General features: G+C 49.5%; 187 protein-coding genes, 3 tRNA genes and 6 pseudogenes (1 of these 196 only partly in view). 76 read left to right on the top strand and 120 right to left on the bottom strand.

Going from position 1 to position 230,686, the window contains the following annotated elements; all coding sequences use genetic code 11:
• The 6 genes from GL2_RS17160 to GL2_RS17135 form a co-directional block, all read right to left on the bottom strand.
• Positions 1–12,590, bottom strand: the 5' portion of a protein-coding gene (locus tag GL2_RS17160) for an RHS repeat protein (RefSeq protein WP_143731798.1). It extends 649 nt beyond the left edge of the window; only the first 12,590 of its 13,239 coding nucleotides appear in the window; its start codon is at positions 12,588–12,590; its stop codon lies off the left edge, out of view.
• Positions 12,591–12,983: 393 nt separating this feature from the next.
• A complete protein-coding gene (locus GL2_RS17155; RefSeq protein WP_143731796.1) occupies positions 12,984–13,409 on the bottom strand; it encodes a hypothetical protein in 426 nt (141 codons plus the stop codon).
• Positions 13,410–13,504: 95 nt separating this feature from the next.
• The gene (locus GL2_RS17150; protein ID WP_143731794.1) at positions 13,505–14,794 is read right to left on the bottom strand and encodes a DSD1 family PLP-dependent enzyme; all 1,290 of its coding nucleotides are present in this window, start codon (positions 14,792–14,794) and stop codon (positions 13,505–13,507) included.
• A gap of 96 nt (positions 14,795–14,890) precedes the next feature.
• The gene (locus GL2_RS17145) at positions 14,891–16,282 is read right to left on the bottom strand and encodes a D-arabinono-1,4-lactone oxidase (RefSeq protein ID WP_143731792.1); all 1,392 of its coding nucleotides are present in this window, start codon (positions 16,280–16,282) and stop codon (positions 14,891–14,893) included.
• Between the two features lie 6 nt (positions 16,283–16,288).
• Positions 16,289–16,678, bottom strand: coding sequence for a cytochrome c5 family protein (locus GL2_RS17140; RefSeq protein WP_143731790.1), 390 nt, complete (start codon positions 16,676–16,678; stop codon positions 16,289–16,291).
• Between the two features lie 754 nt (positions 16,679–17,432).
• A complete protein-coding gene (locus GL2_RS17135) occupies positions 17,433–18,002 on the bottom strand; it encodes a DJ-1 family glyoxalase III (RefSeq protein ID WP_143731788.1) in 570 nt (189 codons plus the stop codon).
• 244 nt (positions 18,003–18,246) lie between these two features.
• Here GL2_RS17135 and GL2_RS17130 point away from each other — a divergent pair, with 244 nt between their 5' ends.
• Positions 18,247–19,152, top strand: coding sequence for an aldo/keto reductase family oxidoreductase (locus GL2_RS17130; RefSeq protein ID WP_143731786.1), 906 nt, complete (start codon positions 18,247–18,249; stop codon positions 19,150–19,152).
• Between the two features lie 575 nt (positions 19,153–19,727).
• On the opposite strand, the gene GL2_RS17125 is transcribed toward GL2_RS17130, so the two are convergent.
• Positions 19,728–20,552: a S1/P1 nuclease gene (locus GL2_RS17125; RefSeq protein WP_172621186.1), complete on the bottom strand. Its 825-nt coding sequence runs from the start codon at positions 20,550–20,552 to the stop codon at positions 19,728–19,730.
• Between the two features lie 239 nt (positions 20,553–20,791).
• Between GL2_RS17125 and GL2_RS17120 the strand changes: the two genes are divergently transcribed.
• Entirely contained in the window at positions 20,792–23,929 is a 3,138-nt protein-coding gene (locus GL2_RS17120; protein WP_143731782.1) for a TonB-dependent receptor, read from the top strand.
• Positions 23,930–24,007: 78 nt separating this feature from the next.
• On the opposite strand, the gene GL2_RS17115 is transcribed toward GL2_RS17120, so the two are convergent.
• The 15 genes and pseudogenes from GL2_RS17115 to GL2_RS22455 all read right to left on the bottom strand — a co-directional run.
• A complete protein-coding gene (locus GL2_RS17115; protein ID WP_143731780.1) occupies positions 24,008–26,218 on the bottom strand; it encodes a response regulator in 2,211 nt (736 codons plus the stop codon).
• Between the two features lie 45 nt (positions 26,219–26,263).
• A complete protein-coding gene (locus GL2_RS17110) occupies positions 26,264–26,467 on the bottom strand; it encodes a DUF2788 domain-containing protein (RefSeq protein WP_020412887.1) in 204 nt (67 codons plus the stop codon).
• A 108-nt stretch (positions 26,468–26,575) separates the two neighbouring features.
• On the bottom strand, positions 26,576–26,848 hold the full coding sequence (locus GL2_RS17105; RefSeq protein ID WP_020412888.1) for a hypothetical protein: 273 nt from the start codon (positions 26,846–26,848) through the stop codon (positions 26,576–26,578).
• Positions 26,849–27,067: 219 nt separating this feature from the next.
• Positions 27,068–27,553: a type II secretion system protein GspM gene (gspM, locus tag GL2_RS17100; RefSeq protein ID WP_143731778.1), complete on the bottom strand. Its 486-nt coding sequence runs from the start codon at positions 27,551–27,553 to the stop codon at positions 27,068–27,070.
• A gap of 45 nt (positions 27,554–27,598) precedes the next feature.
• Positions 27,599–28,933, bottom strand: a complete 1,335-nt coding sequence (gspL, locus tag GL2_RS17095; protein ID WP_143731776.1) for a type II secretion system protein GspL — start codon at positions 28,931–28,933, stop codon at positions 27,599–27,601.
• A gap of 26 nt (positions 28,934–28,959) precedes the next feature.
• Positions 28,960–29,985, bottom strand: a complete 1,026-nt coding sequence (gene gspK / locus GL2_RS17090; protein ID WP_232053664.1) for a type II secretion system minor pseudopilin GspK — start codon at positions 29,983–29,985, stop codon at positions 28,960–28,962.
• Between the two features lie 33 nt (positions 29,986–30,018).
• On the bottom strand, positions 30,019–30,714 hold the full coding sequence (gene gspJ, locus GL2_RS17085; protein ID WP_143731774.1) for a type II secretion system minor pseudopilin GspJ: 696 nt from the start codon (positions 30,712–30,714) through the stop codon (positions 30,019–30,021).
• 5 nt (positions 30,715–30,719) lie between these two features.
• A complete protein-coding gene (gene gspI / locus GL2_RS17080; protein WP_143731772.1) occupies positions 30,720–31,103 on the bottom strand; it encodes a type II secretion system minor pseudopilin GspI in 384 nt (127 codons plus the stop codon).
• On the bottom strand, positions 31,093–31,689 hold the full coding sequence (gspH, locus tag GL2_RS17075; protein WP_143731771.1) for a type II secretion system minor pseudopilin GspH: 597 nt from the start codon (positions 31,687–31,689) through the stop codon (positions 31,093–31,095). Before gspH ends, gspI begins: the two co-directional genes overlap by 11 nt.
• A 21-nt stretch (positions 31,690–31,710) precedes the next feature.
• Complete coding sequence (gene gspG, locus GL2_RS17070) at positions 31,711–32,139, bottom strand: type II secretion system major pseudopilin GspG (protein WP_143731770.1); 429 nt, start codon at positions 32,137–32,139, stop codon at positions 31,711–31,713.
• Positions 32,140–32,258: 119 nt separating this feature from the next.
• Positions 32,259–33,476, bottom strand: a complete 1,218-nt coding sequence (gene gspF, locus GL2_RS17065) for a type II secretion system inner membrane protein GspF (RefSeq protein ID WP_143731769.1) — start codon at positions 33,474–33,476, stop codon at positions 32,259–32,261.
• A 2-nt stretch (positions 33,477–33,478) separates the two neighbouring features.
• Entirely contained in the window at positions 33,479–34,975 is a 1,497-nt protein-coding gene (gene gspE, locus GL2_RS17060) for a type II secretion system ATPase GspE (RefSeq protein WP_143731768.1), read from the bottom strand.
• Entirely contained in the window at positions 34,972–36,999 is a 2,028-nt protein-coding gene (gene gspD, locus GL2_RS17055; protein ID WP_143731767.1) for a type II secretion system secretin GspD, read from the bottom strand. The genes gspE and gspD overlap by 4 nt, the downstream gene beginning before the upstream one ends.
• Before the next feature lie 58 nt (positions 37,000–37,057).
• The gene (locus GL2_RS17050) at positions 37,058–37,747 is read right to left on the bottom strand and encodes a type II secretion system protein N (RefSeq protein WP_143731766.1); all 690 of its coding nucleotides are present in this window, start codon (positions 37,745–37,747) and stop codon (positions 37,058–37,060) included.
• Between the two features lie 210 nt (positions 37,748–37,957).
• A pseudogene (locus GL2_RS22455) lies at positions 37,958–38,260 on the bottom strand (FAD-binding protein); the annotation flags it as partial.
• Here GL2_RS22455 and GL2_RS22450 point away from each other — a divergent pair.
• A pseudogene (locus tag GL2_RS22450) lies at positions 38,248–38,298 on the top strand (hypothetical protein); the annotation flags it as partial. The pseudogenes GL2_RS22455 and GL2_RS22450 sit on opposite strands and share 13 nt — an antisense overlap.
• 139 nt (positions 38,299–38,437) lie before the next feature.
• On the opposite strand, the pseudogene GL2_RS22445 reads toward GL2_RS22450, so the two are convergent.
• Positions 38,438–38,887: pseudogene (locus tag GL2_RS22445) on the bottom strand (electron transfer flavoprotein subunit alpha/FixB family protein); the annotation flags it as partial.
• Positions 38,887–39,636 carry an electron transfer flavoprotein subunit beta/FixA family protein gene (locus GL2_RS17040; RefSeq protein ID WP_143731764.1) on the bottom strand — a complete coding sequence of 250 codons (750 nt, stop codon included), beginning with the start codon at positions 39,634–39,636 and terminating at the stop codon, positions 38,887–38,889. The pseudogene GL2_RS22445 and the gene GL2_RS17040, both read right to left, overlap by 1 nt.
• A 353-nt stretch (positions 39,637–39,989) precedes the next feature.
• Here GL2_RS17040 and GL2_RS17035 point away from each other — a divergent pair, with 353 nt between their 5' ends.
• Positions 39,990–41,627, top strand: a complete 1,638-nt coding sequence (locus GL2_RS17035) for an electron transfer flavoprotein-ubiquinone oxidoreductase (RefSeq protein WP_143731763.1) — start codon at positions 39,990–39,992, stop codon at positions 41,625–41,627.
• A gap of 323 nt (positions 41,628–41,950) precedes the next feature.
• Here the strand turns inward: GL2_RS17035 and GL2_RS17030 are convergent, their stop codons facing one another.
• The 3 genes from GL2_RS17030 to GL2_RS17020 all read right to left on the bottom strand — a co-directional run bounded on the left by GL2_RS17030 (position 41,951) and on the right by GL2_RS17020 (position 44,212).
• Positions 41,951–42,514 carry a DUF1285 domain-containing protein gene (locus tag GL2_RS17030; RefSeq protein ID WP_143731762.1) on the bottom strand — a complete coding sequence of 188 codons (564 nt, stop codon included), beginning with the start codon at positions 42,512–42,514 and terminating at the stop codon, positions 41,951–41,953.
• Positions 42,507–43,190: a TetR/AcrR family transcriptional regulator gene (locus tag GL2_RS17025; protein ID WP_143731761.1), complete on the bottom strand. Its 684-nt coding sequence runs from the start codon at positions 43,188–43,190 to the stop codon at positions 42,507–42,509. Before GL2_RS17025 ends, GL2_RS17030 begins: the two co-directional genes overlap by 8 nt.
• 341 nt (positions 43,191–43,531) lie before the next feature.
• Entirely contained in the window at positions 43,532–44,212 is a 681-nt protein-coding gene (locus GL2_RS17020) for a hypothetical protein (protein WP_143731760.1), read from the bottom strand.
• A 348-nt stretch (positions 44,213–44,560) separates the two neighbouring features.
• Between GL2_RS17020 and GL2_RS17015 the strand changes: the two genes are divergently transcribed.
• From GL2_RS17015 to GL2_RS16990, 6 genes are all read left to right on the top strand, one after another.
• Positions 44,561–45,409, top strand: coding sequence for an acyl-CoA thioesterase II (locus GL2_RS17015; protein WP_143731759.1), 849 nt, complete (start codon positions 44,561–44,563; stop codon positions 45,407–45,409).
• Between the two features lie 72 nt (positions 45,410–45,481).
• A tRNA-Pro gene (locus tag GL2_RS17010) sits at positions 45,482–45,558 on the top strand.
• 211 nt (positions 45,559–45,769) lie between these two features.
• Positions 45,770–46,219: a phosphate-starvation-inducible PsiE family protein gene (locus GL2_RS17005; RefSeq protein WP_143731758.1), complete on the top strand. Its 450-nt coding sequence runs from the start codon at positions 45,770–45,772 to the stop codon at positions 46,217–46,219.
• Positions 46,220–46,540: 321 nt separating this feature from the next.
• Positions 46,541–47,755, top strand: a complete 1,215-nt coding sequence (locus tag GL2_RS17000; RefSeq protein ID WP_232053663.1) for a hypothetical protein — start codon at positions 46,541–46,543, stop codon at positions 47,753–47,755.
• A 494-nt stretch (positions 47,756–48,249) separates the two neighbouring features.
• A tRNA-Cys gene (locus tag GL2_RS16995) sits at positions 48,250–48,323 on the top strand.
• 91 nt (positions 48,324–48,414) lie between these two features.
• A tRNA-Leu gene (locus tag GL2_RS16990) sits at positions 48,415–48,501 on the top strand.
• 776 nt (positions 48,502–49,277) lie between these two features.
• On the opposite strand, the gene folE is transcribed toward GL2_RS16990, so the two are convergent.
• A complete protein-coding gene (gene folE / locus GL2_RS16985; RefSeq protein ID WP_143732939.1) occupies positions 49,278–49,820 on the bottom strand; it encodes a GTP cyclohydrolase I FolE in 543 nt (180 codons plus the stop codon).
• 538 nt (positions 49,821–50,358) lie between these two features.
• Here folE and GL2_RS16980 point away from each other — a divergent pair.
• Entirely contained in the window at positions 50,359–50,856 is a 498-nt protein-coding gene (locus GL2_RS16980; protein ID WP_143731757.1) for a 6-carboxytetrahydropterin synthase, read from the top strand.
• Between the two features lie 66 nt (positions 50,857–50,922).
• On the opposite strand, the pseudogene GL2_RS16975 reads toward GL2_RS16980, so the two are convergent.
• From GL2_RS16975 to GL2_RS16960, 4 genes and pseudogenes are all read right to left on the bottom strand, one after another.
• Positions 50,923–51,769, bottom strand: a pseudogene (locus GL2_RS16975) (integrase core domain-containing protein).
• 194 nt (positions 51,770–51,963) lie between these two features.
• The gene (locus tag GL2_RS16970) at positions 51,964–52,434 is read right to left on the bottom strand and encodes a DUF6265 family protein (protein WP_143731756.1); all 471 of its coding nucleotides are present in this window, start codon (positions 52,432–52,434) and stop codon (positions 51,964–51,966) included.
• Positions 52,435–53,384: 950 nt separating this feature from the next.
• On the bottom strand, positions 53,385–54,035 hold the full coding sequence (gene lepB, locus GL2_RS16965) for a signal peptidase I (RefSeq protein ID WP_143731755.1): 651 nt from the start codon (positions 54,033–54,035) through the stop codon (positions 53,385–53,387).
• 184 nt (positions 54,036–54,219) lie between these two features.
• The gene (locus GL2_RS16960) at positions 54,220–54,768 is read right to left on the bottom strand and encodes an NADPH-dependent FMN reductase (protein ID WP_143731754.1); all 549 of its coding nucleotides are present in this window, start codon (positions 54,766–54,768) and stop codon (positions 54,220–54,222) included.
• 275 nt (positions 54,769–55,043) lie between these two features.
• On the opposite strand from GL2_RS16960, the gene GL2_RS16955 reads away from it, so the two are divergent.
• From GL2_RS16955 to GL2_RS16945, 3 genes are all read left to right on the top strand, one after another.
• Entirely contained in the window at positions 55,044–55,583 is a 540-nt protein-coding gene (locus GL2_RS16955; RefSeq protein WP_143731753.1) for a Dps family protein, read from the top strand.
• A gap of 370 nt (positions 55,584–55,953) precedes the next feature.
• Positions 55,954–56,496 (top strand): RNA polymerase sigma factor SigZ, encoded by a 543-nt coding sequence (sigZ, locus tag GL2_RS16950; protein WP_143731752.1) that lies wholly within the window; start codon positions 55,954–55,956, stop codon positions 56,494–56,496.
• 66 nt (positions 56,497–56,562) lie between these two features.
• Positions 56,563–57,264, top strand: coding sequence for a glutathione S-transferase family protein (locus tag GL2_RS16945; protein WP_143731751.1), 702 nt, complete (start codon positions 56,563–56,565; stop codon positions 57,262–57,264).
• A 142-nt stretch (positions 57,265–57,406) separates the two neighbouring features.
• Here GL2_RS16945 and GL2_RS16940 read toward each other — a convergent pair whose 3' ends face one another.
• Positions 57,407–57,826 carry a GFA family protein gene (locus GL2_RS16940; RefSeq protein ID WP_143731750.1) on the bottom strand — a complete coding sequence of 140 codons (420 nt, stop codon included), beginning with the start codon at positions 57,824–57,826 and terminating at the stop codon, positions 57,407–57,409.
• A gap of 172 nt (positions 57,827–57,998) precedes the next feature.
• Between GL2_RS16940 and GL2_RS16935 the strand changes: the two genes are divergently transcribed.
• On the top strand, positions 57,999–58,325 hold the full coding sequence (locus GL2_RS16935) for a YceK/YidQ family lipoprotein (RefSeq protein ID WP_143731749.1): 327 nt from the start codon (positions 57,999–58,001) through the stop codon (positions 58,323–58,325).
• Between the two features lie 26 nt (positions 58,326–58,351).
• Here GL2_RS16935 and GL2_RS16930 read toward each other — a convergent pair whose 3' ends face one another.
• Complete coding sequence (locus GL2_RS16930) at positions 58,352–59,515, bottom strand: dipeptidase (RefSeq protein WP_143731748.1); 1,164 nt, start codon at positions 59,513–59,515, stop codon at positions 58,352–58,354.
• A 179-nt stretch (positions 59,516–59,694) separates the two neighbouring features.
• On the opposite strand from GL2_RS16930, the gene GL2_RS16925 reads away from it, so the two are divergent.
• Positions 59,695–60,168 carry an LEA type 2 family protein gene (locus GL2_RS16925; RefSeq protein ID WP_172621185.1) on the top strand — a complete coding sequence of 158 codons (474 nt, stop codon included), beginning with the start codon at positions 59,695–59,697 and terminating at the stop codon, positions 60,166–60,168.
• A gap of 262 nt (positions 60,169–60,430) precedes the next feature.
• On the opposite strand, the gene GL2_RS16920 is transcribed toward GL2_RS16925, so the two are convergent.
• The 11 genes from GL2_RS16920 to GL2_RS16870 all read right to left on the bottom strand — a co-directional run bounded on the left by GL2_RS16920 (position 60,431) and on the right by GL2_RS16870 (position 74,548).
• Positions 60,431–62,140: a sulfatase-like hydrolase/transferase gene (locus GL2_RS16920; RefSeq protein ID WP_143731746.1), complete on the bottom strand. Its 1,710-nt coding sequence runs from the start codon at positions 62,138–62,140 to the stop codon at positions 60,431–60,433.
• A gap of 258 nt (positions 62,141–62,398) precedes the next feature.
• Complete coding sequence (pgsA, locus tag GL2_RS16915; RefSeq protein WP_143731745.1) at positions 62,399–62,965, bottom strand: CDP-diacylglycerol--glycerol-3-phosphate 3-phosphatidyltransferase; 567 nt, start codon at positions 62,963–62,965, stop codon at positions 62,399–62,401.
• A 103-nt stretch (positions 62,966–63,068) separates the two neighbouring features.
• On the bottom strand, positions 63,069–64,883 hold the full coding sequence (gene uvrC, locus GL2_RS16910) for an excinuclease ABC subunit UvrC (RefSeq protein ID WP_143731744.1): 1,815 nt from the start codon (positions 64,881–64,883) through the stop codon (positions 63,069–63,071).
• A gap of 41 nt (positions 64,884–64,924) precedes the next feature.
• Positions 64,925–65,578: a response regulator gene (locus GL2_RS16905; protein ID WP_143731743.1), complete on the bottom strand. Its 654-nt coding sequence runs from the start codon at positions 65,576–65,578 to the stop codon at positions 64,925–64,927.
• A 587-nt stretch (positions 65,579–66,165) separates the two neighbouring features.
• Positions 66,166–67,182 (bottom strand): UDP-N-acetylmuramate dehydrogenase, encoded by a 1,017-nt coding sequence (gene murB, locus GL2_RS16900; protein WP_143731742.1) that lies wholly within the window; start codon positions 67,180–67,182, stop codon positions 66,166–66,168.
• A 12-nt stretch (positions 67,183–67,194) separates the two neighbouring features.
• The gene (gene kdsB / locus GL2_RS16895; protein WP_143731741.1) at positions 67,195–67,962 is read right to left on the bottom strand and encodes a 3-deoxy-manno-octulosonate cytidylyltransferase; all 768 of its coding nucleotides are present in this window, start codon (positions 67,960–67,962) and stop codon (positions 67,195–67,197) included.
• Positions 67,952–68,986, bottom strand: coding sequence for a tetraacyldisaccharide 4'-kinase (gene lpxK, locus GL2_RS16890; RefSeq protein ID WP_143731740.1), 1,035 nt, complete (start codon positions 68,984–68,986; stop codon positions 67,952–67,954). The genes kdsB and lpxK overlap by 11 nt, the downstream gene beginning before the upstream one ends.
• Positions 68,987–68,995: 9 nt before the next feature.
• The gene (gene msbA / locus GL2_RS16885) at positions 68,996–70,825 is read right to left on the bottom strand and encodes a lipid A export permease/ATP-binding protein MsbA (protein ID WP_143731739.1); all 1,830 of its coding nucleotides are present in this window, start codon (positions 70,823–70,825) and stop codon (positions 68,996–68,998) included.
• An 88-nt stretch (positions 70,826–70,913) separates the two neighbouring features.
• Positions 70,914–71,333 (bottom strand): biopolymer transporter ExbD, encoded by a 420-nt coding sequence (locus tag GL2_RS16880; RefSeq protein ID WP_143731738.1) that lies wholly within the window; start codon positions 71,331–71,333, stop codon positions 70,914–70,916.
• Positions 71,334–71,348: 15 nt separating this feature from the next.
• A complete protein-coding gene (locus GL2_RS16875; protein ID WP_143731737.1) occupies positions 71,349–71,972 on the bottom strand; it encodes a MotA/TolQ/ExbB proton channel family protein in 624 nt (207 codons plus the stop codon).
• Between the two features lie 80 nt (positions 71,973–72,052).
• A complete protein-coding gene (locus GL2_RS16870; protein ID WP_143731736.1) occupies positions 72,053–74,548 on the bottom strand; it encodes a DNA internalization-related competence protein ComEC/Rec2 in 2,496 nt (831 codons plus the stop codon).
• Between the two features lie 333 nt (positions 74,549–74,881).
• Between GL2_RS16870 and GL2_RS16865 the strand changes: the two genes are divergently transcribed.
• Positions 74,882–75,820: a porin gene (locus GL2_RS16865; protein ID WP_143731735.1), complete on the top strand. Its 939-nt coding sequence runs from the start codon at positions 74,882–74,884 to the stop codon at positions 75,818–75,820.
• A gap of 133 nt (positions 75,821–75,953) precedes the next feature.
• Here the strand turns inward: GL2_RS16865 and GL2_RS16860 are convergent, their stop codons facing one another.
• The gene (locus GL2_RS16860) at positions 75,954–77,393 is read right to left on the bottom strand and encodes a bifunctional 2-methylcitrate dehydratase/aconitate hydratase (protein WP_305072238.1); all 1,440 of its coding nucleotides are present in this window, start codon (positions 77,391–77,393) and stop codon (positions 75,954–75,956) included.
• 396 nt (positions 77,394–77,789) lie between these two features.
• Here GL2_RS16860 and GL2_RS16855 point away from each other — a divergent pair, with 396 nt between their 5' ends.
• The 13 genes from GL2_RS16855 (at position 77,790) to GL2_RS16800 (ending at position 89,716) form a co-directional block, all read left to right on the top strand.
• Entirely contained in the window at positions 77,790–78,407 is a 618-nt protein-coding gene (locus GL2_RS16855; protein WP_143731733.1) for a Crp/Fnr family transcriptional regulator, read from the top strand.
• A 142-nt stretch (positions 78,408–78,549) separates the two neighbouring features.
• Positions 78,550–79,086, top strand: a complete 537-nt coding sequence (locus tag GL2_RS16850; protein ID WP_232053854.1) for a cytochrome P460 family protein — start codon at positions 78,550–78,552, stop codon at positions 79,084–79,086.
• 299 nt (positions 79,087–79,385) lie between these two features.
• Entirely contained in the window at positions 79,386–80,696 is a 1,311-nt protein-coding gene (gene yegQ / locus GL2_RS16845; RefSeq protein WP_370452157.1) for a tRNA 5-hydroxyuridine modification protein YegQ, read from the top strand.
• A 499-nt stretch (positions 80,697–81,195) separates the two neighbouring features.
• Entirely contained in the window at positions 81,196–82,446 is a 1,251-nt protein-coding gene (locus tag GL2_RS16840) for an efflux RND transporter periplasmic adaptor subunit (RefSeq protein ID WP_143731730.1), read from the top strand.
• Positions 82,447–82,480: 34 nt separating this feature from the next.
• Positions 82,481–83,197 (top strand): ABC transporter ATP-binding protein, encoded by a 717-nt coding sequence (locus GL2_RS16835; protein ID WP_143731729.1) that lies wholly within the window; start codon positions 82,481–82,483, stop codon positions 83,195–83,197.
• Positions 83,194–85,629, top strand: a complete 2,436-nt coding sequence (locus tag GL2_RS16830) for an ABC transporter permease (RefSeq protein WP_143731728.1) — start codon at positions 83,194–83,196, stop codon at positions 85,627–85,629. The genes GL2_RS16835 and GL2_RS16830 overlap by 4 nt, the downstream gene beginning before the upstream one ends.
• A gap of 93 nt (positions 85,630–85,722) precedes the next feature.
• The gene (locus tag GL2_RS22005; RefSeq protein WP_232053661.1) at positions 85,723–86,199 is read left to right on the top strand and encodes an alpha/beta fold hydrolase; all 477 of its coding nucleotides are present in this window, start codon (positions 85,723–85,725) and stop codon (positions 86,197–86,199) included.
• Between the two features lie 11 nt (positions 86,200–86,210).
• Positions 86,211–86,621, top strand: a complete 411-nt coding sequence (locus GL2_RS22000; RefSeq protein WP_232053660.1) for an alpha/beta fold hydrolase — start codon at positions 86,211–86,213, stop codon at positions 86,619–86,621.
• 51 nt (positions 86,622–86,672) lie between these two features.
• Positions 86,673–86,948 (top strand): DUF1971 domain-containing protein, encoded by a 276-nt coding sequence (locus GL2_RS16820; protein ID WP_143731727.1) that lies wholly within the window; start codon positions 86,673–86,675, stop codon positions 86,946–86,948.
• A 204-nt stretch (positions 86,949–87,152) separates the two neighbouring features.
• Entirely contained in the window at positions 87,153–87,611 is a 459-nt protein-coding gene (locus tag GL2_RS16815; protein ID WP_143731726.1) for a nuclear transport factor 2 family protein, read from the top strand.
• Positions 87,612–88,157: 546 nt separating this feature from the next.
• A complete protein-coding gene (locus GL2_RS16810) occupies positions 88,158–88,766 on the top strand; it encodes a hypothetical protein (RefSeq protein ID WP_143731725.1) in 609 nt (202 codons plus the stop codon).
• A gap of 50 nt (positions 88,767–88,816) precedes the next feature.
• A complete protein-coding gene (locus tag GL2_RS16805; RefSeq protein WP_143731724.1) occupies positions 88,817–89,314 on the top strand; it encodes an arsinothricin resistance N-acetyltransferase ArsN1 family B in 498 nt (165 codons plus the stop codon).
• 84 nt (positions 89,315–89,398) lie between these two features.
• Positions 89,399–89,716, top strand: a complete 318-nt coding sequence (locus GL2_RS16800; RefSeq protein WP_020412965.1) for a heavy metal-binding domain-containing protein — start codon at positions 89,399–89,401, stop codon at positions 89,714–89,716.
• A 93-nt stretch (positions 89,717–89,809) separates the two neighbouring features.
• On the opposite strand, the gene GL2_RS16795 is transcribed toward GL2_RS16800, so the two are convergent.
• Positions 89,810–90,871: an NAD(P)/FAD-dependent oxidoreductase gene (locus GL2_RS16795; protein ID WP_143731723.1), complete on the bottom strand. Its 1,062-nt coding sequence runs from the start codon at positions 90,869–90,871 to the stop codon at positions 89,810–89,812.
• A 523-nt stretch (positions 90,872–91,394) separates the two neighbouring features.
• Here GL2_RS16795 and GL2_RS16790 point away from each other — a divergent pair.
• From GL2_RS16790 to GL2_RS16770, 5 genes are all read left to right on the top strand, one after another.
• Positions 91,395–92,510, top strand: a complete 1,116-nt coding sequence (locus GL2_RS16790; RefSeq protein WP_143731722.1) for an agmatine/peptidylarginine deiminase — start codon at positions 91,395–91,397, stop codon at positions 92,508–92,510.
• Positions 92,511–93,177: 667 nt separating this feature from the next.
• Positions 93,178–98,262, top strand: coding sequence for an alpha-2-macroglobulin (locus GL2_RS16785; RefSeq protein WP_143731721.1), 5,085 nt, complete (start codon positions 93,178–93,180; stop codon positions 98,260–98,262).
• Complete coding sequence (gene pbpC, locus GL2_RS16780) at positions 98,259–100,625, top strand: penicillin-binding protein 1C (RefSeq protein ID WP_197736469.1); 2,367 nt, start codon at positions 98,259–98,261, stop codon at positions 100,623–100,625. Before GL2_RS16785 ends, pbpC begins: the two co-directional genes overlap by 4 nt.
• A 152-nt stretch (positions 100,626–100,777) precedes the next feature.
• Positions 100,778–100,975, top strand: coding sequence for a DUF4124 domain-containing protein (locus GL2_RS22440; protein WP_143731720.1), 198 nt, complete (start codon positions 100,778–100,780; stop codon positions 100,973–100,975).
• Positions 100,976–100,978: 3 nt separating this feature from the next.
• Complete coding sequence (locus GL2_RS16770; protein ID WP_143731719.1) at positions 100,979–101,251, top strand: AgmX/PglI C-terminal domain-containing protein; 273 nt, start codon at positions 100,979–100,981, stop codon at positions 101,249–101,251.
• A gap of 122 nt (positions 101,252–101,373) precedes the next feature.
• Here the strand turns inward: GL2_RS16770 and GL2_RS16765 are convergent, their stop codons facing one another.
• Both GL2_RS16765 and GL2_RS16760 read right to left on the bottom strand, forming a co-directional pair.
• Positions 101,374–101,976, bottom strand: coding sequence for a nitroreductase family protein (locus GL2_RS16765; RefSeq protein WP_143731718.1), 603 nt, complete (start codon positions 101,974–101,976; stop codon positions 101,374–101,376).
• A gap of 118 nt (positions 101,977–102,094) precedes the next feature.
• Positions 102,095–103,000 (bottom strand): LysR family transcriptional regulator, encoded by a 906-nt coding sequence (locus GL2_RS16760; protein WP_143731717.1) that lies wholly within the window; start codon positions 102,998–103,000, stop codon positions 102,095–102,097.
• A 109-nt stretch (positions 103,001–103,109) separates the two neighbouring features.
• Between GL2_RS16760 and GL2_RS16755 the strand changes: the two genes are divergently transcribed.
• Positions 103,110–104,042, top strand: a complete 933-nt coding sequence (locus GL2_RS16755) for a DMT family transporter (RefSeq protein WP_143731716.1) — start codon at positions 103,110–103,112, stop codon at positions 104,040–104,042.
• 94 nt (positions 104,043–104,136) lie between these two features.
• Here the strand turns inward: GL2_RS16755 and GL2_RS16750 are convergent, their stop codons facing one another.
• From GL2_RS16750 to GL2_RS16715, 8 genes are all read right to left on the bottom strand, one after another.
• Entirely contained in the window at positions 104,137–104,382 is a 246-nt protein-coding gene (locus GL2_RS16750; RefSeq protein ID WP_143731715.1) for a DUF2164 domain-containing protein, read from the bottom strand.
• A 175-nt stretch (positions 104,383–104,557) separates the two neighbouring features.
• Positions 104,558–107,185, bottom strand: coding sequence for a TonB-dependent receptor (locus GL2_RS16745; RefSeq protein ID WP_143731714.1), 2,628 nt, complete (start codon positions 107,183–107,185; stop codon positions 104,558–104,560).
• A gap of 573 nt (positions 107,186–107,758) precedes the next feature.
• Positions 107,759–108,571: a hypothetical protein gene (locus GL2_RS16740; protein ID WP_143731713.1), complete on the bottom strand. Its 813-nt coding sequence runs from the start codon at positions 108,569–108,571 to the stop codon at positions 107,759–107,761.
• Positions 108,572–108,651: 80 nt separating this feature from the next.
• Positions 108,652–109,830 (bottom strand): 2-methylaconitate cis-trans isomerase PrpF, encoded by a 1,179-nt coding sequence (prpF, locus tag GL2_RS16735; RefSeq protein WP_143731712.1) that lies wholly within the window; start codon positions 109,828–109,830, stop codon positions 108,652–108,654.
• Positions 109,831–109,833: 3 nt separating this feature from the next.
• Positions 109,834–112,431 carry a Fe/S-dependent 2-methylisocitrate dehydratase AcnD gene (gene acnD, locus GL2_RS16730; RefSeq protein WP_143731711.1) on the bottom strand — a complete coding sequence of 866 codons (2,598 nt, stop codon included), beginning with the start codon at positions 112,429–112,431 and terminating at the stop codon, positions 109,834–109,836.
• A 127-nt stretch (positions 112,432–112,558) separates the two neighbouring features.
• Positions 112,559–113,686: a 2-methylcitrate synthase gene (gene prpC, locus GL2_RS16725; protein ID WP_143731710.1), complete on the bottom strand. Its 1,128-nt coding sequence runs from the start codon at positions 113,684–113,686 to the stop codon at positions 112,559–112,561.
• 94 nt (positions 113,687–113,780) lie between these two features.
• The gene (prpB, locus tag GL2_RS16720) at positions 113,781–114,659 is read right to left on the bottom strand and encodes a methylisocitrate lyase (protein ID WP_143731709.1); all 879 of its coding nucleotides are present in this window, start codon (positions 114,657–114,659) and stop codon (positions 113,781–113,783) included.
• A 3-nt stretch (positions 114,660–114,662) separates the two neighbouring features.
• Positions 114,663–115,328 (bottom strand): GntR family transcriptional regulator, encoded by a 666-nt coding sequence (locus tag GL2_RS16715; protein WP_232053659.1) that lies wholly within the window; start codon positions 115,326–115,328, stop codon positions 114,663–114,665.
• Positions 115,329–115,647: 319 nt separating this feature from the next.
• Between GL2_RS16715 and GL2_RS16710 the strand changes: the two genes are divergently transcribed.
• Positions 115,648–116,172, top strand: coding sequence for a DUF2062 domain-containing protein (locus tag GL2_RS16710; RefSeq protein WP_143732937.1), 525 nt, complete (start codon positions 115,648–115,650; stop codon positions 116,170–116,172).
• Here the strand turns inward: GL2_RS16710 and GL2_RS16705 are convergent.
• The 6 genes from GL2_RS16705 to GL2_RS16680 form a co-directional block, all read right to left on the bottom strand.
• The gene (locus GL2_RS16705) at positions 116,165–116,560 is read right to left on the bottom strand and encodes a hypothetical protein (RefSeq protein WP_143731707.1); all 396 of its coding nucleotides are present in this window, start codon (positions 116,558–116,560) and stop codon (positions 116,165–116,167) included. The two genes, GL2_RS16710 and GL2_RS16705, sit on opposite strands and share 8 nt — an antisense overlap.
• Before the next feature lie 29 nt (positions 116,561–116,589).
• Complete coding sequence (locus GL2_RS16700; RefSeq protein ID WP_143731706.1) at positions 116,590–117,849, bottom strand: lipoprotein-releasing ABC transporter permease subunit; 1,260 nt, start codon at positions 117,847–117,849, stop codon at positions 116,590–116,592.
• Entirely contained in the window at positions 117,842–118,594 is a 753-nt protein-coding gene (gene lolD / locus GL2_RS16695; RefSeq protein ID WP_143731705.1) for a lipoprotein-releasing ABC transporter ATP-binding protein LolD, read from the bottom strand. The genes GL2_RS16700 and lolD overlap by 8 nt, the downstream gene beginning before the upstream one ends.
• A gap of 71 nt (positions 118,595–118,665) precedes the next feature.
• Positions 118,666–119,907 (bottom strand): lipoprotein-releasing ABC transporter permease subunit, encoded by a 1,242-nt coding sequence (locus tag GL2_RS16690; protein WP_143731704.1) that lies wholly within the window; start codon positions 119,905–119,907, stop codon positions 118,666–118,668.
• A gap of 51 nt (positions 119,908–119,958) precedes the next feature.
• On the bottom strand, positions 119,959–121,593 hold the full coding sequence (locus GL2_RS16685) for an alpha/beta-hydrolase family protein (protein ID WP_143731703.1): 1,635 nt from the start codon (positions 121,591–121,593) through the stop codon (positions 119,959–119,961).
• Between the two features lie 341 nt (positions 121,594–121,934).
• Entirely contained in the window at positions 121,935–123,569 is a 1,635-nt protein-coding gene (locus GL2_RS16680; RefSeq protein WP_143731702.1) for an alpha/beta-hydrolase family protein, read from the bottom strand.
• Positions 123,570–123,744: 175 nt separating this feature from the next.
• On the opposite strand from GL2_RS16680, the gene GL2_RS16675 reads away from it, so the two are divergent.
• The 3 genes from GL2_RS16675 (at position 123,745) to asnS (ending at position 126,553) form a co-directional block, all read left to right on the top strand.
• Positions 123,745–124,041: a hypothetical protein gene (locus GL2_RS16675; RefSeq protein ID WP_143731701.1), complete on the top strand. Its 297-nt coding sequence runs from the start codon at positions 123,745–123,747 to the stop codon at positions 124,039–124,041.
• A 480-nt stretch (positions 124,042–124,521) separates the two neighbouring features.
• Positions 124,522–124,980, top strand: a complete 459-nt coding sequence (locus tag GL2_RS16670; RefSeq protein ID WP_232053658.1) for a murein L,D-transpeptidase family protein — start codon at positions 124,522–124,524, stop codon at positions 124,978–124,980.
• Positions 124,981–125,146: 166 nt separating this feature from the next.
• Positions 125,147–126,553, top strand: coding sequence for an asparagine--tRNA ligase (asnS, locus tag GL2_RS16665; RefSeq protein WP_143731700.1), 1,407 nt, complete (start codon positions 125,147–125,149; stop codon positions 126,551–126,553).
• A gap of 59 nt (positions 126,554–126,612) precedes the next feature.
• Here the strand turns inward: asnS and GL2_RS16660 are convergent, their stop codons facing one another.
• Positions 126,613–128,574: a GMC family oxidoreductase gene (locus tag GL2_RS16660; RefSeq protein ID WP_143731699.1), complete on the bottom strand. Its 1,962-nt coding sequence runs from the start codon at positions 128,572–128,574 to the stop codon at positions 126,613–126,615.
• Between the two features lie 701 nt (positions 128,575–129,275).
• Here GL2_RS16660 and GL2_RS16655 point away from each other — a divergent pair.
• Complete coding sequence (locus GL2_RS16655) at positions 129,276–129,458, top strand: hypothetical protein (protein ID WP_143731698.1); 183 nt, start codon at positions 129,276–129,278, stop codon at positions 129,456–129,458.
• A gap of 514 nt (positions 129,459–129,972) precedes the next feature.
• On the opposite strand, the gene GL2_RS16650 is transcribed toward GL2_RS16655, so the two are convergent.
• The 5 genes from GL2_RS16650 to GL2_RS16630 form a co-directional block, all read right to left on the bottom strand.
• The gene (locus tag GL2_RS16650; protein ID WP_232053657.1) at positions 129,973–130,911 is read right to left on the bottom strand and encodes an alpha/beta hydrolase; all 939 of its coding nucleotides are present in this window, start codon (positions 130,909–130,911) and stop codon (positions 129,973–129,975) included.
• A 119-nt stretch (positions 130,912–131,030) separates the two neighbouring features.
• Complete coding sequence (locus GL2_RS16645; RefSeq protein WP_143731697.1) at positions 131,031–132,422, bottom strand: M23 family metallopeptidase; 1,392 nt, start codon at positions 132,420–132,422, stop codon at positions 131,031–131,033.
• Between the two features lie 3 nt (positions 132,423–132,425).
• Complete coding sequence (locus GL2_RS16640; RefSeq protein WP_143731696.1) at positions 132,426–133,919, bottom strand: M23/M56 family metallopeptidase; 1,494 nt, start codon at positions 133,917–133,919, stop codon at positions 132,426–132,428.
• Between the two features lie 23 nt (positions 133,920–133,942).
• Positions 133,943–134,320 (bottom strand): BlaI/MecI/CopY family transcriptional regulator, encoded by a 378-nt coding sequence (locus tag GL2_RS16635; protein ID WP_143731695.1) that lies wholly within the window; start codon positions 134,318–134,320, stop codon positions 133,943–133,945.
• Between the two features lie 505 nt (positions 134,321–134,825).
• On the bottom strand, positions 134,826–135,011 hold the full coding sequence (locus GL2_RS16630; protein ID WP_143731694.1) for a hypothetical protein: 186 nt from the start codon (positions 135,009–135,011) through the stop codon (positions 134,826–134,828).
• Positions 135,012–135,567: 556 nt separating this feature from the next.
• Between GL2_RS16630 and GL2_RS21555 the strand changes: the two genes are divergently transcribed.
• Complete coding sequence (locus GL2_RS21555; RefSeq protein ID WP_172621183.1) at positions 135,568–135,729, top strand: hypothetical protein; 162 nt, start codon at positions 135,568–135,570, stop codon at positions 135,727–135,729.
• Positions 135,730–136,041: 312 nt separating this feature from the next.
• Here GL2_RS21555 and GL2_RS16625 read toward each other — a convergent pair whose 3' ends face one another.
• The 3 genes from GL2_RS16625 to GL2_RS16615 form a co-directional block, all read right to left on the bottom strand.
• Positions 136,042–137,442 (bottom strand): tryptophanase, encoded by a 1,401-nt coding sequence (locus tag GL2_RS16625; protein ID WP_232053656.1) that lies wholly within the window; start codon positions 137,440–137,442, stop codon positions 136,042–136,044.
• A 457-nt stretch (positions 137,443–137,899) separates the two neighbouring features.
• Complete coding sequence (locus GL2_RS16620; RefSeq protein WP_143731693.1) at positions 137,900–138,265, bottom strand: VOC family protein; 366 nt, start codon at positions 138,263–138,265, stop codon at positions 137,900–137,902.
• Positions 138,266–138,372: 107 nt separating this feature from the next.
• On the bottom strand, positions 138,373–139,596 hold the full coding sequence (locus tag GL2_RS16615) for a CaiB/BaiF CoA-transferase family protein (protein WP_143731692.1): 1,224 nt from the start codon (positions 139,594–139,596) through the stop codon (positions 138,373–138,375).
• A gap of 143 nt (positions 139,597–139,739) precedes the next feature.
• Between GL2_RS16615 and GL2_RS16610 the strand changes: the two genes are divergently transcribed.
• Positions 139,740–140,057, top strand: coding sequence for a DUF962 domain-containing protein (locus GL2_RS16610; RefSeq protein WP_143731691.1), 318 nt, complete (start codon positions 139,740–139,742; stop codon positions 140,055–140,057).
• A gap of 7 nt (positions 140,058–140,064) precedes the next feature.
• Here GL2_RS16610 and GL2_RS16605 read toward each other — a convergent pair whose 3' ends face one another.
• Positions 140,065–141,489: a TyrR/PhhR family helix-turn-helix DNA-binding protein gene (locus GL2_RS16605; protein WP_143731690.1), complete on the bottom strand. Its 1,425-nt coding sequence runs from the start codon at positions 141,487–141,489 to the stop codon at positions 140,065–140,067.
• Between the two features lie 195 nt (positions 141,490–141,684).
• Here GL2_RS16605 and phhA point away from each other — a divergent pair, with 195 nt between their 5' ends.
• From phhA to GL2_RS16590, 3 genes are all read left to right on the top strand, one after another.
• Positions 141,685–142,491 (top strand): phenylalanine 4-monooxygenase, encoded by an 807-nt coding sequence (phhA, locus tag GL2_RS16600; RefSeq protein ID WP_143731689.1) that lies wholly within the window; start codon positions 141,685–141,687, stop codon positions 142,489–142,491.
• 303 nt (positions 142,492–142,794) lie between these two features.
• The gene (locus tag GL2_RS16595) at positions 142,795–143,271 is read left to right on the top strand and encodes an Lrp/AsnC family transcriptional regulator (protein WP_143731688.1); all 477 of its coding nucleotides are present in this window, start codon (positions 142,795–142,797) and stop codon (positions 143,269–143,271) included.
• An 89-nt stretch (positions 143,272–143,360) separates the two neighbouring features.
• Entirely contained in the window at positions 143,361–144,530 is a 1,170-nt protein-coding gene (locus tag GL2_RS16590; protein WP_143731687.1) for a cation:proton antiporter, read from the top strand.
• A 22-nt stretch (positions 144,531–144,552) separates the two neighbouring features.
• Here the strand turns inward: GL2_RS16590 and GL2_RS16585 are convergent, their stop codons facing one another.
• From GL2_RS16585 to GL2_RS16575, 3 genes are read right to left on the bottom strand one after another with little or no spacing between them, the layout of a single operon-like run.
• The gene (locus GL2_RS16585; protein ID WP_143731686.1) at positions 144,553–147,708 is read right to left on the bottom strand and encodes an efflux RND transporter permease subunit; all 3,156 of its coding nucleotides are present in this window, start codon (positions 147,706–147,708) and stop codon (positions 144,553–144,555) included.
• Positions 147,701–148,942, bottom strand: coding sequence for an efflux RND transporter periplasmic adaptor subunit (locus GL2_RS16580; protein WP_143731685.1), 1,242 nt, complete (start codon positions 148,940–148,942; stop codon positions 147,701–147,703). Before GL2_RS16580 ends, GL2_RS16585 begins: the two co-directional genes overlap by 8 nt.
• The gene (locus GL2_RS16575; RefSeq protein ID WP_232053655.1) at positions 148,942–150,195 is read right to left on the bottom strand and encodes an efflux transporter outer membrane subunit; all 1,254 of its coding nucleotides are present in this window, start codon (positions 150,193–150,195) and stop codon (positions 148,942–148,944) included. Before GL2_RS16575 ends, GL2_RS16580 begins: the two co-directional genes overlap by 1 nt.
• 502 nt (positions 150,196–150,697) lie before the next feature.
• Between GL2_RS16575 and GL2_RS16570 the strand changes: the two genes are divergently transcribed.
• From GL2_RS16570 to GL2_RS16555, 4 genes are all read left to right on the top strand, one after another.
• Entirely contained in the window at positions 150,698–151,882 is a 1,185-nt protein-coding gene (locus tag GL2_RS16570; RefSeq protein ID WP_143731684.1) for an acyl-CoA dehydrogenase, read from the top strand.
• A gap of 219 nt (positions 151,883–152,101) precedes the next feature.
• Positions 152,102–152,719 carry a trimeric intracellular cation channel family protein gene (locus GL2_RS16565; RefSeq protein WP_143731683.1) on the top strand — a complete coding sequence of 206 codons (618 nt, stop codon included), beginning with the start codon at positions 152,102–152,104 and terminating at the stop codon, positions 152,717–152,719.
• 60 nt (positions 152,720–152,779) lie between these two features.
• Entirely contained in the window at positions 152,780–154,426 is a 1,647-nt protein-coding gene (locus GL2_RS16560; RefSeq protein ID WP_143731682.1) for an alpha/beta hydrolase, read from the top strand.
• Positions 154,427–155,015: 589 nt separating this feature from the next.
• Positions 155,016–155,858, top strand: a complete 843-nt coding sequence (locus GL2_RS16555) for a sulfurtransferase (RefSeq protein ID WP_143731681.1) — start codon at positions 155,016–155,018, stop codon at positions 155,856–155,858.
• Between the two features lie 95 nt (positions 155,859–155,953).
• Here GL2_RS16555 and msrA read toward each other — a convergent pair whose 3' ends face one another.
• Positions 155,954–156,577, bottom strand: coding sequence for a peptide-methionine (S)-S-oxide reductase MsrA (msrA, locus tag GL2_RS16550; protein ID WP_143731680.1), 624 nt, complete (start codon positions 156,575–156,577; stop codon positions 155,954–155,956).
• Between the two features lie 163 nt (positions 156,578–156,740).
• Between msrA and GL2_RS16545 the strand changes: the two genes are divergently transcribed.
• Positions 156,741–157,268 (top strand): molecular chaperone DnaJ, encoded by a 528-nt coding sequence (locus tag GL2_RS16545; RefSeq protein ID WP_143731679.1) that lies wholly within the window; start codon positions 156,741–156,743, stop codon positions 157,266–157,268.
• On the opposite strand, the gene GL2_RS16540 is transcribed toward GL2_RS16545, so the two are convergent.
• The 3 genes from GL2_RS16540 to GL2_RS16530 are packed head-to-tail and all read right to left on the bottom strand — an operon-like array spanning position 157,269 to position 159,109.
• On the bottom strand, positions 157,269–158,063 hold the full coding sequence (locus GL2_RS16540; RefSeq protein WP_143731678.1) for a methyltransferase: 795 nt from the start codon (positions 158,061–158,063) through the stop codon (positions 157,269–157,271).
• A complete protein-coding gene (locus GL2_RS16535) occupies positions 158,053–158,391 on the bottom strand; it encodes a nucleotide pyrophosphohydrolase (protein WP_143731677.1) in 339 nt (112 codons plus the stop codon). The genes GL2_RS16540 and GL2_RS16535 overlap by 11 nt, the downstream gene beginning before the upstream one ends.
• Positions 158,384–159,109 carry a DUF599 domain-containing protein gene (locus tag GL2_RS16530; RefSeq protein WP_143731676.1) on the bottom strand — a complete coding sequence of 242 codons (726 nt, stop codon included), beginning with the start codon at positions 159,107–159,109 and terminating at the stop codon, positions 158,384–158,386. The genes GL2_RS16535 and GL2_RS16530 overlap by 8 nt, the downstream gene beginning before the upstream one ends.
• A gap of 172 nt (positions 159,110–159,281) precedes the next feature.
• Between GL2_RS16530 and GL2_RS16525 the strand changes: the two genes are divergently transcribed.
• The 4 genes from GL2_RS16525 (at position 159,282) to GL2_RS16510 (ending at position 165,601) form a co-directional block, all read left to right on the top strand.
• Complete coding sequence (locus GL2_RS16525) at positions 159,282–162,191, top strand: insulinase family protein (RefSeq protein WP_143731675.1); 2,910 nt, start codon at positions 159,282–159,284, stop codon at positions 162,189–162,191.
• A gap of 108 nt (positions 162,192–162,299) precedes the next feature.
• The gene (gene cmoA / locus GL2_RS16520) at positions 162,300–163,043 is read left to right on the top strand and encodes a carboxy-S-adenosyl-L-methionine synthase CmoA (RefSeq protein ID WP_143731674.1); all 744 of its coding nucleotides are present in this window, start codon (positions 162,300–162,302) and stop codon (positions 163,041–163,043) included.
• A gap of 7 nt (positions 163,044–163,050) precedes the next feature.
• A complete protein-coding gene (gene cmoB / locus GL2_RS16515; protein WP_143731673.1) occupies positions 163,051–164,028 on the top strand; it encodes a tRNA 5-methoxyuridine(34)/uridine 5-oxyacetic acid(34) synthase CmoB in 978 nt (325 codons plus the stop codon).
• A 187-nt stretch (positions 164,029–164,215) separates the two neighbouring features.
• Positions 164,216–165,601 (top strand): L-serine ammonia-lyase, encoded by a 1,386-nt coding sequence (locus GL2_RS16510; RefSeq protein ID WP_143731672.1) that lies wholly within the window; start codon positions 164,216–164,218, stop codon positions 165,599–165,601.
• Positions 165,602–165,648: 47 nt separating this feature from the next.
• Here GL2_RS16510 and GL2_RS16505 read toward each other — a convergent pair whose 3' ends face one another.
• The gene (locus GL2_RS16505; RefSeq protein ID WP_143731671.1) at positions 165,649–166,548 is read right to left on the bottom strand and encodes an NAD(P)/FAD-dependent oxidoreductase; all 900 of its coding nucleotides are present in this window, start codon (positions 166,546–166,548) and stop codon (positions 165,649–165,651) included.
• 116 nt (positions 166,549–166,664) lie between these two features.
• Here GL2_RS16505 and GL2_RS16500 point away from each other — a divergent pair, with 116 nt between their 5' ends.
• A complete protein-coding gene (locus tag GL2_RS16500; RefSeq protein WP_143731670.1) occupies positions 166,665–167,078 on the top strand; it encodes an Rrf2 family transcriptional regulator in 414 nt (137 codons plus the stop codon).
• Positions 167,079–167,410: 332 nt separating this feature from the next.
• On the opposite strand, the gene GL2_RS16495 is transcribed toward GL2_RS16500, so the two are convergent.
• From GL2_RS16495 to GL2_RS16485, 3 genes are read right to left on the bottom strand one after another with little or no spacing between them, the layout of a single operon-like run.
• On the bottom strand, positions 167,411–167,995 hold the full coding sequence (locus GL2_RS16495) for a hypothetical protein (RefSeq protein ID WP_143731669.1): 585 nt from the start codon (positions 167,993–167,995) through the stop codon (positions 167,411–167,413).
• A 16-nt stretch (positions 167,996–168,011) separates the two neighbouring features.
• Positions 168,012–169,148: a dipeptidase gene (locus GL2_RS16490; RefSeq protein ID WP_143731668.1), complete on the bottom strand. Its 1,137-nt coding sequence runs from the start codon at positions 169,146–169,148 to the stop codon at positions 168,012–168,014.
• A 15-nt stretch (positions 169,149–169,163) separates the two neighbouring features.
• Positions 169,164–170,831: an amidohydrolase family protein gene (locus GL2_RS16485; RefSeq protein ID WP_143731667.1), complete on the bottom strand. Its 1,668-nt coding sequence runs from the start codon at positions 170,829–170,831 to the stop codon at positions 169,164–169,166.
• Between the two features lie 186 nt (positions 170,832–171,017).
• On the opposite strand from GL2_RS16485, the gene GL2_RS16480 reads away from it, so the two are divergent.
• The gene (locus GL2_RS16480) at positions 171,018–171,923 is read left to right on the top strand and encodes a LysR family transcriptional regulator (protein ID WP_143731666.1); all 906 of its coding nucleotides are present in this window, start codon (positions 171,018–171,020) and stop codon (positions 171,921–171,923) included.
• Positions 171,924–171,927: 4 nt separating this feature from the next.
• Positions 171,928–173,178, top strand: coding sequence for an NRAMP family divalent metal transporter (locus GL2_RS16475; RefSeq protein WP_143731665.1), 1,251 nt, complete (start codon positions 171,928–171,930; stop codon positions 173,176–173,178).
• Between the two features lie 605 nt (positions 173,179–173,783).
• On the opposite strand, the gene GL2_RS16465 is transcribed toward GL2_RS16475, so the two are convergent.
• On the bottom strand, positions 173,784–174,599 hold the full coding sequence (locus GL2_RS16465) for a DMT family transporter (RefSeq protein WP_143731664.1): 816 nt from the start codon (positions 174,597–174,599) through the stop codon (positions 173,784–173,786).
• Positions 174,600–174,848: 249 nt separating this feature from the next.
• On the opposite strand from GL2_RS16465, the gene GL2_RS16460 reads away from it, so the two are divergent.
• Together GL2_RS16460 and GL2_RS16455 are read left to right on the top strand one after the other, a co-directional pair.
• Complete coding sequence (locus GL2_RS16460) at positions 174,849–175,064, top strand: hypothetical protein (protein WP_143731663.1); 216 nt, start codon at positions 174,849–174,851, stop codon at positions 175,062–175,064.
• A 367-nt stretch (positions 175,065–175,431) separates the two neighbouring features.
• Positions 175,432–176,949, top strand: a complete 1,518-nt coding sequence (locus tag GL2_RS16455; RefSeq protein ID WP_172621182.1) for a class I adenylate-forming enzyme family protein — start codon at positions 175,432–175,434, stop codon at positions 176,947–176,949.
• 295 nt (positions 176,950–177,244) lie between these two features.
• On the opposite strand, the gene GL2_RS16450 is transcribed toward GL2_RS16455, so the two are convergent.
• Genes GL2_RS16450 through GL2_RS16440 form a run of 3 tightly spaced genes read right to left on the bottom strand, consistent with a single transcriptional unit; the run spans position 177,245 to position 180,021 of the window.
• A complete protein-coding gene (locus GL2_RS16450) occupies positions 177,245–177,709 on the bottom strand; it encodes a DUF2489 domain-containing protein (protein ID WP_143731661.1) in 465 nt (154 codons plus the stop codon).
• On the bottom strand, positions 177,709–178,638 hold the full coding sequence (locus GL2_RS16445; RefSeq protein ID WP_143731660.1) for an AEC family transporter: 930 nt from the start codon (positions 178,636–178,638) through the stop codon (positions 177,709–177,711). The genes GL2_RS16450 and GL2_RS16445 overlap by 1 nt, the downstream gene beginning before the upstream one ends.
• Before the next feature lie 6 nt (positions 178,639–178,644).
• Entirely contained in the window at positions 178,645–180,021 is a 1,377-nt protein-coding gene (locus GL2_RS16440) for a DNA recombination protein RmuC (protein WP_143731659.1), read from the bottom strand.
• A gap of 233 nt (positions 180,022–180,254) precedes the next feature.
• Between GL2_RS16440 and murI the strand changes: the two genes are divergently transcribed.
• The 3 genes from murI to GL2_RS16425 all read left to right on the top strand — a co-directional run bounded on the left by murI (position 180,255) and on the right by GL2_RS16425 (position 187,345).
• Entirely contained in the window at positions 180,255–181,088 is an 834-nt protein-coding gene (murI, locus tag GL2_RS16435) for a glutamate racemase (RefSeq protein WP_143731658.1), read from the top strand.
• 102 nt (positions 181,089–181,190) lie between these two features.
• On the top strand, positions 181,191–183,890 hold the full coding sequence (locus GL2_RS16430) for a PD-(D/E)XK nuclease family protein (RefSeq protein WP_143731657.1): 2,700 nt from the start codon (positions 181,191–181,193) through the stop codon (positions 183,888–183,890).
• A complete protein-coding gene (locus GL2_RS16425) occupies positions 183,887–187,345 on the top strand; it encodes an exodeoxyribonuclease V subunit beta (RefSeq protein ID WP_143731656.1) in 3,459 nt (1,152 codons plus the stop codon). Before GL2_RS16430 ends, GL2_RS16425 begins: the two co-directional genes overlap by 4 nt.
• Positions 187,346–187,675: 330 nt before the next feature.
• Here the strand turns inward: GL2_RS16425 and GL2_RS16420 are convergent, their stop codons facing one another.
• Entirely contained in the window at positions 187,676–188,542 is an 867-nt protein-coding gene (locus GL2_RS16420) for a hypothetical protein (RefSeq protein WP_143731655.1), read from the bottom strand.
• 25 nt (positions 188,543–188,567) lie between these two features.
• Positions 188,568–190,313, bottom strand: a complete 1,746-nt coding sequence (locus GL2_RS16415) for a hypothetical protein (RefSeq protein WP_143731654.1) — start codon at positions 190,311–190,313, stop codon at positions 188,568–188,570.
• A 766-nt stretch (positions 190,314–191,079) separates the two neighbouring features.
• Here GL2_RS16415 and GL2_RS16410 point away from each other — a divergent pair.
• Positions 191,080–191,667 carry a PD-(D/E)XK nuclease family protein gene (locus tag GL2_RS16410; protein WP_143731653.1) on the top strand — a complete coding sequence of 196 codons (588 nt, stop codon included), beginning with the start codon at positions 191,080–191,082 and terminating at the stop codon, positions 191,665–191,667.
• A gap of 295 nt (positions 191,668–191,962) precedes the next feature.
• On the opposite strand, the gene GL2_RS16405 is transcribed toward GL2_RS16410, so the two are convergent.
• Positions 191,963–192,475 (bottom strand): hypothetical protein, encoded by a 513-nt coding sequence (locus GL2_RS16405; protein WP_143731652.1) that lies wholly within the window; start codon positions 192,473–192,475, stop codon positions 191,963–191,965.
• Between the two features lie 849 nt (positions 192,476–193,324).
• Here GL2_RS16405 and csrA (GL2_RS16400) point away from each other — a divergent pair.
• The gene (gene csrA / locus GL2_RS16400) at positions 193,325–193,486 is read left to right on the top strand and encodes a carbon storage regulator CsrA (protein WP_143731651.1); all 162 of its coding nucleotides are present in this window, start codon (positions 193,325–193,327) and stop codon (positions 193,484–193,486) included.
• Between the two features lie 556 nt (positions 193,487–194,042).
• Here the strand turns inward: csrA (GL2_RS16400) and GL2_RS22165 are convergent.
• Both GL2_RS22165 and GL2_RS16390 read right to left on the bottom strand, forming a co-directional pair.
• Entirely contained in the window at positions 194,043–194,165 is a 123-nt protein-coding gene (locus GL2_RS22165) for a hypothetical protein (protein ID WP_255505706.1), read from the bottom strand.
• Positions 194,166–194,468: 303 nt separating this feature from the next.
• The gene (locus GL2_RS16390; RefSeq protein WP_143731650.1) at positions 194,469–195,467 is read right to left on the bottom strand and encodes a hypothetical protein; all 999 of its coding nucleotides are present in this window, start codon (positions 195,465–195,467) and stop codon (positions 194,469–194,471) included.
• Positions 195,468–196,079: 612 nt separating this feature from the next.
• Here GL2_RS16390 and GL2_RS16385 point away from each other — a divergent pair.
• Both GL2_RS16385 and csrA (GL2_RS16380) read left to right on the top strand, forming a co-directional pair.
• Positions 196,080–197,630: a hypothetical protein gene (locus tag GL2_RS16385; protein ID WP_143731649.1), complete on the top strand. Its 1,551-nt coding sequence runs from the start codon at positions 196,080–196,082 to the stop codon at positions 197,628–197,630.
• A 900-nt stretch (positions 197,631–198,530) separates the two neighbouring features.
• Positions 198,531–198,720, top strand: a pseudogene (gene csrA / locus GL2_RS16380) (carbon storage regulator CsrA).
• A 160-nt stretch (positions 198,721–198,880) separates the two neighbouring features.
• Here csrA (GL2_RS16380) and GL2_RS16375 read toward each other — a convergent pair.
• The 3 genes from GL2_RS16375 to GL2_RS16360 form a co-directional block, all read right to left on the bottom strand.
• Positions 198,881–199,195 (bottom strand): gamma-glutamylcyclotransferase, encoded by a 315-nt coding sequence (locus GL2_RS16375; protein WP_143731648.1) that lies wholly within the window; start codon positions 199,193–199,195, stop codon positions 198,881–198,883.
• Between the two features lie 37 nt (positions 199,196–199,232).
• A protein-coding gene (locus GL2_RS16370) for an IS3 family transposase (RefSeq protein ID WP_143731647.1) occupies positions 199,233–200,371 on the bottom strand; the annotation gives its coding sequence in 2 pieces (ribosomal slippage) (positions 199,233–200,122 and positions 200,122–200,371; 1,140 coding nt in all).
• A gap of 672 nt (positions 200,372–201,043) precedes the next feature.
• Positions 201,044–202,339, bottom strand: a complete 1,296-nt coding sequence (locus GL2_RS16360) for a serine hydrolase (RefSeq protein ID WP_143731646.1) — start codon at positions 202,337–202,339, stop codon at positions 201,044–201,046.
• Positions 202,340–202,811: 472 nt separating this feature from the next.
• On the opposite strand from GL2_RS16360, the pseudogene GL2_RS16355 reads away from it, so the two are divergent.
• Positions 202,812–203,042 (top strand): annotated as a pseudogene (locus GL2_RS16355) (carbon storage regulator).
• A gap of 118 nt (positions 203,043–203,160) precedes the next feature.
• Here GL2_RS16355 and GL2_RS16350 read toward each other — a convergent pair.
• The 6 genes from GL2_RS16350 to GL2_RS16325 form a co-directional block, all read right to left on the bottom strand.
• A complete protein-coding gene (locus GL2_RS16350) occupies positions 203,161–203,778 on the bottom strand; it encodes a hypothetical protein (protein ID WP_197736468.1) in 618 nt (205 codons plus the stop codon).
• A 692-nt stretch (positions 203,779–204,470) separates the two neighbouring features.
• Positions 204,471–204,791 carry a hypothetical protein gene (locus GL2_RS16345; protein WP_143731645.1) on the bottom strand — a complete coding sequence of 107 codons (321 nt, stop codon included), beginning with the start codon at positions 204,789–204,791 and terminating at the stop codon, positions 204,471–204,473.
• A 562-nt stretch (positions 204,792–205,353) separates the two neighbouring features.
• Positions 205,354–205,626, bottom strand: coding sequence for a YcxB family protein (locus tag GL2_RS16340; protein WP_172621181.1), 273 nt, complete (start codon positions 205,624–205,626; stop codon positions 205,354–205,356).
• Between the two features lie 34 nt (positions 205,627–205,660).
• Positions 205,661–206,823, bottom strand: a protein-coding gene (locus GL2_RS16335; protein WP_143731639.1) for an IS3 family transposase whose coding sequence is annotated in 2 segments (ribosomal slippage) — positions 205,661–206,565 and positions 206,565–206,823 — 1,164 coding nt in all. Because the reading frame shifts where the segments join, the coding sequence is not laid out codon by codon here.
• A 784-nt stretch (positions 206,824–207,607) separates the two neighbouring features.
• On the bottom strand, positions 207,608–207,817 hold the full coding sequence (locus GL2_RS16330) for a hypothetical protein (RefSeq protein ID WP_143731643.1): 210 nt from the start codon (positions 207,815–207,817) through the stop codon (positions 207,608–207,610).
• Positions 207,817–208,332 carry a hypothetical protein gene (locus GL2_RS16325; protein WP_143731642.1) on the bottom strand — a complete coding sequence of 172 codons (516 nt, stop codon included), beginning with the start codon at positions 208,330–208,332 and terminating at the stop codon, positions 207,817–207,819. The genes GL2_RS16330 and GL2_RS16325 overlap by 1 nt, the downstream gene beginning before the upstream one ends.
• 246 nt (positions 208,333–208,578) lie before the next feature.
• On the opposite strand from GL2_RS16325, the gene GL2_RS16320 reads away from it, so the two are divergent.
• Together GL2_RS16320 and GL2_RS16315 are read left to right on the top strand one after the other, a co-directional pair.
• Entirely contained in the window at positions 208,579–208,686 is a 108-nt protein-coding gene (locus GL2_RS16320; protein ID WP_370452067.1) for a carbon storage regulator, read from the top strand.
• 303 nt (positions 208,687–208,989) lie between these two features.
• Entirely contained in the window at positions 208,990–209,310 is a 321-nt protein-coding gene (locus tag GL2_RS16315) for a hypothetical protein (protein WP_143731641.1), read from the top strand.
• Positions 209,311–209,390: 80 nt separating this feature from the next.
• On the opposite strand, the gene GL2_RS16310 is transcribed toward GL2_RS16315, so the two are convergent.
• Positions 209,391–209,858, bottom strand: coding sequence for a hypothetical protein (locus GL2_RS16310; RefSeq protein ID WP_143731640.1), 468 nt, complete (start codon positions 209,856–209,858; stop codon positions 209,391–209,393).
• 581 nt (positions 209,859–210,439) lie between these two features.
• On the opposite strand from GL2_RS16310, the gene GL2_RS16305 reads away from it, so the two are divergent.
• A protein-coding gene (locus GL2_RS16305) for an IS3 family transposase (protein WP_143731639.1) occupies positions 210,440–211,602 on the top strand; the annotation gives its coding sequence in 2 pieces (ribosomal slippage) (positions 210,440–210,698 and positions 210,698–211,602; 1,164 coding nt in all).
• 206 nt (positions 211,603–211,808) lie between these two features.
• On the opposite strand, the gene GL2_RS16300 is transcribed toward GL2_RS16305, so the two are convergent.
• Entirely contained in the window at positions 211,809–212,480 is a 672-nt protein-coding gene (locus GL2_RS16300; protein WP_143731638.1) for a hypothetical protein, read from the bottom strand.
• 108 nt (positions 212,481–212,588) lie between these two features.
• Positions 212,589–212,978 carry a GFA family protein gene (locus GL2_RS16295; protein ID WP_197736467.1) on the bottom strand — a complete coding sequence of 130 codons (390 nt, stop codon included), beginning with the start codon at positions 212,976–212,978 and terminating at the stop codon, positions 212,589–212,591.
• 276 nt (positions 212,979–213,254) lie between these two features.
• On the opposite strand from GL2_RS16295, the gene GL2_RS16290 reads away from it, so the two are divergent.
• A complete protein-coding gene (locus GL2_RS16290) occupies positions 213,255–213,395 on the top strand; it encodes a carbon storage regulator (protein WP_232053852.1) in 141 nt (46 codons plus the stop codon).
• 174 nt (positions 213,396–213,569) lie between these two features.
• Here GL2_RS16290 and GL2_RS16285 read toward each other — a convergent pair whose 3' ends face one another.
• From GL2_RS16285 to GL2_RS21550, 3 genes are all read right to left on the bottom strand, one after another.
• On the bottom strand, positions 213,570–213,845 hold the full coding sequence (locus tag GL2_RS16285) for a hypothetical protein (protein ID WP_232053654.1): 276 nt from the start codon (positions 213,843–213,845) through the stop codon (positions 213,570–213,572).
• Positions 213,846–214,117: 272 nt separating this feature from the next.
• Positions 214,118–214,309 carry a helix-turn-helix domain-containing protein gene (locus GL2_RS16275; protein ID WP_143731636.1) on the bottom strand — a complete coding sequence of 64 codons (192 nt, stop codon included), beginning with the start codon at positions 214,307–214,309 and terminating at the stop codon, positions 214,118–214,120.
• A gap of 204 nt (positions 214,310–214,513) precedes the next feature.
• On the bottom strand, positions 214,514–216,568 hold the full coding sequence (locus GL2_RS21550; RefSeq protein ID WP_172621000.1) for a hypothetical protein: 2,055 nt from the start codon (positions 216,566–216,568) through the stop codon (positions 214,514–214,516).
• 255 nt (positions 216,569–216,823) lie between these two features.
• Here GL2_RS21550 and GL2_RS16265 point away from each other — a divergent pair, with 255 nt between their 5' ends.
• Positions 216,824–216,955, top strand: coding sequence for a transposase (locus tag GL2_RS16265; protein ID WP_143731635.1), 132 nt, complete (start codon positions 216,824–216,826; stop codon positions 216,953–216,955).
• 220 nt (positions 216,956–217,175) lie between these two features.
• Positions 217,176–218,486, top strand: a complete 1,311-nt coding sequence (locus tag GL2_RS16260; protein ID WP_143731634.1) for a serine hydrolase — start codon at positions 217,176–217,178, stop codon at positions 218,484–218,486.
• A 437-nt stretch (positions 218,487–218,923) separates the two neighbouring features.
• Here GL2_RS16260 and GL2_RS16255 read toward each other — a convergent pair whose 3' ends face one another.
• Genes GL2_RS16255 through GL2_RS16245 form a run of 3 tightly spaced genes read right to left on the bottom strand, consistent with a single transcriptional unit; the run spans position 218,924 to position 221,305 of the window.
• On the bottom strand, positions 218,924–219,376 hold the full coding sequence (locus GL2_RS16255) for a hypothetical protein (RefSeq protein ID WP_143731633.1): 453 nt from the start codon (positions 219,374–219,376) through the stop codon (positions 218,924–218,926).
• Entirely contained in the window at positions 219,363–220,037 is a 675-nt protein-coding gene (locus GL2_RS16250) for a response regulator transcription factor (RefSeq protein ID WP_232053653.1), read from the bottom strand. Before GL2_RS16250 ends, GL2_RS16255 begins: the two co-directional genes overlap by 14 nt.
• Positions 220,037–221,305 (bottom strand): sensor histidine kinase, encoded by a 1,269-nt coding sequence (locus tag GL2_RS16245; protein WP_232053652.1) that lies wholly within the window; start codon positions 221,303–221,305, stop codon positions 220,037–220,039. The genes GL2_RS16250 and GL2_RS16245 overlap by 1 nt, the downstream gene beginning before the upstream one ends.
• A gap of 189 nt (positions 221,306–221,494) precedes the next feature.
• Between GL2_RS16245 and GL2_RS16240 the strand changes: the two genes are divergently transcribed.
• Entirely contained in the window at positions 221,495–222,322 is an 828-nt protein-coding gene (locus tag GL2_RS16240; RefSeq protein ID WP_143731631.1) for a DUF2306 domain-containing protein, read from the top strand.
• A 288-nt stretch (positions 222,323–222,610) separates the two neighbouring features.
• Positions 222,611–223,105, top strand: coding sequence for a DoxX family protein (locus GL2_RS16235; protein ID WP_143731630.1), 495 nt, complete (start codon positions 222,611–222,613; stop codon positions 223,103–223,105).
• A 356-nt stretch (positions 223,106–223,461) separates the two neighbouring features.
• On the opposite strand, the gene GL2_RS22435 is transcribed toward GL2_RS16235, so the two are convergent.
• The 9 genes from GL2_RS22435 to GL2_RS22430 all read right to left on the bottom strand — a co-directional run bounded on the left by GL2_RS22435 (position 223,462) and on the right by GL2_RS22430 (position 230,620).
• Complete coding sequence (locus GL2_RS22435) at positions 223,462–223,962, bottom strand: VOC family protein (RefSeq protein WP_370452066.1); 501 nt, start codon at positions 223,960–223,962, stop codon at positions 223,462–223,464.
• An 18-nt stretch (positions 223,963–223,980) separates the two neighbouring features.
• Positions 223,981–225,141 carry an acyltransferase gene (locus GL2_RS16225; protein WP_143731628.1) on the bottom strand — a complete coding sequence of 387 codons (1,161 nt, stop codon included), beginning with the start codon at positions 225,139–225,141 and terminating at the stop codon, positions 223,981–223,983.
• A 235-nt stretch (positions 225,142–225,376) separates the two neighbouring features.
• On the bottom strand, positions 225,377–225,904 hold the full coding sequence (locus GL2_RS16220; RefSeq protein ID WP_143731627.1) for a serine hydrolase: 528 nt from the start codon (positions 225,902–225,904) through the stop codon (positions 225,377–225,379).
• Positions 225,905–225,953: 49 nt separating this feature from the next.
• A protein-coding gene (locus GL2_RS16215; RefSeq protein ID WP_370452065.1) for an IS3 family transposase occupies positions 225,954–227,116 on the bottom strand; the annotation gives its coding sequence in 2 pieces (ribosomal slippage) (positions 225,954–226,858 and positions 226,858–227,116; 1,164 coding nt in all).
• A 28-nt stretch (positions 227,117–227,144) separates the two neighbouring features.
• Positions 227,145–227,873 carry a serine hydrolase gene (locus GL2_RS16210; RefSeq protein ID WP_143731625.1) on the bottom strand — a complete coding sequence of 243 codons (729 nt, stop codon included), beginning with the start codon at positions 227,871–227,873 and terminating at the stop codon, positions 227,145–227,147.
• A gap of 53 nt (positions 227,874–227,926) precedes the next feature.
• Positions 227,927–228,112, bottom strand: a complete 186-nt coding sequence (locus tag GL2_RS16205; protein ID WP_143731624.1) for a hypothetical protein — start codon at positions 228,110–228,112, stop codon at positions 227,927–227,929.
• Between the two features lie 555 nt (positions 228,113–228,667).
• Positions 228,668–229,105 carry a thioesterase family protein gene (locus tag GL2_RS16200; protein WP_143731623.1) on the bottom strand — a complete coding sequence of 146 codons (438 nt, stop codon included), beginning with the start codon at positions 229,103–229,105 and terminating at the stop codon, positions 228,668–228,670.
• On the bottom strand, positions 229,102–230,268 hold the full coding sequence (locus GL2_RS16195) for an iron-containing alcohol dehydrogenase (protein ID WP_143731622.1): 1,167 nt from the start codon (positions 230,266–230,268) through the stop codon (positions 229,102–229,104). Before GL2_RS16195 ends, GL2_RS16200 begins: the two co-directional genes overlap by 4 nt.
• A gap of 202 nt (positions 230,269–230,470) precedes the next feature.
• Positions 230,471–230,620, bottom strand: coding sequence for an IS3 family transposase (locus GL2_RS22430; RefSeq protein ID WP_143732931.1), 150 nt, complete (start codon positions 230,618–230,620; stop codon positions 230,471–230,473).
• Between the last annotated feature and the right edge of the window lie 66 nt (positions 230,621–230,686).

Below are 230,686 nucleotides of genomic sequence, written 5' to 3'. Positions count from 1 at the left end.
TAGTACTCCTGGTATTTACCACCAATCACCGAGTCACGGACATCGGTATTAATGCCCTTGCCGATAATCTGCCCGTGGGTGTTGTAGGCCATATCGTGCTGCACCAGGCCGCCCTGCTCGGTCTTGTCGACGTTGTTGCTGCGGGCGATCTCGCGGCCGAGGGCGTCGTACTGCAGCCAGGTGGTGACCTGGCTCTGGGCGTTGTCGATATCCGTCTGTGTTTTGCTCTGGTAGACGGCGTTGCCGAAGGCGTCGAAGTAGAAGCGGGTCTTGCCTTCGTAGTTGGCTTCACCGCGGTTTTCCCGCGCGTCGCGGGTCTCCACCCGCTTGCCGATCATGTTGTAGTGGTGGCTGGTAACCTGGCCACCACTGTCGTTGTGCACTATCTCGGCGGTGCGGTTGCCGAACAGGTCGTAGCGGTAGCTGATGGTGCCGCGCACACTCTGGCCGCGGTAGTCGGTGTACTCGGCGCCGCGGGTTTGTACCTGCTGGCCGTACACGTTGTAGTCAACACTTTCCACACGGCTGTCTGCGGCGTTTTCATCGCCGTCGTAGCGCACGGTGGTGGTGGCCCAGCCGTTGCCGTCGTAGTCATGGCGAGTCACCAGGTCACTGCTGACCCGGCTGACATTGAGGGCGGTGCCGGAGTTGCTGATGCGCACGAAGGATTCCCCTTTGGTGCGCTCTTCCAGCAGTAGTCCGCGGCCACTGTACACATATTCGGTGGTGCGCTCGTCGCCGGTGGCAACATTGGCCACCAGGGCAGCGCGGTTGCCACCGTAGAGGTTGTCGAGCCAGGCGTGGCGGGCTTCGTTGTCGGCGGGGGCGCCGAGCTTGGCGAAGTCGAGGGCGCCGGCGTAGCGGGTTTGTGCCGTGATCTGGCCGAGACCGTCGTAAATATACTCGGTGACATAGCCGAGGCGGTCCACTTCCAGTACGCGGTTGCCGGCGGCATCGTAGAGGGCGAAGCTGGCCTGGTCCTTGCCGTCGATCTGGATAATGGGGTTGCCGTTGGCATCGTAGAGCGCTTGGCTGCCCTGGGTGCTGCCGAGGCTGAAGCCGTTTTGCAGTTCCTGCTGGTCGCCACTGGTGGAGTCCGGGGCCACCAGGTTGTTGAGGTCGAAGAAGACCCCGGCATCGGATTCGGTTTTGGTCACCAGGTTGTTGGCGTTGTACTGGTAATGGGTCGTGCGTCCGGTGCTGGACTCGCTGCTCTGCAAAGCCTGGGCGTCGCTGCGCCAGTGCTCGACACTGCTGTCGAGGTTGAGCCCATTGAGGCTGCCGTCCCAGGGGCTGCCGTTAATGGTGAGACGCTGGTCGTAGCGGGTCTCGCTGCGCAGGTTGCCGGCGGCGTCGTGGCGGTTGTAGGTCAGGCCGCCGTCGGTATCCAGGGCGTACACCTGCTGGTCCAGGCGGTTGTAGTGGTAGGCGCTGGCCTGGATCTGGCCGTGCTGGACACCGCTGGCGCTGCCGTCGTCGTTCAGGCTGGCATTCTGCAGACCGCGCTGGCCTTCATACACCAGGCGGCCGAGGGCGTCGTAACGGCGCTCGGTCACCGTGCGCATCGGCACCGTGTCGATAGTGCCGTCGAAGTCGGCACTGCTCTGGGCGTTGCCTGTGGTGCCGATAAAGGCGGGACCCAGCAGTGTCAGCAGCTGGCCGTTGTGGTCGTAACGCATATAGCGGTTCTGGATACCGTATACCGAGGCCTTCTCCTCCCCGGCGCTGACATCCCAGTAATAGCCTTCCGCTTCGAAGGTCTTATCGAAGGCGTTGTAGTTGTACTTGGTAATGGCGCGCACCAGGGTGGTACTGGTCTGATGCGAGGTCAGTGTGGCGTAGTACTCGTGCCCGGTCTCCTGGGTCACCCGCCCCTGGGCGTCAAAGAGATAATCCGTGCGCGCGCCGCGGGCGTCGATCATGGCGGTGCGGTTGCCGGCAGCGTCGTATTTATAGGTGGTGACATTGGCGGTGGCGTGACCGTTGATCAGGTCGTAGCCGTACTGGGTGCTGGTGAGCAGCTGGCCGCGGTTGTCGTACACACTGACGCTGTGGCGGTCGCGCACAGCATCCTGTAAACCGCTGAGTAAAGCGTCCAAACCGGCGCGGTTGAGAGCGGCGATATCGGTGCTGTCGGCCAGCTTTTGCGCATAGGTGCGCACGTCCACGGCCTGGCCGAAGGCGTCATAACTGTACGTAGTAACGGCACCATCCGGGGTCACCTGGTGGGTGAGCTGGTTGTTGGCGTCGTACAGGAAGACCCCGGTATTGCCGTTGGGGTCGGTGGTGGCGACGATATTGCCGAAGGCGTCCAGCACCGTCTGGGTGCTGCCGCCGCGGGCGTCGATCTCACCCACTTTGCGCCCCAGCTGGTCGTGCAGCTGCTGGCTGATATAGCCGGGGCCGCGGGGGCTGACCAATGTCTCCAGTTCGCCGAAGCTGTTGTAGCTGAGGTAGGTGGTGGCCACCTGCTCGTTGGGGCCCATCTCTTCTTCGGTCGGGCTCCGTTCCCAGCCAGGCAGGCCACTGGCTTCTTTCACCAGGCGACCCAGCTGATCAAAATCACGGAAGGTTACGCGCTGTTCGGCCAAGCCCTTGGCTTCAGTAGTGCGCCAGATTTCCCCAAAGGGATTGTGGGCGTGCTGGGTCACCACTCCTGCACTATCGGTTTCTGTATTTAAATTACCTCTGGCGTTATATATATAACTGGTACGGCGGTCCTGGGCGTGGGCCAGGGTATTGGTATTGATAGCACTGGGGTCGGTGTTTTGCGCCACCGCTTGGCTGTAGTGGGTCTCGCTCAACACCTGCCCCAGGGCATCGTAACTCCAGGTGGACAGATAGCCCTGGGTTCCGTTGGCTGGGACCTGCTTGTGAGTCAGGCGGCCGGCGGCGTCGTAGCTGAGGTAAGTCTTGTAGCCCAGTGGGTCGCTGATCTGGGTGCGATTGCCGAGGGCGTCGTACTGGTAACTTTCAACGTAATCCCGCAGGGCGCCATCCGCCCACACTTTCTCGGTGAGGCTGGCCTTGCGTCCGGCAGCGTCGTACTGGGTAACGATCACCTGGTCGTGCTGGCTGCTGGCACTGATGGCCAGGTCGGCGGCACTGAGGTCCGCCCAGCCGCTGGCGGCGGGTACGCTGATACCGTTGGCGTAACGGATCACCGTCTCGGTATCGTTGCTATCGTCGTAGCGGGTCTCGGTGACATGGCCGAGACTGTCGATAGTGTGGGTGCGGCGACCGGCGGCATCGTAGATAAAGGTGCTGTGGCGGTTGTCTGCGGCTTCCGCGTTCAGCTGGGCAGTGGTCTCGCTGGCGAGGTTCAGAGCGCGGGCGTAGGCGATCTCACCGACTACTTCACCGCGACTGTTGTACAGGCTCTCGGTGACGTAGGCATATTGCACCCCGCCCTGTTCGAACAGCCGCAGGGTATGGGTCTGGCGACCGGCGGCGTCGTACTGGTAGCGGGTCTCACGGTCTTTACCCGTGTCGCGCACCAGGTCGGCCACAGTTTCGCTGGACGGATCTATCCTGTCGGCATAGCGGATCACGGCGCTGACGCGCCCACTGCTGTTGTACACCGTCTCCGTCACATACCCAAGGGCGTCGATAGTGTGGGTCAGCTGGCCGTCGTCGTTATAGACGTAGCGGGTGGTGCGATCCCACTGAGTTGCGCTGTTAGATAGTGTCGTTAGTGAGGAGATATCCAGGGCTGCCGGCATGGCATAAACATCTCCATGCCCCGTGCTGGTAGTGAGTTGCCCGGCAGCATCGTACTGCTTCTCGCTCACTATATATCGCATACTGGTGCCGCCACTTAAATACAGCGGGCTCAACACAAAACGCTCACGCCCCAGTTCGTCATAGACAAAGTAGGTGCTGTAGCCCAGGGCATTGGTCACTGCGGTGCGGTTGCCGGCCTGGTCGTACTCGTAGCGGGTGGTGATGGCGAGGCCATTGGGATCGAGGGTCTCGCTCAACACCCGGCCCAGCTCGTCGTAGCTGTAGGCGGTGGTGCGCTTGATCGTGGCGCTGCCATCGATACCCCCGCTGAGGCTGCCCTCCTGTACTTGCAGCAGATTGCCCTGGCCGTCGTAGTGGTACTGGGTCAGCAGGTTGAGGCCGGAGCCATCGCTGCTGGCATCGACAATCACCCGGCTCACGCGGCCATTTTTATCGTACTCGGTGCGGGTCACGCTGCCGCTGGCGTCCACGCTTTCCTCATAGCGGTGGCCGTAGCGCTGGGTGGTGGTCAGGTTGAGACCACCCACATCCTGGGTGCGGGTCAGTACCCGCCCCTGGGGGTCATAGGTCAGCTCGGTGCGCACGCCACTGGCGTCGACACTGGCGGTGAGCTGGCCGGCGGCGTTGTACTCGCTGCGGGCACGGTTATCGAGGGCGTCGGTGGTACCGGTCAGGTTGCCCTGAGTGTCGTAGTCATAGCGCACCTGGCGCAGCCAGCTGTCCCCGACTTTGATGGAGACTTCGAAGGTCTCACCGTGGATATTGTTGACGGTGCGAGTTTGTACTCCCTCTGGAGTGGTGACAGTCTGGCTGCGGCTGGCGTCGTCGTATTCGTAGCGGGTACTGCGGTTCAGCGCATCGGTGCGGGTCAGTACCCGGCCGAAGGCGTCGTAGCTTAAGTGGGTCTGCTGTTTCAGGGTATTGGTCTGAGTCACCAATTGTCCCAGGCGGTCGTAGGCGTAGTCGGTGCTAAAACCGCGCGCATCGGTACTGGATACCGCTTCGCCGAAGGCGTTGTACACCGTATTGGTGCCCACGCTGGCGAAGGGACCACTGCTCAGTTGCGCACTGCTCGTTTCCAGTTCACCACGGCGACTGTAACTGAAGTCCGTGACCGCCTGGCGGCTGTTGGCAACATCAATCGCCCGACTTAAACGGGTGCGTTCGCCAAAGGCGTTGTACTGGGAGGTGCTGACAAAGCCCTCGCCGTCCGTGCTGTTGTCCACCTGGCCGCGCTGGGTGTAGACGGTGCTGGTGACGGTGTCTTCACCATCGACAAGGCTGGCCGCCAGGCTGTCCAGGGTGGCGGCGTCGCCGGCCAGGCCCAGGTTGTTGAGCGCGGTATTGCTGAGGCGGCTGGCATACTGGCGGGTGCCGGTCACTTCGCCGAAGGCGTTGTGGCTAAAGCTGCTCAACTGCCATTCGAGGGCGTTGTTACCGGGGTTGAACACCGGTGCCAGGCTGTACTTCAGCAGGCCGTCGGCTCTGTAGGCGAAGTGGGTGGTGTAGCCATTGGCATCGGTGCTGCTGATACGGCGACCGCTGTCATCGTAGCTGTGGCTCAACACCACCCGACCCTGGTGATCCCGCTCGGCGATCACCCGGCCCTGTACGTCGTACTCAAACTGGTAATCCCGCGCCTCGCTGTCGTTGGCACTGAAGGTGGGGTCGCCTTGGTAGTTATCCAGGTAGTTATCCAGGATGGAGCCACTGGCAATAATGCCGCTGCGGCTGCTCGCCAGCTGGCCGCCGGCGGTATAGGTAAAGGTGCTGGTGTTGCCGGAAGCATCGGTGGCGTGGGTCACCTGGTTGCGCCCGCCATAGCGCCATTCGCTGATGCGGTCGTCGCTGGAAGTCAGCGGGCGCACCTGTCCCAGGCCGCGGTCGCTGCCCAAAGAGAGACGGGCCGGGTCGTTGTCCACCGAGGCCAACGCGCTATTCAGTTCATTGAGGTCGTATAGCGAGTCCGCATACTGAAGGCTTTTTACCCGGTTGCCGGCTACATCGTATTTGTGCTCGGTGACATAGCCTTCGGCATTGATCTCGGCCACTTCGCGGCCCTGGCCGTCGTAGAGCCAGTAGCTGCTGCGATCCGCCGCCGGATCTGCGGCGGGGCGCAGGGTCTGCAAGGTGCCGCTGTTGAGCCAGTGACTGCTCTGGTCGTAATCCGCCACGCGGTTGGCGTAGCGGGTGCTGGATACCAGTTGGCCGGCGCGGTTATAACGGTACTCGGTTAGATAACCCTCCGCATCCAGGGTGGCCGAGACCCGCCCGGCATCGTCGTAGAAGCTGCGCTCAATACGCGCATCTGCCAGGTCCACCCCCGTGGCGGCGGCACTGAGTGCCTGGGTATAACTCTCGCCGGCGGCCAGGGTAAAGCGCCCCACCCCGCTCTTGCTCACCGGGGCGCCGCCCACATCCAGGGTGTAGGACAACTGGTATTCATAGACGCCGTTGGGGTGGCTGGCCTTGTCCAGCTCCACCGCGCCTGTGGCTGGGTCGAGCGACAGGCTCTCCCAGTTAGAACTGCCCAGCGGGCGGATAGACAGGTTCACTCCGCTGGCAGCATAGGGTTCGTCCAGCCCCAGGCTCAGTTGCGGGTTGGTCACCGACTGCAGCTGGCGCCCCACCTGCTGCTGGAAGCTGGCATCCACTTGGCTGCTGCCGCCGATATAGTGGCGGGTCACCTGCACGCTGTAATCTCCATCGGCCAGGGTCTCGCCCACCAGCAGGTTGAGGCGCCCGGCGAAGGAGCCGTCGCGCAGGGTGGCGGGGTCGATCCAGGTCTGCACCGGCTGCGCGCTGATGGGGGAACCGGTGGCATTGTCGATTACCACGGTTTCCAGATAGGCGATATCCGCCGCTTCGGCGGCGCTCAGATAGCCTTCAATGGCATAGCCTTCGGCGCTGCTGCGCTCATAGCCCGGCACCGCCCAGCTGGCGGGTTTGGTACCGCTGTCGTTGGCGGCAAAGGTGCCGGACAGGGTGCGCAATAAACGATCGTTATCACTGAGACCGTTGCCGTCGGCATCGCGGTAGGTGGCGATACGGTATTCGTAGTTGCCGGACAGTTCATAGCCCAGGTTGGCGGTGAAGTCGCTGCCGTTTTGATTGATCAGAGTACTTTGCCAGCTCTCACTGCCAACCCGACGGTATTCAAAATGAGTAACCTCTGCCGCTGTTCCACCTTCAAATATGCGGAAATTACGAAAGCTGCTATCCCCCAGCTCCCGGTTTATATCTTTATCATTGGCAAAATAGAGCGTTGAATGCTCACCCAGAAACTGCGCCCCCAATTGGCCAACCGGGATGCGATAACGCACCCAGCCATCCCCGACAGAGTACGTTTTATAGGTCGAGTTCATCGTTGACACATATTGTGTGCCGGCTAGCTGTATAAAACCCTGGTCTTGATACTCCCCATCAACATCAAACCCGAAACCCTGGATTTCAGCTGCTGAGTCACTTCTAAACTCCAGCTCAACAATGGTGTCTTCTGTAATCGTGTAATCAAAAGCGATGCCTTTCCAGGCGTTGCCGGTAAAACGCAGTGTGTCGCCATTGGCACTGATGGAGTAGGACCCGATACCGTCTTGGGTCCCCTCTCTCGGGTTATCAATAATGCTAACGCTATTAAAATTAAAGTTTTCCCCGGAAGAGTTGGCGGTGGTCAAATCATCAGACCACTGAAATATTTGATCCTGCGCTGACTGCTCCCCCACTTCCACCGGGAAAGCCGCTCGCACACTGCTGCTACCATCGTCGTAGTGTAGGGTTAAGGTCACGCTATAGGCTTGCCCCGCAGCCAATTCAGAACCTATCGCTAAATTGACTTCGCCGTTGTAACTGCCAAACAATTGCGGATAAGTTTCAGCGGTGGAGACCAGCTGGCCATTGCTGCCTTTAACCTGCGCAACAATTTTATCGAGGGCGGGGTCACTGCCAATAGAGACCGGGTAACCGCTAATAGCGTGGCCACTGCCACTTTGCAGGGAAACTACGGTGTACTCGAAATCGAAACTGCTGGCTTTGGTAGAGCCCTTGCCCACTGTCAGCGACGGGTTGCCTGTGGTCTTTTTAACTTCAATTCCGTTTTGCTCGTAGCGAATACGGAAGTTGTAATTGCCCTCCGCAATCGTGCCATCGTCCACATCACCGAGAATGACTTTAAGGTTGGCACCGTCCTCTAATACCGGCACCGACTTCCAGACATTGGGAGATGCTTCATATTCGAAGATAGTTTTATCACTGCTCACCGGGCGCGAGCTTACCGGCCATTGGAAACTGGTGGGGTGGTGTTCGGTTTGGGTGCCGATTTCGTAGTCGAAGGTGTCGGTACCAACCTTATCGCCATCAATATCGTAAGTGGTCACCTCCACTTCATAACGGCCATTATTTAAAGTTTTCCAGGCCAAGTTGAGTTGACCATCGTAAATATAGCCACTTGGATTTTCGGCTTCTAGCCACTTTAAATAATCCGCAGGGTAAGTTGATGAGGACGCAATTAGTGTACCGGAAGTTTTATCTCGTACCTTTACATCAGCTCGTGAAATAGTTGCCGCAAGGGTCTCTGAAAAATAACTTAACAGTTCAGTAGAAGGCTGAATCTCAAAATAATTAAACTTATCAAATTTGAAAGATGCCTCTACAGTGAAAATCTCGGTTGCTTCTGCAAATCGGCTAACGCCAAACGTCCCGGTAGCAGACTTAACAACATCATCACCATTTTTATATTCAATCAGATACTCATAGGTGCCATGGGATAAAACATCTAGTGTTACTTTATGGTTTGAACCACTGTTTACTGGCCCAACTCCTATCTTATCTGCCCAGCTCTCGGCGCTCCCAGCCAAGCGATATTTAAAAATAGTTCCGGTTCCCTCTGGTTTAGTAGATAGCGGCCAGGTTACCGTGGTTGAACCATATGAAACTTGTTCACCAATTTCATACTTGAAACTGGGCTCCTCTTCTCCATCAACAAACAAAGTCACATCGTATTGGCCATCTGGTAACGGACTTCCAATCCGTAAGTTGACTTTGCCATCCCAGCTAAAACCGTCACGATCAATATCTTGAGGGTAAGTATGGGCCGTATACGACACACCTGTTTTTACATTTTTAGAAACAGCTACTATCTCTTGAATATTTGAGGGGGGACTGCCGGTGTAATACTTCAGTACAGAAGAGTTAGATACTGCATCAGTAGTATCAATACCATTGACATACCAAATTCCTCGCTCATCAGAAGTACCTATAAAAGAGGTATGACCTTCGATCCGCCTCTCTACCTCATAAACCCCTCCCTGGTAATCTCCATTTTGGATATCAATTCGAAAGTCGAAATTTCCACTAGCTGGATTATCCAGCTTAACCATACTTGTGTAATCATCTACTGCTGTTGCAATCAATGATTTCCAGCTTGAGGAGGAACTCGTTTTGTAATAGAAAACTTCATTTCCTCGTGTTTGAAAGTTTCCCCAGATTACACGTGTACCAACGTTATAATTCTTGGTTTGTGTATAACTCGCTTCCGCTTTAGGAGAACCAATTTGAAGCCACTGCCTGATCTCGGCCTCATACCAGTACGGAGTGCGGTACTCTTCTGCAACAACCTTTATCGAATACTCTCCCGCAGGTAAGTTATCACCATAGTACTTGGTTAAATCGACACTGCCATCCCAAGTACGCGAAGTCGTCGTATAAGAGAAAGTTCCATCATATCCACTAGGTAGGCTGCCATCGCTACGGGTCACGGTTATATTGAGTTTCCAATAATTAAATCGGCTACTCAAAGTATCCGAACTAGCAGCTCTTGACGTGAACGCTCCTGAGTAGAGCTTGGTATAGTTGCTAGTGGAGTTTACATTTGGGTGTTCACGATAAACATCAACGATTTCACTTTGTTGCCCAGCTCCAGCTTTACGTTTTAATGCCGTTGTTGAGTATGTATAGTCCTGATCTGGACCTCCCTTAATGATTGGGTTTGTTACCGTTAGATCACGAAGATCAACAGCTTGTACTTGCTCAGCCATTATTCCCGTATTGTCATAGGTATAGGGCTGTACCGGCGGGCGGGTATAGGCAGTAGTAATAGCACTGCCACTCACCCTTTCTATTTGCGTATTTTCGACCCGCGCATTAGTGGTGCCACTCAGGACGTAGGGATTTTGCGCCGGGCGTGTGGTGGCGGATTGACTGAGGTCGATACTGCCACTTTGATTGACAATACTGCGCTGGTTAAAACCGAGGCTGTCTGCCTGGGCATAACTCTGCTGCGGGTCTACCCACTGGGTGGCGCTGTCGCTGGTAACGCTGAGGTTGGCATTACTGGCTGCGTAGTTAGCCGCTAGGGTTGCGGTGGTCTCTCCCTGGGGATTTTGTATTTTTACACCGTACTGGGTGGTGCGCAGCACCTGCCCCTGGGCATTGTATTGGGTTTCACTCAGGTAACCTTCGCCGTCCACAAAGAAACGCACCTGACCGGCGTCATCGTAGTATTGGTAAGTACTGCGGTCATTGCCGGGCACGGCAGTTGGGCGCAGGTCTGCCAGGGTGACACTCTGCTCAATGCCAATCACATTGCCGTCATTGTCTTTCTGCAGCAGGCTCTGCAATTGGCTGCCGCTGAGTCGGTTGGCGTAGTGCGTGCTTTGTACCTGCTGGCCTTCAGTATCGTAGTGGAATTCGGTGATGGCGCCGGAGGCGCTGATCACGGCTACCATCTGGCCTTTGTCGTCGTAGAGGCTGTGGCTGATAGCGCCAATCGCGTCCTGGGTGGCGCGGATACGCCCGAGGGTGTCGTAGAAGTAACGGGTTTCACCGAGGGTGGCATTGCCATTGGTGGTGTCGTGGCGGATTTCGCTGATCAGGCTGCCGTTGGTGGCGTAACTGCGGGTGACCTGCAGGCCGTCGGCATCGGTGCTGATCACCTGGGCTTGCGCGTCGTTGTACAGGGTGGTGCTGGTGTGCCCTTCGGCATCGGTGCTGCTGAGCAGGCGGCCGAGGCCGTCGTAGACATAACTGGCTTTATAGGTGCTTGAGTCCTGCCCGCTGCCGCGGGGATCTATGGTGCTGCGCAGCTGGCCGTTGGCGTCGTAGACGGTGTATTGAGTGGATTCACTGCCGTCGGCAATCCCCTGTCCGTTGCTGCCCACCTGACTGTAGCTTGTGATGCTGTAGACCTGGCCGCGGAAATCCAGGCGGGTGTCACTTCTGCGGGTGGCGTTGTGCAGGTTGTTGGCCTGGATATCGCCCTGGGTATTTTGCACCCAGCTATTGAGGCTGGCATAAGTGAAGTCGACGGGGTTTCCGCTACTCGCTTCGCTGTAGTTGGCGGCATCGAACTGGTCGAAGTAGCCGTGCTGCAAGTAGGTAATGGCACTTACTGTGCGGGCGGGAATGCCGTACTCGGCGTTCTGTGCGGCATCGCTGTAGCGGGTTTCCTGGACGGTGCCGTCGTGGCCAATCACAAAACGCAGGCGCTGCTGGTCGTCATAGACATAGTGGGTGACACGAGCTTCGGCCGGTTGCTCGGCACCATCGCCATCGGGGTCCGGGCGCAGGTAGACCGTTTCTTTACTCAGCTGGTTATAGCTGTCGTATTCCCGTTCGACCGTATTGCCCTGGGCGTCGCGTACCAGGGTCTGGTTGCCGCGGCTGTCATATTCATAGACGGTGGTATCGCCGCTGTGGTCGGTGAGGCTCAACAGGTTGCCGTCGGCATCGTAACTGTACTGGGTCAGTTCGCGCACGCCACTCTGGTCGGCGGGGGCTTCCATCTCGGTGATGCGCCCGGCGCTGTCGAAAGTCAGTTCGGTTTGAATACCAACTCGGCCGCTCACTGCCGCTTCCGGATTACTGATTTGAGTAATCGTCGTTTTGCGATTGGCCAGGTCGTAGCTGTAGGTGGTGATACGGCGGTCGCTGTTATCAAATTCCTGCGCCATGCCACTGGCATTTACCCGGCCAGTGTGCACTTCGGAAATACGGTAATCCCCCTGCCCATCTACATTCGTGTAGTAAAAGAGCATCAGGGTACCGTCGCTTTGCTGAACTGAAGCGACGCGGGTACTGTCATCATGGTACCCATAAGTAGTGGTGTACACATTACCGTCGGCGATACTGCTATCTTGCGGGGACAGGTCGACGGTGACAGTTTCCAGGCGGCCCTGGGTATCGTAGCTGTAGTGCAGGCGCTGCTCAGTGGCGCCATCACTGCTGACGGTCACTGCGGTAACGCGGGTACCGGTATAAGTAATCGCGAGTGTCTGGCCGGCGGCATCGGTAATACTGTTCACCAAACCACTGCTGTTGTGGCCAAAGGCTACTTGGCGGCCTTCGGCATCGACGCGGGCCACCAGTTTCCAGTTGCCATTGATATTGCCGTAGACCTCTTCGGTGCGACTGGAGCCTTCACGCCACACCCATTGATTATTACCACTGTCGAACACAATCTGGTCGTGTGCACCGGCACCATCAGGGGAGATATAGGCCTGCAGGCTGGCATCGTAGGTGTATAAAGTCTCGGCACCATCGCCACTGATACGGGTGATCTGGCTACCGGGCTGGTTGGGCGTACCAACCAAATTAGTCAGCTGATTGGAGAAGTTAAAGCGAAAGCCGTCAATGTTATCGCCATCCAACTGCCCCTGGCTGTTGTAAGTACGCAACAGGGACAAGTCCAGGCCAGAGGCCGCAACAAACTCATCCTGCTGGCGCAACACCAGGTTGCCAGTGGATGCATTGACGTAGATAGATTCACGTCCCTGTCCAAAGTTCGCCGAACCCACACCGGTCTTTATGCTATTAAACAGACCCAGTGCTTCTCCGCTGATAACGGCGACCATAACTCCCCCTAAGATATATCCTGTCTAACCTGCACATCTACAGGCTTTGTTTACTCGGCTTGGCACCAAGTTTTTGATGTCGTTTAGATATATATCCGGAGATTGAGGGGAATCGTGCAGGCAGAATGTTGAGAAATGCGACACGCGTCACATCGAGAATCCGTGCTCATAGGAGCCAGGGGAAGACCGCCTTCAACTAAAGGCCTTTCCAAGCAACTTTGATATTAGAAGGCAACTTAAGACAAAAATGAAAACAGTACCAGTGTAGGCCACCTGCACTCACAATATTTAACATCAGGGCTTAGTCAATAGTCGACATTAAAAATCCGGCCCCACTCAATAAAGTAAAGGCCACCTCCGTTTAATATCCATTAACACGACCATACTTCCCCTTTATAAATAATACCAAAGTGCCACAAAGAGGTTGAGTAGCATCATTAGAAAGTCAACAATAAAAATAAAGCGCATTACCCCTTTAACCCGCCAGACTCCTCCACCGCTACGATTTTGAAGAGCAACAGGCACGTTATAAATAAACTGTGAGCCATGCGTGACTGCAAAAGCAAGCAACAGTACTGCTCTCTGGATATCACCTGAAAAAGTAGAGAGATTAATTAACAGCAGAACATTGAGGAAGGCCAGGGAAAAGTTGAAACCACCGAGAAATTTTCCAGATTCAGCTAATATGCCAAAAACGGGGGTATCCCTTTGCTCCCTGGGCACTACCAGCTTGGCAAAGATCTTTCCTCGCAATGAAAAGACATTAAATCCCATGAGGAACCATATGGTATTTAATACTAAAACTATTACAAACATCATTTACACCCCCGATAAATATTTTTATAAAGGTCTACTAAAAATTAGGAATCTACTCATGGCCAAATATACTCTAATCAGTTATTAACTGTTAGGGCTTAGCTGTTACTCAATACTGGCCAACGATCCACAATCTCTCCCTGCTCATACACAGCAACATCTCCAAACTGAAGGAAAACCGACTCACTTTGAGTTGGACGCATGAAGATCCAATCATCTTCCTTCAAGGTCACCTTAGCAGAAGCATTTAACATCTCCTGATTAGTCGAGCGGCCATAGATGGGATTAATGGAAAGGCCAACAGGTGATTCTGGAGTGGCTTTCCAGTAGCCTCCGGCAATAAAGAAGGTTTGGGCACGATTAGGGTTCAGCCAGCGCATAGTGCTGGTAAGGCTCTCTATTCCCGGTATCTGGGTATAAGGCAACTTTTTAAGTACTGGGCTGGCGATAAATGCCGCAGGAATGTGATCTGACAATGTGGGAATATCGAAATCCGCAGGCTTGACCAGGCAGGAGCCTGCCGCAAGTTCATTACAGGGAGCAGTATGTATTCGAGACTTATACAACTGATAAGTGGGGCTTCCAGCTCCGTTTAACGTGGGCTTTGAGGGAAATGCAGCGCCCAGCTGCAGCTTCGCCTGTGCCAATCGCTGGGAATAGATATCAAGTCCTCGATCTATCGCTTTCTCCGGGCCACCAAGGATACCCGGCATTTTAGCGGCATGGGCGTCATAGCCCATAAAACCGGCCAGTTCCAATCTCGACTCTCGCTGGATGATATTAAGCATCTCAGAAAGGACCTGATCATCAGGGACCCCTCCCCTGTGCAGGCCGACATCCAGCTCTATATTGATACGAAGTGACTGCCCAAAACTATTGGCCAGCTCAGCGTACTGTTGCAAACGGCGGGGACTATCGATCAACCACTGCAACTGCTTGCTGGCGTCAAAGCTACTATTCGGTAAGTTAGTATAAAAATCCCTTGCAGCAGTAATCGGAAAGGGTTTACCCAGGAGGATGTCAGTCTGTGGCTGCGCCTGTGCGAGCTGCCGTAAGAATGGCAAATGGAAGACCATAGTTCGCTGTGTTTGGGTTTGCCTGGTCACAGCTTCCAATAGGCCCAACGCAGGTAATGATTTTGCAACAACACGAAAATCATAATGGCCCTGAAGATGGGCAGACAAAGTATTGGCGTTTTTCTTTAGGCGCTCTAGATCGACGACCATGGTCGGACCCGATAAACCAGCTCGGTGCAGGGCTCCGGAAACAGATTTGAAATAGTTATTGTGCCCACCCTGCCCCAAGGCTTTTGGCCGCAACAAGGGTACTGCCGCGACGGTCCCTAGGGCCAAGCCCCCGAGTAACAGTTTGCGGCGTTTGCTATCCAAAATAGTTTCCTTTTTGTTTTTGAGTAATCGGTGAAAGGTTACTAATAGGCAAAATTAATAAGTCCTGGCCCGAAAATGGGGTCTACCTAAAAGCTACTAACCAATCAATGATTTCAAGTAGGGGTTCAGAAATTTTCCATTGGGATCCAGCGCACGGCGTACTGTAAGAAAATCCTGCCAGCGGGGATAAAGTCTTGCAAAGTCCTTCTCCTGCAAGGTGTTCAACTTCCCCCAGTGGGGCCTGCCACCATACTTGCGCATAATAGGTTCCAGCACTTTGAATAACGGCTGGTGGTCCTCTTCAAAATACCGATGCACAGCAATTGATACCGAATCCTGCTGATAAAAGGGACTTAGCCAGATATCATCCTGCTTTACGAAGCGAACCTCGATAGGGAAGAATACGTCGAGGTTGTTCTCTTCAATAGCGCTTCGAATTTCTGCAAATGCTAGCAAGCCTGTCTCTTTGGGCAGGTGATATTCCATTTCATTAAAACGGACATTGCGCTCGCTGGCGTAGTTGCGCCAGGAAGACTCCACGACAACCTCCTTTTCAATATCTTCCATCGCAGACTGCAAGGCAAACCGACGCAATTTGGGTGACCAACCGAGCCAGTCACGAACGCTTTTAAGGGTCATTACCGCTTCATTGGTATCCTCACGCTCCGTAGAAAATATCGCTTCTTCTGTGAGTTGATGAGAATCTGCCATACACATCCCTGAAAAAGGGATGTAATAGAATTCAAAGTTCCGATTGGCGTCAGCCAGCGTCTCGGCTTGATCCAGGATTTCTTCCATAGGTGCCACCCAGGACTCACGGCGCAAGCGATAGCTCGGCTGGTTTTGTATGCGCACCTTAGTCACCAACCCCAAGCTCCCCAGAGAAACCTTAGCCGCCTGGAATACCTCGGGGTTCTCTTCTACATCACACCAGAGAATATCGCCATTAGCCGTCACCATCTCCAGGCCAGTCACATTACTGGACATGCAACCCAAATCTGCGCCAGTGCCGTGAGTCGCAGTTGCCAGACAGCCACCGAGCGTCTGCTCATCAATATCCGGCTGGTTGATCAAGGCCTGACCCACCTCCTCCAACGGTTGGCCAATATCGGCTATACGGGTGCCGGCATACACGGTAGCTTGACAGAGATCGGTATCGTGATCTGATAGCCCGCTAAGACGACCGAGCGAAACTATCGTGTCCTCTGTCGGTACCAATGGGGTGAAAGAGTGGCCCGCTCCCACTGCGCGTACAGTGCCACCAGCTTCTGCGACTAGCTGTTGCAACTCTGCAACATTTTTTGGGGCCAAGCGTTTACTGGGCATGCACTCTTGGGAGCCAGACCAGTTGCGCCACCGAATTTTCCTAGGCTTTCCTGAATCAGCAGCCTGGACCAAGGTGCGAGCTACAGATGAGATTGGGGCTGCTGCAAGAGTCGCAGATCCAGCAGCAAGAGTGGTGACAAATCGACGACGAGACTGGTGCATGGTTTCCTATTCCCCAGAGGCCATAAAAGCGATCAATTGTTCAAACTGCTCTGGCGAGCATTCAAAGCAAAGACCTAGAGGTGGCATTCCCTGAAAACCATTGATGGCATTTTCTACCAATACATCCATTCCCTTATCTATTCGCGGCTCCCAGCCAGCCAGATCCCCAGTTAATGGGGCCGCGCTAGCGCCGGTAGCGTGGCAGCTGCGACAGGTTCGAATATATATTTCAGCCAGCTCAGAATCAGCAGGTGCAAGGGAAAGCGCTCGCTCGCTCAAAGCAGCGCGGTTAGGGAGTGTACTCTCGTGCGATTCAGAGCAACTACTTGTAAAGAAAGCTAAAATCAGGGAGGCACCGACCAGCCTAAAGCCCCGGCGCAGGCTTACCAATTCCATGTATGTACACCTACTACATTATTGTTAATTATCACTCAGAGATTTAAATCTGAGAGGGTTTGTGTACTAAAGCTGTAATCATTGTTAAACAGGTTGGCCGCTAAAACAACCAGCGGAACTGATCGGTCTAACAGGCAGACCTTTAGCCCAATTTTATTGCGTACCAACTAAAGAAATATTCACTTCTGAATCTTATTATTCCTGCAATCCGTTAACCTCTTTGATAAACACCCTGACTGCAACTTTCCAAGAAAGAAATTCTGGACATTAATATTGATGATAATTAATCATTGTATATATCAATAATTCGTGGTGAAAATTCCTTTCCAGGTTATATAATCAAGCCCTCAACATTGCTTGAGGCCATTTCCAAGTATACGACTCTGACCTCCCTTCCCACCAAAGCAGTAAAAAGGGAATCCATTAGTAATAACCTGCTGCCACTTTGCATAATACTGACCAGAGAAACGAAATATTTTAAACCAATTTGATGTAGTTAGAGATCCCAAATGGTCAAACTCTTTGGGTGGATCTGTTACAGCAGAGATCACTTTAATTTAGAAAATACTGACCCGGACAATTACGAGCTTGTGGTTTATCAAGCTAGGTGGAAATAGAGCCCTTCAGGGCCTTTCAATGGAGGTGCTTGATCAGCACAAATCGGCAAAGACGGCTTAAAATCTTAAAAGGTTTTCAAAGGTATACATTGGGTCTGGTTTGTATGCAAAGTACTCACACATGGAGTAGACACAAATTATCCGGGTGGTAGATAGGCATTCACCGTCCTAGCAATCGATCGAGACTGTTCCTCACCAAACACGCAGGAAACGAGTTGAAAAGCAAATTCGATCGCAGTGCCAGGGGATTGACTGGTGATTAAATTTCTATCAACAACCACCCGCTGCTCGCTGGCTTCACGTACGTATTGGCTTAGCTCACTGCGAAAAGTCTGATAGCAGGTTGCTCTGTAATCCGATATCAGGCCATGCCGACCTAGAATGATTACGGGAGCGGTGCAAATAGCCCCTAACCAGCGGCCAGATTCAAGCTGCTCCCTGATAAGGGTCATAAGGGGCCTGGAGTCATGCATACGCTCTGCCCCTTCTTTACCACCAGGCAATGCAATTAGATCCCAAGTGGTATCCAAGCATTCCACCAAGCTACTCGGTGCTTCTATAATGAGATCACGCAACGTAGTCACCCGTTTACTCGGCATGATAGATGCCAGCGTTAACTCCGCACCAGTTCGGCTCAAAATATCGTAAATGGCAATGGCTTCGATATCCTCGTTACCATCAGCGATAGGTATCAGTATTTTCAGCACGAGCCAAACTCCATTAAAAGCGGGACTAACGTATTTATAGACTTAACAGCCCAAGTCCACACCCTGAACCAGCACCAGATTATGACCATAAATCCACCCCTGGTCTGCCAGATATGCTCAGGTGCCCTACTTTCCGAATCGAAACTCTACCCTACCGGTATAGGCTGAACTTGGTTCATGGGAGCTATTCAGCCAACACAGTAACAGGCATAATCTGAATATTTTAAATTTTAAAGGACTGCAGATGGTTCAAAGTGTCGCGGCATCCCAGGACCCCTATTTTTCTGAACTGGTTCAGGGCTACTGGAGATTGGTTGATTGGCAGATGACACCCCAGCAACGGCTAAGCTTCCTTAAGCAGCATGTAGATCTGGGAATCACCACCATAGATCACGCTGACATCTATGGAGACTATGAATGTGAGCAACTCTTTGGTGAAGGACTAAAATTGCAACCAGGCATGCGCGAGCAGATTCAAATAGTGACCAAATGCAATATCAAATTGTGCTCCGGCAAGTTTCCCCACCGTAAAGTCAATCACTACGACACCAGTGCAGCACACCTATTAGAGTCCGTCGAAAACTCTCTTGCCCGCCTGGGAACAGACTACATTGATGTACTTCTGCTCCACCGGCCCGATGCCTTAATGGATGCCGATGAAATTGCCGAGACGTTTGCCAAACTTCACACTTCTGGCAAGGTCCTTCACTTTGGGGTTTCCAACTTTTCAACCAGCCAGTTTGACCTTCTGCAGTCTCGCCTGGATGTACCATTGGTGACTAATCAGGTTGAGATAAATCCGCTTAACATTTCCGCGGCTCATGATGGCACCCTCGATCAGTTACAAATGCATCGGTTACGTCCCATGGCATGGTCCTGTCTCGCAGGAGGTCGATTACTCAGTGCAAGCGATACACAAGCTCAACGGATACGCAATGAGCTTATATTAATTCAAGAAGAAATTAGCGCTGAGAGTCTCGATCAGGTGATTTATGCCTGGGTTAGACGCTTGCCAGCCAGCCCACTGGTAATTATCGGTTCTGGAAAACTAGATCGCCTGAAAGCCGCTGTGGACTCATTGAAACTCGAGTTAACTCGGGAACAGTGGTATCGAATATGGGTTGCATCCAAGGGACATGATGTCCCTTAGTGAAAGGAACTACCTAACTGTCTCCTTTACTTCCAGCGTGTGATTTACACCACTCCGAATGTGCAGCGATCACTATGAGCAGAATGACAAGGTTGATCGCGATCATCACCCATGGACGGGCTTCCAACGGAATCCAGCTCGCGACAAAGGGTATTAAGGGTATCGAAAAACCTATAGTGGCAAGTAGAACGAAGCAATAAAAGGCAAGAAACCCCCAACCCCGGTATGCCACTAGGCCTAGTGTGCTTAAGATGGCAAGTGCCAACAGCAACAGTCCCAAACTGGCCACGCCGGGAGATGTTCCAAACATACTGATGCTTATGAAAAAAGACTTCCAGTGCACGATCGAAGTGAAAACAATAAGTACTCCGACTATTCGCGCCAGGTTTTGTGTCTGGATTTTCATAAGCACCTTAACTCCAACTAGCTGGGCTTTGCCAGATTCCCCAGCAGACAATTACAGGAGAGCCGTATAACTAGCTTATTAGAATAGCCAGACAAGAACATACAGTTCAAGACTAAACACAAGAGGAAAGGTAGATGCTGATTCTAAAGTTACAAAGGCAGCCCAACAGTTAATTATCTGCGATATTAATGCCTCCCTCACCCAGGGCTCTGTTTAGCACCGCGGCCAAACGTACCCCACCCTGCCGAAGGCGCATCTCCACCGATTCCTGGCAACGCAGGAAGTACTTTTCCCCTAATTCGTATTCACTCGTATAAGCGAGTTTGTGGGCTAACTGGTGTGATTCCTGGGCCCACTGGGCCTCTGTTGTAGATTGCCACAAGCGGCGCTGGGCTGTGCTTATCTTTTCTGTTTGCTCTCTTGCATAACTGTGCCAATCAGAAACTATCCTGGATACTAAATGTATGTCCCATAGGGCATGTAAATTGGTATCAATACCCAAAAACTGGACTTGGATATCATTGCCACCTTTATCTGAATACAGGCCTGTATGGAGTGGCTGATGCAGATCGCCGACAAAATGAGCAATAAACATTAAGGCTTCTGCACGCTCCTCTGGTTTTCGGTTTCGATCACCTAAAATCTGCGAGAACTGCTTGATTGCCTTGAGGATACAGCCGGCAGCCGGGCAATCCCTGGCCTCAACGTAGCTGGTCCATTCCTTCGACAAATTGATGTAGTGCATTGGAGCGGCCCAGTTATATCGCTTATTGGAGCGGATGCGATCCGCCCAGGTTGCTGACTCGGCCAGGTCCGGCTCGTTCGCTCTTTGCAAAAGCAGCTGAATTTCACCGGCTACCTGTGGCTCCAAGTAATGCCAGGCAATCTCCCCCACCACCCGATGTCCATCATCCCCCCAGGCAAAGGCCTTATTCAGCCCAACAATGGTAAGCAGGAGTAGTGCTACTCGAAATACATTAACTATCCCATTCATTGATGTATCCATTGCAATAATTTGCCGCCAACTTTAACGGGAATTTGTGACAACTTGGCATAGATAGCCAACGTCTTACGCAATCGTTACAGAACTGCAATAAATCGTTAACCAGTCCTTAAATTTCACCCGCTAAAAAGCTCACTGGCCGGGACCAGGGGAAAGTGTCCCGGGAGCCGATTATAACCAGCACCCTCAAAGCCACCTCGTTGGCTCTTTTTTAAGACCAGGACTTAGTTATGAAACCTTCCATTTTCCAGCGCATGTGCCTGTCCGCTGCAATTATCTCCGCGATTGGCACTTCACATGTTTCCCATGCACAGGAAACAGCCGCAGCTATTCGCGGCTCTATTACTGGCAGCGGTGGCGAAGTAATAAGCGATGCGAAAGTAACGGTGATTCATACTCCGTCTAACAGCCGTCGCATAGCGCAAGTGAGGGAGTCCGGTCAGTTCAATTTAAGTGGTCTGCGTGTTGGCGGCCCTTACACGGTGACCGTTGAATCCGATCAAGGCAAACGGGTACTTAAGGACATTTACTTATCGGTAGGCGATACCCTGCCACTAATGCTAACCCTGGGTTCATCCAGCCTTGAGGAGGTGAGCGTTCTTGGTCAAGCCTTGAGCAGTTCACGGCTTGCGGTAGGTCCCTCTTCCCACTTCAACAGCGACGACCTGAAAAGTGCGCCTACTGGCGGTCGTGACATCAAAGACCTGCTGCGCCTTGACCCTCGTGTTTATATAGACGAGGCTAACGCAGAATCAGTCCAGTGCGCCGGTGCCAATCCGCGCTTCAACAGTCTGACTGTTGACGGTGTACGCATGAATGACAACTTCGGCTTGAACAGTAATGGCTACCCAACCGAGCGCATGCCTTTCTCCTATGATGCTATCGACCAGGTTGCCGTAGAGCTAGCACCATTTGACGTACAGTATGGGGGCTTTAGTGCTTGTAACATCAACGCGGTAACCAAGTCCGGCACCAACGAATGGCACGGCTCCTTTTTCTATGACTATACCGATGATGGCTTTCGCGGGGACTCTCTGGAAGGAGAAGAGATTAACGTAGCTGAGTTTGATGAGAAGCGTTACAACGCGACTCTTGGCGGCGCCATTATTGAGGACAAGCTGTTCTTTTTCGCAGCATACGAAAAACTCGAAGGCGTAGCGACTTTTGACCGGGGCCCGGCTGGAAGCAGTGCCGCAACTGAAGTACAGGGCATATCCCAGGCCCAACTGGACGAAATTGTACGTATATCCAACGAGGTCTACGGCTACAACCCGGGAGGCCTGCCCAGCAGCCTTCCAGAAGAAGATGAAAAACTGCTGGTTAAATTCGATTGGAATATCTCTGAAAACCATCGCGCGGCATTTACTTACAACTACAACGATGGTTTCTCTATCGCTGAGGCCGATGGCGATCCCGATGAGCTGGAGCTGTCCAACCACTACTATGCGCGCGGCGCAGAGCTGAACGCCTATGTAGCACAGCTCTTCTCAGACTGGAGCGACACCTTCTCTACTGAAATGAAGATTGGTTACTCCGAACTGGATAACCGTCAGATTTCCCTTGGAGGTACCGATTTTGGTGAAGTACAAATCAGCACTTCCTACGATCATGACAACGATGGTAGTGATACAGATGCTACCGTTTATCTCGGTGCTGATGATTCCCGCCACGCGAATAAACTGAGCTACGACAATCTGACCTTTAAGCTCGCCGGCAAGCTCCTTTTAGGCGAACACAACCTTACAGCTGGCTACGAGCAAGAAAACTTCGATATTTACAACCTGTTTATCCAGGAGGCTGCCGGTGAATATCGCTTTAGCAGCATTGAGAATTTTGAGCAGGGCATTGCCGACCTAATCATCTATGAGAATGCGACAGGCACCAATAATATCCTGGATGCCGCAGCTGAATTTGCTTACAGCATCGACACGCTCTATTTGCAGGATGAATACACTTTTGCTGACGTTGATCTCACCGTTGTAGCCGGCCTGCGCTACGATCGCTACAGTAGTGACGACAGGCCTGTCGCTAATACAGATTTCGCAGCAGCCTATGGCTTTTCCAACCAACACACCATGGACGGCCTCGACCTTCTTCAACCCCGACTGGGCTTGAGCTGGAATGTTGATGATAACCTGGAGCTACATGGTGGAATTGGCCTTTACTCTGGCGGCAATCCGAATGTATGGATTTCCAATAATTACTCCAACAATGGCGTTATACAAATTGAAGCAAGTGATGGCAGCGGCACGCCATTATTTGATATGGACTGGACTGGCAACGGCGCCCCAATTTTCGATGTACCACAGTCCCTATATGATCAGGTAGCCAGTGGAGACGGCTCTTTAGGTGGTGTGAATATGATGGACCCGGATTTTGAGATTCCATCAGTTTGGAAATATGCAATTGGCGCTAGCTACGAGTTCGAGTCTGGCTATTTGCTCTCTGCTGATTACCTCTATAGCGACTATAAAGATGCAGCCATTATCCAAGACCTGTCACTTGAGCAGGTTAGTAGCGCAGTCGATGGCCGCCCGGTTTACGCCAACACCAATGGTCGCAGGGGCGACTATATGCTCACCAATGTTGACGGTGACTCCGGTTACTCCAGCATCTTTTCTTTAGGGCTTAGTAAATCTTTTGAATTCGGTCTGAATGTAGCGGTGGGTTACGCCTATACCGATGCTGAAGACGTGAACCCCATGACCAGCTCCGTGGCCTACTCAAACTACACCACTATCGCCACTGCAAACGCACAGGACCCAGGCACAGCGACTTCGAATTATGTAGTTCCCCATCGATTCACCTTGAAGCTGGATTATGCCCAGGAATTTTTCACCGGGTATCAAACTCGCTTTACCCTCTTCGGTAGCGCTAACGAAGGTGTGCCCTACTCCTATACCTTCTCTGATCGCATCTTCGGTGATGGTGGGCGAGGCCGTGGACTGCTTTACGTTCCGACAGGCTTGGACGATACAAATGTTGTTTTTGGGAATGATTTTGATACAGCGGCGTTCTTCACCTGGGTGAACTCTGAAGACCTGGACAGCGGCTCTATGGAGCGTAACTCCCTCAGCAGCGATTGGTGGACTAAGTTCGATCTGCGTATTGACCAGGAGCTACCAGGCTGGAGCGTAGATGACCGGCTCAACGCTTTCTTTGTTATCGAGAACCTGGGCAACCTGTTGAACGACGACTGGGGAGTAATGTACGAGGGTGCCTTCCCCCGCTTCCAGGCTGCTGTGGATGCGAGCATCGACGATCAGGGCCGCTTTGTTTTTAATGAATTCAATGATCCGGCTGGCCAAACTCGGGTAGCCAACGCCTCCCTCTGGAGTGTCCGCATGGGGGTTCGATACGAATTCTAATCATCAAACAAGCCGCGACAGGTGCCGCGGCTTTATTTTTTCTAACCCTTTCAAAACACTAATGGAACACTGCCTTTCTCAGGCACTACCCAACCAGCGTGCCAGAGTCTCTCTCAAAACATCCTTGCTTAAAGGCTTGGTCAGGTAATCATCCATACCTGCAGCCAGACAACGTCCCTCAAATTGCTCCTCCGTAGTGCTGGTCAGTGCGACGATTGGTAACCGGTCATCGGGGCGATGTTCGGACTCCCAACGGCGGAGCATCTCGATAATCTCAGCGCTGTGGTCGGTGTTCTGCTGGCAATCCACTAATACCAAGTCGTAGTGTCCCTCTGAGAGACGTACAAGGGCATCCTCGCCGTTACCGGCAACATCTACCTGATAGCCAAGGGCCTGTAACATTTCCTCAGTCACCCATTGGTGTGGACGAGACTCCTCAACCAGCAATAGGGAATACTGGCGCGGTTGATCGGCACCGCCGGTAACTACCCGACGGGTTGCCTTTTTGACCCCACCGAAGCGGCGCTCCACCAAGGCATCGTGTAACTCCTTGCGAGTCACCGGACGACCCAGGTACTGGGCGGCCGGTACAGCATGTTGCATTTGGGAAAAGGAGGTCTTCTGTCCAAACCCGCCCAGGCAGATTACCGGACACTCCCTACCCTCAGTATGTGCCTTATACATGTAGGGGGTTACCGATCTAAAGAGGACATCATCCCCCATTGCGGGTACCAGCATCACCAACTGGTTGCGCTCCAGAGCCTGTTTGAGAAGCTTCTGCACCTCGCACTCACAGCCCTCACACCAGCGCAGAGACTTAACGTCCATCCCGAATGAGCGCAACATCTGTACCAGTCCTGAAATAAACAGGCCCTTTTGGTGAATCAATAGTACTTCGCTATCCTGCAGCCGGCGATCCGGGGTGAGATAAGTACGCTGATTGGGCTCCACGCTGAACTTGATGACTACCTGATAGCGGTTGCCATCGGGAGTGGAATGCAATTGCAGATAGCCTCCCATGGCTTCAGCCAACCCCTTGGCAATGGACAATCCCAACCCGGTTGTCACCTGGGTGGTATCCATTCTTGAAAAAGCACCAAACAGTTCGCTCTCATCCGGGAGAATCTCGCCGCGACCATCGTCCATCAGGGTGATATTCAGCTGGCCTTCCACCGCAGTGATTGGTGTGAAACTGACTTCGCCCCACAGCTCTCCGAGCCGGGCGATACCGGTTGCCGAATCCACCAAGTTGCGAATCAACTGGGCTGTTTTACGGTTATCCCCGGTGACCATCACCGGCAGGCTGTCATCGATTTGGAAGTTGAACTCCAGATCCTGGCCATGGGCCGCACGAGCGGCAAACTTGAAGGATTTCTCGATGGTTTTGACCAGATTGAAGGGTCCCTGGCGCAGACGAATATCTTTGCGTGCCACACGAGTGAAAAGGCCTACATTATCTACGAGCTTGAGCTGCTGGCTGCTGGCTGTCTTGGCCAGTTCTACCCATTCCCGCTGACGCTCACTAAGAGACTCCGCCTCCAGTAGAGCCAGGGCACCGAGGGCATCGGACAGCTGGCTACGGAACTCCTGGCCAATATTAACGATAAACTCGTTGGTTAATTCCACCGCCGCTTCGGAGTGCTTGCGTGCGGCAGCCAAGCTGCTGGCACGCTGCTGCAGCTCCTGCATCGCCGACAATCGCTCCCAATAATTTTCTGATTCACGCCGCCCCTGGTGTGCGGTGAGCCAGATAAAGGCCAGTGTCAGGGTTCCATAAATTGTGCCAAGAATCATTCCGGAGAATAGCGCCATCAGGGCGGCCGGCAGCAGAGAGGTAGCAGTAAACCAGGTCAGGAAGCGATGATACGGGGAAAACACCGTAGTCACACTGGAGCAGAAGATGACCGAGTAAATCCACAGAAAGTGTGTCTCAGGCGCAAACCCCATCAAGTAAACAAAGTAAAAAAGGGTCAGGCCCCACCAGATGGAACCAATAATAGAAACAAAGAAGTAATGGTTCCGCCAACGGTTAGGCCCTGCACTGTAGAGCGAGTCGAAACGGAAAACGTAATAACCCCTGATCAGGGTAAGCACCACCAGGCCAGCCCCCAGGATCAATAACAGGCGCGGGGCTTCCAGGCGCATATCCCCGATTGTAGCGGCAATCAGGAAGGCACCGAGAGAGAGCAACATGCCGCGCCGGCTGTATTTGGCGATACGCATATCTGTGGCACGGCAGATACGCCGGTCTTTCTGAACCTTCAGTTCAGGGCGATCAAATAGTGGCATTGCGACCTTCCCTGGGAAACTGGGTATATAGTGACATAAAAGTCCCTAGCCTATCCCAAGCACTTCAACCAGAACTGTTTTTATAATGAATCCAAGCAACCCGAGACCCAAAGCGAGAAACAGAATAAAGGTTCCGAACCTTCCCGCCTTGGAATCTTTAGCAAGGTTCCAGACTATAAACACCATAAACATGATAAGTGCGCCGATTCCCAACCACAGGGAATACTCTTCAAACTGCTCAAAAGTCATGCGGAACTTCACTTAAAAATTGGCGCGCATTGTACAGTGCTTATCGGCTACTGGTAAGACTTGGCGGAATACAGTCGAGCAGCGCGCTCATCATATATGACTGAAAGTTCACGCCCCCTGATAGTAGTCCCCATCTTCCTGGGCGTGGGTACCGCAGCGCAAGCGACGCACCTCCTTCTCTCGATAACGGCTATCGTGCCAACAGCGTGGCAGTGGCTCACCAGACAGAAAACACAGGTCCGTTTTGTCGAAAACTTCGGGGTCCTGTATCTCTTCTCCCCAGAGATAGCGGCCAACCACCGTTAATTCGTAGGGATTGGAAAGCGTGACGACATCGGCCACCTCAACCAAATGCTTGGTGGTTACGTCTTTAAAAAGCATAGTGGCACCCTTTTCCTCTTTCTGATTTCAGTATAGGGCTTCTGGCGACAGTTCCGATTAAATCTGTGCCAAGGGACTCAAGGGCATTATCCGCGAATGCTCTGCCAGTATGTAGGGAATTAGCCCACATCAGGCCAATTGGAAGGTCAGGTAGAAGGGAACGATATCCCGTAAAAACCGCCAGCGGCAACCGGCGGTTTTTACGGGTGTGAGGAGGGGTTAGCCTTCTATTGTGAGACGAGCTGAAACCATCCCCTGCTCTGCGAGGGCATCCAGGTTAATGGTCCGCACAGCGATTTGTTCCTTGATCAGCTGGTTTAGCCAGGGTTGCAGGTCCTGGTATCGAACTTCCTCAATCCAAAGCCGAATGCGGTTGTCACCCTCCGGCTCAAAACGCTTAATGGTGATCTGGTTTTTCTTTGCCGCAGTGGTCACTCTTTGCAATAGTGTGCCTGAGGCCTTGCCTGCGGCACTGTTCGGTTTAATACGGGCCAGCACCGTGCGCTGGGACTCCATCCACTGCACCAGTTCCTGGGCCTCCTCCGCACGGTTAAGGGATTCTTCAAAGAACCCCTTCGCAGGGCTGTAAAGGCCGTAGACTATAAACAAGCCACCGGCAAACAGGCTGAGAAGGGTAAGAGCCCGCTGGTCACTGGAAGATAGCGTTTGCCACTTCTGCTTCCACTGTTCAATTTGTTCTTTCATGCTTCAATAACTACCAAACTTATTCTGTATTTCGGCATGCCGCCATCAGCGCACCCGAACCCGCCCCGATACACCTTTTTTCAATTCATTGGCTCCAAGCAGGTCAGCACGCAGACCATTGCCCGATAACTTACTGACAAAAGTATCCAGGTCAGACAGGCTAGAGGCCTTTAACTGCAATACCATCTCCCCACGCTGGCCATCAAAACGCAGGGACTGCAACTTGAGTTCCTTCCCTCTTTGCTCAGTCCAAACCTTGCTGAGTTGTTGCATCTGTGTGGTGAAAGCACCACCTTGGCTACCCGCACTCTTGAGGAAACCATCAAGCTGTCGACGTATTTGTGCCGAGGGCCGGGTATTGGGGAATAATTCGGTGAACATGGTGCGCGCTTGCTCTTCAGCCTGCTCAGCCTGCCAGTGGAAATAGGCGCCGGCGCCAACAAAGAAGAGCAGTTGGGCAGCAAAGCAGAATGCGGCAACTTTTGCCGGCTTCAGCCACCAGACACCCTCAACTTCCCCGCCTGAGAGCTGGTAATCACCGCTCAACAGGTTGCTGAGTTTGCCCGGCTTATAGCGTTCCAGGAAAACCTCTTCCGGGGGCCGCTGGTTGCGCTGTAAGCGCTCAGCGAACAGGGTTTCCAGTTCGCCGACTATCAGGCCATCATCCTCTCCCGCCCCCAGAAGCAACAGGCTTTTCTGTGCGGATTCACCCTCATCCTCTTCAGGCTCCTGTGCGGAATCGTCCTCACCCAACAGTGAGCTGAGCATCGGCTGCAAGTATTCGCGGCGAATGGAAAGTCCCTGACCACTTTCTTGCCAGACATGGGCCTGCTCACCATCCAGCCAGAGAGCAAGATCGCCCTCGAGCATACCGAGCATCTGGTATTCCGCAACCGCCGCGACCAGGGGCCACTTCAATCGCTCAACCTGATTATGCAAAACCTCCATTTTATCCCTGGCGACGGCGTACACACTGCAAAGGTCCCCTTCCCGGGGGCTACAAATAAAGTGCAGGTCTTCAACATCCTCCGCCAGGTGCTCTTCCACCATATAGCCAATGGCATTAGTTTGACGCCGCGCGGCTTTGGGAATTGACTCAACTCCACTCCATACCCAGTTACCCGGCACTAACAACAATGCCTTTGCACTGTCGTCGAAGCTCAAAGACGGTATTTCCTCGGCTGAATCAGTCCCTTCAAACTCAGGATTAAAAGCCGTAACAAACTCATCATCCAGTGCCGCCCGCTGCCAGGCACCACCTTGCCACTGGTGCAGTGTGAGGTTTTTGTCCGCACTCTCAGTGAGTCTCAGCAATAGCAGCGATGGCTTCGGTGGAACCGCAGGCATGCCGATTTCATTCAGGCTTTTCTTTTTAAACATACGATCTTATTGACCACCTACTATCATCACTTTCTTCTGCCATCACTTTCTTCTGCGGTGCCATCATAGTCGAGTAGCTCCTGCATCATTGCACCGGAAAAAGTACGGCGCTGGCGCTGTACTACTTTAACCTTGCTCCCTTCATCACCATTTTCCACAAGCAAAAGCGAGGTCTCCCAATACTGGCGGTGGTCTTCACCATCTCCCAATTGGACAGCGATACGCGCCAAAAAGTGCTTGCTATGGAACTCAAAATAATTTGTCTTGGTAATTTTGTAAGTCGAGTAATCCCCGGATTCACTCAGGAAACCGCCAGATTCACGGAACTGCTCCAGCTTCGCGATACTTGCCGATGGATCTACCGCCTCCACCAATTCCTGAGAAGCAAAATTGATATTGATCTTGGTTCCGGATTCCGGCAAGGCACAGAGGAAAGGGGCCAGTTTTTGCCAGTCTTCAGCCTCTATTCCCTGCACAGAAGACAGCTCGGAAACATCACTGATCGGCATATCCGGAGTGCGATGAGAAATCTCCCTACCCAGGTAGCCGTCATCCTCAGTTGCCGATGCCTGCGGCGTATCGTTATCATCGATCCAGTCGGCAAGGGTCAAGGCTAAATCTGACTTGCCGGTGACATTCCTCACTAGCCTGCTGAATATCTCATAGTGGTCATTATTTTTACTATCGACAAGATTATTGACATTAAAACATGAGGTTAAGTCTTTAATATTTATACGGATTTTTCCGTTGTCGGGATTGAATTGCAGCGCCGGTGAAGCCCAGGCCTCCAGTGCATGGTCCGCAGACTCCTCAGCTTCCTGATCATCTTCGAAGTCCTTTAACAGGGCCACACGACTCCACGCCTCAGCCCCCTCAACAAATTGAGCCAGCTGGGAATTAGCGAGCAAGGCACCACTGCGATTGATCGAGATTTGGTCCCGAACAATCGCGTGGGAGACTAAAGCGATGGCAATCACCATTACCAACAACACGGTGAGGAGAGCAACACCCCGTTGGCGGCCAAGCATCTTCACAGACTTAATTCCGCTCACCGTTAATATCACCGCCAGAGTAGCCTCTATTCATTAGGGGTCCTCACTTTCCTGTGGGGCAAACTCGACAGTGGAAAAGGGAAATACCCGACGGATTTCGCCGTACTGCCTGGTGAGTAAAACAAATTCGATCGCCTTGGGCAGGCGGCTGTCTGGACTGGAATCGGTGGGAGGTACCGGCGGCCACTGAGCGACCCAGGCTTCACTTTCTGGATCGAAATAACGTAGAGTCAGGCTCTCAACCCCCATCATCAGGGGCTCGACAACCGGCTCAGAATCCGGTCCCCGATCTAACACTTTCCAACGGCTGCGCAGTAACAATGCTCCCGAATCCTCTTCCGTCGAAAAGGGGCTTCGCTCATCAGTCTCGGGGTAGCCAATGCTATAGCCGAGACGCTGGAGCTCACCTCTGGGCTCACCGGTCAAGTTAGCCGCACCCAAGCGGGTAAATTCGAACTCATCCTCGTCCCCCCGCAGAGCCGGTTCATAACCGCTGTAAGCATTTTTTACCGGTCTCGCGGTCAACTGGCGAAGGTCATCTTCCAGGCGGTAAAGCGCCATGGAGAAACGTCGCAGCTCTTCAGCCCGCTGTTCAACTACACGATCGGTGCTTCTAAAAATATCCAGAAGGGAAAAGGAGCCGACGCTGATAATGGCTACCAATACCAGGACAACCAGTACTTCAACCAGGGTAAAGCCAGTCTGAACTTTTAATTGGCGGGTAATCATCGAAATTACTCCTGTGCCGCCCAGGCATCCAGTGTCAGGGTCGGGTTTTCGGCATCGGGGTAACCCACTTCGATAATGATATGACGAAGGCGCTCCTCATTGGTGGCTTCTACACGAGCGGTAACCTCCCACTCCCGCTCAGCAAAGGTGACTTCGTCCTTTTTTTCTCCAACTGGTGGCCAGGGCGTTTGCAATCGCACCTGGGAAAGCACCTGTTGAGCCACCCAGTTTGCGGCAAGTCGCTCTTCCATAATGCGCTGCTGGCGCACACTGCGCTGCATTGCCTGCAGCACACTGGCAGCAATGACCCCAAAGATTACCAGTGCAACCAGGACCTCCACCAGGGTAAATCCGCGCTGGCGAGAAAATTGCCTCGGGCTAAAATTCATCGGCCTGCCATTCCAGCTGTAAACCGTAGAGGCTGTTGTAGGATATGGTGGCTCCTCGGGCAAATTCACCATCCTCAACCAAATACATCACCAGCTCCACTGGTAGAATCTCACCGCTGGACAGTGCAACAAACTGCGGCTTGGCGGACTCCTCATCAGCATCAGCACTTTCCTCTTCGGCAAACTCAGTGGACTCTGTCGAGGGAAGCTCAGCCCCAGCAATCAGTTCGAGGCGTACATTGGGCGGAAGCTCATGAAATGCGAAGCGCTGGCTGCGATTCCCTGCCATTGCAGCATCTGGAGCCTGCCAGGTCATCGTCGTGGGATCAAAGCGCACCACGGTGTAGGATTCAGGTTCCAACACCACGCCGTAGTGGCTCTTATCAATCAGGGCGCGATCAGAGACCAACTGCAACAGGGCCGAGAGACGCCGGACCTCACCTTCCCAGACACGCGCACTTGAACTACCCAAAGACATAACCGCCATCCCGGCAAGAGTGGCGATAATCACAATTACCACCAGAATTTCCACCAGGGTAAAACCGCGGTTATGCGCGAGTCTTTGTTGAGTTGGTCGCCTGTACATCAGGTATAGCTGGTACCGGAATTACAGGTCAGCATGAAAAATATCGGCATATTCGCCCTCTCCACCAGGCTTGCCATCGGCACCCAGAGAAAAAAGATCGAAGGGGCCGGAGCTACCGGGGCTGATGTACTGGTATGCGTTGCCCCAGGGATCCTTCGGTGCTTTCTTCAGGTAAGGCTCGGTCCAGTTCTTGGCTTCCGGGAACCCGGAGGGGCGTGCAACCAGTGCCTCCAGGCCCTGATCAGAGCTCGGGTAAACGAAGTTATCCATACGGTACATATCGAGGGCCGTCTCAATAGCGCGCAGATCGACACGAGCCGCTTTCATACGGGCTTCGCCGGTTTTACCCAGTACGCTGGGCACTACCATGGCGCCGAGTACACCGAGGATAACGATAACCACCATGACTTCAATCAAGGTGAAGCCGCCACTTTTTCGCAGGTTTTGCATTTTTTTCTCCAAATTCAGCTGAAAGCTGGGAACCCTAAAGGACACAATACCCTTTGTGACCCCAATCTAAACATATTGACTCAGCTCCAGGAAGGCATCCTATAGCCTCCCATTGAGCTTTACATGGCCAGTTCGTTCATGCCCATGATCGGCATCATAATAGCCATTACGATAAATAGTACGATAGCGGCCATCACCAATAACATCAGGGGTTCGAACAGGCTCACAAAAGCAGTGACAGCCCCTTGCAAATCCTGCTCCTGGGACTCCGCCGCTCTTTGCAGCATTTCATCCAGGGTACCGGAGGACTCACCACTGGCGATCATATAGACCATCATGGGCGGGAAATAACCGATATCCTCCAACGCCCGATGCAAGCTCCCACCTTCCCGAACAGACTTCTGTGCGCCTTCCAACCGGTCTTTCAGAAAGTCATTACTCATCACTCCACCGGCAATTCCCATAGCCTGTACCAGCGGCACGCTGCTGCCAGTAAGAATCGCCAGGGTTCCCACATAGCGTGCACTCTGGGCGCCGCGCACCATCCAACCGATAACCGGTAAATCCAGCAAGCGGTGATGGAATCGATAACGCACAGCCGGGCGTTTTAACATGAAAACAATGCCCACTATGATTGCAACCAATACCGGGGGCACCAACCAACCCCAGGCAGAGATAAAATCACTGAGGGAGACCAGAATTCTGGTTGGCACCGGGAGTTCTTGTCCGGTGCCGGTAAACACTTCAATCACGTCGGGCACTACGTAAACCATCAGGCCCGTCACTACCAGGACACAAATAAACACCAACACCACCGGATAGATCAGTGCCAACTGCACCTTTTGCCGGAACTGCTGTTGTCCCTCTGTATAGTCACCCAGGCGCTCCAATACGCCATCCAGATGGCCAGAATGTTCACCCGCCTCCACGGTAGCGCGATAAAGCTTGGGAAAGGCGCGCGGGAAACTGCCCAGGGCCAGTGCAAAACTGTGCCCCTCCAGAATCTTGCCCCGAACAGCCAGTACCACCCGGCGAATCTTCTGGTTGCGGGTCTGGTTGGCTATGGCCCCTAAAGTCTCCTCAAGGGGAATACCGGCACGCAGCAGGGTCGCAATCTGGCGTGTCAGCAGGGCAAGGTTCTTAATACTCAGGCCGGGACTACTGGACATCATCCCGCCAGCGCTCTTTTCAGACTGTTCAGCGGCCTGGGCTACATCCAGAGGCACCAAACCTTTGGCGCGCAACTGCTGTCGGGCAGAGCGAGCACTGTCAGCCTCAAGGGTCCCCTTGCTCTTGCGTCCAGATGCTGCCAGGGCTGTATATTCAAATGCTGCCACGATCAGGACTCCTGGGTGACTCGCATAACTTCCTCCAGGGAAGTCCTGCCCGCCAGAATTTTCACGATACCATCATCACGGATACTCGGTCCCAGCTTGCGCGCTTCAGCCACCAGCTTGCTCTCAGAGGCACGATCATGAATCAGCTGTCGCATAACATCATTCAAGGGCACCAATTCGTAGATACCGATCCGGCCCACGTAACCACTGTGGTTACATTCTTCGCAGCCGTTGGGACGGTAAATTACCGTTTCAGCATTAGGATCAACACCGAGTGCCTGACGCTCGCTTTCATCGGCAACGTGCGGCAGCTTGCATTTTGGACAGAGTACCCGTACCAGACGCTGTGCCAACACACCGATCACGCTCGAGGACAACAGGAAGGGTTCAATTCCCATATCCACCAAGCGGGTCACCGCACCAAGTGCGGTATTGGTATGCAGTGTGGAAAGTACCAAGTGACCGGTCAAACTGGCCTGGATAGCGATCTGCATAGTCTCAAGGTCACGGATCTCACCGACCATTACCACATCGGGGTCCTGCCGAAGTATCGCGCGCAAGCCACGGGCAAAAGTCATATCCGCCTTGGTATTAACCTGGGTTTGGCCCACGCCTTCCAGGTTGTATTCCACCGGATCCTCAACCGTGAGAATATTTTTCTCGCGGCTGTTGATGCTGCCAAGGCCGGCGTAGAGGGTTGTGGTCTTACCCGAGCCCGTGGGCCCGGTCACCAGGATAATGCCGTGGGGATGGGTGAGCAGATCCGTCATTACACTGAGGTCACGCCCCGCCATTCCCAGTTTGGTGAGATCCATATTGCCAGCCTGCTTATCGAGCAGACGCATCACCACCCGCTCTCCGGCTGAGGATGGCATGGTGGAAACACGCACATCCACTTCACGCCCAGCCATCAAAAGTGAGATACGGCCGTCCTGGGGAATGCGCTTTTCCGCAATGTCCAGCTTAGCCATTACTTTGATTCGGGAAACCAAAAGTGGGGCCAGAGCACGACGAGGTTGCAGCACTTCACGCAAAACTCCATCCACCCTGAAGCGCACTACCAGGCGCTTCTCGAATGTCTCAATATGAATATCCGAAGCGCCCTGCTTCAGTGACTCTGCAAAAATTGCATTGATCAACTTAACGATGGGCGCGTCGTCTTCCTGCTCCAAGAGATCTTCAGTTTCCGGTAGTGAATCCGCGACCGCGGCAAGATCCAAATCCTCACCAAGCCCTTCAACTTCCGAAAGGTTTCCGCCCTCACGATTTTCATACAACCGCTGTAATGCAAGCTGGAAAGCCGCTTCCTCGACGGCCTTCAGGCGTACCACTGCGCCGTTAATTCGCTGTACCTCGGCAATTGCCGAGGGATTCAGCGGAGCGACATATTGACATATCGGCTGGCCTTCCTGCTCCACCAGCAGAACTCTGTGACGCTTGGCGAAAGCGTATGGAAGGCGGCGAATTATTGGAGTTCCTGTTCCTAGATCAGCCGTCATTTAGATTCTTCGACCTCCAGTACCTCAACTTCAACCTCACCTGGCACTCCTTCCAGGGCCTCCTCCAGGTTATCTACGGCATTGATGGAACCATCTACCGGGGCCGGGCTTTCATTGTAAGTACCTGTCGGTGGCATCAGGTCAGGCAAGGCATCGCCACGGTGCCAATCCCACAGCAGGCTTGTACGGTCCTTGATATAGATCTGCTTCTGCTGCAAATCCATATAGCGCTTACGGGTTTCCTCATAACCGGCAACCTGGGTGCTGAGGATCTTCGGCTTCAGGAACACCATCAGGTTGGTCTTTGTAACTTTCTTAGTATTATTCCTGAACAGACGACCTATACCAGGGATATCCCCAAGCAGGGGTACTTTCTGTACAGAGTCTGTAACGTTGTCCTCAATCAATCCACCCAGCACCAAAATGGCGCCATCATCGATCAGCACCTTGGTGCGAATCTCACGCTTACTGGTAATAATATCCGAGGCCCCGACAGCAGCGTCAGCCGCCGCTGAAACAAGGTTTTCGACTTTTTGTTCGATTTCCAGGGTTACAGAGTTATTATTATTTACCCTCGGAGTCACCTTAAGTGTTGTACCAATATCCTCACGCTGAATGGTGGTAAAGGGGTCATCATTGCTACCCGACAACAGCTGCTCGCCAGTGATAAACGGTACATTTTGACCAACAAGTATCTCCGCTTCCTCATTGTCCAAAGCCATAATTGTTGGAGTGGAGAGAATATTTGTATTACCTGCAGTGGCAAGGGCATTCACTGCAACACGGAGGTCGGTGCCGCTCAGGTAACCTAAATGTAATGCATTCGCTCCAGTTACACTTTGAAGGGGTAGTGAGAAGGGGTTGATGTTTCCGTCCGCATCTTCAGCTGGAAGGTTATTCCAGCCTGCAACCACATTATCATCCGCCCCAGCAATCCAGCTGATACCCAGCTCACTATTGGTATTTTCATTAACCTCAACAATAATCGCCTCAATTAATACCTGGGCTCGACGCACATCCAAGCGCGCGATAACACCTTTCATCGTTTCCAGTAGTGCCGGAGGCGCCGTCAGAACCAGCGCATTGAGGGATTCATTGACCTGAATGCTGACTTCAACATTCGCGGCCTGTTGGTCTTTTTCCGTATTCTGAATGCTGCCACTCATGCCTTCGAGGATCGGCTTCAAGTCTGCGGCATTGGAATACTGCACATAAACTACCGCAGTATTGCCATCGCCATCCAGAGGCTGATCCAATCGACCAATAACTGTTCTGATCTGCTGCCGGGTTACCGGGTCGCCGGTCAAGAGGACACTGTTAGAGCGCTCATCTACAGCAATGCGCAGTGGTTGCACTTGCTTACCGGCACCTTTACCAGCGCTCGATTGCAGCAGGTCAGTGAGAATCTGCTTGACCTCTTTGGCAGAGGCAAACATCAAGGGAACAACTTCAATATCAATCGCACCGGCACGGTCCAGCTGCTCCACCAAGCGTACGATCTGGTCAATATTAGCGGCGCGGTCCGCGATAATCAGGGTATTGGTATCGGCGTAAGCTGCCAGGTGGCCAGTCTGCGGAATTAATGGGCGCAGCATGGCAATCAATTGGGATGCGGAAATATTTTCCACCCGCACAGTGCGAACCACCAAGGACTCCGCCGGTGCTCGGGTATTTGCATCCGCGACTGGAATCGCCTGTTGCTTGGCAAGCGCGTCAGGCACCACTTTCCAGGTACCGCCCTGCTCCACCAGGCTAAAGCCATTGACCTGAAGCACCGACATAAAAACATCGAATGCTTCTTCATGAGTCATGGGGTCACCGGCAACTACGGTAACTTTTCCCTTGACGTTGGGGTGAACGATAATATTTTTTCCGGTGAAATCCGCAGCCCAGTTAATCAGGTCACGAACATCCGCATTATCAAGAGATAGGGTAACTCTCTCCGGGCCTTGAGCCAGCGTTGCAGTAGACACAAAAAACCCAAATCCGACCGCAATCAGCCGTCGATAAAACATCTTCATCATTATTTATCTGGCTCTAGTAAATGTTCAAAAAACTCAAAACAATCTAGGTAGACAGTTTTTATTGGGGCTGGCGCTGAGCTCGGCGTTCGCGAGCCAGTTCACGCAGCTTTTCCATCCGTTCCCGGATGCTCTGCTGATTCTCTCCACTCTTGGCAGTATCCCTGCTACTGCTGCGACTACTCTTACGAGCAAGACTGGAGTAATTTTTAAGCGGAACATTCGGGCGACCATCCACTTCCGGATAGGTCAGTTTTTCCATCCTGCCATTACGACGAAGAACTACATGGTCTACCTCAACAGAATAAAGTTCTGCGCCACCCGGTAGAGAATCTCCTACAAATAAACGCTTCGCAGGTTTTCCCTTTTCGGCCACTAGTGCGCTGGCTTTGTTCTTGTCACTGTTGTCTAGCACGCCAGACAAAACAATATTCAATTGGGTAATAGGGAGATTGGAGAGATCGACATCGGGGATTTCTTTTTTTTCCTTGGCATCGGCAAAGCCAAAGAAAGGAGTATTCGGTATTGAGGCTGCCTGGGGCGCACCCGTTCTGGAGTCTTTGCGCTCAGCCAACAGGGATTCTTCTGGCTCGGCAGGGATCAGCAAAGAGCCATAGGCGAACAGATTGCCGGAAACCCAAAGCAGGCCCACGGCGGATGCCGCCATGGTGCCGCGGGAAATCGCCTTGCGCGACTCACCCTGGCCAAAACTGTTGCCAACTGAGCCAATGGCTCGTTTGAATGGGGACATGGACATACCCAGTTACAAGTTTAACTTTTCTGAGGTTATTGGTTTTTGACGCCTATTTTGTTGCCTCAGCCTCTGAAAGGCAACGCTCCTGCCCAGTTAAACGCTGCAAACCTTCTTTTCGTCCCCGAAATTGCACACTAGTTCCGCCGTTAAACAAGAAAGGCGGCTATCCGCCGCCTTTCCAATACTGGTCAGTATAGTAATTCAGGTTTACAGCTTTGCTTCAAGCTCGGGAACAGCTTCAAACAAATCTGCAACCAGGCCGTAGTCAGCAACGGAGAAGATTGGAGCCTCTTCATCCTTGTTGATAGCGACAATGACCTTGGAATCCTTCATACCCGCCAGGTGCTGGATGGCACCGGAAATACCTACAGCTATGTACAAATCGGGAGCGACAATTTTACCGGTCTGACCAACCTGCATATCGTTGGGGACAAAGCCGGCATCAACTGCAGCGCGGGAAGCGCCAACCGCAGCTCCAAGCTTGTCAGCAAGCTTGTACAGCATCTCGAAGTTGTCACCATTTTGCATTCCACGCCCACCAGAGATGACCACGCTAGCCGCGGTTAGTTCCGGACGATCGGATTTAGCGAGCTCTTCGCCGACAAAAGAGGAGACAGCAGCGTCATCGGCAATACCAACTGACTCAACAGCCGCACTTCCACCCTCGGCAGCAACCGCATCAAAACCGGTAGTGCGCACAGAGATCACCTTTACGGCGTCAGAGCTTTGAACAGTGGCAATAACGTTACCGGCATAGATCGGGCGCTTGAACGTATCAGCGCTCTCCACCGAGACGATGTCAGAGATTGGCTGAACATCCAGTAATGCAGCTGCGCGAGGCAGCATGTTCTTGCCGGTGGTAGTGGCGGGGGCCAGAATGTGGCTGTAATCCTTGCCCAGGTCGGCAACCAGCTTGGCAACGTTTTCAGCCAGCTGGTGCTCATAGGCCGCATTGTCAGCCAGCAGTACTTTACTCACGCCATCTACTTTGGCCGCAGCTTCTGCAACAGCAGCACAGCCAGCGCCGGCAACCAGCACAGCGATATCACCACCAACAGCTTTGGCTGCAGCGATTGTATTGAGCGTAGCGCCCTTCAGTTCGGCGTTGTCGTGTTCAGCAATAACCAGGATGCTCATCAGATTACCTTCGCCTCGTTTTTCAGTTTCTCTACCAGTTCCGCAACGTCGGCTACTTTAACGCCTGCCTGACGTTCAGCCGGCGGCTCAACCTTCAGGGTTTTTGTGCGAGGAGTGATATCTACACCCAGTTCATCCGGGCTGGTGGTATCGAGAGGCTTCTTCTTGGCCTTCATGATATTGGGCAGGGAAGCGTAGCGCGGCTCGTTCAAGCGCAGATCAGTGGTAACAATAGCTGGCAGTTTCAGCTCAACAGTCTGCAGGCCACCATCAATTTCACGGGTAACTTTAACGGCATCGCCATCTACAGCTACTTCAGAAGCAAAGGTGCCCTGCCCCATTCCAGTCAGTGCTCCAAGCATCTGACCAGTCTGGTTGTTGTCTCCATCGATAGACTGTTTACCCAGGATCACCATTTGTGGCTCTTCCTTGTCAACAATCGCTTTCAGGCACTTGGCCACAGCCAAAGGCTGCAATTCGGCATCGGTCTCAACCAGGATGCCACGATCAGCGCCCAGGGCTAATGCGGTACGGATCTGCTCTTGGCATTGCTTGGAGCCCATGGAAACGGCGACTATCTCGCTGACAACGCCTTTTTCCTTCAAGCGCACCGCCTCTTCAACTGCGATTTCGCAGAAGGGGTTGATAGACATTTTGACGTTGGCTGTATCAACGTCAGTGCCATCCGCCTTGGGGCGGACCTTGACGTTGTAGTCAACAACGCGTTTCACAGCTACAAGAACTTTCATGGAAATCCCGTCTCAAATATGCTTTTTAACAGCCGCGACTGACGATTCACATCGCGAACGGATACGGTGTTCTGGTCAAACAAGTGTTTGAACGGCGTGTATGGTGGCGGTTCTATACGGCAAAATCAATAGTCAAATAGAAGTGACGGCTGCCATTCATAAAATCTATTTCCAGCCATAGAGTTGATCTATCCATTCCTGCTAAGCCGTTGAAATACAGCGTATTTGCCATAGCAAATGAATAGTCGTGCAATTGGTAGGGTTGATTAAACGCCTATATAATCAGCCACCTATATAAATGATAAGGCCGGAATGGCCGAAAAAAGTTGAATACAACTGCTGAGGAGAGTGCCGTGGAACGCGAATCAATGGAATACGATGTAGTGATCGTGGGTGCAGGTCCGGCCGGACTGGCAGCGGCCTGCCGTATTCGCCAGCTCAATGAGGACATCTCAGTATGTGTCGTGGAGAAGGGTTCCGAAGTCGGTGCCCACATTCTGTCAGGCGCTGTCTTTGAGCCTACCGCCCTGAACGAGCTGTTTCCCGACTGGAAAGAGCGCGGCGCCCCACTGAAAACTGCAGTAAAGGGCGATGACATTTACGTCCTACGCAGCGATGAAAACTCCATAAAAGTACCCAACATGTTTGTGCCCAGCACCATGCACAATGAGGGCAACTACATTATCAGCCTCGGCAACCTGTGCCGCTGGCTGGCTGAGCAGGCGGAAAACCTGGGGGTGGAAATCTTCCCCGGCTTTGCCGCAGCTGAAGTGCTCTACAACGAAGACGGCTCGGTAAAAGGTATCGCCACTGGCGATATGGGCATAGGCCTGAATGGAGAGCAGAAGGATTCCTATATGCCCGGCATGGAACTGCATGCCAAATACACCTTATTCGCGGAAGGTTGCCGCGGCCATTTAGGCAAGCAACTGATCGAGCGCTTCAAACTGGATGCGGACGCCGATCCACAACACTACGGTATTGGCGTAAAGGAAATCTGGAAGGTTCCTGCGGAAAAGCACCAGCAAGGCCTGGTGGTGCACACCGCTGGCTGGCCCCTGGAAGAGAGCGGCACTCACGGCGGAGGGTTCCTGTACCACCTGGAAGACAACCAGGTCGTTGTTGGTCTGATTACCGACCTCGCTTACAACAACCCACATGTAAGCCCGTTCGACGAATTCCAGCGCTACAAGCACCACCCGGTAATCAAGCAGTACCTGGAAGGCGGTGAGCGTGTGGCTTACGGTGCTCGCGCTATTGTTAAAGGCGGCCTGCAGTCGCAACCTAAAATGACTTTCCCCGGCGGCCTGCTGATCGGTGATAATGCCGGCACCCTGAACTTCGCCAAGATCAAGGGTAATCATACTGCGATGAAGTCCGGCATGATTGCCGCGGAATCCGTGGTGGAAGCCCTTGGCGCTGATCGCAATAGTGAAGAACTGACCGATTACGCCACCAAGTACCGTGATAGCTGGGCCTGGAAAGAATTGCACATGCAGCGTAACTTTGGTCCTGCCCAGCACAAATGGGGCAACATCTTTGGCTCCGCTTATGCCTTTGTGGATATCAACCTGTTTAAAGGCAAGCTGCCCTGGACCCTGCGCGACACTAAGGCAGACCACGCCCAACTCAAGCCAGCGGCAGACTGCGCAAAGATTGATTACCCCAAGCCCGACGGCGTACTCAGCTTTGACAAACTATCCTCCGTGTTTATTTCCAACACCAACCATGAGGAAGACCAGCCCTGTCACCTGACACTGAAAGACCCTGAGATTCCACTCAATCACAATTTGCCAATCTACGACGAACCCGCCCAGCGCTACTGCCCGGCCGGTGTATATGAAGTCGTTGAAGATGCCAACGGCAAGCGCTTCCAGATTAATGCACAGAACTGTGTGCACTGTAAGACGTGCGATATCAAGGACCCAACGCAGAATATTGTATGGATTACCCCGGAAGGCGGCGGCGGCCCCAACTACCCGAACATGTAAGCATGTTTACTTTTATGGCGCCTTAAGGCGCCATTTTTATATGTACCGCTTAGATGATCAAAATTTCTGTTTGATTCTACGTGTCGAAACGACCTGGATACGAGGAAACGAACAAAATATGGATACTTAACCAGCAGGTACCAGTTAGGCGCCACCAATGCCACCAATGCCACCAATGCCACCAATGCCACCAATAATATTCAAAGAAATTCAAAAAAAGGGTGGAGAGGGATAATACCTGCAAATAAGACGATGAAATAAAAGACCAGGAAAGGGATTTAGAGCCAGCGAAATACTAACTCTAAATAGGGCTACAAAAGGTGTCAGTTATAAGAGCCGAGGAGGAATTCCTTGCCAGCACTACGAACAAAAAGCTTCCCCTCAGTACTGGTACCCCCTTTTGCGTCTTCAGCCCAATCAATCAACTGATAGTACACATCACGTGAAATCCGCGCCTGAAGGCCACCACGAACCTCCAGGTAAGGGACAGGTTGTGAGGGAGAACCAAATTCTTTCAGGCACCAATTACAATCCTCATCCAGCGCGATCACATCACCCACATTGGTGGTGAAGAGTAATGTCTGGAAATCACTATTAGGGTTGCGCGCTACCTGTGTTGCGACGAAAGGCACATCTTCCACTTGTATACGCAGCTTCTCCACCGGCGTTACCAGAAAGTACTCATCACCCTCCCGCTTGAGGATGCTGGCAAACAACTTAACCAGCGTATGACGCTTTATCTCTGTACCTTCATGGATCCAGCGGCCATCGAGCTTGATCACCATGTCCATGTCACCACAGAAGTCGGGGTTCCACTTCTCAACCGGCGGGTATCCGTGAAACTCCCTCTGCAATTTTTGCAGCTGCTGAAAAAGTGGCTCAGCCAAAGGAGGGCCCCGCGGGGTGACCAGTGGTTTGACTGCTTTCCGGTGGCTTGCGGGAAGAGATATCACCGATATGGACGCCCACATCCATAATGAACTCCATCAAGCCCTCTCGATCCTCAATCACATCTGAAAATGACTTGGAATGGTAAAGCTCTACCGCACCTTGAACCAGGGCCCAGTAAGTTGAGTAGTAATAGTAAGCCGGCACCTTCTTCAGCATGCCCTGCTCCATTCTGCGCTCAAACACCCGGTTCAGGGCGGATGCATTAGAGTTACGGATGGCATGCAGCTCAGAAATCATTTCCGGGGCCAGGTTCAAGGTGATTATCTTCTCTTCCAGACGCTGGAAGAGCCTGTCCTTGCCCGGGTCAGCCATACGGGATTCAAAATAGGCACGTGCAGGGGCTGTGATGTCACCTTTTTCTTCAGCATTCTCAACAGCTACCTTAAGGCGTTCAGCGAGGGATCTTTCGTAATCCATCAGCAGACGCATGTAGATCTCTGTCTTAGAAATGAAGTGCTTGTAGATAGTACCCTTACCAATATCTACTCGCTCGGCGATCTGCTCGACTGTGACTTTTTCTTCACCGTGCTCCAGCAGAAGCTCCAGAGCCGCATCCAGGATGCGCTGCTCTCGTGCGCGAAACCTCTGAACCTTCTCTTTTGCCTTATCCATACTTCCGACCTTCTCTGCCCGTAATAATGGGGACTGAAATTGACTATTCATTCATGAATGATAGGCAATTCAACTCGGTTGGAAAAGTGAATCGAGAAAATAGACACCCGAATGTTGAAAATTTTAGTCTATTTTGCTTATTTTTTGTGCTACAGGCGTGACGCAGGGCAGGTAGAGGGGAGCGTCAACCTAAAAATTGACGCCAGTAGACAGCGACTAAGAACCCTACGAAAGGGAGCTATTGGGAGAAAACGGCAGAGCACCTTTCGAGGTGGCGGGTAACCCATCACCCAACATCGGGGTGAGCAATATGAATGAAAAAGCGAAACGCACCGCTAGCTTCAAACTGATTTCATTTTGAGTTCAAGCAGAGGGGCCACTACATCATTGTCCTGGGTACGAATCCACAACATCTCCTCTTCGCTATACAGCTCGGCCACCATAGCATTTGCCAGCTCACAATCGTGAGAAATCAGGTGTTGAGCCAACCACTCAGCGGCGAAGGTGCGCTTCTTGCCGAGTGTTCCCTGAGCACGCTTGTACAGGTTCTTTATCGCTTTACGACTATATTCGAAAGTAGAGACGCCAGGGGTAGCTTCAACCATCTTGCGATGCAGCTTCTTCGTCTTCTGCTCAATGATATATGGAAGCACCTGCCCAGAAATATAATCATGTGCCACGGAGCCTTTGCAGGTACATTCAAAGGACTTCCGCTCCTGAAAGATCTTTCTCAGGCCATTGAGATGATTATGCGTCTTGTATGCAGACCGGGCAGCCAGCCCGGCGTAACCAACGGAAAGAGCCGTTCCGGCAACGATTAAGCCAATGCCTGTTGCAGATGTAGCTACAGCGGCCCCGGTCGCCAGGCCCGTCAGGGTTGCTCCGGTAGCGGTTTGGGCACCCCAGGTACCATAATAGGCAGCAGACCCAACTGCCCCTGCCACCGCCTTCGCATTGCGGTGCCTACTCACCACTTTGCCAAAATTTTGCGGGGGACGAATATCAATATCGTGATTCGGCATCTGACAACTTTCCTGTTCCCGTTATTGAGTGTTTATTTGATATTTATTGACCAAGGATGCAGCTTCAGTAATTTATACCCTTGGAAATTTTTGGCGCGTTATAGCATACAAACAGGCACGCAATCGACATTTTGAAAAAATCAAGGGCATATTTTTCCAGATTGACTGGGATATACGATCCGACCACACAAGGCAGATATCTGGAACTGAGATGACCAAATCTGCCTACACGTTCAAAATGTGAATGGAGATAGCGCCTTAGACTGCTATCATCGCACCCCGGCCAGCTATACGGTACCTGGCCAGATAATTCCGACTATCACTAATAGGTAACAGGTAGAGTCGTCCATGTTGGAAAAGCTGAGTAAACTACTCGACGTAGAAGAGCTGGATCGCAACCTCTTTCGCAGCCGTCATCACGTCGAAAATTATCGAAAAGTCCTTTTTGGGGGGCAGGTATTAGGGCAAGCTTTAATGGCTGCCACACGCACAGTTGAAGATCGCCTGCCCCACTCCCTGCATGCCTATTTTTTGCGCCCCGGCTCCAGTGAACTTCCAGTAATCTATGAAGTAGACCCCATTCGTGATGGCGGCAGCTTTACTACTCGTCGCGTTGTCGCAAAGCAACGCGGCCGCGCAATCTTCAATATGTCTGCCTCCTTCCAAATCAGGGAAGAAGGTTTCGACCATCAGGTAGAGATGCCCTGCGAGGAAATTCCAGCACCAGAAAGCCTGAAGAATACCCAGCAACTGGCGCTCGAAGCCGGCCTTGTGAGCCCGCAGTACGATCAGAGACGCTACATGATCGACTTCCGCCCAGTAGATCCAAAGAGCTATTTTGGTGCCGAGCTGAGCGAAGCTAAATGTATGTTCTGGCTACGTGCCGAAAGCGAGATGTCCGATGATCCTATGGAACACCGTGCAGCACTCTGCTATGCCTCAGATATGGGCCTGTTGGGTACTTCCCTTCAACCTCACGATATCTCACTATTCGATCCTCACTTAATGCCAGCCAGCGTGGATCACGCTATGTGGTTCCACAGGGACTTCCGACTGGATCAGTGGCTCCTCTATGTTACCGATAGCCCCTCCGCCACAGGAGCCAGAGGCTTCGCCCGCGGCCAGATTTTCACTCGCGATGGCCTGCTGGTAGCCTCCACCGCCCAAGAGGGTTTAATTCGACAAATTAAAAGTTAAATCAATAGTTTACAGCGAATAAATGGTTGATATAATGCCGCCCAATTCGCTGATGAAGCGAAACTGATAAGTCGGTGAGTAGCGCAGCCTGGTAGCGCACTTCGTTCGGGACGAAGGGGTCGGAGGTTCGAATCCTCTCTCACCGACCAGATTCTAAAAACCCGCTAAAAGCGGGTTTTTTTTGTGCCTCGATCGCATCCTATGCCCTTGTATATGGGCTAATTCGCGCAAAGCACCCCTTCCACGCCAACCCTCTTCCATCTCTTTGCTCAAGCTGATTCATACACATAGCCGGCTTGGTGGTTATGGCATATATTCAAGCTGAAGCCGCGCATGGCCATCAATGGAAGAAACAGGCTCATGAAATACGAAGAAATCCATGAGGAGCATGAGGACCCCCTGATTAATCAGTTGCATCGGGCGATCAAGGCGGCGGTCAGGTTTCTCGCGATCTTAATGGTGCTTGTGATTTTCTGGACAATTGCCGATGTTATCTATGTCCTCTATGAAAAGCTGAAGTCACCTCCTTTCATGCTATTGGACATGAAAGATATTCTGGAGACCTTCGGTGCATTTCTCGCCGTTCTGATCGCGATTGAGATTTTTACCAATATTCGCCTGTACTTGGGCACCAATGTCATACCCGTACAGCTGGTACTGGCAACCGCACTAATGGCTGTGGCTCGTAAAGTTATTGTTCTGGACCTAGGCCTGGTGAGCTCTGAACACATCATCGGCATTGCTTTGGTCACCATTGCTCTGGGTGTCTCATATTGGCTTGTGCAAGAGAAAAGCAAGCATGCTGACTAAAAGGAAACTGGCTATATGAAAGCCACAAGTCTTTTTGGCCAACTGCTAGGGAGATCATGCTTTTTAGACTTTCCAGGCCCCAAGGAAACTGGGGCATTATTTACCTCTCTCATTGGTTAACGTAATTAGGGAGATATTTCTATTAGTAGTTTAATGCATTTATGGTAACGACTTTACAAGTGTATTCTTTTTGGTGTTTGTAACCGATACGTCCTCGGGTCTGCATACTTGGTTGTGACTGTTTTGCTTGAAGGCGACACTCGGGCACCTGTAGGCTTGAGTGCTGTCAAAACTTCGACTTGTTGGATTTGCTGCCATAAGATGATGCTAATAAGACTATTAACTTTTACTGTACTTGCCTTTACTCTCGCCCCTGTCACCTGGGCTTACGACCTCCTGTATACGGCGAAAATAGATCCAGACACCAAGCTAGCAAGAGTGGAGCTGGCGCTGAGCGGGAAGGATATCCCCAGTAAGCTCTCAATTAATTTAAGCTCGGGACGGTACAAGGATCTGAAAAGCAATGATCCACTGGAAATTAAGGGCGATAAAGCGATCTGGCGCCCCAAAGGACGCAAGGGGAAACTAAGCTACAGCTTTATTATCGACAACCAGAGAAGTAATGGCGGTTATGACTCCAGGATTACCCAAGACTGGGCAATCCTTCGCAGTGACAAGCTGATAGCGCCAATATCTGCAACCAGCCGCGGGCGCTCCAATGCGCGCCTGAAACTGGAGATGCCCAACGATTGGTCATCAGCCCTGCCCTACCCCAAAATTGAAAGCAACTTCTATCAGCTATCCGACCCCACACGCCGCTTTGTCCGGCCTAAGGGGTGGATGATTGTGGGCAAAATCGGCAGCCGCCAGGATATAATTGCCGGCACAGATACCAGAATTTCAGGCCCCAAGGACGAAAATATCCGCAGGCAGGATATTCTCGCCTTCCTCAATTGGAATTTGCCAGAACTGAAAAAAATCTTCCCGCTTTTCCCTGAACATTTATTAATTGTTACCGCCGATGATCCAATGTGGCGAGGTGGATTATCAGGCACTCGTTCATTATTTATGCATGCCGATCGCCCTCTGATTAGTGGAAATCGCACCAGCAGCATGATTCATGAGCTGGTACACGTTGGCACAGGTATCCATGGGGATGACCAGAGTGACTGGATTGTTGAGGGTTTGGCTGAATTTTACTCGCTTGAAATTCTGCGCCGAACTGGAGGGATTAGCGAAACCCGCTACGAGGAGGCGATGGATAAACTCGCTCAATGGGGTAAAAAGGCCCCTACCCTGTTGGTGAAGCGCTCTTCCGGCCCAGTTACTGCCCGTGCAGCCAGTGTCATGCTCGAACTGGATAAAGAAATCCGCAAAAGTAGTGATGGAAAAGCCAGCATTGACGATGTGGCTCGAGAGTTGGCCAGTACCCGCGGAGAGGTTACCCTGGAGCGATTCCGCAAGCTGTCCGAGCGAGCAGCCGGCCAACCTGTAAAAACCCTGGCCTTGGAAAATCTAACTAGCAAAGAACCGTAATCCACGAACAAAGGGTAAAAAAAAAGCCCTGACGACGGGGGGGGAGAGCGTCAGGGCCAAGACCATTAGGAGTGAAACTTGGAGGATTTCATCCATGCTACACAGCGGGCAAGTACCATCTCGGTGTGCCCTACCGGCGCCACTAAACACGCTTTGGGGGAGACGTGCTAGCCAGATAAAGACAGTATCGAACACCCATGAAAGATTGCCAGCGGCCCCGAAAATAAATTTAGAACAAATGGAAATAGCCTCATTGACAGCAGAGCTAAAAGTTATTACGCCCTACACCTAACCGTTCCACAGGAACTTTCCCGACTTTTTTGCCCCTCTTCTTCACATTGTTGAAATCAACGCTTGACTAATCTTCGAGAGTCCATAAAATAGCGCCCTCTTACGCAGCCAAGTGCACGTAAGTATAAGAAAACGCTAGGATTTTTCAGATTTATCCGATAAGATTCGCAGCGTTCCATTTCGCACTACATGCGAAATAAAAAGGCTAGGTGGCAGAGTGGTCATGCAGCGGACTGCAACTCCGTGTACGCCGGTTCGATTCCGACCCTAGCCTCCATTTTCCTTTCCTGCGCAAAATCCTGTGAATTGCGCTGGAAGTGAGGATGAAGGACAAGAGCAAAAGCTAATGTCCCCCTCGCAAAGGACCTGCCCGGGTGGTGGAATTGGTAGACACAGGAGACTTAAAATCTCCCGGCTTTACGGCCGTGCCGGTTCAAGTCCGGCCCCGGGCACCACTCAGTCCTTCAAAATCAGAAAGCTACATGCCTTTTGATAAAAATTTTCTGCATCCTCTTTTCAAGATTGAAACTTTTTCATACCACTCAATCCCTCAAGGCAAAAAGATCCTTGTTGATTCATAAATAGTTACCTTTCCCGATTGCGTCACACATTAACCTGCACTGAACCTCCTCACTAGATCGCTGTACTTAAAACCAGTCCGACCCTGTAGTTGAAATCAGAGAATTATCGAGCCGCTAAACATCAACACCGCTTACTTTAATATTTCGCCAATGTCACAAGAACAAAAGGTGCATGGCTGAAATAGGCTTTGGGGGAGGATGGGCGAGGTTTGTAATCTGGTGGTCGCCGGAAGATCCCTTTGAGGAGCACACTCTATGACAGCCAGGCCCCCCCCTTTTTTCCTGTGCTCGTTGCGTCAATCTCCATTCTCTGGACACCCTCTTGGCTATTGGCGATATAACCTCCAAGCTTTCCATGCCTTGACACTCAGAGTGTGCTATCCCAGCACTCGAAATGAAGCTCTTACCTACGATGTAGTAAGATTGTTTACGTAGTCAGAACTCTGTGGGTTCGCCATTATTCGTGCTGCAGTTGGAATGGTTAAATACTAATTGGTGAAATTCTCTAGGGCAGGTAAGGAGTTTTTTTGAAATGATCTTCGTTGGTAATGAGAATGCTGACTTCAAGCTTTCCTATATGCTCAATGACAGCCTGGAAAATAGTAATTCATTTCGTAAATATTGGCAGTCTTGCCGGTAAATCGACTTTACTATTGGCGGAGCAAAGAGAAAAACTCATTGCGTGTGGCTTGGTTACTACGAAAGGTGCCGAGCATAGCCAACGTTCTCATCATTGAATTCTGCTTTTGAGGACCACGCATCATCATGCATGTGTGCTTGGCCTCGATGACAACACCAACACCGGTAGCGCCAATGATACCTTGTAGAGTCTCGGCAATCTGAGTGGTAAGCCTCTCCTGGATTTGCAAGCGACGCGCAAACATATCAACAATGCGCGCTAACTTGGATATACCTAAAATCTTGCCATTAGGAATATAAGCTACATGACTGTAGCCAATAAATGGTAGTAGGTGATGTTCACACAGGGAATAGAGTTCGATATCCTTAACCAGTACCATCTCACTGCTATCGAAAGGAAAAATCGCATTGTTGACTACATCTTCAACGGTCTGATCATAGCCACTGGTCAGGTATTTCATGGCCTTGGCAGCGCGCCTAGGCGTGCTTTTGAGACCTGGGCGTTGCGGATCTTCACCTATTTCCTCAATAATGCGTGCGTAGTGTTCTTTCATATCGTTTACCCCAACACCTTCCAGCAGTGAGCGTATAAACCCCACTTCCAACCCTGTTCACTCGTAGCCCAACAATAAGAATCATCATAGATTCCAACAAAATCCTCTATTCATGAGGGTAGACTCTTTAAAAATAACTAGAAATCTAGCCTAAACATATATTGCTTTAAAGGGCGGTAAATTAACTATCATTTTCAGTGGATATTTATCAGACAAACAAAAAGAATATCAGCCAATCATTTATACAGTCAGATCCGGAGCCGATTAGATATTTCGACAATTAATTCTTGCTAATTGTAAGAGCTACGTCTATTAAAGTTTTTTGCTTTCCTCAAAAACCACTCTTGGATTCGGATAGCCCATATAGGAAAAGGGGCAACTTATTCCCCCTGAAAATTGGCGTAAAATCTATTAAAATGATAAATAACATGTGCCCTGAGTCACTTTAAGCCCGACTTAAGATATAGAATATAACTATCCATTACTCCTTGCTTTTGCTGTTATTTTTTATGGTCAGCTTCATATTAGGAATAGCTATATGACATATCAAATCACAAAAACATTTAAATTAGATATGGGTCATCGCACATGGAATCAGGACATGCGCAAAGGGCGTGGTAAAGAGTTTTATTCTGATGATATGCCCTATCCTTATAACAAATGTGCAAACCTGCATGGCCACTCATTGTTAGTTTCAGTGACATTGTCTAGCAAGACAGTAGATCGCCAGAACTTTGTTATGGATACGGACCTATTTAAGGCGCCCTTCCAAAAGATTATTGATCAAATGGATCATTCATTTATTGTTGATCGAAATGACCCTTTATATCCAGATATAAGAAAAATTGTAGAGAAAGACAATTTAAGATTATACGTAGTGGACTTCTCCCCCAGTTTTGAGGGCTTGGCAAAATACTTTTATGGATGTATGAAGGATATTATTGGTAGCACTGAACACGGGGAAGAAATTGAGGTACGTGAGGTAACAGTTACTGGTGAGCATATGACGGTAGAGGCAAGATACGGCATTAGTTAACATGTAGCAATTCAAACTTGATCTGACAGTTGCCGCTTTTTCAGAAGGTGTTCTGTCAGGTCAAATTCAGTTTACAAGTTTTTCCTCCCAGATGCCTTTTCCATCTTCAAGTGTTGCCATCGGTATGCGGCCGCAACACCTCTTACCCTGATGGGTGCGATCATTATTGTAATATACAATCCATTCGTCTAGATCCTTTTGAAGCTCCACTACAGATCCGTAGATCTTGCGACGTAAAGATGGTTTGGCAGAACTCCTGTAAAATAGTTTTATGGAATCGCTCACAGATACCGTTGGTTAGTGGATACCTGGCTGTTGTCTTTGTGTATTCTATTTCGTTCACACTCAGGTATAACTACTCCAGCTTGCCACAATATTCTGTGCCACGGTCAGTTAGGATACGCGACCGGTATCATTCATGAAGTAAACAGTAATACACGGTCATTCAGAAGGTCTGCTGCGGTGAATGGTGTTTTGGTGGTATACAGCTTGCAATGCGCCACCCTTGCATAGATATCGACATAGGTCTGCTGGTAAACACGCCCAACACCCTTAGTGATCCTACATAGAAAGTATCTTGCGAACCAAAATAGCCTGAATGTTGAGTATCAATTTCACCGCAGGCTTCATCATCATGCCGCTTTCTTTCCAAAGCCTGAGCCTGTGATTCGGTAAGGGCATAGGTCAACACGACCTCTTAAATGACAGTGTCAACACGGTTTTTGTAGCTTGGTATCCGTCGATTCTTTTCAAGAAGGGCCTCCACGCCGCCACTTGAAACAGCTTCCTTATACCCATAGAAAGTAACTCTTACACCAAACACCTTGCAAGCTTTGGAGATATTGCCGAATTCTTCTGCCAGATTGAGCAATCCGGTCTTGTGTTTGATGATGTGATCATTAGTATGGATCATGGGGTTTATCCTTGGTTTTACTTTTAGGCACCTTCATCAAAACTGGTAAACCCCTCTTTTTCAAGAGGATGTGTCAGATTTGGCTTGAACTAATCCACATGAACTATATTTTAATAAAGTATATGACCCATGTACCGCTTACCTTTACTTAAAGCAATAATTTCCAACTCTTACAACCTTGATAAATTTGATGCTTAGATGTCATTCATACGAGTGTATTTCATTGTGAATTCTTTTTCTTTTTCACCTGACACAAAAACATCAATATGATTCGCATCTACTAGCTGGTAAATCAGCTTTTTAGGAAAATCATGATTAACATTTTCAAATCCAGCATGACGACTGCTACATTGAACAAGCTTGAATGGAACTGGAAAATCATTACTTTTGACTTTTGCCACGTAAAAGATTTCGCCAGACATTTCGACCAGCCTTAGGGTTTCAGAACTAATTATATCACCCGATCTGGTGGATTTAGTTAGCCCATTCCCCTCAAGGGTTTTGGGACTAATCCTTTCCCAATGCTCTATGACTTTTAGCTTATCAGTTTCGAAATACCAATTACCCTCAAGCCAACCTAAATCACTCAAGCTGCAGCTGCCAGATGCAAAAACTTGAGAGTGAAATGCTACAATTATCAAAGATAGCCAAACCGTTTTTTTCATCCTTGTATCCCTTTATTCGTAAGTGGTATGTGATCCACAGGTAACGATATTACTTGATGGCGGTTCTGCTGTAACGTCGCTCTCCAGTCAAGCACCCCACAGATACGATCAATTTCATTAATACTTTTGCGCCGACTCCTTGGCCGAGGATCTTTCGGTCGCTCCAGCCCTTGAATTGGGTGGTGATCAAGGAGGTGGCTTTCACGCAAGGCATAATAACAAACTGCACCTAATAGGCTTATTTCCCCCTTTACAGACCCAGGAGATACAGAAGAGATCGAAATTCAGCGAAGTGTTGCGTTTTTAGCTCTGAGAGAATATTTGAGAAATGGGATCTTTCTGTAATTTGTCAAGCCTGACTACCTCGCATCAAGCTCCAGCCCTGCCGGTAGTAACTGTTTCAGCAGCACTGTAGCGGGTCACCAAAATTCCACATACCCTTGGTTTAAACTTGGTGCACTATTGTGCACCCACCTGTATTCTCGTGCCAATCACCAAAAGGCAGGAAGCCCTAAAATATTATTAAAATCCATATACCGCAAAGCAAATAACCTAGTCGGCCACATTTACAAAACTAGTCAAATGTCCGAATCTGGGCACCAAACGGCCCGCCAAAACCATAAACTGATTTCTAATTTCAGCAATTCTATCTCGACCTCCCCTACCCCCCCCAAAAAAAGACATAACTCTCCAAGCAATTTTCCGTGTCCACATAAACAAGAAACTGGTAGAGCGGATCAGAATATTCTCCAGCCTTCGAGCTTACCCTCCAGAAAATACTCAGTACGTTTTGGCGAATCAACTTGGGTATCCGGAACTCACTAGGGGCGACCATTAATGACCAACAACCTAACCACATTCACTTGAAGAGCAAAGCTACCAGCAGTGTCCTACCACATATTCCTGAAACCTAAACCACTCACAATTTGCTTCAACCTGATCAGGAAAAATTACAAACGCTTGAAAAAACGTCCTTTGCGCGGAATAAAGTAATTATCATAACTCAACGATAAAACTACACTATCCGTCCTGCCGACTATTTCCCTCCTGGGAATAAGGCCTATCACTCTAGAATCAGCGCTATTATCTCTATTATCTCCCAAAGCCAAATAGTAACCTGAGGGAATAGCACCAACATTGAAGCTTGAAAAAGATGTTCGATGCTTACTAACTCTGACCAAATGCTTAACACCCAATAGGTTCTCTCTCTTATCTAGAGTCATGCCATTGTCGCTAACAAACTGATAGTCGAGCTGCTGGCCATTTACTATTAAACTATTATTTTTCATCTCAACAAAATCTCCAGGAATGCCGACAATCCGCTTCACGAGTCTCTTCCCAGAAACCTCTGAATCAAAAACCACTATGTCGCCTCTCGATGGATTTGAAACTTGATAGAGAGAAGCATGAGTGAATGGCACACGAACATCATAAGCCATCTTATTCACAAAAATTCGATCCCCTTCAACAATTGTCGGCTTCATAGAACCCGTTGGCACATCACTCCAATCAGCTACGGCACTTCTAAAAACAAGCATTAAAGCCAAGAACAACAGTAGAGATTTATTTGCCCCCCAACGCTTAAATATTACATTTTTCATCGCACTGCCCTTTTGCTTGATTAACGCGATACACGATACCTTGAGGCTAAAGACAATAAACAACTGACTCAAGGCTATTCATCGCACTAGTAATATCCATTCAACGCAAACCTCTACAGATCCCCAAGCCTGGATAGCTGTCGTGTATTGAGCAAAATAGTTATTGTAAGTTACACTTTGGCTTTCACACTGTACGGAGCATTTTTGATAAGTTTTGCATCTGATTCTGTATCAGTTTTTCTATCCTTTTATCCACTAATCGCCCCTGCTGATCAAAAGCGCTGGGGGCATCACTGATCATAATCTCTGGTTCATTGAGGACCCATGCCTTGAGGAAAACCATCACTTGGCGCAGATGATATTGGCATCGACAGGTACCCATTCGGCCAGGGCTCGCACCCATAATAGCTACTGGTTTATTGTAGAAGCCTTGAGGTTCATACCTGGATAACCAATCAATAGCATTTTTTAGCACCCCAGGAATGGAGTAATTATATTCTGGTGTAACAATCAATATGGCATCAGCATTAACCAGGTGCTTGTTTAACTCATCAACACATTCAGGGAATCCTGAGTTTTTTACATCTTCATTATACAAAGGGAAATCATCGAGAACCCCCAAACTGAATTGCAATTCCTTTGGTGCCAGCTGTATGGCTTGATGCATGAGCATTTTGTTAAAGGAATCTACTCTAAGACTGCCGCACAGGGCCAGCACTTTGATGGGGTCCATGTTGAATCCTCCACTCACCATTATCTGAAAGATTTAGCCATTATTATTGAGCTCCCATAGAAATAGCGATCTCCTAACTCCTGTCGAGTAAACACAAACTCAATGAAATAGGATAGACACTTATGATTTATTCATAACCCCAGGAAGTTATTGGACCTTAGGACTTTACAATGAATGGCGGGTCATGCTTCCGCTGTCTAATCTTGATCCTGGGTGGCACATATTTCTGCACACCTCCCCCTCTCTTTCTGACCGTTATTGTTGCGAGGTTCACCATGCGAAAGACAACAAGAGAGACTCTGCGTACCAAAGAGCGCACTCTTCTCAATACCCCAACCGACTTGGGGGAGAGCGCACGTGAAGACATTACCAGCGCGGTGAATACATTGCTTGCAGATACCTTTGGCCTGTTTATGAAGACCAAGAACTTCCATTGGCATGTGAGTGGGCCACATTTTCGCGACTACCATCTGCTGTTTGACGATCAGGCTGAGGAAGTTTTTGGCATGACCGACGCATTAGCTGAGCGCGTACGCAAGCTGGGTGGCTCTACACTGCGATCCATCGGTCATATCTCCAAACTACAGCGCTCTTCGGACAATGACGCTGAGTATGTTGACCCACAAGATATGCTGGTGGAACTGAGTGAAGACAATCGGGAATTGATCGCATATATGCGTGAGGTACACGAACTCTGCGATGAACATAACGATGTTGCAACTGCCAGCTTGCTCGAAGAGTTTATTGACCAATCTGAAAAACGGGCCTGGTTCCTATTTGAAGCAAGCCGTAGATCAGGCCTTACTCAACACTAGAAATGGAATTGTCATCCCTGACCCGATCGTCAAGTAGATTGAACAAGATTTCGGCGAATCATATATTGGCGTGTTTGGAGGGTATGATAAGAGATCGCCTGCGTGGCCTGGCTTGGATAGCTACATTAGTATACCGCTGGTGGGCAGACCCGATAAACTGACATCAAGCTCCTGTCTGTTCCTGCCCAGCTGAGCCAAATTTCAATTCATTACCCCATTGATCCTTACTACAACCCTGGAGCAACATAAAAGCTAATCGACCAGTTTAAGTATCGCTAGAGTATGAGCAGCCTCCAATTTGCTTCTGCTCTTAAGTGCTACCCTCCAGTCTTCTGGGGGCACCACAGCGGCCAAGTAGTAGATGAAAAATATGACTATTGATTCCATCTGGAAAGAATACCGTTCCGCCCTTAAGGCATTCCTCCACTCCAAAATCTCTTCTCCGGATGAAGTAGACGATATTCTGCAAGAGGTACTGATAAAAACCCATAAAAATATCCATACGGTGAGAGACCAGGACAGCATCAAGTCCTGGCTGTTTCAGATTGCCAACCGTACGGTGATAGATTTCTATCGCAAGAACAGCAAAATAAAGGAGGTAGCTTTGGAAGACACTTGGCTGTCCGAGGAAGGCACTGATGCGCAGCGGGGTCTGTCCGCGTGTATAGAACCCTTCATTAGAGCACTGCCATCACAAACTGCAGAACTCTTAACTGCAATCGAACTCAATGGGCAGTCACAAAAGGCTTATGCCGAAGAGCATGGTACCCCCTACTCGACAATCAAGTCACAAGTACAAAAAGGCAGGGAGCAGCTCCGCAGGCTTTATGAAGATTGCTGCCAGTTAACGCTAGACCACCGCGGAACGGTGATCGACTACATTCCAAAGTCAAAAAATCATAGAAATTGTTGAAAACACGTCGTCTTTTTCACGATGGATACGTCCTATAAGTACATCCACCATTTGTGAGGACTAAGCGTGATCAAGGTTGTCAGCTTCAAAATCTGCCCGTTTGTGCAAAGGGTAACCGCCCTGCTTGAGGCCAAAAAGATCCCCTACGAGGTTGAATATATAAGCCTTAAGGATAAACCCCAGTGGTTCCTGGAAATTTCACCTACTGGTCAGGTACCAGTTCTGGTTACAGAAAGTGGCCAGGCTCTATTCGAATCTGATGCGATTGTCGAATACCTGAATGAGACCTACCCCTCCCTGCAGCCTGATATCAGCCCGGAGCAACGTGCCCTTAACCGGGCCTGGAGTTACCAGGCCACAAAGCACTATTTGGCGCAGTGCTCAGCTCAGAGGAGTGCAAACAAGCAAATATTGGAAGAGCGTAGTGGCAAACTTGCCCAAGCTTTTGCAAAAATTGAAGAGGAACTGGGAGATGGACCATTTTTTAATGGTACAACGTTGAGTGATGTTGACATTGCATGGCTACCTTTACTTCACCGTGCGTCTATTATTCAGGCTCACTCAGGTTATGATTTCCTGGCGGGCTTTTCTAAGGTGAAAGTTTGGCAGGGGGCAATTCTACATACAGGGCTCGCTGAAAAATCGGTTCCTGGCGATTTTGAACAACGCTTTACCGACTTCTATCTATCAGAGAATACCTACCTGGGTAACAGCACGGCCAGCACTAACAATCAGGACAAACTCTGTTCCAGCGGTAGTTGCTGTTAAAGTACTTGATAGCGCCCTCAATTATGTGGGCGCTATGTATATTCAACAATAGAGCCTGTTCGGCGGAGCTTCTCAATAATTCACGGGCTAGCTAACTCATTGCCAGGTGGTCAAGCCCCTATATCAAAGTATTGGTTGAAAGTCAGCTTCTCTTTTCCTTTCCTCTATTCGGCTCGTGGGCCTCGTAACGAGGCAAAGCATCCAAACTGTCCCAATTAGCCCTTGATGTCACAAAGTTATGAGAGATCGGGCGTTCTGTAATATCTGAATCAAGGATACCCAGGCGAAGACGAACCCTCGAGGGATCTTCAGAGTTCGAACTATAGATCGGCGATGCACATACTGTGCAAAAGTGACGCTTCTTTCCGGAACGAAGTTCAAAGAAACCAATCAGGTCCTTACCCTGGTCAATAGTCAGACCCTCCGTATCTACGAAGCCATTTGTGGCGAAAGCAGTTCCACTGGATTTGCGACAAAGCGAACAGTGGCAATGAATAATATCCTGTAGTCCACCACGAATAGAAATCTCAACACCTCCGCAAAGACAGCTTCCTTTGTACATAACCTCTCCAATAATTGATCAAACCTAAAATCGCTTCACAGCCCTACAAGTATAAGGGATATCCTTAAGCGCAGAGCAAGCTACTTCTCCGCCCAAAATATCTGATTAATAGCCCGCAAAAAATTTAATGGTAAACTACTTATCTTTTCGCAAATGATCAAAAGGCATTGAGATGAATAGAGTTATCACCGTCGCACTCACTTTGATATTGGCTGGATGTGGCACAGCCAATACCGTTGGTGGGGACAACTATACTGTGGGAAGTGCTCTAACGAAGGAAGGTTCATACTGTGAAACCCTCCCCCGAATCTACAGTGGAGTTGCATACAATATCTGTAAAATGAACTCCAAACCCAAGAATTTCGGCACCATAATATTGGCCTGTACAGTAGTTGACTCAGTGTTTTCGGCAGCCCTGGATACAGCTGCACTCCCTTACACTATTTACACTCAAAATATGCATGGCAACTTTGATTTACGCGAGCATATTTACCAGTAAATCCCTGCATTGAAGATGATAAGCTGCTAGGGCAAGTGCTTGAGGAAGAACTCCCGTATATTTCCCCCCATCACCTTGCGAATCTCTTCCTCGGTAAACCCTTGGAGCAACATTTCGGCAGTCAGCACCCCCAAGTTACCCGCGTCAAATGAGACCTCTACACTGCCATCATAATCTGACCCAAGAGCAACATGGTTCACCCCCAACAGCCCTATAGCATAGCGCAGTGTTTTGACAATATTGCGGGGGCTGTTATCACATACCGCGCCCTTCCAAAAGCCGATGCCAATCAAGCCTCCTCGCTCTGCTATTTTCTTCATCAGGGCATCGCTAATATTACGCGGTGAGTCACAACTACCTTTTAGCCCTGTATGAGAAACAATCAATGGCCGTCCGGACTGTGCCAACACCTCCTTAACAACAGACTCAGAGGAATGAGCTACGTCAATAATAATCGAACGACGATCCATCTCCTTCACCGCAGCTCGACCAAACTCCGTTAAACCGCCTCCACTTTGGCCGTGCAGTGATCCGCCCAGCTCATTATCAAAGAAGTGCTGCAACCCCATCACCCGAAAACCGGCATTGTATAAGCGGCTGATGTTGGATAAATCCCCTTCCAGTGGATGGGCTCCTTCAATACCAAGGATTGCCGCAAGAGTATTAGCGCCTTGCTCCCTGGCCTGAAGTACCTGACGCAGATCCTCTGCGGTACGCACGATGCGAAATTGCTCAGGAGAGGATTGTTGTAGTGCAGTAGCCCGTCCAGAATGATAGAGCGCGCGCTGAAGAAGGCTACCCCAGGTTCTGGGTGGCCACCCCTGGGCAATCGCAAGTAGAGTTATATTATCCCCGGCATCTGTCGAATTATGATTATAGTTCTGCCCCCTTGGGGACTTTGTAACTGAAGTAAAGACCTGTATCCCAAGATTGCCGCGCTGGGCTCTCGGTAAATCCAGGTGACCATAGCTGGCTTCTTTTGATAAATCACGAGCCCAAAGGAAGCTATCTGCATGTAAGTCGCCAACAACGAGTGTCCTATGTAGTGCTTTAGCTTTCTGAGTAATCTCGGTATGATCGCCAGCACCCTTTTTGTTTAATTTTTGCTCAACACCTGGAAGCAAAAGCCACTTCCAACTCGAGAACAATATCAGTACCAGTGCTGTCAAACATACAAGCCAGGACCTCATTATGGTTTCCCTCTGTTGGTAATGGTGGGGTTATAACCTATGAAGTTGCGGTATGTCATGGGCGTTATAGGTTAAGAAGCCGCCGACGAACAACATATATTCGGAAAGCCCAAAACATGTACACCAAGTAATTTCAACCAGGTGTATGAACCAGTAAATAGAACGAACAAGGAATCACGGTGGCAAAATACTATCAATTCACTCTGTTACTATTGGTTGCAGTAGTATTCAGCGGATGCGCGGCACTTTCACCTAATTTCCAGAAACCCGAGGTAGAGGTAGTCGCAGTTGAACCTCTACCGGCAAGCACTGGTAATAATCTAAAATTCCGAATTCATCTTAGAGTCTTTAATCCCAACAATAGCGAACTGGGACTTTCGGGTCTTTACTACACCCTGCGGCTGGGGGGACATAAAATACTGACGGGCACCTCCAATAACCTTATGCCCATTGCCCCTTACGGCCAGGACGATATTGCCGTGGATGCTACAGCCAGCCTGGTAGGCTCTATCTTCGCAGCTGTTGACCTCATTAATCTGAACCAGAGTTCCATACCTTATGAACTGGAGGCGAAGATAGGTTTGAGTAAATCACTGCTCCCTTCAATCAAGGTTAATAGAAGTGGGGTGATTAACCTAAACCAGTATCGTTGAAACGTCCGCGGGCTTCATTATGTAACAGGGCAAACTTTTTACCCCTATAATCGAAGCCCTCAAATTTCCTTGTTTAAGGCGTTACAAAGCTGCCCATGGAGACCTGTTTTGTCTCAGAGGGCGTCATCCGCATTGGGCTCTGATTGATAGCCCACTTTAAGCAGCCCGGTAATCAGAAGCGGGGTATTTTTATGTTTCTCGCCGCTCTTAACCTGCCCTTTCGCCTGACCAAATAAGTTTCTTCAAACTCGCAGGCCAATAGTTAATGCCCCCAGTCACCAACCTTGTCTGCCCCCGGGATCTGAAACTCCAGGTACTCCTCCAGACTAAATGGCATTTCCTCCATAACCGCCCGTACCCGCTGGCCAATAGCTTTGGTTTCAGGGCGCGCATTGGCAAGTCCGGTATAGGGAATACCCCTGCCACTGGGTACATCAGGGTATTTTTTCTTAAAGAGTCGGTGCCGAGCCACCATGTGATTGAATTGTCCCTGGGTGTGGATCAGGGGCACGAGTTGCGGGTACTCTTCGCGCGGGTCCATATAGAGATCATAATAGGCTTCCGGCATCCCCGAAGAAGCCACCTCTCCTGCACCAATCCAGTGACGTTTATAGCGGCCTTTAACTGTAGCCCCAAGGTCCTTTCCCGTATAAATAAACACATAATCCCTGCGGCTATGAGTATCGCCATTTAGCAGCAGCGCTGTCTGATCCAGACCATCCACCACTCGATCAGTTGGGATATGCTCAACCGCATCCCCAATTCTGGCAAAAGTCGTGTAGAGGTCAGTAATATGAATTATGTCCCCCACAGCCTGTTTGGGCTCTATCATCCCCGGCCACCAGGCAAAGGCCGGAACCCTTACCCCACCCTCTGTAAAGTCCCCTTTGCCGCCCCGATAGAGCATTGGCAGCATGCCCCACCCTGCAGGAGGGCTGTGCACCATAGGGCCATTGTCAGCCATGGCAATAAAGAGAGTGTTTTCGGCAATTCCCAGGTCTTGCAGCTCCGTCATTAACTGCCCTACAAAATCATCAACCGCAGGGAAAGAGTCCGCCACCATCAATCCCGATACAGAAGGTTTAGGCATGAAAGCAGCCATAAAATTCAGGAAGTTTGGCCAGTATGCGACGAAGAATGGTTTTTTAGCTTCGGCGTTCTTTCGAATGAACGCCATCGTACGGCGCTCCGCTTCAGGGTCGAATTTTGCAAAGCAATCGTTGGATGTCCCACACCACTCACGACCAGGTTGTCCTTTCTCACCCTCAATATTCATCACCCACCCCGCGGGGATCAGACCGGGGCTGTCCAGGCGATAGGGGTCAGGGGGGTAAATATCAGGAAACATACCCAATACAGCATTCACTGCATTGGCTTGAGGGTTGTAGAGGGAGGTAATCTGGTTCATGGGGGTAAACAGGGCCTCATCGAAACCCTGGTTATGCAGGTAGCTCTCCTCAATATCTCCCAAGTGCCCTTTTCCAAAAAAGCCTGTGGCGTAACCTGCTTTGGACAGCACCTCTGCAATAGTCACCTCCTCTGCTCGTAGGCCTGAAAACTCATGGGGCATCCCCACCTCCCCCATGCCATGCCTCACCGGGTGGCGGCCAGTAAGCACGGCGGCCCGGGTAGGCGTACAAGAAGGTTCAGAATACATGCGGGTAAAATTAATACCTTCCGCAGCCATCTTATTCAGATTGGGCGTTGTATAGCCAAAATTCTTTTGTAACACGGGGAAGCCAACAGCGCCAAAAGCAGTATCATCCCAGAGTAAGAAGACAATATTTGGCGACCGTCCATACTTTTCCCGTAAAGCTTTCAGGCGATTGGCTATTTCTGAATCCTCTTTCTCCCACCGATCCCCATTTTGCATCTTCAGCACATAGTACTCAGCATCGTGGACTATCTGGGCCTGTAACAACACCGGAACCAGCAGCGCCAATAGTCCCGCTATCTTTTGCCGTGTAAACATGATCCGCTCTCCATAGTCAGCTATGGTGGGGAAAAACTGGTCCCGTATTTCCGCCTGATTGGGCGGCCATCCCAATTCATCACTCTAGAAGAAAGGCAATGGGCACGCGGTATATGTGGCGACAAGTGGCCAATTTCTAGACAAACCAATCTCTCGAATGGAATAGTCGATTTGCTACCGGTTCGAAAAGAGAATTTCGGGAGAGAGAGAAGAGTGGCGTCCTTTTTTCTTGATAAAGAACGCCAAGGCAGGTTGAAACTAGGAAGACTTGTGATTTTCCGCCATCAGCACAGGCCAGGCAGCCCGCAGATACATCACCATGGTCCAAAGGGTGAGAGCTGCTGCAACGTATAGCAACAGATAGCCCAGGGTTTCCATTATGGGGAACTCACGAACATCAAAGGCAAGGAGGACAATAATTGCCGCCATTTGTGCAGTTGTCTTGATCTTGCCAACGTATGAAACGGCTACACTACTGCGCTGGCCCAGTTCTGCCATCCACTCACGCAACCCGGAAACGGCAATTTCCCGGCAGATAATCACCGCCGCCGCCACAGTGAACCAGGCGCTTTTATGCAGACCCACAAGCAGTACCAGCGCCGTGGCCACCATCAACTTATCTGCAACTGGATCGAGAAAAGCGCCGAACGCCGTGCTTTGATTGAGCTTTCTCGCCAGGTAACCATCCAACCAGTCAGTGGCTGCGGCAGCGGCAAAAATAACGGCGGAAGCAATATAGCTCCACTTGTAGGGCAAATAGAAAACCAAAACCAGGACCGGAATCAGTGCGACGCGAAGCAATGTCAGTTGATTGGCGAGTGTCATACTTTTCTCTGTTCTTGTGGAGGGCGTACGTTAACAAGCCAAAGCACAAAATGAAACGCTCAGTGAATAAGCTGGATAATATTTCACCAAGCTAAGGCACATCCTATTCGTGGTGCAGTGTGGAGTATATATCTTGTGCGAGTTTATGACTGATACCTTCCACACTCGCAATTTCTGTCACAGTAGCCTTCTTAATTTCCTGTAAACCACCAAAATGACGCAGCAACGCTCTTCGCCGTGTGGGCCCTACTCCTGCTATGCCTTCGAGAGGTGACTCCCGGCGCTTTTTATCACGCCTGGCCCTATGCCCGGCAATGGCAAACCTGTGCGCCTCATCGCGTACCTGTTGAATCAAGTGTAAGGCAGGTGAATCGGCAGAGAGTACAAGCTCTTTGTTAGTGGAAACCACATGCAGGGTTTCAAATCCCGCTTTACGAGTGGTTCCTTTGGCAACACCAATAATCTGCACGCCAACAACGCCTAGCTCATTGAGGGAATCGATAGCCTGGCTCACCTGCCCTTTACCGCCATCGATCAACAGAATATTGGGAAACTTACCCTCGCCACCAGACAAGCGTGTATAGCGCCGTTTCAGGGCCTGCCCCATGGCTGCATAATCATCCCCAGCCTGAATACCTTCGATGTTAAAACGTCGGTAATCTGACTTGACAGCACCACCGGTATCAAAAACCACGCAGGAAGCAACGGTAGCTTCGCCTGATGAATGGCTGATATCAAAACACTCGATCCGCTCCGGCAATTGTTCCAGCCCCAGTATTTCCTGCAAGGCCTCAAAGCGTCCAAATAACTTTTGCTGTGCAGCAGTACGGCTACTCAAATTCTGCTGTGCGGCTTGCTGAGCCATTTCCACCCAAGTCGCTCGCTTGCCCCGCAATCGATGTGCAATCGACACATCGTGCCCGGCCTGAGCGCTGAGAGCCTGTTGCAGTGGCTCCATATCTTCAAGAGATTCTGACACAAGGATCTCACGAGGAATTTCCCTTGTATTTCCGATGTAGAACTGGGGCACAAAAGCCGATAGCAATTGCGCGGGCTCCAGCCCCAAGCGCTCACTGGGAAAATAACTGCGGCTGCCAAGAATACGCCCCTGACGAATAAACAATACGTGCACACAGCAGCTGCCGCCTTCGGTTGCAACACCCAACACATCGACATCGCCAGTACCCCCCTCGACAACCTGATCGGCCTGGAGGCGTCGCAAAGCGGAAATCTGATCGCGCAGGCGTGCGGCCTTTTCAAATTCCAGTGCTTTGGAAGCCTCATCCATTTGGTCGGCAAGCTCACGGATTATGCTGTCGCTCTTACCGGTAAGGAACATTTCCGCGTGGCGTACATCCTGAAGGTATTCTTCCTCATTGATAAATTTCACACATGGGGCGGTGCAGCGATCTATCTGGTACTGCAGACAGGGTCTGGATCGGTTGCGAAACACACTGTCTTCGCAAGAACGAATCCGAAAAGTCTTTTGCAAAAAATTCAGGCTATCGCGCACCGAGGAGGCATTTGGAAAAGGGCCGAAATAACGACCCTTTTTTCGCTTGGCTCCACGATGCAAGGCTATGCGGGGAAACGTATCGACACTCGAAAGAAAAATATAGGGGTAGCCCTTATCATCCTTGAGCATGACATTGTAAGGCGGATGCTGGGACTTGATCAGGCTTTGCTCTAGTACCAGCGCCTCTGTCTCACTACGAGTAACGGTTACCTCAATATTGCCGATCCGCTGGACCAATGCCATGGTCTTGGTGGTAAGACCAGAACTACGGAAATAACTCGACAGTCGATTGCGAAGGTTTTTCGCCTTACCGACATAAAGAATTTTATTATCCGCATCGAACATCTGGTAGACGCCGGGCTTGCGGGTAACCGAAGGAAGAAAACGCTTGCTATCAAACATCTGATAACCGGTACGATAGAATCAGCGGTAACCCGCTGGAATCAAAGAGCTGCTTCAGGGTCGAGTATCTGGTATTTGACGGCAAGCAGGGTTAACTCCACATCGCTGTTAATATTCAGCTTCTCGAAAATCCGATAGCGGTAGCTGTTTACTGTTTTTGGGCTAACGGAAAGTGATTTGGCAATCTCCGCGACCTTGGCCCCGTTAACGATCATATCCGCAGTTTGTAATTCACGCTTTGAAAGTTTCTCGAAGGGAGAGCGATTTTCAGCCTTGCCGGAGACATTGCGCAAGGCCATTTTGGTGGCCATAGAGTTACTGATAAAAACACCACCATTGACCACGGTGCGGATGGCGCGAACCATTTCTTCCAAGTCGGCGCCTTTGGTGACATACCCCATAGCGCCGGCCTGCATCAGTCGCCCGGGGAAAAGGTCATCATCCAAAGCGCTGACCGCGACCACTTTGGTCTCAGGAAAGCGCCCAAGCAACTTTCGTGTCGCCTCTAGACCACCCATCCCCGGCATTTTAACATCCATCAGGATGACTTCGACCTCAGACTGGCGCACAAACTCCAGGGCTTCTTCACCACAGTTTGCCTCGCCAACAACCTCTATATCCGCGACATCACTTAACATGCGCGAAATCCCCATTCGCACAAGATCGTGATCATCCACCACTAAGACTTTGATCAAGCTATCCCCAACTACGGATAAGTGCAGCGGCTGCGCAGCGAATCAATCCCCATCGCGCGCGCCCTTATAACTGCGTTCTTCTTATTACTCACAGGGAAACTACCCCGTGCAGATCCACCCCAAGAATCCAGTCGCAACATACCAGACAAAAACGCTACTGCAAAGCGATACCGCCGTTTCAAATGCTGCCGAAAAGACATTTGGCCGCAGGATCTTGCTGCCTTTATAACCATTTATTATACTGTAAAAACGTACCAAGTTATTTTTCTGCGATCAACCATCTTGATTCCGCACTATTTGCGAACAACTGAGAGGCAAAGCGAAGAATATGTAGGTGGTACAATTTATAATATAAAATAGATATATGAATTACTTTTAGTTATAACAGAGCTGGAACTGGAAACAGCATAAAGCCCTGCCGGAAACGGCAAAATTTGAATGAGTTTGACGTCCCCTGTAGTCGTTACAGGGGCCTGGTAACTCCTAATGAAATGACCACCGCAAGCACAGCCAATCAAATACTCATAGAATTGAGCACCTGAGTTATGGAAACATGCCAACGAAGTAACGATGCGAAGGCTAGCGCATCAAGGATAGTAACGCGGTTCAGGCTCTAGTGATACGCCAAACTTCGCATGTACATCTTCAACGATTTCCTCTGCTAGCTGCGTCACTTCGGAACCAGCACCCCTACCAGGATTTATCAATACCAGGGCCTGCAATTCATGAACGCCAACGGCGTTACGCCTGATACCTCTCCAGCCTGCTCTATCTATTAGCCACCCAGCAGCCAATTTCCAGCGGTCCCCTGCTGCAAATGCCACCAAGTCTGGGTGCTCAGCTTTGAGAGTCTGGTAACTGGTATTATCAACAATGGGGTTTTTGAAAAAGCTACCCGCATTGGGAATTCTGTCCGGTAGCGGTAATTTACTATTGCGAATCTCAATTACTGCCTGAGCCACCTGCGCAGGAGTCAATGCATTGGCATTCCAGTTTTGCTCGGCTAAATACTGGCGCAGTGCCGGGTAGTCGACATGAGCCTGCCAAACCCCTGGTAGGTACAAATTGACCTGGGTAATAATATACTTGTCACGAAGACTACCCTTAAAAACACTGTCTCGGTAGGAAAATGCACAGTCTTGCGCTGAAAACTCATGGAGTGTACCACTCACAACCTCCATCGCCTGCAAGCTGACAAAACGATCACATAACTCAATGCCGTAGGCACCAATATTTTGGATTGGTGCAGCGCCTATCTTCCCCGGTATTAACGCCAGGTTTTCCAGTCCACCCAACCCTTTTTGTACAGTTGCCATCACCAGCTGGTGCCAATTTTCACCGGCAGCCGCTTCGACGGAGTAACCTGAATCACCAGCGATCAGGGAAAAACCCCGAAGATCTACCTGGATTGCCAAACCCGGAAAGTCGCCGGTCAATACGATATTGCTACCTCCCCCGAGAGGCAAAATAGGCAGCTGCCGCTCACGGGCGAAGGCCAAAGCTTCACGCAATTGCTCCAGGGTTTGCACCCTGGCAAAGTGTGCGCTACGCGCAGAAACTGCCAGGGTATTATGCGGTTGCAAATCGATATTGGTTTCTATCATTGTAAATCAGCTTTAACCGATCAGCTTCCGCATCCGCTGCAGGTCCTGCTCGGTATCAACGCCTCCAGGCACCTCGGCACATGCATCGGCCACATGAATATTTTCATCGTGGTACAGAAAGCGCAGCTGCTCCAAGGCTTCGAATTTCTCCAGGGGCGCCATTGGCCAGGACACAAAGCTCTGCAGCAGCGCTACCCGATAAGCATAGATTCCGATATGTCTACGGGGTTCCAGATCCATCGGGAGGTTGCCATCATCCAAAGCAAACGCATCTCTCGGCCATGGAATGGGTGCTCGGGAGAAGTAACGGGCCAAACCGGATTCCGAAACTACCACTTTAACAATATTCGGATTGCGAAAATCATCCAAGGTGAGAATTGGTTCCGCCAGGGTAGCGACTCCCGTAAGGGTATTTTGTGCAAGATTGGAGGCGACCTGATCGATAACCCGGGCCGGAATAAGGGGCTCATCCCCCTGCACATTCACCAGGATGCGATCATCTGCCAGGCCAAGATTAACAGCCACTTCCTGAAGCCTGTCGGTGCCAGAGGCATGCTCTGCTGAGGTCATGCATACCTTCCCTCCAAATCCCTGCACAGCCTCCGCAACGCGCATATCGTCAGTGGCAACAATCACACGCTCTGCACAGCTTTCACAGGCCCGCTCATAGACATGCTGAACCATGGGTTTACCCGCAATGTCAGCAAGTGGTTTACCCGGTAAACGACTGGAACTAAAGCGAGCAGGAATAATTACGTCGAAGGAAAAATTATTTTTCATTTTCACAAAACTGTTGCAGGTGCTGATGCACCTTCTGGTAGAAATGATCTGGCAACTTCGCTCTCACCTCCAGCGCCCACCAGTGACTCTCCCAGAAATCCCGGCATTTAACCGCATCTTTCATGGTCATAATTACAGGAGTCTCGCCATCGAAATGCAGTTCCTGAGGGCTGAACTGGTGATGATCGGCAAAGGGCTGCTCCATCACCTTATAACCCAGCCGCTGCAGTTCACGGAAAAACCGCTGGGGATTGCCAATTGCCGCAACCCCGTGACAGGGACCAGGTTCGGGTCCCGAAGTCAGGCGTAAAGTGGAAGTCTGGTCAAGGTTGAACTGGTGCCAGCATGACGGCTCCAGTGTCATCTGGAACTCCAGCAAATCACCACACTGCTGCTTCACCTTTGTCTCTGGTTCACCGTTACTCACCACAATATCCACATTTTGCAGGCGGGTCGCGGGCTCCCGCAATGGGCCGCGTGGCAACATATGGCCGTTGCCGAGACCGCGATGGCCATCCACCACGCAAATCTCCAGGCTGCGCCAAAGACTGTAATGTTGAAGGCCATCATCCGATAAAATCACATCGCACTGATGGTAATCAATCAGGGCCTGGGCCGCCTCTGTGCGGTGGGGGGAAACCATCACCGGAACCCCGGTGATCAGGTGCAGCATCAACGGTTCATCGCCGGATTCCAGCGGGTGGGACTGAGCTGTGACCTGGTAAGGGTAATGTTGCGCACGACCACCATAACCGCGACTGATGATACCGGGGTTATGGCCTCGCTCTTTCAGCCAGCGGGCAAGCTCTGCCACCATCGGCGTCTTGCCAGCACCGCCCACGGTAATATTCCCCACTACTATAACCGGCACCGATAAAGGTTCCGGAGGTGTTCGTGAATTCAAAACCCGGCGCCGCTTACTCACCCCACCATAGAGCATTTCCAGTGGTGTAAGCAGGGAGAGGGATCGGCCCTTACCTTTTTCCGGATACCAGCGCTTGTTAAACCAGTCTTCCAGTGACATCCAAGTGCCCTATCCCATAGTCTGTTGTTGCAACAATGCGGCGTAACGCCCCCCGCGAGCAAGCAACTCTGTGTGTTTGCCGCTTTCAACAATACGCCCCTTCTCCATCACCAGAATACGATCGGCATTTTCGATAGTACTCAAGCGGTGAGCGATAACAAACGTAGTGCGATTTTTCATCACCTCTGAAAGAGCCGCCTGGATATGACGCTCAGATTCATTATCCAATGCGGAGGTGGCCTCATCCAAAATCAGGATCGGCGCATCTTTGAGTAGTGCCCGCGCGATTGACAGCCGCTGGCGCTGACCTCCGGAAAGCATCTGTGCATTGTCTCCCAGAACGGTTTCAAGTCCCCGGGAAAGCTCTTCAATGAAGTCCGCAGCATGGGCTTGATCAATTGCGCGCAGAACATTTTCCTTGGGCGCGTGCTCAAGCTCTCCATAAGCGATATTTCGGTAAACAGTGTCATTAAACAATACGATATTCTGCGACACCATACTTATATGTCGGCGTAGATCTTGCAGCGGTACCGTTGATATATCGGTGCCATCAATAACGATACGGCCACCGCTGGGCTCATAAAATCGAGCAAGCAAGCTCACCAGGGTACTCTTACCAGAACCGGAGGCCCCGACCAGTGCGACAGTTTCACCCGGCTCAACAGAAAAGTTGATGTCGGAGAGCACCTGGGGCGCAGACTTATCGTAGCTGAAGTCGAGTCCCTCAAAAGAAACCGCGCCTTGCACTGGCTTGGGCAATGCTTCACTGCCCCCCTGAGGCTCTTTTGGTGCATCCATGACTTCAAAAATACTTTCCGCTGCGGCAATGCCCTTCTGGATATCTGCAAAAACCTCCGAAAGGCTGCGCACCGGTTTTGCCAGGGAGGCCGCAGCGCCAATATAGGCAGCAAAAACACCAGCGGTCATGGCCTCAACCATTCCCGGCGCCAACGCCAACCATACGATAGTAGCGGTTGAGAGTCCCACCAGGATCTGGATCACCGATACACTAGCGTTATTAGCTACAACCAGCTTCATGAACTGCCTGCGGTTATTGTCACTTGCAGATTGGAAGCGCGAGCTCTCATATTCCTGGCCCCCATACATCCGTACTACCTGGTAACCGTTAATCGCCTCCTGGGTAACATGGGTTACATCGCCCATGGAATTTTGGATCCGGTGGCTCAACTTACGGAAACGCTTACCTACTGTGCGCACGATCAGGGCGATAAACGGAGCAAACAGGAAGAAGGTCAAGGTCAACTTCCAATTCACCAACAACAGGTATGTCAACAAGCCGATAGTGGTAAATGACTCACGAAATAATACCTTTACCGCTTTGGTGATGGAGTTAGTAACCTGCTCGACGTTGTAGGAAACCTTGGAAATAAGATAGGCGCCAGTATAGCGATCGAAATACGCACTGGGCAGCTGGCCGATTTTCTCAAACAGCTGGGCGCGCAACTGGTGAATCACCGCTCGGCCAACATAGGCCAGGCCGTAACTGCCGACAAAATTGCCGATTGCCCTCAGCACAATGATCAAAAGCATTGCCAGGGGTACCAGCCAGCGCGCAGTTTCCTGCGGCATGACCCCACCCGGGTAATGAGATGCGACAAACTTGGATAAGAAGCCACGACTCTCCTGAATTCCTGCCCCAACAGCGTCAAGCAACAGCTCGGTAACAGCAATCAGGCTGACACCCATAATGGAAAACAGAAAAAAACCCAATACCGCAACGGCAAAAATAGCCAAATGCGGTCGGGCGTAGGCGAGCAGGCGTCGATAGGTGTGCGCCCCGCGCTGTGGTTTGCTCGGGGGCAATGTTACTTTCTTCATACAGACCAATGACTGGACCCGCCCCCGAAGGGGCCGGTTCGCACACAAAACACACAACCAATCATGGTCTCAAGGCAGGCTTTGCGCGCTAGTTCTCTTCAGGTTGCCGTGTAGTAATGCTTAGGTTGACAAAGCCCAACTGTCCAGCGGCATCCATTGCCCGCACCACAGCCTGGTGGTGGGCTGTGGCGTCGGCGGTTATCACAAGCGGGCGATTGTACTCGCCCGCGGATACTTCCGACAGCGCAGATTTCAAAGTGGTCAGCTTTTTATTGATCAGGCCTTGACCATCCACTGAATAGGAACCGTCCGCACTGATCAAAATTTCAACAGCACGGGATTCCTCTGCTGCTTGTGGGCCTGCAGCCTCAGGCAGATTCAGCTTGAGGTGGCTCTCTTTGGTAAAGGTGGTAGACACCATAAAGAAAATCAGCAGCAGGAAGACGACGTCGATCAACGGCGTGAGGTTTACCCCATCCTGCTCTTTGGTTTGGCGGCGGAATTGCATGGATTGCTACCTCGCTCAGGCCGCATCTTCGATTTTACGGTCACTGTGCAAAGCATCCACGAGTTTCACCGCTTCCTGCTCCATAGTTACCACGATGGTATCCACACGACGTTGAAAATACCTATGTGCCATCAATGCTGGGATAGCCACCGTCAAACCGGCCGCAGTAGTAATCAGAGCCTGGCTGATGCCTCCGGCCAACACCCCCGCGTTCCCGGTGCCTTCGAGCATGATTGCGGTAAACACTTGAATCATACCTATAACTGTACCCAGCAAACCAATCAACGGTGCAACAGCAGCAATCGTGCCCAGCGCGCCCAGGAAGCGTTCAAGATCGTGAACCACTTGGCTCGCGGTTTCTTCAATGCTGTCTTTCATAATCTCGCGACCGTGACGGGAGTTGGAAAGACCTGTAGCAAAAATCCGTCCCAGTGGGCTGGAGTCGCGTAATTCTTTAAGTTTTTCAGCGTCTACCTGATTGCTTTTGAGCCAACCCCACACCTCTCCCAACAACGTTCGCGGCGCAATACGCTGTGGACTTAAGGTCCAAAGGCGTTCGATACAAATTGCAATTACGGCAACAGAACAAAGCAGGATCGGCAGCATCAGCAAGCCGCCAGATTTTATTATTTCAAACACGTTTCTTGGCCCCAAACAGCGAGAGGGATTTCTGTAATTTTCTTCTGCACCATAAATGCAGGCCCTGCACTTTATCACAGCTATTCCCGGCGGCTAAGTCCTCCGCGCCCCTCTTCTTCATCACTGTGACTCGCATACCAAAATCGCGGAGCCGACCTGGCGTGAAAAATCTCGGGATCATGAAAACCTTCATTCCAGTGAAATTCAATCGCTCCACTTTGCGCTGTATTGAAAATTTGCACACCGGCTTCACGATATCGCGCTACGACATCCGCATGTGGATGACCAAAGTGATGACGAAAACCTGCACTGAAAATAACCCGCTTGGGTTTTGCCCAATGAAGCAACACCTTCGATGATGAGGTCTTTGAACCGTGATGTGGTGCCACCAACACATCCACTGATTTAAATTGTGGAAAGGCCAGCGATAAACGACGCTCCACCGCGCTACTGATATCCCCTGTTAGCAATAGTCGCACCCCGCGCCACTCAACCAGGGCGACACAACTATGATCATTTTCCTCTCCGTTGATTGCCATTTGTTCAGGCCAAAGCCAACGAACATGTATGTCACCAAATCTCTCTTTGGCACCGGCAATACACGCTGTGGAGGGAACACCCAGGCTCGGAGCCAGTCTGTTCCCCAATAGTCCCGGGGAATACAGGCTTCTCAAAGTCCTCCCCTGTAACAGTCCCTCGACCCCTCCTGCGTGATCCCTGTCACCGTGACTGACGATCAGTGCATCAAGCGCTCCCAGTCCCCTCCCGTCTAAAAAAGGCGCAACGATCGAATTCCCGGCACTCCAGCCTGAGGGCGACACCGGCCCCGCATCAAAAACAATATTTGCCTGTGGTGAATAAAGAGCGAGGGCCAGACCCTGCCCTACATCAAGCGCGGTAAAAGTAAACCCTTCACGCCCCGGAGTGGGTAAAGACAGTACCGGCTGAATCAGTGGCAGCAGAAACAGCCACCCGAGGTTTCGCCCGGGTATCCCCCGCGGCATGAGCAATAACAGCAAACACCCCGCTGTGACAGTCAACATCAACCACCCCTGAGGTAGGCCTAGTGCCTGCCAGGAAGGCAAAATCCCTTCGGCTTTATCCAAAAGCCGTAGTAAAAGATCCAGTTGCCAATCGGCAAAGTGCAGACACAACTGCCCAAGCGCCGTGTGCATCAATAGAGCACCCACCATAAGCGCTGGTAAAATCAGCAAGGCCAGCCATGGGATCGCCAGGAGGTTAAGTACCATCCCTCCAGAGCTATAACCGGAAAAAAAGATAACCGAAGGAAGAATCAAACCCAGTGCCACCAACCACTGGCTGCGCAACAGCTGGACAAAGGCCCTGGGAACACCAATCCACCAGTTTGCTGGTTGAACTTCGCCCTCTTCAAACTGGCGAGAGCGCTCTCGGACAATAACCTGGCGCCCCCCAAAACCGAGCAACAGCGCCGCTACTGCCCCGAATGACAACCAGAACCCTACGCCATAAAAAGCGAGAGGCTGAATCAACAAAACCAGAGCTAAGGCAAGACTAAAGGCAAACCCTGCACCAATCCTGCGGCGCCACTGCAGGGCCAGTAGCAATACCCAGGTCATTACCATGGCCCTTTGTGCTGATAGGGGTGAGCCAGCTAAAAGGGTATAAGCCAGGACACCAAGAAGGGCCAATAGAACAGGGAGCGCCCTCGGGCTCGTACCAGTAAACATACCGATACACCGGGCAATCCCAGTGCCAATCAGCAGTAAGAATCCTGCCACCATCCCCACATGCAGCCCCGAAATAGCCAACAGGTGCGCTGTCCCCGTACGCTGCAAAGTCTCACGCTCATCCTCGCTGAGCCCGCTACGGTCTCCCAAAAGAAGCGCAGCAATCAGTGCGGGCCTCACGTAAGGCTGCCCTCGCAAGCTATTACGCAATCCATCACGCACTCTGGCCAACCCCCACCCTTGCCCCAGCCATTCTGGTTGCGCATCACTTGGGCGCAGATAGCCCGTCGCATAGACACCGCGACGCAGTAGCCAGCCCTCGTAGTCAAAGCCATTGGGATTCACGCTGCCTCGGGGTCGCTTTAATCGAACAGGAAGCAGCCAGCGGCTATTGCCCCGCAGACGGGCAAGAACATCTGGCCCTGCCCGGTACCAGGTGAGATAGAGCAGGCTTCCCGGCACGATATATCCTCCCATGGAAAGCACTTTGGCCTGAAAGCGCACACTGTTACCAGGGCCTCTCTGCCAGTGTTCAGTATCCGTAGAGCGAGTCTCCGGCAGGGACACCACCTCCACTTCCAGCGAATGATCGGATCCGTGCGCCCAGAGGGGCAGGCGCTGATCCAGGGCCTTTTGGTTACTCCATACTGCCCATGATGAGCCGGCCAGAGATACCAGCAACAGAGGAATCCAGGGACCTCGTCGCGGAAAAGCCAAGACCACTACGAGTACTGTAATCAGGTAGGCTCCCAGTAGCTTCTCTAGCTCTGGAAGTTTGGGAAGTAGTCCGATCGTCGCGATCGATAGGGAGAAAACCCCCAGTAATGTGGTTGGCCCAACAGGCCCCAAAGATAGGACCTTTCCCATTACTTTGCCGCCCAGGATTCTGAATGCCTTACCCCGGGCTTGCCCCCACCTCCAATAAAGGCCCCTGTACGAAATTCACTCAAAAGGACTCCCTCCCCCTAACAAATATGTACAATCGCGCCAATTAGGGCTGATATCGGCGTGTATTACCGCTTTCAGGCTACCTCAATGGCTATTTATGGCATCCACTGGCTATGTGCCAATAAGAAAAGTGCCATGTTTAACATGTTTGTAATATTCAGGTCGCAGAATCCGCACCAAATCTAGGGGCAGCCAACAAACAGATCGGACGGCTTCTCCTCAACCTAAAACCATAAACTGTGCGAGACGACTATGAACAAGACCGCTCTCTCTCTGGCCATTGTTGCCATGATCCCTACTCTGGCCAACGCCCAAGAAGAAGGCGATGTCCTCGACTTTTACGGCAAAGCCAATGTTACCTTCCAGTCTGCTGACGAAGATGACGGCTCTGTAACTGACGTTCAAAGCAACGCTTCCCGTCTGGGTGTGAAGGGTGAGATCGCCCTGACCGACGGTATCAAGGGTATCTACCGTATGGAATACCAGGTAGATATGGACGGCGATGCCGATGACACTTTCTCCCAGCGCAACATCTATGCCGGGCTGGAAGGCGGCCTTGGTCAGGTTATCGCAGGTAAATTCGATACTCCGCTGAAAGTTGCCCAGAAGAAAGTTGACCTGTTCAACGACCTGGAAGGTGATATCAAGAGCCTGATCACCAGCAGCGACAACCGTGAAGAAGACGCACTGCAATACACTACCCCGTCTTTCGCAGGCTTCAAAGCCTCTGCTGCTTATATCAGCAATAAAGATGAAGTGATCAATGATGTAACCGGTGAGGAACGCAACAACGGCGTTTCCGTATCTGTTGCCTACGACAACAACGGCGTATATATGGCTTACGCTGTTGATCAGGACGTTGAAGGCCAGGATACTGACGTTCAGCGCTTTGTCGCCCAGTACAACATCGGCCCTGTACAGGTAGGTGCACTATTCGAAGACCAGGAAGATGCTGCTGGTGAGAACGCTGACGGTTGGATGGGCTCCGTTGCTTATAAAATTGAGCAGTGGACCTTGAAAGCTCAGTACGGCCAGTCTGACATCAAGGAAGAAGGTGGCGAAACTTACAGTCTGGGCCTTGATTACAAGTTCAACAGCGCAGCAAAAGTTTTCGGCTTCTACACCGACGAAACTGCTGACGACGATTACGATCGCAGCTACGCCGGTATCGGTGCTGAATACAAGTTCTAATTACGCATTATGCGGCGGTCATCCAAATTGGGTTTGGGTTGAGCAGCTTGATCACCGCATTTTGATATGAACGTGGGAAAAAGCGGCCTCTGGCCGCTTTTTCTGCGCCCGAAAAAAGTGGAAATTGAATTCGCTAAATTACCAGCAGGTCCATAAATCTATTCACTGGCACCTCCTCAAATTTCTGTTGCCCCTCAAAAATATCAATTATCTTTCCCACCTGATGGGGGGGGAAGCGCGCGAGCAGGTTTGATTTGAATTTCTCCTCCAACAGCGGAATACCCTCCATACGTCGTCGCCTATGCCCCAATGGATATTCGACTTCAACCTGATCGGTCTTGCTGCCATCTTTAAAAAACACCTGAACCGCATTGGCAATAGATCGCTTGTCTGGCTCCAGATATTCTTTGGAATAACGCTTATCCTCTACCACTTCAATTTTTTTGCGTAGTTCATCTATTTCTGGATGATCGCGATGAAAATCATCTTCATAACACGCAGCGGATAAACCTCCAAACAACAGGCCCACAGCAACGATATATTCAAGGCAATGATCCCTGTCCGCAGCATTAGCCAGGGGGCCAGTTTTAGAAATAATACGAATTGCAGACTCATGGGTAGTAACTACAACTTTAACAATTTCTGTAACTTGCCCTTTGATCTTTGGATGCAGAATAATCGCCGCCTCACAAGCTGTCTGGCTATGGAATTCTGCTGGATAGGAGATTTTGAACAAAATGTTCTCAATAACGTACGAACCATAACCACGAGGAAAGTTAAATTCACGGTCCTCCTGCACTTTTATCTTTTGATCTGCATTGGTCTTGCTGAATAAAACATCGTAGAAACCCCATTGCTTCGCCGTCAGTGCACCGGGCACCCCCATCTCCCCACGCAAAACCATATCCGCCAGACGCACACCCCGGGATGTAGCATCCCCTGCTGCCCAGGACTTGCGGGAACCGGTATTCGGCGCATGCCGATAGGTACGTAAAGCACTGCCATCCACCCATGCCAGCGAGACCGCAGCCATCACCTCTTCACGGCCACCCCCTTTTAACCAGGTCGCCACTGCCGTCGAAGCCACCCGTACGAGCAGTACATGGTCGAGGCCCACACGGTTAAAGCTATTAGCCAATGCCAGAACACCCTGTATCTCATAGGCTTTAACCATTGCTTCCAGAACTGTAAGCATTTTTAGTGGGGGTTCTCCACGTGCCAGCTTCTTTTGCGAAAGGTAATCGCAAACTGCCAATATGGCACCCAGGTTATCAGATGGATGGCCCCACTCTGCAGCGAGCCAAGTATCGTTGTAATCCAACCAGCGGATGGTGGCGCCTATATCCCAGGCACTCTTTACCGGATCCAAGCAAAATTGTGTGCCCGGCACCCGGGCGCCATTTGGCACCAAAGTTCCCTCTACCACAGGGCCCAGCAATTTTGTGCACTCGGGAAAACATAGCGCCAAACATGCACAACCCAGGGAGTCCATCAGACAATAACGCGCTGTGCGCCAAGCTTCGCTTCCATCAACCCTGTAGTTGAGAACGTAATCGGCGATATCTTGTATCACTTGATCATAATCTGGTCGGTCAGTTCGGCTTGAATCGGAGCACATAGCTAAGAGCCTGGCGTTAGCGTGAAGGGAAATTAAACAAGCCTAGCTGTTTTTAGTGGCCATCCTTGAAAAGGCTGCGGGAAACCCTAAGCCCCACACCTGAAAGCAAAATGGAATTGTTCGATGGGACTGGTTCTTTGTGCTTTGGACCGCCACAATACTAGTCTGGCTGATTACTGGGACTGTAAAACAATAATTTGTTAATGTTCGAAAATCACAGGGGAATCGGGATATTTACAGTTAGCTTTTGGGCATATACCTTCAGTGCAAACACCCCAACATTGATCAGCTCAAACTAAAAATCCTGGAATCAAACCACACATTTTAAAATCATCGGCAGGAATTATTAAGTTGCAAGAAACAGCCTCTAAAACAAAAAGAATACACTGCACGAAAGAAACCATATTATTCCGACAGGGACAAGCCTCCCAGAAAATTTATTATATCCACGCGGGCTATGTTCTTATCCATAAAGTAGATTTTAGTGGCACCCCAGGGCTTATTGACTTATATGGCCCAGGCTCCTGGTTTGGTCCAGGTCTCGGTGGGAAGTCACAGGATACCGAGGCAGTTGCCAAAATAGGTTGTGAACTTGAGGTAACCCTTCCTGAAAACCTTAATAGTATGATGCATTCATTGTCACAAACCCCTAAAAGTCTCATTGAGCACTTAGCTAATAGGGAATCACTGTTACAGCAACGCCTTTTTCAGCATATAACCGCCCCCTTACCTGTAAGGCTGGCAAGCTTATTATCTCAACTATTCCACTTTCGTGGGCAGCCATGTGCTCACGGGCATGAACTGGACGTCAAACTTTCCCAATCTGAGCTAGCGGCCATGGCGGGCGGCAGTAGACAAACAGTCAGCCAGCTTCTTAGTCGCTGGAAGCAGGATGGTGTTATCGACTACACACGTCAACATATCTGCCTGCTCAATAAATGTGCCCTGGAAGCTTTAACCCAAAGGTAAGTTTCGCCTTTATGTCAGCCAGCCGACAGTCAACCTCCCCATGCCTCCCTATACTTTCAAAAAATTGAAGACTTGAGTTAACCCTCACTGCCATTAAATCAGGAAAGGAAGAGACGTCATGCGGACTATCTATTTGGCCACAGTGGTGCTTATGTTTAGCCTACAGGCCATAGCCCAAGAAGACCTAAAATCTACATACAGTCATTATGTCGATAAACAGGGAAACATCACCTTGCCCCAGGATTATCGTAGAAACTGGACATTTCTCGGCTCTTACCAGGTAAAGTCTTCAAATGGTAAAGGCTGGGATACGCACAATGTTTACATCCAACCTGAAGCGGTTAAAGCCTTTCGTGAAAATGGAAAATTCCCGGATGGCGCAGTTCTGGTAAAAGATGTCAACAGCACCCAATCAGAACCTCTAACCACTGGTTTAGCTTACTACTCTTCTGACCTCCAGTTCACATTTATGATGGTGAAGGATGCTGAAGGGAGATTTCCCAAAAACGAGGCTTGGGCCGAAGGATGGGGATGGGCTTTATTTAAGCCAGGAATAGCAAAAAGTGAAACTGAAAACTGGAAAGGCAGTGGGCTTAACAACTGTTTTGGGTGTCACTTACCGGCTAAAAACAATGACTGGGTATACACCCAAGGTTACCAGCAAGTCCTACAGAAATAATAGAAAGTAAGCGTTCTATTTTGGGGGCTCACAACTATTCCTCTTGAGAACAGAGCCCCTCCTTAAACCATTTTATCACTTTTACTTCCTCGCCAATTGATTTGCATCAATAACTGCAAACATAAAACACACTGGATTCACTAAATAGCAGAAAAAATAAATACCTGTTTGAATAGCCTTCCCGGGGCATTGGCAGGCGTTTTCTATGCCGGTAATATGCGGCCGCGTCCGTCTATTCCACTATGAGTTTTTCCGTGTTTAAACCTGAGTTACTGTCCCCAGCAGGGACTTTAAAAAATATGCGATATGCGTTTGCCTATGGTGCCGATGCCGTTTATGCCGGTCAGCCCCGCTACAGCTTGCGTGTGCGCAATAATGAATTCAAAAATATTAAAACCCTGCGCCTGGGTATAGAAGAAGCACACCAGCAGGGAAAACAGTTCTATATCGCCTCCAATATCGCCGCACACAACGACAAAGTTCGCAGTTACCTGCGGGACCTGGAAGAAATTGTCGAAATGGAGCCTGACGCCCTGATTATGTCCGACCCAGGCCTGATAATGATGGTAAGGGAGCGTTGGCCTGATCTGCCAGTCCACCTATCCGTACAGGCCAATGCGGTAAACTACGCAACCGCAAAGTTCTGGCATCGCCAGGGGTTATCTCGGGTGATACTTTCCCGGGAGCTGTCCCTGGATGAGATTGAAGAAATTCGCCAGAAAGTGCCTGAGATGGAGTTGGAAGTCTTTGTCCACGGTGCACTCTGTATCGCCTATTCCGGGCGCTGCTTGCTGTCCGGTTATATGACCCATAGAGATGCCAACCAGGGCGCCTGCACCAACTCCTGTCGCTGGCAATACCAAGCTCATGAAGCTAAAGAGAATGAAGTTGGCGAATTGATTCATGTGCAAACCCAGGAAACTATCCAGGAATCTATCCAGAAACCCATCCAGCAACTCACCTCCGCCAGCGACAGCACTTCCCAGGCCTTTTTACTACAGGAAGAGGGTCGCCCTGGCGAATATATGCCGGCCTACGAAGATGAGCACGGTACCTACATCATGAACTCCAAAGACTTGCGGGCTGTGCAGCACGTCAAACGCCTGACCGAGATGGGAGTCCACTCTTTAAAAATCGAAGGCCGCACCAAGTCCCACTACTATGTGGCTCGTACTGCTCAGATCTATCGTCGTGCCATAGACGACGCTGCAGCAGGAAAAGACTTTGACATGAAGATGATGGACGAATTGGAAACCCTCTCGAACAGGGGCTACACGGAAGGTTTCTACCGTCGCCATCCACCGGCAGAATACCAGCAATATGAAAAGGGATTGGTATCAACTCCGGGCCAGCAGTTTGTAGGCGAGCTTATTGACGGAAGTCCTGAGTATTTGACGATTGATGTTAAAAATCGCTTTGAACGCGGTGATCAATTGGAGTTAATGACTCCCAGCGGTAGCTTGTTCTTCCCCTTGGAGCAAATGGAGAATACGGAAGGCAAAGCGATCGATGTAGCTCCGGGATCCGGGCATATCGTGCAAATACCCCGACCTGAGGGCGTTGATGACGATCAACTTCAACAGGCACTATTAGTCAAAGCTCTGGGATAACCCTCGGTCTGTAATTTGCACTAAGGCTTATCCAGCCCTTCGTTTTACAAATATATTTTGTTAAAGGTGTAGTGGTTTAGACAAACCACCGGATTCACTAAGCCACGACACCTTTATTTCCACCATATCTCCTCCTTTTAACTTGTGAGTTGATCCTCAAAATTCATTGGGTAATCGTTAAATTTCTCAAGTGACTTCCCACTTCACAATATTCAAACCGTCCTGTATTTCCCTACCACTCACCGCAAGCAACTGGTTCTTGCACCAGTTTTCCTGCATTTTCAGCTTCACCTAAAACCCTTATACAGCCTAAGTTTTGATCATAAAAATATGCTCGACAGTACTAATTACAAGATAAAAACCCGCCCTCCCTCGGAGTTCCAACAGGAATACCACCCTTTTTTAATCGTTATGGTTTTCCACCTCTAACTGGCCTCCGCATCAAGGTTTTACAGCAGAAAAGCGTGCAACGATTGCTTAACCAAGGAAATGCCGCAATATGGATATTATTAAACCTAAGAAACGCCCTCTGATTAAGCATCCTTTAATGTTGGGTGGTGCTGCCCTTGCTTTTGTGGCATTCACCAGCACTCTCCTCTTAATTCCTGACAGCGCCTACAAAGTTGAGCGGGAACAGCTGATGTTGGGTACCGTCCAACGGGGAGACCTGCAAGTTGTGGTAGATGGCTATGGTAGGCTGCGTTCAGACAAGCAGACTTTAATTGCCGCCCTAACCGCAGCCAATGTTGAAAAAATCATGTTGCGTCCCGGTGCGGAAGTACAAAGTGATAGCGTCATTATGCAGCTGAGTAATCCCGAGTTAATGCGCGATCTGGATGCCGCCGAAACCTCACTGGAACAAGAGGAAGCTAATCTGCGCCGACTTATTCTGAACAACCAGAGCGATGTTCTCGCCGAGGAAGCCATACTCGCGGAACTGAACTCCAATTACCAAGTGATCAAGTTGCGTCGCGAAGCTGAGGACGAGCTGGTTAAAAGCGGCGTGGTTTCCCAGCTTACCTACCAAACCACCGTCTTACGCCAAGAGCAAATGAAAAAACGTGTGGACCTGCAAAAGCAGCGTATCAATCACCTGCGCAAAGTCGCGGTCGAATCAGAGTTAATCCAGCGCGAGCAAATCAACCAAGTCCAGACCCAACTGCAAAGTATCCAGCAACTTGCAGACCGACTGACCGTACGCGCCGGCCTTAACGGCATACTACAACGGCTGCCAGTAGAGCTGGGGCAAGGTGTCAACCCCGGACAGGAGCTGGCGCTGATCGGCAGCGAAACAGATCTACTCGCCCTGGTTCAAGTACCACAATCCAAAGCAGAGCAGCTGGAGGTCGGCCAGCCCGCTGAAATTGATACCCGCAGGGAAAAAGTCGAGGGCGTGGTAACCCGTATTACTCCTGAGGTTCGGGACGGCAATATTGAAGTGGAAATTGCTTTTAGCGCAGGCGCTCCTGAGTCTGCCAGGCCACAACTCAACGTCGATGCCCGGATCTTCACCGCCACTATGGAAGATACGCTGTTCGTCGAGAGACCTATCAATGTACAGAGGCACAGTGAGACCAACCTCTTCCTTATTAACGAAAACGGGGAGGAAGCGGCACTCCAGCCCATCAGCTTCGGCGAGGAGTCAGGTCGATATATCCAGATCACCCAAGGCCTCAATGAAGCGGACCGTATCATCCTCTCGGATATGGCCAATTTTAATGAAGCTGAGCATATCCAGATTATTGACTAAAGCCTGAAACCTAAAGCGAGAAAGGGAGTTCGCTATGTCCAAGCCAATCCTTCATATGGCCGGGATCACTAAGGTGTTCAGCACCGAAGAAATGGAAACTCACGCCCTGCGGGGCGTTGACCTGAGTATTTACTCGGGGGAATTTGTTTCTATCTGCGGCCCCTCGGGTTGCGGTAAATCCACACTTCTCTCGATTCTCGGCCTGCTGGACCTCCCCACCAACGGCAGCTATCAGATTGAAGGCATTGAAGTCGCTCAATTGTCGCTGAGTGAGGCGGCGACTATTCGCAACGAGAAAGTAGGCTTTATCTTCCAGTCCTTTAACCTGATTGACGAACTCTCTGTCTACGACAATATCGCCCTGCCCATGCGATACCGCCGCAATCCCATTCCCAATCCTGAAGCCGATAAAAAAGTGAAATACTGCCTGGAGAAGGTAGGGATGAGTCACCGGGCCTCTCACAAACCTAACCAGTTGTCCGGTGGCCAACAGCAGCGAATCGCCATAGCCCGGGCGCTAGTTGGCAATCCATCCCTGCTGCTGGTGGACGAGCCCACCGGCAACCTGGATTCCCACAATGGCGATGCAGTAATGGAAATGCTGCAGCAGCTCAACAATGAAGGGACCACCCTATGCATGGTGACCCATGACCCTCGTTATGCAGACATGGCCAGCCGCCAATTGCATCTACTGGATGGAAAAATCTCAACGCCGCAGCCCATAAAAGAGCCCCATGAGATGGCCCTATGATCACCACAAAGGACCTGTCCATTGCCCTCCAGTCCCTCAATCGGGCGCGGAGCTACGCCACCACTATTATTCTGACCCTAGGTATCACCCTCGGCGCCCTGGTAACGCTATTTAATCTCAACTACCAACTGTTAGCCGCACCCCTACCCTACCCGGACGAAGATCGGCTGTATGTCGTGAATGGTAATCTCTACCAGAACAAGCAGCTGCGACTGGAAAACAACAGCCAATACCCCGCCCTGGTTGAAATCTATAAAAGCGACAGTTTCTTCGAGTCCAGCGCCCTGGTGTACTTCTGGGAAGATGTGGTTCGCAATTTATCCGGATCACCACGGGTTAATGTTTCCTATGTCTCTCCAGAATATCTCCAGCTGGCTGGAGCAGCCCTGGCCTTGGGCAGACAATTCAATACCGATGAAGGGCTCGACAGCCGGGTTCCCGTGGCGGTTATCAGCTATCAAACCTGGGAGCAGATGTTCCGGCGCAACCCAAATGTCTTGGAGCAAAGCCTACAATTTGGGGAGGTGGACTTTCGTATTGTCGGCGTCACTGCCAAAGACTTCATTGAACCCCAAATCTATAAGCAGGGCCGACAAACGGCGGTCTGGCTGCCCTGGGACTTTAACGATACACAAGTAGAGCGCAGAAATAATTGGAGAGGCTTCCTGCCTTTTCGCATGCTCACAGGAAAGCTGAAGTCGGGCATTGACCCCACCAGTGCGGGGCATGAACTGAGCACATTAATGGACGCCCAGTATCAAGCTGCCCTAGCGGGAAGATCCTCTTCGGTAGAAAGGTCCGTTGAATACCGACTCACCCCCTTTGCCAATAAAATTCTTGGCGACAGCACCACTCGAACCCTAATTGTAATGGGCGGTACCCTGGTGCTCCTGTTAATTGCCTGCGCCAATGTTACCAACCTGATTCTTTCTCGCGCAGCCAAACAACAACGCAATATGGCTATACAGGTCGCGTTGGGCGCACACAAAAAACATATCTTTTTGACCCTGCTGTGTGAAATCGGCCTACTTATGTTAGGGGCTGCATTACTTTCTCTACTATTAGCCCTGGGGTCGACGGAAGTATTAAAGGTGATGGCTACGGAACAAATTCCTCGCATTCAAGAGCTCACCTTAAACTGGCAGACACTGGTTTTTGCACTGTTGTGTGCCTTACTGCTCGCCCTGTTCTTCTCAGCCATAGTCAGTCGCCAGGTTAATTACCGCGCACTGAATCAAATGCTGCAGAGCAGCGGCAAAGGTTCCGGCGTACAGATCTCGCCTCTAATCCGTAAGGTACTCATCAGTAGCCAAGTGGCGATGACCAGCTTACTCATCGTCGCCAGTTTACAGATATTCCTGCAAGCCAATCGCCTGATTAACCAACCATTTGGTTTCCCTTTGGACAACGTTCAGGTAATGACTCTGAATATCGGCAATCTTAGGAGCGCCCCCACTACCGAACGAGAGAGTTATCTGAAGGCCATCAGGCAAAGATTGCTGGAGCACCCTAAAGTACAAAATGCCAGCCTGAGCCTAAACACCCCTATCTCTATCAGCCGGCCACTCTGGACCACATCCCTGAGTCATGATGCCAGCCGACAAAACCCGGTGATGGCCAAGACCACAGTAGTCGACGAAAACTACCTTTCCATTTTGCGTATGCCACTGGTAGCTGGCCGCCATATCAATGCGGCTGAGTTTTCCGATAACAATCGCATGATGCTCGTCAACGAAACCCTGGCCCAGCAGCTGGAACCCGATGGAGAAGTATTAGGCAAGCGCTACTACTGGCGAGGTGATTTGCCCTACCAAGTGGTCGGCATAGTGCGTAACGCAAGCCTTCCCGGCAAAAAGGAACCCGCCCGCTTATTTGTGCGCGGTATCAATGTGAGCTATCCCCTACTCGTACTCAGACATAAGCCTCACCAACCACTCAGCACCACAGAAATAAATCGGGAATTTGCCGGAGTAAACAGGCAGTACAAAGTTTCCGAGCTATTCTCCTTGGAGCAGGCGCGAGACCTACTCCTAAGCAATGACCAGGTCTCAGTTTGGGTAACCACCGCCCTCACATTACTGGCACTCAGCCTCGCTGCCATCGGTATCTTTGGAGTGCTCAGTTACAGTGTACAACTGCGGCGTACTGAGCTTGGCGTTCGCATGGCAATCGGCGCCCGCCCAGCGACAATTTTCTGTCACACCCTGATCGATAGCCTGATTCCCGTAGTTATCGGTATCGCTGTAGCGACTTTGGTAGTGGTCCCACTCGCGCTCTGGCTTGAGCAAAGTGAGTTCAGCATTGAAACCAGCCTCTGGGGCTGGCTACTGCCACCACTACTTATTATCGGCCTAACCGCCACGGTTACCCTGCTTTCTGTATGGAAGATAATCAACAAGCCAGCGATTTACGCCCTGCGTGGCACAGGGTAGTTACTCTTTACGCCAATATCCGACACTGCTTGAGATTGTACTCGCTTCGTGCAATCTTTGCTGCGAGTACAACAATAAGAAATGGAAAAACCAATGCAGCCTCAACAGTGGTTATCAAGTGGCCAATACTTCAGCTACCAAAATCACCGGCTATTCTATATCGACAGCGATCCAAACAACCTTCGGAAGCCAATACTATTGATGGTTCACGGCTTCCCAACAAGTAGCTATGACTGGCATAAAGTTTGGCCACAACTTACGGAAAATTTCCGGTGTATTGCCATGGATATGCTGGGCTTTGGGTATTCTGACAAACCAAAACAACACCGGTATAGCATCCATGAGCAAGCCGACTTACAAGAAGAGCTTCTACATCGCCTAGAAATCACTTCATTACATCTATTGGCACACGACTACGGCGATACCGTTGCCCAGGAACTGCTCGCTAGAGACAATAGCCGGGAAAAGAAGCTTTTCCGTTCTACGTGCTTACTGAATGGTGGTCTCTTTCCTGAAACGCACAAAGCACGACCCATCCAGAAGTTACTGATTTCCCCCATCGGCCCCTGATCAACTTGCTAGTGAACTATCGTCAATTCTGCCGCAGCTTCAAGGTGCTGTTTGGACCTGCCACCAAGCCCACAGAGACCGAATTGCGTGAACTCTGGCAAATTATCCAGTACAACGGCGGCAAATACCGTTTCCACAAACTGATAAATTACATGCAAGAACGCCTCGAATACCGCCAGCGATGGCTGGATGCCCTAAACCAGTACCCTGGCCCACTGCAGCTCATAAATGGCTCATATGACCCGGTTTCAGGCGCACATATGGTAGCCCGTTTCCGCGAACTGATAGAGCGGCCAGCTGGTATCGTAGAATTGGCAAAAGTGGGACACTATCCGCAGTGGGAAGCACCAGACCTTCTCGCATCAACCTACCTAGGGTTTATTGAGAACCGTTCAAAAAAAGTGGCTCCAATCAGCCTATGAACAAAGGCTAGATTGCCAAAGTTCTATCCAAACAACAAAAGGTTGCCGTCAATGAAAGAGTTGCCCCCCGGTATAACCCCTTATAAGAAAACCCCTGAATTCACTGAAGAAGACATCCCTCCAGGACTACTGAAAGATCACAATACCAAGGAGGGAGTATGGGGGAAAATTGTAATCCTATCCGGATCACTGGAATATACGATTCAAGAGCCTGAAGTGGAGATTGTTGAGTTGAGTCCTAAAAAATTTGGCGTAGTAGAACCAACTATAAGGCACCACATAAAACCGCTAGGGGACGTAAAATTTTATGTTGAGTTCTATCGATAGAAATCATCAAATTCAGCCATCTTGATAGATAGATCTGGTACAGCCCTGCTTCCTCAAGTCAAAGAAGGCAGATAGACACAGGATACATTTCAGCCACCTATATAAAAGGACAACATCAACTTCACTGATAAGTAACGTGGATAGTTAGACAGATATTCTCATCCAGAATATTAAAGAAACCTCAAAAAATCCAAGGAAGTATTTATGTATCGGATTGCACTGCTCACTTTATCTTTCCTGCTCGCCAATGCTGTAACTGCAAATTCACCTGATGATAAGAAAAACATAGAGAGGGCTGTCCTCGACTATATTGAATCACAACACCAGGTTAAGCCCAGATTAATGGGTAGGGGTTTAGATAAAAAATTAGCCAAAAGAACCTATTGGAAAGCTAAGGATGGTTCAGAGTTCATAATGGAGACAGATTATGAAACCATGCTCTGGATAGCCGAAAACTACAATAAGAATGGAGATAAGTTTCCACCTTCCCCTAGAATTGATATAGATATCCTTGATATTGATAGTCGGGCTGCATCGGTAAAATTATCTGTAGATGAGTGGATTGACTACATGCACTTATATAAAAATGATAGAGACGAATGGAAGATAATCAACGTTCTCTGGCAATACCATGACAACAATAGACATGTAAGCAAGAAATAAACTGGGGCAATACGGGCCTAAAGCAAATGGACACTTCTGTATATCATGTGATTTCCAAATGCACTCAAACCCAAGACAGAAAATCACAACTTCCTGCCTCTCAGAAAACTATCAGTTTAAAATCACTATTTGCTGGTTTGGACCCTGGAGCATTTTAACTACAGCTGGTAAATTAAGATATCCGAGATCACATAATGCTTAAGCAGAATACCAAGATGACAAAGAGATTCATATCCTCAGTATTTCTACTTATGGCTCTCGTTGGGTGCGCACACCAGGAAGACACCCTGAATAATGAGTTGTGGCCAGGGGATCTAAATATGTATCAACTTAGCTACTCGAATGAGCCTCAGCCAGTTACTACCAAATCTCTATACACGCAACCTGAAGATAATGAAAATAAGAACAAGCAAAACCTTATTTCTGACTCTATAAACTGGCATATAAGAGCTGGATACCTAACATTTATCCTACGATAGCGATATAAAGAAGTAGCATGGGGCTATCAGCCCCATACTTCACCATTAACAGCACAAAAGTAATTGCATGAAAAAGACCCTGATTAAAATTCTAATTTATACTTACTGTATTACAATTCATGATTCACTTGCAGATCACGGAACAGGTATAGATAAGACATCTGAGAGCCGACACCCACAGGAAAATGAGCAGCTAACCCGTTTATTTAACCAGGACCAGATTGCACGCAAGCTTTCACACGACGAAATCGACTGGAATGTACTTAATCATAAAGACAAGAATCGACGTGGAAAAGTACTAAAGATGCTAGCAGAGGGCCGAATTAAGACTTCGAAAGATTTCTACCATGCAGCACTTATTTTCCAGCATGGCAATAATGTGGAAGATATTAGGCTCGCTCACGCACTTACCACCATAGCAGCCACCCTTGCTGAGGACAAAAGCAAGGCAAATTGGTTAAAAGCAGCTACATGGGATCGACTAATGATGAACCTAAACCAACCACAATGGTATGGCACCCAATTTGTGAAAGACCCATCGGGAAACTGGAGCCTGTATGATATAGATCCTGATATAATCTCTGATCAGCAACGAATAGACTGGTCAGTTCGAGTAATAGAAGAATCGAAGGCTTTAGAGAAATCACTGAACAACACCAAGGAAGGCAAGCATTAATTAAGCTGACCATTTTTCTTATTACGATGAGGGAAGAACTAAGAATAAGCATGATAAGACCAGTTACTACTTTAGACTCCGCAGAGATTGCTGAAATCTACAATTACTATATAGAAAGTACTTTCATTACTTTTGAGACCGAGCCTGTTTCAACTGAAATTATCACCAACAGGATCGAAGAATGCTCCAGAAACAACCTCCCCTGGCTTGTCGCAGAATATGAAGGTCGCATAGTTGGCTATTGTTATGCCAGCAAATGGAAGGGGCGCTGTGCATATCAGCACTCAGTAGAAGCTACCGTATATTTAGATACAAATTTAATATCTAAAGGCTGGGGTTCGAAGCTTTACGCAGAATTATTAAAGCAGTTGATACAGCTTGATGTTCATGCAGTTATCTGCGGTATAGCACTACCCAATGCCAGTAGCGTCGCACTTCATGAGAAATTTGGCATGAAGAAAGTCGCTCATTTTAAGGAAGTGGGATACAAGTTTGAGCAGTGGGTGGATGTTGGTTATTGGCAATGCTTACTTTCCACAGGAAAATAATGAAGATATATACTCATTCGATTACGATAGCCACGTATTAGATATATACTTTTACACTAGATTTCGCCATAAGAAGGAAGTCAAATGATTTTTTCCACTACAGAAACAGTACCAGGAAAGGAAATCTCAGAGGTGCTGGATATCGTCACTGGTAATGTTGTTCAGTCAAAACATATCGGTCGTGACTTAATGGCAGGCATCAAGAGTATTGTCGGTGGAGAGATCCGTGGTTATACCGAAATGCTAACCGAAGCGAGAAAAAAAGCTTTTCAAAGGCTGAGTGATAGCGCAACACAGAAAGGTGCTGACGCCGTAGTGGGTATTCGCTTTACTACAAGTGCTATTATGGACGGCTCCTCAGAGATCCTGGTTTTTGGTACAGCAGTAAAGTTAAAAAGATAGGCTATTGGTATCAAAAAATTTGAACAACTTACCCGTATAGACTTAGCCCAAGCTAAAAGCTGCTACTTATTTTTACTCTACTAATTTACACGACTAAAGCTCTACCGCAAACTGCCCCAACTTTCTCCGCACCGCCGGCAAAGAGTTGGCGGCAGCTATAAGGGCCCTGAATTCAAATCTTGCCTTAAGGGATTGCCCAGTGACTATTTTGCGGCCATGCTCGGTAACGTCAATAACCTTCTTGTCCACCCTGTGACGCAATTCTGAATACCCGGTAAGCCGCCCTGCTACAACCCGAGCTGCTAGCTCAGCAGCATCTGCAATCCCCAAGTTCATACCGCGCCCACCTACAGGGGAATGACAGTGAGCCGCATCTCCAGCAAGGTGTATCCTGCCTTTCGAGTAGGTCTCAGCCTGGCGAACAGAAATCTTAAAGGTTCCCTGACGACGAACCCTCTTGATATCCAATGTCATTGGGAAAGCCCCTATGGCATCTTCACAGCTTGCCACCAAACGATGGCGCCCCTCCCCTAAAGGCACTGCAACAGCTACCACTCCGGACGCCATTTTTACCAATGTGAACTTTCTTTTTGGGGGCCAACCATCGGTATCGACGTCGGCAATCGACCATTCTTCCTCCAGGTCAAACCCAGGATAATTAATACCTGCAGCCTCACGAACAGTGCTGTGGATACCATCCGCTCCAATCACAAGATCGAAACGCTCCTCCTCACCTGTATCAAACTGGGCTACCACTCCACCTTCAGATTCAGTAAGAAATGTAAGCTCTTTCTGATATTCAACCTCAACACCCATACCTGATAGTACCTGGGCCATAAGGGATTCGGTCCTGTCTTGAGGCAATCCGAGAATAGTGGGGAAATAGGTGCGATCGGAGTGAAGGGGGAATTCAAGCGCTAGACGCGTATCCAGATAGATGCAGGCAGCTTGAACAGCAATACCTTCAGCTATCAATTTCTCTGAAACGCCAGACTTCGAAAGCAATTCAAGACTGCGGGAAGTAATACCTACAGCCCTACTTAGAGTGGATGCGCTGTCCCGACGGTCAATAATTCTTGGTGACAAACCAAGGCGAGCAAGCTCAACGGCAGCGGTAAGACCAGTAGGTCCTGCCCCAACAACCAGTACTTTCACAAGCCACCTCGAATAACTTCATTATCAGGCCACTGCTATCTGCGTAAAGTATAAACGTGAATACTCGGTTTCACCCCTCTACATAATGTTCAGGTGGTTATCGATACAAAGGGCACCTCCACCAATGAAAGGAGTAATTGTGCCCCCCTACAACCGAAAAGAGTACCGAAACCAGGAAAATTTAGCTATCAGACCCTGAACATTACCATAATCACCCTATGATATGTAGCGGCTGATACGAACCGAGTACTGCAAAAATAAATTATTTATTCATTTTAATGCTTTATTAATCATACTTTAAATTAATAAAATATTACAAAGATATAGACCGCCAACCCACAGGACAAATTCTCCCCTTAGGCACAGCAACCCCACCTAAAAAGAAAAAATTTTAACGAACTCTTTGAACTTTCACTTCCCACACAAACATCGCACAAATCTGTAGCCTCAAACGCAAAATAACATTAAGATCAACTCCATAAAACTGCAAAAAATCAACAATCTGAAATAACAGAAAGCCACCATGATTGACCGAAGACCATTTATTAAGATAAGCAGCCTTTTACTTGCAGGCCCCCTATTCGCAAAAAAATCATTAGCCACGCAAAATTTAACCTCCAACTCACTGCACATGCCAGATGAAAGTGGTCAACACAAGAGAACATGGATGGCTTTTGTTGCCAATGATTATATTTGGTCACATAATCAAATTCCTGAGGTGAAAAGGAATCTGGCATTAATTGCAAACACAATTGCCAAATATGAGCCCGTATCTCTCCTGGTGAGCAGAAAAAATTTACATGAAGCAGAAGAGCTACTGGATTTAGATAATTCAAATTTTGAAATCGAGCTTCATGCTTTTGAAGTCGATGACCTATGGCTTCGTGACACTGCCCCCACCTTTGTAAGATCCACCTATGGGGAGAAAATTGCACTAAACTTCAACTTCAATGGTTGGGGTAACAAACAGGAACACTCGTTAGATAAACACGTCGCCAGGTATATTGCCAATACATCTGGAGCAATCCATGAGAGAGCCAGCATTGTACTAGAGGGTGGATGCTTTGAAGTTGATGGAAATGGTACCGCGATTATGACTGAGAGCTGCATCCTCAATAAAAACCGCAACCCAGGATGGTCAAAAATAGATGTTGAGAAGGAACTCAAGGCACTACTCGGATTACGTAAAATTATTTGGCTCAAAGGCATCAAAGGAATGGATATCACGGACGGCCATACCGATTTTTACGCACGCTTTATCAAACCTGGGGAAGTTATAGTTAGCAGGGATAATTATCAGCCCTCCTATGACTATGAGGTTACTCGCAAAAACATCAACACATTAAGCAATAGTGTCGACGCAGATGGAAATCCGCTAAATCTACACATTCTGGATACACCAGAAATTATTAATGAGAGATTTGGCATTAAAGACTTTGCCGCAGGCTATATTGGCTACTATATTTGTAACGGCGCAATAATTGCTCAAAAATTTGGCGATAGAAACGCAGATGAGAAAGCCAGAACTGTTTTACAAAGCGCCTTCCCCAATCATACAGTTGAGCAAATAGCAATTGATGGAATCGCTTCAGGTGGAGGCAGCGTCCACTGTTCTACGCAGCAAGAGATTATTGTTTGATTCTGCTTTTCTTAAAAAATTTGCTGCATCACCTGTAAAGTTTTCCATGTCTGAAAAACTGGGATACCGCTTAAAGAATATAGTCTGCTTGAATATCCAAATCCTTCAAGCAATCATAACGTAGAGTGTGAATTTCTCTGCAAGACGCGCATAGTTATTTCGGAATTATTCAGGTGCTCCCAAACTATATTATATGCTGGACATCAATCAGGTATTCAGTACAGTTGATAATAGCTGCTTTCAAGCGTGCAACTGCCCACAGGAGTACAATTATTAGACGGATCATCATCACCACCCTATTATTTTTAATGGCAGCGGGGAATGGTACCCTTCTTGCCCTCGGGATTGTTTTTGAAGGCACATTCTGGATTAAGCTACTTTAAGGCAAGAAGAAGTCGACATAACTGTTGTATCGACTTGGACCAACTCAATTTAATCCAGCCATTCTTTTATATCCCTTAACAGGAACAATGAAACCACTTGCTAAGACCTCTTCACTTACTTAAAAATAAGGAGTGTGAATCAGGCTCTAAAACCACTCTCCCCATCTCTGGCATCAATACCGCCCCTCACTTCAGCTAAACCGACAAATCAAAATGGAACTTGAGACAAGTTTCAATACCTACTAAATTGTCCGCCTCCTAATACGACCTATAAGGAAATACCCATGCCCCCTCTCCGCTTAATGCGCTGGATTGCGGTCATTCTTCTCTGCCTTTTTGCGGTAGCCTGTTCGCAAGATAAGTCGGAGAATGCAGCCACTGACACCCCCAAACTCAGTGCTGGAGGGGATAAAGTAAATAGTCACCAAACAACAGACTTCGACCCCACCCACGATAAGCCAAAGCCGTTGACTGCAAAAGATTCAAGTGAGTTCACAGAGCGCTCAGCAATGCCCCCGCAGACCACCACAACGGAAAGTGACAGCAATCCCATCACTTCTGCACCCAAAGACCGCTCTCTGAAGGTTTTACATATCGGTGAGCGAATCTATAAGGATGTTCGGGCAATAGCCGTCATCTTTTCTGAGCCACTACTAGGCAATGCCCATTTTGGTTCTTATTTGAGCCTGTCCCGGGACGATGGCGAAACTGTCGATGGTGGCTGGGTACTATCCGACAATCAAAAAATCCTATACTTCCCACATATTAAGCCCAACACGCGATACAAAATCACAGTAGCTCAAGGCATACCTAGTAAGGATGGCCTGCAACTGGAAAAAGAGAAGCAGGAGAAGGTCCGCACCCGCCGGATTGAGCCAAGTATCAGCTTTTCCAGCAATGGCAGCATCTTTCCCGTTACCGTTACGCCCGGTTTACCCGTGACCGCGGTCAGTGTTGAAGCAGTACAGATACACTTTCATAGGGTTAAGCCCGAGCATTATTCCAACTTCTTTAGTTTGATCAAAAATCAATCACTGAAGTACTACTACCAACTTAAGGCACTCAATGGGGTAGCCGATTTGGTCTATAGCGCGCATTTTGATCTCACCAAAGAGAAATTTGTTCAGCGGGATTTTGATCTCTCTATTGGCCATATTGAACCCCTCAAACAGCCGGGAATCTATGTCGCAGTGATGCAACCGGCGGGGGTTTACGACACCAATCTTTACGATGTGACTCACTTCTCTATTTCCAACCTGGGCCTACACGCGCGCTACTATCCAGACAGCGTTGATCTCTATGTTTCTTCCCTGGACGAGGGGGTAGCACTGGAAGGCATTGAAGTGGAGTTGCTGAACAACAAAGGGGAGCAGATTAATCAACTCACCACATCAGCAGACGGACATGTTCGCTTTGAGCTCACCCAGCAACAGGAAGACGCCCAGCGCTTTTTTGTAGCGCACGATCCAGATACCGGTCACTTTTCCATGCTGGACCTGCGTGAGCCTGCACTGGACTTATCGGACTTTAAGCTGGGGCAGCGCCCTTCGCGACCGATAGAATTTTTTATGTATGGTCCAAGGGATCTTTACCGCCCTACCGAGTCCATCCAGGTAAGCGGTCTGTTGCGCAATTATGATGGACGCTATATCGAAGACCTGCCGATTAAGGCGGAATTAATTAAGCCCGATAACACCAACGCACGCACTTTTACCTGGCACTCCAGCGCTCCGGGTTATTACGAAAAGCTGATCCCCCTCCCGCAAAATGCACCTACCGGTAACTGGCGCCTGGACGTAGAGCTGGCCGATGGGCGCAAGGTTAATTATCCATTCAAAGTGGAAGAGTTTCTGCCTGAGCGTATGAAGCTGATTTTGCAAGGCGGCGAAAAGCGCAGCCTGCTACAAGGGCACAACAAAGCTGTTACTGTAGAAGTTGAAGGTAGCTATCTGTATGGCGCCCCGGCGGCGAGCAACCGCCTGGAAACCCTGGTTCAGATCAGCCATTACCGAGAACCCTTCTCGCAGTGGAAAGGGTTTGTATTTGGGGATATTAAAGAATTATTACCGGTGCGCCAGTTCAATGCCCCTACCATTGAGCTGGATGATAAAGGACTTGGCAAACTGCCCTTGGAACCCCGCTGGAAGCATGCGAAGAACCCTCTGAAAATCCATCTGGTTTCCAGCCTGTTCGAATCCGGCGGCCGCCCAGTAACACGCCAACACCCGATCCTGGTATGGCCCAAGCACCCGGTAGTGGGTATACGCCCAAATTTTGGTGAGGATAACCCCCCAGCCAACAGCAGACCGGAATTCGAAATTATCGTTGCCAATGCACAAGGTGAGCCGGTCAACGGTCGCAACCTCAATGCGGTATTGGTCTCTGAAGACCGCCAATATTTTTGGGAGTACTCCGCAAGCCAGGGGTGGCACTACGAATACTCCAGTGCCGAATTCGAGTCATTCAGTCGGCAGCTGCAGTTTTCCGAAGAAGGCCCTCTCAAACTCACGGTACCTGTGGAGCACGGTCATTACCGCCTGGAGGTCACTGACACAGATAGCGGAGCCACCAGCAGCCTGCGCTTTCACGCCGGACGCAACTGGTATTACTGGTGGCGTAAGGATCAGGTCACCAAGGGCCAGGCAGCGCGGCCAGATACTGTGGCGCTGTCTTTGGATAAACCCAGTTACGCAGCTGGTGATCTGGCGCAACTCACCATAGTGCCACCGGCCGCTGGAGAGGCATTGGTTCTGGTAGAGAGCGACCGACTGTTATGGTCTGAGCGTATATCCGTGGAGAAATCGGGCACCAATATCGAAATCCCGATTTCACCGGAGTGGGACAGTCACGATACCTATATTTCTGTAACCGCCCTGCGCCCCGCCGATAAACGCGAGCGTATCGCCCCCAATCGCGCCTTCGGCCTCACCCACTTGCCACTGGAGCGGGAGCCCCGACGTCTGCCCATTACACTGGAAGCACCGGCGCGTGCCCTGCCCGCCTCAGAGGTTAAGGTCACCGTCAGTGCGGATCAGGAAACTATCTTGGCGAATGGTGGCACCGCCTGGGTAACTTTGTCAGCGGTAGACGTGGGCGTACTCAATATCACCCGCTTCGAAACACCAGATCCCTTCGAGGCTTTTTTCGGCCAGCGCCGTTATGCCGTGGATGTACGTGATGTCTATCACCGTATTATCGAATCCGGCAGGGGCAAACTGGTTGAACAGCGCTTCGGTGGCGATGCGGAACTGGCCCGAGGTGGTAACGAACCCAATTCCGACGTACAGATCGTTGCGCTGTTTTCCGGCCCGGTGAAGTTCGATGCACAAGGTAAAGCTCAAGTTTCACTACAACTGCCTGAGTTCAATGGCAGTCTGCGCCTGATGGCGACGTCGTTCAGCAAAGAGGCTTATGGCAGCGCCGATGCGGAAATGACAATCGCCTCACCGCTGGTAACCCAGGCAGCACTACCGCGCTTTATGGCCCCCGGCGATCACGGTACTCTGGCACTGGACCTGAACAACCTGAGCGGCCGTACCCAACAACTCACCGTGGAAATGCACTCTGTCGGCGCGGTAGAGATGGGAATGGGAGAACGGTTAATAGAGCTGGCCGATGGCGAGCGCAAGACCCTGCGTTTCCCTATCACCGCCAAAAACGCCACCGGTGATGCGGAGTTCCAATTGAATGTCCGGGGTGTAGTAGATACAGATGGCCAGGATATCGCTATCGAACGTCAGTGGCGCCTGGGCGTGCGCCCCGCCTGGCCAGCCACCACCCGTACCCAGCGGCGCCTGCTGACCCAGGGCGAAAGCTTCAGCCCCGACACCAGCTTCCTCAATTCACTGATGCCGGATACGGTACAGACCCTGGTGTCCGTGGACAGCCGCCCGCAACTGCAATTACAGGATCACCTGACCAATCTATTGCAATACCCCTACGGCTGCCTGGAGCAAACTTCCAGCCGCGTCTACCCGCTGGTAATGGCCACCCCACAGCGGCAACAAAAACTGGGGGTCGAGCCAATGAATGAAAACGAACGGGCCGATCGCATCGATGCGGGTATTGAACGCATTTTCAGTATGCAAAAAGGTAATGGGGGCTTTGGCCTGTGGAGTTCTGAATCCCTTGAGAGCCAGTGGCTCACAGTTTACGTGGCCGACCTACTGCTGCGTGCGCGGGACCAGGGCATTGTGTTCGATAACACGCGCCTGGAATCCACCCTCAAGCGCCTGCAGGATTACGCGCGTGAGCGTGGAAGCTTTTATCAGCAACGCTACAGCAATGATCCCGATTTTTATGCCTACGCTGCACGCTCTTACGCAGCCTATGTGCTCTCACGTGTGCAGAAAATTTCTCTCGGCCAATTGCGCAGCCTGTATGAGAGCGGCTCTGACATGACCCAATCTCCCCTGCCGCAACTGCATTTGGCCATCGCGCTGCATACCATGGGCGATACCACCCTGGCCCAGAAAGCAGTACAAAAAGCTCTCTCCATTGAGCGCAAGCGCCGCAGTTACTACGGTGATTACGGCTCTAACCTACGAGATACCGCACAGATAATCTCCCTATTACTGGAAAACAAATTAGCTGTCGATAAAGCCGAGGGGCTCTTGTTTGAAATGGCAGATCTATTACGCCAACGCCATTACCTCAGCACCCAAGAGCGCAACAGCGTATTTATGGCGGGTGTGCAGTTACAGCTGAATAGCAGCGAAAACTGGTCTGCCTCACTGAAGACCCTGGATGAGTCGCGGGAATTGAGTAGTGACACCCCCTACAACACTCTCTTCCGTGGTCGCGAGGCTGCGGAGGCTATCGAATTAACCGGGAAAGTGGAAAAACTCTTCACCGCAATCACCATCAACGGCTACAGCAAACAGGCACCCTCTGAAGTCATGGACAAGGGCGTCACTATCAGGCGCAGCTACCACAACCTGGATGGCTCAGAGGTTGTGCCCACTGAAGTTCGAGAAGGCGAGCTCTATCTGGTGCGCCTGGAAATCAGCGCGGACCAGCGCTTACCCGATCTGCTCGCCGTCGACCTGCTGCCCGCAGGGTTCGAGCTGGAAAACCAAAACCTGGCCGACAGCATCAAAGTGGACGCACTGGAATTCGATGGCAAGAGTATCGCCCAGTGGCAGGATGATCAGGACAATGTGCAACATATGGAATTCCGCGATGACCGCTTTGTGGCAGCGTTGGACCAGTCGAAGTGGAAACCGACCAACCTTTTCTATATTGCACGCGCCGTAACTCCGGGCAGTTACCAGGTGCCTCCGCCCTATGTGGAAGATATGTACAATCCCGAGCGCTTTGCTATTGGTAAAAATCCACTGGTGCAAATGCGGGTAATCGGTAAGCAGTGAAACGGTTAGCCTCACTCACAGGCGCCTGGAAAAGCAGCAGCCGCAAAATTCGTGCGCTGCTGCTGATGCCTATCCCCCTTTTGACCACCCTGCTAATACTGGATTTTATTTTTCCTCCACCACTACCCAAAGAGCAAAGCTTCGCTCGGGTAGTGGCCGACCGCCACGGCAAACCGTTGCGCTTCTTTGCGGATAATCGTGGAGTGTGGCGTTACCCTATCACCCAAGATGAGGTATCGCCGCGATTTATCGAGGCACTACTCGCCTATGAGGACCGCCACTTCTATCAACACCCCGGCATCAACCCCTTTGCTCTCCTTCGTGCAGCCGGTCAATACCTGCGTAATGGGTATGTGGTCTCCGGTGGCTCCACCCTCTCCATGCAGGTAGCGCGCCTGCTGGACCCACATCACAGGACCCTATCTGGCAAAGCCAAACAAATGTTGCGCGCCCTGCAGTTGGAATGGCATTTCAGTAAGCGGGAAATTCTCGACCTCTACCTGAACCTGGCACCCTACGGCGGTAATATTGAAGGCGTTGAGGCCGCCAGCCGCCTCTACCTACGCAAATCAGCCGCCGACCTCACCCATGCCGAAGCTGCACTATTAGCCGTACTGCCCCAGGCCCCCAGTCGCCTGCGACCGGACCGGCATCCGCAACAGGCGCAAAAAGCGCGAAACAAAATACTGGTACGACTGCAAGCCTTTGGTATTTGGAGCGCAGAAGAAGCCGAACGTGCGCGACAGGAAAAAGTCTACGCCGAACGACTGGAGTTCCCACAGAACGCCCCTCACCTGGCGCGCAGACTGGTAGAAAAAATCAACCATCGAGAAGTCATCCGTACCACTATCGACGGCAGTATTCAGCGCGGGCTGGAAAGTTTTCTGCGTGATCATATGGACAGGTATCCGCAAAAAACTTCCGCTGCCGTTGTAGTTTTGGAAAATTCCGATTTATCCGTGCGAGCCTACATAGGTGCCTCCCATTTCGGAAATGGGCGCCGATACGGCTACGTGGATATGGCCAGGGCTGTGCGTTCACCCGGCTCCACCCTCAAGCCTTTTTTGTATGGGCTGGCCATTGATGAAGACCTGATCCACAGTGCCTCACTCCTCAGTGATGCACCGCGTATCTACGGAGATTACCGACCGGAAAATTTCCATCGGGGCTTCACCGGTCCCGTCAGCGCTACCGCTGCCCTACACAGATCCCTTAATGTTCCGGCAGTACAGCTATTGGAACACTACGGCCCTGGCCGCCTGGCGGCGACATTGGAAAATGCCGGCCTGACATTGCAATTCCCCAGCGGCGGTAAACCGAATCTGGCCATGGTATTGGGCGGCGTAGGTGCACGGCTGGATCAACTCACAGGATTATATGCCGCCCTCGCGCGCGGCGGTCTGGCCGCTGCGCCACGCTACCTGCCGGAAGATCCAATACGTGAGAGACACCTGATGTCTCCAGAGGCCGCATGGGTTACTTTTGAAATGCTCGCCTCCAATCGCGGCGGCTCCCGTCGCTGGCGCAACTTGGTTCGGCAGACCAAGGCAGATATCGCCTGGAAGACCGGCACCAGCTACGGCTATCGAGATGCCTGGGCCATCGGCGTAACCCCAAGCTACACCGTGGGTATCTGGATGGGCCGCCCAGACGGCACCCCCTTACCCGGTTACTACGGCTCCATCAGCGCCACACCACTATTGAACGCGGTAATCGCCGCGCTCCCCCACAACAGGCAACAACATCTGGCAAAGCCCGAATCGATCACCAAACAGGTGATCTGCTGGCCACTAGGTGGCCGCAAAGCATTAACTCAAGCGAAACACTGCCACCAACAGCGCAATGCCTGGCTTATTGAGGGCCGCACTCCCAGAACCCTACCGCCGAAAGGTGAACCCCTGCGCGCTGCACAAACGTTTAGTTTCTATGCCAACTCACAAGGCTTACGGGTGAAACCTCGTTGTATGGATACCAGTGCCGAAAAACACAGCCTCGCCCTATGGCCCAAAGAACTGGAAGCCTGGCTACCAGCGAGCCAAACCCGTGCTCAGCAAATCCCCCCAACAGCCCCAGAATGTGGCAATCCCGCTGCTACCCATGGCACGCCACTGAAAATTGTCGGCGCCAGTAACGGCAACCAATACCGTCCTGCCGGTACCAATGCCCCACTACCGCATTTGAATCTCAGTGCCATTGGCGGGCAGGGAAGACGGTACTGGTTCCTGAATGGCAAACCCGTGGGTGAATCCATTGCCAACCAAGGTCTTAAGCTCAGGCCGACCAGTGGTCAGCAACAGATTGCCGTGCTGGATGCCAGTGGAAATGTGGATCGGATTGAGGTTTTTGTGGGCAGTAATAATTGAATATTATTCAGCTTCAGAAGATGTGAGCTGAACTGGTTCACCTTCACTGTCATAAAGATCATCCAGCTTCTGCCATTATCATAGAATCGTGCGGCGAAACACTGGGATCTGAAGCTGATTGGCACATCACAATACTGGAGGAAAGCAACGGTATGAGTATATATTTCCTTAGAAATAGTGTTTATGTTGCCCTTCTCTTGTCAGTGGCATCCACAAACGCAGAAATCTGCAAATGGGTCAATCAAAATGGCCAGGTCCGATACTCCGATAAAAAACCTAATCGCATAGAGCTTGGCAGCCTTACTCGCAACGTAAAGGAAAAACAAGAACGCAGTAAAGATAAAATTTAAAAGGTGTTCGACAAACACAAGGGTAGAATTTATCGACTATACCTGAACGCGCTAAAGAAAGACCCAAGCCTTAACGGCATGGTTGATTATATTATCCAAATTGAACCCAGCGGAAAGGTCTCAAGTATTTCTGTGGCTCTCACCACCCTGGACTCAAAATCGTTGATCAAACAAGTGACAGCTGAAATCCAAAAAATAGATTTTGGGGACAGCGAAGTGCGCAAAACCACTACTCACTTCCCTATGCACTTTTTCCCAGCTGACAGAGATCCATAGATTTAAAATCTCCGCCCTTGCAAGGAATCAATCACCCCCTGTGCTCAGAACTGAGATGATTGATTGCCGGTATTTCTGCAAGCTCAAACTTGCCACACTAAGAAGGCGCAAGTGAATTGTCTTCAAAAACTGTTTTCAAATAGAACCTCGTCCATCGGCAACTGACCACCACGCCCATTGGCGGCTACCCTCGCCTTGCCAATGACAATCATCATTCCAATTAGATAACCTTCAGGCAGGTTGATTAACTCAGCAACTCTCTGTGGATCAAATCCAACCATCGCGCCTGTATCATAGCCCTGTGCTTTTGCCGCAAGCATTAAGGTTTGCGCCGCCAGTCCACAACTTCGAATTGCTTCATCCCGCTGCAGCTGGGGCTTGCCATGGTAAAAGTTCGTCAGCATAGGGACCAGCACCTCCCGAGCCTCTTTCGGTGCATCGGCCCAGTAGCGTTCAGGACGATCTTGCCAGGCATTGATATCTGCACAAAGTATGATCAATTCAGAGGCATCTTCCACCTGTTGCTGGCCCCAAGCTGCGCCCTTCAGCTCACTGCGAAGAGCGAGGTCAGTGACCCGCAGGAAACGCCAATGCTGAATATTGTATGAAGTCGGTGACAACATGGTGGCTTGAATAAGGTTGTAGAACTCGCCTGGTGACATCTGGGCTGAGGAGTCGTAGTGCTTTACTGAGCGGCGTGTTTCAACGGCTGTGAACAAGTCCATAATCTTCTCTCTCACTGTCATTATTTGTGTGAATATCGATGAGAGAAAGTTTATTGCGTTTCCCTTTGACTGATAATACCCTCTTTTAATGAATGACTGTTGAGTATAAGTCTACAGTTTAACTGTCCCAGTAGGGTATATCATCTCCAAAGTACTCTATCGCGAAGTCTATAAGAGCCCGCACCTTGGCTGGCATGTACTGTCGCTCGGGAAAGACAGCGTAAATGGTTTTAGCGGGCATTTGGTATTCTTCGAATAGCGGAATCAGAGTCCCTCTTTTTATATCTGGCCCAGCCACAAAGGTAGGTAAACGGCCAATGCCGACCCCTTGAAGGATCGCTTCCCTTAAGGCTTCACTGTTATTTACCTGGTAATTACCTTTGATTTCTATCGTTTTAAGGTGGTTATCCTTGATAAAAGTCCACTCTTTTACATCTCTGGAATAGGTAAATACCAAGCAATTGTACTCAACCAGTTGCTCCAGGTTTGTAGGTGTTCCGAAGTCCTTCAGATACTCTGGTGATGCACAAAGTACGCTTCGCAAAGGGGCCAGTTTCCGCGCAATCAAGCTGGTATCAGGTAAGTCTCCTGCGCGAATGGCTATATCAAAGCCCTCCCCGACAAGGTCGACCACCTTATCGTCCATAACCATATCAATGCTTATTTTGGGGTAGCGCTTGAGAAACACAGGGATGAGGGGCGCTAAATGTAATCTGCCGAAAGACATAGGGCTATTAATACGCAGACGACCTTGAGGCTCCCCCTGCAGTTGGGTGACTGCGTCCTGGGCATCTTTGGCAGCCTGATGCGCGATGCGCGCGTGCTGGTAAAAGTGTTCACCGGCTTCGGTCAAACTCAGTTTGCGAGTGGTACGGTGTAACAGTTTCACCCCAAGCCGGGCTTCGAGCTGGCTGATCCGTTTACTCACTGCCGATTTTGAAATTCCTAGCAATTTGGCTGCAGGTGAAAACCCACCTGTTTCAGCCACAGTAACGAATACCGGTATGGCACCAAAGTTTTCCATAAAATACTGTTTCCCTTTGCTCAACAGTATGTATCTTTAATGGCGGATTATCAGTCTATCAGAAACGGCGTACTCTTATCTTACTTTTTGAAAGAGGCAAGGGGCGGTCATGAGGGAACTAACCAAAACAATCAACCCAATAGCTGCTAGGGCGTCAACCCCCTCTCATTGGTGGGTTCACGGCTTGATGGTAGTCACCACCTTTTTCGTGGCCAGTTCCTTTCCAGTAGGCAAGTTAATCGCCGACTCACTTCCAGCAGATGTGATGATGCTTATTCGGTTCCTGATGGCAGCCGGTCTTTTTGCGCCTTTTATATTCTTCAAACACGGCATCCAGTTACCCGAGTTAAAGAAACTATTGCGCTATGCACTACTGAGTATCCCTTTAGTCACCTTTTTCTGGTGCATGTTTGAAGCTCTAAAATATACGTCAGCGATTAATACCGGGGCACTTTTTACAACGGTCCCAGCGATGACTGCTATTTTTGCCCTGATAGTAAATGGTGAGCGTAGCAGTACCCGAAAAATTATTGGGTTATTCCTGGGAACCCTGGGTGCAGCCTGGATAGTCTTCAAGGGAAATATGGCTGCTGCATTGACACTGGATTTAAACCGAGGGGACTGGATCTTCTTGTTGGGTGCAATTTCACTTAGCCTTTATAACCCACTGGTTAAGCGGGTTCACTCTGGCGAACCTACGGAAGTCATGACCTTTTGGGTGATTTTATTCGGCGCACTCTGGTTATTGTCATTATCCTTCCCCCATTTAGATACTATAAGCTGGCAAAATGTATCTTTTGAAACCTATGGCGGCTTACTCTATTTAGCGCTATTTACCACTCTAATGAGTTTCTTTCTACTGCAATTCGGCACCGTAAAAATTGGCCCCACCAAAGTAGCTGCTTATGGGTTTTTGAATCCGGTTTTTGTGTTGGCACTAACCCTGATTCTAGGAATGTCAGAATTCAACAGATCCATTTTTGCAGGAATTACTCTGGTTATCCTCGCTATGTTATTTATTCAGACAGAAAAGACAACCTAAAAAAACACCCCTAACATCTTATCCAAGCAAGGAGCTGCAAATCACTGCCGCTCCCTCTTACCCCCACCCACACACTTCTGGAAAGGTGGCCAGGCTAATTCACAGACTTCTCAATCTCATAAATAGCATCCGATATATCTTCCAGTTTTGAAGACACAATAGCCTGTGCATCATGCAGACCTTGATTGTAGAAGCCAGCCCCCATCTCCCTTGCAAGAAAATCGATAAAGAATTCCACCTCAAAGCCACCAGCCTCGAGATCAAATTCCTCAGAAAGGTATTTCCTTACCTTCCCCACCAGTACAGATTTACGTTCTTTTTCAAGTTCAATTTCTGGCACAAGAATAACCCTATCATTACTTTATTTTTACCCAGAAAAGCTCTTAAACATATACTGGGATACATCAGCAAACAAAGACTACGATGACTTCTACAGGTAGTACAAGACAGAACGAAAAAAATCCGAGCAGCCCAAGGCTGCACGGATTTGAGGGGACTCTAATTGAGAGCATGACTTAAAAGTTGTAGTTGAAACGTACACCGTAGCTCACAGGTGTGGAGAATGGGCCGGATACCAAACCATCGCTGCCGTCGGCATAGTAAGGTATCACTTCATCGGTCAGATTATTACCATAGGCTTCAATGTTCCACTGATCATCAGGGCTTACATATTTGATGGACGCATTGATCATCCAGAAAGAATCTCGGCTATCATCATAAGCCGAAGTATCACCAACTGGGAAATCATGCTTATCAACATTCCAATAAGTCAGGTAAGACTCATCCTCCCAGTGAATGCCGATAAACGGAATAATTGCACCGCCGTGGGCCAGTTCAAAGGTGTGATCGTAATTGATAGTGAAGCTGAATTCCGGTGATACCGGCAACTCATTACCCTTCAAATTTCTGAAGAGTTCTTCATTAGTATTGTCATGAGCTAAACCATAATCCGAAAGTTCAAACAACGCTTGGTTATTGAAATTCCAGCGGTTCCAAAAATCAGAGGTGATTTCTGTTTGTATCCAGGTAGCAAAACCACTGATTCGGCCATTCGGATAGGGAGCCCAGTCAAACTCTAACTCTAACCCCATAATTTCTGCGCTAGCAGCATTCTTGGTAAGGTAAATAACAACAGGCTCGGTCGTAATTTCACCGGCATTCTCACCTTCTCGCTCTACCGCATAGTATGAGTACGCGGTATCAGGTGCAGCTAGCTGCATATCCTTATAGTCGGAGAAAAAGAAGGTACTAGCCAGATTTAGGCGTCCATCCAAGAAGGTGCCTTTTGCTCCTAGCTCCCAAGTAATGACTTTCTCCTCATCATAGCTAGTGTCAATTACCTGTTGAACAACCCGATTTCCTTCATCATCGTAGATGTACTCAGCCGTATCCGGGTCTTGCTGATATTGGATTACAACATCACCCAAACCTCCGGATTTAAATCCACTTGCAACATATGCATACAGCATGACGTCATCTGTCAGGTCATAATCGAGACCAATTCGAAAGTCGGATGAATCCCAGCTCTTGATGACATCATTGTAAGTATCGACTGTATAAATTGAACTGTCAGTAAAGTGACTAGTAGAAAAGCTATTAAAGGTGTCCTGTAAATAGGCAGGGAAGCAACCATACTCTTCATCTGATCCAGTGGACCAGTCACGAGTACAGCTCAGGTTATTACCACCTTCATCACTCTTCTTATCTTCCGTATAGCGACCACCAAGAGTCAGGTGCAGGGTATCGGTAAGGTCATAGGTAGCCTGAGCAAATACCGCGCTGGCCTCTATAGTTCTGTCTGGCTGTCGCCAAAATACGGCATTATCTAATGAGGCCAGGAAGTAACCATTCAGATCAGTGGTCTCATGGAAATAAAACAAACCTGTAATCCACTGTAGGAGACCATCACCTGTAGATTGCAACTGCATCTCATGGGAGTAGGAAACATTTTCTGAGTCTGTAATGCTCATACTCATATCCCAGGTATTGCGACCAGCATCAATATCAATCAGATTACTTCGTTCCTGAACTGCATACCCGGTGTTATACACAAAGGCCATGGTATCGCTGAAATCCCAGCGGAAGCTAGAACGGAATGAAGTCATGGTGAGATCAAGTTCACCTGGTACATTCACAGCTACGCTGTACTCATCAGCACCAGAGCCGTAGTAGGTTTCACAAGTTGTTCCATCCTCGCGCTGCTCAGCCTTTTCACAGTCAATAGTATTGATGCCGCCCGCGCTGCTATCCTGATAGTGTTCCGCTACGGCATACCAAGAAATATCATCTGTCGGCTCCCATAGCGCACCTATACGTACCGCCTGCTGATCAACATTCCCATAAAAATCTTCAGCATCAGCCCTAACCAGCTGATAGTCCGCGGCTCCTTCAGCGTTATTCGCTTGAATAAAAGTTCTTGAAGCATCATCAGGTAAAACGCTCGCACCTACAGAGTCAGCATCAATATAGCGATTGTCCCACTGGTTCACGTCATAAAACCCGGTAAGGTAGGAGTCCCGTGTCTCATCTATAAAGGACACACGAAGAGCAACGGTGTCTGAAACTGGAATATTGACAACACCTTTTACCAGCTCTTGATTCCAGCGACCGAGCTCAACTCCGACTGAACCTTCGAACTCATTAATTACCGGTCTTTTTGAAATAACATTAATGGCACCAACGGTAGAGTTACGCCCATAAAGGGTGCCCTGCGGCCCACGCATGGCTTCAACCCTTTCAGAGTCAAACATCATTGCCATAGCAGACTGAGGGCGTGATGAGTAAATACCATCAAAGTGCAAACCAACAGCTGGGTCACCAAACTCAGTAGTATTGGTAGAGCGAACACCACGCATAGAAATCACTGGTGAAGACTGAGAAGCATCATAGCCTATATCCACATTGGGAATTGTACTGCCCAGATCTTTTACATTCTTAATACCCTGACGATCTAACTCTTCCTGAGTGAAAGCGGAAATGGCTACTGGAGTTTCCATCAGCTTGGTTTCGCGCTTCGTCGCAGTAACAGTGACTTCTTCCAACGCCCAGTCATCTTCTTGATTACTAGCTTCCTGTGCCCAGGCTGAGGCTACCGCTATATTGGCCATTGCAATCGCAAGGATAAGTGGTTTTTTAGTTGTCATTGATGTTTCTCCAATCTGCTGCAACAGGAAAGCCGATTTGATTGTTATGCGTGGCTTACCTACGGGCCGTCGGCTGTACGTCGGCTGTACGTCGGCTGTACGTCGGCTGTACGTCGGCTAGGTTAAAATCTCAAAAAGGAGAGTTCTGTGAAACAGAGATACGATGGGGCGGATCGCGATTAGGATAAAGAGGACTAATTCACAATTAGTTGTCAGCAGCTAAGACCTATAAATTAAGAAGGTAACAATACCTTAGGGTTTATTCACCAGATTCCTGATTCTACGAATACTGTGAACTTATTTTCAATCAGGCTTTCTTACTCACTCAGTTCATACATCAAAAGAAGGCCTTAAATATACGTGCCCTGAGCAATAAAGCCTATATTTAGTGAGACCTAGACATGGCTGCTAAGTTAAAATCTGTCTTGCAAAGATAAATAGGCACCATTTACTGTTAACGTATATTGAAAGACCTCAAACATAGCTGACATATTGCTATTGCAAACACCAGGAGTAATTATTCCTAGCATAGGGTTTCAAATCGTAACTTACATATATTACGGTGCCTGGCAGTTACATTCGGACGCTTCCTGACACAGGAATATACGGCATATTTCCATATTCATGCACAACCGTTTCAAAATGGGCGACCAAAGCTCGGAAATTTGGTTCTTTACTAGAGTGTTCAACTCTTACGGTCAAAAGCCGACGAAATTCACTAGGTTTTTTTGGCTCTCGAAGATAGTTATAAATTAGATCAATTTTATAACCTCTATTGGAACGAAAGAATTCGAGCCTTGAAAAACCAGGAATATCATCCGAGAAGATACCATTAAGAGAAGCATCGCCAGCTCTAAAATAACCATTATCTTTATAGCTATTAAATAAATCTTCTATTTTATGCCAATTACCATTTTGCAACTTGCTCTCAGTAATAGGGTTTTCATCAGCACGCTTTTGGGCCTCCATGCCATCATGTAAGTATACCCTAATGACATCATCTTCAAATGAAGTCTCGGCTAGAGAAAGCGTTGTAAATTCTTTATCATTGAGATTTAAGTGCCCGTCACTCGTTTTCGACATATCTCCAGCAAGGTAATAAAGATACTGCCCCATCGGATGTGCTCCCCAAAGGACACCAACATAAGTATCAGGGGAGTTGCTTTCCGCAGGATGTTTTATATAGACAGGCAGGTTATCCAAAGCCTCAATAATAGTAATAGGCTTAAGAGGTTTCGCGGGCTTATCCCATAAGTGCCGATATTTTTCATAATTTGCGCCAATAGGAAACGCCTTCGGGCTGAGACTTTTTCTAGCCGAGAGAGAACAAGCTAATAATAGACATAAAAATATAGAAATTAAACCAACACCAACCAGTTTTAACACTTATCCAACAACTCAAAAACAAACATAGAGATATACGGGAGCCTCAAAAGGAGACCCCGGTAAAGAGGAAAATCATATATTTAAAAACAACCAGCCGGCACCCGTACCCACCCTTCCATCAGGATTCGCGCACTGCGGCTCATAATGGCTTTGGTGGCGGTCCACTGCCCATCCACTTCTCTTGCCTGCGCACCTACTCGCAATGTGCCAGAAGGGTGACCGAAGCAGACGGAATTACGCTCGCCACCGCCGGCAGCGAGATTCACCAAAGTGCCAGGGATTGCAGCAGCAGTGCCAATAGCCACGGCGGCGGTACCCATCATGGCATGGTGCAGCTTACCCATCGAGAGGGCTCGCACGAGCAAGTCAATATCAGCTGCTATCACCTTCTTGCCGCTGGAAGCGACATACTCCTTCGGCTTGGAAACAAAAGCGACTTTCGGAGTGTGTTGGCGGGCTACAGCTTCCTCGATAGAGGAAATCAACCCCATCCTCACCGCGCCATGGGCTCGGATAGTCTCGAACATAGCGAGCGCTTTACTGTCGCCATTAATCGCACCCTGCAGTTCGGTACCGGTATAACCGATATCTTCCGCATTGACGAAAATTGTGGGGATTCCGGCGTTTATCATGGTGGCCTTAAGTACACCGATACCGGGTACCTCAAGATCATCTATCAGGTTTCCTGTGGGAAACATGGCGCCCTCGCCATCTGCGGGGTCCATAAACTCGATTTCCACTTCCGCTGCCGGGAAAGTAACACCATCCAACTCAAAGTCGCCGGTTTCCTGCACTTCACCATTTGTGATCGGTACATGGGCAACTATGGTCTTGCCAATATTGGCCTGCCAGATTCGCACGGTGCAAATGCCATTTTGTGGAACCCGGGAGGACTCCACAAAGCCGCTGTTAATAGCAAAGGCACCCACTGCTGCGGTGAGATTGCCGCAGTTACCACTCCAATCCACAAAAGGTTTATCGATCGAGACCTGCCCGAACAGGTAATTGACATCGTGATCGACTTTATCGCTAGGAGACAAAATCACTGTCTTGCTGGTACTGGAAGTAGCACCACCCATACCATCGGTATGTTTACCGTAAGGGTCCGGGCTGCCAATTACACGCAGCAGCAAATTGTCTCGAGCCTCTCCCTGTACCTGGGCAACCTCTGGCAGGTCTTGCAGGCGAAAGAAAACACCCTTGCTGGTCCCCCCGCGCATATAAGTCGCGGGGATTTTTACTTGGGGAGCAAATTTCATAACTCAGGTCGTCGCCTCTGCCTCAAGAAAGTCTTTGGCAAAACGCTGTAGTACACCGCCCGCTTCGTAAATAGAAACCTCTTCAGCGGTATCCAAACGGCAGGTTACCGGTGCCTTCACTGTTTCACCATTGGCGCGATGAATAAGCAGGGTCAAGGTGGCATGCGGTGTGCGCTCACCGATCACATCGAAAGTCTCGGTACCGTCAATGCCCAGGGTTTCCCGGGTAGTACCCGGTTTAAATTCCAGCGGCAACACCCCCATACCAATCAGGTTGGTACGGTGGATACGCTCAAAACCCTCGGCAACAATCACTTCCACTCCAGCCAGGCGCACGCCTTTAGCGGCCCAGTCCCGGGATGAACCCTGACCGTAATCTGCACCGGCCACAATAATCAGCGGTTGCTTACGATCCATGTAGGTTTCGATGGCTTCCCACATACGAGCAACCTGCCCCTCCGGCTCGATCCGGGCCAGAGAACCTTGGCGAATCTCGCCGTTGTCATCGCGCACCATTTCGTTGAGCAGTTTCGGGTTGGCAAAGGTTGCCCTTTGCGCGGTGAGGTGGTCGCCGCGGTGGGTTGCGTAGGAGTTGAAGTCCTCTTCCGGCAGGCCCATTTTCGCCAGGTATTCACCGGCTGCACTGCTTGCCAGAATTGCGTTTGAAGGTGACAGGTGGTCAGTAGTGATGTTATCACCCAGAACCGCCAGCGGGCGCATTCCTTTCAAGGCTCTCTCACCAGCCAGTGCGCCTTCCCAATAAGGTGGGCGGCGGATATAGGTGCTCATTGACCGCCAATCGTACAGGGCGTTGCCCTGCTCTTCCGCTGCATCCCGCTCTTCAAACATGGGGATATAAACATCGCGGAATTGTTGCGGTTTCACGCTCTGGCGAACAATTGAATCGATCTCTTCATCGCTCGGCCAAATATCTTTTAAGGTTATCGGCTTGCCATCAGCATCGTATCCCAGCGCATCCTTTTCGATATCAAAACGGATAGTGCCTGCAATTGCGTAAGCGACAACCAGTGGTGGTGAAGCCAGGAACGCCTGCTTGGCATAGGGGTGAATACGGCCATCGAAGTTGCGGTTACCAGAAAGCACCGCCGTAGAATACAAATCACGGTCGATCACTTCCTGCTGGATTTTTGGATCCAGGGCACCACTCATACCATTACAAGTGGTACAGGCAAAAGCCACAACACCAAAACCCATTTGCTCCAGGTCTGGCAGCAGCTCAGCTTCTTCCAAGTACATTTTTACGGTTTTGGAACCGGGAGCCAGGGAGGATTTCACCCAGGGCTTGCGGGTTAGGCCTAACTTGTTGGCATTGCGGGCAATCAGGCCTGCGGCAATCATGTTGCGCGGGTTGCTGGTATTAGTACAGCTGGTAATGGCCGCAATGATCACAGCGCCATCGGGCATCTCACCCGCTTTCTCTTCCCAGGCCTTTGCGATACCACGATTTGCCAATTCAGAGGCTGGTAGTAATGCGTGGGGGTTAGACGGTCCCGCCAGGTTGCGGCCAACACCAGTTAGATCAAATTTCAGCACGCGTTCATATTCGGCGTCTTTCAAGGTATCCGACCAGAGGCCGGTTTCTTTGGCAAATTGCTCTACCAGGGCTACCTGCTCATCATCTCGACCGGTGAGCTTCAGGTAATCGATGGTCTGCTCATCGATAGAGAACATGGCCGCCGTTGCGCCATATTCCGGAGTCATATTGGAAATAGTCGCGCGGTCGCCAAGGGTCAGGTTCGAGGCGCCTTCACCGTAAAATTCCAGGTAGGCGCCCACCACGCGCTCGCGGCGCAGGAATTCCGTCAGGGCCAATACCAGGTCGGTACCGGTAATACCGGGCTGCAATTTTCCGGTCAACTCCACACCGACGATATCTGGAAGGCGCATATATGAGGCGCGACCAAGCATTACACTCTCGGCTTCGAGACCACCTACGCCTACGGAAATAACACCCAGGGCATCCACCATGGGCGTATGGCTGTCGGTACCGACACAAGTATCCGGGAATGCCACACCTTCACGCACCTGCACCACCGGAGACATCTTCTCCAGATTGATCTGGTGCATGATGCCGTTGCCGGGGGGAATCACATCCACATTTTCAAACGCAGTTTTGGTCCAGTTGATAAAGTGGAAGCGGTCTTCATTACGATGCTCTTCCACCGCACGGTTTTTCTCGAAAGCATCTTTCTCAAAACCGGGGTGTTCCACCGCGAGGGAGTGGTCCACGATCAGCTGGGTGGGAACGACTGGATTTACCTTGGCTGGATCACCGCCCTTATCGGCAATCGCATCACGCAGACCTGCCAGATCCACTAACGCGGTTTGGCCGAGAATATCATGGCACACAACTCGGGCTGGAAACCATGGGAAGTCCAGCTCGCGCTTGCGTTCAATAATCTGCTTGAGGGAGTCGGTCAGTTTTTCCGGCTCACAGCGGCGCACCAGGTTTTCCGCCAGAATACGTGAGGTATACGGCAGTTTGGCATAGGCACCGGGCTGGATCGCGTCAATGGCAGCACTGGTATCGAAATAATCGAGGTCTGTACCGGGCAGAGATTTGCGGTAATCAGTATTCATAGCTTGGTAAATCAATCGAATCTATTTTTTAAATCGTATCTCTTCAGAGAAGGCCCCACCGCTGCGCAATTCAGGCAACAGCAGGACCCGGCGCACTGTGTACGCTTCTCTTCTATTTGGAAGAGTATTAGCCGCGCTCAGCAATCGGAGTCACAGTACGAGGTTCAACACCTACATACTCCGCACTCGGGCGAATAATGCGGTTGTCAGCGCGCTGCTCGAACACGTGCGCAGCCCAGCCAGTAACGCGGGACATTACAAAGATCGGAGTGAACAGCTTGGTGGGAATACCCATAAAGTGATACGCGGAAGCATGGAAGAAGTCGGCATTGCAGAACAACTTTTTCTCGCGCCACATTACCTCTTCACAACGCACGGATACCGGATATAAAACAGTATCGCCCACATCTTCAGCCAGCTTTTCAGACCAGGCCTTGATAATTCCATTGCGCGGATCGGACTCGCGATAAATCGCATGGCCGAAGCCCATAATCTTTTCTTTGCGCTCCAGCATACCCAGCAATTCTTTTTCTGCTTCGTCCGGGTTGGAGAAACGCTCGATCAGTTCCATTGCCGCTTCGTTGGCACCGCCGTGTAAGGGGCCACGCAGGGTACCGATAGCACCTGTAATACAGCTGAACAGATCAGACAGTGTCGAGGCACAAACACGGGCAGTAAATGTGGAGGCGTTGAATTCGTGCTCTGCGTACAGGATCAGGGAAACATTCATGACCTGCTCGTGCAGGGCATTGGGTTTCTCGCCGCGTAACATATGCAGGAAGTGACCGCCGATACTGTCATCATCGGTTTCAGTTTCGATACGCAAGTTATCGTGAGAGAAACGGTACCAGTAGCAGATAATAGACGGGAAAGCGGCCAGCAGGCGGTTAGCCTTTTCCAGCTGCTGCGCGAAGGACTCTTCACCTTCCAGGTTACCCAGCATAGAGCAGCCAGTGCGCATCACATCCATTGGATGGGCGTCAGCGGGAATACGCTCCAAAACTTCTTTCAGTGCTTGCGGCAGGCCGCGCATGGTTTTCAGCAGCGCCTTGTATTCCGCTAACTGCTCCTTATTGGGCAGCTCCCCATAGAAAATCAGGTAGGCAACTTCTTCAAACTCACAGTTTTGGGCCAGGTCCTTAATATCGTAACCGCGGTACGTGAGACCAGAACCTGTTTTACCTACAGTAGACAGTGCAGTCTTGCCTGCTACCTGGCCGCGTAAGCCAGCTCCACTCAGTGTTTTCTCTGCCATCGTCTTATCTCCCCTTTTTTTAACTACGCAGTTTCTTTATTCGTCGATTGAATGTCGAGACAGCATTCAACCGATACGTAAATCCATTACTTCATTACTTATTGAACAGCTCGTCGAGCTTCTGTTCAAACACGTGGTAGTTGAGGTAATCGTACAACTCTTCACGGGTCTGCATGGTGTCAACTACCGCTTTCTGGTCACCATTTTGCAGAATGCTGGTGTATACATTTTCCGCCGCGCGGTTCATGGCACGGAAGGCTGATAGTGGATACAGTACGATATCCGCACCGGCCTCACCCAACTCTTTGGTGTTATACAGCTCTGTTTTACCAAACTCGGTGATATTCGCCAGAATCGGCACATTCAGTGCGTCCTTAAAGGCTCGATAGTGCTTCAATTCCGTCACCGCTTCGGCGAAGATACCATCGGCACCGGCCTCAATGCAGGCCTGAGCGCGCTCAATAGCCGCCTCCAGTCCTTCCTGGGCGAAGGCATCGGTACGGGCCATGATAAAGAAGTCGTCATCGGTACGGGCATCTACTGCGGACTTGATGCGATCCACCATTTCCTTCTTGGAGACAATTTCTTTATTCGGTCGATGACCACAGCGCTTTTGTGCTACCTGGTCTTCAATATGTACCGCACCCGCGCCTGCACGGATCATTTCTTTGATGGTGCGAGCGATATTGAAAGCACCGCCCCAACCGGTATCGATATCCACCAGCAGCGGCAATTCACTGGCTGCGGTAATGCGACGCACATCCTCGAGCACGTTGTCGAGGCTGGTCATACCCAGATCCGGCAGGCCGTATGAAGCATTGGCAACACCGGCACCAGAAAGGTAAATCGCCTTGTGGCCGATGCGCTCAGCCATAATCGCCGAGTAGGCGTTGATGGTACCAACAACTTGTAGCGGTGAATTTTCTGCGAGTGCGGTGCGGAAACGCGCGCCGGCGGATGGCTTTTGGCTCATGCTCTACCTCAGTTTATTTTCAATATTTTGCCTGGAGGCGCGGATATGCCGGCGCATCAACAGCTCTGCCAGCTCCCCATCCCCCGCTTCTATGGCTTCGATGATATGGCTGTGTTCGCGAAACGCACGCTGGGCCCTGGGACTGGCCATGCCCAACTGGTAGCGATACATACGAACACGGTAATAAAGACGATTGCACAGTGTGTCGATCAACAGCTCGTTTTTGGAAGCCTGCACTATGCGAAAATGAAAGTCGAAATCGCCTTCCGGCTGGAAATAGGCTTTGCCAGCCTGCAATTCTTTCTGCTGTTCATGGCCCGCAAGCATTTTACGCAAAGCCGCCAGGTCCTCTTCGCTGCGCTGCTCTGCGGCTAACCTGCAGGCCATGCCCTCCAGTGCCTCTCGCACTTCGTAGAGTTCGAGCAGACCGCGTTCGCTCAGCTCGACCACCCGCGCGCCCACATTCACCCGGCGCTCCAACAGCCCCAGGGACTCCAGGCGCATCAGGGCCTCACGCAAACTGCCACGACTGGCATTAAAGCGGCGAGCCAGTTCAGGTTCGCTGATTTTGCTGCCAGCGGCAATGCGCCCCTCCACAATCTCACCGCGCAGCGTCAAAAAAAGGCGCTCAGCAAGACTCTGGTGTGCCTCAGGTACAGGGACGTTCATACCAGTAGCGCTCATTCGACCCCGACATTGTCGACAATTTTAAAAGTTCGCAGACCTTAAAACACTGAGACCTGGGCGTCAACTAAAGCATCCATGACAAATTGTTGACAATCCTTGGCGTAGAATGACTTTTACGGCAGTAGTAGTCTTGCCACACCGAAGTGGGCATAATAGCGCCCGCGCCAGATACAGCATGCCCCAATACCGGGGGCACTCTATGCTTATCTGGGGCAGGGAAAAAATCCCGACGAAAGAGTTTCCAAGCCCCGGTACAGCGCTAATTAACAAGGCTGCCAGCACCCAGGTTTCAGACAGAGTTATGCCGAAGAGTATTATCAGGCGATGGCTGCCAAGCCCCGAAGAAATCCGAGCCAAGAACGGGCTTAAGTTTCTGGGGACTCTTCTCCACGACCCCAACCTATTTCACCTGAACCGACATTCGGTTTCAGTCGCTTTTGCTGTCGGTGTGTTTACCAGTTTCCTCCCCCTACCTGGGCAGATGATTATCGCTGCGCTGCTGGCCTTGTGGCTGCGCTGCAATCTGCCGCTTTCAATTATCCTGGTATGGATCAGCAACCCGGTCACCATGCCCGCAATTTTCTACAGCACTTACAAGCTGGGCGCATGGATTCTGGGTACACCTCCGGTGGACTTCAGCATTGAACTTTCATGGACGTGGTTAACGAATGAGGTTGGGAAGATCTGGATGCCGCTGTTTTTCGGCTCGGTTTTGGCAGGTATTTTCTTTGCAACCCTGGCTTACTTCTCTATGCGCGCCCTATGGCGCTGGCATGTGGTAAAACGATGGAAGCTACGCCTGGAAAGGCGTTCCGCAGTCAGTTAGCGTCCCGCCTGAAAAACCAACGGACACTCCACAGAGCCCCTGCGCCAGCTGTAATTGCCAGTATCGCAGGTAGCGGGTATTGCGTAGCAACGCCCAATACAAGTGCGCCTACTGAGCCCACCACAAGGGCAAAAGAGGCTGCCCTGTTGCGATCTCCCGCTGCAGAAATCGCCACCGCCCAAACAACTGCGAATGCGGAAAGCATGGCGCCCAGACATACCAGCCAAAATGGATGTATCTCCCAACCCTCAGCGTAACAAACAGAGCCTTCCCGTAAGCCAGCCGGACAGAAGGTTCTCACTCGCCATGCATCAAACCACAAAGCACCCAGTAAAACCGCGACCCAGGCGCTTAGCGCCACGGGAATTGGTAACAATTTACGCAACACCCAAGCGCCCCGCTTCACATTAGGCCCTTTTACTCATTACGCAGTGCGGCAGCCGGTTGCACACGACTCGCCTGCAGTGCGGGATAAAGTGTGGCAATTAGACTGAGAAGAAAACCCGCCCCAACCACTAAAGCCACATCAGCCCAGGACAGCTGCGATGGCAGGTAGTCCACTGGATAGACATCAGACTTGAGAAACTGGATGCCAAAGACTGACTCAAGGCCGGCCACCAGATCTGTGACCGTGAGCGACCCCAATACTCCGAGGGCACCGCCAATAGTGGCTCCCACCAATCCGACCAAGGCCCCCTGGTAGACGAAGGTGAGTAGTATCTGGCGGGTACTGGCCCCCATGGTACGCAGAATGGCGATATCTGCATGCTTATCGATCACCACCATCACCAGCGTGGAAACCACGTTGAAGGCGGCAATAGCAATAATCAGTAACACCAACAACCCCACCAGGTTGCGGGACATCTGGATTGCCTGGTACAGATTTCCATGGGTTCGACTCCAGTCAGTACCATAGAAGCCCTCTCTGGGCAGCTCCTGCAGCAGGCGGCGCATAATCCAATTGGCCTCCAACATCTCGGTCACTCGTAACTGCACACCTGCCCCCCCCTTATTGCCGGCGAGCGCCTTGGCCTGATCCCAGGACACCAGCGCCAATGACTGATCAAGGACAGTACCCGAGTGAAAAACTTCCGCTACCCTGAAGCCCGCTACACGAGCAGCGCGTCGACCGCCTGAAGCGCTGTCATTGTTGGGTACAATCAAGGACAGGTAATCGCCCTCTTCTACCCCCAATTTATGCGCAATTCCACGACCGAGCACTACGCCCGGCTCAACGCTATCAAGCAGGGCTGGAAAGGCATCAGGGCTGAGAAATTCACTGATATTGGAAACTTCAACAATGGTGTCCGGATTTACCCCCTGAACCAGTAGTGGCGTCACCTCTGCGCCACGCCGGGCCAGTGCATTTACCTGCCATACTTCAGCTGCAGACAGCACCTCAGCATCGGCTACCAGCTTCTGTCGCATAGCAGCCCAATCGACATCCGGGCTGGCATTGTAGATGGTGGCATGCGGCATAATGCCAAGAATCTTCTCGCGTAACTCGCGATCAAAGCCGTTCATCACCGACATCACCACAATCATCAGGGCGACACCAAGGATCAGACCAACCATCGACAGACCGGAAATAAATGACACCAGGCCAGCGGAGTCATCATTACGCCGCTGAGCGCCTGCGTAACGCAGGCCTATAAATGCGGAGAGCGGCTTAAACATGATCACCCTGATGCCAGTCGCTGAGAAGCTCTCCATCAATCAGGTGTAGGCTCCGGTCCAACGCCGCAGCAAGATCCGGGTCGTGAGTCACAATCACAAAACTAATCCCCATATCCCGGTTGAGTTGATCCATCAGCTTGTGAATTTCCCGCGCTGTTGCCCTGTCGAGGTTACCGGTAGGCTCATCCATCAATACACAGGCCGGACGGGCAACCAGCGCCCGCGCAATAGCCACACGCTGACGTTCGCCACCGGACAACTGCGTAGGCTTGTGGCCGATTCTCTCGCCAAGACCTACCGCCTCCAACATGGCTTTTGCCTCGGCACGGGCATCCGCCACACTGTGTTTGCCGATCAGTAGTGGCATGGCCACATTTTCCAAGGCGGTAAATTCATTGAGTAAGTGATGAAACTGGTACACGAAACCGAGACTGCTGTTACGCAGCCAGCCTCGCTCATTGGCATTGAGGTTGGCCAGGTTCTGGCCTGCCACCCAAACTTCACCGGAACTCGGGGTATCCAGGCCACCCAGCAGGTTGAGAAGTGTGGATTTGCCAGAACCGGAGGCGCCGACAATCGCCAGCTTCTCACTGCGCTTCACTTCCAGCTCGACACCACGCAGTACATTGAGGTCCCTCCCTCCCTGCCGATAACTCTTACACAGCTGGTAGCAGGCCAGCACAGCGTCATTGGCATCCGGTGCTGGCCGGGCTTGCTCGGCATTTATTTCCACTCGACTATTCATCAATCTGTTCGTCGCTCTCAATTCATAGATAGCTTTATAAAACCAACTTAAAATATTGATTTATAAAAAATTCATTCATAACGTAAGGCTTCTGCCGGTTCGATCTGGGCCGCCCGCCAGGCAGGAAATACTGTCGCCAGGAGGCTCATGCAGATGGCGGCGGTAAGTACGACTACCGCATCACCCATACGGAATTCAGAAGGTAAATAGCTGACAAAAAACACGCGCGGATCGAATATCTTCACGCCCAGCAGATTCTCTACCCAGGTGACCATCTCAGTGAGGTTAAGGGCTATCAACACCCCCAATATCGCACCACTAAAGGCCCCTATCAGCCCGATGGCACTGCCCTGTACCACAAACACCGCCATTATCTGGCGTGAGGTGAGGCCCAGTGTCCTGAGTACGGCGATATCGGAGCGCTTATCCGCAACCATCAATACCAGGGCCGAAACAATATTAAAGGCGGCCACAGCGACGATAATCATCAATAACAGGGTGACCACCGTCTTCTCCATTTTCACCGCCTGGAACAGGTTGCCCTGGGATTGGCTCCAGTCCTCACCACTGAAACCTTCACCTAACTCATTCGCATAGAGAGGCAACCTGCCCAAGGCATTATCCATATCATCAAAACGCAATTGCAGGCCTTGTACCTTGCCCGGCATTCGCATCAGGCGAGCCGCATCCTCAATATTCATCAAGGCTATATTCTGGTCTACCTGGGCACCGGCCGAGAAGACTCCAGCTACAGTAAAGCGTTTGGTACGCGGGAAGATACCAGCAGGGGTTACAGACACCTGTGGCAGGGTAAGGATGACGGACTCACCGGGAAGCACATTCAACTGCCGGGCGAGGATACGGCCCAGCACAATGCGATAACTGCGCGGCTGCAACTCATCCAGACTGCCCATGATCATGCTCTCCCCCACTTCCGAGACATTGCGCAGCGCGTCAGGCTCTACCCCCTGAAACTGCACCCCGTGGCTGTCGCCGTAGGCGCTGACCAGGGCAAAACCCCTCACAAAGGGGCTCGCTGCCTCAACATGGGGTTGTTGCTCTAGCTTTTTTGCTACGTCCTGCCAGTTCTGCAGGCCGCCCTCGCGCTCGACAAAACCGTGGGGCACCACACTCAAAATTCTTGTTTTCATCTCACGATCGAAGCCGTTCATCACAGATGTCACGACGATCAGCGCAAGAACGCCTAACGCCATACCCACCAAGGAGAAACCGTTAATAAAAGAAATGAACTGCTGCCGGCGCCGGGCAGCCACATATCGCAGGCCGATAAATAGGGGGACAGGTTTTAACATAAGGCCGATTTAAACGGAAAAGGGCTAAGAAATCCAAGCATTTACACAACTTCAACGTTTATAGTGGGGTTTCAACTTCATCCGCAGATGCCTCAACTCCTCTTCACTCCAGTCCGGTGGCTCGGTCAGCGCCACCCAAGCTCGAGTGTAACCCGCAGGAGAGTACCGGTGGCCAAAATCCCGCGGTGTTACACCGACATTCAAGTCCGCCAGCAACTGCAGCATGGTAACAACAGGGAACCATTGCAGGTCCGGGGAAACATCCGGTCCCCTGGGGCGCTCAAGCCAGTCGGGTTTGCGAAGCATCCAACGCAAATCGAAGAAGACTACTGGGTCACTGGCGTGCTGCAAAAAAGCGATGCGGAACCGTCCCCATGGCTCTTGCCCTAAGTAACCCCCATATTGGTTTCCAAAGCGCACCACCTCCCCTCCCTTAAATTGGGGTAGCCAGGCAGGCGTTCCCGGATCGCGATTATCGGTAATCATGCGCCAGACACCCATACCGTAAGGGGGACCAGCCCAAAGAGCACCATCAATGGGGTCATCGATAATATCGTAGAATTCGAATGAATCCTCTGAAAGCTGAGCGCCCAAACTAAGCCCAAAAAGATAGAGCCTGGGGCGAGTATTTACAGGCAAATCTTCCCAGAAATCGTAAATCACCTTAAACAAAGAACGAGCCGACATCCGGATATATCTATCATCTGTCAGCAACGCAATCGGGCCAGGAAGATATGAGTACTGGGCTACGACTGTAGCCACATCACCTCGGTACAAAAATTCCAGCGAGTCCACCGCACCGGGGTCGACCCAACCATCACCTACCGGGGTGGCGATCAGCAAAATTTCCCGTTCAAATGCCTTGACCCGCTTCAACTCCGCAAGGGCCAACAGTGCGCGTTGCAAGGGCGTATCTGCAGAGTGCAGCCCTACATAGACTCTAATGGGGTCTATTCCCTTTCCCGTGACTTCCTGTATATCTTGGGCGTTGGGTCCAAGTGTCAGGAATCGACGCCCCTGGTGTCCCACGCTATTCCAAGACAAAAGCGAATCCGCCCCACCCGTCCTACTGGGATTCTTCGGTGGCGACAAGTCTTCGGCAATAGCCTGGTCCAACTGCTCATAGATGATCGAAACCGTACGCAGTCCTGACTGCAACAGTACTCCGTTCAATATGCCCCAATACAGAAAAAATGCCGCCAGCAGCCCGGCGAGTAAGGCTACCCGCTCAGGAATCCTCTTCTTTAATCGGGCCGTGACCACGAGAACTATCTTGTGGAACCCCTTTGCCATCAACCAGAGGAATAGAAATACGAACAGCGACACAGCCCCTATGATGATTTGACCAGCTCCTGAAACCGTCGCCATCCCCATTAGTGAACGCACCGAATTCTGCCAATACGTTCCCTGCCAAAGAAACCCTAAAACCAAACCGATGCAAAAAATAATCACCAGGCGCTTTAGAATTCGCCACTGAAAACTGCTTAGCGGGATATCGGGAATCTCTAAATACTTCCAAAGCCAGCGAAAAAGTACGCCAAAAGAGTAACCAACAGTGAAAGCCACACCGGAGAGAATGCCCTGCACAAAAGCACTGCGGGGAATCAACGAAGGAGTCAAACTCAGAGCAAAGAAAATCGCGCCCAGCAGCAGGCCCGAAACAGAGAAAGCCAAAGTTTTTCGCATCCATGCCGCCTGCGGGACCAAGCCTAACGTCAGCCTAGCACAGCGCTCATCCTTCTCAGCCTTTAAAACAAACAGAAATTACAAACTGTGAGTGGCAGATATATCCGCTAAAGCCTGCCCACAGATCAGCCTATTACCTTCCTCAGGTAAATAGCCAGCGACTTTTGTATACACCAATTAGGATGGAAAAAATCAAATTTTGATTTTCTGTAACAAATGAAAAATGGACTCTACTGCTGAGGGAATTACCTGGCCAAGGCGAGAAATCAATTGGGCAACAGCTCTTCACCTAGGGCAGAGTTACACAAAGTGGTGTCGGGAAACCAAGCAATTACACCAATTCAACGCACTGGATAGGTTTTCAATTTCTGTCGCAATCTTTTTAATTCCTCTTCATCCCAGTCGGGCGGCTCTGTCAGAGCCATCCAGGCAAGGATATAACCAGCAGGGGAATAACGATGACCAAACTCCAGAGGGGCGATACCCACATTCAGGTCTACCAACAACTGCAACATGGTGACTACGGGGAACCATTGCAGATTCGGGGATACATCCGGTCCCCTGGGGCGCTCCAGCCAGTCTGGCTTGCGAAACATCCAGCGCAGGTCAAAGAAGACTATTGGATCACTGGCATGCTGCAGAAAAGCGATGCGGAACCTTCCCCAAGGCTCCCGTCCCAAATAGCCGCCATATTGATTGCCAAAGCGAACCACCTCCCCCCCCTTAAATTGAGGCAACCAGGCGGGCGATCCAGGATCTCGATTATCGGTGATTACCCGCCAGATACCTGATCCAAATGGGGGACCCGCCCAAAGGGCACCATCTAAGGGGTCATCAATAATATCGTAGAAGTCGAAGGAATCTTCCGACAACTGAGCCCCCAGACTTATCCCAAACAAGTAGAGCCTGGGACGTGTATCGCGGGGAAGATCTTCCCAATACTCATAAATCACCTTGAACAGTGCCCGGGCGGATGTCAGTCCGTACTTGTCATCCGTGAGCAGGGCCACCGGACTGGGCAGGTAGGAATACTGGGCCGCAACAGTGGCCACATCTCCCCGGTATAGATACTCCAGTGAATTCACCGCACCGGGATCGATCCAGCCGGAACCCGTCGGAGTCGCGATCAGGAGGATCTCCCGCTTGAAAGCCTCAACCCGCTTCAGTTCTGCCAGAGCCAGGTATGCGCGCTGTACCGAGTTCTCAGCCGCATTCAGACCAACATAAACTCGAATTGGCTCTATGCCGTGTCCCGCTATCTCTTTGATATCTTCCTCAGTGGGACCCAGTGTGAGAAAACGCCGCCCCTGGTGCCCGACACTATCCCAGGAGAGTAAAGATTTGAATCCTCCTGTCTTGTCGGGATCTTTTGGAGGCGGCAACCCCTCTGCAACCGCCGTATCAAACCCTTCGTAGATCACCGCAATAGTGTGCAGCCCCGCATTCAGGAGTACGCCGTTGAAAATGCTCCAGTAAAGTATCAAGGCCACTAACAGCCCGGTGAGCAGAGCCACTCGCTCGGGAATGTACTTTTCCAGGCGACATGTGACCTCGCGGATGATACGGCGAAAACCTTTCCCCATAAGCCAGAAGGCAAGGAAAGTCAGCAGGGCAACGACACCCACTGTCAGGGGCCCTACCCCTGATACCGGTGCCATCCCCATCAGGGAGCGAACCGAATTCTGCCAGTGAGCCCCCTGCCATAGGAAAGTCAGGATTAAGCAAATACAAAAAATTAACGCGCCACGTTTTAACATGTCGCGCTGCCACCGGTTTACCGGGATGTCCGGGATCTCCAGGTAATTCCACAGCCAATGGACAAACAGGCCAAAACCATAGCCAAATGTGAAAGCCGTTCCGGAAAGAAGCCCCTGCATAGAGGCGCTGCGGGGAATTAGGGAGGGCGTTAAGGACAGTGCAAAAAATATCGCACCTGCCAGCAGGCCGAGCACTGAGAGGGTTTTTGTAAGTCGCATCCAAGCCAGCTCGCAGGACCAAGCCTACTTGTCAGCCTAGCATACCCAGCGCAGGGCCTATTCTTTGAATGTCTCCCCCACGGGCAATGAAAAACGTGAAGAAGGCCAAGTGTTTTGGCATTTTTTCTGTTCTAATGAGGTGGCGTAATCGAACACCAAAATTGGAGAACAATAAATGTTCAGCAGAAATCGCAACGGGGTAGCCCAACTTGCTGGTACCGTCGCACTGCTTTTTGCATTCGGCGCCCAGGCAAAACCCATAGAAATCCCTGCGGGCTCTCAAGGTGGCGAATCCTCTATTGATGAGGTTCGCGGAATGAAGAAAAATGACGTCACCACTCGACTTGGCGACCCCTTGAGTATTAAAGGCCCTATTGGTGAACCGGCTATCACTCGCTGGGAGTACACTGATTTTTACGTCTTTTTCGAACAGGATACCGTTTTACATACCGTAGTTAAGCCCCGCGGCTAAACTGCCCCCGTCTGTTTAGTGCTCCAGGCAGAGCCCTCCTGCCTGGTTTCTCACTGTCCACAAACAGCCACTCCCATGGTCACTTTATCCAGACTTTTTCTAAAAGGACCATAGTGATGATGCCCTTGCGCCTGCTGGAGCCGGCGAGGCCGTACTAAACCCTGTATCGAGCCTTTGCCGCTCTACAGGCAGTCTCATTCACTGCAAAATCAGCCTGCCATCCGACCCTTTCAAGTACATTGCTGCCACTCCCCAATTCCACCACTGGCACCATAGTTTGGAAAAACCGGCAATTGCCACCAACCACTCAGCCCACACGACCTTATTCGACGGGCTGCTCAACACTATGCACTTTCCCGGGGAGCGCTGGCCACGGCAAGTACGGAACCACCTGGAAACTGCCACAAAGCTATCCGGGACATACCCTCTATCCGGTTGCTGTATTCTTCAAGAAACATTGAACTGAATGGGGCCTAAAAATTGAAACCTATTGCCGTTTTCCTGCTGCTGCTCACCAGCCTTGCCAAGGCCGAGATCACCCTGGTGCAGGTCATCAAATCCGAGAGCAAGATGCTATTAATGGATGGGCAAAAGGTAGTAAAAAAATACCAGGTTGCCTTTGGCGAAACCCCGAAAGGGCACAAGTTACAGGAAGGCGATGAGAGAACCCCAGAGGGACGTTACATTCTGGACTACCAAAAGGAGGACTCCTCCTATTACCGCGCCATGCATATCTCCTACCCCAATACACAAGACAAAGCCCAGGCTGAAGCCCGGGGCGTATCTCCAGGCGGTTTTATCATGGTACACGGACAGCGCAACGGGCTGGGTTGGCTCGCGCCAATCACCCAACAGTTTAACTGGACCAATGGCTGCATCACCTCCGTAACGATGAAATGGATGAGTTTATGTCCCTGGTGCAAATTGGCACCCCAATAGAGATTCGCTGGTAGGCCCACCTACACCTACCCAAGTCGTCAAGGGACTGGATTTCCCTTCGGCAACACGTCAATATGCCCGCCGTAACTTCAGCTCAGTGGATTGCTCAACTTTTAGGCAAGTTTGCAGCATCCCACTTTCAGGACCAACGAGAAACCGATAGAAAATGACAGTAAAAGTTGAATCCGTAGATAGCCTATTGAAGTCCAGCGGCCGTGAGGGCGAACAAGTTCGCGTGCAGGGCTGGATCAGAACCCGCCGCGACTCCAAAGCCGGCCTTTCCTTCCTGGCCGTACACGACGGCAGCTGCTTTGACCCAATCCAGGTGGTCGCTGAGAATCACTTGCACAATTACCAGTCAGAAGTACAGCGCCTGACCACCGGCTGTGCGGTGGATATTATCGGCACCGTCAAGCCCTCCGAAGGCAAGGGGCAGTCTATTGAACTGCTGGCAACCGAAGTTCAAGTAGTGGGCTGGGTGGAAGACCCGGACACCTACCCAATGTCCCCCAAGCGCCACACCATGGAACACCTGCGTGAGCACGCTCATCTGCGCCCACGCACCAATGTAAGTGGTGCCGTGGCCCGTGTGCGAAACTGTATCGCCCAGGCCATCCACCGTTTTTACCATGAAAACGGCTTCCTCTATGTGCACACACCGATTCTCACCGCTTCCGACTGCGAAGGCGCTGGTGAGATGTTCCGTGTGAGCACTCTGGATATGGAAAACCTGCCGCGTACCGACAAGGGGGCGATTGATTACAGTAAGGATTTCTTCGGCGAAGAGAGTTACCTCACTGTTTCTGGCCAACTGAATGTCGAGAGCTACTGCCTGGCCATGTCCAAGGTATACACATTTGGTCCAACCTTCCGCGCAGAAAACTCCAATACCACTCGCCATCTGGCAGAGTTCTGGATGGTGGAACCGGAAGTAGCCTTTGCCGACCTGGCAGATGTTGCGGACCTCTCTGAGCAAATGCTGAAGTACGTGTTCAAGGCGGTATTGGAAGAGCGCGCTGACGATATGGCCTTCTTCGCCCAGCGTATCGACAAAGAGGCTATCAGCCGCTTGGAGAATATCGTCGATAATGACTTCGCCCGCATCAACTACTCCGAAGCAATCGAAATCCTGGAGAAGTGCAAAGAGAAGTTTGAGTTTCCTGTATCCTGGGGTATCGACCTGGCTTCCGAACACGAGCGCTACTTGGCCGAGAAACACTTCAAGAAGCCGGTTATCGTGATGAACTACCCGAAGGATATCAAAGCCTTCTATATGCGCATGAATGACGACGGCAAGACCGTTGCCGCCATGGACGTATTGGCACCAGGAATTGGCGAGATTATCGGCGGTGCCCAGCGTGAAGAGCGCCTGGAAAAACTTGATGAGCGCATGGATGAAATGGAAGTTCCCAAGGAACACCTGGGCTGGTACCGTGATCTGCGCCGTTACGGCACAGTACCCCATGCGGGCTTTGGCCTGGGCTTTGACCGCATCGTGTCCTACGTGACGGGTATGGGTAACATCCGCGATGTGATTCCCTTCCCGCGGACCCCCAAGAACATTTCGTTCTGATGTAAAAAAGCCCCGCGTCGCGGGGCTTTTTTTCGGCCTATACCCTTTCGGGAATCAATTCAGGCACTCTGACCTGTAGCCGTCGCGATAATGTCATCACTGGCTTTTTCACTGATCATATAAACCGGCACTACTATAAAAAAGCCCGGAATTCTAGGGAATACCGAAGCATCGACCACCCTCAGGTTATTGGTGCCATGCACACGGAACTTGCTATCCACCACCGCCATGGGGTCACTGGCCGGCCCCATTTTATTCGAGCAGGAAGCATGATGACCCCAGGACTGGTTTTTGACGAAATCACCGATCTGCTGATCTGATTGCACATCAGCGCCGGGCAACAATTCCCTTGATACATGTTTGCTGACAACTGGACCAGACATGATATCCCTGGAGATCTTCACGCCCTCAACCACCGCCTGCAAGTCATCTCCAGAGGCATCATTGCCCTCACCAAAGTAGTGGAAATTAATATCCGGAGTATCTCGTGGGTCAGATGAGCGGAGAGTCACCCGGCCTGCGGTATTATTAGTGTGCCCCTTCAGCACTATCCAGGAAAAACGGTCCTTATAATTTCTCAATGCCTCAGAGTAGCCTGGGAAGTAGCCATGGAAGTCCGAGGGTACACCGAAGATAAACAGGTCTGGATCTTCCAGGTCGGGTTTAGAGCGTTTTACCAGGGAGAGTACAGGGCCATTACCACTATAAGGCCCTTTGTTCAGCCATCCATAACGATAGCGATTCAGACAGGGATCTCCCTCCGCACCCCAGGTACAGTCTTTCAGTAGAGACAGATCCTCAGTCATTTCACTGACCACACCAACTTCATAGCGATCCTGAAGGTTTTCACCTACACCGGGTAAATCGACAACTGGATCAATACCGTGGTCACGAAGTTCATGTGCAGGACCCACTCCTGAGAGCTTTAACAACTGTGGACTGTTAAAGGCTCCCCCCGACAGAATAACTTCTCGGCTGGCACGCACCTGGCGCAGGGTACCAGCGGAGCCGCTCTCATCATAATAAGGATCGGCCTTGTACAAACTCGCACCATCCAGAAACTCAACACCAACGGCTGTATTACCCTCGAACAGCACCCGCGTAGCCAGGGCGTTGGTGCGAATATGAAGCAGGTTGGGATAGACCGCCTGGGTATCCAGCAAATGCTCACGCACACCGCTACGCCTGCTCCGGCTATCCGCCGCCATCGGCGCAATGAACGGACCCTCCTGCCCGTTGGCAACATCCCAGTGGTTGATATCCAGGTTCAGGTTCCCTTTAATAATCTGTTCAATCGCCCCTTCCAGACCGTACTTCGCCAGTGAAGCTTTGACAATTTTCAGAATTGCAGGGTCTTCCAACAACAATGCCGGGTTACCCCGATTTGTGGGCAACCAACCGTCAAATCCATGACGTGAAGGGTTTGAGAAAACTGGGCGAGACACATACTGGCAGCGTTCAATACGCTGGAAATATCGCCGCATATTCCAACTTTCCCAGGAGTTGTCCCCCGTGCTTTCCGCAATACGATCAAAATCATTATTATGGGGGTAAACAGTGATCAGCGCATGATGGGTGGTGCAACCGCCAATCGTTGCGGCGCGAGGATAAAGAATGCCTTTACCGGGCACAAATTTTCCATCCAGCTTTTGCTGGTTGAGATCGGCATAGTGTTTAACAAAGAAATCCCAGCTTAATTTTCGATCCTCTGATGCAAAGGGATGCCAGGCGGGGATGTTGTGTGTATCGTCGCTAGGATCATTGGCACCCGCCTCCAACACCAACACCCTGAAGCCAGCTCTTGCCAGGTTGGCTGCTAACGGGCCTCCACCAGCACCAGAACCAACTATTACATAATCATATTCATCATAAAATTGTGTGGAATTGCCTGTGAAGGCAGAACTTAACCCTGTTGCTACCGCACCTGCCCCCAGACCAGCCTGCAGGGCGCGTTTAGCAAAGGTTCGACGACTAACGCCCTTAACAGGCTTGTCTTTATTGGGTGATTTTTTACTATCCATACTTATTATCCATTCTTGTATTACGAGGTCTCAATGAGTGCCCCACCGGAAGTCAAAACTCACAAAATGAAAGCTCAGCAAATATCAGCCTCACCCTTCCAGACTATCCTTCAGAATTTTCAAAGCAATTTATACATCCAGAATTTGGACGTGCATCTCAAAACGGCAGTCTCTATTTCATAAAATAAAACAAGGCAGAACACTAGCTAACCAATATCAATAACTAAAAAAACTCACATCCATAATATTAATATCGTAACCCAGGATAAATAGTGAGGATACACTTACATGGAAAGCAAGATCCTTTCTCAATATTTGTGTGCGCAAATGAAAGGAAATAACTAACGACACAACCTCCATTCAAGGTGGGTCGAACTTTAAATACTTTAAAATATCTAAATATTATCGATCATCAGGCCGTGGTGATGGGTTATAAATCATCAAGAAAACTGGACAATCTGTAAGATTTTCACTCCCAATCTTCGAATTTTATAAAATAGATCAGATGTACAATCAAGCCGGCTTCCCTTAACCTACCGTGCTGCTTATGCGCCAAGTTAATAAATAGGTAAAGATCCGTTGAGGCACTTTCAACCTAACTGAATTACCGCTTATACACTCAAAATCAAGGAAAACAAACCATCTGGCAAACAATAAAACAAAAATGACCCAAGGCGACTACTTGCATAAGGGAGAGAATAATGCCGCTCAGCGAATTTTATATTGTTTCTGAAGCGCTGCCCAAGTCTGGAGCTCAGGCTAGTCCAGCGGACACTCAGGGGGCCTCACTTAACTGGGACACCACTGAGCTTAACGATAAAAGGGTCAATATTGCTAATGGAAAAGGGGTTCAGGTTTTCGATCGCAACAGTATAAATAACTGATCACTCAGCGGATGGGTTTACCGATTCTCCGCGCGTATGTTACCGTCTAAAGGACGGAAAATTGTTGAGCAACAACTAGGCCAATACTGTATTTCACCAGCGAGAAATATGACCGAAGACAGGTTCCTCGAACTTCTCAAAGAAATGACCCTAAGTGCGACAACCCTACTCAAGAGGCAGGGAAAAAAGTGTAAATAAAAAAATGTATATCCTCTATATAACGGGATTCAACTTAAACGACTGCAGTGAGTTCCGTATTGATACAGTGAAAAACCGACATCAGGCCCTAGTGGGATACAGGCTAGTACAATGTTATGCAATCTCCTAGAAACCAACTGCGAACCTGAGATTATTAAATTGATCACACTAATCAGGCAATATTCCGCAACAATGAAATCAAACTTTTTATCAAGCTTCCAAATTCGTAAATTTACCATATTAGATTCCGGGAAATCTGCCGCTCGCTCATAACTCTCAAATAACATATAGCAAAGTAAAGTTTAACTTACCCTCTTTATTCGCTGTCAAGATTCCACAGGTCATGATAAATCCACCTGAGTCCTTTTGTCAGGCCAACAGGGAACGTTGAAAAGTGATCTGTGCCTACAACCACCTCATCCTCAATATGTAGCCCCTGATAATCACGGGAGCGTAATTGCTTAACAAATCTCTGGTGTCCATCCACCATATCATTGAGCATCCCCCTTTTCTTGGCCTTCTCCAAAGCACCAGTAGCCATAAAGATATTTACATTGAGTGACTTATTTTTCTTTGCGTACTCTTCTTCAACATCAAAAACCATTTCATCCTTGAACCACAAAGAGGGACTTGTCAGGATATAACTGGAAAACAGCCGCGGCTTTTTAAAAAGGGCCCAGGCACCGAAAGATCCCCCCAAAGAATGGCCAGAGAGAATACGCCTCGATGAATTGACACGATAGCGAGTTTCCACAAATGGGATGACTTCACTCTCAATAAATCTTAAGTATTTCTCTGCTCCTCCAGTCTTATACTTCTTCCAGCTTTTATCGTATTCTGGAGTAAGATCTCGAACCCGACTGTACTGCCCGCTTTCTCCATGCGCAAAAGAAATGCCAACAACAATCGCTTTATTCATTTTCTTAAAATGTGTAGCACCCGCGGCAACCTTAAAAGTATGCGGCCCATCATTTAAATATAGTACAGGGTAATCCCTCTCTCTATTCACCTCTTCAAAGTACCCAGCAGGCAATTTGATATAAAGATCATACTTCCGACCCAAGATTTTTGATCTAATCGTGAAACTTCTAGAGTCTTGAATTTCAAAAGCACCTGAAAGCTGGGTAATAAGCTCATCCGAAGACACCTGATATGAGGTTAGCAGTAAGGCCACAACTAATATACTTCTAATCACCAATACAACCCACTTATTATTAACTTTAAAACCGCCACCCATAAATGCCGGAACACTCAATAGAAATTAATATCAATTGAATCAACTCGACAGAATAACCTTGTATTCCTCAGGCATGATTTAATAGATGGATACCTTCCCGTGAACCCAAATACAATTTAGGCTGGCTACCCTATATGTTATCTTAGAGATTTTCCCGTCAGCGCAGCCGACTTTCTGTGAAACCGCAATTCCCGATCAGTCTTTTCAACATGATTCTCGAAAAGTTTTAGCATTGCCCCAGACAAGTGATCTGAAGCGGGAAGGTCTAACCTGAGCGGGTCTATTGCTTTACCATTTTTATGAATTTCATAGTGTAGATGCCGGCCTTGAACCCTACCTGTAGCCCCCAAATAACCTATCAACTGCCCCTGCTCCACTGTCACACCCGCTTTAATGCCTTTGGCATAACCTTTCAGATGTGCGTAAATGGTCTGAATACCTGATCTATGGCCAATTCGAATGTAATTGCCAAAGCTACCAAAGTAAGAGGCTCTCTCCACTGTCCCATCTCCAGCAGCCAGTATAGGGGTTCCTAATGGAGCACCGAAATCCAAACCATTATGCATTCTGGTATAACCCAGAACTGGATGTTTTCGTCTACCATAATAGGAAGATAACCGTGCATTCTCGAGCGGGGTTTTCATTAGAAAACTCCTGGAACTTTTTCCATTAGGATGGAAGTAATCAACCCTCCCAGATTTATCAAATTGATATCTGTAAAGAGAGGTGGCTTTACTCCCCAGTGACAGCGCCGTAAAATTTATTGAATGAAAATTTTCACTGCCATCCAGGTTATCTCGCAATGTACTATAGAATACAGAGAATCGGTCTCCAGAGTGAATCTCACGCTGAAAATCCACTTCGTAGCTTAAAATTTCATTCAATCTTACCAGTACTGCATTAGATAAACCGAGCCTTAATCCCGTATTATATAGACTGCCTACAATCTCACCTTCAACATAATGATACTGTAAAGCTGTTGGATTCTTATGTCTTACAGCGATAAATCCTTGATCTGTCCTCTTGACCTCCAGGCTCTCAGCAAATGCTAACTTCACACGAATACTTTGGAGCTGTGACTGCTCATCAAAGATTAATCGAAATTTCCTCCCAACTGCTACAGCATTGACATCAAGGTACTCCGACAAGACATCTAGAATCTCATAAGCATCCTCATCTCCAATGTGGTTTTCAGAAAACAAAGACAGCAGGCCTTGATTATTTGAAAGAGATACCTCTTTTACCTTACCAGACCTCTCTCGATCAATAGCAGAACCCTCTATACTGGGCACATAAATTGGGCCACTAAAAATTTTCAAAGAAGATTGATCAGATTTTTCAGAAAAAAATATTGATGCAATATCTTCATTGATTTGAATGATGTTTTCATAATGGTCCTGGGAATTTGCTTTCACCACATTTAGAGAAATTATCGCCACCAATAGCATATAAACCAAGTTGATAATTTCATAACCACAAGTAGCTGGAAACCGACCCAAAGTAATTTTACCCACCACAGACTTAGCCATAAATCAACCAGCCCACAACACTAATAAGTGCTCTGGATCAACTCTCTCACCTTTTTCTATGAGCTCAAAGTGAAGATGGGGACCTGTTACTTTTCCAGTAGCACCAACTGCTCCTATCTTCTGTCCCGCTTTTACTCTTTGTCCAATCTCAACCTCTCGAGTATCTAAATGTGAGTAAAGTGTCTGAGTACCCTCCCCATGATCAATAACAATAATTTTCCCATAATTTTTGTGTTTGTAGTGATCGGTTGAAACAACAATGATTCCATCAGCAGGGGCTACTATTGGCGTGCCCAGCACGGCAGCAAAATCAGTACCCCTATGAGGATTTTTTCTGAAAGTATTCAACTCACCAAATTGGCTACTTATACGTGCATTTTCAACCGGAATAATCCAATCCACTATTTCAAAGCTAGATATTGACAAACTAGGCTTTGCCAAGACACCTCCAACCGTAAAAAGTGAGGTGCAGATTAAAAGTAATACTCTTAAGGTCCCAGACTTTAACTTGTTAATCCTAGAGCCTTGAGTAGCCTCCCTAATATTTACCATTCTCCTCTTAAATAGAGATAGCTGGCTAATTTCATTAAATGCCGAAATGCCAATCACCCCCTTACGATTATCTACCCCTGAGCACTGCTGTAACGTACGTAGCATTGCCTGGGCATATATCTTTCCAATTCCAGCATCAGAGGATTTCAACACATGCCGATCGCAACTAAGCTCCACAGCCCATATAAATTGGGTTTTAAACCATCTGATAAATGGAATAAACCACAAAAAGCAACCCAACATATGAACAAGCATGATCAGCATGGGATCTCGCCTTCTGATATGGGTTAACTCATGCTCCATAACCAGCTCTTTTTCCTTCGCATCCATCGATAACATGTAGCTAGGTAAAATGAGCTTGTGTCTAAATAGACCAACGACAAATGGAGAGCACTTGGCTTCTGTAAGGATTACTTTCACATTATTCTTAGCCAAATAATCATATTGTAAGTTAGTTAGCAGGCTACCAAGAATTTTTCGCCCAACATCAATTTCATTAGCTATGTCAAGCTCTCTCGCCAGTCGGCAATGCCTCCGAACCATCAGTGTCAGACTTAGCAATGTCCCGCCAATATACAAAAGCGCCCAGCCAACCGCTAAAATATCAATGTTATTCAGCGTTAGCGTCCTGTCCTTCTGCAGAGAACTTTCACTCAAACTTCGGCTGAAAACTTCCGCTGGAGGTGCAATATCATAGCTGAATTCTGGCACCAACCCTGTTGATGAAAGATCTAAAAACTGAGCAAGAAAAAATGGCAGGCTAATCACGCAGAAGGCACACAACCAGAAGCTACGCCAGTAATTAACTACCTTAACCCTGGCACTGGCATAAGAAGTAATACCTCGTAAACCAACGTATATCATGCACGTCCAAAAAAGACAGAATACTGACACCACCAAAAGGTTGAGCGCATAGGGAGATAGAGAGGAGATTATTTCCGACATTGTTAGTTCCTACCCTCCTCAATTCAATCTGCATCTGGCCAGCCATTCAGCATTTCTTGCAACTCTTCCAACTCCTTCTCATCCATTAACTTGCTATTGGCAAACATGGCAATAGGAAGTGGGCCATCCAGTTCAAGAACCCGTGTCGCAAAGTCTGTAGCATATTGAGCAAGTGTCTCAACCTTATCGAGGGCAGCCTTATAGACTTGAATGCCGTGTACCTCTGACTGGATCACCAGTGATTTATCACGCATTCTGTCTAATGTCTTTCGCGTGGATGAATAAGACCATTGGAGTTCAAATTTCACTTTGTCGTGTATTTCTCTCGCGCTTTGCGGGCTTTGCTTCCAAAGCGCTTTCAAGAGGGCGAGCTCTGAGGGAGACGGCTTAGATTCTTTCATTAATTTTCTTCTCGTGACATCAGCTTCACAGTCGCTACAATAGACGCAAGTGTGCGACATATGTCGCACACTGTCAAATAGTAAGCCACAACAAATAGCGGCCTATGAGCCGGTCAATTTTTAATCACAACTTAACGATAACGATCGCATCGTGGGAACCAAAAGGTTTCTAAGCCGGGAAGACTTTGAAGGTTACAAGGATGCCGAATCTAGCACTACAAAAGGGAAAAGTGCTTATAGTGGCTGGTTATATATTGTTGCGGCAAAGTCTAGCCAGACACACCTCTAAGCAAATTTCTCAAAGTCTCTGAGATCGGAAGTTCGATCTGTAGCTGATGGCCGGGAAAACTTAAGATAAGTACAAGCGACATGGCAGGATCGCTCAGTAATTCACGGCAGTAATGTTCTGCCAGCTGATTCAGTTGCGGCATCAGCAGTTCGGTACTGATAGCACTAATAACAACACCGTACGGCAACCCGCTTCCTCAATTCTCGGGCGCTCTCTCTACGCAGGGTGAAAATCGGTGCTATCTACTGCAGCCTCTACATCGGCGGCAAACTGGTTCATATCGTTAGCTTCCTGCATTTTCAGAGTCGTTAGCCGGAGATTGTCTTTCGCTTCACACAGATGCTCACCAATACAGCAAATGCGAGCGGTGGCTTCAAGGAGAGGGCAAATACTGTCTTCCACCTCGGCAGTAACAGCATAGGTTGCAGAGACCTACACCTCAAATGTATCAATTTCCGGCATGGTTTCAAGCTTCACACCGGGCACGGCAAACAGCACATTCAACACCAGAATCAGACGAGAAGAACTATACAATACCTCGTACAACTGCACTTCAGATTAGCCGCTCTCAACCCCTGGTAAATAGCGCTTAAGTCATCCTGGGGCTTCAATTAAGCCCCTAGACACATAGACACATAGACACATAGACACATAGACACATAGACACTTTTCAGCGTGTGAGGGTAAGCACGAAAACATAAGTAACCGCCAAGTCCTCTTCAACCTCCTGACCAGCCTATAGACGGAAAAAAATAGTAGGAATACAAAAATTAATGATCCACTCAATCCAAATACTCGTATAGAGGCCAGATTTAATCAGTTTTTGCATGAAACTATGAAAAGCATCTCAATAAGGAGGCTGACAAAGCAGCAACTCAGCCAACTCAAAACTGAATTTCCAAACGAGAAATATTGACCGTCATCGCTAAAATAACCTGTATCTCGCAGGAGAAGAAAAATGATTATATTTAAACCAATTCAAATAAAGGCCTACAAAACAAAGCTGATTAGATACAACAAAACTTCAAAAAATAAAGAGCTGCCGTTTAGAGGCAGCCCTATCAAAAATAATAAAGTTCAAAAAAACCATAGCTCTGATGAAATTGACAACCCCAAATAACCCAACCACTTAAAAATTATCTGACCAAAAGAAAGATGTGCCTGGAACCTGTATATCAAGAAAAACAATTTAGATTATTATAATTATTCTTGTAGCTGGCTATTTTTAACAGGGTCACTCTTAATCTATGCTGCAATTAACACCCTGACTTCCTCCAAGAGCCTAATACTTACTTTCAAGGATAGATATTTCCAACACTCACCACTAGTGATTGCGCCAAAAAACGGACATCTTAAACGCAGGCAAGCCACAACTATGAGGATATAAAAGGCCCCTAAAGGAGCCTTTAACTTTTACGCAGATCCGCTCAAATCAAAGAGACTCAAATCTTGCAGTAAAGTGTCTTAATACCGGCGGCTCATATTCAAAAGTCAATCCTTTCAACTCATGGGCCCGGTTTTGCAGTTCGATAATTGCATCGGCGATATAGTCCATATGATCATTGGTATATACACGGCGCGGAATGGTCAGGCGCATCAACTCCAAATCAGCCTTTTTTTGCTCGCCGGTTTCCGGATCGCGCCCCAATAATAATGAACCAATTTCTACCGCGCGGATTCCCGCTTCCAGATACAGGGCATTGGTCAACACTTGCGCAGGGAACTGCTCTGGCGGGATATGGGGCAAGATTTTGGCGGCATCAACAAACACCGCATGGCCGCCTGTAGGGTACTGGATTGGCACTCCCCCCTCTCGTAAGCGCTCACCCAGGTATGCTACCTGGTTTATACGGTAATGCAGGAAGTTCTCATCGGCAGCCTCATAGAGACCTCGTGCTAACGCCTCCATATCGCGCCCTGCCATTCCACCATAAGTCACAAAGCCTTCCATAGGCACACAACGAGTGCGCACAGCTTGGAATAGCTCCTCATGATCGCGGATACAGCACAAGCCCCCGATGTTCACCATCGGATCTTTTTTAGCAGACATAGTCAGCATATCCCCGTACTGATACATCTCGCGGATAATTTCCAGGATCGACTTATCCTGGTAGCCCTCTTCGCGCTGCTTGATAAAATAGGCATTCTCACAATAACGAGCCGAGTCGATTACTACGGGAATATCGTATTTTTTGGCTATTTCATAAACCGCGCGCATATTAGCCATAGATACTGGCTGTCCGCCGGAGCTATTACAGGTTATCGTGGTGATAATCGAACAAATATTGTTCGACCCATATTCTTCAATCGTCTCAACCAGCCTCCCCAGATTGAAATTTCCTTTCCAATCATAGGCGGTGGTGGTATTAAAGGCTCGTTCATCCACCACATTAATCGCTTTACCACCATTCAACTCGATGTGGCCAGCAGTCGTGTCAAAGTGGTAGTTGGAAATAAATATCGGCGTAGTGCCGCCACGTACCTGACGCATACGTTCGATCAGTGCGGGAAACAGGATCTGCTCGGCTCCCCGGCCCTGGTGTGCAGGAACGGTTAATTTATAGTCAAAAAAATGTTCAACTGCATTACAAAGGTTGTAATAGTTACGGCTACCTGCATAAGATTCGTCACCCAACATCAAGCCAGCCCACTGATTATCGCTCATGGCACCAGTACCAGAGTCAGTCAGTAGATCGATGTACACATCATCACTACGTAGCAGGAAAGGGTTCAAACCAGCTTCCGCCAAGGCCTCTTCCCGGTCGGCCAATGTTGTCATTTTGATTGGCTCAACCATCTTGATACGGAATGGTTCAGGAATACGCTTCATCATTATTTTCCTTGTAAGTCCTGACAGCGAAAACTGAGCTTCAGACTTCAGCCACACTGTATGCTGTTTCAACACGGATATAGTACAGATGAAGGGATGAATAGGCTAATGGTAAAAAGTTCATCGAAGGGATATATACAGACACAAGAAAATGTAAAATACCAACACCAAATTCTATCTATTTTCTCTATGAAAATTCACGATAGGATTCATTTTCCCTAAAGGGCAGTGAACAATGCCTCATCATTATCAGTAACCTGCAGGCAAGCATTAACCCTTTCTAGCTTTGTTGGATTTTCACGATAAGAAACACCACACGCACTTTCTGAACAATCAACCCCAAGAAAAATTAACGGAAAAACACACTTCCTAACTAAAAGTTAGGCCAACAAAACCGCTAATATCCTTACAACTCCCAAAGTTAGAGTTCTCAGCAGTTTTTTCAGTATTATTTAAGCAGCTAAACTTTCGCATTGATCTCCACTTTAATCCCCACCGGATCAAAAAATACTAACTGCCTGAGGTCACGTCCAGGCACATCCATCTGTTTATTAGAAACGCCTAAAGAGTCCAGCCGTGCCTTTATCGTTTGAAGATCATCTGTATGGAAAGCCACATGATCCAAATACGGCTTTGAGGGCTGCTCGCCAGAGACCTCCCCTTCAATCAAATGAAGAATAGGTTTGCCGTTTCCGTAAAGCCAAAATCCATTGCGATTAAAATTTGGACGATCGCCCTCGGTTAAGCCCAGGACTTCGGTGTAGAAGTCCCGAACGCGAACCAATTGGTCCATGGGTGCGGTAATATTAAAATGATCCAGTTGCATAACGCCTCCCTGTGTTATTTGTCTGGCTGTAAAGCAGTGCGAAGGTGCACCGCTTTACAATATAAGACATAAGCCCGACATCTTTATTGCCGAGCAAGCTGCAAACTCTAAACGATCCCATTTTGGCGTAGATCGCCAATCTGATCCTCATCTTTTCCAAGCAAATCCCGTAAGACTTCCTCAGTGTGCTCTCCCAGTACAGGTGGCGCCTGTTGGTAGTCGAGGGAAGACTCTGAAAAAATCACCGGGTTACGCACGGTTTTAACTTTACCGGCTTCCGGGTGAACCTGTTCCACAACCATGCCACGGGCCTGCACCTGAGGATCGGCGAAGACCTCTTCCAATGTATTGATCGGTCCACAAGGTACATGAGCTTCACTGAGTTTCTCGAGCCACCAGCTAGAACTTTGTTGGCGAGTGGCCTCTTCAATTTGCGGGACTAACTCCTCCCGGGCCATCACTCGCGCAGAATTAGTGGCATAAGCGGGGTTATCCCCTATCTGTTCGATACCAGCGATCTTACAAAAACGCTTGAACTGATCGTCGTTGCCCACTGCCAGCATAAAGTAGCCGTCTTGTGACGGCACAGCCTGATAAGGCACAATATTGGGATGGCCAGTACCCTGGCGTTCCGGACTTTGGCCAGAAGTAAGGTAGTTTTGGGCCTGGTTGGCAAGCCAAGACACCTGAGTATCCAGTAAAGCCAAGTCAATATGCTGCCCGACTCCCGTCTGCTGGCGATGCACTACTGCGGCGAGTACTGAGGAAACGGCATACATGCCGGTCATCAGGTCCGCAACAGCCACCCCCACTTTTTGCGGGCCTGCACCGGGCTGTCCTTCTGGCACTCCGGTAATACTCATCAGGCCACCCATACCCTGAATCATGGCATCGTAACCAGCACGATTTTTGTAGGGGCCAGTCTGGCCGAAGCCAGTAATGGAGCAATAAATGACTCCAGGGTTGATTGCCTTGATGGATTCATAATCCAGACCGTACTTTTTAAGACCGCCAACCTTGTAGTTTTCCAGCACGATATCGCAGCGCGCAGCCATTTGCTTGATCAGCTCCTGGCCCTCCTCAGTGGTGATATCCACGGTAACGGACTTCTTGCCACGATTGGCGCTCAAGTAATAAGCCGCATCGACGGTATCATTGCCCTGCGTATCTTTCAGGTAGGGAGGGCCCCAGTGGCGGGTGTCATCACCTCGTTCAGGGCGCTCCACCTTAATCACTTCTGCGCCAAAATCGGCGAAAATCTGCCCGGCCCAGGGACCGGCAAGAATACGACTGAGATCGAGAACCTTTAAGTGCGCGAGCGGACCTGCCATAACTTCCTCGTTTCGCTGATACGGGGAGCACCCCCGAATAATTTTTGCGGCAGACTAACAGATAAATTGCAACGGCGCCCAACTTGGAAGGTGGCAGGATTCGCCGTACACTGGGGTGCGCAATAAAAATAAGGAGGCGCAGCATGGCTGCTATAGAAGCCCAAAAATTCGAATCTTTTCGCGACTTTTATCCTTTCTATCTGCAGGAACACAGTAACCTCACCTGCCGAAGACTGCATTTCTTCGGCACTCTCCTGGTCATCGCTACTGTGATTGCGGCAATCACTACCGGCAACATGCTGTGGTTCGCGACTACCCCCATGGCCGGTTACGGATTTGCATGGATCGGGCACTTCTTTTTTGAGCACAATCGCCCGGCCACCTTTAAGTATCCGTTTTACAGCTTGTTGGGTGACTTCGTGATGTTTAAAGATATGCTGCTGGGTCGTATAGCGCGCTAATCTACGTTTACTTTTTGTTCGCCGACAGGCCATATTTACGCAGCTTGTTGGCGACCGCGGTATGGGAAATTCCCAGCTCTCTGGCAAGCTCCCTGGTTGAAGGGCGCCCGGCAATCAGGTCGCTTAATAGTGCTCGCTCCAATTGCTCCATCATCTCCTTATAGTTGAGTCCCCGTCCCCAATCCTTCCAAGGTAGCCGAGCCTGCAAGTTCAAGCCCGGTAGATGTTGCATAGTGATGCTGCTAGCACCTTGCCTACGGCAATTTCCCGCGGCTGCCACAATGAAATCTCGTAATTCACTGAAATTATCTGGCCAGTCATACCGTCGTATCAGGCTTTCAACCTCCTCACCAAACTCCAGTTCTGCCTCGTCAGGGCATTCCTGCCGCAACAGGGTTCTTGCAAATCGTGAAATCGCGGGGCGCATATTACGCAGTGGTGGCAGGGAGATAGAAAGAGAGGAAAAAAGCTGGACCACTGCCGGCTGCAGGGCTTTTAGGTCACAACAAGTCGCCACCAACCGAATAGAGGACGACAGGGTACGCAAGCGGCGCAAAAGTGCAATTTGTGACTCACTGTTCAGGCGATGAAGGTCTTCCAGGATCAGGGTTCCACTGGCACGCAGGCGCGATGGAATCTCCATCCTGCCCTCCTGGGGTACTATACGGTGACAATCCGCTCGTGCCGCAGCGGGAGATAGATAATGAACGGCACCGGCAAATATGCTCTTGCCGGTGCCCCGCTCACCTGTAATCAAAAGCGGGGAGGCCAACTCGGCAAGATCCTGCAACTGCAGGCAACTGTCCCTGCGCAGGTCGAAGTCCCACAGGGCTACAGGCCTGGGTAACTCGGCAATAAACTCGCTCTTTTCCCAGGGCTGCATACGCAAAACGGCACCGGCCAGAGAGTCCACATCACGTGGGGTATCCAGTGCGATAGGTGACCAATCCACACGGAAGTTCTGCCCACGCACTACTACCGGCAGGCCAAAGCGGGGCACGGCATAGTCCCTAAGCAGCTCTGCTACCTGCATTAATGGCAGGAAGCGCTGTAACTGCAGCCCCGGCACCCTGTCCAGGCTGACACCAAAAGCTCGCGCCGCAGCCAGGTTTGCAGCAACTACCCTGCCCTCACGATCCACGCTCAGAACCGGATCAGTCACATGTTGTAAAAGCGTATCCAGCTCAAAGTAGCGCCGCTCCATGGGCAGAAGCGAGATACGTCGAACTCTCTGCACTCCCGGAACCCGATACAAGGATTTCTCTATGGTCTGGTATTGGGTGCTGAGCATGCCTGGTGCAAGCAGATAAACTTTATCGCCACTGTCACCACCTAACTCACCCGAGGTTACATTTATTCGATATTCGCCGAAAATTTGCATTATTTCATGCAGGATACCAACGCGATTAGCACAAGTTATTTCGACTCTCACCGGCCCACCTGTAAAGAAATCTTTACAAGAAGTGTAATTTGATTAACGCAAGCGATGCAATATTACCTCCTCAACCCTCCCCAATGGACATCCACCTGACTAAAAATAGAGGAGAGACATAACAACAAAGGTTCAGCGGCACGGTCAGCTTCACCCGACACTTATGGGGACTGGCGGACCGCGGGAGACTAAAGCATGAAAAAAGAAGCAGCCAAGAAGGGCACCAAATACGTAGCCCGTGAACCCAATGAACAGGGTTTTATTGAGTATACAGACCTGGAACATCAGACATGGCAGCGCTTGATAGAGCGTCAGCTGGAAGTTCTTCCAGGGCGAGCTTGCGACGAATATATGCACGGTCTTGAGCTTCTGGATCTTCCCCGTGACCGCATCCCCCAGCTTGAGGAAGTCTCCAGTATTTTACGCAGTGAGACCGGCTGGGAAGTAGCCCGGGTTCCTGCTTTGATCGGTTTTGAAACCTTTTTTGGCCTCCTGGCTGATCGCAAATTCCCGGTGGCTACATTCATCCGCACCCCCGAGGAGTTCGATTACCTGCAGGAACCGGATATCTTCCATGAGATTTTCGGCCATTGCGCCATGCTCACTAACCCGGCCTTCGCCAATTTTACCGAGAAATACGGCCAACTGGGCCTGCAGGCCTCGCCGAAAGAGCGCGCTTACCTGGCTCGACTCTACTGGTTTACCGTTGAATTTGGCCTGCTCAACACGCAGGACGGACTGCGTATTTACGGCGGTGGTATTTTATCCTCGCCCAAGGAGACACTGTACGCACTCAGCAATGAGCCCCAGCGCTACGACTTCTCCGCAATCGATGCGCTGCGCACACCTTACCGCATTGATATAGTGCAGCCGATCTATTATGTGCTTGATGGCTTACATCAGCTACAGGACCTCACCGAGATCGACCTGATGTCCAAAGTGCGCGAAGCCATTGAACTCGGCCTGTTTGAGCCACGCTTCCCTCCAAAAAATGCAGCTTGATTAGCTCTCTTCCGGGCTGTAATTTACAGCCCGGCACCGCTTTCCTCCCCGCCCGCTTTTTCCCTGTACATACAAAATTTACACAAAGTGCTCTCACAAACATTGCACTTGGGGAAAATTCCACTACCGGCACAATTGGCCTGAGCCTATCGTTACAGCAGGTTGTGTAGTGGGAGGTAAACTACTTTCCAGCTCTGCCTACACCCGGAACGCCTAACTAACACACGGGGCGGCATGCCAATGACGGCTTGAAGGTACTTGTAAGGACACAGAACCCTGTAGTTTTGGGAGCGCTGTAGCACTATGTCCTCACTTGACGCGATTGATAGACAACTTCTTGCTATCCTCCAATCCGACGTCAGCCTTTCGATTGAGGAGCTGGCGGAGCGCGTGGGCCTGACCAAGACCCCCTGCTGGCGCCGGGTACAGAAGTTGGAGAAGAGCGGCATTATCCGCCGCAAAGTGGCCCTGCTGAATGCGGAAATCCTGGGTCTGCCGGTTTCGGTATTTGCCCAGGTGAAAACCGACCAGCACACTCCAGAGTGGGCAGAAGCCTTTGCCGAACATGTGGGGCAGCTGCCAGAAGTAGTAGACTGTTATCGTATGGCCGGAGACTATGATTACCTGCTGAGGGTGGTAGTCAGCGATATCGCCGCTTATGACCGCTTCTATAAAGAGTTGATACGACGCGTGGGCATCAGCGATATCATTTCGAATTTCGCCCTGGAGCAGATCAAGAGCACCACAGAGCTACCTATTCCCTCGGAAAACAAAGGGTAACTCGCGGGGCGCTACTAGCAGCGAAGACTACCGGCTGTCCACACAAGTATGGATAATGATGGAATCTCGCTCACTCGCAAGGATGACCTGTGGCGGACAGCTCTCTCTTTCAGTCCTTTTTCCTGATTTTTAGTGGCGCGGCAATAGTCGCCACCCTGGCACTCTTTGGTCGCCAGCCGCTGCTCGTTGCCTATATTGCCCTCGGAGTATTACTCGGACCTTCCGGACTTGCGGTGATCGACAACCTGCGCCTGCTCTCCGATATGTCCAGCGTAGGTATTATCTTCCTGCTATTCCTGCTGGGGCTCGATATGCAGCCCCAGGCACTGATCTCTGTGCTGCGCAAAGCGACCTTTGTGGGTATAGTCAGTTGCGCAATATTTCTTGGTATCGGTTTCAGCATCGGCAAACTGTTTGGTTTTACCACCACAGAAAGCTGGATTATCGGCATGGCGTTGATGTTTTCCAGTACCATCATCGGTATCAAGTTACTACCCACCACGGTGTTGCATCACAAGCGCCTGGGCGAATTGATGGTGGGGCTGCTGTTATTTCAGGATTTTGTTGCCATCATCTGTTTGATGATCCTACTCAGCGACAGCAGCGGCGATGTGCACTTGGGGCAAATAGCCCTTTCATTTGGCTCTCTGCCCCTGATGGTACTTTTCGCCTGGGTAGTTGTGAAATACTTGTTGCTGCCGCTCTTCAGCCGATTCGACCGGTTTCACGAATACGTGTTTTTAATGGCCCTGGGCTGGTGTATGGGAATGGCGGAGCTGGGGGAATCACTGGGCTTGTCGAGGGAGATCGGTGCTTTTATTGCTGGTATTACCCTAGCCGCCAGCCGGATATCCCAGTACATCGCCTTGAACCTGAAACCATTGCGGGACTTCTTTCTGATCCTGTTCTTTTTCAGCCTCGGGGCCCAGTTTAAACTCGCCATGCTGCCGGAAATTGTTATCCCGGCAATAGTCACGGCAACGGTAGTGCTACTGGCGAAACCAGTAGTATTCCGCTACCTGCTCGGTAACCAGAGCGAACTTAAGCTTTTGGCCTGGGATATCGGTTTCCGCCTGGGGCAAATCAGTGAATTTTCCCTACTAATCGCCCTGCTCGCCTTTAGCCAGAATCTGATCGGTAGCGCCGCTTCCCATTTAATTCAGGCTACGGCAATCATTACCTTCCTGGTTTCCTCGTATATTGTGGTGATGAACTTTCCCAACCCCATCGCGATCAAGGACGAGCTACGCAGGGACTAACCATGCGTAGCTGCAAGGGGTTTTAACCACCAACCCTGACTGCACCAGCGAGCGATTTAATACCGCCTTTCATTGCACTGAATATCCTCGGTATATCCTTGCCAAACATCAGGTACAAACAGGGAACTAACAGAAGAGAAATTGCTGTGGCCGCGAGAATTCCATAACCCAGGGAAACTGCCATGGGAATCATAAATTTGGCCTGAACCGAAGTTTCAAAAATCATCGGCATCAAACCGCAAAAGGTGGTTACTGTGGTCAACACGATCGGACGGAAACGACGCGCCGCCGCGCGCTTGATCGCAGTCTCCATATCCGCACCCTCCTCACGCAGGCGATTACTGTATTCGATCATTACCAGGGTATCGTTGATCACCACACCGGCAAGCGCCACCATCCCCAACAGGCTCACCATACTCATGCCATAACCCATAACCAGGTGACCCAGGATCGCGCCAATAACACCAAAGGGAATCGCCACCATCACAATGAGTGGCTGCATATAACTCTTCAAAGGAATCGCCAGCAGCAGATAGAGCACGGCCATAGCCAGCAGGAAAGTCAGCCCCAGCGAAGCAAGCCCCTCGCGCTCATCCGCCTGGCGCCCCTCATAGGAAATTGTGAGCCCGGGGAACTCCGCCTGTAACTGAGGGATAACCGTTCGGTCCAGTTCATTAATGACTAATGCTGCCTGATCACTGGGCTCCACATTAGCGGATGCAGTCAATACCCTGCGTCCTGCACGGCGGTTGATCGTTGCGTAGGCACGGCCTTTATCAATAACCACCAGATCCGTAAGTGGCATCCAAAGACCGCTGCCTGCGCGAATCATAATGTTATTAACGTCATCCATACTGATGCGCTCACTCTCTGGTAAGCGCACCATCACTTTAACCTGGTCGCGACCGCGCTGCTGACGCAGTGCCTCGTTACCATAGAGGGCTGCACGTATCTGCCTGCCAATCTCCTCCGCCGACAAGCCCAGACTTTTGGCGGTTTCGGTGAGAGTCAGGTCGATCTGGGTTTTACCCAGGGAAACACCGGCATCGATATCGCTGACATTAGGGAATTTTGCCAACTCAGTGCCCAGTTTCGCCGCCGCCTGATCCAGGACCGCAGTATCTATATGGCGCAATTCAACCGTTAGTGAAGAACCGGCGCCGGGCCCGCCCCGATCGGAGGCTGTTGTCGCACTTAACGCCCCGGCAATCACACCCACTTCTTTGCGCCACGCACGCACAAATTCTCCTGTGGAAAATTCACGTTGATCCGATGGAACAAAGAAAAAATCCACCTGAACAGAGTCATCTCCCATCAAACCGCGGCTACCGAGAAATACGCTATCGCGGTCGTACTGGTCGAGGACCTTATCTCCCCCGGCAATAATCTGGGTCCTGGCTTTTTCCAGCTGATGCTGAGGCGTACCCGTAGGAAATGTCACTGCAAACCGGCCAGAATCCCTTTCCACCCTGGGCATCAGGGTAAAGCCCATACGACCACTGGCGGCATAACCACCCACCACCAACAACGTGGAAACCGCGATTGCAATGGTGGTGTAACGATGCCGTACACAGGCTTCGAGCAGCGGGCGAAATCGTTGCTGCACAAAGCGATCCAGGCCTTGGGCCAGTTTTTCCTGGCGGGCGGCAAAACGCCGTGCCCTCGGGCTCTTATAGCCGCGGCGCGAGTAAGCCAAGTGCGCCGGAAGAATAAACAGCGCCTCAACCCAGGAGATAATAAATACTGAGCCCACGACAAAGGGAATAACCCCAAATATCTTGCCCATAAAACCGGGCAGGGCCATCAACGGGATAAAAGCGACAATATTGGTCAGAATGGCGAATGTCAGAGGTACCGCTACCTGCCTTGCGCCAGCAATAGCAGCCTGTAAATTGCTATAACCCTTCTGGCGCCATTCGTGGATATTCTCACCGGCAATAATTGCATCATCCACCACTATGCCAAGGGCGATGATAAAGGCGAACATACTCACCATACTGATGGAAATATCCAGTCCGGGCAGGAACAGCAGAGCTCCGAGGAAACTGATGGGAATACCCAGTGTTACCCAGAATGCCAAGCGTAATTCAAGGAAAGCACCGAGAACCACAAACACCAGCAACAAACCAATAAAACCATTTTTCAGTAACAGCGACAGGCGCTCTTTGAAGATCTCTGAATCGTCATCGCGGATGGTAAGGCTCACCCCCTGCGGCAGAGAAGCGCGGACATCGCCTATCACTTCACGCGCCGCATCGCTCACACTCAGGGGGGTCTGGTCACCCACCCGATAGATTTTGATGCCTACGGCAGGCTCGCCGTTGAAAACCATGTTGCGCGCCTCATCCTCCAGGGCATCGCTGATAGTGGCAATATCTCGTAGGTAAACAGCGCCGCCGCCACTCCCCTGTGTTACGACGATATCACCAAACTCCCGCGCCCAATCGCGCCGCTCGGTAACCCGCACCAGGATTTCACCGGCATCGGTCTTTACGCTGCCAGTGGGGATATCCACCGCGGCGTTTTGTATGACGGTAGCCACCTGTGCCAGGGTGAGGTCATAGCGACGCAGGTCATCGCGACGTATTTCCACCGCCACTTCCAGGTCTCGCACTCCCTGGGTATCCAACTGCGTGATACCGCTGTGGGCCTCCAGATTGTCATACACTTGCATGGCGAGTGCGCGCAGGCTCCGCTCCTCCAGATTACCGTGCAGCACCAGATCCAAAACATCACGCTTGCGTTCGGCCAGATTCACCTGGGGCCGCTCAATATCGGATGGAAAAGTCGTTACCGAATCAATTGCCTGCTGGATATTCTGATAAACGAGATTGGCATCGGCATCACCTTCCAGCTCCAGGTTGAGTACAGCAGAGCCTTCCCGGGCACTGCCACGCATTTCCTTGATGCCCACCAAGCCCTGCACCGCCTGCTCGGCAGCCACCAGCACACCGCGCTCGACTTCCTCTGGACTGGCGCCCGGATAAGAAATAGAAACGCTGACCAGATCCAGACTGAACTCCGGAAAAACCTCTTTCTTGACGATCAGCGAAAAGATCAGCCCACCGACAAGAAATACCAGCATCAACAAGTTTGCGGTGACATGATTTCGCGCCATCCAGGCAATAGCGCCCTTCTGGGTATCGATATCCCCGTCTATTACTCTCTGCTCAGTCATTCGCACCTCCGCTATCGCGACCACGAGGACCCTTTTTCCCTAGAGGGTTTTCTGCGGAGGCCGCAGCATCTGCCGGTGGGAGTCGCTGCTGGTTGATCTTCCCGGCTATTCGCACAGGCATACCCTCAGTTACCGTAATCAGGCGTGTAGTCACCAGGGTTTCACCACCACTCAGGCCATTCTCCAGTACTGCATAATCGCCACTGGTATAGGCTACTTCAACCGGCAATACCGTAGTGCGGTTATCCTGCACCACCCACACGTTGTCACCATCCTGCAGGGCACTTAGTGGAATTCGCACACGTTCCTGCTCACTCTGGGAAACGATCTCGACCCGCACAAGATCATTGAGCAGCAGCTGGGGTTGCGATGGGTCCCGAACGGACAATGGGTCTTCCAGTTCCACCAATACGCTGGCAAGCCTGCCCTGCTCTTCCAGCACAGGAATTACCCGAACAAACTCACCACGACGGTAAACATCTGCGGGCCACTGGCTACCATAAATGCGCACTTCAATATCACTGCTGTGCAGGCGATACAGCTGGGAGGCAGGCACCTCCACTGCTATTTGGAAGCGGTCGGCGCTGGCCAGACTGTAAAGTGTGTCTCCGGGGGATACACGATCACCCACATCGACACTACGCTCCACAACGAGTGCATCAAAAGGCGCTCGAACCTGGGTGAGACGCAAGTTGCGCTGGGCCAGTGCCACCTCAGCCTCTGCGGCACTCACTCCCGCCTCGGCAACTGCCTGCTGAGGCTTGCGCAGTACCAGTGCGCGATCGGCATCCGATAAGGTTGTACCCAGCAGCTCATATTCTTCCAGGGCTACCTGTTGCTGGCCACGCTCCTGCTGGAGTTCTGCACGGCTTTTGGCAAGAGTGCTTTGAGCGGATTTCAGCGCAAGCTGATAGGGCTCCCGTTCTATACGCAGCAGCATTTTACCTTTCGGCAAAACTGCACCTGGACCCAGATCGTAGTCGAGCCATTCAACCTGGCCATCTACCTGTGGTTCCAGTTCAGCCTGCTCTCGCGCAGTCACTGTACCCAGGGCACTCAGCGTGAATGAGAAATACCCCTGCTCTGCCAAAGCAACTTCCACAGCCGGCGCAGGCACATTGCGCTCACCCCGCCCTACAGTGGGCTTCTCGCGAATAAGCCAGCTGGAAACCAAAAAGGCGGCGATCAGCAAAATTACAGGTATCAGCAAACGCCAATTGAATTTCTTCAACATTAAGAATTTCCCTCCAGGTACAGCTCCAGGTCCGCTGGCTCAGGTGCGGGGAGGTCATCCTGTGGGAGCCCCCCGGAAAGTGCACGATAAAGTGTTACTCGGTTTTCGATCAGCTGGCGTTCGGCGGAAAGTACTTCCCGCGCCAGGTTTTGGTAATCAGTCGTCGCGGTCAAAACATTGAGGAAATCTACCGTGCCGTTGATATAGGCTCGACTACGGCGCTGGGCAATCAGTTCCGAGAGACGTTCCCGCTCCCGTAAATGTTCCAGTTCCAGCTCGATAGCACGTTCGCGAATCAAGGCCTGCTCCACTTCCGAAAGCGCTTCATTCACAGCGCTGCGATACAGCGCCCAGCTCTCCTGCAAAACTGCATCCTGCTGGTCCCGCTTGGAAGCCAGCGCTCCACCATCAAAAATTACACCCTCTATAGAAGCGGCAATCGCAACCAGCCAATTCTCGGTGATATCACTAATCAGGCTGGTGCCATTGCTGGCGACTGCGGACAGGCTGAGTACAGGGAGCCGATCAGCCCACGACTGGTCCGCCAAATGGTAATCCTGCAACAGATTGCGCTGGGCCTCTCGCACATCCGGGCGGCGCAACAATAACTGGGAGGGGATACCAGTATCCGGCAGAGCTGGCAATGCAGGCAGGTTTGCCGCCTTCTGGATATAACCTTCCAGTTGCATCTCATCCGTTCCGAGTAGCGCGGCAAGCTGCACTTTGAGCGTCTGGATATCAGATTTGGCCTGTTCCAGCTCCTGCTCCGAACGCTGGACTAGCTGGCGCTGCTGCAGTACATCGGCGGCATCTGTGACGCCGCGGCCGAAACGCAGCTCCAGTACTTTCAGGCTCTTGCGATTGGTCTCCAGCTGCTGCTCGAGCAAATCGCGCTGCCCCCATTGCTCACGCAGCTGTAACCAGGTAGCGGAGACTTCTGAAGCCAGACTGAGAGCAGCCGTCTGAAGGTTTTGCTCCTGCGCCAGGAAACCCGCCTCAGCGGCACTGGCACCGGCACGTACCCTGCCCCACAAATCCACCTCGTAACTGGCCGCTATGCGGGTACTCCAGCTGTTGCCCTCGTTGGATGGATCGGTAAATTCGCCGGAAGAGTAGCGCTGTTCTGTATTTTCCACCTGGGCCGTCACGCTGGGCCAAAAGCCAGAGCGCGCGCCACGGGCTGCGGCAGCAGCCTGCTCCAGCCGCCAATAGCTGGCCTGCAAGCCCGGGTTATCCTGCAGAGCCAACCGCACCAACTGATCCAGCTGGGGTCATCAAAGCTGCGCCACCAGCGCAACTCCGCTGCAACGGTGCCTGAAGCACTAAAAGTTGGCGGCAGCCCTAAAATTTCCTGCGACTGAGGGCTCTCTAGAGGTTGTGAAGAACAGCTGGCAAGCAAGGGAATACAAATTGCCAAAACGCGGTAAAAGCACAAGGAATATCACCGAAAAAGAATTTTAAGACAGTAAAAGTAGAGATTTATTGCGTGCATTATCTCGCCGGAAAAATACCCGGCAAGGCGTTTTACTCTTGTTTACAAACCGCGATCAAAATCCATTGAAATTTTGCTGTCCGCAAGAGTGCTCCAACGCAACTACTTAGGTATGATGCGCCACACTAAACTGAATGGTCACCGGGATTTGCCACGGGATTCTTCGATTGTCCCTACGCCGATCAATGCTGGCTGGGCGCCTTTTCTGCCTGACCAGCTAGACAACCGGTGCAGATTAATAACGGAAGTAGAAGAGACAAGCCATGAGTAAACATCAGCCCCTCGCCCATTGGGACGACATTTTGCTGCTGGACCAGCAGCTCACCGACGAAGAGCGTATGGTGCGCGACGCCGCGCGCGAATACTGCCAGAACAAGCTGATGCCTAGAGTCCTGGAGGCTAATCGCCACGAAATCTTCGATCGGGAAATCATGAGCGAAATGGGTGAGCTAGGCCTGCTCGGCTCCACCATTGAAGGCTACGGCTGTGCCGGTCTCAACTACGTTTCCTATGGCCTGGTGGCACGCGAAGTAGAGCGTGTTGACTCAGGCTACCGCTCTGCCATGAGCGTGCAATCCAGCCTGGTAATGCATCCTATCTACGCGTACGGCAGTGAAGAACAGAAGCAAAAGTACCTGCCCAAGCTGGCCACCGGAGAATGGGTTGGCTGCTTTGGCCTGACCGAACCGGACGCAGGTTCCGATCCCGGCGGCATGAAAACCCGCGCTAAGAAAGTCGACGGCGGCTACCGCCTGAGCGGCTCCAAGATGTGGATCACCAACAGCCCTATCGCCGATGTATTCGTTGTCTGGGCTAAAGACGATGAAGGCATTATCCGCGGGTTTGTCCTCGATAAAGGTATGGAAGGCCTGTCCGCACCGAAGATCGAAGGCAAATTCTCCCTGCGCGCCTCCATCACCGGTGAGATTGTGATGGACAACGTATTTGTACCCGAAGAGAACAAGTTCCCGGAAATCGGCGGCTTGCGCGGCCCCTTCGGCTGCCTGAACCGTGCCCGCTACGGCATCTCCTGGGGCGCCATGGGTGCCGGTGAATACTGCTGGCACGCGGCCCGTCAGTACGGCCTGGACCGCAAGCAATTCAACCGTCCACTTGCCCAGACCCAGCTGTTCCAGAAAAAACTGGCCGACATGCAAACTGAAATCACCTTGGGCCTGCAGGCTTCCCTGCGCGTTGGCCGCATCATGGACGAGAACAAGCAGTTCGACCCCACCATGATCTCCCTGGTGAAGCGCAACAACTGCGGCAAGGCCTTGGAAATCGCGCGGATCTCCCGCGATATGCACGGCGGTAACGGCATCTCCGACGAATTCCATGTGATTCGCCACGTGATGAATCTGGAAGCGGTAAACACCTACGAGGGCACACACGACGTACACGCCCTGATCCTGGGCCGCGCCCAGACCGGTCTGCAGGCTTTCGTTTAAGGCCAGCATTCAGGTGCGCCCCCGGTGTTTGCCGGCGGGTGCACCGCCCCTTCTCGCCTATTTCAACTGCTTGAATCAGCCCATCAAAAATGAGAGAGCACAGCGGGTTATCCTATACGGCCGGCTGACTCCGTCACACACTGTCGACCCCTCACTCCCCATGCCAAATAAGGAGTGCTATTCTCCCCTGCTTTGCGAGTCTGTGGATTTAGAGACGATATGGATCAACTGCTGCATTGGTTCGACCTGATCGGTATAGCGGTTTTTGCCTTCAGCGGCGTGCTTGCCGCGGGACACAAACAGATGGACCTGTTCGGCGCCGTGGTACTGGCCTGCGTTACCTCTACGGGTGGGGGCACCATCCGCGATATCATCCTGAATATCCCGGTATTCTGGCTACAGGAACCTTACTACCTGTGGATTGCCGTAATCACCGGTGTAGTCAGCTTTTACCTGATACGCTATTTACAGGTACCCATGCGCCTGCTGATGGTTGCAGATGCCATCGGCCTCGCAGTATTTGTGGTAATCGGCACCCAGAAGGGGCTCGAGATGGGCTACTCCGCCACAATCGCCATTGTGATGGGAATGATGACAGGCACCTTTGGCGGTGTTATCCGTGATGTGTTGTCAGGCGATATTCCACTGCTACTACGCAGGGAAATTTACGCCACCGCCGCACTCACTGGCGCTGCTGTTCTGGTTGCCCTGGATGCCAGTAGCAAGTTGCCTGGGGACTTGGTAGTGGCCATAGCCGTGCTCGTCATACTATCCATCCGGCTGGCCGCCCTGCGCTGGAACCTATCGGCACCCATAACGCGATTTGGCAATCATTGATTGCTGCCAACTTCGAACGCATAACACCAGAATCCGACACTGCCCACAGGAATAACCCCATTGCGTAACTTTCGCTCACTCGTTGCCCCGCTAATTGTTCTCTGCCTAATAGTCAGTGCCTGTGAGCGATCTGACCGGAACAGGCAAACCGGTGAGGCCAAGGGCTCCAAGAGCCACACCCGTCTGGTTTCCAAGCCCTGCTGGTTTGAAACCGATGAAAGTTGGCCCTTCACCCAGTGTTTTATGATGGAAGTGCCGGAAGACTACGCCCACCCAACCCGACGCAAAGTCCGCTTTCCGGTCATACGCTTTCGTGCCAAAGAGCCCGATGCCAACAAAGCCCCCTTACTGCACTTAGGCGCTGGTGGCCCTGGCGCCAGCATGGGCCTGGAACCAGAAAACGCCAGCGACTGGCTATGGCTCAATTATGCCGCCATGACAGTTGAAGGCGGCCGCGACCTGATTGTGATTGATCCCCGCGGCACGGGTATGGCGAGGCCACGCCTTACCTGTAGTGAATTTATTGAAGACGCCCAGACCGCCTTCCAGCGCAAGCTCTCACCGGAAGAAGAGGCTCGCGTCTTCGCCTTCAGTATGGAGCGTTGCTACAGCCGTCTGAGCAAGGGCGCGGATATGGCCCAATACAACAGCACTGTCATCGCTCGGGATGTGGATGAACTGCGCAAGTTGCTGAAAATCAACAAACTAGATCTCTATGGCGTGTCCTACTCCACCCGATACGCCCTAACCTACGCACGGGATTACCCGGAGTCTGTTGGCGCTCTGGTACTCAACAGCGCTGTTTTTCCCAATATCGCCTACACTCAGCAGCTGGCGCAGGATTCCCTGGCCGCATATGAGCGTGGCCTCAAGCATTGTATCGAGGACAAAAAATGTAATAGCCGCTACCCGGATCTGCGCCGCAGGCTCGAGAACCTGGTGCAAACTCTGGATGAAGAACCCCGTACTATTCCCATTAAACACCGCTACTCCAAGCAAACCTATCCCTTCGTACTCTCCGGGCAACGCTTGTTACGGGTGCTATTCCAAGCCCTGTACAACGAAAATTTCTACAGCGAACTGCCGAAAATGATCGAGGGGCTGGAAAATAGTGGCGATGAAGGCCTGGAGCCAGCCCAAAAAGCGATCAGCCATTTTATGGAAATAGTGCTGGACCCCTATTTTGGCGATGCCGCGGGGGTCAGCCATTTTTGTTATGAGGAAGCACCATTTGTCGATTTCGATCAGGCCCGCGCTAGCGCCGAAGGAACCGGTATTCTTGGCGGTGCCGTGCGCTCAGACCTGAGTTTGCTGCAACTGCAGTGCCGTATTTGGGCAATTCCCTCAGCGCCACTATTGGAATCACAAGCTATTGCCACTCCCGCACCTGTAATGGTGTTACACGGTGGCCTCGACCCAGTGTTGGCCGTGGGGGATGTAGATACCGCTCGCAGGGCCTTGCCCAACCACCAGTGGCTGTTATTCCCCCAGCTGGCTCACGATATTATTTCCGCCAGCAGCTGTGCAGAAAAAGCTGCCGGCCGTTTCCTCGACAACCCGGTAAAAGATCAGACCGAACCCACCATGGCCTGTCGCAAGCAAGAGCTCGCCGATCAAGAGGCGTCACGGGAGGAGGAACAGCAAGCCGATTCCAGTGAGGTGGAAACCCAGGCTCCTGAATCCACGGCACCGGAAAGCGGGCAGTAAAAGTGGCGGTGCAACTTTTCTACGCTAGGGTCCACAGACCTGGGCATCAGCCATAGAAGGTTACGCCACCGGACACAGTCTGATTCTGCTCTTTGGAACTCCTACTCTATTTTAAATAGCGAAGATTTCCACCGACAAACATCTGCCGGATCAGCAAGCCTGGTTGATGTCGATGGAACCTCTAAACAATAAAACCCCTGGGAACTACCCAGTGCCCTTCGCCACTGGATTCATTGTTGCAATTGCGCTCTATTTTTCCTTTTTTGCGCAGACTGCCGAGGCCCAATCCGAATGGGAAAGGTGAGTACTGAAGATTCAAAACGGTATCGAACAAGGCTCTACAAAATAACCGGTCACTATCATTGGCCAAAAATAAAATACGGGCTATGGGTAAAAACCTTATTAACTTCAGTACCACAATTGATTCGACAATAATGAATTGGGCCCTTGGTTCCCACAACAACCTGATCTTTTACGTGGGTGCTAGTGTCATGCGAGATAAGCCCCTTTGATTTTGAGGTGTAGACAGGCGCTTTTATAGCTGCAACCCAAAGCAGCCGGAGCCAAAGGAAAAATAGGAATTGGACAGATGAAAAAAAATGACGAAACTGCCCTGATTGAAATTGCGGACCTGCTGGAGCTTCAAAAAAACTCGACTCCTGTCATTCTCGACTGCCGCTACGAGCTGGCTGACCCGGAAAGTGGTGCCCGCGCCTACACCGCTGGCCATATCCCTGGAGCCCACTACGCCAGCTTGCACCGGGACCTCTCTGCGCCAGTACAGCACTTCGGCGGGCGCCATCCCATGCCCAGCAGCGTCCAATTCCAACAGTATGCCCGGAGCCTGGGCATTAACAGCGACACACCGGTCGTCGTGTATGACGACAATCGCCTGGGATTTGCCGCGCGGGCCTGGTTCCTGTTTTACTTTTTTGGCCACAAGACTGTCAGCATTTTAAACGGTGGCCTGCGAGCCTGGCTCGATGCAGGGCAAGCACTGGAAACCAGCGAACCGACGCCATGCGAGCTCGGAAACTTTAGCGCCACCCCAAAGGAAAACCTGCTGGTGCACTACGAGCAGCTCAAACCCACCCTTGGAAATGCCCCCTGGCAGCTGGTAGACGCCCGCGACCAAGAACGTTTTGAGGGACTAGAAGAACCCATAGACCCCATTGCCGGACATATCCCCACCGCGATAAACCAGCCCTGGAAAAGGATGACCGATGAATCTAGCGGCAAGGTGAAATCCCCACAGGCTCTCAGCCAGCAGTGGGAATCATTGGCTGACGGGCGCCCCCTGTTAAATTACTGCGGTTCAGGTGTGACCGCCTGTGTAAATTTCTTTGCCCAACACCTTGCCGGACGCCACGACTCCCTGCTGTATCCCGGTAGTTGGAGCGATTGGTGTGCCCACCAGCAGGAGGAGAAATAGGTCAGGACTCCTCCCTATTTGATGTACCCGGGAAAGCGTTAAAGAGAAAGGAAAGCTGTGGAAAAAAAGGCGGCATTCGAGCCGCCCCTTTTTTATCAGTCATGCATGGGATTGCGAAGGATCGGGCAAATGGCTTCCTTGTTTTTCGCCATATACTGCTGATGATACTCCTCAGCATAATAGAATGGCTGCGCCATGCTGATCTCCGTAGTGACCTGGCCGCGCTGCTTTTCATCCAGTGCAGCCTGAATTCCAGCCTTGCTGGCTTCCGCCTCTTTCTTCTGTTCATCGGAAGTACAAAAAACACAGGAGCGATACTGCGAGCCAATATCATTACCCTGGCGCATGCCCTGAGTTGGGTCATGCATGTCCCAAAAGAGCTTCAAAAGCTCGGCATAGCTGATAACCTTTGGGTCGAAGACCACTTTGACCACTTCCGCATGGCCAGTGCGGCCGCTGCACACCTCATCATAATTCGGGTTTTCCGTGGCCCCGTCAGAGTAACCAACAGCAGTGGCAAAAACACCATCGGTTTCCCAGAATATACGCTCGGCGCCCCAGAAACAGCCCATACCAAATATGGCAACTTCCATACCTTCAGGGAACGGCTCCTTGATAGAATTGCCATTAACGAAGTGGACGCCAGTGATGTCCATCGGCTGCGGCCGACCAGGCAAAATCTGATCCGCATCCGGTATCTGGAATTTGTCGTATTGCATACTGTTATCTCAAGTGCTGAAATTTTCTTCAATCAGGATAGCCATAAGCCGCTAATCCGCCCAGAGCCATACTTAGGCCAGTTTAACCTAGCGATCAAACAGGCCGGAGAGATTTTTGACCAAAAGGTTGAGAGTTGGCTTTTCACAATAAAAGGAGCCGCCATTGGCACGCTTAATTTTACTGCTGCTTATTTTACTCGCAGCTTGGTACGCCTGGCAGAAGATCAAGGCCAGCGCACCCGAAAATAAACGCAAACAGATTTTCCTCGCTACAGTCCTGGCGGCTGCGGTGCTTGTAGTATTGCTCGCACTGAGCGGGCGGCTGCATTGGGTTGGCGCTGCAGTGCTGTTAATTCTGCCGGTAGTAGGCCGTTTGCTCAACCAACTGACCCGCTTCTTGCCCTGGCTGGCACCATTTTTTGAGCGATACTCCCGCGGCCAGCAGCAACAGAATCAACAACAGGGGGAGGAAAACTGGCAGGAGCAAAAGGCGGCTCAAAACAACCAGGGCCCGCCACTCACAGAACACGAAGCACGGCGAATTCTCGGCGTGGGTGCTAACGCGGGCAAGGAGGAAATTGTCGGTGCGCACCGCAAACTGATCCAAAAGCTACACCCGGACCGTGGTGGCAATGACTACCTGGCCTCTCGGGTGAATGCCGCAAAAGAGTTGCTGTTGAACATTTTGTGATCAGCGCGCCTTGCAGAGGAAGTGGATATATCGAGCAAGCTGTCGGTAGGGATCCAGCTGGGAGTATTCCAATTCCTTCTGCACTATCGCCGCTACCGGTAATTTATCCCGGATTGAGGGCGTCATAAAATCGTGGAAACAACGAATACCACTGTGGCACGACACTTCAAAACCCGCCTCACTCAACCACTCTTCTACCCATTCCTCCAATAACGGGTTTTGTGGGGTAAGACTGCCAGGATGCCCACCCCAGTAATCTCCATCGATATTGCGCTCCAGCTGGCGGAAGCTACCACGCTGCAGCAAGCGAAACTCCAGCGCGCGTCGATTGTAGAATGTCAGGGAGAGATGGCCGCCGGGCTTTAACAGGCTGCGTAATTGTCGCACTGCCAGCTGAGGCTGCTCCAGCCATTCCAGCACCGCATGGCAGATCACCAGGTCTGCCTCGCGCAGTTCTGCCTGTTGCGGCAAGGCCTGCAGTGGCTTATGCAGGAGCGTCACTTGTTTTTGCAACTGCCGTTGTTCCACCTCGGCAGCGGCGTGCTCGAGCATCTGTGCAGAGATATCGGCGAGGTATACCTTATGTCCGGCCTGGGCCAGATCCATTGCAAAGTGCCCCTGGCCGCCACCGGCATCCACTACTTTTAAGGAGTGTGATTCCGAATTGAGCAGAGGTGCCAGGTCTCTGTTTAACACTGCCAGGCGAATGTCTCCCTTAAGCCCTCCATAAATACGATTACGAAAACGGTGTGCCAGGTCATCAAAATTGCGATCGCTGAAACGGCTAGCGCTCATCGGATTCCTCACTGCGCAAGGCAGCCAAACAGCGGCTGCGATTCTCATTGATTTTGTCACGCAATGCAGTGTCCAAATCAACCCCCAGCACCGCCGTCAACTTGGTTAGATACATCTGGATATCTGCCAGCTCTGCAGCAACCTCTGCAGCACCTCCAGTTTCCATCAGGGCGCAGATTTCACTGTCATCTTTCCACTGGAAGTGCCTCCCGAGTTCTGCCACTTCTACCGACAGCGCCATGGCCAGGTTTTTTGCTGAATGCAGAGACTGCCAACCGCGAGCTTCAGCAACTTCATCGAAGGCCATCAGGATTTCACGATCATTCATCAATCTTTTTCCTCTGCTGGCGTTCCAGGCCACCTTCACGCGCCGCCAAAATCGAGTTCAGCGCCTTGGACAAGAACTCGCGCCGATACAGTACACACACCACAAACAGATAACTGGCGATAAACAACAGCGGATGGATGAACCAGCTCAATACTGACATGGAAAAGTAATAGGAGCGCAAGCCGTAGTTGTAGCTGTGGCCCGCGTGGTCGATCACTTTTGAAATACTGATAGCAAATCTGCGACGCTCCTCCTCGGAGAGATCGTCGGCTTCAGGTGGTGGCGCTGCACCGATCAACACATTGGCAAACGAATACTGGCGCAGCGACCAGGTAAAGTTAAAAAATGCGTAGATAAAAATAAGGATCAACAGCATAACTTTGAGCTCGAACTGCTCAACAGAAGTTGGCTCTGCAAAAGGCAAACTGGTAATCACTTCGATAGCGGCTTTATTTGCCGTCAGAGCCGTGACCAAGCCCGCCAGTATCAGGATGCTGGTGGAGGCAAAGAAACCGATCACCCTTTCGAGGTTACTCAGGATCGCTGTATCCGCCATACGCATATCGCGATCGAGCATACGCATCATCCACTCCACCCGATACCACTGCAGGGAGGAAGTAAGACACCAGGTTTCCTTGGCCTTTTTTCGCGCAAAAACGGTGTAACCCACCCATGTGATAAAAAAACCAGTGACGCTGGCAATATCCAACCAGGACAACCTCTATCTCCCTTTCGTCTACATTTATGCCGGGGCATTGGAAGGCGAAGTCTTCGCCTTGCTGGCATCCTTGTCAACACTGTCTTTCCGGTGTGTGCAAGCGGTAGAATAGCGCTCTTTCGCCGGCGACAGTGCCGGCCAGAAATTTCCTATAACTCCAGGGAGCTGTCTTTTGAGCAACTCACATCCTGCATTCAAACTGGTTACCAGCGCAGAAATCGATTCCCTCGGCGTTCGCGTCGAGGAATACCGCCACACCACCACCGGTGCCCAGCACCTGCATATCGCCTCCGACAACCCGGAAAATGTTTTTCTGGTGGCGCTGCGCACAGTGCCCGAGGACTCCACCGGCGTAGCGCATATCCTTGAACACACCGCACTGTGCGGCAGTGACAAGTACCCGGTGCGGGACCCGTTCTTTATGATGATCCGGCGTTCGCTCAACACCTTTATGAATGCCTTTACCAGCTCCGACTGGACTGCCTACCCATTTGCCAGCCAGAACCGCAAGGATTTTGACAACCTGCTCGACGTCTACCTGGACGCGGTATTTTTTGCCCGCCTCGATCCTTTGGATTTTGCCCAGGAAGGTCACCGCCTGGAGTTTACTGAAGCGGATAACGCCAGCAGTGAGCTGGTGTACAAGGGTGTAGTGTTTAACGAAATGAAGGGTGCCATGAGCTCCGTAAGCTCGCAGCTGTGGCACACCCTGAGTAAATACCTGTTCCCCACTACCACCTATCACTACAACTCCGGTGGCGAGCCGACCGATATACCCAAGCTCAGCTATGAACAACTGGTGGCTTTCTATCGCAGCCACTATCACCCGAGCAATGCCATTTTTATGACCTTCGGTGATATTCCCGCCGCAGAGCATCAGGCCGCATTCGAAGAGAAAGCCCTGCACAAGTTCGAGCAGCTGGAAAAGACGATCTCTGTAGGTCGCGAAGACCGCTACCAGGCACCACTCAAGGTAGAAGAGCACTACCCACTGAATGGCGAAGCGCTGAACGGCAAGACCCATATCGTCCTGAGCTGGTTGCTCGGCGACGTCACCGATTTGGAAGAAGCCCTGACCGCACACCTGCTCGCCGGCGTCCTTCTGGACAACAGCGCCTCCCCTCTGATGAAACTACTGGAAACCTCTGACCTGGGCACCTCCCCCTCCCCGCTTGTGGGGCTGGATGATTCCCAGCGTGAGCTGGTATTTGTCTGTGGTATTGAAGGCAGTGAACGAGAGAATGCCGACGAGCTGGAGGAGCAGGTTCTCGCAGTCTTGAAGGACGTTGCCGAAAACGGTATCCCCTATGAACAAGTGGAAGCCAGCCTGCATCAGCTGGAACTTCAGCAACGGGAAATTGGCGGCGATGGCTACCCCTTCGGATTACAGTTGATCCTTACTGCATTGACAGGAGCCACCCACCGCGGCGACGCCATCGGTCTACTGAATATCGACGCCACCCTGGAAAGGCTGCGCAAACAGATCAAGGACCCGAAATTTATTGCCAATAAGGCCCGCGAACTGCTGCTTGAAAACCAACACCGTGTGCGCCTGGTACTGAGCCCTGACGATCAATTAGCCGCTCGCCGTGAGCAGGCCGAGAAAGAGCAACTGGCACAAATCAAAGCAAACCTCAGCGAAAAGGAAAAGGCGCAGATTGTCGAAACTGCCAAAGCCCTGGCTGACCGACAAAATCGCGAAGATGATGCCTCTATTCTGCCCAAAGTCGGCGTGGAGGACATCCCCGCAGAGCTGCCCGATGTAGAAGGCGAAGCCATTGAGCTGGGTCCGCAAAAACTGACGCGCTATAGCGCTGGCACCAACGGCCTGGTTTACCAGCAGATGGTCTGCGCCTTACCTGAGCTCACCGAAGAAGAAAAGCAGCTGTTGCCCTACTACTGCCAGGTACTCAGTGAAGTCGGTCTGGGCGAAAAGGACTACCTGGAAGTACAACAGTGGCAGACCAGCGTTGTCGGTGCTCTGCACAGCTTTACCAGCAGCCGGACGGCCATCGACAATCTCGATCATCTGTCTGGTCACTTTGTCCTGTCCGGCAAAGCACTGGCGCGCAATCAAGGTGGGCTTACCGAGCTGATGCAAGCCACCATGGAACAGGTACGCTTTGATGAGCACGCCCGGATTAAAGAGCTGCTGCTGCAGACATTGGCCCGTCGCGAGCAAGGCGTTGTAGGTAATGGCCATGCCCTGGCCATGGCTGCAGCCAGTGCTGGCTACAACCGCGCCGCCTGGGAGAGCCACGCCACTGGCGGCCTGCTAGGCCTGCGCGACCTGAAAGCAATGGTCGCGGGCCTGGACAAAGAGGAAGGCCTGCAACAACTCTCCGCCCAATTCCAGGCTATTCACCAGAAAATACTGGCATCACCTCGCCAATTTCTACTGGTGGGTGAGGAAGATAAAATTGGCAGCTTCAGCCAGACCCTGGCACCACTCACTTCCAACTCCAGTGTCGCTGCGGCAAACCCGGAAGCTCCGTTTGAGCGCAAGCGCGTGGAAGAGCTGTGGATCGCCAATAGCCAGGTAAATTTCTGTGCCAAGGCCTATCCCACCGTCCCTATGTCCCATCCAGATGCGGCCCCGCTATCCGTATTGAGTGGCTTCCTGCGCAACGGTTTCCTGCACCGCACTATCCGTGAACAGGGCGGTGCCTATGGTGGTGGCGCAGCACATGACAGCAATATCGGCGTGTTCCGTTTCTATTCCTATCGAGATCCGCGCATGGGTGAAACCCTGCAGGACTTCGATGCCTCACTCAAGTGGTTGGCGGAAGAAAAACACAAGGAAGAGCAAGTTGAGGAAGCCGTCCTCGGTGTAGTCGGCGGCCTGGACAAACCAGGTTCTCCGGCAGGTGAAGCCAAAAAGAACTTCCACTCCGGCCTTTATGGCCGCACACACGCCGTGCGCCAGAAATTCCGCAAGCAAGTGACAGAGGTAACTCTGCAAGACCTGCAGCGGGTCGGCGCTACCTACCTGGACCCGGACAAAGCCAGCACCGCCGTAGTAACAGGTCCCCAGGGCCTCGAAGCAGCGGCCACGCTCAACCTGCAGGAAGAGAAGCTCTAACAGAGACCTGTACTCCAGCCCCGGTGATATTTTTCACCGGGGATTGATCCCGCAGTCGGCCAAAAGCCAGCCTGCCAATTAATCGCAGTTACCCTCTAGCGAATCCCAATGAGTAAACAAGACAGCATCTACGCAAATCCACTGGGCCAGGTCGCCGGCTTTGAATTCGATCGCCAGGTAGTGCAAGTTTTCCCGGACATGATCAAACGCTCAGTACCGGGCTACACCACTATTGTGGCGATGATCGGCACACTGGCAGAGCGTTATGCCCAGGCTGGCAGCCGTTGCTATGATCTCGGCAGTTCACTATGCGCCGCAACCCTGGCCATGCGCCATCGAATTCCCGCTGCAAATTGCGAAATAATCGCCGTGGACAACTCAAAAGCCATGGTCGACCAGGCTCGCACTGTACTTGAGGCCGATAGTGGCGAAGTTCCGGTACAACTTATTTGTGACAACCTGCAAAACGTCGAAATCAATAACGCCTCGGTAGTCGTGCTTAATTTCACCCTGCAATTTATTCCGGTGGAAGAGCGCGATGAAATCCTGGAAAAAATTCACAGTGGCCTACGCCCCGGCGGCATACTGATTATTTCTGAAAAAGTGGATTTTGCCGATAAGGCACACAATGAACTGATGATTGAACTGCATCATTCTTTTAAAGCTGCAAACGGCTACAGCGTGCTGGAAATCGCCCAAAAACGCTCAGCCCTGGAAAATGTGCTGATTCCCGAAACACTGGACACCCACCGCAGGCGACTTAAAAATGTCGGTTTTACCAGCGTCGATGTCTGGTTCCAGTGCTTCAATTTTGCCTCACTTATTGCCATTAAAGGCAACTCCGAGAAGTAAGTACCCCGTGATCGACTACACCCAACTCTACCAAGGCCTGCAACACATTCCCGAGCTGCGCTCATGGCTTGCACAGCTGCCACAACAAATAGCGGAAAACCTGAGCACGCACCGATGGGGCGACCTGCCTGACTGGCGTGCAGCGATGGAGGCCTTGCCTGATATCAAGCCCTCGGACATTGAGCTTGCGCAAAGTGTGCGGATCGGCAGCCCCGGAGATGCGAGCGCCCAACAATTGCAATTATTGGAGCAGGAACTGAGAAAGCTGCATCCCTGGCGTAAAGGCCCATGGGAAGTTTTCGGCCTGCCTATCGATACCGAGTGGCGCTCCGACTGGAAATGGGATCGTGTATTGCCTCACCTGGCCCCACTCGAAAATAAATTGATACTGGATGTAGGCTGCGGCAACGGCTACCACTGCTGGCGCTCTTACGGTGCCGGTGCCCGGCGCGTGATCGGCATAGATCCATCGGCAAAATTTGTCGCGCAATTCTATGCCCTGAAAAAATACCTCGGCAAAGAAAAACCTGTAGATCTATTACCCCTCGGTATTGAAGCCCTGCCCTCCAATTTGCGTGCCTTCGATACCACTTTCTCCATGGGTGTGCTCTATCATCGCCGCTCTCCGATGGACCATTTGCGCGAACTGCGCGAAACCCTGCGTCCCGGCGGCCAGTTAGTACTGGAGACCCTGGTAATTGACGGTGGACTGGGGGATTGCCTGGTACCAGAAGACCGCTATGCGAAGATGCGGAACGTATGGTTTTTCCCCAGCTGCGCCACTCTGGAGAGCTGGCTGCGCAAGTGCGGTTTCCGCAACCCCAGGACTGTAGACTTAAACACGACCAGTTTGGAAGAGCAACGGCGCACCGGCTGGATGCAATTCGAGTCCCTGGAAGATTTTCTCGATCCGCAGTCACCCGATAAAACGATTGAAGGTCACCCCGCGCCCAAACGTGCGGTTCTGGTCGCGGAAGCGCCGTAGCATCTCTTACTCTGTGAGCCTGGGAACTCATAAATTCCGCAAAACCCTCTGCAAATAGAATTTTGTACGGAATGGCAACAGCCATCTTGATTGTTGCGCCTCGTGAGGCAAAGTGCGCCCCTAAATGGTGCAACTATATCCTTAAGGGAGGGCCGCGACAGAGCGCGGCCCGGCGCAGAGAAAATTTATGAGTATTAGTGTTTTCGAACTCTTCAAAATCGGCGTCGGTCCATCCAGTTCACACACTGTGGGCCCCATGGTCGCCGCGCGCCAGTTTGTACAGGATCTTGGTGCCCGCGCACAGCTGCAACAGGCAGACCGCGTACAAGTCCACCTTTACGGCTCCCTTGCCCTAACGGGCGTCGGCCACGGAACTGACATGGCGGTACTCATGGGGCTGCTGGGTCACTCTCCCGACACCATTGATGTGGACAGCATTGACAGCAAAATGGCAGCGATCAAAAAAGAGCGCGAGCTACTGCTGAACAATGACCACAAAATTGAATTCGTTCGCGATCGTGACCTGGTCTTCCATATGGAAGAATTCCTGCCGCAACACTCCAATGGCATGACCTGCCAGGCATACTCAGGCGATGAGCTGTTATTTGAGCGCAGCTATTTCTCCATCGGAGGTGGCTTCGTACTCTCTGAGGAAGACTTTGCCCACAAAGAAGAGATTGCCACCCTGCTCCCCTACGACTTCAACAATGCAGAACAGTTGATGAAGGTCTGTGACCGCCACGGTTGGACCATTGCCGAGCTGGCCATGGAAAATGAAAAAGCCTTTCGCAGTGAGCAGGAAGTAAAAGACCGTCTTTGGAATATTTGGAAAGTGATGGACGCCTCCATCGAGCGAGGTTGCCATCAGAACGGGATCCTGCCAGGCGGTCTGAGTGTGCGTCGGCGCGCAGCCGAGCTCTACCGTGAGTTAAGCAAGCAAAGTCCCGAAGAACGCAATCACGGCCTCGCCATCCTCGACTGGGTCAGCCTCTTCGCCCTGGCTGTTAACGAAGAGAATGCCGCCCGCGGGCGCATCGTCACCGCCCCCACCAATGGCGCCGCCGGTGTCATTCCAGCGGTGATAGCCTACTACGTGGAATTCGTACACGATCCGGAAATTCACGGAGAGCTGAAAGACCAAGTGGTAAAATTCATGCTCACCGCCGGAGCCATAGGCATGCTATTCAAGAAAAACGCCTCTATTTCTGCTGCCGAAGTTGGCTGCCAGGGAGAAATTGGCGTTGCCTGTTCCATGGCCTCCGCGGGCCTGGCCGCAGTAGAGGGCGGCAGTAACCAACAGATCGAAAACGCCGCCGAGATCGGTATGGAGCACAACCTTGGTCTTACCTGTGATCCTATTGGTGGGCTTGTGCAGGTACCCTGTATTGAGCGCAATACCATGGGTGCGGTAAAAGCCATCAACGGCGCACGCTTGGCCCTGCGCGGTGATGGCGCTCACATAGTACCGCTCGACAGTGTGATCGAAACCATGCGCCAAACCGGTATCGACATGCAGAGTAAGTACAAAGAGACCTCTCTGGGCGGACTGGCGGTTAACGCGGTCAACTGCTGATTTTAAGCGGCTGGGGCAACCCTATGCCCCAGCCATAGCACTTCTAATCAGCTATTGAAAATGAGTGAACGATGGGCTGCTACGCCAGCCATAGTGCCAGAGGCGATTGCGAAGGTGCCGCTCTGCAGCGGATTGGATAAGTCACCCGCTACAAAAACCCCTTTAACTGAACTCTCCTTGTAATCATCAACTTTAACGATGCTGCCAACAGGCGTGCCCTCCAACTCAAGATCCAGCATTTTAATTAAAGGTGAGGTCAAAGTGACCTTAGGAGAAACATACAGCCCCTCGAGAGCCACTTCTCTCCCATCGGCAAGCAAGACAGCCTGCAGTTGCCCACCTATTCCCGCCAAACTGATAACCGGTGTCTCCTCAAGCACCACACCCCGATTAATCAAGTGGCCGAGAACCTCTCCCTGAGGACTAAATTTGCCTTGCGTAAAAAGGGTTGTAGCACCCCAATCCGGGATCATCGCCGCTTGATGAAAAGATAACTCACTGGTGGCCAAGACCCCCAGGGGCCGGTCGCTCAGCTCATAACCATGGCAATAGGGGCAATGAATAACACTTTTTCCCCATAATTCTCTCAACCCTGGAAGATCTGGCAATTTGTCTGTAATACCACTCGCAAGAATCAGTTTCATGGCACGGTAAACAGTACCAATCTGCGCCGTTACCTCAAATCCACCAGGTACTTTCTCAATAGCTACAGCAGCATCCTCTACCAGCTTAAAATTTGGATAGGATTCAAGCTGGGACAGCGCGGTAACCCGAATCTCAGCCGGGCTTTTCCCATCCAACCCAAACACTCCATGAGACGCTACAGCAAAGCGGTTCCTCGGAGCATTGGTATCCAGCACCACCACCCGGCGCCGCCCACGAGCAAGCTGCATTGCTGCTGACAAGCCTGCAAAACTGCCACCAATAACCAGAACATCGGTATCCATAATTATCTCCCTCATTTCATGTAACTTTAATTGTTACACTAAAACTGGCGATGTCGCAACAAACGTAACATCAAATGTTTCATGATATACTGCGGACACAATTAATCAGGTGAATTATGCGAAAGGACAGCCGGCTCTCCCGTGTACTGCATGTACTCGTCCACCTTGAAATGACTGATCAGCCAGTCACCTCAGATAAAATGGCGGAAATGCTTTTCACCAATCCCGTGGTTGTCAGGCGCACCATGGCCCTATTGCGCAATCAGGGTTTTGTACGGTCAACAAAGGGACATAATGGAGGCTGGTCTCTGGCCAAACCCCTAAATAACATTACGCTACTGGATATTCATAAAGCGCTGGGTGAAACATCCGTTTTCACCATAGGGTTAACTGACGAACATACTAATTGCCCCATTGAGCATTCAGTAAATGCTGCCCTAAAGGATGTCATGAATGAAGCTGAAGGACTGATGCTTGAACGTTTTGGGGAAATCACATTGGATGTGCTGGGCAAGGAATTTAAAAAGTAATTAAGGTAGAATTTTCAAAGGTATTCTCAAGTCGAAGTACTTCATAGCGAGCACTACCCACCTTTCCCAGTTAACTATACCTATTCGGACTTTCGTTCGACTAAAATTTCCTCTTGAAACAATTACTCCAGCAACACAATAATCACTGGTTTAGATTCGACAGACAGAGCAATGGCAAATGTACACGGTAGTGATAATGACATTGATTTTGTTAGCAATGACACCATCACTACCCTGTGTAAGCTATAGAATAAACCTCCACCTCAGTTTGAGCCCCATGAACCTAGCTGGAATCACTTTAACAGTAAGTGGCTATTAATTTGACAGTTTTACTAACAGCTAGAAGGCGTGATCGACTGCAGCTCCGTCCAAACTGGATGGGAGGAATCTTGCGGGGAGACAAGAAAGTACCAACGAAGCTCATTAGTTTTCTCACAGTAAACTTCACTTCCTTCAAAGTAGAGAGTTTGATCCTCTTTGGTCACAAATGGCTCAATCCAGCTTATTTGGCCTCTGTATTTTTCACCAGCCTGCTCAATTATGACTGTAGACTCACGCTCCTTACCATTACTGACAGCTTTGTACAATCCACTATAATAGGCGGCGATAAATTTTTTAATTTCCGATTTCTTAAAGACTTGAGCCTTCTCAGGCTTATGGGTCCATGAAAAGGCATAACTAAAAAAAGCTTCACTATCCGGCTTGTACATACCCTGAAGAAATACAAGCTCTTCGATGCCGTTTAAAGTGATATCTGGGGCAAATTCGATTGGGAAAGGAATCACCTCAGTCTTTGAATTTTTTGGAAACTCGGAATAGGTACTAAGCTCTTCTGCAAAGAGGACAGGTGAAAACATGACCGCTGCGCTTACAAGCAAGCGAACAAAAAAGCGATCCAACTTAAGAAGTTTAATCATATGAAAAAATCCATTTCTAATTCCAAACTGCAGCAAAAACACGCAACCAGTTTTTGCCGATTATCTTTTCTATTACTCGATCAGAGAGCCCTTTTTGACTTAGCCTGTAAGCAATAAGCTCCATTCGCCTCTCGGAGTTTAGTTCGGGAATAAATGGTGGGCGATGCGGTGTTTCACCAGGCGCAGAAATTCCTGCAGCGATACGACGCTCAACTTCCTTGCGGATATTTTCTCGATATTCAGGACCATCGTTAACCGGCACCACGCCCTGGTCACTCCCTATGGCAACATGATCTTCACCACACACATTATAGGCGTGAAGAACATGCTTAATTACCATATCAGCTTTTATTTCATGCTCGCCACCTTCTAAAAATGGCATTAAATAAAGGCCAACCAAACCGCCAGTATCTGCAGCAGCCTTTAACTCTGTATCGTCATTATTACGAGGGTGCTCGTAAATTGCGTTGCAACCGGTGTGAGAGATTACAATTGGCCTTTTTGCATATTCAATAGCACTTGCAACAGTCCTCTTTCCTGAGTGTGAAAGGTCGACCAGCACCTTCTCTGCCTCCATCATCTCGATCGCTTGCTTGCCAAGTGAAGTAATCCCAGCATCTTTCTTAACGAGCCCCCCGCTGCCAAGAATTGAAGGTCCATTGTAGGAAACCTGCATTATCCTCACGCCCATCTTTGCAAACTCGGCAATGCCGGAAAGTGACTCATCGAGCATTTCCGTCGACTGAAATCCCATAATGATGCCAAGCTTATTTTCCCGCTTAGCCTCGAGGATATCTGATGCGGATTGAATCAGACTCATGTGGCCTGAGTTCTGCTCAATAATCGCTTGGGTTTTCCTAACCTTCTTTAGCGTTTCGACGTAGTCATCACCTGGGTAAGGGACTGTCATATTCAAAGCACTAATCCCTGAGCTTTTGAATATATCCAGCAAAGCTTGAGTAACTGGCTCTTTAAGCGAAAATGCCCCACTGAGCCCATCAATAACAATTGATGAATCGTACTGACCCCAGTTTGACTTACCTACCCCAGTACTAGAAAAAGCGTTTAATACACCTGAATTAATGGCCAAAAAAGAACCCAGGCCACCTGACACAAGGGATTTGATTACTGCTCTTCTTTTTATATCATTCATAAAGTCATCCCGGAATTAATCAGCACTTCGCGAAGCAATACATTCCACTTCCACTTTGGCATCAAGCGCCAGTCCGCTCGCTGCAAAAGCACTTCTTGCAGGCATCTTCCCATTGAAGTATTGAACGTAAGCTTTATTGGCTTCAGGCCAATCATCAATATCGGCGAGCATTAAAGTGCATTTAACGACATCCTCAAAACCCAGGTTTTTACTTTCAAGAACTTGACCAATATTCTTCATGGTTTGATGCATCTGAGCCTCCAGACTTTCACCCGCCAACGTCAAAGTTGAAGGGTGATTTCCAATCTGGCCAGACAACCAAACAGTGCCGTTCATTTCGCGCGAAGAAGAGAAAGGCAATTGCGGGTCGTCGCCAATAAAAACAAAACGACCATTTTTTATAACATGGGCAATCGACTTGCTATTTTCAACATTTCCTTCAGGGTTTTTTGAAAGCACGACCAGATTCGCTTTCTTTCCCACTTCAACACTACCGACAGAGTCTTCAATTCCTATCACTTTTGCAGCGTTTAAAGTCGCTGCCTGAATTGCCTCCAAAGGCGTCATACCAACCTCACCCACGAGTAGCTTTAACTCGTGATGAACCATCGGTGTATTGTCCTTCTGAAGATCACTGAATGCATCCGTACCGGCCGCTATAGTAATGCCGTTTTGATAGGCAAACTGTGTCATTTTTGTACTAAGCTGGTCAAGCAATCGGTATTTTTCGTTTAAGTCATTTCTTTTTTCAAATACAGTGAGTGTTGCATCTAAAATGGTCCCATTTTCTTTCATTGCATAAAAAAGATCTGAATAACTTTCTTTTTGTAGAATTTCTTCCCAGGTTGAGTCATCAAAGCTGGCATTTTTTCTTCGCCATTCCCTGAAGTCATCAACTAACTGTGCCGATATATCAGAAGCATGTGAAATAGTCTCTACGCCAGCGTTTACAGTTTGCAAAGGTTTAGAAGGACCAATATAGGCATGTGACCAGACTTTTAGGCCATGTTTTTTAGCTGCACTGGCAAGCAATGGTACCGTCTCCGCTTCAACATCTGCGTATATCTTGATACCTGTTGCGCCAGCACCTTTGGCTTGGAGCATTATTGAGTCGAAATCTGGATTCTCGCCTACCGCTCTCATCCAGGCGGTATGCCCAGGCTGACGCCCCTTAGCAGATGCGATGGTTCTCGGGTCAGAGAAGAAGGTTTCTCCACCGATAATGACTGAAAAGTAGATATCAGGCGAAGCGATAGAGTCGACTTCAGCTTGGCGTTTTAAGTAGGCCAGGGCACGGGCATCCCCACCCATGTCTCTCACAGACGTGACGCCACCACGGAGCAAATAGCGTAGCCGTTCCGTAGTGATCGACAGCTTATCCCAGCTATCTGGATCGGTAGCATGGTGAACATGAGCGTCTATTAGACCCGGAATGACGAACTTTCCGTTTAAATCGACAACACTCGCGTCCCTCATTTTTGAGAGCTTTTTCGTTGAAAAGATTCTTTTAATCCTATCGCCTTCGATAAGGATTGATTGCTTTTCATCGATTTTAAGCGACTTAACATCCACTACATTGGCATTAATAAGCAGGACTCGTTCTGGCTTATCTTCCGCTGCAAATGCATAGCTGGTATATGTAATGAATAAAACTACCAGGGTAAATATTCTTTTTATATTCATGGACTTATCTAGTGGGAGTTTAGGGGACTATAAAGCTAATCACGTCATTTTGCGCCAGATGGCGAACACTTTAAATGTTATATTAGTTTATTGTGTATAAACTATAAGTTTAGTATACTTATCAGTATACTCCATCGATCAGCCAACCTACGCAAGAAGAGAGGCTGACCAGCCGCGAGGAAGTCAATGAATAAATTACACGCGCTTGAGGCATACTGCCTGGTATGTGAAAAGCAGAACTTTGCGGCTGCTGCTCGTGAGCTCGGTATTTCCGCAGCAATGGTTGGCAAGTACATTAAGCAACTAGAAGAAGATCTGGGCTGCCTATTGGTGATGCGTAACACACGCAAAGTATCAATAACTGAAGCAGGTGAAAATTACTATAAACAAATTTCACCGATACTGAAAAAGCTTAACGCAGCCGATCAGGCGATGTCAGAGTACAACCAAGAACCCAAAGGGAAGCTGTCGATATCGACCAGTATCGAACTGGGCAGTCAATACTTCTCTAGCCTGATCGCAAATTATCGCGAGCTTTACCCACAAGTATTTCTCGATTTTCATCTCAGTAATGATCCTCTCGATTTACTCGACAATAAAATCGATCTCGTTTTTAGGATTGCGCCAGAATTACCCGACTCAAGCTATATCGTTCAGTCAGTCGCAAAGACTAAACTGGCGCTTTGGGCAAATGATACTTACATTAAGAGAAATGGCCTACCTGAAAACATGGAGTCGCTAAAAAAACATCAGTTACTGTTCTTCAACCACAGTATTCGTGGCGACCACTGGCTATTTCGAGAAAAAGAAGAAATCAAGAAAATCAAACTACCCTGGGCGTGGCAATCTAATAGCGGGAGACTGCTAAATGAAGCCGCCGCTGAAGGCCAAGGCATTATTCAAGCCCCCTTCTATTCCGTCAAATCTTATGTCGAATCTGGTCAGCTAATTGAGATTTTGCCCGAGTTCACAATAAAACCGCTGACAGTCTTTGCGCTATACCCTCATCGCTGTGAACTTTCCTTGAAAGTCAAAACCTTTATCGATGTAGCCAAAAGCCACTTTGAACAACACCATTCTGAGCAGTTCTAGTTTAATGGATGTATTTAAACGCACTTTCTCAAATTTGGGGCCTGGAATCATTTGGGCAGCCAGCAGTATTGGCGTATCTCATATTGTACAATCAACTCGCGCTGGAGCAGATTACGCTTTTGCTTTAATCGGGTTTATTTTTCTTGCACATTTAATCAAATACCCTTTTTTTAAAATCGGACCAGAATATGCTGCTGTAACCGGCGAGAGCTTGCTGGAGGGGTATAGAAAACATAGCCGGTGGGGCTTTTATAGTTATCTAGCACTCACATTACTTACAATGTTCTTTGTCCAAGCGGCGGTGACGATTATCACTGCCGCCTTAGCGTTAAACCTATTTGGGAGCATTTTAAACATCTCAGAATGGTCTGCTGTTATCCTCATAACCACATGTGGAATATTAGCTGCCGGCCAATTTAAATGGCTTAATGAGAGCTTAAAGTGGATGGTGCTTTTATTAGCTATCGCCAGCTTGATTACGCTCATTGCTGCAATATCTCAATACGGCTTCCTTCCCGCTAACACTCAATTGATACCCGAACTATCCCCCTCCATGAGCATCGCATTTATCGTTGCCCTGGTCGGCTGGATGCCAACTTCGATCGAAGTTTCTGTTTGGCACTCTATTTGGTCTGAACGAAAAATTAAGGAGCAATCAGAAAGAGAAACCTCCAAAAAGAGTCTTGTATTTGACTTTAAAGTCGGATACTTCACCAGCCTGCTTTTAGCGATCATATTTGTTTGGCTGGGGGCACTAATCATGTTTGGGAAAAATATTGAACTTTCCCAATCTGCAGGAATTTTTGCCGGGCAGCTCATCAGTATTTATACTGAGTCCCTAGGAGACTGGAGCCACTTAACAATCAGTATCATCTGTTTTATCGCACTTTTTTCAACAACATTTGCGGTATCCGATGGATTCCCTCAAGTTTGGCGAAACGCCCTGAAAAATTCAGCCCATGGCAAGATTTCTGAGAAGAGAATCTATCTAACAGTCTTAATCACCCTGAGCATCATCAGCTGGTTTATCATTTCCCTGTTTGCGAATCAGTTAAAAAATCTGATCGATTTTGTGACGACATTATCCTTCGTTTGCGCACCGATTTTTGCATTACTGAATGTTTTGGTTATGAATGGGAAATGGATACCAAAAGAGCACCATCTAAAAGGATGGTATTTAGTTTATACTTATACCTGCCTGGGCCTAATGATAGGGTTTAGCTGTTACTTTATTTATTGGCGTTTTTTTGAGTAACCGGTCAACCTCTTGCAACATCAACTTGCCTGGAATACTCTTCTAAATATTTTAAACCAAGGGTCACGTAAAGTAGCATTGAGATTTCCAGCTTTAGTTAAAAAAATATAATAATGAGATAAGCCACACCGAAAAATGTGGCGTAATTTATCCTTGCAAGTAATCTTGCCGACTTTAATCTGCCGATGAAACTCGAATAATATGACCGTCGGGAACCTTGATTAAAAAGGTCTCCCCAAATACTTCTGTATGCAAATCTTTATATGACGATGCTGCCTGCAAGAAGGCAGACATCCGTTGAATAGCCATATTTATTTGTTGACGAGACAACCCTTTAAGCCTTCCATGACTTGGCATTCAGCGATGGCATCCTAGTACTCTAAATACAACTCTCACCTACGATCTGGTAAGATCGCCTACATTCTGTTGAGCAAACGCTGGGGACATGGTTCACATGATTACCAGCGTTTGCTTTCCGGAAGTCAAAACTAGTTGCGGTAATAATCGAGGTGTATTTATACCTCTCTTAATCTATGGGTGCCCTGAATACGTGCTGCTAAGCGTCTAGACACTTTTCTGGCACCGGGATGCCTAACGTCTGATTATTACTCGGACTCTTTCGACCGTAACCAGGCCAACCCGAGCCCAGCTGCAACCGTAATTACCATACCGATCACGCCACGGATGCCGAATTCAGTACTGAATATAAATCGATCGGCTAACACACCGACGATGATCGCACTGTAAAAGAGCGCCCCTACGAGGTAGGCAGGCACGATACGGTTAGCAATCGTGTAAGCAAGATTCTGCGGGACGAACAGCAGCGCAGGAATTGCGAGAATCCATAGCGATGATGTTTCCACCAGTGCGCCCTCCCAGGTGACAATAGACGCGCTAAACACCAACATCCCAACAGCGTAATAGAACATAATGCGTTCGGGCGGTTCGGTCCGGCCTGCGACACCTGTTGCGACACTGCCTGCGGCACGCGCTACTCCCGCCAGCAGAGCGAGAAGTGAGTAAGGGTTCAAAATGCCCTGGGCACTGTGTTGGAGCAAGATGAGACATACACCAAGGAATGCCAATACCGCCAGGCAGATAGTTCCGGTACTAACCCGGTGGCCCAGGAATACCTTGGCCATCAACATAGCGAAGAATGGGTTCGTGCTTTCCAGCACCAGCGCGTCGGCGATCGGTATTCCCTTCAATGCCCCGTAGAAAGCAGCGAAATAGATAAACCCTGATACTGAACGAACGACTAGGATCCGCGGGCTCACTGGCTTTATTCCCACCAATCCTTGCCGCACCAGGAGAAATATCCCCGCCAATGGGGCAAGTAGTGAGACCTGCGCAGCCAATAGCAGAAAGGGGCTGAGGCCCGCGCCGGCACCCAATTTACCGGCAATGCCAATACAGCCCATCAACACTCCGCCGACAAGAGCTAGTCCAACACCCAGAGAATGGCTTTTATGCGTGGATGGCAAGGTGCACTACCTTCAGCAAATGTGGGTTAAACCCGACAGAGGCACGATAATGATGTCTTCCGCTGCGGGTGAGTCAGTAGAGAACGGGATCCTAAGTACCGCCAAACCCTCCGGCTGATCCATTGCCCATCAGACTGGCTCGACGATAAAACTAAAATAGGCTTTCTCGAGCACTCAAACTACCGCTTGATCCGAACTATCAGATTAAAGGATATCGCCCGCTTTTTCCTGCTGGAAGGTGCCGGTGTTCTGATTCTAACTGCAGGTGCACAAGGCGCCATGTATCAACAACAGGGCGGAAAAATCGATATTCCCTCCTTTGATATTGAGGTCATTCGTTTTTGTGGTTGCGGCGATTGCTTTACTGCGAGATTTGAGACTGAACTGCATTGCGTGCATTGAGGCTAGGCTCTCAGGCTGGCGTAACAACACTGGAAAGGACATCCCCATTCACGGAAAACACACTCACGAAAAACAGCATCAAGACCTGAAGTGGAGAAGGTAGAGGGACAGGAAGAAGACTACTACGAACAGTTTTTGGCGTTTTCCTGCGGCAAACCCAGAATCTCCCCTCAACCCAAACATACATGGTGAGCGAGAGGGCTATTCTCAAAAGGCTTATACAAACAGCAACGGATTTCGAGGAATCTGTTTGCGGCCGGATTCCCGCACATTCGCCGCCTTGGTGCCCGGTTTTGCCGAACGACACAGTCAGTAGAGGAACTTGGTCATGCCGACTTCTGGCCAACCTCTGGAGAGACCCGTCAGCTTGGCGGACATACTAAAATTCGGCCTAGTAAACAAGGCCGATCAAGAGGCACTGGTATCCGCCGTCAAGCGTTTCTCCTGGCGCGAACTTGACGAGGCCAGCGATTGTCTCGCCGGAAACTATCTGGCTTTAGGCCTGAGAACCGGCGACAGGCTCGCATCGCTGATGCCGAACCGGGTGGATCTGGTGATCCACTACCTGGCCTGCTTTAAGGCCGGCCTGGTGGCAACACCACTCAACTATCGCTACACAGCCCCAGAAATCGACCATGCGTTGGGCGTGACCGAGGCGGCCGCCCTGCTCTCCCATGAAGAGCGGGACGGTGACCTGACCGAGAGTAAACGGGCCGGTTCGCTGCCATTGGGCGTCATCAGGTACAGCGACGACCACAGCAGCAGCGAAAGAAACTTCGCCACGCTCACCACCGCCACGCCTGCATCGGTGCCGACCCCGCCCGATGACGCCGCGCCTGCCATCATCTTTTTCACATCTGGCAGCACGGGCAAGCCAAAGGGGGTAACACTGAGCCGCGAAACCCTTGGCTGGCAATTGGCTACTCAGGCTAAAAGCTACGAAATGAACGCCGATGACGCCATGATGCCGGCCTGCTCGATATCCCATACCGTAGGTTTCCTTTGCACTTTCGCTGCGCTGGCGACCGGTGCCCGCGTTGCCGAAGCGCGTAGCCTCGAACCCGGCAGCGAGCTCGACTTTATCCGCGCCGAACGCCCCACCATCCTTGCCATACTGCCGGCCGCCCTGCTTTCCCTGGTGCGCACACCCGGCGCCATTCACGCTGACTTCGCTTCCCTACGTATTTGCGGCTGCGGTGGCGACAAGATCTCACCAGAACTCGATCGAGACTTCACCGAGCTGACCGGCTTCCCCATCTCTGAAGGTTATGGCATGAGCGAGACGGGCATGTCGATTTTCAACAACCCGTCGTGCGGCCGTAAGTTCAATTCCCTCGGGCAGATCTGTTCGGGCTACACCGGCAAACTGCGCGATAATGCCGGCCGGGAGGTGCCTGTCGGGCAGGAAGGCAGATTGTGGGTGAAATCGCCGGCAAACATGAACTTCTACTGGAATCGGCCGGACGCCACCGCCGAAACTATCCAGGATGGCTGGCTCGACACAGGCGATATCATGTACCGAGACGAAGATAATTTCTTCTGGTTCCGCGGCCGCAGCAAGCAAATCATCATCCATGACGGCTCCAATATCAGCCCACAGGAGGTAGAGGGCGCCCTCATGGAACATCCCGCCGTCGCCGAAGCTGGCGTGGTTGGGATCCACGACCTGATCCATGGGGAGAATGTTCGGGCCTATGTGACATTGGTTGAGGGTGCCGAGCCCCCACAAGAATCTGAGCTTATCGTCTTTGTTCGCCAACAGATCGGCTACAAAGCGCCGGAAGAGATCGTGTTCCTGGATGAAATGCCCATCAACTCTGCCGGCAAAGTTGACCGGGTGACCCTGAAACAACTTGCCGCCCAACACCACGCCGAGATTGTGTGATAGAGGTCGCTCAAGCCTAAAGGTTCTTCAATCACTCGCGGCGCCCGCGAGAATCAATGGTGAACCGTTATCTATGTAGTTTATGTACCGCTTACATTAAAAGTACCAATTTGGCCGCCCTGTAAAGCTAAGATCGTTAAACCCAGAACAAGTCATGTCGAAATAATATAAATAGATGCCAAGATCACAATCACTAATGCATAAAAGTCAAAAGGCTGTGCTCTTTAACAACAGGCAGTTTCCTGCCTATTGATTTACAAATTCACATTTCAAAAGATCAACGATCTAATGAACCTTAAAAAGAACGACCCAAGATACGCTTAGCAGCATCTATCGCAAAGTCCTTATAGTCTGCCTCTATTTGCGCCATTTCTAATTCAAACTGAAATTGCTCTTTACGCGGTAAAGCTTTCCAATCTTTTAATATCGGGATATGGCTGGTTTTTTCAGCGATTGTATAAAAAGCAACAAACTCCTCACGTACTTTATCTTCAACCTGTAGAGCATCCAGCAAAACTCGAATACGGATTGAGGCCTCCGTAAGCCCTACTCCATCATCCAGCAATGTACGCGCAATAATCTGGATACTGTCATTTACTCTTTGGCGCTGGTCTTCAGCTGCTTGCTCCAGTTCAGCCAGTTGCTCAGCCTGTTTGTTTTGCGCTACTGACAGTTTGCGCAAGTAATAACCAGCTGCAACGGCGAGGACAAAAATGATTACTGCTGCAAAAATAAGCAACCAGGTTGGGAAAACGGTCATTAAAAGTACACCTTAAGCAACGCCAGCCCGATACTGGCGGTAACAACAGAGAGTAATGTGCTAAGTCCCACGATATTGGCTGTAAGCTGACTGTTCCCACCCATGGCGTGGGCCATAACAAATGCAGAAATAGCACAGGGGGCGCCCGTCATTAAAATCAAATATCCCAAGTACTCGGGAGACATACCCAGTGACAAGCCAATCAGCAGGCAAATGACTGGGGCCGCCACCAGTTTAAACAGCGAAGCTGCCAGCGCTGTGGGGGAGCTACGCATCAGTGTCCGCATTTTCATGCTCGCGCCGATACAGATAAGCCCCAACGGCAAACTCACAGATGCAAGATACTGAATCGTATCGTGTATTACTTCCGGTAGCCTGACTGCCAACATGCGACACACAATGGCTGCGATAACACCGAGGATGAGGGGGTTCTTAACCAGCTCCCCCACCAGCAATCGCCAGCTAAATTTTGTGTCCTTATTGTAAAGCACGAAAAGAGCGACGGCGATAACATTGAACTGAATGGTGAGCGCCGCGACCAACGCAGCAGAGTTGGAAACGCCAGCTTCGCCGTAAGCTTTCTCGATCCAGGCGAGGCCGACAATCGCCACATTTCCTCGAAAGGCGCCCTGGATAAAGGCACTGCGATCCATTGGAGCAACCGGTCGCGCCAGTAACCAGGCCAGTGGCAGCATTGCGAAAGTTCCGAGAACCCCCGCTGTGAGCAGGGGTATTTCCTCGGAGGGGCTGGCATCGGATGAATAGATATTGATAAACAGAAGTGCCGGCAAGGTGACATGGAAAACCAACCTGGAGGCATCATCAATAAAGCTGTCTCGTACTATCCCTTTATACTTGAGCAGGTATCCGCCAATAATCATCAGGAAAATCGGCCCTGTGACTGATAGCGCGAACACAAGATTTTCCATAAAAAATTATTCTTCCGTGGCGGCTTCCTCAGCCTGTGGCAGTCCCTTTACCTCAGGCTGGTCCGCCCGTTCCCTTAAGTCCGCAGAGATCTGTTTACGGGTTTTAGCACCCAGCTTACGCAAACTGTCAATCCGCTTCACAGCATTACCACGCCCTGTCGCCAATCGCTTGTAAGTTTGCTGGTAAGCGTCATCCGCCTGACGCAGGCGATCACCAAGAACATCCAGTGACTCCAGCACCATAGCAAACTGATCGTGCAGCTTGCCGGCCTCGTCGGCGATTTTTTCCGCGTTCTTGTTTTGTTTCTCGTAGCGCCAGATATTCTCGACGGTGCGCAGGGTCGCCATCAGGCTAGTGGGGCTCACCAGGACAATTTGCTTCTCGTAAGCAAAACGGAACAAGTCCGGGTCCGCCTGCATCGCCAACATATAGGCGGCCTCGATGGGCACGAAAATAAAGACGAAATCCAGGGTGCGAACACCCTCCAGCTGTTCGTAGGCCTTCTTGTTGAGGCCGGTGATATGGGCGCGCAGGGAATTTACATGCTGTTTCAGGGCCTGAGTGCGCTCCTCATCGGTTTCCGCCGAGCTGTAACGCTCGTAATCCACCAGGGAGACCTTGGAATCAATAATCAGGTCTTTGTTTTCCGGCAGGCGCACAATCACATCCGGCTGGCGCCTGCGGCCATCACTTGTCAGCGTTACTTGCGTTTCGTATTCGCGGCCCTTCTGCAAGCCGGATTCCTCCAGCAAGCGCTCCAGCACCACTTCACCCCAGTTACCCTGGATCTTGCGGTCCCCTTTCAGGGCCGAAGTCAGGTTCAGAGCCTCATCGCTGATGCGCTGGGTTTGCTCGCGCAACGCTTTAATCTGCCCAAGCAGACTGTTGCGCTCGGCATTTTCGCGATCGTAAACATGCTCTACTCGTTTGCGAAAATCCCCCAGCTGGCGCTCCAGCGGATCGAGACTTTTGCGCAGGCTGTCTTCACTGCGGCGCACGAAGCTCTGCTGCTTCTCTTCAAAAATCCGGTTGGCCAGATTCTCAAACTGCTCACCCATGGCAATACGCATTTGCTCCATCAGCTTGCGCTGCTCCGCCATGGCCGCCTCCCCTTTTTCTACCAACACCTGGCTACGGGTAAGTTGTTGCAGCTTGTCAGCCAGCTCCACTCGCAGAGATTCTACTTCTGCGCCGAGCTGGACCTCCCGCTCGCGGCTGCTATCGATACGCGCCTGAGCCACCTGCAAGGCGGCTTGGCTCTGCAATAAAGCGCGGCGGCTACTGGCTCGCGCCATCCAAAACACCAAGCCCAACAGAAACAAGATGGCAACAGCCGCCATCACCGCATGATCGGCATTCAATTGCAGCGGGAACGCTGGCATAGAGTGGTACTCCCAGACCCGGAAAGAGATGGATAAATCAGGATTTTGCCAGTGGTGCACTCCCACTGACATGCCTGAAGCTGGCCCAGGCGAAGCTGCCATTCTACCAGTTTGCCCCTGGAAAGTACGCCGGCCAGGGGAAGCTATTGCTCCCTGGAAGCCTCAGCGGGAATTTTCGTGGAGTTTTGAGGTATTCTTGGAGGATTGGTTTCGATGTTGGTACTCCAGAACGCATGCACAAACACAGCGCCCACCCAGATAGCCCGGCCCCCAGCGCCCTGATCTTTGATTCCGGCGTGGGCGCCGTCAGCATTGCGCGGGAAATCCGCCGCCTAATGCCGGGCCTGACCTTGCACCTGGGTGTGGACAACGGCTTTTATCCCTACGGCAATAAAAGCGAAGAAGAGCTGCGCCCGCGGATCGTCCAGCAGGCCCAAGCAATGATGGAGCACTGCGGTGCCGATATTTTAGTGGTGGGCTGCAACACCGCCAGCACCCTGGCCCTACCCCAGTTGCGCGAATCGCTAAAGAAACCCGTAGTGGGCGTTGTGCCCGCGGTGAAACCCGCCGCTGCCGCCAGCCGTTCCCGCACTATTGCCCTGATTGCCACCGAAGGCACTGTCAATCGCCGCTACACCCGCGAACTGATCGAGCAATTTGCCAACGGCAACCGGGTAATTAATGTGCCCGCACCGGAGTTGGTGCATCTGGCGGAAAGCAAACTGCGTGGCGAAGCCATCACCGCAGGGGATTTGGAGCCGGTATTACACCGCGTATTCCACACCGCCGGCGGCGACCAAGTGGATATTGCCGTATTGGCCTGCACCCACTTTCCCCTGCTGCGGGAAGAACTCGACCAGTTCGCCCCCCGCTCAATCCAATGGCTGGATTCCGGCGAAGCCATCGCCCGGCGCGTACGCTGGTGGCTGGAAGAACTTGAGCTGATACTGCCAGATGCCCCAAATACTGGCCGACTGATCACCAGCACTGTGGACTTAACCGGCAATATAGAACAGGCCTTCAGCGAGTTCGCCCCAGTTGCCGAACCCCTCGCATCTAACCCCTAACAACAAGCCATTACATGATGAGAACCACGCAACGGAGTTGACAGTTCCGTCACAAACCGCGACCGTTCCCCGAATAACAAGCCCTAACCGGTACCCGAATTCATGCTGAAGCCGGCATTTCCCGCTCTCGAAATATTTGCGCAGCTGCCCCCCGGAGGACTGCTGCTCACCCCCAACAACCGTCTGCGCAACCGCTGCCAACAGGTGTTTGCCGCGCAGCAGTCGCCCGGTGCCTGCTGGATGCCGCCGCCGGTGGAGTCCCTGCGCAGCTGGCTGGACAAGCTCTGGTTCCAGCTGCAACAGCGCAACTGGCAGCCCGCCTTGCAGCAGGTATTGAATCGCGAGCAACGGCAATTGCTCTGGCAGCGCGCCTTGGATGAATCCCTGGACCGGCAACTGCTCAACAGCCAGCAACTGTGCCGGGATGCCGATAGCGCCCTGGCGCAGCTGCTCCAATGGCAGCTGATCTCCGATCTCTCGCAAATAGATGAAGCGCTAACTCCCCTACTGGAACAGTTCGCACTCTCTATGCGCAGCGACGAACTACCGCTGTGCGTCATGATCAAGGCCTTTGCTACTGAGCTTCAGGCCCACAGCGCCATCACACCAGACCAGCGCGATCAATTGATCCTGCGCGCATTCCAAGAAGGCATTCTGGAACCCGTCGCGCAAATTGATACCGCCGGCTTTGCCCAGATTTCGCCCCTCGCCAATGCCCTAATTCACGCAGGTGCAACAGCCGTTAATGAAAGGCCAGGACTTACCCAGCAGAGCGAACTATCCGTAGCCGCCTGCGCCGATTTGGATGAAGAACTCTATCAGGCAGCCCTTTGGGCCGGACAAAAGCTCGCTGAAAACCCCGGCCACAGCGTTGGCATAGTGGTGAATAATCTGGGCCAGTGCCGCGCCCAGGTGGAAGCGGTATTTTCCCGCGTGCTCGAACCCCAATACCTGGACCCGCAGCAACCGCGCTACACACTGCCGTTTAACTTCTCCGCCGGTACGCCCCTGGCACAGACACCGGTCGGCAGCGCCGCCTTACAATTGCTATCGCTACTGCAAGACGAATGGGATTACCCTCAATTGCAAAATATCCTGTTCAGCCCCTTCTGGGGTGACGACAGTGAAACCTGGCTGCGCAGTGCCCTGTTCCGCCGTTTACAAAAACTGGAGCTGCGCCGTATCGACGGCGCAACCCTGCGCTACTGGGCCGAGCGCACCACAGAAGTCCTCCACTTGGAATCACCGCAACTGCCCCGCCAACTGGAACAAGTGGCCGAACGCGCCCGGCGATGGCAGCGAGCCCCCGCAGAAATTTGGGCCGCGCGTTCTTCCGAAACACTTAGCGCATTAAATTGGCCCGGCAGCCGCAACCCGGACAGCCAGGAATACCAGCAGTTGTTGCAATGGGAATCCATCCTGGAAGAGTTCGCCGCACTCAGCGCCTGCGGTGGCAACCTTACCCTCACCCAGGCCCTGCAATTGCTGCGTCAGATTGCCAGCCGCACCCCCTTCCAAGCGGAAACCCGCGATGGCCCTCTGCAAATTCTCGGGGTACTGGAAGCCGGCGGCCTCGCTTTCGATCACCTGCGCCTGGTCGGCTTCGGCCAACAGCAATGGCCGCCGGCACCGGCGCCCAATCCGTTGCTGCCGATTCAATGGCAAAAACACTGGAAGATGCCCCGCGCCAGCGCCGAGCGGGAATTGGAACTGGCCCGAGAACTCACCGCCGACCTGCAGAATGCCAGCGGCGATATCGTCGTAAGTTACACCTGTGAAGAAGATGGTGTGCAGCAGGGGCTGAGCAGCTTGTTTGAAAGCCCGCAACAAGCCCAGCACTTTGCCGAAGGCGCCCTGCACAATCACTACAGCCAACTGGCGCAAGCCAGTCAGCTGGAAAAAATCGAAGACAAAAAGCTACCGCCACTCACCCCCGCCGAATGCGAACGGGTGCGCGGTGGTGCCTCGGTGCTCAAGGCCCAAGCCCTGTCCCCATTAAATGCGCAGTTGCGCTTCCGCCTCGGCGCCAGCAGTTTTACCCTACCGGATATCGGCCTCGGCCCCGCCGAGCGCGGTAATGTGGTACACCAGGTGCTGGCAGAATTCTGGCAACAGTGCGGCACCCTCGCACAACTGCAAGCTATGGACGACGAGCAACGCCAAGCGCAAATCGAACGCGCAGTGGAGCGTTCCCTCGGCAGTGTGCGCAAAAAATACAATCACCTGCCGATCGGATTTTGGGCCATGGAAAAGCAGCGCCTGGAGCGCCTGCTGCAACAATGGCTGTCCGTGGAACTGGACAGGCCCAATTTCTCCGTAGAAAAAGTCGAATGGGAACAAGCCGTGGAAATCGGCGGGCTGCACTTTAACCTGCGCCTGGACCGATTGGATCAACTCGCCAGCGGCGAACAACTGGTGATCGATTACAAAACCGGCATTCCCAGTATTCGCGACTGGCTTACCCAGCGCATCCGCGAACCCCAGCTGCCGCTCTACGCCCTATTCCAACCGGACGCCCACGCCATCGCCTTCGGCCAGGTGCGCAACGGCGACTGCAAATGGAATGGCTGCGGAGATTTGGAGCACCCCATTACCGGCATTAAAGCCGTGGGCGATACCGAAAAGGAATCCCCCTACGGCACCTGGAGCAATCTGGTGGAGCACTGGCGCTACAGCCTGGAATCCCTCGCCACCGAATATCGCAGCGGTGTAGCCACCCTCGCCTTTGATCGCCCCACCGATAACAACAGTGAACTCTGGCCCCTAAACCGCTGGCCGGAAAGGGAGCAAATAACCGAATGAACGAAGTTGTGACCACTCCCGCCCTGCGCCGCCCCATCGATGCCGACGCCCGCAGCCAAGCCCTGGATATCAGCCGCAGCTTTGCCGTGTCTGCCCCGGCGGGCTCCGGTAAAACCGGCCTGCTCACCCAGCGCGTATTAAAGTTGCTCGCCGCCTGCCAGCAACCGGAAGAAGTGTTGGCCATTACCTTCACCCGCAAAGCTGCCGGTGAAATGCGCGAGCGCCTGATCGATGCCCTCCACAGCGCCCGTGACCAAGCCCGGCCAGATAACCCACACGATGCCATCACCTGGGATTTGGCCCGCGCCCTGCTGGAGCGGGATCGCGAACTGGAATGGGAACTGCTGCAAACACCCCAGCGCCTGCGCATTCAAACCATCGACGGCCTCTGCCGCAGCCTCGCCAGCCAACTGCCGATCGAAAGTGGCCTGGGCGCACCGGGTGAACCCCTGGAGCGTACCCAAATCGCCTTTGAGCTAGCGGTGGTGAACCTGCTCAAACACCTTGATGGCGAAACCCCAGACGCAGACCTACAGCAACTACTGCTCCACCTGGACAACGACCTGGGCCAGCTCAATAAGCTGCTGCGTATTTTGCTGGACAAGCGCGAGCAATGGCTCGGCCCACTTTTGAGCGTTAACTTTGACGGCGCTCAGGATTATTTCCATTTTGTCATCGACGAACTGGTGACAGAAAAGCTGCAAGACCTCACCACAGCCCTCGGCAGTTACGCCGGGGAACTGCTGGAGCTGGCCAGTTATGCCGGCAGCAATTTACAAAAGGAAAACCCCAGCCACGGCCTCTGCCTCTTCGCCGAACTGGACGATTTCCCCAGCACAGACAGCAGCGGCCTGCCCGCCTGGCTCGCCCTCGGCAGCCTGCTCCTCACCACCACCGGTGATCTGCGCAAAGGCGGCGGCATCAATAAAAAACTCGGTTTTGGCTTGCCGGATAAAAAAGATCCCGAGCGCCCCATCGCCGAAGAATACAAACAGCGCATGAAAGACCTGCTGGCAGAACTGGCCGGCAACGAACCGCTACTCTCCGCATTGCGGGAAGTGGGCAAGCTTCCCAGCGGACTGCAACAGAGCCAATGGCAACTGCTGCAAGGGCTCGCCCAGGTACTGCCCAAGTTAGTCGCAGAATTAAAGCTGGTCTTCCAGCAGCTGGGCGCCACCGACTATACGGAAGTGGCCCAAGCCGCACTGATCGCCCTGGGCGATAGCGATAACCCCACAGACCTGGCCCTAAAACTGGATCTGCAAACCCAGCATATTCTGGTGGACGAGTTCCAGGACACCTCCCACACCCAGCTACAACTGCTGGAAAAACTCACTGCCGGCTGGCAGCAGGGAGACGGCCGCACCCTATTTATTGTCGGCGACGGCATGCAATCCTGTTACGGCTTCCGCAATGCCAACGTGGGTATTTTCCTGGATGCGCGCAAACGCGGTATCGGTGAAGTGCCCCTGGCAACCCTCGATCTCCAGGTAAATTTCCGCTCCGAAAGTGCGGTAGTGAACTGGGTCAACGAGACTTTCCTGAGAGCTTTTCCGCAAGCGGACAATATCGGTCGCGGCGCCGTGCGATATCTGAAATCCGAAGCGTTTAAAGGCAGCAAATGGGCCGAGCCCTCGGTCAATTTCTATGGCTGCATTGATGACGAAGACCGCAACCGCGAAGCCACTCAAGCGGTTGAACTGGTGCAGCAATTACAAGCGCAAGATCCGGAGAGCCGCATCGCTATTCTGGTGCGCAAGAAAAAACATCTACAAAAGATTTTGCCGGCCCTAAGCGCCGCCAATATCGCCTTCCAGGCCCCAGAGCTGGCGCCGCTTGCCAGTAAAATGGTGGTGTTGGATTTACTCAGCCTCACCCGCGCCCTGCTCGATCCCAGCGACCGAATCAGCTGGCTGGCCGTACTCCGCGCCCCCTGGTGCGGACTGCAACTGCCAGACCTTTACACCCTGGCCAACTGGGGCAATGGGGATATCACCGTAACCGATACCAGCGCACGCCCATTATTAATGGCCTTGCAGGAAGTGGACGATATCGCCCTGCTCAGCGATGAAGGGCGCACGCGCCTGGCCCAAGTGGCCCCCAAACTGCTGCACGCCTGGCAGCAGCGCAGCCGCAAACCCCTACGCACCTGGATTGAAGGCCTCTGGCTAGAACTGGGTGGCCCCGCTACCGTTGCGCAAAAATCTGACCTGAATAATGTGCAGGACTTTCTGCAATTATTAGAAGCCTTCGATACCGGCGGTGCCATTACCGACTGGCAACAGTTCACCCTGGCCCTGGAACAGCTCTACGCCCGCCCCGCCCAGGATGCCAAAGTGCAGGTGATGACCATTCACAAATCCAAAGGGCTGGAGTTCGAACACGTACTGATCCCAGGCCTGGACCAAGGCGGCAAACCCGGCAGCGACCAACTGCTGCGCTGGAGCGAATGGCTCAACCGCGAAGGCGAAAGCCGCTTCCTACTCGCCCCCAAAAATGCACGCGGCGGCCGCGACCCGGTTTTTGAATACCTGAAGCACGACAACAGCGAGCGCGAACGCCTGGAAGGCACCCGCCTGTTGTATGTAGGCTGCACCCGCGCCATCCGCTCGCTGCATCTTTTGGCCTGCATCAACCGGGATGAAAAAAAGGGCCACCTAAAAGCCCCCGGCAGCGCCGCCCTACTCGCCGGTATCTGGCCCAGTGTTTTGCACCACCAGGAAAGCGACTGGTGCCACTGGCTGGAAGCGGAAGAACCCCTGCTAAACCAGGACGAAGCCAGCAGAGATCACGACTACCTACTGCGCCTGCCCAACCAATGGCAACCCCAAGCCATGCCCCGGCAGGAATGGCTGGCCCAATACCGCATGCCAGACTACCAACCCAAAACCGAGGAAAAAGACAATATTCCCGAACTGGGCCAGGTTGCCCTGCGCTGGCTCAAACACGCCGGCACCGTAGCCCACGAAACCCTCGCCACCATTGCCGAGACCAATATCAACGACTGGACACCCAGCAAACTGGAAGCCCAACGCCCCCTATGGCAACTGCGCCTGAAACAATTGGGACTATCCGCCACCAGCCTGGACCGCGCCGCCGAGAAAGTGGAAATCGCCGTACGCAACAGCCTCAACTGCCCAACCGGCCGTTGGCTATTGGATGGATCATTAAGGGAATCCGCCTGCGAACTGGAACTCCACAGCGGCGGCCGACAGTTAAGGCGCTCCATTGTGGACCGCACCTTTATCGATAACGAAGGCACCCGCTGGATTGTGGATTACAAAACGGCAGAGCCCAGTGGGGAAGAAAGCCAGGAAGAATTTAATGCGGCTCAGCTGGAGCACTACCGGACCCAGTTGGAGAATTACCGCAAGCTCTTTTATGCACGGGGGGAACGGAATATTCGGTGTGCGCTGTATTTTCCGTTGATGCAGAGGTTGGTGGAGTTGGATTAGGAAGAGATGGGTATAGCTCCGAGGTTCATATCAACTTTTTAAGAGAGCAGTATTGGGCATGTAAAGAACAGAAGAAATCCAATTTCCATATTTTAAAATAGCCCAATGTGATGCGATTAAGTGAATAAAACATAGTTGCATCACATTGGGCCAGCTCAAGGGGCTGAATAATACGGAAGAGAACCGGTAATGCTGCTAAAAAACGAGAGGAATCTCACCCAAGCATTATCCAAAAAGAAGTTTTGGGGTTCACTGGATTAGCCCACAGCAAATACAATTTGCCCCATTATAGCTGGCACTACAAAGCATATAAGACTGAGAAACCTATTACTACTTCGACCAGAGCTTACGATCGACTGTCTTATTGATCTTAGTAAAGTAAAAGCACGGATCATTTAACAGCTCATAATTACTGAACTTGTTTTTTGGCGCATCATCAAATCGCAATACCGGCTTTTGCTCACTGAAGTTACGTAAGCCTGACGATGATAGGGCTTTAATTTCTTCTACAATCGAGTCAGTTAATGAAACCTCAACACTATTCAATATAAAGTTTGAAATTTCTTTGAACAATCCAAAAGCACCAGAATCATAATCATCAGTTGTGGCTCTAAATGAGAAAACCAATTCATGCTCAGATGAAATTGCAGCACGAACATAATATTTGATTAGATCACCTTCCTGGCAGCTTAAATCTTGAACAGCGTAGGCAACCCATTGAACACCATTCGTATTAGGTAGCTTGAAGGTTTGCCAGAACAGCGGGAAAAGATAGAGCCATTCCTGGAAAACAGACCCAGTACCAGGGGAGTAATAGGCTTTAATATCACTATCAACCCAATGCTCATAGTCACTGGCTTTAAGTAGATTTAAGTCATTGCCTATCTTCCTAAGTGAGGCAGTAAATTCCATCCCTCCAACATCAGGATTAATGAACGGCGGGCCATGATATTTATACCGCTCCTCTGCAAGCAGTATGCCCCATGCATTGTTACGAATTTCATTAAAACTATCTAAGGAGTAGATATTCTCATTGAAAGCCAATGGCAAATCAGCACTTGGCTCTTCACCACTAATTTTTGAGGCGTTGCTTAAGGGCTTTAAAAAAGTAAGCTTGGTACCGGAAAGATTACATCTTACCGGTACTGACTTTCTTAAATTAGGCCCTTTAGGGCTTTGTGTAGTGCCAAATAACATCAATTTTTCACAAGCTGCTTTCAAATTAGCTATTTAGATTAGCACGAAATGCCAATGCAGTCTCTAAATCACTTAAGCTATTAGTTGGCATTGAGCTAAGATCGCCCTTATGCATTTGCCCAAATAATAACTTTGCCTTTTGCAGGGAGCCACTGTTTATTGACTTTGCAACAGCAAATCCTACTACAGCAACCCCTGCCACAGTAAGTGCAGTTGAGGCATTACTGGCAGTAGCTTCTGTAACAACTTTCATAGTCTTATACATGGTACCCATAGTACCATGAAGTGCAGTTGCTGATTTTTCTGCGATAGCGTCCATATTTTTGGATAAAGCGTCTAGCTCCCCCGACCCATTTGCTTTTACCAGCGCCGAAAAAACTCCGGCCCCTGCTGTAGCACCAGCTTTAATGCCTGCACCAATAGCTCCCTGGGTACTTAGCAAGGGCGCCTTGGGCTTAAGAGCGTTAGATTTGGCTGTCTTGCTGGTAGCAGCAAATGCGGGATGTAACTGACTGCGCTCTTGCTCACAAGCGGAAACCTGTGTACGACGCTTTAGCAAGGCATATTCACTTGAGTACAGAGTATCGGCAATTAAATTTTTAAAGCTTATTGGGCTTCGTGTACCACGCTTCTCACTCCATTCCATACCAATACTCGTCATAGCACGGTCTAATCGATTGTCATTTACAGTATAATTATTTAGAAAAACCTGCTGTAGCTTTTGGCTGTTGAATGCATCTCCTGAAGAATTTTCATCTTTTGCTTTATATACGTTCTCGACATTAACTTTTTTGGCAACGCTCTTTACAACATCTCTAAAAACTTTATCCCCATTACCATTGGCAGTCCAACATACTACAGGGTCAGGCAAGCCAGTTTTCTTAGCAGCCGTAAACTTAAGCGCCTTCGCTTTATCAGCTTTAGATATATTCTTTTCTTTGATAATATCGTCGCGACTTTTAGTGGCAATATTGCCAAAATTGGGATTACCCAACTGATCTTTTGCCTTCTGGTTGTTAGTTAGCTTCTTAACAGCTTCTTTACCAGTTACTTGTCTGCGTTGATACTCAGATGCGCTAATCCGAGCAGCACCTGTAACCACACTGGCTATTTCATTAATAAACTTGGCTTTTTTATTAACAGTCTCTGTTTTCCGTGTGGCGAAAAAGCCCTGTATTCCACGTTTTTTGGGATAGTGGAACATATAAAATGTATCACCAGCCCCTACTTCACGCCCTGGGTGGCCAGCATTAATAACTGGCGCTCCATATCGGGCGCTAAGTTTAGTATCAGCAACATTAGAATCACATATCAAAATATGGGTAACAGACGTTGGGGTAATTTTGAGCTGATTAGGTTCAATTTTGACCACCTCCCATATTGGCTTATCGTTTACTGATGTTTTGCTATCAGATGAAACTTTAAATAAAGTAGCCTTTTTGTCTCCCTGTGTAAGGGTTTCATCCTCAAAATCAATCTGAATATCATTAAGATAGATATCCCCGTCAGGTAACAATGTGTAGCTTATTTCATATCCGCGTTCGATTTTTACTTTAATTCGCTGGTTCTCGAGGTGCGTATGGGTATCAAAATCATTTGGTTTAGACAATAAACCACGAATGGCCATGTAAGCACCAACAGCATGGAAGTTTGGCTTGCTACCCATTGTACTGGAATAGATACGCCCCCAAAGCTCAGCCGTTCCAGGAGAGGCAACCAAATTTCGCCCCCCACTGCTACAGAGGATATGAGTTTTAATTTGCTGTTCCATCTTTGCTTCCTTTCCTACCCCTGATATGAGAGCCGCTATTTGGTACACTTATCAAGCCCCACTCCCCTCCGAGGAAAAAGCATGGAGCCAGTTTAGTTTCATCTGGATGTGCAAATTTATCAGCAGGTTAGCGCTCTGTATAATTTCCGAAGAAATACAGTAAAGAAAAAAATTCCACTTGCAGAAGAGACTGGCAAGTCATACTACCTTCAGAGAAAATCTAAGCCATTTACAATTAAAAACACAAAAATTGAGTACAGATTTAATAAACTCAAGCTAGCTGGATGTAATCATATGTAATAATTTCCCAAGGGGTCATAAGAGCATCTCTCCCCCAGAAGTACTAATGTACAATTGCCGACAAAAAGCAGCCTCTAATCTACACGCAGCTCCACACTTCTTTTCTGCCATATTTGCCAGAATTTCATTGTTGCTACACTAATCACAATTAACTTCCACCGCTGGTGAATTAATCAGCTATCCCCTGTCATCCTGATACGCATAGAACACCTCTGATCTTAAGCACTGCCAAAAGCCCCCTTGAAACGGCAAACACGGCACTGAACGCTAACATATAGAAAACAGCTCCCTGCTGTATATTGGCCGCACCCTGCCATCCGCTCGCTGTATCTTTTAGCCTGTATCAACCGGAAAAAGGGGCACATAAAAGCTGGGCGCCAGCAGAGACTACGACTACCTACTGCGCCTGCCCAACCAATGGCAACCCCAAACCACGCCCCGGCAGGAATGGCTGGCCCAATACCGCATGCCAAACTACCAACCCAAAACAGAGGAAGAAGACAATATTCCCGAACTGGGCCAGGTAGCCCTGCGCTGGCTCAAACACGCCGGCACCGTAGCCCACGAAACCCTCGCCACCATTGCCGAGACCAATATCAACGACTGGACACCCAGCAAACTGGAAGCCCAGCGCCCCCTATGGCAACTGCGCCTGAAACAATTGGGGCTATCTGCCACCAGCCTGGACCGCGCTGCTGAGAAAGTGGAGATCGCCGTACGCAACAGCCTCAACTGCCCCACCGGCCGTTGGCTATTGGATAGCTCACTTAGAGAATCCGCCTGCGAACTGGAACTCCACAGCGGCGGCCGACAGTTAAGGCGCTCCATTGTGGACCGCACCTTTATTGATAACGAAGGCACCCGCTGGATTGTGGATTACAAAACAGCAGAGCCCAGTGGTGAAGAAAGCCAGGAAGAGTTTATTGCGGCTCAGCTGGAGCAGTATCGGAATCAGTTGGAGAATTACCGCAAGCTCTTTTATGCACGAGGGGAACGGAATATTCGGTGTGCGCTGTATTTTCCGTTGATGCAGAGGTTGGTGGAGTTGGATTAGGGCAGATTACACTCAGCGCCAGAGCATTTCCCAGTCTACGTAAGACAGCGGACCGGGAAATACTCTGAAATGTAGCAGTTCAGACTTGATCTGACTGTTGCCGTTATTTCAGAAGGTGCCCTGTCAGGTCAAGTTTAGTTTGCAAGCCTTTCCTTCCAGATCATTTTTATCCTCTCCAAGGGTTGCTATCAGTGTACGGTCACAACACTTTTTACCCTGATGAGGGCGATCATTATTTTAATGTACGAGCCGTTCGCTCAGATCCATTTACAGCTCTTTGATCAATCCGTATCTTTCATTTCGCAACGGGGGTTGATAAGTCTCCTGATTTCTTTTTGTAGTCTATATTTCTTATCAGCTGCTCAACACTTTCCATGTCCAATTTTTCACAATCGATTTCGTAATAAACGATAAGCAATAGATCAGGATCAGATTTCAAGTTCCAACTATATTTGCAATCTACAGATGTGCTAATAGGTATCAGATATCCTTCAAAGCTACCGATAGTCTCCCTCTTCATTGGCCTTTTATGCGCTTGATGAACTTCTAAAGTTCTAGCCAATCCTAATGATATATTATCGTCAACATCTCTAGATTTGCGTAGAATAATGTGCAGCTTACCATTGGACTGATTGTTTTTTAGTACTAATGGCCCATGCGCTTTCTCGATGATTGACCACCTGTCATCTAAAGGTATTGAAAATTCCTGCCATGATATATCTTCTGCACTTGATAATCCGCTATACAATATAAGGGCAGCTATAATTAAACCAAACTTAGTTGTCCCTATTCTCCTTGTATGATTCATGGACATACACCTCCAGTTGGGGCCCCTGAACCGTCACAGCATTTTGCTTTCAACAGATTTACAGTCGACCCATAACTCTCAATCCTTTTTATAGGTGTTGATATCTTCATTTCGAACCCAGCCATTAGATAGAAGAAATCATTTCAAAATTGGATACAGGATTGGATCACTATTATTAGGGATTTTTCCTCTAAATAGATTCACATTCAGATCAAAGCTAGAGTCAAAGCGTAAAGACGCCCCTGCTCATTCAGCAAACTGAAGTACAAATCTTCGAGTTTTGCCTGAAGAAGAACGTCACAAAATACTAGCTACACAATAGAAATTTGATAGCTCCTATACGAACAAATAGAGAAATATCGGCGTCAAAATTATCTTATTGAAATTTATTAGGTTTTTCTAAGGATCAATTCTGCGTAGAATTGAGTGATAAATATCAGAACTTGGGGCTGCGGGTAGGCAAATTCTGTAAAACCTACCCTAAAGATAGATCCAGGAATTTTCTAAAAAGAGCCACCTCTTCAACAGGAGAACGGTAACGTAAAGTAAGAATAGAGAAAAGGCGCTGACCCAAGGTGCTGCAACACCAGGGGCCAGCTAACCAAATTGATAAGAGTCCTATCAAGATGGCTGTATGCATACTACGCTAGAAACCCGCTCGTCTTCAATAAAGTGGAGCACAATCAGTAGCTTGGAGCGACTCCCCAAGCTTTGGGAGCCTAGCGCCCGCCTTTTCCTATTCTGCGCCCACCGCCCACGCGCCCCTCCACTCTTCCACCAAGTATCACTCACCAAGCTTCCCCACAAAGGAATGCCCATCCACAGCTTGAGTATCGGTAGGAAGAAAACATGTTGATCCTAAAGCGCCGAACAGGCGAGAACCTAAGAATTGGAACGAATGTCTCGATCACAGTGTTGGAAGTGAAGGGAAATCAAGTAAAGATAGGCATCCGCGCCCTCAAAACCCTACCCGTTCACCGCGAAGAGCTTTATATACGCATCAAAAAATAAACAATGGAAACCGCTGAATAGCAGACTCCTCAAGAAAGAAGGCCAACCTCATGCCACCGTCCTATAAATTAGGGCGGTGGCAGCCTTCAAGGTAAGAGCGCCACCCTGAATAGGTCGCGTCATCCTCAATGGTATGAATACCAGTAGCAAGGCCAGCCTATGGTCTCACCACCCATTCCAGGCATGGTTGCGTATCTGAGCCTATTCATCTGCTGAAGCAGACCCAGCAAACCAGAGCCTCCCTCAGCTATCGAAACCCAACACCCGTCACCGCTTATACCGCCCGCGTATACCTGACATTTCTATCAAACGTACTTTTGAGGCTCTCCAAACCAAAAGGCGCCTATGCCAGCGCCGCCCTGCACAGCCTGATCAAAACAGTCAAAGCTAATGCTCTTGAGCCGTATGATTACCTCTGCGAAGTCTATACGGGCCACCAAAGGCCCAATCTCTTGAAGAGAATGAGGTACTACTTCCCTGGAATATCATACTGGCAGGTTAGTGGGTACTATCACGCCCCACCCTGTAGAGTGATTAAGTTGGGTGTATTGAGTGCTTACTCAGTTACCGTATTCGAGGTGAAAGGCAACCAGGTAAAGAAGATATCTACACAGAGTTCTTCTGCCAGATTGAGTAATCCAGTCTTGTATTTGATGATGCGATCATTAGTATGGATCATGGGGTTTATCCTTGGTTTTACTTATAGGTCTAGGCACCTTAATCAAAACCGGTAAACCCCTTTTTTTCAAGAGGATGTGTCAGATTTGGTCTGAACTAATCCATCTAACCTATTACCACTCCCGCCTGCTTCTTCTAGTTTAAGGAGGCGGCAACTATCCTATAACAACTACCTTCGATCTTCTCAGAATACAGCTCGAAATTTAAAATTTAATTTTTCATATAAAGATTGATTTAAGTTAGAGATACTCAACTTACCGTTTTCAGGGCTCCAATTAGAATCCGAGCCTTCTGCATGTAAATATCATTTCTTTTCAATATTATATTGAGCAATATGGAAGTTGGAGGCGTGCTCTAAATGCATCCCCCCATCATTTGAACCTGAAAAAACATGGTGCCTGCAAGGGTCCATTGATACCCCCGGGTTCCCGCCGTTTCCGGCTTTGTAAAGAGCCTCATGCAAATGCTCTCTATTTATTTTTGGATTACCTGCATCACTATAGACACCAAAATTAATTGATCCTTTTATGTTAACTGCTTTAGCCGCTCTCATGCACGCTTGAACAACCATGTCATATAGATCTCTGTTTGCAGCTATTAAATCACTGGTCCGCTTGACAAAATCTTCATCTTCTACATTTAGATTTTTAACGTAAATATTTTCCAGGATCAACTGCTTGATAAAGTCTTCGTTGACACCACAAAACTCTGAGTACTTTTTGGCCGCCACTTCAGCTGCATTTGTGAGGTGCTGACTATTGGTACCATCAATTCCAAAAACCCAGATTTCTAATGCTCCATTAGAATTTTCTCTCTGCCTTTGGGTATAAGCAAAACAATCCTTGGGTGGGTATGCGAGTGGGGGGTGGTGATAGTTGGCTCCTTCCGCAACACCTACAATCTTCCCACCTTTTTTTGGCTTTCTTTTTTTATTACCCCGATTGACTATTTCTGTATCAAGAGCATTGAGCGTTGTGAGTCGTTTTTCTATGATTACCTTTCTCGTAGCAACGGCAGCCTCTCCACTCTCTACGCCTATCGTCCAACGATAAGGAGATAGCGAATATCCCTGCATGCCGCTTTTAATAGGATACTTACTTTTCCAGTCACTCAGGCCTTCAAAAAACGTTCTCACTATAAATTCATTCTGAAAATGAGGCGTTACCCCTGATTGCAGACGAGCCCTGCCGTCAGACATCATAAGTACGCTCATATCAGTTAGAAATTTTTCTTCAGGGGAGCCTTCAGCGATGGAAATGGCACCTCTATAGTCTTTTTTTTGTTTAGGGTCATAAATTTTCATCTACTTAGATTAAGAAGTATGGGGTTTAATTCGCTGATTCTTGAACTTAATAGGACAGCAGGTAATGAATAGAAACATATGCTTTGTTTTCTACGCATGATTTCGAGAAGTATACAAATTTAAAACATGTTCTCAATCAAGAAATAATTACAGTGGATTACTCGTACACATTTAAGTCAAAATTTCTTACCATGTGTTCCTTGTTGAAAAACTCTAGATCTGAAAATTGTTTTCTGGACGTACGGCTGTTTTGACAGCCCTTAAATATATGTAGCATCAGATTTTTTTATCTAAACTTAATTTTGAGGAGTCCGTCAATGATTCACAGTTAGTACACATCAATCCCTTTTAAAAAAATCTTAAAGAGGTGTCCGGTTAGACTTGACCACAACACCGTTTCGCCGTCCACTCATGGAGCTATTAAATATATCCAACTGGAAAAACATATAAAAACAAGTGGAAGCTGGAGACAATGAACCAAGCTGCTCTCGACCCAAAATATAATTTAGGCGCAATTCTACTCTAATACAGGTGATTTTTAATTACATCTGTTACAACATTGGTTATTCAAAATACGTCCCAAGAAAGCCACCAATTATAGAGGAAACAACAATGTCTTCCGGAAATAGTGACTGGACAGTTAAGACTAAAGGAAGCTCTTCATCTCCAACCGCGGTGTACCTAGCAAAAAATGACTCGCCTTACTTTGCCAAAGGTGTTGCCTATTCACCGGTCCCCGTCGGTGGCAGTTTCCATTATCAGCCCCAGATTGGCGACTGGTTCTACGGCCCATGGACGATCATAGCGAAACGTGACATGCCAAAAATGAAATCACTGGGCATAAATTTTTTCCGCACCTATTCTTTCTGGTGGTGGCAGGTGACAACTGATATCAACACCATGCGAAACCTCGACCAGAAAAGCCCAATATCATCAGAACCATTTAATGAGCGTACAGATTTCTTTTCCAGTCTTGATACAAATGATATAGACATCATGATAGGTATCGGGCTGGATGGTGGAAATGTATTCGACGGTGCCAATAAATTTGCCTACATGAACTTCTATTTGCAAACTGCAGAGAAACTAGCAAGCGAATATGGCAGTCAGCCCTCAGTGATGGGATTTTCACTTGCCAACGAGCAAAATCAAGCCCCGCGCAACTCTAAGGCAGAAGTTTGGGCTTTTTACTACTTGATGCGACAACGCCTGCAACGGGGGCTTGGGACTAATAAAAAGCTTACCAGCATCGCATGGCAAAATGATCCGAATCTTTATAATGGTAATACATATGTAGATTTATCTGATAGTAATATAAAAACACTCCCTGTAGATGGTTCCGGGAGCACTGGGATTGATCTCCAGCAAGCAGCGAAGGATCTACGTAACGCACTTGTAGGTAATACACCTACCGATAACAGCAAAGTTCATGTCGAGCAAATAATTTCAACTATTTGTGATGTTTGGGGCATAAATATCTACTCCGGCATGAAAACCAGTTTATCAACCTACGAAACCAACGTATTCAAAAAGTCCTACTACCGCCCATTACTTATCACCGAATGGGGGCATCCAGGAACAGAAAATCAACCAGTAACCACTAAAGGCCCCAGTGATGGCAATGCTCTTCTTGCCGATAAGGATTCAGCAGGTATGCAAACCGCTGCCGATGCCGTCCGTGATGATATAGAGGTAATAGATAATTATGTTAAGTTTGTCTCAGGCGGCACCTACTTTGAATGGTCAGATGAATGGTGGAAAAATGATGCATACTGGGCTGCTATTCCAAAAAGTCAAAATGATTATCTCAGCAAGCAAATCTTAAATTGGAAAAAAGGAGATAAAACACCCACTTATCAGCTTGATTCTGACGGGAAAATCACTTTCACAAATGGAATCAAGGGGTATCCTCAGTACACATTTATCTGGGATGGCAGTGAAGACCCTAGCTGGCCCGAAGAAGGCTGGGGACTCCATTCGATTGCCCCAAACGGCCGTCAAGCATGGGACAATCCTTGGAATACAACCACCAGCGCTCCCTACCCTGCTGATACGCTCACCCCACGTAATAAGCTCATCGACGCACTGATGGGACGTGATGCCTATACAGGTAAAGGCTACCCTATGCTGGAAACGGACTACAAGAATTTTGTATCACCCTAGGAGAGGAGTTGAATTGGACATAAACAGGATAACTTAAACAAGTAATCCTCCCGCCGTCACTACCAGTGAAGTCAGTACACCAATACCCATCAGGCTATAGCGACTGATAAATTGATACGAAATCGTATTGAGTAGCATGGTAAAAAAAGGGAGGGTGGCCATGGCCTATTACTTGGGTGGAAGGAAAGAATACACTGCACTCGAGATGCGCTGCGAATACATCCCTATGAGGTCGCAATCGGCATCCATACTCTATAGGATTGCGAGTGCACGGTATTCTTTCCTTCCCCATTTTTAGTACATCGACCTCAACCTCATTTTAGCCAAACCAGCCTACACTTGGAGGAATCTCTTTAAACCTCTATTTATCAGCGTATTCATTTAGCCGTTTCTGGTGAACCGCCGCATTCCAATCAGAAACGATTATTCGTTTGTCTCAATTTTCTATTTGGTATGTCAATGGTTACGGCTGGCGTTAATTGGTGTTCTCGAGTTTTAATCCTAATATATGTCTGCCTTGGGTTAGGAAAGGTAATCGCAGAACCGTAAATTCTGGCTATTATATCCAGGTTTGGGAAGTACCAATGTTCTGTCCAACCATAATAGTAATTCTGGAGACCCACTAAATAGCAAGTATAAACCGCCAAAGCTATTGACTGAAGAGGAGGGTCAAACCAAATACTAGGTTTTAGCTAGTTTAAATGGTATAGACACTATGGAGATAAAGTACATTTATCGGCTTGGATCGACTCCCCAAGTTCTGGGAGCCTAGCGTCCGCCTATTCCTATTCTGCACCCACCGTCCCCGCGCCCCACCCCTCTCTTCCATCAAGTATCACTTAACAAGTTTCCCCACCAAGGAATGCCCACCCACAGCTTAAGTATCGGTAGGAAGAAAACATGTTGATCCTAAAACGCCGAACAGGCGAGAACCTAAGAATTGAAACGAGTGTCTCGATCACAGTACTAGAAGTAAAAGGAAATCAAGTAAAGATAGGCATCCGCGCTCCCAAATCCCTCCCCTATCTATCGAGAAGAGATCTATGTGCGCATCAATAGAGAACAAAAAGTAGGCAATGGAACGCGTTGAGGATAGGCTCTCCAGGGAAGGAGACCTACCCCTCCCCCACTTTCTCTACCTAGGTTTAACTGTTTCCGATGGCAAGTTACATTAAACTTTGATTATCGCACTAACGCACTTAGCAAAAAGAGAAGTCATAACGCAATAGCCTTTGTTGTGTTTTAGTTTGTCAACTGTATATTGCACGTTCTCTTGCATCCCTTTCTCTATCTGGATCTTCCATACTTTTGACTGCTTCCAAATTATTTAGATAGTCCGTAGGAACCCCCGTTTCTTTAGCTCCATATATCACATGATATAGATACCAAGAATAAGGTTGCAAAGAAGGATCAGTATTCGTTGCATAATATGTAATTGCTTCGAGGGAATTTCCCTTGGTATCAGTTACCCGAACCCTCTTTTCCTTATAGCCGTAACCTAAACCCTCTACCCTATCTAGAGCACCTTTTTCTTTATCTGATATTTCGAACAATGCACCAATCACATGATCTTGTTGTGGTCAAATCTAACCGGACACCTCTCTAAGCACATTTCTCAAATTCGATAGGGGCTACGTCCCCCAGTGTTGTATGTATCCTATGTGAGTTGTAATACGCAATATAGGCTCTCACATCGGCTATCGCATCTTCCCTTGTCGGATAGAGATTTCCCGCCAACCATTCTCGTTTCAGGCTGCTAAAAAAGCGTTCAGTCGGTGCGTTGTCCCAACAATTTCCCTTGCGGCTCATTGAGCACACCATTCCATGCTGTTTCAACAGCGCTTGGTAGGTATGGCTGGCATACTGACTGCCTCGATCAGAGTGGTGTAGAAGACCCTTTGGCGGTGTACGCAAATTAACAGCCATCATCAATGCACGATTTACCAAGGCCGTTTCCATCTGGCGATCTAGATGCCAACCAACAATCCGGCGAGAATAGAGGTCAATCACTACCGCCAAGTACAACCAGCCTTGTACAGTCCAGATGTACGTGATATCAGTGGTCCAAACCTGATTTTTAGCCCTCGGTGAGAAATTCCTATTCAGAAGGTTTTCTGCGATCGGCAGTTGGTGTTTGCTGTCTGTCGTCAGTGTAAATCGCTTCTTGCGTTTTACTGCCAAACCTAGCTTTTTCATTAGCTTGCGGACACGATAGCGACCAATTTTAAAGCCCTCTTTGCGTAACAGTTTCATTAACCGGCGGCTTCCGAGACTCTGTCGAGATTCTGAAAATAAGGCCTTCAAACGATGGCATAGTTTCCATGTCTGGCTATCTATTGAGCTGTCAATACGGTGACACCAATCGTAATAGCTACTCTTACTTACCTGCATCACTCGGCAGAGTGCCCTAACTGGAAAGCCGCTTTGCTGCTCTCTAATAAAGCTGTACTTTATTTCATTTCTTTCGCAAAGAAGGCACTGGCCTTTTTTAGAATTTCCTTCTCCATCCGCAACTGCTTGTTTTCGCGTCGTAACCGGTCCAATTCAGCGCGCTCGCCGACATCCAGCCTAACTCTGCTCTCTTCCTGCTTCAGCTCTTTTATCCAGCGTCGCAGGTTGTTTGCGGTGGTTCCTACCGCCTCTGCGGCCTTAGAAATCGAATACCCTTGCTCAGATACCAGGGCTACGGCGTCTTTCTTGAACTCCGGCTTGAATTGCCGGCGCGTACCTTTTGTTGTCATACTTCACCTCGCTTGGTGGTTTTACCATCTTAGCGAAGTGTCCGGAAAGATTAGACCACTACATCTTTGGGGTTTGGGGTAAACAGTGCATCACACTTGCCGGAGCCGTCTTTACTGCTGACTTTGTGAAAACGAAGAGAATGTTCAGTAAGAGTAAACGTTCCTAGTCGCACAGCACTCGGAACTCTTTCTTTCAGTCTTGGAAGGGACATATTTGACCCGTAAGCAAAGTACCTCATTCTGACTCCATACAGTTATCAGTGAATGCAAAAGTTGCAGCTATATACCACGCCTCTCTATAATTCCAAAGCATGTCAGCGCAACGACGTAAGAAGTCAGCGGCTTTAAGCCATACCGCTTTCCACTCCATTCTCCAAACAAACATCACTTACCAAGCTCCCTCGCCAAGGATGTCAACCCAAGGCTTAGCTATCAGTAGAAAACAAACATGTTGTGCCCTACGGTGAAAACCTAAAAATTGGTATTAAAGCTTCAACCATAAAAGGGAGATCAAGTAAATATAAACTTTTTGGCTCCCAAAGATAGACAATTCTGGACACCCACCAAATAGAGTGGCGAACAGGCCAGCAAAACCAGATGAGAGAATTAGCCGTATTTCTAAGGGAAAATTTTATTCCCTCTTAGAAATATTTAGAGCCCTGAAACAGGTTGTCACCATACTTGAGTCGCCTCAAAGAGGTTTTTAATTAGTTCTTCAATACTCTCTATCTTATCTCCACGATCAGTGTTGGCCAATAAGATCACTCCGACGTTATCTTTTGGGTTGAACACTAGGTAGGAAAAATATCCAACCTCAGCTCCGTTGTGGCCGATTAGAATATGGTCTTTACCCCCATAATTCCAAAGCCAGCCAGAATACCAGAAGACCCCAAAACCATTCTGGGAGGGTGTCAGCATTTGAATAACTGAATCTGGCTCAAGAATCTTGATGTCAGACTTTCGTGAAACTAACACTCCTTCGTTCATTACTGCGGCTAAAAATCTCGCCATATCCAATGCACTACTCCGTAGGCCACCATCTGGCCAGGTCGCGAGTTCATAAAATGGAATTGAAGATAGGGTGTTATCAACTGTGGTATGAGGGCTTGCCAGGTTACTCTGGTTTAACTTGGAAAAATTCCAGCTGGTATTGCGCATACCAAGAGGGGTAAAAATCTCTTGCTCTGCGTAATCAGCCAGAGTTAAGCCCGTGCTAAGTTCCACTGAGTAGCCTGCTAATGCTGCGGCGATATTTGAGTATTTGTAGTCTTGCCCGGGTGGTAGGCCAGTGAAGTTACTATTGGAATCGTAAAATTCCCCCTCACTGTCCAAATAGGCACCGAGAAATCCATCCAGTGTAATTGGACTGCTATCCGGACATAACCCAGGCTCTATTAAGTTGATCAACTTTGTATGAGTGCCGTCACCATGATCAATATAGTAGCTGCACTGGTAAGCCATGCTATCTTTAATTCCCGAACTGTGAGTTACGAGATCTCGGATGGTGATAGGTAAGGAGTCTGGATTGTCAATATTAAAGTCATCTTCACCCAGTAAGTTTTGAATTTCCTGATCTAAATAGAGATAGCCGTCCTCCTGCGCTATGGCCATAGCAGTACCCATAACTACCTTACTGATGGATGCCAGCCAAAATGAAGTATTTCTGTTAACCCTTTCATTATTTTCCAGGCTTTTTACACCGTAGCCTTTGGACCATATAACAGGCTTTTCTGGATTGGTAACTATAGCTACGGCCATGCCTGGAATATTGTTATCCAGCATATACTTTTTAATCATACGATCAATAGTATGCTTCTTACCTGGTTTAAATACCTCTTTGTATACTCCCGGACTATCATGATAAATCCCTGAAGTATTAGTATCTACAGCATTTCCATTGTTGGAAATTAATAGCGTAAATAAGAGGAGAGGTTGAGCAAATACTGATTTTCTATGACGATATTCCATGCTAAAGCTTCCTTTTCTTGAATATTACTTGATTGAGTAAAAGTCTGCCATACAGCTCTATATCGAGAATATTATGTTCAATAATTACTGAACCTCTGATGAATACAATTACTAATTTTTAGTCAATTAAAATCGATAACCCAGCCATCTAAACAGGCGATAAGAGCTGAACTCCTGCTACTTCTTTTTGCCAACTTTACCGACGGCGGTAACCGGAATGTGAAAAATTCTGGACACCCACCAAATAGAGTAGCGAGCGGAGCAGTAGAAGCCGGATTAGAAAATTGACATTAGTCCTACAAAATGATCTAAATTCAACAGGTTATAGTCAAATACCAACTCAGGAAAACTAACCCACCACCCTTCCCTATTCAACACTACTGCGGCCATTTCCCACTCGAAAAACATTACTTCCCAAACTCCCCCATCAAGGAATACCCACCCACAGTTTGAGTATCAGTAGGAAGAAAACATGTTGATCCTAAAGAGCCGAACAGGCGAGAACCCAAGAACTAGAACGAATGTCTAAGTTACAGTGCTAGAAGTGAAGGGAAATCAAGTAAAGATAGACATCCGTGTGCCCAAATCCCCCTCCATCCATCGAGAAGAAATCTATGTGCGCATCAATAGCGAACAAAAAATTAGGCAATGGAAGGTAGTGAGGGCAGGTTCTCCATGGAGGGGGGATCCAATGGACCCCTAACCTCTATAATAGAGGCTAACTGTAATTAGCCAACAGTGCATTAAGCCTTGAATACCGCACTCAAATATTGCATACTAGGTATATTGCACGCAGCGATAGCTGTCCTTTTATACTCTGATTAGGCGCCGACTAAATCACCGCTATTTTTAATAGTTTTGATAATTAAACTACCCAGCTGCCTTGTATTGTATTGGTTTCCATTACTATTGAAATGACTGATATTTAGTGACGTTGCAATTTCGCGCAAAACTGGCTTTGATGGCGATGCTACTTCATCGTTGACTTTTACTTCTATGGTTCCGTTTTCAAGTTCGACTATTTGATATTTCCTGTATTTGACTTGTTTTATAGCGAGCATTTCAGAATCTGGCTTTCTGGGTGAAAGTAATCTTGAGAGAGCAACATTTACCTTACCATTGGCATCTGGATTACCCATAAATTCTATAGCTTTTGGTATGGACTCATTTATCAAGGTCTCAATTTGCATTTCATCAGTATTAATTCTAAGAATTATTACTCGGTCTACTTGGTTTAAAGTATTTGGGTTGAATGAAACGTATCCAGATGCGCCCATTTTTGCTGTTGTTTTTACAGATACTCTCTCACCACTAGCAGAGACAACATCATAACCATGCTGGTTTACTTCTGTAGCCATTTGACCATTAGTTATCAATGCAGCATATAGTTCACCAATACGCCCTACAAGATGCCTCAGTTCAGTGGGTTTTAGCCCCATTGAAGCTCTCTCTCGAACCAATTCATTGCCTCTCCGAGAGACTGGATTAACTGCATCTGAGTAAGAGCCACAGCTTGCTCCTTTGTTAATTGAACGTCCTAATCGTCAATTCGAAAGCAACAACTATATATCACGTTTCTCATTTATTCCAAAGCCCACCAACTTGCATACACCAAAAGATGTAGAGAACACTAGAAATTCTGGACACCCAACCTTCCCTATTCTGCACCAATACAGCCATTCCCTACTCGAAAAGCATTACTTACTAAACTTCCCCAACAAGGAGTACCCACCCACGGCTTGAATAACTCTAGGAAGTAAATAGGTTGACCATAAAGCACCGAACCGGCGAAAGCCTTTAAAATGGAACAAATGTACCAGCTTCTGTACTAGAAGTGAAAAGCAAGCATCCACGCCCCCAAATCACTTTCAGCCCATCGTAAAGAGATCCATGTGCGTATCGAAAGATAGGCAATGGAAGGTATCGAGAGCAGATTCTCAAAGGAAGGAGCCTACAATACCCCCTATCTTTTTCGAGACCATCCTCTATCAGATAGGGATGTATCAAGTTCTGAAAATGGTACTAACGTCACCATCAGTCGGAGCTAACTTTGTGGATTTTTTGTATGAAGATAGGAACGTGGCGACCGTGTAAAATGTATACAAAGCTTTGCTTGATTATACATTTACTATTACTCTTCAATAGGATATTGGCTGGCACCGTGGTTACCTATATTTGGAGCGCTATTTTTAAATTGAAACAACTCTTCTCTAGAGCCCTTTTCCGCATACAAACTAACCGTAAACCTGTTTGCATACTCACATGAGCGAAGATCGACCTCCGTACCGGCTGCTATGCTAATACCTTGAGCCGTGACATCCTGACTCAAAACATAAACGGAGGGGGTGGAACAGAGCAGGTCATAACTTGGAGAATTTGCCCACCAACCCAGGAAAAAGCCCGTGGTGACCAGTGCCGTTGACATTAACAAACCTTTAAGAACTTTTTTCACGATCTATCTCGATTAAATATATAACTCTCACAGAGTGGCAAAGAGTCCAGAGATCATACTTCCTCCTGTTAAACATTGACATTCGCGAGACAATATCAAGGAAAAAAACTCTGGACACCCAGTACATAGAGTACCTAGCAGTGTAACAGTAGCCAGACTAGAAAATTGGTACAGAAACTATATAAAAGGATGTAACTTCAAAAAGCTATAGTTAAGCACCGACTCAGGATAACTGGCAACCACACTTCCGTATTCTGCCCACGGCGATCGTTCCCCACCCGCAAACCACCCTTACCAAACTCCCCCAACAGGGATACCCGCTCACACCTTAAGCATCAGTAGGAAGCAAGCATACCTCAGAATTAAATGGATCAAGTATCTCTACCCTACCTGAAAATTCAGAAGAAAATATTACTAACACTTTTAAGCGGGTACAGATATCCTAAACTATTATTCGGCTTATAATCTATACTTCTTAACATGATCAGTTGTTAGACGGTAAATAGTATTTTACTTAAAAAGGCCAGATACCACATTCTGGCCTAAATGTATCTTGGGTGTATTATGTATGCATTTTCAATGTATCTAAAAGATCATCTTTAAAATCAATTTGCTCTAATGATTCAGCTGTAAAAATCAAAGCTAATGCTTGATCCACAAAAACATAAACTGCCCCATTAACTTCCTCTACCTGCTCAACCACTGCCCAACTATAGAAACTATGGCCATGTTGATAAGTTTCTTTAATACCCTCTGGAGTAATCTCATACTCTTTAGAGCCTAATATTATTCCATCTTTATTTGGTGTAAAGCACTCGCCTATTTTTACGGCCAACAACTGATCCTACCCATCAACAACGGACACACCACTAAGCGACTAGTTGTTCCTCAAACGCCTCAGGGCTTAGATAGCCATTGGCGCTGTGTAAGCGATTTCGATTGTAGTCTATCTCTATATACTCAAATACGGTTTCTCGCATGAAGCACCTTGTAGGAAAGCGGTTACCATGGATTGCTTCTACCTTAAGTGAGTGGAAGAACGTTTCTGCACAAGCATTATCATAGCAATTACCTTTGGCGCTCATGCTGCACCGCAGATCATACGCTGTAATTAAAGATTGATAATCTTTAGAGCAATACTGGCTTCCCCTGTCAGTATGCACGATAACATTCGTAGGTTTCTTACGTCGCCATAAAGCCATTTGAAGGGCGTCACAGACCAATGTAGCCGTCATCGTTTCTGACATCGCCCAACCAATAACCAGCCGACTATATAGGTCTATCACTACAGCCAGATATAACCAACCTTCTTCCGTTCGTAGGTAGGTAATATCCCCAGCCCATTTCTGATTCGGCGCTTCAGCATTAAAGTTCTGCTCGAGCAAATTTGGAGCTACTGGCAGACCATGTTTTGAGTAGGTTGTGGCTTTATATCTCCTGCCTGCTTTAGCCCGTAGGCCCTGTCGATGCATGCTGGCAGCAATTGTTTTCTGGTTATATTTACTCCCCTCACTGGCCAACTCCTTCGTCAGACGAGGGGCGCCGCTACGTTCTTTGCTGGCTATAAAGCGCTGCTGTACCAAGCTATCGAGCTGCATTCGGTACTGCTGGTACTTGGATTGGTCAGCCGATCTTGACACCCAGTTATAAAAGCCACTGCGAGATACGCCCAATACCTTGGCCATCGCTTTGATGCTGAATTCATGCCTGTGCTTTTGCATGAAGGCGTACCTCATTTCAGGCTCTTTGCAAAGTACGCTGCGGCCTTTTTTAAGATCGCCAGCTCCTCTGCCTGCTCAGCCAGCTGCCGCTTAAGTCGAGCATTTTCTGTCGCCAGCTCTCTCTCGGCATCCCCTCGGCTCTGATGTAACTGAGCCTTACTTCGCCATCCGTAAATCTGGGAAGGATGCAACCCAAGCTGTTTAGCGGCAACGCTTACCCCGACCTTGAGCGCCAGTGCCAGAGCATCTTTTCTATACTCATCTGAGTATTGTTTACGAGTGGTTTTGGTTGGTTTACTTGATCTTGTCATAGGGCACCTCTGCTGCGTAGTTTATCGCTTAAGAGAGTGTCCGTCGTTGGTGGGTAGGATCAAACCTACTAAGAGCAACATAAAAAAGAAACGCAAGTGATATAACCATAACTAACATGAACGGACTCAGCTCAATTTTTCCACTCTTAAACTGAACACAAGACATAAAAACTAAACCGATAGCCAACCAAACAACTAGGTTCTTAAGAATCGATATCCATGTATGAGATTTCAAACGACTACATACCACATAATCACAATAATTATTATAGTCAGCTTTAGAGGTTACTACTTTAAATTTCAAACGAATCTCCACAATCTACATCATATATAAAGGTCAATCTACCTTAAGCCCAAGCGTAAATTCTTTTGGACACACAGCGAAAGCTAATCACATCACTATACTTCTACTCCCTGAGGCGCTTTTCTGCCTTAATAAATCTTCTGAACGTATATACCATTACGGCAATATAAAGGGCAATTACTATCGCCATAGCAGAAATATCATAGACATTTATCACCCAGCTTTCTGGGTGTTGATCTCCTTGCACCAATAGCGTAGTAGTTAGAAATGACACTAACAGCAGCAGTATAAATACAGCGGTTATCAATAGAAGTTTGCATGCCAGGAGTATAAATCTCTTCATGAAACAAAAACCTAGGTTAGGCAGTTGAAGGCAGATGCAACCTGTACCTATATTTGTCTAAATAATTAGCTCAATACGACCTCCCTACATAAGGGAGGCCTTAACTACTTTAACCTTTTTACTTTATGTCCCGACCTTCAGACTGAGGTTAAAGTGGGGCCCCTATTCTCCCACTCGTCAATCATTCTATCGGTCAGCGCCCTCAAACGCCCCATGTATAGAATATCTTCTTGAAGCTCTTCAGCTTCTTCATCATCACATTCATTAATATCAACATCACATAATTTTTCTTCGTAGCAAGCAAGGGCTTCTCGTATATAGTTCAAATCTTTGTAGTTATAAGACATCACTTAACTCTCATATATTTTTTTAAGGCGGCAAGCTTTTCAAAATACTCGGAAACAGGCATGTCGATTTCCGCTTCAATCGAGTAGTGGGTATTGCCTTCTGCATCGGGAAACATATCTTTTGCAATAATCAACCCTGGTTCCAATCTTGCATCTTTGGTAATTATCCACCAAGCATCCTTTCCCTCTCTAAATGGAACTTTGCTACTGATACCATCGAAAAGTGATACCCCACCCGATTTAGCCAAAATATACGGCTCTGAAGAGCCTGGCATCCGGTAGGTTACGATATCGTTTCGCTTGGGCCTTTCTTCACCCGTTCTGTTGTTTTTCACCATCATTGGCCGATGGTCCTCACGATACCTAACCTTATCGATCTGCGGATTATCAAGCTTTCCTTTCCTAAGCACCACATCCACATCAAATCTCTTCATATAGACTTGATTGGCACGTTTGTGTAGTTTTGCGTGCCCTATGGCATCATCCCGTGTAAAGCTCAAAACATTTAGACCCATTGACTCACTCCATAAGTTTCAATCCGATGTTGCTAAGCGATATTACTTCAATGCTTAACGACGAGCCACAGCCAACCGCAAACCCGATCCCCATTGCCATTAGAGTCATAGCGAATCCAATTAGGTAACTCAGTAGCTTGAAGCAAATCCCCAATTTCCGAGTCCGTAGCCCCCCGCCTTTTACAGGCCACGTCCACCACTCCGAACTGGCGAAAACTAAAAATTGGGACGTTCGTCTCCACAATAGTGCTGAAAGTGAAAGGAAATCAAGTAAAGATAGGCATCCACGCCCCCAAATCCCTCCACGCCTATCGTGAAGAGATCTATACGCGCATCAAAAGAGAACAAAAATAGGCAGTGAAAGACGGACGAGCACGGTTTGTCTTTCTCATCAACGGTCAAGCATGCTGTCTCAACAATGGAATTTCTAAGCAGATTTTAAGAAAAGAGAACTAAAGTTAACTGTGCCTATTGGATTATAGAAGACAGTCAGCATATCCCTTCCGGGATGAAATTTGTATAAGCCCCTGATAACCCTGCTCATTATTTACGGGCAGTGACAGAACGCATGCAAGTTGATGAACTCGTTTTCAAACTAAGATCTATATCTGATAGATATGGCTATCATGACAGATCTGCAACTGGAGGCTTATAAAAGTGCTTAAATTTAAAGAATCTGAGTCTGATGCTAAAAGCTTCGCTTTACGTTATGCCAAAGAAATGAATGATGAACTTCTTGAAGAGTTTATAAATTCGAAAGTACAAATTAATTCGAACGAAATGGCAGCGTCATTGACACAATCATTTTGGGAAATGACAGACTTAGCAATCAAAGATAATGAAGAGCAAAAAGTCATAGAGGGAATTAGTGATATAGAGTTCTGGATGCATAAACTCTTTAACAAATTTTCTGGCTACATGCTTATTAATGGTTTTGAAGAAGTTTGGGAAAGCACATCAAGTAAGATACGTAACTAAACCCTGGCACTGCCTTGCTCCAATTTAAGGGTGTATAGGTTTTCTTACACCCCCTTGGTCTATCAGTATCCAGGAAGTAACTACTCTTGTACTTGGCGATCCCCATTCGCTCTACTTTGTTTAGAGGCTAGGGTTTCCAACATGTTGGCTACTTTCTTTGCATGAATTGTGCCCGAAAATGCACCCCCATGCCCCCTATCACCAGCATCAAATATCCCTCTAACCATGACATATTTTCTATCATACTTCTCCAATTCAAGAGTAGAGTCTGTGTCTTGACCTATCGATCCCCCATATACTGTTTTTTCAGACTCCTGAACCCAAATTGAATTTTCTGTTAATCGACCTTCTGCTAAACTTTTACTTAGAAATAGAGCTCTACTTTCATTACGAATACGTAAATATCCTCTAACTAGAATTTCCTCGCCGTTAAAGCTAGATGGATTACTAATTACCTGAATCATAGAAACATGCTTTACATGACTCGAACCACAGCTAGTCAAAGTAACTAATCCAATACATACAATCATGAGTCTACGAAAATTCACTCTGAAACTTCCTTACTAAACTTAATCTTCAGTTCTAGCATATTCGTCTGGTAGAGAAATACCAAAAGGTCCAATCTCATTCGGAAACTTAAATGCTCTCTCGTAAGGCCATAATACTTGAAAAAAATCTGGGTACCTAGCAAATAAAGCGGCTCCCTAAGCACTAAACTGGCGAAAGCCTATCAACTGGTCGTATATATCGAGCACAGCGCTAGAAGTGAAAGGCTATAAAGTACAGCTTAGATTCCATGCCCTCTGGTCCCCTCCCATTCATCGCGAACAAGTCGATACTCGCATTTAAAATGAACAAAAAGTAAGCAGTGCGGACAGTTTTCTATGGAAAGAGACTCAAGCCAATCCTCCTCTATAGAGATTTGGTCTGAACGAATACCTATCAAACTATGTGTTACTTTGAACTACACATCTACCTCCTTAGGAAAACCAGCCAAACCCAGCTTCTTAAAAGCTGAAGATAGATTCTCACGGCCCTTCTTCTTTAGAACCACTCGCGTCGAGACGTGATCCTACCCACCAACGACGGACACTCTCTTAAGCGATAAACTACGCAGCAGAGGTGCCCTATGACAAGATCAAGTAAACCAACCAAAACCACTCGTAAACAATACTCAGATGAGTATAGAAAAGATGCTCTGGCACTGGCGCTCAAGGTCGGGGTAAGCGTTGCCGCTAAACAGCTTGGGTTGCATCCTTCCCAGATTTACGGATGGCGAAGTAAGGCTCAGTTACATCAGAGCCGAGGGGATGCCGAGAGAGAGCTGGCGACAGAAAATGCTCGACTTAAGCGGCAGCTGGCTGAGCAGGCAGAGGAGCTGGCGATCTTAAAAAAGGCCGCAGCGTACTTTGCAAAGAGCCTGAAATGAGGTACGCCTTCATGCAAAAGCACAGGCATGAATTCAGCATCAAAGCGATGGCCAAGGTATTGGGCGTATCTCGCAGTGGCTTTTATAACTGGGTGTCAAGATCGGCTGACCAATCCAAGTACCAGCAGTACCGAATGCAGCTCGATAGCTTGGTACAGCAGCGCTTTATAGCCAGCAAAGAACGTAGCGGCGCCCCTCGTCTGACGAAGGAGTTGGCCAGTGAGGGGAGTAAATATAACCAGAAAACAATTGCTGCCAGCATGCATCGACAGGGCCTACGGGCTAAAGCAGGCAGGAGATATAAAGCCACAACCTACTCAAAACATGGTCTGCCAGTAGCTCCAAATTTGCTCGAGCAGAACTTTAATGCTGAAGCGCCGAATCAGAAATGGGCTGGGGATATTACCTACCTACGAACGGAAGAAGGTTGGTTATATCTGGCTGTAGTGATAGACCTATATAGTCGGCTGGTTATTGGTTGGGCGATGTCAGAAACGATGACGGCTACATTGGTCTGTGACGCCCTTCAAATGGCTTTATGGCGACGTAAGAAACCTACGAATGTTATCGTGCATACTGACAGGGGAAGCCAGTATTGCTCTAAAGATTATCAATCTTTAATTACAGCGTATGATCTGCGGTGCAGCATGAGCGCCAAAGGTAATTGCTATGATAATGCTTGTGCAGAAACGTTCTTCCACTCACTTAAGGTAGAAGCAATCCATGGTAACCGCTTTCCTACAAGGTGCTTCATGCGAGAAACCGTATTTGAGTATATAGAGATAGACTACAATCGAAATCGCTTACACAGCGCCAATGGCTATCTAAGCCCTGAGGCGTTTGAGGAACAACTAGTCGCTTAGTGGTGTGTCCGTTGTTGATGGGTAGGATCACTCTTCCTCATTGGTATATGCAGGAATAGAAAATGAGTAAGCAATACTCAATAACGACAAGATTATAATTCCAATAGATATTCGCTTCATCGTAAGTTACAATTAATGTATTCTTATCCAGCTACCGTGCACTTAGCGGGCCAACGGGATCTCGGTCTTAAATACCTTAGCAAGTATTAGACACTCTCACACTTAAATTCTCTAAATTCAAACTTATTGGTTTCGAGATAAGTTTTTAAGCTAGAGATCGGTACGCCGTGAGTAGGAAAATAGAACCCTCCCTCAAGCCTTACATATTTTGATTCGCGAATCTTAGGATACGTATCCTCTAGTGGTACAGCTAGCTCTCGATCTTTTTCCTGGTATTTTAATGGCCTTATCTGTTCATAAATAGAGCAAGGAAACCACCACAGGTCTTCCTTTTCGTACACTGGAATTGCAAGGTCGCCGTTAATAAGCTTGGCTAATGGCATACGGTGATATCTAGGTAATATATGTGAATTCGACTGGGAGCCAATAAGTATGATTTCAGATTTGTGTGACCTGAAATCAAAGCTCTGTAGCCCAAAATGCCCTGTTGTTGCCACCTCAATTCTTTGCGGCAACTCTTCTCCATAGATTTGATCAATAACCACATAACTAATTACTTGTGGCGGAGGATCGAGGCATACAACATTCTCCTTCGTACACTCTTCAAACTGCTGCAAGTATCTACCCTTTAAAGGAACAGCAACAATCACTGTTGGTGAAAGCTCTTCTTCTTCCACTTCAGGATATTTCTGCACTTTGGAAGCACAACCCAAAAGTAAGCATTCAATGACAATTAGCAGTATAAGAATTCTTTTCATGGGTTTGCCTAGTGTATTGCTCAGCTGCCATCTAAATGACGCTGCTTTGTGTTAGCTTAGCGTACAGCACAAAGTGCGCGAAGTATTGTCGAATAAAGCAGCAGTTTGTTAGGCAGAGCTGTTTTCATCAACCTCTTCCCAAACTGCTTTTGAATCCAAAAATAAATGCTGCTTTACTTTTAGCCTCTCAAAGCCAGTGTCAAGCAAGCTTACAGGAACGTACATAGCCTTATCATCGTTCTTCCCAGGTAAGGATGATCCACATTCTGAACAAAAACTTGTTTGCCAATCATGATTTGGCTTTCTCCATATTTTTATATGGTCTTGACCAGAACCCCACTCAAAACTTTCATTAGCAATCACCGTTACGGCTATTCCGCCTCCACCTGTAGCTTTGCGACAAATAGAGCAATGACATATATATACATCTTCAGGGATTACGCTAATTCTGAAATTTACTGATCCGCAGTTACAGGAACCATTCGCTATTTCAGTCAATTGTATCTCCTATGCGCCTAACAATTAATTCAAAAGCAACATCTATATATCACGCTTCTCTATGATTCCAAAGCGCGTCAACCCGATGATATATAAAGTCATCAGCTGGAAGCTATTCTTTAAGCTTGGTAGCCTATTTCCTGTTCTGCGCTCACCAATCTACCAACAATCATCACTTACAAAGCTTCCCTACCAAGGAATGCTCACCCACGGCTTGAGTATCGGTAGGAAGAAAACATGTTGATCCTAAAGCGCTGAACAGGCGAGAACCTAAGAATTGGAACGAATGTCTCGATCACAGTGTTGGAAGTGAAGGGAAATCAAGTAAAGATAGGCATCCGCGCCCCCAAATCCCTCCCCGTCCATCGTGAAGAGATCTATGTGCGTATTAAAAGAGAACACAAAGTAGGCAATTGAAGGCGTTGAGGGAAGGTTCTCCAAGAAGGGAGGCTCCAGACGATCCTCCTTCTTTAGTTAATAAATCTAGCTCTTTGCTGAGCCGTAACCAAATAGTTAGGGCCTGAGTTTTGCTAATGCTTGCTCGGACAAGCAACATTGAGGGCAATACATCAGCACAATAACTTGTTAGAGCTAAAGTGGTTCCCTACTGAAATTGGTAATTTCTTGACCAAAAACTTCTATTGCTTGATTTTCTAAACGTTCCTTGAGGCCAATAACTTCTAGATAGTCATTCCCAGCATCTGCCACTTCATCCTCATCTTCAGATGTTTCACAAATAGACTTTAAACGCTCAGCTTCACGAGTTATTGCCTCAAGTACCATCCGGGTTTCCCAATCACATAGTGATGTGTTCATTTCTTTTATATGTGTCAAAACGTAATCTGCTTTATGAATACCTTCTAACACTTCAATGCCAGTTTTGAAAGTAGACCCTTGAATTCATTGAGGGGCATATTTGCTGTTGGAGCGATACTATAATGCCCGGACCTATCATTAAGTAATTTTTGACCTGGTGGAACTGGTGTCCCATTAGAAATCTTCAATACCCAGCCCGACATCGGTGTTGATTCAACCCTGCTCTTTGTTGATAGTGATATGCCTTTCCCATTTGCAATCACTATCAAGATTCCATTGGTATTGGGTAGTATCTTTGTTGGCTTTCTCGCCTGCATACTCCGCTATTCAGTCATCCGTAGAGCTTGCTTATAGCAGTCACCAATACCACCTCGATTACGAGCCAATTCCCTACTTATCGTAGGTTGGCTAACCTCAATCTCCCTGGCGATCGCATTCTGCCTCCAGTGACTTTTCTTTAGGGCCCAAATCTGGCAGCGCTGCTCTTCGGTCAGCTGTCGGTAGTTTTCCGTCATCACTTAACTTCTTGACGAAGAAGAAGCGGTAGATGTAACCTTCAGCTGACCATTCTTTTTCGGGTGATTAACTGATCCAGTTCAGAGTTGAATGCAGGACCAATTAAATTTCAAGTTAATGTAAATTTTACTTATTTTGTTTGTAGGCCTGCTGGCAGACATGGCTCATGTCAGCAGGCTCAACTTTAATTGTAAAAAGATCAACTAATAAGCATAAACTGCGCCTGCAAATGGTGCATCATTATTATCCTGCCCCGTACCTTCTGTCCCATCTGCATCTCCATCTTCGAAAGGCGTTGCGATGATTAAAGTTTGCCCATCAGTTGACATTGTTAAATTGTGCCCAAATAAATCCCGTGAATCAGTATTACTGGCTTTAATATAATTACCAGTTTCCCATGAACCAGATAAAGAATTATACAGATACATGTAGGCTGCTCCAGAGTATATCTTGGACTGATCTTCGATTGTTCCTCCAACACCTATAGCGCCTCCGCCGCTGCCCGAAGCTGCAATAGCCAGAATTTCTCCGTCGCCAGATAACTGTATAGACTCGCCAAACCTCTCGCTACTCTGAGGTGCGAATGACTTTATATAAGTTATTTTTTCTGGTGTGTTGTTATCAGTATAACCTGTCCAGGGGTCTTTCTTTTCTGCTTCACCAGGCTCTTGATATATATAAGCTGCACCAGCGTAAAGGTAATCATAATCAAACTCTACTGGAGGTGTAGCCGTAACCCCACTGCCAGCACCTACTTCTCTAGGTGCGCCAACTGCAAGTACCCTGCCATTGGTTGATAGCGAAACTGAGTAGCCAAACACTTGGCCGTAGTCGGAGTCAAAACTCTTTAAATAAGCAGCTTGTTTCCAGGTCCCACCTTCATTTTCCCGGAAAATAAAAACTGCACCGTAGTCAATATTGTCAGAGCTTGAGGGGATATATTGCTTATCGCCTGGATCAATCCAATCTCTAGGCGCACCAACAGCCAGAATTTTGCCATCCTGGGAGAGTGCTAGATCTGCACCAAACTTCGACTCATAGAGATATTCCCCTGGAAATTTTGAGTCTGTATCCGCTCCTTCAAAATGCGGGGTCAGGGTGTGTAAGTACTGTACCTCAGAGCCTTCTTCTGCATTGATATCAATATCATAGATGGCAATCCCGTCTAAGGTTTTAGCTGCTAAGCGTTTACCGCTACCTGATAAAACTAATGGGCTTTTATATAAAAATACATCACTGTAATTATAATCATGAGAAAACTCTTTAAAGAGAGTCCATCCTTTTTCTTTACGTTTGAATAGGTGAAAATTATAATTTTTCGACATGACTGCAAGTATTTTTCCATCCATCGAAAGTTGCAGTTTACGGCCAAAATAACGTTGAGTCTTTGGAGCAGCTTCAGTCAGCCTATCTACCTGTTTCCATTCAAAATTGTTATTCCGCTCAAAGGTATATATAGCACCTTGACTGTCTTCCGTATCGGAATAACCTATTGCGGAAACTACCATCAGCGTACCGTCAGCAGATATGGCAGTTGAGTAACCGAACATCTCGTCTATGGTGGATATATCAGCCTTTAAATAACTGATAAGCTCTTTAGAATTAGCAGTTTCTGGGGTTTCTAATGGGTGCGTTGATCCTAATATCTCCCCTTCAGCATCGACAGCATGTAGCTGAAATTGGATATCTCTATTTGGGTTTTGCTGGAATAAGTGCAGCGGAACATGAAAATCAAAGCTAATTGCATCTTTGGCGATGGAATCAAAAAGAACCCTTGATCCTGGAACGCTGCCATTGAATCCCTCGATACTACCATAGGAACCGTCAAGCTGAAAATGGTCAAGTTGCAGGAACTTATCTTCATCAGTATTTAATTTCCACTCCAGATGAAAGCTGGCCTGGGCATTTCCTTGGTGGTCTATCGCAGAAAGCGTGGCCTCTGAGAACAGTTCAGGCTCTGGTTCGGGCTCTGGTTCAGGCTCCGGCTCTGGTTCAGGCTCCGGCTCTGGTTCAGGCTCTGGTTCAGGCTCTGGTTCAGGCTCTGGTTCAGGCTCTGGTTCAGGCTCCGGTTCAGGCTCCGGTTCAGGCTCCGGTTCAGGCTCCGGTTCAGGCGTGGCTTGAGATTCTGGTACTGAGCTACCAGTGCTGTCACTACTACCACCGCTACAGCCTGAAAAAATGGAAACTAATACAAATATTCCGAAAATTGTACACTTACTCATCAAAATATATTCGCCCAAATTGAGTTGAAGCTTCAAACAACGATCTTACATGTACGTTGCCTATGACTCGTACTTATATTGAATTAATAAACTGTTAGATTTAGAAAGCGTTATAGTATCAAGCTACTACACCCACAAGCTACCACCTGTCTGTTGTGGTCAAATCTAACCGGACACCTCTCTAAGCACATTTCTCAAATTCGATAGGGGCTACGTCCCCCAGTGTAGTGGTCTACTAAACCCGGACACCAATTTAGGTGGTAAAGTTGCCATCGAAAATAGAGGTGCTCAATGAGTAGACAACGTCGCTCCTTTTCTCCTGAATTTAAATTAGAGGCTGTCCGCTTGGTAGTAGATCAGGGCTCTGGACAAAATCTCTATACCCTGGCGAGCTCTTATAATGTCCTCGCCAGTCACACTTAAAGAAATCCCGCGCACCGGTGGCAGGGCCTGAGTGATATCAGGGGAAACTGTATATCATCAGCACGGCATTCGCTGATAACGCTCATGTATTCAGCTCCCATTCAGTACAAATCAATACCCTGCACATTGTCAACATCCCTTTACCGAAATTCGTTGAACAGTAGGATATAGATCGTACCATGGGGATGGGTTAACCATGTAAAACCAGGGAGGATTTACCATGAAAAACAACTGCGTCACTTCAGCCCTATCTAACCTATTCATTGCCACTAGCTTATGCATCTCTGCTTATGCAACTGGAATGGATAGTAACGAAACCAGTGACCAGGATAAGAGAGCCGGATTTTATTCAACTATTAAAACCACTGACCTGTGTAAAATTGACGAGGCCGTTGAAAAGTTCATGCAGGACAATGCGGTTCCCGGTATGGCTATCGCCTTGGTCGCCAGGCCGCAAATGCCTATCATCTGGTCCAAGGGATATGGCGTAAAAAGTCTGGATGATGGAGGCAAAGTAACCAAAAATACCATTTTTTGGCAGGCATCGGTCAGTAAGGCTGTTATGGGAACCGCCATCGCCAAAGCCCTGGAGAGCGGAATCCTTAATTTGGACCAGAAGGTGCAAAATTTACTGGCCGGAGGGTATTTCGAACTTGATAATCCTGGTTCGCAACCGATCACACTGCAGCACCTTGTGACCCATCGATCTGGCATTAAAGATTTTGAGGACGCCTATCAGTGCAGCTTCTATATCAACCATGGTGACGGCACTCACACAAAGCTGCTGGACCTCGTAGCACCGGGGGCCTGCCCCGCAGACAGCCCTATTGACTTGGCGGGCTTTTTGGGTGCTTACTTGGATAGAGATGGTGAATTTTATGATTTTGAAAATAATTTTGGTGCACAGGTACCAGGCCAGAAGTACGAGTATTCAAATATCGGTGGCGCACTGGCGGGCTATTCACTGGAGCTGGCCAGTGGATTCTCACTGGCCGACTATGCACAAAGAGAAATATTTACCCCTCTGGGTATGAATAATACAAGCTGGAAACTCTCGGAGCTGAACCCAGACAAAATCGCCAGACCCCATTACCAGCTCAATGGCAATCTTACACCATTACCACTCTATGACCTTGCAACTTGGCCCGACGGTGGTCTGAGAAGCAGTGCCTATGATATGGCCACGTTCCTCGCCACTATAATGAACGATGGAAAGTTGGCTTCAGGAAACCGGGGGCCCAGAATTCTTGAGGCCGATTCTGTCGCTCAGATGCTGACACCAATCGCGGGTAATTTTGGTATCTTCTGGTATACCTCGTCATCCTACTATAATGGAGAAGATCACAGGATAGTTGGTCACAATGGTGGTGACCCCGGTTCCTTTTCTTACCTGTTTTTTAATCCAGTCGAAGAAGTTGGGGTAATATTCATGGGCAATACCGATCACAATGGCATTTCTGAAAGCAGCTTTGACATGCTCCTTGCAACTCTCCTTGAAACTACATCAGGGCTGCCCACAGCAAAGCCGTAACTGGACACTCCCTTTAAGTTCTGCTTTTAGCGCTTTATCTGGCGTTTGCTGAAATTAGCGTTCATATAAAAGCTATCTGCCACTATGATGAGTTCGGATACTAAAAAATAGTGTTATGGGTCCGAACTCACTAAAAAACTCAATAAATGGTATAAAAATGTACCCAACCATTAATCACATTTCAAATTTCTACATCTTATTCAATACCGTAAGCGGTACATGAACTACTGAATAGTGTGGTTTATGTACCGCTTACTGATGATGTACCAAAACCATTTAGATGAGTGGATTTTTTTTGCGAAGAATAGAATCTGACCAGGATTTCAAAGGTACAAAGAGAGGTCTATTTATCTGACTTCAAAAAGAGGCTAGCAAGTTAAAAAACAACCTTGAGGTTTAAGATGTCGGGTAGCTAGCGCAATCGCCGAGCGCATGCATTACTGCATATCCACTTCAACCGGCGCTTCTGCTACCGCAGGCCAAACCAGCCCCGCCCTTGTTGCTACGAGCAGCAATACAAAAGACACCTCCAGTGCGAGGAAAACACCAATAGGGTGATTGGGTACGCCGCGTATCATCAGGTAAAGCAAGTAGCCCATAGTAAGTAGATTACCCGCAAGCGTAACGTTGAGGACGTAACCACGTTCTCGCCAGAGTGGTTTGCAGAGCAGGAAGTTCAACACCGCTGTGCCGGCGAGCATCACGCCGGGCAAAATCAACAGCAAGCGACGGGATAAACCCATCCCGTCGCTGGTTACCAGTGGCCAAACGGCAGCAAAGTGACCTTGAGCTCCGAGGGTGAGGAACAGCCCCAAAATTACTGCACCGATGGCGGCAAGCCGATACAGTGCATTTCGCTGCAAAGCGCATGTTGATCTAGAAGCCGACATCGCGCTCCCCTACTGTGGCCAGGCCACATTCGTAAGCGAACACCACCGCCTGTGCACGATCGCGCAACCCCAGTTTGGAGAGCAGGCTTGAAACGTGGGTTTTAACGGTGGCGGGGCCAATAAACAGGGCCTCCGCAATCTCGGCATTGCTCTTACCGGCGGCGATGGCCTCAAGTACTTCGCGCTCCCGAGTAGTGAGGCGCTCCAGGCGTTCTGCCAGATTGCGCCCTGCCCCCAATTTCTGTGCGAACTGGCTGATAAGGCGTTGGGTGATGCTCGGTGCAAGCATGGCACCGCCCTCAGCTACTGTACGTACTGCCTGCACCAGCGCCTCTGGGGGAATATCCTTGAGCACAAAGCCACTAGCGCCAGCCCTCAGCGCACGAAACACGTATTCATCGGGATCGAACGTGGTCAAAATAATGACACGGCAAGTTGCATCACTAGCTTCCAGGATGCGTGCTGTGGCTTCCAGCCCGTCCATCTCCGGCATGCGGATATCCATCAGGATGATATCCGGCTGATGCGTTCGTGCGGCTTCAACTGCCTCAATACCAGTAGCGGCCTCGGCGGCCACCTCGATATCGGGCTCGTTGTCCAGGATCAGGGCAAAACCACGCCGCACCAAAGCCTGGTCGTCCACCACCATCACTCGCAACATTATGTTTTCACCATTCCTGTAGGTAGTTGTGCATATACCTCAAAACTACCATCGACCACGCCTGCATGCAGATGGCCACCGAGCAGTTCCGCGCGCTCACGCATGCCTGCAATGCCGTGCCCACCGCCGGTCTGCTCGTCAATAGTTGTTTCCACCATGGGCCGGTCGCCAGTAGTGTTGCCGTCATCCCGCACACGAACCGCCAGAGTGTCATGGTCTGCGCGCAGGGTCACTTGAACCCGCGCTGCGACACCGACATGCTTGATGACATTAGTGAGGGATTCCTGAACGATACGATAGGCAGTGAGAGCGACGCTGGTCGGTACATTCTCCTGTGTGCCGTGGGTTTCGTAGTCGACCTCGGTTAACACCTGCCGGACCTTTTCAATCAGAGCTGGTAAATCATTGAGACCCGGTTGCGGCGTGAGCGCAGTGTAGCTACTGGCCGGGCGCAGTACGCCAAGTAAATGGCGCATTTCTGTCATGGCCTGACGGCCAGCAGCCTCCACAGAAGCCATGGCTTCACTAGCGGCTTGCGGGTTATTGCGGCTGATGGCCCTGGCAGCACCGGCCTGCACGGTCATAAGGCTCACCTGGTGCGCCACCACATCATGCATCTCGCGGGCGATTCGGGTGCGCTCAGCCGCGACCGCGCGCTCGGATTCGGCATTGCGTTCGCGCTCCAAATACTTGGCCCTCTCTTCCAACAAGCGCAGATATTCGCCGCGAAAGCGCAGCCGGCGGCCGATATACCACAACGCCCATACCAGCATCACCGTTACGGTGCCTGCTGCGGTTGGCCGAGCCGGAATACCCTGATCAAACGCCACAAAAACCAGCGTTGCGATGATTCCGATAAAACTGGCTCGGGTATTGGCCTCGTAGCGGCCAAGGCTATACAGCGAAACCGCCATGGCAACGATGCCATCCGTCGGTAAACCCAGTTCCAGCAATATTGTTACGCCGAGAATAACGGCCTGTACCTGCCAGGGGTGTGTGCGACGCCATAACAGAGCGAAGGAGCCGATGAACGCACACTGGAAGGCAATAACATCCCACAGGCCCTGCAGTGCCAGCACCTCACGCGAACCGTCGCGCGACCACATCAGTAGCGTCAGCAAAAACATGAGCAAGGCGATGAGCAGGTCGGTCAGGTGCGGCCAGCGTTCGAATGGCCCGCGAAAAGGCTGCCACACCGGAAGCTTGGGTAATTCCAGGCTGGCGTTGGACGGATTCGACGCAGACGTCTTTAGGGACGGCGATTTCATTTCCGCATGCTAAACCAGGCGCGCTTAGCTGTCATGGGGCTTTCGGGGGAGGCGGAAGCGGGCGCATCTCCACCTTTTGGGGGAGGCCAGATTCCTGCCTGTGGCCGATGTGCAGATGTCTGAAAAATCCGAACATGATCGGCAAGCTCACTCAGACCTAACACGGACCATAATCGCCTGGAGAAACCCATGAACGACGCTGTACTCAGCCAAACACTACCGCGACCATTCGATACCCGGCGGGCGGTTAACCTGTCGGTAAAAACCTGGTTCTGCATCGCGGCCATCGGCCATGCGATCTTCTTTGCCTATATCCTGGCCGTATTCTACCCACCCATTGCTGAGTCAGGACTGTATGGCTTAGAGGGTCTGCACCTGCCGGCGGGCTTCCGCGAGGGGGATACCCTGGGCAACCTGGCTTCGGCAAGCCACGTGCTGTTGGCCGCGATTGTGATCGGCGGCGGGCCTCTACAGCTGGTCCCTTCGGTGCGACGGCATGCCCCCAACTTCCATCGCTGGCTGGGGCGCAGTTATCTGTTGGCAGCCGTCAGCAGCAGTTTTGCTGGGCTCTACATGACCTGGACTCGGCATACCTTTGGTAATCTTGTGTCGCAAATCAGCATCACCATGGACGGCATACTAATTTTGGCGTTTGCCTTTCTGGCGGTGCGCAGCGCAATGGCCAGGCGCATTGCGGAGCACCGGCGCTGGGCCTTACGCCTATTTATGGCTGCCAGTGCAGTGTGGTTCTTTCGTGTAGCCTTGATGGGCTGGGCAATGCTCACCGGCGGCTGGGGGATCGACTGGGAATCTTTTACCGGGCCTTTCTTATATGCGTTGGGCTTCGGACAATACCTTCTCCCGCTGGCCATGCTGGAATGGTATTTTCACTGTCAAAAGCGTGAAACCGCACAGGGTACCCAGATTGCTTTTGTGAGCTCCTTGGTACCGCTGACTGTGTTTATGGCCATTGGTATTTTTGCTGCTACGATGGGGTTGTGGTTGCCACGGATCTAAGATTACTCGGGCTGATAGTCGTGAGCTTCTTGCGCTGATTTGGCTGTAGAGATTCACGACTCGTAAATCCGGCTGCTGCAGTGATACTCAAATGACAATCCTGGACACCCAGCAAATAAAAGTAAGAACCGCCAAGACTATTGATTGAAGAAGAGAGTTAAACAAAACACTAGAAGCCTAGCGCGCTCCACCCCACTATTAGATACAGATTCAAGAAGCGGTTAAGGGAATATCAAGTATTTGAAATTAAAATTCACAACCAGAATATAGTCATGTAAGAGGGTATGTATGTTTACACAATCTTCACATTTAATTAAAAAACTACTTGTTGGTGATCGTAAGTGGGAATGGTTGCCTATTTTGGTTGCACGAGTATCATTGGGGTTGTTTTTTGCGGTATCTGGCTATAACAAACTATTTATTCCTGAGAGGCATGCAGACCTTATAAAATTGATGAGTGAAATAGGAGTGCCATTTCATGAATTTATGGCGGTATTTTTAGCTTGTGTAGAATTTTTTGGTGGATTGCTATTAATAATGGGACTTTTTTCAACGCTTGTTGCTATTGTACTGACGATTGCAATGATTGTTGCTATCTCTACTGTTGAAATTGAGCATGTCATCCCTAAAGGCATTGGACCATTGGATTGGATGAGCTGGTTTCTTTATTTGCCTCAAACTTTATATATAATTATATTTGCATGGTTAATGACTACAGGTCCTGGCCGATATAGTTTAGATTATCTAATCGCCAGTAAGTTAGGGATTAACAATAATAATTAAATAAAATGGAATGGCCATGTAAGCAAAACATGTACGCCCTTAAGCATTGAGCTGTCAACACCTATGAGCAGGAACACATACCCCGCTCACAGCACTGAAAATGAAGGAAAATCAAGTAAAGGGAGCATCCACGTTTCAAAATCCCACTCTACCCACCGTAAAGGTGGTCAATGTGTATATTTAAAGAAGTGAAAAGAAATCGATGATAGTCGTTGAGAATAAGCACGTCAAAGAAGGAGACTCCAATCAAGCCTCCTATATAGAAGTTACCTTTATAGGGCAGAAAAATACATCAAAATTTGATTTCGAACTAACCATCTAAGTAGTCCTCAATGTTAGCTGCCTACTGGCCTTTATCAAATATTATTAGTAACTACCGTTTCAGAAAACTTATTGTAGTATTTAAACTCGAGTAAGTTGCCCGCTGGGTCTTTAACTACAAATTTCCCTGCCTCATTTTCTGAACTATCACCTTTTACCAGTGGCTCCAGTACAAATGAGACCGAATTATCTTTGAATAAAGCTAACAGTTCACTCCATTGTTCCTTCTCCAACAATGGGCCGAAGTGATCTATAGGCTTGGCTACCATTCCATCTCTTTCTTGATGTATAGTAATTTGATGTCCATAGAATATGACATCAATCCAATCTCCTGTATCTCGGCCTACAGCACAACCAAGTAAGTTTACGTAGAACTCCCTTGCCTTTCCTAAGTCTGGGACAACGAACGATAAGTGAAATGGCTTGATATCTAGCTCTCCTTTCTCAAATAGACAGTCGCGGAAAGCGGAGACGATCCACCAGCAAATTATATACTGGCAAGGCCAGTGTATAAAGAGAGTAGTTGAACAAAACATTTATAAACAACCAGACAATTACTGGATTGATCTGTGAAGCGACTTGTTATAGGCCATATCATCACTGACGTTAATTTTTCTTGGTTTAAGACCGAAAAGTCTACGTATCATATTAAATGGATAGACAGCTAACAAACATATACTTACCGTTATCAAAAGAGCGCTTACAAGCAATATAATAGCTTTATATACCAGAGGAATTGGCCAGCTAATCACATAATATCCAATCACAACTATGACTGTTTGATGAAAAATATAAAATGGATATATCAATTCATTGCTGACTTTAAGCCATTTAGGTGTATTTTTTAGGTAACGCTGAGCATAACCTAATAGGGTAAGCAGTGCTGACCACGCGACCAAACAACATACAAACCACCAAATTGACCAACGGGCTTGCAATGACAAATATTCACTTAAGTCTGGGGAGTAATAGTACCCGTAGAAAGCTATTGAACTAATAACTAACCACATAAAGTTAGTTCGCCGATATTTGCTGAGCGATATCCAAACTACCTGTGACTGTATGCAGACCATACCTGCAATGAAAAAGAACAGGTAAAACAAAGAGGAAGACAGATTATTTATACTATGGTCATCCTCAGGAAAGTAAAATTTTAGTCCCACCCTAAGAATAATCAAGACCAACACCACCCCAAACAAACCACTCGGTGTATTTATCAATCGCTTCAAAAACAATTTAATCGATTTTTTTGACTGTGATTGTAATAAAAACTGCAAAGGCACGGCAAGAAACGAAAAAACTACCAAATACTCAATAAACCAAAGGTGATTCGCATCGAGCTTAAATACAAGCTGTGGGAGCTCTTGCCAAAATGATTCGTATTTATCAATATTCTCAATGTAGTTTTGAGGCGGAACAACAATCATCATTCCTACAATTAATGGAATAAACAAGCGTAAAAACTTATCACGCAAGAAATGAGCCGGACTAATCCTACAGAGTAACAATACACTACCGACACCTGCAATGAAAAATAATATCGGGAGCCTAAATTGTTCAAAATATACCATGACGTCATCAAGTATTTTGCTAGACTCACCGTTCATTATGTGCCAATCATCACCATTAAAAGGCATTAATACATGATGCAAAAAAACAGCCAGGATTAATATTACTCTCAACCAATCCAGCTCTGAAACTCTAGCATTATTCATGTTTCTCTTTCCATGATACGCAAAAACTCATTGTCTTTTAATACAGAGCGACCTAAGTGAATGCGAGATCGCGCGAAAGAAACCAGATCAAACACCAATCACTAGAAAAGTATTTTTCATTATGCGAATTATATGATTAGTTTTTCGAGTCTATTTTTCAGAGTAAACCACCTCAAGTATTGGCCGCTCAACGATAACACATGAAGAACCACCATTAATTATATGAGCAGGTGCACTATCTTTTAGTATCACTATTACTGCGACTCCATAATGATTTTTTTTCAGCAAACTGGGGTAGGATTTTCTTTGATACTTCAGTCATTATTTTATCTTCTCTATCATGACCAGTGATAACAACAACCAAATCAAGATCTCTAATCGCTAGAATATACTGCCCACCAGCACCCCAAGCAAGCTTAACATCATAGCTTTTACCTATAATTGTCATATCCGTTTGATACCAAAAATATCCATAATTGAAAGTATCAGGTATCCAATCCTCCGTTGGTTTAATAATATCACTTGTAGCTTTAGCTAAGAACTCTTCTGAAATCAGCTGTTCACCCTTCCATCGGCCCCCATTGTTTACCAGTACTCCAAACTTCAGCATATCGCGTGATGTAATGCTAGAACCACTCTCGGCAATAGGTAAACCATTAATATCTTTTCGCCAACCGTAAACAGCAACGCCAAGTTTGTCCAGTACTTCAGTCTTGATGAAATGCTCACCTGTTCCCGGCACTACGCTATCAAGGACCTGCATAGTAATTCTTGGGTCAGAATGATCCTACCCATCAAAAACGGACACACCACTAAGCGACTAGTTGTTCCTCAAACGCCTCAGGGCTGAGATAGCCATTGGCGCTGTGTAGGCGATTTCGATTGTAGTCTATCTCTATATACTCAAATACGGTTTCTCGCATGAGGCACCTTGTGGGAAAGCGGTTACCATGGATTGCTTCTACTTTAAGTGAGTGGAAGAATGTTTCTGCACAAGCGTTATCGTAGCAATTACCTTTGGCGCTCATGCTGCACCGCAAATCATACGCTGTAATTAAAGATTGATAATCTTTAGAGCAATACTGGCTTCCCCTGTCAGTATGCACGATAACATTCGTAGGTTTCTTACGTCGCCATAACGCCATTTGAAGGGCGTCACAGACCAATGTGGCCGTCATCGTTTCCGACATCGCCCAGCCAATAACCAGCCGACTATATAGGTCTATCACTACAGCTAGATATAACCAACCTTCTTCTGTTCGCAGGTAGGTAATATCCCCGGCCCATTTCTGATTCGGCGCTTCAGCAGTGAAGTTCTGCTCAAGCAGGTTTGGTGCTACTGGCAGACCATGTTTTGAGTAGGTTGTGGCTTTATATCTCCTGGCTGCTTTAGCCCGTAGGCCCTGTCGACGCATGCTGGCAGCAATTGTTTTTTGATTATATTTACTCCCCTCACCAGCCAACTCCTTCGTTAGGCGAGGGGCGCCACTACGTTCTTTACTGACTATAAAACGCTGCTGTACCAAGCTATCAAGCTCTATTCGGTACTGCTGGTGCTTGGATTGGTTGGCCAATCTTGACACCCAGTCGTAAAACCCACTGCGAGATACGCCCAACACCTTGGCCATCACTTTGATGCTGAACTCATGCCTGTGCTTTTGCATAAAGGCGTACCTCATTTCAGGCTCTTTGCAAAGTACGCTGCGGCCTTTTTTAAGATCGCCAGCTCCTCTGCCTGCTCAGCCAGCTGCCGCTTAAGTCGAGCATTCTCTGTGGCCAGCTCTCTCTCGGAATCTCCTCGGCTCTGATGTAGCTTAGCCTTACTGCGCCATCCGTAAATCTGGGAAGGATGCAACCCAAGCTGTTTAGCGGCAACGCTTACTCCGACCTTGAGTGCCAGGGCTAGGGCATCTTTTCTATACTCCTCTGGGTATTGTTTACGAGTGGTTTTGGTTGGTTTATTTGGTCTTGTCATAGAGCACCTCTGCTGCGTAGTTTATCGCTTAACAGAGTGTCCGTCGTTGGTGGGTAGGATCAGAATCTTGATATCTAAATATTTGAGACTCTGATGAAACAGCCTCAGTGTATTGTAAAAAAGCTTGAGCGATATTATACCCTTTTGTTTTTGAGCCATTACCCCTAATTAGCTTAAGCTGATCATCACTTAATCTAATCCCAGAACGCATACTCATCACCTGATCAAGCGTAATATTTTCCACCCCATCAGAAATGCGCTCATGCTCTAGGTTTTTTAAAAGGTGGACTATAGGCTTATTTAAGTCAGCCATAGTCAGGTAACCTAATTGGATTGCTCTCCCAATCGCTAGCGATAAATAAGACTTAGTTACTGACGCTTGGAAATGGGGAAGATTGATCCGGCCTTTCTTATAATAAGATTCAAAGACAAGCTTGTCATTATGTGAAATAAGCACACTATCATAACCACCATGCTTACCTTCCTCTAACTCCTGTGCAAACTCAATGATAGAATTTTTACTGTCGGCCTCAGTTACCAGTTCGCCAACCACAATACCATCTTCTTTAGCGGCTGGGCTTGAATCAATGTAGGCGCTGTTAAGATTTGGTAGGGTTTGCTCGAATGAATATGATAAGCTGTTGACGTCAAATTCTGACAATTCAGGCGCACTCTTGTTGCCACTCTCAGCAATGCTTGTAGTGTTAAATAGTATAAAACTTGCCATTAGACTAAAGCGCATCAATCGGTTTTTCATGATCTTCCTTCTCAATTTAAATTAACAGGAATGTTTATCAAAATAGCGCCCTGTCAGCAGACCTCTCGCTTTACACGCCACGTCCATAAAGCACCAAACAAAACGCCCAGCGCGACACCTAAACCTATAGTTTGTACCATGTCACCCGTAGCAGCACCAAAACCCATACCAATGGCTACACCAAAGGCAATACCGAGTCCCATTTTATTTTGAGCGCATACTTTGCATAAGCTTTTCATTTCGGGCACCCCTTTGAGTTTGAAACTATATCCGCGAACCTGGAAAATACACATATGGGATACTAACAGCTTGTTAAAGTAAAGCTGCCAGCTCCCTCACCCCAAAATAGAATACGTTTGCTGTTACTTATCAGCATTACCATATCAGAGTTTAGAGGGGGGGGAGTATAACAATTATCCCAGCGAATTATAGAGTAAGAGCCTCTTAATATACTCCTAAGGAGTAGCCGATACGCAGGCTGACTTTTTATGAAATGCGTACCATTTAAGCGTTGTGTGTAATTTAGTAACTTTTCATGCATCTGTACTTTGCTAAGGCCGTGGGCGATCTTCACTAGTAATATTATAAAAATATTTACCCCAAAATTTTCCTAACAGATAATACACTTGCCTATAGCACGGAAGTGCCAGCTGGTAGGGTGCTGGATAATTTCCACATAGACAATCTAACTAGGTAGATGGCAGTCCTAGAAATCCTCAATGAAAGGTATCAGATTAAGGGCCCAAACACATAATATTTTCCTGTATTGTATACAGCCCCGCTGGAAAAATTCTTTAGGACTCAATGAGTACACTTTGTAATGCCTCCAACAATTGACCAGAGATTTTCGTGGGCTGTTCAGTATGGCGATTAACAAAGACATGCGTCATAGAACCATACGCACATGCATTTACTTGTTCTTCTTTAAAAATTGCGAGGCCATATTCAACTGAAGAATTACCTATTCGATTAACTCTAAAAGCACCGAATATTTTGTCAGGGTAAGAAATACCAGCTACATAATTACATTCAGATTTTACTATATAGCCAATGACCTCGCTGTCTTGTATATCTAACCCACCTTTTTTAATCAAAAAATTATTGGTAATAGTGTCAAAATAGGAATAGTAAACAACATTATTTACATGCCCATACACGTCATTATCCATCCACCTAGTGGTTATCTCTTCAAAATAAACATAATCAGAACGCAACGCAGCTTGGTTACTCACAAAGCCTCCTCATAAGCGGCCTGATAAATCAGGAGAGCATCATCATGAGATAATGGCTTGGGATTATTGACTAATAAGCGAGTTTGTAACATTGCATCGGTGGCAAGCATCTCTAAATGATGTTCGCCGATATCTAATTGTTTTAGGGTCCGAGGCAATTTTAGTTGTTCAATTAGCTGCTCAATAAAGGCTATAAGATCAGAGCACACTTTTTGATCGGATTGAGCTGTATTAATATTTGGACAAATATATGGCGCCAATTCACAATAAAGCCTGGCTGTATCGCTTTGATTAAAGCGCATCACATGTGGCAACACTAAAGAGTTACCTAACCCATGAGGTATATGAAAATGCCCCCCTAATGGATATGCAAGGGCATGTACAGCAGCAACTGGTGCATTGGCAAAGGCCTGGCCTGCAAGGCAGGCGCCTAATAACATATTTTGTCTTGCTTCAATGTCCTCGCCATAGTGCGTGGCCTGCTCAATATTTTTTGATAGCAATAGCAAGGCCTGCTTAGCCAACATATCTGAATAGATATTTTTTTTATGCTTAGACGTATAAGCCTCTATGGCATGTACCATAGCATCAATACCAGTTGCAGCAGTCACATGAGCTGGTAACCCTAGAGTTAATTGTGCATCCAATAAGGCAACATCCGGCAACAACTGTTTAGCAACAATACCATCTTTGGTGGTTTCTCCAGTTGTTAAAACTGCAATAGGTGTAACTTCTGAGCCGGTACCGGCAGTGGTAGGTATTAAAACTAGCGGTAATCGATTCCCTTGGACTCGCTCAAGCCCATATAGCTGATCGAGGGGTTGCTGCGAATCAATCATAACAGCGACAACTTTGGCGGTATCCATTGAGCTGCCGCCACCAAAACCTATTACGCCATCAACATTATGCTGCTTTGCCAGAGCTACTGCTGATAATACGACATGCTCTTTAGGATCAGCATTAACTTCAGCAAAGACGATGGCCGAAAATTTACTATCTAATTGCGCCTTAAGCCTCTCTACCAAACCACAATTTACAATACCTGGATCAGTTACCACTAGCAACTTGGTTATATTCAACTGATCACATATTTCACTGATTCTACTTAAACCTCCCGGACTACTTATAATGGATTTTGTAGTATCGAATTGAAAACTTAACATAAGGGTGTCACCGCCTTAATTATTATTTATTCCTGTTTTGTTTGGCAATGGTTCCATTTAAAACCCTAGGGAACCTCTGATTAGTTCAGTATGAATTTAGCACCAATCAGATACCATCAAGACTACGATAAATTAATCACCAAGTCACTACTGTAGATACGTCTATTATTTTTATTGTGGTCAAGTCCAACCGGACACCTCTCTAAGCACACTTCTCAAATTCGATAGGGGTTACATTCCTCAGTGCTTTATGCATTCTGTGTGAGTTGTGATAAGTAATATAGGCTCTCTCACCGGTTATTGCATCCTCTCTTGTTGCATAGAGATTCCCCGTTAACCACTCCCGTTTCAGGCTGCTAGAAAAACGTTCAGTCGGTGCGTTGTCCCATCAATTTTCCTTGCAGCTCATCAAGCACAC

This window comes from Microbulbifer sp. GL-2, assembly GCF_007183175.1.
In the GTDB taxonomy this organism is placed as follows: Bacteria; Pseudomonadota; Gammaproteobacteria; order Pseudomonadales; family Cellvibrionaceae; genus Microbulbifer.
The sequence above is the reverse complement of the archived record's forward strand: the minus strand, read 5'-3'. Positions and strand labels throughout refer to the sequence as shown.

Bases quoted from the DNA above. Each gene is read 5' to 3' on its own strand.
- GL2_RS17155 (WP_143731796.1), bottom strand. From the start codon at position 13,409: ATGATGTTTGTAATAGTTTTAGTATTAAATACCATATGGTTCCTCATG.
- GL2_RS17145 (WP_143731792.1), bottom strand. From the start codon at position 16,282: ATGCACCAGTCTCGTCGTCGATTTGTCACCACTCTTGCTGCTGGATCT.
- GL2_RS17140 (WP_143731790.1), bottom strand. From the start codon at position 16,678: ATGGAATTGGTAAGCCTGCGCCGGGGCTTTAGGCTGGTCGGTGCCTCC.
- GL2_RS17130 (WP_143731786.1), top strand. From the start codon at position 18,247: ATGGTTCAAAGTGTCGCGGCATCCCAGGACCCCTATTTTTCTGAACTG.
- GL2_RS17125 (WP_172621186.1), bottom strand. From the start codon at position 20,552: ATGAATGGGATAGTTAATGTATTTCGAGTAGCACTACTCCTGCTTACC.
- GL2_RS17120 (WP_143731782.1), top strand. From the start codon at position 20,792: ATGAAACCTTCCATTTTCCAGCGCATGTGCCTGTCCGCTGCAATTATC.
- GL2_RS17115 (WP_143731780.1), bottom strand. From the start codon at position 26,218: ATGCCACTATTTGATCGCCCTGAACTGAAGGTTCAGAAAGACCGGCGT.
- GL2_RS17110 (WP_020412887.1), bottom strand. From the start codon at position 26,467: ATGACTTTTGAGCAGTTTGAAGAGTATTCCCTGTGGTTGGGAATCGGC.
- GL2_RS17105 (WP_020412888.1), bottom strand. From the start codon at position 26,848: ATGCTTTTTAAAGACGTAACCACCAAGCATTTGGTTGAGGTGGCCGAT.
- gspM (WP_143731778.1), bottom strand. From the start codon at position 27,553: ATGAAAGAACAAATTGAACAGTGGAAGCAGAAGTGGCAAACGCTATCT.
- gspL (WP_143731776.1), bottom strand. From the start codon at position 28,933: ATGTTTAAAAAGAAAAGCCTGAATGAAATCGGCATGCCTGCGGTTCCA.
- gspJ (WP_143731774.1), bottom strand. From the start codon at position 30,714: ATGATTACCCGCCAATTAAAAGTTCAGACTGGCTTTACCCTGGTTGAA.
- gspI (WP_143731772.1), bottom strand. From the start codon at position 31,103: ATGAATTTTAGCCCGAGGCAATTTTCTCGCCAGCGCGGATTTACCCTG.
- gspH (WP_143731771.1), bottom strand. From the start codon at position 31,689: ATGTACAGGCGACCAACTCAACAAAGACTCGCGCATAACCGCGGTTTT.
- gspG (WP_143731770.1), bottom strand. From the start codon at position 32,139: ATGCAAAACCTGCGAAAAAGTGGCGGCTTCACCTTGATTGAAGTCATG.
- gspE (WP_143731768.1), bottom strand. From the start codon at position 34,975: ATGACGGCTGATCTAGGAACAGGAACTCCAATAATTCGCCGCCTTCCA.
- gspD (WP_143731767.1), bottom strand. From the start codon at position 36,999: ATGATGAAGATGTTTTATCGACGGCTGATTGCGGTCGGATTTGGGTTT.
- GL2_RS17050 (WP_143731766.1), bottom strand. From the start codon at position 37,747: ATGTCCCCATTCAAACGAGCCATTGGCTCAGTTGGCAACAGTTTTGGC.
- GL2_RS17040 (WP_143731764.1), bottom strand. From the start codon at position 39,636: ATGAAAGTTCTTGTAGCTGTGAAACGCGTTGTTGACTACAACGTCAAG.
- GL2_RS17025 (WP_143731761.1), bottom strand. From the start codon at position 43,190: ATGGATAAGGCAAAAGAGAAGGTTCAGAGGTTTCGCGCACGAGAGCAG.
- GL2_RS17020 (WP_143731760.1), bottom strand. From the start codon at position 44,212: ATGCCGAATCACGATATTGATATTCGTCCCCCGCAAAATTTTGGCAAA.
- GL2_RS17015 (WP_143731759.1), top strand. From the start codon at position 44,561: ATGTTGGAAAAGCTGAGTAAACTACTCGACGTAGAAGAGCTGGATCGC.
- GL2_RS17005 (WP_143731758.1), top strand. From the start codon at position 45,770: ATGAAATACGAAGAAATCCATGAGGAGCATGAGGACCCCCTGATTAAT.
- GL2_RS17000 (WP_232053663.1), top strand. From the start codon at position 46,541: ATGATGCTAATAAGACTATTAACTTTTACTGTACTTGCCTTTACTCTC.
- folE (WP_143732939.1), bottom strand. From the start codon at position 49,820: ATGAAAGAACACTACGCACGCATTATTGAGGAAATAGGTGAAGATCCG.
- GL2_RS16980 (WP_143731757.1), top strand. From the start codon at position 50,359: ATGACATATCAAATCACAAAAACATTTAAATTAGATATGGGTCATCGC.
- GL2_RS16970 (WP_143731756.1), bottom strand. From the start codon at position 52,434: ATGAAAAAAACGGTTTGGCTATCTTTGATAATTGTAGCATTTCACTCT.
- lepB (WP_143731755.1), bottom strand. From the start codon at position 54,035: ATGAAAAATGTAATATTTAAGCGTTGGGGGGCAAATAAATCTCTACTG.
- GL2_RS16960 (WP_143731754.1), bottom strand. From the start codon at position 54,768: ATGGACCCCATCAAAGTGCTGGCCCTGTGCGGCAGTCTTAGAGTAGAT.
- GL2_RS16955 (WP_143731753.1), top strand. From the start codon at position 55,044: ATGCGAAAGACAACAAGAGAGACTCTGCGTACCAAAGAGCGCACTCTT.
- sigZ (WP_143731752.1), top strand. From the start codon at position 55,954: ATGACTATTGATTCCATCTGGAAAGAATACCGTTCCGCCCTTAAGGCA.
- GL2_RS16940 (WP_143731750.1), bottom strand. From the start codon at position 57,826: ATGTACAAAGGAAGCTGTCTTTGCGGAGGTGTTGAGATTTCTATTCGT.
- GL2_RS16935 (WP_143731749.1), top strand. From the start codon at position 57,999: ATGAATAGAGTTATCACCGTCGCACTCACTTTGATATTGGCTGGATGT.
- GL2_RS16930 (WP_143731748.1), bottom strand. From the start codon at position 59,515: ATGAGGTCCTGGCTTGTATGTTTGACAGCACTGGTACTGATATTGTTC.
- GL2_RS16920 (WP_143731746.1), bottom strand. From the start codon at position 62,140: ATGTTTACACGGCAAAAGATAGCGGGACTATTGGCGCTGCTGGTTCCG.
- pgsA (WP_143731745.1), bottom strand. From the start codon at position 62,965: ATGACACTCGCCAATCAACTGACATTGCTTCGCGTCGCACTGATTCCG.
- uvrC (WP_143731744.1), bottom strand. From the start codon at position 64,883: ATGTTTGATAGCAAGCGTTTTCTTCCTTCGGTTACCCGCAAGCCCGGC.
- murB (WP_143731742.1), bottom strand. From the start codon at position 67,182: ATGATAGAAACCAATATCGATTTGCAACCGCATAATACCCTGGCAGTT.
- kdsB (WP_143731741.1), bottom strand. From the start codon at position 67,962: ATGAAAAATAATTTTTCCTTCGACGTAATTATTCCTGCTCGCTTTAGT.
- lpxK (WP_143731740.1), bottom strand. From the start codon at position 68,986: ATGTCACTGGAAGACTGGTTTAACAAGCGCTGGTATCCGGAAAAAGGT.
- msbA (WP_143731739.1), bottom strand. From the start codon at position 70,825: ATGAAGAAAGTAACATTGCCCCCGAGCAAACCACAGCGCGGGGCGCAC.
- GL2_RS16880 (WP_143731738.1), bottom strand. From the start codon at position 71,333: ATGCAATTCCGCCGCCAAACCAAAGAGCAGGATGGGGTAAACCTCACG.
- GL2_RS16870 (WP_143731736.1), bottom strand. From the start codon at position 74,548: ATGGGAAAGGTCCTATCTTTGGGGCCTGTTGGGCCAACCACATTACTG.
- GL2_RS16865 (WP_143731735.1), top strand. From the start codon at position 74,882: ATGAACAAGACCGCTCTCTCTCTGGCCATTGTTGCCATGATCCCTACT.
- yegQ (WP_370452157.1), top strand. From the start codon at position 79,386: ATGCGATATGCGTTTGCCTATGGTGCCGATGCCGTTTATGCCGGTCAG.
- GL2_RS16840 (WP_143731730.1), top strand. From the start codon at position 81,196: ATGGATATTATTAAACCTAAGAAACGCCCTCTGATTAAGCATCCTTTA.
- GL2_RS16835 (WP_143731729.1), top strand. From the start codon at position 82,481: ATGTCCAAGCCAATCCTTCATATGGCCGGGATCACTAAGGTGTTCAGC.
- GL2_RS16830 (WP_143731728.1), top strand. From the start codon at position 83,194: ATGATCACCACAAAGGACCTGTCCATTGCCCTCCAGTCCCTCAATCGG.
- GL2_RS22005 (WP_232053661.1), top strand. From the start codon at position 85,723: ATGCAGCCTCAACAGTGGTTATCAAGTGGCCAATACTTCAGCTACCAA.
- GL2_RS16820 (WP_143731727.1), top strand. From the start codon at position 86,673: ATGAAAGAGTTGCCCCCCGGTATAACCCCTTATAAGAAAACCCCTGAA.
- GL2_RS16815 (WP_143731726.1), top strand. From the start codon at position 87,153: ATGTATCGGATTGCACTGCTCACTTTATCTTTCCTGCTCGCCAATGCT.
- GL2_RS16810 (WP_143731725.1), top strand. From the start codon at position 88,158: ATGAAAAAGACCCTGATTAAAATTCTAATTTATACTTACTGTATTACA.
- GL2_RS16805 (WP_143731724.1), top strand. From the start codon at position 88,817: ATGATAAGACCAGTTACTACTTTAGACTCCGCAGAGATTGCTGAAATC.
- GL2_RS16800 (WP_020412965.1), top strand. From the start codon at position 89,399: ATGATTTTTTCCACTACAGAAACAGTACCAGGAAAGGAAATCTCAGAG.
- GL2_RS16790 (WP_143731722.1), top strand. From the start codon at position 91,395: ATGATTGACCGAAGACCATTTATTAAGATAAGCAGCCTTTTACTTGCA.
- GL2_RS16785 (WP_143731721.1), top strand. From the start codon at position 93,178: ATGCCCCCTCTCCGCTTAATGCGCTGGATTGCGGTCATTCTTCTCTGC.
- GL2_RS22440 (WP_143731720.1), top strand. From the start codon at position 100,778: ATGAGTATATATTTCCTTAGAAATAGTGTTTATGTTGCCCTTCTCTTG.
- GL2_RS16765 (WP_143731718.1), bottom strand. From the start codon at position 101,976: ATGGACTTGTTCACAGCCGTTGAAACACGCCGCTCAGTAAAGCACTAC.
- GL2_RS16760 (WP_143731717.1), bottom strand. From the start codon at position 103,000: ATGGAAAACTTTGGTGCCATACCGGTATTCGTTACTGTGGCTGAAACA.
- GL2_RS16755 (WP_143731716.1), top strand. From the start codon at position 103,110: ATGAGGGAACTAACCAAAACAATCAACCCAATAGCTGCTAGGGCGTCA.
- GL2_RS16745 (WP_143731714.1), bottom strand. From the start codon at position 107,185: ATGACAACTAAAAAACCACTTATCCTTGCGATTGCAATGGCCAATATA.
- prpF (WP_143731712.1), bottom strand. From the start codon at position 109,830: ATGAAATTTGCTCCCCAAGTAAAAATCCCCGCGACTTATATGCGCGGG.
- acnD (WP_143731711.1), bottom strand. From the start codon at position 112,431: ATGAATACTGATTACCGCAAATCTCTGCCCGGTACAGACCTCGATTAT.
- prpC (WP_143731710.1), bottom strand. From the start codon at position 113,686: ATGGCAGAGAAAACACTGAGTGGAGCTGGCTTACGCGGCCAGGTAGCA.
- prpB (WP_143731709.1), bottom strand. From the start codon at position 114,659: ATGAGCCAAAAGCCATCCGCCGGCGCGCGTTTCCGCACCGCACTCGCA.
- GL2_RS16715 (WP_232053659.1), bottom strand. From the start codon at position 115,328: ATGAACGTCCCTGTACCTGAGGCACACCAGAGTCTTGCTGAGCGCCTT.
- GL2_RS16710 (WP_143732937.1), top strand. From the start codon at position 115,648: ATGCCGAAGAGTATTATCAGGCGATGGCTGCCAAGCCCCGAAGAAATC.
- GL2_RS16700 (WP_143731706.1), bottom strand. From the start codon at position 117,849: ATGTTTAAGCCGCTCTCCGCATTTATAGGCCTGCGTTACGCAGGCGCT.
- lolD (WP_143731705.1), bottom strand. From the start codon at position 118,594: ATGAATAGTCGAGTGGAAATAAATGCCGAGCAAGCCCGGCCAGCACCG.
- GL2_RS16690 (WP_143731704.1), bottom strand. From the start codon at position 119,907: ATGTTAAAACCTGTCCCCCTATTTATCGGCCTGCGATATGTGGCTGCC.
- GL2_RS16685 (WP_143731703.1), bottom strand. From the start codon at position 121,593: ATGCGAAAAACTTTGGCTTTCTCTGTTTCGGGCCTGCTGCTGGGCGCG.
- GL2_RS16680 (WP_143731702.1), bottom strand. From the start codon at position 123,569: ATGCGACTTACAAAAACCCTCTCAGTGCTCGGCCTGCTGGCAGGTGCG.
- GL2_RS16675 (WP_143731701.1), top strand. From the start codon at position 123,745: ATGTTCAGCAGAAATCGCAACGGGGTAGCCCAACTTGCTGGTACCGTC.
- asnS (WP_143731700.1), top strand. From the start codon at position 125,147: ATGACAGTAAAAGTTGAATCCGTAGATAGCCTATTGAAGTCCAGCGGC.
- GL2_RS16660 (WP_143731699.1), bottom strand. From the start codon at position 128,574: ATGGATAGTAAAAAATCACCCAATAAAGACAAGCCTGTTAAGGGCGTT.
- GL2_RS16655 (WP_143731698.1), top strand. From the start codon at position 129,276: ATGCCGCTCAGCGAATTTTATATTGTTTCTGAAGCGCTGCCCAAGTCT.
- GL2_RS16645 (WP_143731697.1), bottom strand. From the start codon at position 132,422: ATGGCTAAGTCTGTGGTGGGTAAAATTACTTTGGGTCGGTTTCCAGCT.
- GL2_RS16640 (WP_143731696.1), bottom strand. From the start codon at position 133,919: ATGTCGGAAATAATCTCCTCTCTATCTCCCTATGCGCTCAACCTTTTG.
- GL2_RS16635 (WP_143731695.1), bottom strand. From the start codon at position 134,320: ATGAAAGAATCTAAGCCGTCTCCCTCAGAGCTCGCCCTCTTGAAAGCG.
- GL2_RS21555 (WP_172621183.1), top strand. From the start codon at position 135,568: ATGATTATATTTAAACCAATTCAAATAAAGGCCTACAAAACAAAGCTG.
- GL2_RS16625 (WP_232053656.1), bottom strand. From the start codon at position 137,442: ATGATGAAGCGTATTCCTGAACCATTCCGTATCAAGATGGTTGAGCCA.
- GL2_RS16620 (WP_143731693.1), bottom strand. From the start codon at position 138,265: ATGCAACTGGATCATTTTAATATTACCGCACCCATGGACCAATTGGTT.
- GL2_RS16615 (WP_143731692.1), bottom strand. From the start codon at position 139,596: ATGGCAGGTCCGCTCGCGCACTTAAAGGTTCTCGATCTCAGTCGTATT.
- GL2_RS16610 (WP_143731691.1), top strand. From the start codon at position 139,740: ATGGCTGCTATAGAAGCCCAAAAATTCGAATCTTTTCGCGACTTTTAT.
- phhA (WP_143731689.1), top strand. From the start codon at position 141,685: ATGAAAAAAGAAGCAGCCAAGAAGGGCACCAAATACGTAGCCCGTGAA.
- GL2_RS16595 (WP_143731688.1), top strand. From the start codon at position 142,795: ATGTCCTCACTTGACGCGATTGATAGACAACTTCTTGCTATCCTCCAA.
- GL2_RS16585 (WP_143731686.1), bottom strand. From the start codon at position 147,708: ATGACTGAGCAGAGAGTAATAGACGGGGATATCGATACCCAGAAGGGC.
- GL2_RS16580 (WP_143731685.1), bottom strand. From the start codon at position 148,942: ATGTTGAAGAAATTCAATTGGCGTTTGCTGATACCTGTAATTTTGCTG.
- GL2_RS16570 (WP_143731684.1), top strand. From the start codon at position 150,698: ATGAGTAAACATCAGCCCCTCGCCCATTGGGACGACATTTTGCTGCTG.
- GL2_RS16565 (WP_143731683.1), top strand. From the start codon at position 152,102: ATGGATCAACTGCTGCATTGGTTCGACCTGATCGGTATAGCGGTTTTT.
- GL2_RS16555 (WP_143731681.1), top strand. From the start codon at position 155,016: ATGAAAAAAAATGACGAAACTGCCCTGATTGAAATTGCGGACCTGCTG.
- msrA (WP_143731680.1), bottom strand. From the start codon at position 156,577: ATGCAATACGACAAATTCCAGATACCGGATGCGGATCAGATTTTGCCT.
- GL2_RS16540 (WP_143731678.1), bottom strand. From the start codon at position 158,063: ATGAGCGCTAGCCGTTTCAGCGATCGCAATTTTGATGACCTGGCACAC.
- GL2_RS16535 (WP_143731677.1), bottom strand. From the start codon at position 158,391: ATGAATGATCGTGAAATCCTGATGGCCTTCGATGAAGTTGCTGAAGCT.
- cmoA (WP_143731674.1), top strand. From the start codon at position 162,300: ATGAGTAAACAAGACAGCATCTACGCAAATCCACTGGGCCAGGTCGCC.
- GL2_RS16510 (WP_143731672.1), top strand. From the start codon at position 164,216: ATGAGTATTAGTGTTTTCGAACTCTTCAAAATCGGCGTCGGTCCATCC.
- GL2_RS16505 (WP_143731671.1), bottom strand. From the start codon at position 166,548: ATGGATACCGATGTTCTGGTTATTGGTGGCAGTTTTGCAGGCTTGTCA.
- GL2_RS16500 (WP_143731670.1), top strand. From the start codon at position 166,665: ATGCGAAAGGACAGCCGGCTCTCCCGTGTACTGCATGTACTCGTCCAC.
- GL2_RS16495 (WP_143731669.1), bottom strand. From the start codon at position 167,995: ATGATTAAACTTCTTAAGTTGGATCGCTTTTTTGTTCGCTTGCTTGTA.
- GL2_RS16490 (WP_143731668.1), bottom strand. From the start codon at position 169,148: ATGAATGATATAAAAAGAAGAGCAGTAATCAAATCCCTTGTGTCAGGT.
- GL2_RS16485 (WP_143731667.1), bottom strand. From the start codon at position 170,831: ATGAATATAAAAAGAATATTTACCCTGGTAGTTTTATTCATTACATAT.
- GL2_RS16480 (WP_143731666.1), top strand. From the start codon at position 171,018: ATGAATAAATTACACGCGCTTGAGGCATACTGCCTGGTATGTGAAAAG.
- GL2_RS16475 (WP_143731665.1), top strand. From the start codon at position 171,928: ATGGATGTATTTAAACGCACTTTCTCAAATTTGGGGCCTGGAATCATT.
- GL2_RS16465 (WP_143731664.1), bottom strand. From the start codon at position 174,599: ATGGGCTGTATTGGCATTGCCGGTAAATTGGGTGCCGGCGCGGGCCTC.
- GL2_RS16450 (WP_143731661.1), bottom strand. From the start codon at position 177,709: ATGACCGTTTTCCCAACCTGGTTGCTTATTTTTGCAGCAGTAATCATT.
- GL2_RS16445 (WP_143731660.1), bottom strand. From the start codon at position 178,638: ATGGAAAATCTTGTGTTCGCGCTATCAGTCACAGGGCCGATTTTCCTG.
- GL2_RS16440 (WP_143731659.1), bottom strand. From the start codon at position 180,021: ATGCCAGCGTTCCCGCTGCAATTGAATGCCGATCATGCGGTGATGGCG.
- murI (WP_143731658.1), top strand. From the start codon at position 180,255: ATGCACAAACACAGCGCCCACCCAGATAGCCCGGCCCCCAGCGCCCTG.
- GL2_RS16430 (WP_143731657.1), top strand. From the start codon at position 181,191: ATGCTGAAGCCGGCATTTCCCGCTCTCGAAATATTTGCGCAGCTGCCC.
- GL2_RS16425 (WP_143731656.1), top strand. From the start codon at position 183,887: ATGAACGAAGTTGTGACCACTCCCGCCCTGCGCCGCCCCATCGATGCC.
- GL2_RS16420 (WP_143731655.1), bottom strand. From the start codon at position 188,542: ATGTTATTTGGCACTACACAAAGCCCTAAAGGGCCTAATTTAAGAAAG.
- GL2_RS16415 (WP_143731654.1), bottom strand. From the start codon at position 190,313: ATGGAACAGCAAATTAAAACTCATATCCTCTGTAGCAGTGGGGGGCGA.
- GL2_RS16410 (WP_143731653.1), top strand. From the start codon at position 191,080: ATGCCAAACTACCAACCCAAAACAGAGGAAGAAGACAATATTCCCGAA.
- GL2_RS16405 (WP_143731652.1), bottom strand. From the start codon at position 192,475: ATGAATCATACAAGGAGAATAGGGACAACTAAGTTTGGTTTAATTATA.
- csrA (WP_143731651.1), top strand. From the start codon at position 193,325: ATGTTGATCCTAAAGCGCCGAACAGGCGAGAACCTAAGAATTGGAACG.
- GL2_RS22165 (WP_255505706.1), bottom strand. From the start codon at position 194,165: ATGATCCATACTAATGATCGCATCATCAAATACAAGACTGGATTACTC.
- GL2_RS16390 (WP_143731650.1), bottom strand. From the start codon at position 195,467: ATGAAAATTTATGACCCTAAACAAAAAAAAGACTATAGAGGTGCCATT.
- GL2_RS16385 (WP_143731649.1), top strand. From the start codon at position 196,080: ATGTCTTCCGGAAATAGTGACTGGACAGTTAAGACTAAAGGAAGCTCT.
- GL2_RS16360 (WP_143731646.1), bottom strand. From the start codon at position 202,339: ATGGAATATCGTCATAGAAAATCAGTATTTGCTCAACCTCTCCTCTTA.
- GL2_RS16350 (WP_197736468.1), bottom strand. From the start codon at position 203,778: ATGGGGCTAAAACCCACTGAACTGAGGCATCTTGTAGGGCGTATTGGT.
- GL2_RS16330 (WP_143731643.1), bottom strand. From the start codon at position 207,817: ATGTCTTATAACTACAAAGATTTGAACTATATACGAGAAGCCCTTGCT.
- GL2_RS16325 (WP_143731642.1), bottom strand. From the start codon at position 208,332: ATGGGTCTAAATGTTTTGAGCTTTACACGGGATGATGCCATAGGGCAC.
- GL2_RS16300 (WP_143731638.1), bottom strand. From the start codon at position 212,480: ATGAAAAGAATTCTTATACTGCTAATTGTCATTGAATGCTTACTTTTG.
- GL2_RS16275 (WP_143731636.1), bottom strand. From the start codon at position 214,309: ATGACGGAAAACTACCGACAGCTGACCGAAGAGCAGCGCTGCCAGATT.
- GL2_RS16265 (WP_143731635.1), top strand. From the start codon at position 216,824: ATGAGTAGACAACGTCGCTCCTTTTCTCCTGAATTTAAATTAGAGGCT.
- GL2_RS16260 (WP_143731634.1), top strand. From the start codon at position 217,176: ATGAAAAACAACTGCGTCACTTCAGCCCTATCTAACCTATTCATTGCC.
- GL2_RS16255 (WP_143731633.1), bottom strand. From the start codon at position 219,376: ATGTCGGCTTCTAGATCAACATGCGCTTTGCAGCGAAATGCACTGTAT.
- GL2_RS16250 (WP_232053653.1), bottom strand. From the start codon at position 220,037: ATGTTGCGAGTGATGGTGGTGGACGACCAGGCTTTGGTGCGGCGTGGT.
- GL2_RS16245 (WP_232053652.1), bottom strand. From the start codon at position 221,305: ATGAAATCGCCGTCCCTAAAGACGTCTGCGTCGAATCCGTCCAACGCC.
- GL2_RS16240 (WP_143731631.1), top strand. From the start codon at position 221,495: ATGAACGACGCTGTACTCAGCCAAACACTACCGCGACCATTCGATACC.
- GL2_RS16235 (WP_143731630.1), top strand. From the start codon at position 222,611: ATGTTTACACAATCTTCACATTTAATTAAAAAACTACTTGTTGGTGAT.
- GL2_RS22435 (WP_370452066.1), bottom strand. From the start codon at position 223,962: ATGTTTTGTTCAACTACTCTCTTTATACACTGGCCTTGCCAGTATATA.
- GL2_RS16225 (WP_143731628.1), bottom strand. From the start codon at position 225,141: ATGAATAATGCTAGAGTTTCAGAGCTGGATTGGTTGAGAGTAATATTA.
- GL2_RS16220 (WP_143731627.1), bottom strand. From the start codon at position 225,904: ATGCAGGTCCTTGATAGCGTAGTGCCGGGAACAGGTGAGCATTTCATC.
- GL2_RS16210 (WP_143731625.1), bottom strand. From the start codon at position 227,873: ATGAAAAACCGATTGATGCGCTTTAGTCTAATGGCAAGTTTTATACTA.
- GL2_RS16205 (WP_143731624.1), bottom strand. From the start codon at position 228,112: ATGAAAAGCTTATGCAAAGTATGCGCTCAAAATAAAATGGGACTCGGT.
- GL2_RS16195 (WP_143731622.1), bottom strand. From the start codon at position 230,268: ATGTTAAGTTTTCAATTCGATACTACAAAATCCATTATAAGTAGTCCG.